Here is a 197,194-nt window from a genome sequence, read left to right on the forward strand (position 1 = left end):
ATTTATATTGAACCTATTAAATATTTAGAGCCAATTGCATTTTTCAACAGGGCAAGAAGTGGAAATGATCCAATGTACTACTATCGTACAATTGAATTTTTTTTCATAATAAATAAAAAATCTAATATTAAACATAGCGTTGAAACTTATAATGAATCACAGGATATGGACAAATTGATTAAAGAGTTAAGCAATATATATGGAATAAAAGAGTTGGATCTTTTAAAGAATCTTCTTAGCAATATATTTGGTGTCGAAGAAGTCATTCACTACGCAAAAGATTGCGAGATTATTGAAAATACTGATATCTCTGCATTCTCAACTTCCTTATATAACTATAGAAATAGTATTGTACACGGAAAAGGAGACACCAAGTTTACTTTGACTGTACCAACTATAGAGGTTTTACATCCGGAATCCAAGGATAGATATTGGACAGAGGTACTCAAAAGGTTGGCTAATCTTGTTATAAAGCAGTTTTGTTTCGAAAAAATTATACTCTAGCTTGAATCAAAAAAAATATAAAATTTTAAATTCATCTTCGAATGAAGAGCAGATGTTTCAAATAACGAAAAAGTAACTTACTGATTTCCTGCGAAATAGTAGAGTGAATTCTTAATTGTAATATCTAATAATTTGTTTGCGAAGATGGAGGACCAAATTATGTTAATAAGGCCTAGACTAAACGATTTTCATGACCTGGCATTTACTCAGCAGGATGTGGATTTTGCAATTCCATTCCTCAATGAAGATATTCCTTTATATTTGGATCCATTTCTTTTATGGAAGTCTCCATCTATGCAAGACAATTCATTACATACGGCAATTTCAAATTCATTTAATCATATAGGGTATCTTTTGAAAAAAGGCCAAGAAAATGAAGCGTTAACAATACTAAAGACATCCTCAGAATGTGCAGAAGTTGGAATGGGATCCTCTTCCAAAAGAAGAGGAGTACGAATAAGCGAGAAGACAGCACTCTCAATTTCATATCTCTTTTCCAATGTTCCTCAAATATCTAAGAATGGATTTACTCATTTTGAAGAAATACAGCTCTACATTGATCAAATATCTAAAGACAGAGTAAGTGATATTGCCTGCAACTTTTTAAAGTCGTTCTTAATCGATTACACAATCCAGCAAAGCGATCGTCACCGAATACCCCTTGAAAAAGTGGAAATTAATAATTTATATGACTACAAAAAGAATCAGTTTGTAGTAGAAAACACATACTTGCCAGTTAACCCTGAAACAAAACAACCCATACTTGTTGTTCCAAAGCGTTGGCTTAGATATATACCATGGATTAATTATGAAGATTATTTTGATGGTTATTTTGTAAAAGAGATTTTATATGAACAAGGTAACATACCTACACGAGTTGAAATTTTAGAATTTAATCGAAAAAACTATGATGTAGTTCAAAACTATGTTAAGCAAAAAGAAAAGACATTAGAGGATTGTAAAAATGACCCCTTGTTTAAGCAGATACCTATAATATCAGCTAAGAGAAAATTAGATTCTATTATCAAATTACCGTCCGGAAAAACAGATAATGCAGATAAAAAATATGAAGATTCTGTCTGTCAACTTATGGCATCAGCACTTTACCCGTATTTGGATTTTGCTGAAACACAGAGCAGGACTGATTCAGGAACTCAAATTAGAGATTTAATTTTTTATAATAATCGATCTTATGATTTTTTGAAAGATATTTATGATGATTATCAAACGAGGCAAATTGTGATGGAATTAAAGAATGTGGCTAAGGTAGAAAGAGACCATGTCAATCAACTTAATCGTTATTTATCTGAATCATTTGGAAGATTTGGAATTCTTATCACAAGAAATCCATTACCCAAACCTATTTTTAAAAACACTATTGATCTTTGGGCTGGTCAAAGGAAATGTATTATCGCATTAACCGATGAGGATTTAAAATTGATGACATCAGTGTACGAAAGTAAACAGCGCCATCCAATTGAAGTAATAAAGAAGAAATACCTAGAATTTAAACGTAGTTGTCCATCCTAAAATATATTAAAGGGGGAATTTGAAAATGAATGTTGATGTTAGTTTTTTTGAAAAAACACAAGCACAATTACAAGGTTTATTTGACGAAATAGGAATTCTATCTAAAAAAAAACCTGATGATGCTATCAATAAATTTAAGCTAAAAATCATTAATCCAATATTGTTTCAAGCTAATGAATTGTTGGATGAAGAATACAAACCATTTTCAGATTTTGATCATTTTGACGAAGAGAGTCTTCCAACTAATAGTGATGTCTTATTAATTTTATCACAATATTTGAATTGTCTAGAAAAACTACGAGCTGATAATATTGTTCAAAATAACATACGCTGGTTTTGGAAAAAGAATGGAGTTAAAACCGATATCCCTACAGCACCACCAAAAAAGATATCTCGGTAAACTTAAGGAGGAGAAATATTTAACATGAAATCACGAAGTGATAGTACAAATTTACCGACTGTCGAAATAGTAGCCAAATTTGAAATGTTGGCACCTATGCTAGAGTCAGCTTTATTTGAAATGCGCGAGTTCTCAAAGAAGAAGCAAGACGGTGTATTGAATCCGTTGAAAGTAAAAATAATTAATAGGTTATTGGTGGATATTAAAGATGTATTAAGCTCAGATAAAAGCACAAACTACCTTGATTTATTGGATGATGAATTATTACCACAAAATAGTGATGCTGTTCTAGTCCTGGGTCAATTTAAAGCAGCAATGGAGCAATTTAAGAATAAATACTTTGGCAATGTTAACGGAACCTATCGCTGGCGAACTGTTGAAAATACTTGATTTATTTTCACATTTATAAGAATGAAATAACTGATGAAGAAAGATATCAATAGGCAGAAGGATATGATGTAAACCAGCATATCGGCATCATGGGCGGCGATAAAATAACGAAGCTACATACGGTCGTCGATGGATTATGAAATCTAAGTATTCTAACTGCTACTAAACAAGACTGTTATGGTCTTGTTTTTTAGTTTTGTTCATAAATTTCGTTGCAAAGTAAATATAAATGAAATGTTTAAAGATACAATATTATGGGGATAATAAGTATAAGAGAATGTAGGGTTTATGGAGGGAATGAGATGGAGTATTTAAACCCTGAAAAAATAATCACGGATATTTCAGCGTTTATTGATGTTCATAACCATACCTTTTTCTTTATTATAGCTCCAACCAAAAAAGGGAAAACTTCTGTTTTAAAAGAGTATGTGATGGAACAAGATTCCACTTGCTATATGACACTGACGGCTAACGCTGCTAGATACCAAAAATTAATTAGTCTAACAATTTTGTGTGCACTGGGTGATAATGTAGGTAATAGGTATTGTTTAGAAGACAATTTGAAACATATTAAAGTGCTAATGAAAAATGAAGGCATCTCTAGTATTATAATCGATGATATTCAAAACCTTATAGGTAGTGATCAAAGGAATTGGTTTTTTAAACTTCTTCACAATCTTGCAAATGAGGCAGATGTTAAATTTATACTGTCAGGCACAGATATTCCTGAATTAGAGGGTTACCTCTCTAGTAATACTACTATAAAAAAGTATGCAATTTAAAATAAGTAGTTAAAATATAAAGAACGTAATTAATTTACTATTATGTAATTCAATTTTTGAATCTGTTAATAAATGCTAATATGGCCAAGGTAACTATGAATATTAGTAACAAAGAGTTTGAACGATCAGACTAAAAACGGCTTTATAAAAGTCATGTAGCACGCCTTCGTCTGCATCGCTGTGGGTGCATTGTATCGAAATGGATGAAACAGGAATTATCATGAATGTACGTGTAATTAGCGTGATGCTAAAACGAATAAATTTTAGCTTTATCAATGCCACGTATTCACTTGCCAACGTCAACGAGTAAGTTCGAGTGTTCTTCAAAAGCAATAAAATCAATCCCCTAATCAATCCCCTCAGTACAATTTCATTCCTCACGTCTAGCAATGCAAATTCACAACATAAAGAAAATATTTTGGAGCAAAATTATTTGGTGCTATTAACCATGAAACGGTTTAAGTTTATCAACGAGAAGAAAAAGTCAACACTGCAGACTTTATTTTTAAAAAAGATAATTTCTTTGCCTATCCTGATGGAAAAAGGGCACTGACTTTGAACGATGGATACATCATGCTACAGAGCTTTTCATATAAATGATTTTATGAAACGAACCAACAACCAACCGGTGGAGATAATAAATTCTCTCCTTATCAGGTTATAAATTTAAAAATAAACCAATCAATTATTTGATTGGTTTATTTTTGTTATGAAGATTAATTGAAAAAATTATATAATGACATAAGTTGTGACTGTAAATTATTAAATAGTAATTTGCGTATTATAGAGCGCATATTGTGAATGTATATTATGCATAATGATGTATAACGCCCAAAAGTACGTTTTCTCGTTTAAAATGGAACAAAAGAAGGGAATTAACTAATGGAGCTGACTTTTCTCATTTAAAATGGAACAGCATTCCTTATTATATAAGGGTTTTCTAGCAGTGAATTCTCAATTAAAATGGAACGTCACATTTGTGATGGATCACCAATGCTGCAAAAATGGCAGTGAAAGCTGCAAAAAGTGAATCACGTTAATTGATAATCATTCCGGATATTCATTGTTGTGAATAAAAATTCATTTGAGAATATTTATGCGTTTAATTTTGATCTATGATTAATTCTTGAGCATATAATGATGCAAAAAAGTCCTGATTAGGGAATTCCTAAGACAGGACTTTTTTGAGTTTAAAAAGTTTTTGGTGTTATCCAGTTTTTTTTTGCTATTTACCTTTTAAGAACAAGTGGTGTCAACTTAAAGGTCTTATTTTAATAAAGTTTTGGAAAAATAGTATCTATTGTTTATCATTAATGTTTCTAATTATAATGTCATAAGAGTGAATTATCGGAGGGGTATCAATGAGGGAGTTAAAAAATATTGAGGAACGAATTTTGGATCGTGCACTTTATCTAATGGGGAAGAATAAAAGCTGTAATATTGCGATTAGGGCAATTGCTAAGGAAGCCAATGTAAACGTGAGCGCTATTAATTATTATTTTAGAAGCAAAGACGAAATGCTTAAACTGGTAAAAGAATTCTACATTGAAAATACCCTTGCCGTATTATCAATACTTCAAAATGAAACCTACAGTGAAAAAGAGAAACTGCTGTTATCTGCAAATGAGATCATGGAATATTCACTGCGTTTTCCCGGTAACAGAGTGATACATACGCATTCCTTAGAATGTGCGGATAATGATGAAACTTCAAAACGAATTATTGATCTATCTCAGGAAATTGGTAACTTGCTCAAAGAATGCTTACGCAATCTTATCCCAGGAGATGAGACAAACTTCAAATTCAAGTATTTAATTTTCACTTCATCTGTTAACTATCCAACGGAATACGAAGGAGTTATGGAAACAGATGGTTTAATCTTGGCCAGCAAAGAAGCTCGTATAGAGTATCTTAAATTATTGATTCATTCGTTGTTTTCTACATAAGAGAGTTCGCGAAAAATTCAAACAATTTGTTTTAAACATATTGTTATAATTCTCTGTCTCAGGTATATTTAAGGTGTCAGTAATCAAGTCGAATTGATTATGTGAAATTTATTACAAAGTTTCGCGCCGTTAAAAAGAATGTGAGGGAGAATGTTTATGACTTATCCTGCTTTGTTCAGTCCTATTAAAATCAGGGGTTTAGAATTGAAAAACCGTATTATCTTTCCGGCCATGGGAACCAAAATGCCTAATGAGGAACGCTTCGTTACTCAGCAGCTTATAGATTACCATGTGGCCAGAGCAGAAGGAGGATGCGGCTTAAATTTCACTGAGGTATGCTCGGTATACGCTCCAGCTTCCCCTAAGAAGTTCCTGGCCATTTCTGAGGATAAATATATCCCGGGTTTACAGCAGCTTACAGATGCAATCCACAATGCAGGCGGCAAGGCAGGAATTCAGCTGTGGCTGGGTGGATTGGCGGTTGCCAGTGATCCCGAGCAGATGATCATTATTCCAAGTCCCGTGCCTGTGCCTGGTACAGAATATACCATACCCGGAGCAGAAATCGAGACATTAAAAGCGGCGGCTAATGCATTTGGAGAAGGGGCGCGGCGGGCAGTGCAAGCTGGCTTTGATGCCATTGAATTTCATGCAGGCCATAACTACACCCCTCATTCATTTCTAAGTCCCTTCTTTAACCGGAGAACCGACGAATATGGGGGAGACCTGCAGAACAGGGCCAGATTCCTGATTGAATGTATTTCGTCTATCCGCCAGAATATACCGGATGATATGCCATTGTTTATGCGTATTGACGCGCACGATGATTATCTGGAAGGCGGACTGAGTATAGAGGATGTTATCGCATTCTGTAATATGTCAAAAGCTGCCGGAGTAGATGCGCTTGACGTTTCGCGTGGCAACTTCTCATCTGCAGCAATAAAATATGAGGTTCCTCCAATTGACCTGCCAAGAGGCTTTAATGTTGATAATGCAGACAGAATTCGTCGGGAAACCGGTATGATAACTGTTGCGGTAGGACGTATTAATACCCCTGGTCAAGCAGAGGAAATCCTGGCGGATGGCAAAGCAGATATGGTGGTTATCGGTCGCGCCCAGCTTGCTGATCCTGAGTTCTGTATGAAGGCCCAATCCGGAAACAGTGATGATATCGTACAGTGTGTCGCTTGCAATCAGGGCTGTTATGACGGATTTGTCTCAAGTGAAGTCCCTTACATTACATGTTTAAGAAACCCGGCTTTGGGGAGAGAATCGGAATACAAACTGATGATGACAGATCATCCCAAGAAGGTTGTGGTTGCTGGTGGCGGAATCGCAGGTTTGGAAGCGGCAATGGTCCTTAAACGCAGAGGACATCAGCCGATTGTATGTGAGGCAACAGGAGCTCTAGGCGGCCAGTTTGCCCTGGCTGGTGAAGCGCCAAGAAAAGAAGAGATGAAAGCAGCAGCTATATCCCGGGGAGAACAAGTAATTAGAGAGGGGATTGAGGTCAGACTGGATAGCCCGGTTACAGAGTCATTGCTGGAAGAGCTTAAACCAGACGAAGTTATTGTGGCCATAGGTGCAGCTCCAATGCAGCTAAATATTCCCGGAAGCCAGTTGACGAAGGTTACAAATTCGCACGATGTACTATCTGGAGAAGCAATGGTTTCCGGAGAAGTCGTTATTATTGGCGGAGGACTGGTTGGTCTTGAGGTTGCAGAATACCTCCATGGTAAGGCTTCTAAGATCACTGTAGTTGAGATGCTGGATAAAGTGGCTAAAGACTTGGGGGAATTACGCTCGATCTGTGTAATGGAAAGCCTTCGTGAATCAGGAGTCCATCTTTTGACCAATACCAAATGCCTTGAAATTAATGAGTATGGCGTAGTCATTGAAAACAAGGGAGAAGTTTCTGAGTATCCATGTGACTCTGTTGTTGTTGCTATCGGGGCAAAGTCACGGAACTATGAGGGGCTCCAGCATTTTTGCAATGAGCGTCAAATCCCTATTCATGTTGTCGGTGATGCATTACGTGCCCGCAGAGCTTTGAACGCCGTCAGCGAAGCGCATGAAGTGGCCAGAATGATTTAAATAAAACTGAAGCAATAATTCATATTAAACTTAAGAACAACTCGAAAACCGGGTTGTTCTTTTAAGCATTTATAATGTATTTTTGAAATAATAAAGGAGCAGACAGGAGCCCGTTATGACAGCACCAAGAGAATGCTTTCCGAAACTTAAATGGTTAAATAGAAGATGGAACAAATGGAGCCTGACTAGAAAGCTTGTTGTATTTTACCTTCCCCTATTTGTGTTGCCTTCTATAATTGGCCTTAGTCTGCTTGCTCAAAATTACAATACAGCGATTCGGGCAAACGCAGAAGCTTACTCAGAGACGATTGCCAAGCTGACGGTTGATAAACTGGAAGCAGCAGTACAATCTTATAATAATGTGAGCCTGCATATTCTGAGTTCGGATGAGGTGGCCCGCACTCTTGCTGTTCCAGTTCATAATGAATTCGAGAAGCTGGGCCTGCAGCAGCAGCTGGAGAAAAGTGTATTGCCGATCATTGGCGGCTTGGATGATAAACGGATCATTGGATGTGTATTTGTAACAGATGAGAGCACATATATTATTGGTCAGGATAGTCAAGAGCCACTGGACAGGCAGGACTTGGCGGAGATCATTAACGCAAATGGGGCAGCTTACTGGGCTACTGTGAAGAGCAAATCTTCTGACTCTGGAAATATAGGCGCATTCAGACTTGGCCGTATTATAAAAGATGATAATTTCCGTCCAATAGGCACCTTCTACCTTGTAGTTTCATCAGACGTATTTAGGGAGGTTCTTCATTCTGCTTTGGCAGGCTCCAGCACATCTTTTAAGCTGGCAGACTATCAGCAAGAGGTACTCCTGACAGAACCGAAAATCCAGGACAATCAAATTACAGATGCACTACGGCTAAAAAAGACGCTTTCACTTAATGGTTGGACATTAACAGCAGAATACGCCCTGAACACTCTGTATGCTACTGTTTACCGAATGAGCATTTTTGCTTCTTGGCTGGCTGGCGGTTGTCTGCTTCTTGGCTTAGCTGCTTCCTATTTGATCCGTACAGACATTGTCATCCCAATGGCAAAACTTCTGGCAAATATGAGAAGAGGGATACGCGGGGAGCAACCGAATGCGTTATCAAAATTTAAAGGTGCACGGGAGATTATGCAGCTAAACGACACCTTTATATCGGTGATGTATGAAATTTATAATTTGGTGGCCGAAGTCAGGAAGGGTGAGGAGCGTAAACGGAAGGTCCAGTTAAAAGTACTTCAAAATCAACTCTCGCCTCATTTCATGTATAATACGCTTAATTCCATACGCTGGATGGCCATGATACGAAAACAGGATCATATTAGAGAAATGGTTGATGCATTGAGCAACTTGCTGCGATATTCAATCAGGGATACTGACGAGCTTGTTACCCTGGAAAACGAAGTAAACATCATGCGTGAATTTGTTAAAATTCAGCAGGTGAGGTATCAGAATTTTGTCTTCAAGGTTGAACTGGATGATACGGTTGCGCAGTGCAGACTGTTAAAGTTTCTGATTCAGCCTCTGCTTGAAAATGCTATTGTTCATGGCCTTTCCTCCATCAATCATTCCGGAGAGATACACCTTGAAGCCCGGAAAGAGGAGGGGATGCTTCTCATCAGAATTTGGGATAACGGCAGCGGCATAGAACCTGAGCGGTTAGAACAAATTCATGAGCTCCTGAATAGCGGAAATAGCAACCATATAGGGCTGTTGAGTGTAAAAGAGAGAATTGAGATATTCTACGGACCGCAACATGGAATGGAGATTTCAAGCCTGGCGGGTACTGGAACAACAGTAGATCTTAGACTGCCAATTATGGGAGAAGGGGGAGGGACGTATGATTAAGCTGGCTATTGTTGACGATGAGTCTCTCGTTCGGGTTGGATTCCAGACCATAATTGACTGGCAGGCGTTTGGCTATGAGCTGCATGGAGTATACCGGAACGGAAAAGAGGCTTGGGAAGCCTTTTGTCAGAACGGAACCCCGGATGTTCTGCTGACAGATATACGCATGCCTGAAATGGATGGTTTGGAATTGATCCGTCACATCAGGCAGGCTGACATGGACATGATTATTCTGGTTCTGAGCAGCTATGAAGAATTTGAATACACACGTAAATCCATACAACTGGGCGTCCAGGATTACATCCCCAAGCATCTTTTTGATCCCGAAGAATTGATTGCTACCCTATCCCGATTAACCGATAAAAAAAAGAATGCCGTACAAGAGCAGATGCAACGGAGCCATTCTAATGCCTTAGACGAGGAGAAGCAGCGTTTAATGACACACTCGAGAATGCTTCCGGGGATTATTGCACCTGCTGTTGTTATGGATCCGGTAAACTATCCTATACTCTCAGAAATGTTGAAGCATACATCTTCAGTCAGATGGGTTACGATCCATTCTTGGCTAGTGAATCACTCAGATCATGCTTCGGATCAATCCGCACTGGGTTTTCTGCTTCAGGATCTTATGAACAAGACGGTATATGCTGTCCCTCTTGGTGTTGACCGGGGCAGTTTTCATGGATTGCTCTTCTGTGATGAACAGGGACAGGAAGAGATTCTGATGCTGACCGGACTGGTAAAAGAATGGATAGATACAGTCAAACAGAATCTGGCGATTACAGTTGTGGCTGGCCTATCCGAGAGCCGAAGCTTCCAAGAATGCAAGATGCTAAGAAATCAAGCCGAGCAGATGTTTGAGTGTTCTTTTTTTAAGGGACCGGGATTGTACCGCTTCGAATTGGAAAGAGATCCTGATCCGGAGCCTATAGAGTTACAGCTTCAGCAGTGGCAGCAGCAGTTCGCAATTTTGATGAAACAAGCCTCATACACTGAATTTAAGAAATGGCTGGACGTTGTTGGAGAGGAGCTGAGCAGACTTCATTCTCCTGACACGGCCTTCCGACTGATTCAGTGGATGCTGAAAGTATATCTGAATGATCGCATGGACAATAATTTGCTGAGTGGGATAGACGAAGTAAGTGCAGTTCCGTCTCCATTTTTTTCGAAAGGGCACTTCCTTACATGGAATGACTTGAAGAATTCCTTTTTGGAAACGGTTGAACATTTGGAAGCCTCAGCCGGATCAAAACCTGGCCGTCATCCATGGCTTGAACCAGTATTTGTGTATGTTAAAGAACATTTTGCGGATAGTATCCGGCTTGAAGAAGCTGCAAAAATGGTTAATTTGAATATACACTATTTCAGCCACCGGTTCAGCCAGGAAATGGGGATGACTTTTCTGGAGTATGTTACGCAGATCCGTATACGCAAGTCGATGCAGTTAATAAGAGAGTTTCAGCTGTCAGCTGAGGAAGTGGCTTCCCGGGTAGGGTATCCCAACTCTAATTATTTCGTAAAGGTATTCAAGAAGGTAACGGGAATGACAGTATCTGAATTTAAAAGTTCTCAGGTATCCAAACTAAATTAATGGAATGATCAACAAATAATATGGAACGCTATTTAACCGGAGCATAATGTTCCGGTTTTTTGTGCTACTGTGAATTCGAATAAGCCAATAAAGTGGCATCATAAACAAAAACCTGTTCATGGTTCCTTACTATTTTGTGAACTATGATTATTACAGGCAATATATAACGCAAGACATGAAGGGAGAAAGAATCGATGACAAAGGGGAAAACAAAAAAAGCACTTCTTGTGGCTACGGGAGCTTCTGTATTGCTTTTAGCTGCATGTGGAAACAACACCGAGAACCCGGCATCTAGCAACGGGAACAGTGCTGATACCGGCAAGCAGGTTGAATTAACCGTTTGGGGCGATCAGGCCAATCAATCCTCATTTGAATCTGCATTTACCGCAATTAATAAGGCATTTGAAGACGAGCATCCGAACATTAAATTAAATTATCAATTTTCGGGAACAGAAACAGCAATTGATACGGCTGTCAAAAGTAATTCTTTACCGGATGTATTCTTTGTACAGGGTAACAAAACCCCGAAGATGAAGCTCTACGTTGAGAGTGGAGCACTGCTTCCGCTTGACAGTTATGAAATGGATACAAGCCGGTATGGAGAAGATGCCTTGGAGTATGCGATGGTTGAGGGTAAGCTGTACGCTGCTCCGCCTGCCTTTATGGATTCGCAGCTGATCTTTTATAACAAAGATATCTTTGAAAAAGAAGGAGTAACGGTACCTGCGACCTTTGATGAGTTCATCACACTGGCCGCAACTCTCAAGGACAAAGGAATCACTCCTTTCAGCGTGCCGGGTAAAGCGGAGTTTGAACGGGCGTGGCTTGCTTTTGCCATGATGCCGTCAACTGCAGAAGAAGCATTGAACAAAATAAAAGAAGGAACAGGTTCATTTAACGATCCAGACATTATTAAAACATTCCAGACGATCAGGGATTTCGCGGATAAGGGATATTTCACCAAGGATTTGGCGTCAGTGGACAATGCCGGCGCGCAACTGGCTTTTACTAACGGAAAATCAGCGATGATTGCAGACGGAACCTGGAACGATCCGACATTTGTCGGAGCAGGGGTGAATCTGGGCAGATTCTATATTCCAACAGCTTCAGGTGAGCGTATCGCTCCGCAAAGCTTTAGCAATGCAACTACTTACGCTGTATCCGCTGCAACTGAACATCCGGCAGAAGCGGCTGAATACGTTAAATTCCTGTCCGGCCAAAAGGCACAGCAGCTGTTTGAGGATGAAACCGGCGCCGTGCCTGCACTGCAGGACATCACACCGAGAGACGAAGGGGTTAAGGAGCTAAGTGCCTTTGATTCACTGGGTCATAATATTTATTCCGTTCTGACAGATGTCTCAACAGAAGAGGTTAAGCTGACCGACATTTTCTTGCAACAGGTAATCCCTATGCTGCTGACTTCCCAAATTGACGGGCAACAAGCTGCAGATATGTTAGAGGAAGCGCTGCTCCGTACGAAATAAAGAGATATTTTTATTGGACGGTTGAGCATAGCAGCTTAACCGTCCAGATAATTTGGAGGAGATTATCTATGTTGCAGTGGTTTGGTAAGAAGCCGTACCTGTGGTTCATTCTGCCTGGTTTCATTCTGTATTCGATTTTTGTTATATACCCGATTTTTTCTGCGGCACAGCTCAGCCTGTTCCATTCTAACGGTTTTGGTGCGAAGGTGTTCGTAGGCTTCGATAATTATATTGAACTCTTTACTAACTCGGAATTAAAACGTCAATTTTTAAATGCGCTTAAAAATAATGTTATTTTAGTTGTGCTTAATGTCGGACTCCTAATTCCTGTCCAGTTATATTTTGCCTACGTGATCTATACCCGTGTCAAAGGCTATCGAATTTTTCAAACCATGATCTTTGCACCGCAATTTATTACCACCAGTGTTATTGTCTTCCTGGCCACACTTGTTTTTGATCAGAATATCGGTATTTTCAATGAACTGCTTAATATCATCGGGCTGGGCGAGTATGCCCGGAACTGGCTTGGAATACCAGGGTATGAAGTCATTACGTTGTTCATTATTAATGCCTGGGCCGGGGTCGGCTTCAGTATGATCTATTTCGTAGCTGCCATGAAGATGCTGTCAGATGAGGTCATGGAAGCTTCTTATTTGGACGGAGCCGGATACTGGAGACGTTTCTTCTCGGTTATAATTCCGCAGATTCGCTCCAGTATCGTGAATATAGCTATGATCAGCTACATTGCTGCTATGACATTGTTTGATTTCAGCTATCTGCTGGGTGGTGTAAGCGGAGGAATTAATAATTCGATGGATGTTATGACATTGTTCTTCTACAGAATTACATTCGGAACAAACGGCGCCATGGGAGGCTCGGTCAGTACAAACTCTGTTGGAATGGGAACTACGATTGCGTGCGTTATGTTTGCCATAATCTTCGTTGTCGCTCTAATCCAGCTTAGACTAACGTATAAGGAGGAGAACTGATTATGGCTGACATCAAAAAGTTATATGTAACCAAGCTGATTCTGTGGATATATTCATCCTTTACAATACTTATCCTCGGTTATCTGATCTGGAATTCATTCCGTACCAAGCAAGACGTACTGTCAAATACGCTTGGATGGCCGAAGTCGTTTACCCTGGATTCATATATTAAAATTTTTCGTGACGAGCATTTCGGCATCAACATCTGGAACAGTGTGTTTATACTCATCATGACAATTCTGATCATCGTTGCACTGGCTTCTATGGTTGCTTATGGTTTGGGGCGTTATTCCTTTAAATTTAAACAAGGTGTAATGCTGTATTTTTTGGTTGGCCTTATGTTTCCAGTGCAGCTTGGGGTTGTTCCCGTATTCTTGATTATCAAGAAATTAGGCCTCATCAATTCACCTTGGAGCGTAATTCTGGTACTATCCGCCGGCATCTCGATGGCAGTACTGATGCTCTCTAATTTTTTTGCCGGTTTGCCGAATGCGCTTGCGGAGTCCGCACGCATAGATGGTGCCGGGGAATGGAAGGTGTTTTATCGCATAATGTTTCCTTTGGCCTCGCCGGTCATTGTCAGCTTATGCATTGTACTGTCCGTTAACATCTGGAACCAGTTCTTCCTGCCGCTGATAATGCTTCAAGACGATTCGGTTAAGACTATCCCGCTCGCCGTTATAAAATATACATCTAACATTCTGCTCAACATGGACAAAGCACTGGCAACTTCTGTAATGGCAACTATTCCGGTACTCATTTTGTTCTTTATCTTTTCGGAACGGATTATCTCAGGGGTAGCTTCAGGGAGTGTGAAAGAATAAATTAACATTATACAGGAGGTAAGCAATGCGTCCAAAATGGGAAGAAGAGGCAAGTTGGATATGGTATCCTGAATGGAAAACGGAAGACGAGAGCGAGGCGGGCAGGTTTGTTTATTTCCGCAAAGTATTTGAGGTTAAACAGGGTTCGTATACCTGTCCTCTTCGTATTTCGGCTGACAGCCGTTACCGCCTTTTTGTAAACGGCGTTTCTGTAAGCCGCGGTCCTTGCAAAGGAGACCGTTTCACATGGTACTATGAGGAAGTTGAAATCGGAGAATATCTGACTGAGGGGACTAATGTAATAGCCGTTCAGGTTCTCCGGTTGCCCTATGAGGGAGGAGGGAATGCTTCTGTATGGAGAACGCGTTTACCTGGTCTTTATGTTCACGCAGCAATTCTTGATGAGCAGAATAAGGTAATCATTAATTCACATACAGACGCTTCCTGGCAGTGTATGAAGGATGAATCCATTTCATTATCTCAAGGTGTATACACACAATTTCTTGGTATTACTGAAACTGTTAACGGGTCCATAAGGCCCTTCGGTTGGACCGGGGCAGCTTATCGATCGGAGCAGTGGGAAGAGGCTGCAGTATACCAGTTTGACATCGTGCATGGAGGGCTTAAGCCTTGGGAGCTAAGGGAACGTCCAATTCCACACCTCTATGAAGCAGAGAGACGGTTTACCGGAGTCAGCCGGCTTGCGGCAGAAGCTGGCGAACTGGACTGGCAGGGGCTAATAACGAACGACCAACCACTCTTAATTGAACCGGGTAAAAGCATTTCGATAGACTTCGATGCCGGTGAGTTAACTACGGGTTATCTGGAGCTGGTAATGAGCGGGGGACAAGGCAGTAATATACGGCTGATTTGTGCCGAATGTTACGAGAAACCGCCTATTATTGTGCCTTGGATTCGGGATAAAGGAATTAGGACGGACAGCGTTAACGGAGATTTATATGGGGATGTGGATATCTATCGGCCTGCAGGCAGCATTCAGCCATTTGAATGTTACGAGCCATTTTGGTTCCGGACGTTCCGCTATGTCAGATTAGAAATGGAGACCGGTGATGAAGGTATGGTTCTTCATCGATTTGCCTACCGGGAAACGGGCTATCCGCTTAACGTTGCGGCTGCGTATACTTCCTCTGATCCGCAGGAGACTGACTTGTGGGATATCAGTGTCAGGACACTCAAGCGCTGCATGCATGAAACCTACGAAGATTGTCCGTACTACGAGCAGCTGCAATATGTCATGGATACACGATCTCAAATCCAGTTCACCTATCTTGTATCCGGTGATGACCGGATGGCACGACGAACCTTATACGATTTTTACAGCTCATTGCTTCCGGAGGGGTTAACACAATCCCGTTATCCATCCGTTGAATCACAGGTTATCCCGGGATTCTCTCTATACTGGATCCTTATGCTGCATGATCATATGATGTTTGCCGGAGACCGTGCGCTCATCGAAAGATACCTCCCGGGGGTAGAAGCTGTACTGGGTTACTTCCATCGAACGATTGATGAGAGAGGTCTGGTCGGCACTATGAATCCAAGATACTGGTCTTTTGTTGACTGGGCTGAAGAATGGAGAGAGGATTACGGCGTTCCTGGAGCAGCCAAGCAAGGCGCTCTGACAGTCTATTGTCTGATGTATACGTATGCTTTGCAGAAAGCAGCTGAACTGGCAGCTTATGCCGGCAAATCTGGCATTGCCGAAGAATACCGGACCCGTGCTGTTCAAATGCAGACCGCGGTAAAGGAGCACTGCAGCTCATTAACTTATCCCGGCTGTCTGACTGATGGCCCCGGGGTCGAGGCATACAGCCAGCATACGCAGATTTGGGCAGTTCTAAGCGGAACTATGTCAGGGGAGAGAGCACAGCAGGCGATGAAGTTATCAATAGAGAATCCTGATTTTGTGCCCTGTTCCTTTGCAATGGCCATCTATCTGTTCCGTGCTCTTGCTGTAGTCGGCTTATATGACAAAGTACATGACTTACTGGCACCTTGGCGTCAGATGGCAAGCGACGGTTTAACAACATGGATGGAGGATACGGTCAGCAAACGCAGTGATGCTCATGCATGGGGTTCAGTTCCAATATACGAGTATGCAACAGAGACACTCGGAGTTCAAATTGTTGCTCCCGGATGCGAAGAGATTCGGATCCGTCCAAGAATCGGGAGGCTTAAGCGGGCGGAAGGCTGTGTAATGACATCCAAGGGAATCGTCTCTGTAGAATGGAAGCTAATTGATTCGTCTTTCTGCTTCATTGCATCTTGGCCTAAGCAGATTTCCTGCACAATAATATTGCCGGATGGACAAACTGTCAGAGGAGAAAATAGTGGATATTACAGTACTATCATCAGCAGACAAAATTTGTACGGACATAACTGATCTAAAAAGATGACGATCATTAGAGTGAAATCGAATATGTAGAATAAATAACGGAGACTTTCTGAATTGGAATCATTCAGGAAGTCTTCTTTATAATGTAATAACTATTCTAAAAAAATCGAAGTGCATACAAAAATGATAAGGAACATTAATGAAGAGTTGCAAAATCGGAAATGTATTCTGCAAATTAACGATGCAATACAAAAGTTCTAAAAAAGGTATCAAATTACCATATAATTCGAAGGAATTGATTTATTCTAAAAAAGTAAGCGATATCATTGGATTTGAATACCATTGGAGGAGAGCACATGGAGCGTAATATACAAGAAATTATCAGTCAAATGACCTTGGAAGAAAAAGCAGCAATCTGCTCTGGACAAGATTTCTGGAACACCATACCCATCGAGCGTCTTGGAATACCTTCAATTATGATGACAGATGGCCCCCATGGACTTCGGAAGCAAGAAGGAGAGGTTGACCACCTTGGCTTGAACCAAAGTATTCCTGCCACCTGCTATCCTACCGGAAGCGGCCTTGCCTCCTCTTGGAATACCGGGCTCGCGGAGAAAATGGGCTCTATGATTGGACTTGAAGCGTCAGCTGCGGATGTATCGATTGTTCTGGGACCGGGAGTGAACATTAAGCGCTCCCCATTATGTGGCCGGAACTTTGAATATTTATCAGAAGACCCGTATTTATCAGGAACGCTGGCAGCCAGTTATATACAAGGTGTACAGAGTCAGGGCGTTGGAACCTCCATTAAGCATTTTGCCGTAAACAATCAGGAATATAAAAGAATGTCTGTCGACGCCCAGGTGGACGAACGAACCTTGCGGGAGATTTATCTCGCCAGCTTTGAATATGCCATTAAACAAGGCCAGCCATGGACGGTCATGGCTGCGTACAACAAAGTGAATGGGGAGTATTGTTCTGAGAACACCCGTTTATTAACAAATATCCTCCGTGAAGAATGGGGCTTTGAGGGTGCAGTGATCTCGGACTGGGGAGCCGTCAACGAGCGGGACCTGGGCGTTGCTGCCGGTATGGATCTTGAAATGCCATCCAGTAACGGAGTCGGCAGCAAGAAGATCATTGATGCTGTCCAATCCGGCAGACTGAGTGAAGCTGCGCTGGATCAGTCTGTAGACAGAATTTTAACGCTTATCTTCAAAGCTATCGACAACCGGAAAGAGAAGGGTACCGTTGATCATGAGGTCCAACATCTTAAGGCCCGCGAAATTGCCGGAGAATGTATGGTATTGCTCAAGAATGAAGGGGATATCCTTCCTATCGGAATTAAGGATTCAGTTGCGGTTATCGGTGCTTTTGCCCGGAAGCCGCGTTACCAGGGTGGGGGAAGCTCCCACATTCTTCCTACAAGGCTTGATACGGTATATGAAGAATTGGTTAAGATTGCCGGAGCAGATGCCCGTATAAGGTATGCGGCCGGCTATCCGCTGGATACCGATACGATCGACGAAGAGCTTATTCAGGAGGCGGTAGAAGCGGCGAGACAGTCGCAGGTTGCCGTGATTGTTGCCGGTCTGCCTGAACGTTATGAATCGGAAGGGTTTGACCGCAAACATCTTCAGTTGCCGGATAACCAGCGGCGGCTGATTGAAGCTGTTGCTGCGGAACAAGCCAATGTTGTAGTTGTACTCAGTAACGGAGGACCGCTTGAAATGCCTTGGCTGGATAACGTTAAGGCTGTGCTCGAGGCGTATTTAGGCGGACAGGCCTCCGGAGGAGCCGTAGCTGATCTGCTCTATGGGCTTGTCAATCCGAGCGGCAAACTGGCTGAGACCTTCCCTAAAAAGCTAATTCACAACCCGTCCTACTTGAACTTCCCGGGGGATGGGGAGACAGCGGAATACAGAGAAGGCATATTCGTCGGCTACCGCCACTACGACACCAGAGATGTTGAACCGCTATTTCCCTTCGGCTTCGGCTTAAGCTATACGCAGTATGAGTATACCGGTCTTCAGCTCAGTCATAAAACAATTCAGGACACAGACCGTTTGAACGTCACAGCAAAAATTCGGAACATTGGACGTATGGCTGGAAAAGAGGTCATTCAGTTATATGTACGTGATATTGAATCAACACTCCCCCGCCCAAGCAAGGAGTTAAAAGGCTATGCCAAGGTTTCGCTTCAACCTGGAGAAGAGACAACCGTGCAATTCGAGCTGGATAAACGATCCTTTGCGTATTACGATACCAAACATCAGGATTGGATTGTTGAAACGGGGGAATTCGAAATTCTCATCGGCAGCTCTTCCAGAAATATCGAACTTAGAGACACGGTAGCAGTGGAATCGAGTACTGTTCTGATCCAAACCATCACAAGGCATTCTACCTTTGCGGACCTGCTTCAACATCCCCTTGGCGCTTCAATTATGGAAGCAATAGGACAACATGAAGCTACAGACAATACTCTTGGTGAAGGGATGGACGAATTAATTCTGAACACCTCTTTGCATAACGCGTCCATGATGAGTAACGGGCTATTCACTGAAGAGACACTTCAGAGCATTCTTGCCGCTGTGAATAACTAATTCAAGTATAAGTCCAATAAGCCCGGTTCTACCGGGCTTATTGGCTTAAGTGTTGTGTTTGCTGATACTGTTTCGGTGTTAGACCCGTATGCTTTTTGAAAATTTTAGTAAAGTAGCTCTGATCAGAAAAGCTCAGTAGTGATCCGATTTCGGACAGAGGTGTATCCGAGAACATAATCATATTTTTGGCTTCTTCGATTTTAATCTGCTGGATATACTCGTTAACCGGCACACCTGTCTCCTTCTTAAATATAACCGACAGATAATTCGGGCTGATTCCGGCATGATCGGCAATGGACTCATGTGTGATCCTGGAGAATCGCTGGTCATAAATATAATTTTTGCAAAGGGTAACGGTTTTAGAATACCGGGCGTCCTTAACCTGAGCTACTTTTTCGGTCAACGTAAAAAATGCAACTAAACATAACTGATCAATTTCTTTATCCGTCCGCAAATCCTCCAGGCGTTGAATGTACAGATCGCTTACCGAAAAGGCAATTTCTGAATGAAGCCCTCCCTCTATCGCAGCTCTGGCAGCTAGAGCAATGCCTATAATGGCAAGATTTTTTTTGGAGCGGATGTGGCTGGATCTGGATAGAATCCCCGTATTTTCCTTACCAAGTTGCGTGAAATGCTTAAGCGCTTCGGTTTGGCCTTCTCTAATAATCGTTAACAATTTCTTTTCTTGAAGAGGATCATGATGAGGTGTCAATTCATCGTTTTTTTCAGAACGGAGGGTATCTGGCATCTTGTCTTCGTCAACCTGCACTTCCTGTTGTTGATCTTGTATTCTGTCGGCTGCAATTAGCTCGCCATGAAACATTTGATAGATCAGAACGGCAATGTTCACCAGCCTCTCGTAGGTAATGACAGGAAGAGACTGATAATAGTGAAAGACTTGCTCCCGGTTGGCGAAGAGATTCGTATCGTTGATTAGCCCGTTTATTTTATGTTCGAATAGTGTGAAGGGCAAGGAGGGGCCGACAATAATGGTTCCTTCAAAACCCTGGTTACTCACCACACTCATGGATATGTAATTTTCAAAAAAGAGCGTTTTTCTAATGACAGGGCTCTCTCTACAAATAGCAGGATCTAATTCCAAAACATTAAAGAATAATTGTTTATCGTTTCCATATAGAGGATTTAAGATCCGATCATCCAAGCATTCAACAAGGACGTCACCGGCAGGGTCAATAAAAAACACGGACATCTCAAAAAGCCCGGATATGAGCTTGCAATTGCTTTCAACACTTTGCTCCATATAAGTCTCCTTAATGTATACAAAAGTATTAAAGTTCTAAATTTACAATCATAATACCATAATAATCACTGCTATTTCATTACAATAACATTAGTAAGCGGTATCATAAAATTTCCGGACTTATTTGAAAGGTGGATACAGATGGAGTTAAAGAATCTTCGCATTGAATACATGGACAATCCTCTTGGCTTGGATATAACAAACCCGCGCTTCTCCTGGCATTTAGTTTCTTCAGGGCAAGGAGTCATGCAGGCTGCATATCAGATTGCTGTTACCACGGATACGCAAGAGGTTTGGAATTCAGGTAAGGTGGAGGCGGACACTTCAATTCTGGTAGAGTATGCGGGACTTCCGCTTCAGGCCTCTACTTTGTATCAGATTCATGTCACCGTTTGGGATAATCAAGGCAATCAGGCAAGCATTGCAGGCCATTTCGAAACAGGTCTTCTGAAGGGAAGTAACTTTACAGCAGATTGGATTACGCATACCTTCCCGGATGATGAAACTGCACCTCCCGTTTTCCAAAAGCTCTTTACTGTGGAAAAGGATATACTGTCAGCCCGTGTCTATGCATCCTCATTAGGAGTTTATGAAATTTCTATTAATGGGAATCGGGTAGGGGATCATTATTTTGCTCCTGGCTGGACTAATTACAATGAGCGATTGCAATATCAGACCTATAACTTAGACGGATTACTGGAGCAGCAAAATAAAATAGAGATTACAGTTGGAAATGGATGGTATAAGGGGATCTTTGGTTTCACCTGTACGCCGAATCATTACGGGGACAGAGTGGCCACTATCGCCGAACTGCACATCGTCTATACAGACGGATCGAAAGAAGTGATTGTGACAGATGACAGCTGGAAGGTGACGAAGGGACCGATCCGCTCCAGCGAAATCTATATGGGAGAGACCTACGACTCCTGTTATGTGGACGATACTCTGTATGATGTGGTCCCTTTCTCGTATAATAATGAGCGTCTTGTCGCCCAGGAAAGTGAACCGGTCAGCATTACCAGAAGGCTGTCCGCAGTGAAGTTCTTTACAACACCCAAGGGAGAGCAGGTTATTGATTTCGGACAGATTCTGACCGGATTTGTAGAGCTGCAGATTACCGGGCGTGAGGGCCAGGTCATTACCATCCGGCATGCCGAGGTACTCGATAAAGAAGGGAACTTGTACCCTGAGACGTTGCGGCAAGCTATATCTGTTGACCGTTTTATTTGTAACGGGAAAGAACAAATCTTCCGGCCGCATTTTACTTTTCATGGGTTCCGTTACATCGCGGTAGAAGGATTAGAGATCATTCAGCCGGAGCTGTTCACCGCCTGCGTGCTGCATTCACATCTGGAGGAAACAGGCAGCTTGACAACCTCCAATGAAATGGTTAATCAGTTATTTAGTAATATTCAATGGAGCCAGCGCGGTAATTTCCTTGATATTCCCACAGACTGCCCGCAAAGAGATGAACGTCTTGGCTGGACAGGCGATGCTCAGGTGTTTGCCGGAACGGCTGCCTTTAACATGAATGTGGCCACCTTCTTTACGAAATGGCTGCGTGACCTTGCTTCTGAGCAAACTGAAGAATATGGGGTTCCACATGTAATTCCTAATATTCTTGGGAATCAGGAGGGGGCTGCTGCTTGGAGCGATGCTGCAGTTATTATTCCCTGGGTAATGTATCAAATGTATGGTGACCTCAAGCTGCTAGAGCAACAGTATGACAGCATGAAGGGATGGGTTGATTATATTACCGTACGTTGTGGTGTTAATGGGCTTTGGCAGACGGGATTTCAATACGGAGACTGGCTCGGACTAGATAAGGAAGAGATTAGTAATGAGAGAACCGGGGCTACGGATGTTTATCTAGTGGCTAATGCTTATTATGCTTACTCCACAGAACTGGTTGCCAAGACTGCCAAGTTGCTAAATAAATCTGATGATGCCTCCAAATACGAAACTCTTTATAGCCAGATCAAATCAGCCTTCCAGGAAGAGTATATTTCCGCAACTGGCAGGTTAGTCAGCGAAACTCAAACGGCTTGCGTATTAGCTCTTCATTTCAATCTGGTGGATGACAAGCACAGAGAGAGAATCCGCAAAACCCTGGAGTCAAATATTGCCCAGCATAAGAATCACCTTACCACCGGCTTTGTAGGCACTCCATATCTGTGTCATGTATTATCTGAGAATCAAATGCATGAGCTTGCAGGTATCTTGTTCCTGAAAGAAGATTTTCCGTCCTGGCTGTACGCAGTTAAGAAGGGAGCTACAACCATCTGGGAACGGTGGAACTCCATTCTCCCGAATGGAGATTTCGATACATCAGGCATGAACTCTTTAAATCATTATGCGTATGGTTCGATTGGAGAATGGATGTACAGGAAGCTGGCTGGTATTAATCAAATCGAACCCGGATTTAAGAAGATTCTGATACATCCTCAGTTCATAAAGGGGATAAGTGTGGTAGAAGCTAGCTATCATTCGGTATATGGAGAAATCAAGAGCTCATGGTCTTGCAGGAATGGAGAAATTATCGTCAATGTGACGATCCCTGCCAATACTACTGCGGTCATTAAACTGCCTGAGCAAGAAGACCCGATTGAAGTCGGTTCTGGAGATTACTGCTTTAGATATCCTACACAAACCAACCTGGACATAGAGCGGTTTACCTTGGACTCCACGCTTAAGGAAGTAATCGAAGAGCCGATAGCTCTTCAGATTATTGAAGAACATGCACCCGGTATGCTGGACCATCCAATGATTCAATATGCGTATGATTTTTCTATAAGCGAATTGTTGACCAATACCCCTGAGGAAACTGGAGAGTTGTTTAAGCTGCTTCTTAAAACTTTGAATAACCCAAAAGAGCAGGAGACGATTTCTTAAAACAAGAAGGCGTTGCAGAATAACTGCAATGCCTTTTTTGTCTAGGAGTGAATTGGTAATCATCAAAATGGAAGCGCTTTTAAAATATTATGAGGAATACAATCAGATTACTAAAATTGAAATCAAGATACCATAATTAATCATAATTGCAGACTAAAATAATGTAGAAAGCGGTAACATGAAGCGACAGAACAGGGAGGAAGAAAAAATGAAAGCAGAACAGGATCTTTACACTCCACCAGTTGTAAGACCAAGCAAGAAGACCAAAGAATTGGGTACTGACGCCCAAGGCATTCAAAAAACAATGAGGCTTCATCATTATTTAGGTGACGGTGCAGCACAAATTGCGCTTAACTCCATTAACGGATTAATTGGCATGTTAACTTATTTTTATACCGACAAGGTAGGTATTGCAGCAGCAACGGTAGGTACCATTATGCTGATCACAAAGTTTATTAATGCAATAGCGGACTTACTAATGGGAAGAGTAGTGGATGTAACAAAATCTAAGTACGGGAAAGCTCGGCCTTGGATTCTGTGGATGGCTCTTCCGGCTCTTGCAGCAATAATTTTGCTGTTTACTGTACCGGCTGAAGCATCTTCCAATGTGAAAACAATCTATGCCCTGGCTACAGTAGTATTCGCTTCTGCTATAGTATACACAGGTATAGCAATCCCTTTTGGTAGCTTAATGGCCATTCGCACTAAAAGCACAGAAGAACGCGGAAAAATGGGCCTTACTCGTACAATCTTCGGATATATTATTGGGATGATAATATCCATTGTATTAATCCCGGTTACCAATATTCTAGGTGGGGATCAGATGGCCTGGGTTACGGTTGCAGTTGTACTTGGAGTAGTATCTTCTATTGCCCTGGTTATGACTTTTCTTGCCTCAAAAGAGAACAATACTGGTGTGAATTTGGTTGAAAGCGATAACGTTCCTTTCTGGGAAAGTATCAAGCTCCTGTTCAAGAACAAATATTGGGTCATTATGTTGTTCGCTCAATTATTTATCAATATGATGTATACGCTTAACGGGTCAACAGGGATATATTACACCAAATACATTTTGGGTAACGAGGATCTAATAGGAATAATGGGTGCGATTGGTTTGATTCCGGTATTTTTGGGTTTCGTTCTCGTTGGGCCAATGATTAAAAAGTTCGGTCTTTCAAAAACAGCACGTATTGGCCTGATTTTCGGAATCGCTGCCTCGCTTATCCGTTGCTTCATGCCATATAGTTTTGTCGCTGCTTTAGTGCTTGGTGGAATATCAACTCTAGCTACAATACCAATGATGGCTGTGGGCGGAGTGCTGGTAAATAACACTGTCGAATACGGTGAATGGAAGACAGGTAAGCGTCTTGTGGGAATGGTAAACAGTGCAAACAGCTTTGGCGTTAAAATTGGTATGGGTTTAGCAGCAGCCATGATAGGTTGGATATTAGCTATGGGTGATTATGATGGAACATTAACCACTCAGCCTGATTCTGCAATAACCAGTATTCTTGTTCTTACTGTATATCTTCCCTTGGCAATATTCGTGCTTACGTATATCTGCCTGCGCAAGTATGACTTAGATGCGAAATATCCTCAAATCGTAAAAGAATTGGAAGAACGTCGTAATTTACATTAAATTAAATATTAACAACTCTTGTAAAATTAATGGGGTTATGGTCTTATTCCAATCGGTACTATGGAATAAGGCCATATTTTCTTTTATTTTGACCCGCACGTAAAGGTTGAAAGAGGCAATTGCCCTTTCGTACCTCCGCCATTTCCCTTTCGTACGATTCAATAATTGTTGAATTATAGTACAATTCGAGTAAATGATTCCTGAGAATGAAGGTCTGCTAACCGAACTACCAGGTAAAGTTAATGATTTGCAGGAAGACTTTCAAGAAACAAAGGACAAACTGCTTGAAACACAAAAGCTGGCAGAGGATTTGCAAAAACAGAATGAAAAACTCTTAGCTGACAATGTTAGGCAAAGTCAAGAATTGTCGGAAGCTCTAATTTCACTACAAGAAGTAGAAAAGCGGAAAATTGACAGAAACCAGAAAATTCGGGCTACATTTTATACTGGCGCCATATTATTGGTTGGTTATTTTTGTTCCACAAGAATACTAAGACTGATCCTTCGGAGAAGGTCATTTGATAAAAGTAAAGATTAACTTGGAGGAATGGAATGAGAACTATGCATTTATTCAAAACTAAAAATGAACTTCAAAAGCTAAGAATAGATGAATTGATGGTTGCCAGAATCCCTGTACTGATTTGGGTTTCTTTGGTCTATGCAGCTTCAATGATCCTGCAAAGCATCGGCGAGCTTACTTTGCTTAATGCTTTGCTCTTTACTATAGTTTATATTGTTCATGCTACTCTTCATTGGAGCCTATATAGAATATCCTTAAGCAAAGCGTGGCTTTACTTTATCATTCAAGGATTGTTGATTTTTACATGTGCTTTACTAATGCCGGATAGCTCGCCTGCGGTTATAATCGGCTTGTTCCCTGTATTAATCGGTCAAAGCATAGGGTTGTTCTATCAAAGGCGAAAAATAGCGCTTGTTAGTTTATATTGCATTTCAATGTTCTTCTACACCATCATTTATGTAGGAGATGAATATGACCTTGTACTTTTAGTCCTGTTGTTTCTGTTAATGCTGATTGTTGTGGGGGCATACGCCTCGATGTTTTTTCAACAGGTACATGCCCGGATACGTACCCAAATCTTTCTGGAGGATCTGGAAAAGGCACACAAAAAGGTTGAGGAACTCACACTTGCAAATGAACGCCAGCGTCTGGCACGTGATCTTCATGATACTTTGGCCCAGGGAGTTGCGGGGCTTATAATGCAATTGGAGGCTGTTAATGCCCATATCACTCAAGGAAACATCCAACGGGCACAAGAATTTGTCGGGGTCTCCATGAGTCAAGCACGGCGGACACTTGCAGAAGCGCGTCTTGCAATAGATAATTTACGGGCAAAGTCTGTTTCCAAAACGGATTTTGAAGAGGCGGTTAGGGATGAAGTGCATAGATTTAATCAAGCGACAGGCATTGATGTCATGCAACAACTAAAAATTGCTTCAGTTATGACGGGAACGTTGAAGGAGCATAGTCTGCAAATCATCAGTGAATGCTTGATGAATGTGGCAAAGCATGCGAAAGCAGATAAGGTATGGATAAATGTTCAAGAGCAGAATAACCGCATTCAGATCGAAATTAAAGACAACGGGGTAGGATTCGATACAAATGTTATTGGAAAAAAAACCGGGCATTATGGCCTACTGGGATTGTATGAACGAGTGCGCTTAATCGGCGGGGAAATCACAATCAAGAGCCTATCAAGTGGTACACGAATTCAAATAGAAGCTCCGGTTAATAAAGGAGACGGGATATGATTCCATATAAAATACTCATCGTTGATGATCACTTAGTAGTACGGGAAGGATTGAAAATGATTTTGGAGACCGATAAGCGTTTTAGTATTGTCGGTGAAGCAGAGAATGGCGAGATTGCACTTAGTTTAATTAAAACACTTGTACCTGACGTGATTTTACTGGATTTGAATATGCCGGTAATGAGTGGACTGGATACATTGAAGGCTTTAAATGCTGCGCAATCTGTTGTACCGATTATTATATTAACAACCTACAATGAAGATGATCTAATGGTAAACGCACTGGCGCTTGGAGCGAAAGGATACTTATTAAAAGATACAAGCAGGGAAGATTTATTCCGGACGATCGAATCGGCAATACGGGGCAGCACCCTTTTGCAGGCTGATATTTTGACGAAAGTATTAGCTGCCAAAGAAAGGTTGGAGAAGCCGGAGGCTAAAGAGGAAGGGCATGTCTACCTGACTGATAAAGAAACGATCATCTTACAAATGGTAGCACGTGGGTTTAAAAGTAAAGAAATTGCCTTTGATATGGGCGTTACGGAGCGGACAATTAAGTCGCATTTGACCAATATCTACAGTAAGCTTGGAGTAGACTCACGTTCCCAGGCGGTAGTTACCGCCTTAGAACTAGGTATTCTTCATATCTAGTCAGCCCGTAAGATTTCATAAATCGCAACTTACTTAATGATTCGGGGGACAGCCGTGTATAAACTACCGCCTTACGTAGTCATTACTTTTATCGTGGAGGGTACTGGCTTACAACATTTAGGGTATGCTGAAAGACAAGCTATGCCGGGTGATTTATTCATCACCCGTGCAACTGAAGCGGATCTTTTAGAAATGGAAATTCATCAGCAAAAATCAGTACTGCGCTATATCTATCTGGATTGCGGGAAAGATAAGGCTGTTCCCCATCTTCCAATGAAATGGTCAGTAAACCAAAGTTATCGTAAAGAATTCATTCAATTTTTCAAAGCTACTTATTCATTATATGGAAAGCCATTTAGCTATGCGGAGAAGAGGCTTCTGGAGGTGTGGAAATATTTCACTGATTTTCTTTTGTCTAAACCGATGAAGGCAAATTTAGTAGAATTTGAGAACAGTGGAGATCCTTTGTACAAACCCCTCCATCATATTGCTTGCCAGTTTAAGGATTCGGTTCCGGTTCATCACATCAGTGAACAATTACACATGAGTACACGGCATTTTCAGCGTAATTTCAAAAATCTGACCGGGAAATCTTATAAGCAATTGCTGATGGAGACAAGAATTCGTCATAGCTGCGGGTTACTGAGTTACTCTACTATAAGTATTGAAAAAATAGCGAATTTGGTAGGAATCCATGATATGTATCATTTTTATCAATTGTTTCATCAGTATTGTGGAATGACCCCTGGAGCATTCCGCAAGCTGAGTTATTGAGATAAGCTTAAGATGTCGCATTTCCACATAGTTCTCGAACATAATGATTTGTAAACTTATTGAGTGGATTGCTGGATCCCGCAAAATCATTCGATGGAGGAACTCATTATGAGCGATTATGAAGGTTCGATTAAGCTAGAAGGAAAGGTAGCTATTGTTACAGGAGCAGGTAGCGGGATTGGCCGGTCTTCATCCATTAAGCTCGCTAAAGCAGGTTATAAGGTAAGCGTTGTAGACTTTAATTCTGTGACTGGGGAAGAAACGCTTAGTCTTATTAAAGAAGAAGGCGGAGAAGGCATCTTTATTCAAGCGGATGTTTCAAGGAATGAGCATGTTCTGAACTATGTTCAAACAACTATGGAACAATACGGGAGAATTGATGCCTTTGTAAATAACGCAGGAATATTACAGAAGTTCTCTTTGCTTGAAAATATCGAAGAATCAGAGTATGAACGCATAATTAATGTTAATGTTAGGGGTGTCTTTCTAGGCTTAAAACATGTATTAAAAATAATGGCTGAACAAGGATTCGGTTCGGTAATAAATACAGCCTCCACCGCGGGGCTTCGCGCTGAACATAGTATGTCGGTCTATACAGCCAGTAAGCACGCTGTCATTGGATTGACAAAGGCTGCTGCTCTAGAATATGTACGCAAGGGAGTAAGAGTAAATGCGATATGCCCAGGAGGTGTAGATACCACTCTTACACAAGCTGTACCGACAATGATGCAAAACAATGGATATACTCCAGAGGAATTTCCTAATATGCGAATGGGGCGATTTGCAGACCCTGCCGAAATTGCCGAGATCGTATTAATGCTCGCATCCGGCCAATCCAGCTATATGACGGGTTCAATAATTGCTGTCGATGGAGGTTTAACCTTGTAAGTATTATTTGTTCAAATAGACATTATCTGGACATTCCCTTTTGGGATATGCCGGGATAATGTCTTTTTTTATTGCACGCTCATTATACACTTAAAGAGTTATGCTGTTCGTTTTCTTCCCAAAGGTACATGTCCATTCCTTCCCCTTGGTACGATTCGCCTTTGAAGCTTTTCCTATAAACTAAATACATAGAGAATAAACAACAATAGGATGTCGGGAGGACACGAAATGGCAAAATATTTATACCGTTTAGGTCATTGGTCAGCAAGAAATGCAAAACTGGTCATGCTTGGGGGATTTGCAGTTTTAGTTGCATTTGCACTACTTGCGCTAAGCTTGGGACCAGCGTTCAATGACAACACATCTATTCCGGGGCTTAAATCCCAAGCGGCGATTGATTTATTAAATAAGGAATTCGCCGGGCCGAAGGAAGACGGGGGACAAACCCGACTGGTCATCAAAGCACCTGAAGGTCAGACATTGTCCTCAGAAACCTCACAGGCAGTCATTCAGAAAACACTAAAAGAGATTGTGGAAGATACACAAGTGAAATCAGTGGCGGGTCCTTACGATAACCAGTCACTAAATGCAGACAAGACTATAGCCTACATGGACATCACATATAAAATACCTGCAGGTGAAGTCACAGAAGCTTCCAGAGAACATATAACAGCTGTTGCTGAAGGCATGCGATTCTCGGACTGGCAAGCTGAACTGACTGGCTCTGCTTACGTCCAGATGAAAATCATGGGTCCGTCTGAAGTCATTGGTGTACTGATCGCTTTCTTGGTTCTGTCTATCACCTTCAGTTCCTTCCTGCTCGGAGTATTGCCCATTGCAACTGCAGTGATAGGCCTTGGGATTGGCTTGCTCGGTGTAATGATCGGCTCCAATATGCTGGATATTCCCTCAACCTCCATGGCGCTCGCAGCTATGCTTGGGCTGGCGGTGGGCATAGACTATGCGCTCTTCATTGTCTCCAGGTTCCGTCAGCAATTGGCCGCGGGCTATAGCAGCCGGGAATCAATAGCTATCGCAAATGCGACAGCAGGAAGCTCTGTAGTCTTCGCAGCCATAACGGTCATCATCGGACTGGCAGGTCTGGCCGTCGTGAACATTCCGTTTCTGACAGCTATGGGGCTGGCTGGCGCATTCTGTGTATTGTTAGCCATGCTCACCTCGATCATCCTGGTTCCTGCAGTGCTCAGCGCAGTAGGGAGCAAGGTCACTGCTTCAAGCGGAAACAAGTGGCTGAAGACCCGTAAACGGATGAACGCAAACAGGAACCGTCTGGGGCATTTTGTAACAAGTAAGCCTTGGACGATAGTTATTCTGGGAATGATCTTGCTGGGTGTAATCGCCTTGCCTTTCTCACATCTGCAGTTGGGGAGTTCCGATGACGGGCTGAAATCAACGGAAAAAACAGAGCGCCGGGCTTATGACCTGCTCTCGGAAGGGTACGGCGAAGGCTTTCACAGTCCGCTCATTGTTCTGGCCGTTGCCGAAGGGGATGGAGACTTCATGACCAATGTATCAAGCGGGCTAAAGAACCTGGAGGCTATTCCCAATATAGGCACGGTATCACCGGCTATTCCCGGACCGTCCGGAGAAGTTGCACTGATCAATATTATCCCGGCGACGGGGCCGCATGATAAGGAAACGACTAAGCTTATAGATGCAATCAGAGATCAGGCTCCTGATATTCTAGAGAAGAACCATGTGGAATTTATGGTCACAGGCGGGACAGCCGTTAATCTTGAGATTTCCCAGAACCTGAGTGATGCGCTGCCTAAATTCTGTCTTATCATCGTCGGACTGGCGTTTCTCCTGCTGATGGTTGTATTCCGTTCGCTGCTGGTGCCGGTTAAAGCAGTGTTAGGTTTTATCCTGTCCCTAGCCGCAACCTTTGGATTTGTCGTCTTCGTCATTCAGGATGGACATCTGGGCAGCGTCTTTGGCTTTTATGGTGCAGGTCCTGTTCTAAACTTTCTTCCCATCATTGTTGTAGGCATCCTGTTCGGCCTTGCGATGGATTATGAGGTCTTCCTCGTTAGCCGGATGCGTGAAGAATTCAAGCATACAGGGGATGCCAAGCAAGCCGTTCTGGCGGGAATGGGGCACAGTGGCGGTGTAGTAACGGCAGCGGGTCTGATTATGATCTCCGTATTTACCGGCTTCATGCTGGCAGAAGATCCGATTATCAAGTCGATGGGGTTCGCACTTGCGTTTGGTATTCTCTTTGATGCTTTTGTAGTAAGATTACTCATCGTTCCGGCTGTTATGACTCTGATGGGTAAATCCGCATGGTATTTGCCGAAGTGGCTGGACCGGATCTTGCCTAATCTTGACATTGAAGGTGAATCAGTAATGAAAGAGCTGGAGCGTAATGCTGCTTAGCGCAATTAATAAGCTACTCATTTCTCTTCTAAGGTGTCAAACGCCAATAAGGAATGGTCAGCTAAAGAGAAGATCAGCTCTGCCAGTTCATTACTGGAGATGATAAATCCTTCTTGTATCCATTCTTGTATGATCGCTAAGCTTCCATTGACCAAGTAGGAATAAGTATAACGTTTCAATCTGTCAGGTACGTTGAGTTGAAGCTGACTATCAATATTCTTGAGTATTTCACTCAGAAGGCGTTTGGGAAATAACACGTTTTCATTAGAGGTGAGGAGCATTACAGTGAATAGCTCCTCATCCTTTTTAATGTAATCCAGAAAAGCCAGGATATAAGTAGTACCGTTGTCTCCCGCTTCAATTTTATCCAGATAGGCACTCGTATTATTAATAATCTCCTGCTCAACATGTTCAAGCAGTTCATATGCATTAGCGTAATGTAAATAGAAAGTTGAGCGGTTAATTCCAGCTGATGTGCATAATTCCTTTACACTGATCTGGCTTATATTTTTCTCTTTGAGCAAGCTGATCAAGCTCTGTTTCAGCAAGAGTTTGGTTAATCGTTCACGTTGATTCAATATCATTCACCTCTGAAAAAATAAATTTGTAAATTTCTATTGAAATAGACACTTTTACATCGAATGTCTATATTACATCAGAGCAATAAACAACTGATGGTTGTTAAATAGACACTGTGTCTGTATTCTGAAGGTAGACTAGTGATTTGTCAATAAACTTATGATGCAGGTGAAAAAAATGAAGAAAAAGCGGGTCATGATTACTGGTGCAGCGGGCAATATGGGTGGAGAGACGTTGAAGTTATTAATCAACGATTTGGCGAAATGCGAGCTGCTGCTCTTTGATTTAGACAATCCTAACAGCCGTGAAAAGCTCAAGCCCTATGAGGGACTGAGCGGTGTTAAAGTAGTCTATGGTAACTTGTTGGATCGAAATTTAGTATATGAATGTGTGAAGGATGCAGACATTGTACTTCATATTGCTGCTTTTGTTTCTCCTGCGGCTGATGAGTTTCCCGAACGGGCCATGCAGATTAACTATGGTTCAGCAAAAAACATCGTTGACTCCATTAAGAAAAGTGGCCGTGCAGACACAACGCGCTTCGTAAATATCGGTACAATTGCAGAAACAGGTGACCGTATGCCGCCGATCCATTGGGGACGTGTAGGAGACCCACTCAAGCCAAGTGTATATGATTACTATGCCGTTTCAAAAATTGCTGCCGAGCGTATGGTCATTGAATCTGGACTCAGCTATTGGGTGAGTCTCCGCCAAACGGGTATTATGGGCCCGGCGATGAGCAAGATTCAGGACCCGATTATGTTCCATAATTGTCTGGAAAATGTACTTGAGTACGTATCTGACCGCGATTCAGGACGATTAATGCGAAATCTGTGTATCCAGGATATTGACGGAGAACTTGATAAAGGGTTCTGGCAGCATATATACAATATTGGCGGGGGCGAAAGCTGCCGGGTCAGCACGCTGGAGATGTACCAAGTGCTTTACGGCAAGCTTGGCATCACCAATTTAGATCATGTGATCGACCCCAAATGGTATGCTACGAGGAATTTTCACGGGCAATATTATCTGGATTCTGACAAGCTGGAGGATTATTTCCACTTCCGCCGAGACTCGATGGAGTACTTCTATCAGAGCTACCTTGATAATCTCGGTGCACTTGTTCCCGTAGCTAAAGTTATTACGAAGCTGCCCGGCGGACAGAAGTTTATGGGGGCTATGATTAAGCGGACCATGAAAAAACAAGCTGTGAAAGAACGTGGGACACTGCGTTTTATAGAGGATAATGATATTGAGAAAATCGAAGCTTATTGGGGCAGTAAGAAAAATTGGGAGTCGATTCCGGGAAAACTATCCGAGATGAAGAAATTCACCGATTGGAACAAAGTCATAAAGCTCGATCATGGCTATGATGAGAACAAGCCTGCTTCACAATTAAATATTGAAGATATGAAAGGGGCTGCAAAATTCCGCGGCGGTGAATGCCTATCTACAGAGATGACGAAGGGCGATTGGGCGGAAAAACTTAATTTCAAATGTGCATTCGGACATACCTTTAGCGCCAGTCCCAAACTTGTTCTTGAGGGAGGACATTTCTGCCCTCAATGTGAACGTGAAAGCTGGAATTACAAAGAACGTGCTAAGCGTGAACCGTTTTTCGCCCAAGTATGGAACCCTATTCAAGGCAAGGATGATGGACGAGAATATAAAAAAATCGTATCTGAATTAGATATTGAAGATAAATAAAATGTCCTTGGTTGAAAAGCTTGTTCCTAGAGGGCAAGCTTTTTCTTTGTAAGCAAGCATATTGTAATCAACTAAGATCGCATACTGGTGGTACAGAGGTGGATACCATGTCTTTAAAAGATATCTATTTTCTATTGGATTCTTTCTATAATATTACTGGGTTACCAATACGATATTACTCAAATGAGCAGCTTGTCCGGATGTTGCCTGATATTCCTTCATATTTAGACCCCGTAGGCAAAGCACTGCCTGTTCTGGCCCAGGATGAGTTTAATGTGAGTTACCATGTTTCAGAAGACTTTCTATTCTACGGGAAGATTACTAATGATGGTTTAGCAGGAGAGTTTATATTGGGGCCGGGCTACTACACGCCCTTAACAAAAAATCATCTTTCCAAGATTATGATTCATTCTACAATTTCTTATCAACACAGCACATTATTTGCTGAATTTATAACTAAAATTCCCTTAATCTCTTTTGAAGGCTTTTTGAATTCGCTTTGCTTTTTTAACTTTGCTCTTACAAGGAAGAGAATAACTGTTGAGAAGCTGTTGATGACTGGTAACCATTTCAACAGCTTTGAAGCAGACATTAAGAATAAGATGTCACAAAACTTGTATGAAACAGAGACGGAACTTACCTTCCATAATACTTATACTCTCGAGCAACAAATCATTGAATTTGTGCGTACTGGTGATGTGGAAAGGCTGAAGGCTTTATTTGAAAATTCTGTACGCGGCAAAGGCGGTCTTGTTGCAAAGGATGCGCTGCGTCAGGAGAAAAATATTTTTATTGCCAGCGTCACTTTGGTTACCCGGGCGGCTATAGAAGGTGGGTTGGATATGGAAACGGCTTATCATCTCAGCGATACGTATATTCAGCAGTCAGAAAGCTTGTCCCGGCTTGACACTCTTTCATTCTTGCGGCAACAAATGGTTTTTGATTTTGCCGGGAGAGTGGCGATGAACGAAATTCCTGAAAAGGCTTCACTCATTACTATCGAATGTATTCAAAGTATTAAAAAAAATATAAACTCCATTATATTAGTCAGTAAGATTGCTTCTGATTTGGGTGTTAGTGCTTCCTATATATCCAGGAGGTTCAACGAGGATATGGGTATTAGCTTAAGCAGTTATATCCATAAGATAAAAATGGAGGAAGCAAGAAAGCTGCTGGCTTTTTCTGATAAACCTTTGAGTGAGATCAGTAATTATCTTTGTTTCTCCTCACAGAGCTATTTCCAAAATCAATTTAAAAAATATACAGGAGAGACTCCTTTAAAATATAGAAATTCTTTTAGAAATTGTACGTAGCTACCTCAAATAATAAGCACATTAAAGCAATCAGTACCCGGTATAGCTGCGGGTATTCGATTGCTTTTTTATTGTTATAGAAAATGCTCGAAATCTGCAATCCAGTTCATAGATGTACAATACGTTCTGATGAAAATGTCGTAGACTGGGACAATAATTACTGCAAGGAGGAAACAATGAAAAGTAAGAAAAAGCTTCTTAATCTGTTAACAATTGAAGAAAAAGCGGCGCTCCTCGAAGGTATTGATTCCTGGAATACAAATGGAATACCTAGACTAGGTATACCGAAACTTTTTTTAACTGATGGTCCGCATGGGCTTCGAAAGGTTAGAAGCGCAGGCGGCGGATTCGCTGTCTCCGACAATGCACATTCTACTGCGTTTCCGACCTCAGTTACGGTTGCCTCTTCCTGGAACCCGGAGTATGCAAAGAGAATGGGTGAAGCCATTGCGGAAGAATGTAATGCCGAGGAAGTGGATGTGTTGCTTGCACCGGGAGTTAATATCAAGCGTAGTCCGCTATGTGGACGAAACTTTGAGTATTATTCCGAAGATCCGCTTGTTTCAGGGAAGTTCGGCACGGCATTTGTACAGGGGGTTCAAAGTAGGGGAGTAGGCTGCAGTGTAAAGCATTTTGCAGCCAATTCAAATGAGAATTTCCGTTTTGTAGGGAACAGTATCGTAGATGAGCGTGCACTTAGGGAAATATATCTTCGTGCATTTGAAAGCGTTGTTAAAGAGGCGAAGCCTTATACTGTGATGTGTTCATATAATCAGTTGAATGGAGTATTTGCTTCTCAAAACAAGAAATTACTTTCTTCTATATTGAGAGAGGAGTGGGGCTATGAAGGCGTTGTATTGACAGACTGGGGTGCTACCTGCGACCGCGTAGAAGGTGTTCTGGCGGGTTGTGACCTCGACATGCCTGGTGGTGTGTGGCATAACCGGAAAACAGTCATTGAAGCAGCCAAAACCGGTAAATTACCTATGCATAAGCTGGATCAAGCAGTTGAAAGAATGCTGGGCCTTGTTGAACAATGCACTTCCAAGAAGCCCAAGGGCGGGGGTTATAATCCAGAGTCTCATGCACAGCTATCCTGTGAGATCGCCAAAGACAGTGCAGTGCTCCTTAAAAATGACGGCACTCTGCCGTTAAGCGGAAAGGAAAACCTGCTTGTTGTCGGTGAGATGTTCGAAAAAATGCGTTATCAGGGAGCAGGTTCGTCACTGATCAACCCGCCCAAGGTCATTACCCCTATGAACGCGTTTGATGAACGCGGAGTTTCTTACATATATGAAAAGGGATTTCGCTGTTTTTATACGGAAAGGGACACTGCGTTGGAGCAAGCAGCGCTTAATGCCGCGAAGCAGGCAGATACCATTCTGTTCTTCGGGGGGCTTTCCGACTTCGAGGAGAGTGAAGGTTTCGACCGGGAGCATATGAAGCTGGGAGCTAACCAGACAGAGTTGTTAAACGCGCTCATTGCTACAGGAAAAAAAGTAGTACTCGTCTTATTCGCCGGCGCACCTGTAGAACTGCCTTTCTTCGATAAGCTTTCTTCCATGCTAAATATGTATTTGCCGGGGATGTATGGAGGAGAAGCTGCAGCGGCTTTACTGTACGGGGAAGTTACACCATCAGGGAAGCTTGCAGAAAGCTGGCCCATGCATAACAGCAGTACAAGCTGTTACGCCGATTATAACCGCAGTGCTAACTCAAATTACTATGAAAGTATTTATGTCGGATACCGCTTCTACGATAAAGCCGGTACCACACTTCGGTTCCCTTTCGGATACGGACTGTCATACACATCGTTTCAATATAGCAACTTATCCTTTAGCCAGAGCGGTGAGACGATTACAGTGAAGACGGATGTGACAAATATAGGCGGCCGCAGCGGCTCCGAGGTCATACAGCTCTATGTGAAAAATAATCGCGGCAAGGTGTTTAAAGCGGATAAAGAGCTCCGTGCCTTCACCAAAGTATTCTTGACAGAAGGAGAGACCAAAACGGTTGAGCTGACTTTTAACCAATCTGATTTATCATACTGGAACGTTAAAGAGCAGCGGTGGGTTCTGGAGAATGGCACTTATGAAATAGCTGTGGCCGCCTCGGCAGCCGATATTCGTTTAAACGCATCTATAACAATAACCGGTGAGAAGGAAGCCGTAAGTCCCTATTCGGCTGATATTATGGCTGCTTACGATAAACCGCCGCTCAGTATCCCTTCTGCCTTTACAGATCTGGTCGGATATCCTCTCCCAGTAGCAGTATCAAAATCTAAATTAACAATCGAATCCACTCTGGCTGAGTTCAAGAGAACTTTGATGGGACGCATCCTGTATACCGGAGTTATGCATGTCATACAAAAGGATTATAAAAAAGCGAAAGCAATGCCGGATTCACTGGAACGCGATACCCGAATGAAAAATTCCCATTTTGTCGTAAAAATGATGCCCTACAATTCAATCCGCTCCATGTGCATGTCATCAGGAGGGAAATTCACATACCAAACGGCGATCGGCTTTGCAGAACTGGCTAACGGGAACCTTATCAAAGGGCTGAAGCCCCTTTTAAAAAGGGAAAAGCCGCTTCCTCTTCCGGGTGAACAATAAGGAGTGTAAAAAAATGAATCGTATGAAAGCGGTTTTTCAATCGAATGCCATGAATTCCCGGGTAACCTCAGCGGATACTACTGCGAAGGAACGCTGGCTCGGTTATCTGATTGGTCCTTCCGGAGCGCTGCTGTTGAATGCCGTTCTGGCGGCTTATCTGAATGTTTATTACACGGATGTACTTGGTTTGACCTCCGTTGGCGGCGGCGTGTTCCTTGTTGTATTTCCGATCGTTTCAAAGATCCTTGACGCCATAGCGAATTTTGTTATGGGATATATAATTGACCGCACCAGAACAAGACAGGGAAAAGCACGGCCTTGGCTGTTATTATCTGCACCGCTAATGCTGGTATCTGGCATACTGCTGTTCCTTATTCCACAAGCAGATACGAAAATACAGGTGATCTGGATTGTTCTATCCTACAATTTGTATTATTCAATAGCTTTCACGACTTATAATGTAGGCCATAATTTAATGGTGCCTCTTTCTACCCGTGATGGCATACAGCGCGGAAAATTGTCTGTATTCAGTCAGGTATCCACGATTATGATGAGTGGAATTATTGTAGCCTTGATTTTCCCAATGACTATTCTGCCGCTTATCGGGGTTGATAAAAGCCGCTGGATCCTCGTAATGTGCGTTATTTCCATAGCAGTCTTACCACTTACTCTACTTGAATATTTTTTTACGAAGGAACGCGTGACGGCTGAGAGTACAGGCGGAAATATTGAAGATGGTGAGTCCAAGTTACCCTTTAGAACGCAGCTGAAGGCTATAGTTTCGGATCGGTATATGTTGATTATTCTAAGTTACTTTTTAATCTATACCTTTGGTGTCTGTCTGAAAAATCTGAGCCTGGTCTACTATTGCAACTATGTGCTAGGGACCTATAGTGATGGTGTTACACAGACGTTAATTTCCGTTGTAGGCGGAGTTCCGCTTGGCATTGGGATTTTTGCTGTATGGCCGTTAGCCAAAAAATTTGGGAAAAGGAATGTAACTCTTATAGGTTTTGTTCTGGTTGGCATCGGCAGTGCCGTTTGCTGGATTTATCCGGCCAGCATGCCAATTGTCCTGGCAGGGCAATTCATTAAGAATTTAGGCTTTCTGCCCAGCGCCTATATTTTTATGGCATTATTCGCAGACACACTAGACCATATGGAATGGAAAACCGGGTTTCGGTGTGATGGAATTGCGATGTCTGTATATACCACTATTGCCGTAACGATGGGTGGCTTATGTACAGGTATTTTCAATGGCATGTTATCTTTTTCGGGTTATGCAGCCCCTTTTTATAATACAGCAGGTGAGTTAGTCAGTACCCAGTCAGAATCTGTCCAGGACATGATCACCTTTGCTTTTGTCGGATTTGAAACGATTACCAGTATGATCTTAATTGTCTTGCTGATCTTCTTAAATGTGGAGAAGGGGCTGGGACTTAAACAGAAAGTAATGAAGGACCGCAGGGAGGAACAAAACGATGCTTAAAATAAACAAATTAAAAATAGAAAATATGGAACAAGGCTGTATCACGGATAGAAGTCCTAATATTTCATTTGCGCTCGATTCCGATGTGGAAGGTGAACGCTTGTTAAGCGCAGTGATAACCATAGGGGACTGGAAATATGAAACCACGGATCAAATCAATAATGTATACAGCGGAGAACTGAAGCCCTTTACTACGTATAGCGTTCATGTCACTGCAACAGGGACAAGCGGACAAACCGCTGATGCTGAGACATCTTTTGAAACGGGACGGTTGGGAGTTCTTTGGCAGGGGAAATGGATTACAGATGGAGGTTATGATTTTCCCAAAAAGGTTTCACCTGTTCCAATGACCTTCAAGCGTGCGTTCACAATAAGCAAGCCTGTACGCCGCGCATGGATTAATGCTACGGCACTAGGTGTCTACGAGCTGATGTTGAACGGCAGCAAGGTGGGGAGGGACTACTTTGCTCCAGGCTTCACCTCTTATGATCATCAAATACAATATCAAACGTATGACGTTAGCGGCTCACTCGGGACTGATAATAATTTAGTCGCTGTCGTAGCTGGTGGTTGGGCAGCCGGATCCTTCAATTACGTCCGGAAGAACAAGATCAGTGCCGACCGGCAAGCGTTTCTATGCGAATTGCATATTGAGTATACCGACGGATCCTATGATGTAGTGGTTACAGATGAATCCTGGCAGGTCTCAGAAGAGGGTAACTACCGCATGGCCGAATGGTATGACGGAGAGACTTATGATGCCACTGTAGACTTGGAACGGATTGTATGGAAACAGGCAACCTTGACAGCTCCGCGCAAGAATCCTCTCTTGTCGGCACAGTATGGAGATCCGGTCCGTGTTCAGGAAGTACTGAAGCCGATTTCGTGTACGCTTTCACCGGGCGGGGAAATGATCTATGATTTCGGTCAGAATTTCGCCGGAGTCATTTCGGCAAAACTGCTCGGTAAGCATCATCAGGAAGTGATCTTTCGCCACGCCGAGGTTCTTGTTGACGGGGAGTTATTCGTTAAATCGCTACGTACCGCGAAAGCGACAGCAACCTATATTTGCAAAGAGGGTACACAAACGTACTCTCCGCGCCTAACCTATATGGGATTCCGTTATGTAGGTGTAAGAGGTATCAATGCTGGAGATTTGGAATTATCAGCCCTGGTGCTTCATTCCGATTTTGAGGAAATCAGCGAATTCGAATGCTCTAATGAATTAATTAATCAATTACACAGCAATATTCGTTGGGGCGGCAAATCTAACTTTGTTGATATTCCTACAGACTGCCCGCAGCGTGATGAACGTCAGGGGTGGACCGGTGATATTGCCGTATTTGCCCGGACTGCCTGCTACAATTTTGATCTAAGCCGGTTTCTGGACAAATGGCTGGCAGATATGCGGGCGGAGCAGGCACCAGGTGGAGGCCTTCCTATGGTTGTCCCCCGCGCAGGCGACCACTGGCCAAGGATGGCTACATCTGCCTGGGGAGACAGCTGCATTCTTGTACCTTGGGCAGAATACCTTGCCCGGGGCGACAAGCGGCTTTTGGAGCGGCAATATCCAACGATCAAGAAATTTTTGAAAGCGGCCAAGTGGTGGTCTGAACTTTTTTCGTTTACACCTAACAGCCGTCACGTCTGGCGTTTCCCGTTTCATTTTGGAGACTGGTGCGCACCTGATGAGACAGCCAGGCAGTGGCTAAAGAAAGGTAAGTGGGTCGGGACAGCTTATTTTGCCAACTCTTGCGGCTTGGCTGCCCAAATTGCTGACTTGCTTGGCTATGAAGAGGATTCCGTTTATTACCGGAAGCTAAGATCCAGAATTATTGAGGCTTATCGCAAAGTCTTTACTGATGGTAAAGGTAATTTGAAAAAAGAATTTCAGACCGCCTATGTCCTTCCGCTTCATTTCAATATGACAGAAGGTAAAGAGACGGCTGTTATGGCGGATAATCTTGTCCGGCTTGTCCGTGAGGCAGGCAATAAGCTGACCACTGGCTTTACAGGAACCCCTTATCTATTGTTTGCTCTATCAGATAATGGATATCCTGACAAAGCATACGAGCTGCTGCTTCAAGAGGGATGTCCGTCCTGGCTGTATGAGGTTAAAGCCGGAGGAACAACCATCTGGGAACGCTGGGATGCACTGCGCCCGGATGGAACAGTGAATATCGGTGATCTAAGCGGAAACAAATCAGATGAAGAATCCGGTGGAGGGATGGTCTCCTTCAATCATTATGCTAACGGTGCAGTTGGAGACTGGTTGTACAGACGAATGGTTGGGCTTGAGCCAACAAGCGGGGGGTATAAGACCTTCCGGATTGCGCCCGTTTTAGGAGGCGGAATTACGTCAGCAAAAGGAAGCATCCAGACACCTTATGGATATGCATCTTCTGAGTGGAGTATTGAAGAAAACAGATTTACTGTTCATGTTCAAGTGCCGGTATCGACTGAATGCACACTTGTTATGCCAAATGGGGAGCAGCACAGACTGGAGAGCGGACAATTTGAGTTCACCTGTGAAGTCTGAGACCTTTCGTTTTCAATTTTTGTAACATTATAGATATCTTAACTTCGCCGCAGATTAGATCTGGTTGTTCTAACTGCGGCGTTTCGAGGTTATAAGTGGCTAAATTGCATTAGCAGTGAAGGAGAAGTGTGATGAATATTCGAAAAAAGTTTTTTATGGCTTTTGGGCTTGTAGTTCTCTTATTCCTTACTACAATTGGATTTCTCAATCTAACAATAAGTAAGCAAAATAATAAAGTTATAGCAATAAAGGACAATGATCTTCAATCCTCACTGATTGCTGTGGATCTTCAGCAGACATTATCCAACTATCAGTTAGTGAGCTTACTCGGAGCTGTGGGATACAGTGCTAAGGAAAACGTGAGTCAACAGACAAGCCAGCTTTCAGAACATTTCACTGAACAGTTACAGAGGTATAGACAGATTAATCAAGAAGCTGAAAAGGAAACTGATAAATTACTGCCTTTATTTAAACAATTTAAAGCTGGAGATCAAAAAGCCGGTGAAGAGATTACAATATTAATATCCGGTATAAAAGATTCAAATATTGAAAGAATTCAAACGGGGCTAGATGAGGCTGTTGAATCTAACTGGCGAGCCTTTAAACAAGCAATGTCCTTTCAGGCCATTATCATTATCATCGTTGTCACTTTATGCGTGTACTTCTCAGAGTCCATTACCCGTCCTATTAGACGTTTGATCAAAGGGGCAAAGGTGATATCAGAAGGCAGACTGACAGATAATCTATATATAAAATCGAAAGATGAGTTTGGGAAGCTGGCAGAAATTTTTGAGAAGATGCGGTTGAATCTGGCTGATTTCATACGAACTTCACAGAATACAACACTTCTGGTCCTTGAATCTGCAGACAATTTAACCCAATCTATGATACATTCCGAGCGCTCAATTGATCAGATAAATCAAGCTATTCAAGAGATTGAGTTAGGGACACTCAACCAGTTGCAAAGCACTCAGGAGTGTGTTCAAGCGGTCGAGGAAATGGCTAGGGGAGTTGCCCAAATTACGAGCTCTACCTCTGTTGTTGCCGATAATTCTATACTGTCTGAGCGAGAGTCAGAAAATGGAAAGGTATTGATTGAGAAAGTGCTTGAACACGCACAGGAGCTGAAGAACACAATTACAAATTGTGCCGATTCCTTAAAACGGCTTGAGAAGCGATCTATTGCTATAAGTGATGTCGTTATACTGATTAAATCAGTAGCATCACAAACCAATTTGCTTGCATTAAATGCAAGTATAGAAGCGGCCCGTGCTGGTGAACAGGGAAGAGGATTTGAAGTCGTTGCTTCTGAAATTCGGAAAATGTCGCTGCAGGTAACACATTCATCCAATCATATTTGGGAAATAGTTTCTAGTATACAGGAGAACTTGGTAGCAACAGTAAATCAAATGGAGTTAGGGCAATGTCAAATTGAACAAACAGAGGTATCAATTTTGGAGGCTAATGCTGCTTTTGAAACGATTATGTCCAGGACTATGAATATTTCAAAAGAAATACAAGAGATATCGGCAGCAACTCAAGAGATGCAAGCGGGTACTCAACAGGTTAATGCCTCCATACAACATTTAGCAGCAATTGCTGGTCAGAGTTATAAAGGCAGTCAAGATGCTGTAGAGCAATCACGTTATCAGCATAGCATTATTAAAGAGAATAATAATTTCACTTGCCAATTACGTGAGTCTGCAGCCGACCTACAGGCAACAATTACGGCATATAAAGTTTAAGTTCCTAAGAGGAAGTAGGTATGCGACATGGAGCGGATTTCAGAACGTTTTGAGGCGAATAAAAAGAATGATTTGGACGGAAAAATGCAATGATGGCTGCAAGGATACGCACTTTACGTGAGATTAAAAAGGAAGCGACAGCTCAAATCTTAGCACAAAAGGCATTTGAATTAGCGATGGAAAGAGGGCTGGCTGGATTTGTTATCGAGGATGTGGTACAGCGCGCAGGTTATTCAAGGAGAACCTTTGCCAATTATTACTCCTGCAAAGAGGAAGCCGTTGCTATGGCTGTTATGTCTTCTTATAACTACAATAAGATCTTGGATATGATTGATGATTTGCCCTTAGATGCTTCTCCACTTGAAGTGATGTACCAAATATCCCAATTGAAAATAACGAAAAAACTGCTCCTGAACCTTCAGCAGCTTATAATTCTGTCAAAGAAAAATCCGACACTTCAACCCTATGTATTAAAGGTGCTTGATGAGGCTCAGGTTACCATTAAAAAGATATTAGACTTTTTATTCAATGACCGATATTCCACTAAATACACCCGAATTCTCGCCAGGGTGGTATGTGCGGCTATTTTTTCTTTGGTAGACGATACAATGAATGAACTGGTACCAGGTCAGGAGCCTCGAGATCTTTTAAATGAGTTATCGTATCACAAATATATAGATAATGTATTTGAATATTTAAGAGATGGATTTTAAATGGGTAAACCTTTATATCTTTTCTTGGCCGTAAGGAAGTAGCTTTTGAGGCAGCCCCTTCGGCGGATCCACAATGCCGCCAGCCACAGAAAAACAAACCTTCGGGTAGTGCCATCATCGCCAATCCGATGATCAGCTGCCTTTGCGGGTATAAGACTGCAGCTGCTACATCCAAAAACCGGCACCGAATGGTGCCTTCCATCTTCCGGTCCTCTTCAGGACCGCCCTCCTGATTATCATTCAGATGAATGTCGCCTTCCGCAACCAGCCCGTACCCGTGTTACCCCTTATTCGCTTGCAACCGTTACCATGGAGGTGGCGGTTATTTCATTTTGGGTCAGTGCTTATAAAATAAGTAAAGAACGGGTAACGAAATAAACATTTGTGTGTTGCAAAATCATCGGAGAATCATTGATAATGATATATCAAACTTTTCTTACATACGGGGGATGAGCATGAATATGCGAGGCAAGCCAATCAAAATGCTGATTTTGGTTTTTGCAGTCTGTTTAGTATCTTTCGTTATGACTTGGAGTTTGAGGATGGACAGGCGTGCTTCCCCTGAACAATTATCAGAGAGGATAAACAATGAGCTTGCTTTCAGCAAATATACTCCGCCTGTGGAAATGTCCTTCGTGAAAGAATTCAGTGAAGATGATGATTTGTTGGATCATTTACCGGGGGAGACACTGGAGGACAACCGCTGGACCCGGCTATATGAGCAGGAACTGGGCATCAAGATCACTTACGAATGGATCGCTGACGGCGAGGTGTACTTTAAGAAGTTTGGCATGGCGCTGGCTTCCGGCCGTATTCCGGATGTGGTGAAGGTGAATGCACAGCAGCTAAGGCAGCTCAGCAATGCCGGACTGATTCAAGACTTAAGTGCAGTATATGAAAAGAATGCATCTTCATTCACAAGAGAGACGCTTGGGGAAGAGGGATCAGGTCCTTTCGAGGCGGCGACAATCGACGGTAAGCTGATGGGTATCCCGCAAACCGCTTCATCCATTGAAGCTGCCCAATATTTATGGATACGCACTGATTGGCTGGAACGGCTCGGACTTGAGCCGCCGAAAACGATGGAGGAGCTGCTTCAATTATCGAAAGCGTTTACAGAGAAGGATCCTGACGGTAATGGTGTGGATGATACTTTTGGACTGGCTGCTACTAATTATTTGTGGGACCCGGTGGCCGGTCTGGCAGACTTTATGGCTGGTTATGGGGCGTACCCCAACCTTTGGCTGAAAGATCCGGACGGCCGGCTGGTGTACGGGGGCATACAGCCTCAGGTCAAAGCAGCGCTTGCCGCACTTCAAAAATTGTATGCCAGCGGTCAAATGGATCCTGAGTTTTCCCTTAAGGATGGCAGTAAAGTCAAAAAGATGGTAGGTGCAGGGAAAATAGGTATTGTGTACGGAGAGCAGTGGGCTTCGTTCTGGCTTCAATTAAGCCGTGAGCAGAATCCGGAAGCAGAGTGGCGTGCTTATCCGATCGTATCGGCCACTGGAAGTAAACCCAAGGTACCTCTTCCTTTTGCGACCAACCAGTTTTTTGCTGTGAAAAAGGAATATGAATATCCTGAAGCGCTCATCAAAATGTTCAATCTGTATCTGAAAACAAACTGGGGCAAGACAGCAGATTATAAAACATATTACAGCAATCCATATCCGGTATGGGGATTATCTCCTGTAACGCCTGCTCCGGGCCGCAAAAATCTCAATGCCTATTACCAATTGGAGCATGGCCGCCGGACTGGGGACTTTTCCGTATTGTCGGATGAGGCGGCGTCCATTAAGCAGATGATCGATATTTATCAGCGTGGAGGAGAGGACAAAGAGAGCGGCTGGGGCTGGGAACGGATTTACGGCCCGGAGGGAGTATTTTCGGTACTCGATCAATATATCCGGAGCGATCAGCTTCTATATGAGAGCTTTGTAGGCAGTCCGACCGAGACCATGCTTGAGAAGAACAGCCTGCTGATCAATATGCAGCTGGATACGTATATGGACATTATTCTAGGAAGCCCTCTGGATGAATTCGAACGTTTCACAGAGGAGTGGGGCCGGCTTGGCGGCAATGCATTGACCGAGGAGGTCAACCGCTGGTATGAAGGACAGTCCAGCAAGTCTGAGTGATTAACTTATATAATATCGGAGGCTTTTACCATTGAATGCACCTATCCGTTCCTTTCGGACCACAATTTTGGCCAGAATGGTCATGATGTATCTGATCATTATTTTACCGGTGCTGCTTTTAGGCGTCTATTTATATAACTGGAGCTATAATAATGCCAGCCGTGATTTATCTACAGCGACAATGGCGCAGCTGACGGATTATCTGGGTGATTTGACCCGCGAGCTGGATTGGATCGAGATGCAGCAGTTCGATATTCTTGAGGATAATCATCTGAATCGTCTTGCAGTTACCTGGGATATGATGAGCAGCGTGGAGAGACGCAGCAGCTTAAACGAATTGTTTCAGCGCTTAGCCACGATCAAAACAAGCAGTGATTATATCAAGGATATCCGGATTCATGTACGTAAGATCGATAAAACGTTGTCTGTCCAGAGTACGATGCAGAATTTTGACACCAAAAGCTATTCCTTTTTTCGTTCCATTCCTTATAAGTCGGATAAAAAGCTGATCAGCTATAACGGTCTGCTTCATATGATTGCTATTAAACAAAGTGGAGTTAAAGGCGATGAACCGCTATTTATTGTGCAGGTCGAGCTGGATAACCGGAAGCTGCGAAGCTCACTGGGACAGGTCAACTTATATTCGGGGAGCCGCTCTTATCTGCTAGCGGAGGATTCAACGTTCGCGCTGGGAAATGATGAGGAGACGGATAACATCCTTAAGAAGAATATGACTGCACTGCGGGAAGTCCAAGGAAGGTGGTCGCGCTTCAAGGCGGATGGCCGGCAATATCATATTGACAAAGCGTTCTCGGAACAGCTTGATCTGTCAGTGGCGAACTTTCTGCCTATGGAAGAAGTACGGCGGCCGCTTGCTAAATTCAAAATGTGGGCATGGCTGTTTGCGCTGGCCTCCCTGTGCGCAGTTTCAGTTTATACAGTTATGACATACAGGATGGTACACAGGCCCCTGCTCCAGCTGGTCAAGAGCTTCCGCCGTATGGAGGACGGAAGTCTGGATATCCAGATCGAACACAAGCATTCTGACGAATTCGGGTATTTGTACCAGCGCTTCAACCAGATGATCGCCAAGCTGCAAATCTTGATTGATCAGGACTTCAAGCAAAAGCTGATGATGCAAAAGGCAGAGCTTAAACAACTGCAGTCGCAGATCAATCCTCATTTTTTGTATAACAGCTTTTTTATCCTGAATTCATTGTCCAAAACCGGGGATGTGGAACGCATTGAACAATTTACAGGTATGCTTGGTGAATATTTTCGGTTTATTACCCGCAACGGGGAGGACTATGTAAAGCTGTCGGAGGAAATCCGGCATTCCCGAATGTATACCGAAATCCAGAAGCTTCGCTTTTCCAGGCGGATACAAGTCCAGTTTGACGAGCTGCCGGAAGAGATGAGAGACATCCGTGTTCCCAGGCTGATTACCCAGCCGCTGATCGAGAACGCCTATGAACACAGTCTTGAAAAATTGCCTGAGGAGGGTATGCTGCGGGTATCCTTTGAATCCTTCTCCGGTGAGGCCCGCATTGTAATAGAGGATAACGGTAATGAGCTGGACGATGCAGGAATAAAAATGCTTCAGGAAAAATTGCTGCACCCGCTGAAATTCCAGGAGATGACCGGGATGATGAATATTCACCGCAGAATCAGCCTGATCCATGGGGATGGCGGCGGACTCGAGATCTCAAGAAGCGGGCTGGGGGGACTTAAAGTGATGATACGGATTGGTTTAAGGGGGAAAGGTGACGATGTATAGACTGCTCGTGGTGGATGACGAAGAGATTATTACAGATACCCTGCATGAAGTACTGACTCAATTTATGCCGGAAAAGCTGGATGTCTGCAAGGCATATTCGTCCAAAGAAGCCTTGGTCTGGATGGACCGCACACGGATTGATATTGTCTTGACCGATATTCGTATGCCCGGCATGAGCGGTCTGGAGCTATCGGAGAAAATCAGAACACTCTGGCCGAGGTGTAAAGTTATATTTTTGACCGGGTACAGTGAATTTGACTATGCCTATCAAGCCATTCAGATGTCCGGAATGCGTTATGTCCTCAAAACCGAAGGCTATGACAAAGTGGTATCATCCGTTGAGGAGACGCTGCAGGAGATTGAACAGGGCAGGAGGGTTGAGGAGCTTATCGTCCAGTCCACCGAACAACTGCTAGCCTTGGAGCTGATGGCTCAGGAGAAATATTTGAGGCATCTTCTTCAGGACAGCCGGATGTTCGGAAAAGATGCCGGGATGCTGGAGGGGGACTTCAGTCAACTGAATATCGGACTTGATCCGCATGCGCCTGTGACCCTGATTCTGGGCCGTCCAGAGCATCCGGAGGAAGCAAGCTATACGGAATCGAACCGGAAGCTCTCAACGGCCCGTCTGATTTGGGATTCTTATCTGGCAGGAAAAACAAAGCATGCCGGAATGGAGGATAAGTTCGGGGGGCTGCTGTGGTTCCTTCAGCCGGCTACGGTTGAATTGAGGGATTCAGAACACCAGCTGAAGCGTTACCTGGAGGGGACACTGGAGCTTATCCAGGAAGCCTGCCTGGAGGAGCTTCAGCTGCCGGTTGCCTTTACCGTCTGTGCCCCCTGCACCTGGGATGCTGTATCCGCCCAATACGACCGGCTTCGTCAATTGCAGCAGCTCAGAACCGTGAGCGGGCTTTCTGTCATCTGGAGCGGGCAAGCCGGAACAGGGGAGACGAGGGAAGAACTGCGGATCAGCTCACGTACGGAAATTATCGCTGCCCATCTTGAAGCAGGCCGCAAGGAGAAGTTACACGAAGCTCTGAATGATACCGTTTGTTATATTCTGCAAGATCATTGGGGGATCCACCAGGTAACAGAAGCTTACTATACACTGGCACTTATGTTTCTGTCTTGTATCAACCGCTGGGGCTTGCAGAAAGAACAAATAGGGGACTGGAGCAGATTAATGAGGTTAGATGAGCATGCTTCAATTGCAGAATCCTTTCAATATTTGTCAAGTGCTGCAGATGCCATTCTCGCCGCCAGACAGTCCGATGAGCATAATCAGGCTACAAATGCCATAGAGCGGATCTGCCATTATATCGACAATAATCTGGGCGAGGACCTCTCTCTTGTCCGTCTGGCTGAATTGAATCACTTTAATCCAACCTATCTGTCCCGTTTTTTCAAGCAGGAACAAGGTATTAATCTGTCTGATTATATTGACGAGTGCCGGGTCCGCCGTGCGATGGAGATGCTGAAAGCGGAGGGGATCAAAATCAGGGAAGTAGCGGCGGCGGTCGGTTATGAAGCGGCCCACTCCTTCACTCGTTTTTTCAAGAAAGTAACGGGAATGACACCTCAGGAGTACCGGGATACGTTCACCAATTATTAATCGTTGAATCCGGCAGCGGCGATACGTGACTTAAAGGTCATGAATCGCCGCTGTTTCTTGTGTGTCTATTTATTTATGCAGTAATCAATGTCTGCTTGCGGTATTCGTTGGCGCTTGTTCCGGTGTACTCCTTGAATTTCTTATAGAACCAGTCCGTTTCCGAGTAGCCGACTTCCCTCGAGATCTCGTAGATCCGCATTTCAGTGCTTTCCAGCAAATGCTTGGCCTTCTCCATACGCTGCTGAAGCAGGTATTCGTTGAAGGAAATCTGCTCTTCACTTTTGAACTTCTGCCCCAGATAGGCACAGTTGAAGTGAAGGGCTTCGGAGATCTTTTTCAGCGAAATATTCTGGTGAAGCTCCTCCTGAACATATTTTTTAACCATATCTATGATAGAGTTCTGGCAATGAGGCTGCGGGGCCTTTACGGCGTCTTCAAGCGATGCATCAAGATTACGCCTGAACCTACCCAGACAATCCAGCAGCTCGGATGACTGTACAGGATCGGTTAAGTAATCGTTTACCTGATAGTGCAGAGCTTGGCGGGCCAGATTGAAATCCTGTCCTCCGCCAATTAATATGATCGGAATGCGGCTTTTTTGGCGAATGAGTCCGCACAATTGCAGACCGAAGGATTGTAAGCGCTTTATATTTATTAATACAAGAATATGGGCAGGATTGTCCACATGGTACAGTGCATCAGTAATATTATCCGCAGTAGTGTGAATGCAAAAACCCGCCTGGTTCCAGTCCAACATATGCAGCATGGTTTCCGATGAATCTGAATTAGGATCCACAAGCAGTATCTTATACAAGATGCTTTCCCCGCTTTCATCAAAAATAGTCATCCGCAGCGACTGATGTTCCTAAATCCTGACTACGCTTTTTATTATGGTTCAACCCGGAGGGGAGTGACAATGTGCAACTTTTTATTAACCGTGCATTTGTTTACCTGTTCAACAAAGTGCATTTTTATGCCGTAATGATCTATAAATGAACGGGTTCAACCCTGAAAATAGGCAGGTTGTCGATCAAAAATGTAAGCGCTACACTTTTGATTGTTACCCAATCACTGAAGGGGAGGTCCCAAAATGTTATACAAAAAACTCTGTACCACGCTACTCAGTTTGACAATGGTATTCACGCTTGCGGCTTGCAGCGGAGGTAATTCGGGAAGCGGCAGCAATGCGCAGGGCAACACAGCAACTCCGGCGCCGACTGAAGCAGCGGAAAACAGCGGCAACGGGAACAATGGAGAGAGTAATACTGCTGTGGAGGAGGATGTGGAGGCTACGCCTGAAATGGATTTCGATATGGGCGGCAGGACCATCAAGATTGTAGCCTGGTGGGATATGACGATTCCGGAGGATAATCCGGATAATATCCAGCGAAAAAAGAATCTCGATGAACTGATGAAAAAGCACAACTTCAAGGTTGAATATGTGAATATTGATTTCGGTGAGTATCAGGCGAAGGTAACCGCCTCCCTTCTGGCAGGTGAACCAATCGGCGATATCGTCCGTCTAGGTAAATCCTACATGATTCCTGCGCTCGTCAAACAGGATTTGCTATGGCCGATCGATGAATATACGAAGAATGCACGGGTCTTCAATCAGAAGACGACTAATGAATACATGCAGTATAACGGCAGGGGTTATGCATTCACCGAGAACCAGGCCAATCTGGTTCAGGGCATTTTCTACAACAAAACGCTGATGAACAAGCTGGGAATGAAACCGCTCCAGGAATATGTTGATGAGGATAACTGGAACTGGGATACATTCATTCAGGTCGCCAAGGAAGCCAACAAGGATACGAACAATGACGGCAAGCTGGACACTTGGGGATTGGCTAATAACGGGCTGATGGATCAGGCGCTCTATTCCAACGAAGCCACACTGACCAGCGGCGACAAACAGACTCTGGATGATCCGAAAACGCTTGAATCCTTTGGCCTGGTATCCCGTCTCGCCACAGAGAAGGTGTCACGTCCGACTGAAGGAGGAGACTGGACCGAACCGGCCCAATTCTTCCGCCAAGGCAACACATTGATGTATGCCGGTGCGCTGTATGAATTGAACGGCTTCAAGACCGATATGCAGGATTATGAGCTCAGTTTCGTTCCGTTCCCGAAAGGTCCGAGCGCTACCACCTATCACTCTGCCGAAGCGCTCTATCAGGCACTGACGATTCCGAAGGCCGTGGAGAATCCGGAACAGCTGATGTACATCTGGGAGAAGATTAATGATATTGACTCCATCTACGATTATCCTGACCAGGGTTCGTATGAGTCTGTCTTCACCACCGAGGAAGATATTGAAAATGCCAAAATGGTCGCTCCGAACATGGTGGTTCTTGACCATAATACGTTCCCGAATCTGCCGTACTACGACATTATCGGTGAACTGACCTCAGGCAATTCGGTATCGACTGTCGTCGAGAAATATAAGGCGAAGGTGCAGGCTGCCATTGACGAAGTTTATAAAAAATAACCGTTGATCATGATGTCCCCATGTAGAAGAAGCATTCTATAATGGGGACTCATTATTAAACTGCAATCTCTGGTGCTGGAGGGGAGAAGCGTTGAACATCAGAAAGAGGAAATATGGCATAGGTATTGTTGTTGTAATCATTGCCTGCGTTCTTATTGCGGTAGCCGTCAGTGCGGGTGATGCCCCGCAGAAGCGGATCTATGCAATGAACGACTTTGTCCCGGTTACGGATAATACCGCCGGGGACGGCTATGGGGAATACAGGCAGACCCATTCAGCGAGCGGGCGGCCGGACAAAATTATACGTATCGAAGGCGAACGTTATACCCGTATAGACGGTGAAGACTTTGAGGTTGTCAGCGGCTATGAGGGACTTGAAGGACAGGCGGTAATTACACCGGACAGGGGCAGCATCACTTGGAAGGCTGAGATTGCGGAAGCGGGTCTGTACAATGCACGGATTCACTACTTCCCGGTCGAAGGCAAGAGCTCGTCGATTGAAAGATCGCTGGCCATTAACGGGAAGATTCCCTTTGCGGAATCCGAGAATCTGATTCTTTACCGCTTATGGGGAAGCCGTGAGGCTGAAGTCAGACGGGATGACCGCGGGAATGATCTGCGACCTTCTCAGATCGAGAAGCCGCAGTGGCAGCTGTCTCCCTTCACTGATAGCGACGGTTATTATGAGGAGCCCTATCAGTTTTATTTCGGGCAAGGTGAACAAGAGATCACACTCGCCGCGGTCAGAGAGCCGATGGCAATTGATTATATTGAGCTGTATCAGGATGAGGATATTAAGCCTTACGCTGAGCTGGCAAGCAACTATGAGTCCCTCGGACTCAAACCGGCGGAAAGCCAGTATGTTGTCGTTCAGGCAGAAGACGCTGCGTTGAAATCTTCCCCGACCTTGTACCCGCTTTCTGACAGGTCCAGTCCGTCGGTCGAGCCTTACAATGTTTCCAAAATCCGCATTAACACGATTGGCGGACTGAACTGGAAGCTTCCGGGGCAGTGGATTGAATGGGAGATCGATGTACCGGAAGACGGATTATACCAGATTGCGCTCAAAGTCAAGCAGGATCAGCTGCGTGGCGTGTTCGCTACGAGGAGCCTGACGATTGACGGGGTGATTCCTTTTGAAGAAATGAAGCGGATCCAGTTCGCCTTTAATATGGACTGGAAGATGGAAGTGCTGGGCGGAGAGGAGCCCTATCTGTTTCATCTGACCGAGGGCAGGCACAAGCTCCGCATGACGGTGACGCTGGGCGATCTTGCTCCGCTTCTGCAGACGGTTGAGTCCAGCGTGCTCCAATTGAATGAAATGTACCGAAAAATCATGATCATCACGTCGAATACACCGGATGCGTACCGCGATTACCAGCTGGTAAAACGGATACCGGATATGGTTGAGGTGTTCAAAACCCAGGCCGGGACCATTCGCAGTGTTGCTGAATATTTGGAGAAATCTACCGGAGAGCGGAGCGACAAGGTAGCTGTGCTGTATACGCTGGTCCATCAGCTGGATGAGATGATCAAGGACCCGGAGACCGTTCCCCGGCGCCTGACCACCTTTAAGACGAATGTGGGCGGACTCGGAACCTGGATTCTTACGGTCCGCGAGCAGCCGCTTACGCTGGATTACCTGGTAGTGTCTTCACCGGGGCATACGCTGCCCGAGGCGCAATCGTCGGCCCTGGCCAAAATGAAGCATGAGGTCGGTGCCTTGTTCTCCTCCTATACAGAAGACTATGACAGCATCGGCAACACCACGGAGAAACAGAAATCCGTAACCGTCTGGATTACGACCGGACGGGATCAGGCTCAGGTACTCAAAAGTATGATTGACGAAACCTTTACGCCTGAAACGGATATATCCGTTCATCTCCGGCTCGTGCCCGCGAATATTCTGCTGCCTGCGACCCTATCCGGTGAAGGACCGGATGTCGCGATGCAGATTGGCGAGGATATTCCCGTCAATTACGCGATGCGTGACTCTGCCGCCGATCTGACCCAGTTCTCCGATTTCGGGGAGATTTCTTCCAGATTCAGAGACAGTGCTCTGGAACCTTATAAATACAATGGCGGTATATATGCGCTGCCGGAGCAGCAGACGTTCCCGATGCTGTTCTACCGGAAGGATATTCTGCAGGAGCTTGGCCTGACGCCTCCGGAGACCTGGCAGGATGTCTACAATATGATCTCAGTTCTGCAGAAGCACAATATGGAATTCTATCTTCCTATCGAGAATCCGACGAACAATGCGACGATTGTGCCGAATGCAACCTTCTCCATGCTGCTGTATCAACATGACGGGTCGTTCTACCGTGAAGAAGGACAGAAAAGCGGTCTGGATTCTGATATTTCCATGGAAGCGTTCAAGAAGTGGACGCAATTCTATACAAATTACAAATTCCCGCTTCAGGCGGACTTTCCGAACCGGTTCCGGACCGGCGAAATGCCGATCGGGATCGCAGACTACACCATCTACAACAATCTGAAGGTTATGGCACCGGAAATCAAGGGCCTGTGGGATTTCACTCTGGTTCCGGGGACGGAGCTTCCGGACCACTCGGTCAATCATAAAGTGGCCAGCCATACGACCGGGGTGCTGATGCTGGAGAACGCGGATGACAAGGATTCCGCCTGGGAATTCATGAAATGGTGGACAGACAGCAACACCCAGATTATGTACGGCCGCCAGATGGAGGGCCTGCTCGGTGAATCAGCCAGATATCCGACGGCCAATATCGAGGCCCTGGAGCAGCTTCCGTGGCCGGTCAAGGATTATAAGAATCTGGAGAGCCAGTGGCAGTGGGTCGAAGGCATTCCCCAAATTCCGGGCGGTTACTTCACAGGCCGGCATCTTGACAACGCTTTCCGCAAGGTTGTCAACGGCAATGAGAATCCCCGGGAAGCCCTGTCGGATTATATTTTGTATATCAATGATGAAATAGCGATTAAGCGCAAAGAGTTCAATTTGCCGTATTCGTTTGGGGGGTAGGAAGATGCAAGTGGAAGCCGCCGATCGGTCAGTACCGGTTCACAGCCCTGCGGTGAAGGAATCGGTATGGACCCGAAACTGGAGGGAGATCAAGAAGAGCAAGCATCATTATATCCTGATGGCTCCATACATGATCCTTTTTTTCATGTTCACCGTCATTCCGGTAGTCTTTTCCATGATACTTAGCTTCTTCTACTTTAACATGCTGGAGTTTCCGAGATTTGTCGGTCTGCAAAATTATTCCAGGCTGCTGCTCGGTGACGATGTATTTATGATTGCACTTAAAAATACGCTGATGTTCGCGGTAATTACCGGTCCGGTCAGTTATATCGCCTGTTTTCTGTTTGCCTGGATCATCAATGAACTGTCACCCAAAATCCGAGCATTTATGACGCTGGTATTCTACGCGCCGTCCATTGCTGGAAATGTGTATTTCATTTGGCTGATCTTCTTCTCCGGTGATGCCTACGGCTATCTGAACGGTTTTCTGATGAAAACAGGATTCATCCTTGAACCGGTTCAGTGGTTGACCAATGAACAATACATTCTGACCATCATCATTATCGTACAGCTCTGGCTGAGTCTCGGCACCAGCTTCCTGGCCTTTATCGCGGGACTGCAGACGGTCGACCACACCCTGATCGAAGCCGGATCTATTGACGGTATCAAAAACCGCTGGCAGGAGCTGTGGTTCATCACGCTTCCTTCCATGCGGCCGCAGCTGATGTTCGGCGCTGTCATGCAGATTACGAGCTCTTTTGCCGTAGCTGATGTTGCCATTGCACTTGCAGGATTTCCGAGTGTCAACTATGCGGCCCATACGATTGTGACTCATTTGATGGACTACGGCACGATCCGCTTTGAGATGGGATATGCTTCGGCTATCGCGACTGTACTCTTTGGTCTGATGCTCGGTGCAAACCTGCTTATACAAAAACTGCTCAGAAAGGTGGGGGAGTGAATTGAGCGTCAAAACGATACGGTTAATCTCTGGAACGAAGAAGCTCAACCGTTCATTTACCGTCAGCTTTCTGCTCTTCCTGCTGCTGGCCGCCTTTGGCTGCTTCATGGCACTGCCGCTGATCTATGCCGTCAATAATGCGTTTAAGCCGCTCGATGAGCTGTTTATCTTCCCGCCGCGTTTTCTCGTTAACAATCCGACGATGGATAACTTTTTTGACCTGTTCTCGTTGATGGGGAATTCCTGGGTTCCACTGTCCAGGTACATCATGAACACGCTGATCATTACGGTCGTAGGCACCGCTGGACATATCCTCCTCGCTTCGGCAGCTGCCTACCCGCTTGCCAAATACCGGTTCCCGGGCTCTAAGGTACTGTTCACCATCGTAGTCCTGTCGCTGATGTTCTCCGCCCAGGTCACTGCGATCCCGAACTATATGGTGATGTCCTGGCTGGGATGGATCAACACCCATGCTTCAATCATTGTACCGTCGCTCTCGTTCTCGCTCGGACTGTTTTTGATGAAGCAGTTCATGGAACAGATTCCGGATGCCCTGCTGGAAGCTGCCAAGATCGACGGAGCCAGCGAATACCGTATCTTCTGGACCATTGTGATGCCGAATGTGAAGCCGGCCTGGCTGACGCTGATGATCCTGCAGTTTCCTATGCTGTGGGGAAGTGACGGGGGCAACTTTATTTACAGTGAGAATCTCAAGACACTTCACTACGCGCTTGGCCAGATTGTGCTAGGCGGTATAGCCAGAGCCGGCGTCGGGGCGGCTGTGGCGCTGCTGCTCATGGTGGTTCCCATTACGCTCTTCATTATCTCGCAGAGCAGCGTCATTCAGACGATGGCGACGTCCGGGATGAAGGAGTAGAAAGGATGCGTACGCGATGAAGAATGTTGCTAACCGGGCAAGGGCGTACATCCTGTTGGCTGTGTGTGTGCTGCTCGGCGTTATGCCGGGAGCAGCACCCGCTATGGCTGACGGGAGCAGCTCTTCCTATAACTACTCTTACTGGGGGGAGCCGGTAGCTTCACCGGCAGCCTATCAGGCGACGGAACTGTGGACCGGAGACAGCCTCGGTACAGGACCCTTGAAGGATCCCTCCGATATGCATGTGACCCCGGACGGAGATATTTATGTGCTGGACACCGGTAATAACCGGATCCTGATACTGGATAGCCAGTTCAAGCTGGAGCGGATTATTGATTCCTTCAAGCAGGACGGGGCGGTACAGACCTTCCAGAGTCCGCTTGGACTGTTTGTCACAGAGAATAAGGATTTATATATTGCCGATACCGGAAACAGGCGGGTAGTGCAGCTTGATTCCGGCGACAATGTTGTGAAGGTGGTTGACAGCCCGCAGTCTGAGCAGCTGCCGGAGAATTTCACTTTTCAGCCCGTCCGGCTTGTTGTGGATAAAGCGCAGCGCCTGTATGTTATGGCTACCGGTGTGTATGACGGATTCATGGAGTTTAATTCCGGGGGGGACTTCACCTCGTTTATTGGCGCTAACAAAGTCACGATTGATCCGGTCGAATATTTCTGGAAACGTATATCCACACAAGCACAGCGGAGCCAGATGGTCATGTACACACCGACCGAGTTCAGCAATCTGGATATCAATGAAGAAGGCTTTATTTATGCGACCAACGGTCAACGCAGTAATAATGTGAAGAAGCTTAATGCCCAGGGCAGTGATATTCTGCGGCGGCTGGGCTACTGGGAACCGGAAGGGGACATCTACGCCACGGTTACAACCGGCTATACCCGGTTAGCCGACATTGATATCGGCGACAGTGAAATGTACTCGATTCTGGATGCCAACCACGGCCGGGTGTTCACTTACAACGGCGACGGCTATCTCTTGTATGTATTCGGCGGTATGGGCAACCAGCTGGGCTACTTTAATACTCCCGCGGCCCTGGAGCGGGTCGGCGATGATTTTATCGTGCTGGATAAGGCGCTTGGCGAGATCACCGTATTCCGGAGTACGGAGTACGGACGGACGCTGAATCAGGCGGTCCGCAGCTATTACAACGGTGACGAGGAGCAGGCACTGCAGCTGTTCCGGCAGACGATCAACATGAACGCCAATCTGGATTTTGCTTATTCCGGCATCGGCAAGGCCATTCTGCGTCAGGGCGATTACGCTGAAGCGATGAAATATTTTAAACAAAGTATGGATAAGACCAATTATTCGAAGGCCTATTTGCTGTATCGCAAACAGGTGCTGCGTGCCCATTTTACAGAAATTGTGGCTGCCGTCTTCCTCCTTGTCATTGCCGTTTTTGCCTGGATTAAGTTTAGAAAAATGAAGGTGAGAAAGAAGGTGGTCCCGCGTGAACAAAGAGCTGGTTAAATACCCGTTTGAGCTGATGGCACACCCCTTTAACGGGTTCTGGGACCTGAAATACGACCGCAGCCGCAAAACGAATCTTGTAATCTCTTTTATCATCCTTGGCTTGATGGTACTGACCAATGTGCTGAGTACCCAATACAGCGGTTTCCTCGTGTCGATGTACAATCCGAATTACATGAACAGTCTTCTGGAAGTGCTGTATGTACTTATCCCGGTAATATTCTGGACTGTGGCGAATTGGTCGATAACAACTTTGATGGACGGGGAAGGCAAATTTGTTGAAATCTTTACGTCCACCTGCTTTGCGATGCTTCCGCTGGTAATCATCAATCTTCCGTGGATATGGCTCAGCAATTATATCTCGCTTCAGGAGGCCTCTTTCTATTATTTCTCGGGAAGCCTGGCCACCATCTGGTTTATATTTCTGCTGTTTGTCGGAAATATGACGGTACAGCAGTTCACGCCGGGCAAGACCATAGTGACCATCCTGTTGACGGTTGCGGCTATGGCGTTTATGGCCTTTCTTTGTCTGCTGTTCTTCAGCCTGGTGCAGCAAATTATCAATTTCTCCATGACTATATATCAAGAGATCGTTCTGAGAAGCTAGGAAAGGAGGCATATCCATGGGTAAGGCGAGAAAAGCTCTGCTGCTTAGTCTGGTGATGCTGGGCAGTCTGTTTGCCGGCTGTTCCAGTCCGGGCCAGGAGGCGAAGACAGCCGGCAGTCCGGCTACAGCTGTATTTGAACAGGGCAAGCCTTTGAATGCTGCATTCTCGGATTCCCGTTTGGCAGGGATGAAAGGGGTGGCAGAGAACGGACAGATGCGTTTGTTCATTAATGAAGAAACAGGCGAAATTGCCGTGCTTCATACCGAAAGCAACCAGCTCTGGTTCAGTAACCCGCCGGAGCGGGATCAGGATACCCTGGCGGCAGGAGTCAACAAAGGCCTGCTGTCTTCCCAGCTGCAGCTGGATTTCTACAACAGCTTTGGTCAGATAAACTCTATCAATACGTTTACGGACAGCATCGCATACAAGCAAATCAGCTCAGAGACCATCCCGGACGGAGTGCGTGTGTCCTATCAATTCGGAACGGTTCAGGCCTCCGCGGAAGATCTTCCCGCCATGCTGAGCAAGGAACGCTATGAGGAATTGACGGGGAAAATGGATAAGACAGGTAAACGTGCGGTCGCTATTGCTTATAAAGAAGAAACGGAGAAATCAGCTTATGTCCGCAATGACAGCGCCCTGCAGGGGCTGCAGCTGGAACGGGCACTGAAGGCTTTTGAAGCGATCGGATATACGGAAGAGGATTTGCAGGAGGATGCAGCCGAATTCAATCTGGAGGAGGCCGGGCAGGAGCCGCGTATCTTTCAGGCGGCTATCGAATATACGCTTGATGGAGACAGCCTGATCGCCAGGGTTCCTGTAGAAAGAATTTATTATCCGGCTGAATATCCTGTGAATTCGGTCTCCCTGCTCAGCTTCTTCGGAGCCGCGGGCCAGGAAGAGAAAGGCTCCATCCTGGTGCCGGACGGCTCGGGCGCCTTGATTCATTTCAACAATGGTAAAACGAGATATTCTGCTTACCAGCAGACTGTATACGGCACGGATCAAACGATGGATACGGCTGATGTGGTCTCAAGGGAAGAAGCAGTCCGCCTGCCGGTCTTTGGCATACTCAAGGAACAAAAAGCGTTCCTGGGCATTATCGAAGAAGGCGCCCCGGTTGCGACAATCAATGCCGATGTAGCAGGCAGATTGAACAGCTATAACTATGCGTATCCGAGCTTTTATGTGGTGAACAAGGGCAGTGTAACGCTTGATGCCAACGGTCAGCAGCGTTCACTGCCAAGATTTCAGGAGAATCCGATGAAATCGGACTTTCAGGTGAGGTATGTCTTTCTCTCCGGAGAGAACGCCACCTACCAGGGCATGGCCCAATACTACCAGCAATATCTGCTAGGCAAAGACGGGCTTCCGCAGCCGGCTGCAGAGGCTGAAGATCTGCCGTTCTATCTCCAGCTTGACGGCAGCATCACGAAGAAGAAGCATGTGATCGGGATTCCGTACAACGCGCTTGAGCCTCTGACCACCTTCGGCCAGGCGCAGATGATTCTCGATAAGGTTCAGGCCCAGGGGATCCATAATATCAAGCTGAAATACACAGGTTGGTTCAACGGGGGGATGAATCATGGAATTCCGGACCGTATCCACGTGGATGGCGCTGTGGGAGGCAAGAAAGGCCTGAAGGAGCTCGCCCAGTATACCGGCCGGCAGGGCATCTCGCTGTTTCCGGATATGTCCATCCTGACAGCCCTCTCCGACGATGGTTTCAGTGTGACGAAGGATGCGGCGCGTACACTCCGGGACATCCCGGCGACGCTCTATCCAGTCAACCCGGTAATCAACCGGCGGGACAGGGACAGGACTCCCGCTTATGTTGTGGCTCCCCGTCTGGTAGGGGGAGTTGTGGAACAGATGCTTGAAGGGTTCGGAAAGTTAAATACCGGAGGCATTTCCCTGCGCGATCTGGCAGACCGGCTGAACAGCGATTACCGTAAGCATGAGCAGATGGACCGTACGGAGTCGCAGGAAATCTCGGTCAAAGCATTAGCCGGCATTGCCGGAAAGGGCCTGGAGGTTATGGCCAGCGGCGGTAACGATTACGCGCTTCCTTATGTGACGGATCTGACCGAAGCTCCGCTGTCCAGCAGCGGCTTCAAGATTGAGGATGAATCCATTCCCTTCTATCCGATGGTTGTGCATGGCCATATCAGCTATACAGGTAAACCCTATAATCTGTCTACTTATACAAACCCCAAGCAATATATCCTGAAATGTCTGGAGTACGGATCGGGTGTTTTCTTCGAGTGGATTGCCGAACCCAACTATAAGGTTAAGGATACGGAATATACCGACCTGTATGCAGTGAACTACGAGCTGTGGATGAACGAAGCCGCGGAGATTTACGGCGAGGTGAACTCGGTGCTGCGTAATGTACAGGGCCAAAGCATCGCTTCCCATGAGAAATTGGGCGAAGGTGTCTTCAAAACGGTATACGGGAATGGAGTTTATGTCATCGTGAATTATAACGGTACGCAGGTCACCGCTGAGGGCAAAGTGATCGAAGCGGAAAGCTACACGACAGGAGGAGGACATACATGAAACTGACTGCCCCACTCCGGACGTCCCGGAGAACGTATTCGCAGCGTAAGGCAATATACGGCTTCCTCTATGTGCTGCCCTGGCTGCTGGGCTTCCTGTTCTTCTTCCTCGTGCCGCTTATTGCGTCCTTCCGCTTCAGCATGAGCAATATTGAAGCCAACTCGAACGGTATCATCATTACTTATGCCGGCTTCAAAAATTATGTGGAGGCTCTGACCGTCAACACCAGCTTCAACCGGACGCTGACAGAATCCATTTCAACCATGGTTGTTAACGTACCGCTGATCGTGATCTTTAGCTTGTTCCTTGCCGTGCTGCTTAATCAGAAGTTTCTGGGGAGAACGGCGGCAAGGGCCGTGTTCTTCCTGCCGGTTATTCTTGCCTCCGGCGTGATTATGAATCTGGAGAGTACCAGTCTGGTACAGGCGGTGAATGACAGTAACGCCGGCGGCAAGGCTGTCAGCGGATTAGGCAGCTTCGAGCTGGCACAGTTGATGATACAGGCCGGTGTAAGCGAGACTATTGTTGACTATCTGACCGGAGCGGTTGACCGTATCTATCAGATTGTAAGCCAGTCAGGCGTTCAGCTGTTAATTTTCCTTGCCGGGATACAGACGATCTCGCCGCAATTGTATGAGGCCTCCAAGATGGAAGGCGCGACTGGATATGAAGCGTTCTGGAAAATTACTTTTCCGATGGTCAGCCCGCTGATCCTGGTCAATGTTGTATACACCATTATCGACTCTTTCTCTACGAACGACATGACAGATCTGATCCGCGAGACCGGGTTTGAAGCGTTCAACTTCGGACTGAGCTCGGCGATGGCCTGGATTTACTTTTTAGCTGTATCCCTGATTCTGTTAATAAGCACTTACCTGATTTCAAAGAAAGTATTCTACCAAAACTAGAAGAGGGTGAAAGTATTGCAGGCTTCAAAGTTTCTTGCGATCGAGTGGTGGAAACGATGGCTGTGGTCATTCGTCCGGTTGGTTTTGGTTGCTGGACTTGCTTTTGTAATTCTGTTTCCGATTCTGCAGAAAATCTCTACTTCCATCAAGGATAAAACGGATTTATATTCCCCCATCGTCATATGGGTGCCGGAGCATTTTTCGCTGGATAACTTCAGACAGGTCATTACCATTATGGACTACTGGCCGACGCTGGGGAACACGTTCCTGCTGTCCAGCCTGACGACTCTTCTGACGGCCATTTCCTGTGCGCTGGCCGGGTATGGCTTTTCCAGACTCAAATTTAAGGGAAGCAATCTGCTGTTTATGGGCGTGATGCTGACCATTCTGGTCCCGCCGACCACTATCCTGATTCCGGTCTATCTGAACTTGAAGGATTTCACACTGATGGGGCTGATACCGCTGCTTACCGGAGGCAAGTCCCTGAACCTGCTGAACACCTACTGGCCGTTCATTCTGACCTCGCTGACAGCAAACTCGATGAAGGCCGGTCTGTACATTTTTATCTTCCGGCAGTTTTTCCGGGGGATACCGATGGAGGTGGAAGAAGCGGCTTATATCGACGGAGCGGGGATCGGCAAAACCTTTTTACGGATTATTCTGCCCAATACCGTTCCGGCAATCATGACCGTCCTGCTCTTCTCCTTCGTGTGGCAATGGAACGACAGCTTTTATACGACGACCTATTTAACCACCAGCAAGGTCATGTCCATTCAAATCAGTTCCCTGCCTTACAATCTGGGGATTATGCTCTCGGACGGCGCGAATTCAAAAGTGGACCCGTTCTATCAAAGCATGGTACAGGATACGGGGATTTTACTGGCCATTCTGCCGCTAATTATCATTTATATCTTTGTACAGCGGTATTTTGTTGAAAGTATCGAGCGTACCGGGATTGTAGGGTAAACATTATGCAGACAAAATTTAAGCTGCCGGAATTCTTCCAGAGGCAAGTCAGCGAGCCGCTGCTGCTTGAGTGCAAAGCAGATCTGGATCCGGAGGGGTGTTTTGGCGAACAATGGATCGCTGTTTCAGAAGAAAAACTGGTCGTCTGGCACAGAGATGAGGCGCCGAGGCTGACTCTGCCTCTTGCTGAAATTAAGGATGCACGGGCAGTTTCAGCCGTAGGCGGAGGATCACTGCATATCGACACAGACTTTGGACCGGTTGTTGCAGTCCGTTATACCGCCGCATTGATCCCCATGTTTGATTATGCCGCAAAGCTGATCAAAGCTGCGGCGCATAGCGAAGAACTGCCGGTTCTCTCCGAACGGGATCTTCCCCGGAGCTGCCCGCAATGCGGAAATCCGCTAGATGAAGGGATGCAGGTCTGCGCCCAGTGCATGAACAAGGGGAAGCTGGCCATCCGGATGTTAAGATATGCGAAGCCTTACAAGCTTCAAATGGTGATTGCCGGAGTGCTGCTGATCCTGACTACACTGGTGGAGCTGATTCCCCCGTATTTGACGAAGATCATGATTGACGATGTGCTCGGAGCTGCCCGGCAGAGCACAAGGCTGCTCGCTGTAATCGGCGGACTGGGGCTGACTACCCTTGTGATGGCAGCCATGCAGGCTGTCCGGGGATTGATCGGCATCTGGGTAGGCTCCAAGCTGATGGGTGATTTCCGCAAGGATATTTTCAGTGCGCTTATGAAGCTGTCGCTTGCTTTCTTTGACCGGAGGCAGACAACCCAGTTCATTGGCCGGGTGAACAATGATGCGGAAGCGATGCGGCAGTTTCTGACGGACGGCGTCATTTATGTGATCGGGCAGCTGCTTCGCTTTGTGGCTGTGCTGTTTATTTTATTCAGTCTCGACTGGAAGCTGACATTATTTGCCTTGATTCCTGTCCCGTTTATGGTCCTGCTGTCGATGAAGATCTGGCCAAAAATCGGACGGCTCGCCTATCAGCAGTGGAGATCCATTTTGCGGCTGAACATGCTGGTCGGCGATTCTCTTCAAGGCATCCGCGTTGTTAAGGCGTTTGGCCGTGAACGAACTGAAATGTCCCGCTATGAGCAGACCAATACGGAAGTGGTGCACAATAATCTGAGGATGGAGGGGATGTGGCAGTTCATTTTTCCCGTATTCAGCCTGGTGACCGGAGCGGGAACACTGCTCATCTGGTATCATGGCGGACACAAAGTTCTGGAAGGCACACTGCAATTAGGCACACTGATGGCGCTGCTGTCCTATCTGGGTATGCTGTTCGGTCCCCTGGAATGGATTCAGCAGATGATCAATTGGACCAGTACGGCCATGGCTGCCGCCTACCGGGTATTCGAGGTGCTGGATACCGTGCCTGAAGTCATGGACGTTCACGAGCCCGTACCTATTGGCACAATTAAAGGGGATGTGGCGTTTACCAAAGTAACCTACGGCTACGAGAAGCATAACCCCGTACTAAAGGAAATCGATCTGCAGGTAAAAAGCGGTGAAATGATTGGTCTTGTAGGTCATTCCGGAGCGGGGAAATCCACCTTTATTAACCTCCTGTGCCGGTTCTACGATACGGACGAAGGCTCCATTTCCATTGACGGCATTCCGATACGCAGCATCAGCCAGACCGATCTGCGCAAGCAAATCGGCGTTGTGCTGCAGGAGACCTTTCTGTTTGAAGGCTCTATCGCCGAGAACATTGCTTACGCCAAGCCGGAAGCCACACCGGAAGAAATTATGCGGGCGGCCAAAATTGCCAATGCGCACGATTTCATAGTCCGTATGCCCGACGGCTATGACACGCAGGTTGGTGAGCGTGGACACAAGCTGTCCGGGGGAGAGAAGCAGCGGGTCGCCATTGCCCGGGCGGTCATTCATGATCCGCGTATCCTCATTCTGGATGAAGCCACTGCTTCAGTCGATACCGAAACCGAACGTCAGATTCAAGAGGCGATTGCCCGCCTGGTTCACGGAAGAACGACGTTTGCCATTGCCCACCGGCTGTCGACGCTCCGTAACGCCGATCGGCTGGTCGTACTGGACAAAGGGCGCATTAATGAGGTTGGCACACATGAAGAACTGGTGAAAATCCCAGGCGGGATCTATCGCAAGCTGGTCGAAGCGCAGCAGGAGTTGTCAAAAATCAAGGGGGTGGAGGTCTGATGAAGGATCCCTATGAAATCCGTATCCTTCCCCCTGCGGCTGTAAACCTGAAGCGTGGAGCAGGCGGCGTGCTGGGAGGGAAAGTTGAAAATACTCATTATGAGGAGCTCACGGTTTACCGGACTTTTCCGTTCCGGTTTGACGAGGAATACATTTCTGTCCGGAATGCGAAGGGAGAAGAGCTTGGCATCATCCGGGAGCTGGCAGAGTTAGAGCAAGACAGCAGGGAGGAGCTGCGCAGGGAGCTGCAATACCGGTATTTTTTACCGCGGGTTAACCGGATTGTGAGTGTCAAGTTCAAGTCAGATCTCTGGCTGTGGGATTTGAAGACACATCTGGGACCAACCCGGCTGGCGATGAGGAATCTCCAGGATTATGTGCAGCTGCACAGCGGGGGGCGTGTCATTCTGTCAGATATCAGCGGAAAGCGCTGTCAAATTACCGACTGGCGGAGTCTTGACGGCCACAGCCGCAAATGGCTGGAAGATACGTTATGAACGGATGCCCATCTATCACTTGCAGGGGCAAATTCTATAAGCATGATGAAAGGGGTTAACGAGCTATGAACAATCTTCAGAGCAATGAACTACCTAAATTATATGAGGCGTTTCAGTCTGATTTTCGGATTGGTGCAGCTGTGAATCCGCACACCTTGTCGGTGCAGCGGGAGCTGTTAGTCCGGCATTTCAACAGCGTTACCGCTGAAAATGAGATGAAGTTCGAACGGCTGCATCCTGAAGAAAGCAGGTATACCTTTACGGAGGCCGACCGCTTAATGACGTTTGCCGAAGACAATGGCATAGCAGTCAGAGGCCATACGCTTGTCTGGCACAATCAGACCCCTTCCTGGGTATTCGAGAATAGTGACGGCGGGCCGGCAGATCGCGAAACACTGCTGAGACGGATGAAGTCGCATATTGATACAGTGGTATCCCGCTACAAAGGCCGTATTTATGCATGGGATGTGGTCAACGAAGCGATATCCGACCAAGGCGGTGAATGGCTGCGCCCATCGAAATGGCTGGATATCGCCGGAGAAGATTTTTTATTAAAAGCGTTTGAATATGCGCATGCCGCTGATCCCGATGCCCAGCTCTTTTACAATGATTATAACGAATCTGATCCGGAGAAAAGGGAGAAAATCTATCGTCTAGTGCATACGCTCCTGGAGCAGGGCGCACCGATTCACGGCATCGGGCTTCAAGCTCACTGGAATCTGGTGCATCCTCCGCTGGATGACATTAGAGCAGCTATCGAACGGTATGCTGGTCTTGGCATGAAGCTGCATATCACGGAGCTTGACCTCTCCGTATTCCAGTTCGAGGACCGCCGGACCGATCTGACGGCTCCCCTGGAGGGAATGCTTGAGCAGCAGGCTGAGCGCTACATGCAAATTTTCCGGCTGTTCAAGGAATACAAGCAGTACATTGACTGCGTAACCTTCTGGGGAGCAGCGGATGACTATACATGGCTTGATAACTTTCCGGTACGCGGGCGGAAAAACTGGCCGTTCGTTTTCGACGGCAAACATGAGCCTAAGCAGGCGTACTGGGATATTCTGGAATTAGCGGGAGAATAACATGAATACTACTACCATCCATAATCCGGTCATCTGGGCTGATGTTCCTGATCCAAGCGTCATCCGGGTAGGTGATTGCTATTATATGATCAGCACGAGCATGCACTCGATGCCCGGCTGTCCGGTCATGAAATCGAAAAATCTGATGAATTGGGAAATGGTCAGCTATGTCTATGACAGCTTTGAAGATAACAGCGCCCATAAGCTGCTGAACGGCAAGGGCATTTACGGGAAAGGCTCCTGGGCAACCAGCCTTCGCTATCATGAGGGCATTTATTATGTCTGCTTCTCCAGCAATGACATGCAGCAGTTCTATGTATATCAGACGAAGGAAATCGAGAATGGCCCTTGGGAACGCTTCGTAATTCCGGGCTTGCATCATGATCCAAGCCTGCTATTTGATGAAGGGCGGGTGTTCGTGTTTCACGGGAACGGCAGCATCCGGATTACCGAATTGACGGCGGATGCCCAAGCCCAAAGAGAGGGAGGCCTTGATCAGCTGCTCTTTGAGACGGAGACTGAGGATATCGGTCTTCGCTGTGAGGGCTGTCATGCTTACCGGATGAACGGCTACTATTATCTGTTCTTTATAGAATGGCCTAGTAACGGTAACCGGCGGCGCAGACAAATGGTCTACCGCTCGGCTGAACTGCTGGGCCCTTACGAACGGCGGATTGTGCTGGACGACGATATGGGATACCAGAATAACGGTGTAGCACAAGGCGGTATTGTCGATTCAGTGACAGGGGACTGGTTCGCTGTGCTGTTCCAGGACCACGGCTCTGTCGGCCGCATTCCATGTGTTGTTCCGGTGCATTGGGAGGATGACTGGCCGGTATTCGGTGTCGATGGCAAGGTTCCGCAGCAATTTGCAGCCGCTTTGCCGGCAGAGGAAGTAAAGCCGCTGGTGATCAGCGACGGCTTTGAATATGACAGGAACCGGCTGGCTCTGAACTGGCAGTGGAATCATGTGCCGGACCCTGACCTTTGGTCTGTCACCGAACGGCCGGGAAGGCTGCGCCTGCGGACAGGAGCCCTGTCGCAGAGTGTGGAATATGCCCGTAATACGCTGACACAGCGTACGGAAGGACCCGCATGCAGCGCTTCGGTTCTACTGGACCTGTCGGGACTTACTCCGGGTGACCGTTCAGGTATGGTTGCTCTGCAGCATCATCTTGGCGCAGTCGGTATCTGGGTCGATGATAGCGGAGCGCGCTTCGTGGTCATGAGTGTGAACGGAGAAGAAGGTCAGGAGACGGCTGTGGAACGTATACCTTATGAACACAGCTTTATTCATCTGAAGATGGAGTTCGATTTTGCCAAGAGTCTTGATATTGCGAACTTTTTCTATTCATCTGACGGAGAGAATTGGCATACCATCGGCAGTCCGCTGCAGATGAAATATACGCTGGATCATTTCATGGGCTACCGGATCGGTCTCTATTGTTATGCCACCAGGAAGAACGGCGGATATGCTGATTTTGACGATTTTTGTTACAGCAAGACCGTTTAAGGCCGTTTGTATTCATAGCTCACTTGTACACTTGCAAGGTTGATAAACAGGGCGATTCTCCGGTGAAAGGAGGATATGAATGCGTTTACAAAAAAATGGTGGAAAGGCAGTGATGCCTGTGTTGAAGGAAACGCAGCCTGAAAACAGAGAAATCTTATTACAGGCATCCGGGATCAAGCGTGTATTTGGCAGGGGAGACACCGCTGTGACTGCCTTGTCGGATATTCATTTGGCCGTTCCCCGAGGGTCTGTTGTCGCGCTTAAAGGAAGGTCAGGCTCTGGGAAGACCACGCTGCTTAATGTTCTCAGTACACTGGATGACCCGACGGAGGGTTCGGTGCAGTTCGAAGGGAGGGAGATCACCGGACTGTCCGCCAAAGCGCGCAACGAGCTGAGACGCAGGGATATAGGGTTGATCTTTCAGGCATACGGACTGGTTCCCCTTATGTCCGCGCTTGAAAACGTCGAGTTTGGATTACGGATTGCCGGCTCCTCCAAGGCCGGCCGTGAAGACGCGGAGTGGGCGCTGGAGCGTGTGGGAATGAAGGACCGGATGAAGCACCGGCCGCCGGAATTGTCGGGGGGAGAGCAGCAGCGTGTCGCCATTGCACGGGCCATCGTACATAAGCCCAAGCTGCTGATTGCCGACGAGCCTACGGCTGAGCTTGACAGCCGTATGGGACTGCAGGTCATCCGATTGTTCAGGGAGCTGGTGCTAAGCTCCGGAATGACCATTCTGCTCACTACACACGATCCCGGCATTATGGAACTGGTGGACCATGTCATTGCATTGGAGGATGGAACAATTGTCTCACAAACAATCAATGCTTCTCCGCTTACGTAGGATACGGCTGCGTATTGCCGGAGCCTCACTGCTGCTGCTGGCATTGACCGGACTTGCCGGCTGTTCGCTGCTGCCGGCTGAACAGGAGCTGCAGCCGCCGCTCGTTCAGCCTGTGCAGCAGGAATATGACATGGAGGAGGTTGTTACCGGGAATATTCAGACCTTCCTCAAGGGGACAGCCACTTTTGCATCCGGTCATGTCGAGGCTTTATCGTTCAAGGAGTCGGGAGGAGTTCTCAAGGGAATCCCCGTAGAGCTGGGCCAGACTGTGAAGAAAGGCGAGCTTCTGGTGGAGCTGGAGACAGGGGATCTTGAACTGCAGCTTTCATTGCAGCAGCTCAATGTGGAACGTGCACAGCTGCTGTATAAGCAGGCAGAAGCTTCGGGTGCAAATGCGACTGATCTGCGCCTGAGGCAAATTGATTATGAGCGGGAAAAAATTTCGCTGGACCATATGGAAAACAAGCTGGCCAAAGCGCGGTTATATTCACCGATCAGCGGCACTGTAACGTACATTCAGACCATGAACACCGGAGACTATATCAATGCCTATCAGCCTGTTGTAACCGTCTCCGATCCTTCCAGTCTGCAGCTGACTTATGTGGCCGGTGACGCAGGAGATTTGCTGCCGGTGGAGACCGGCATGCCGGCAAGCCTGAAATATAAGGGAAAGGACTATAGAGGCAAAGTGCTGCAATCGCCTTCAAGTGCCCCGGCAAAAGGAACTCAGGAGACGGTCGACCGCAATGCCGTAACACTGATTGTGGACATAGATAACAAACCCGCGGGCATCCAGGTCGGGGACGTCGCTGAGCTGACCATCGAACTTCAGAAGCGGGAGAACGTTCTTATTCTTCCCCGTGCCGCTATCCGGACCTATATGGGCCGCTACTACGTACAGGTGCTCGACGGCGAACGGCGCAAGGAGCTGGACATTGAGATCGGGCTTATGACTCCGACAGAGGCTGAAATCGTGAAGGGGCTACAGAAGGGGCAGAAAGTCATTTTGAACAATTAAGGGATGGCTGACAGCTTCTTTATCCCAAGGTGCAAAAATTGAGGTGAACGTATGGCTTTATGGACGATGATTCTCCGCAAAATGGCGACAAACAAGTGGCTGCAGCTGAATCTGCTGCTTGGGCTGACGGTCTGTGTCGCGCTGTTCAGCTCCATGCCGCTATATTCGGGTGCTATTCTGCAGCGGACGCTGCAAAAGGAGCTCGGCCAATTGCAGTTGCAGAAGAACGTATATCCGGGTTTTATCCGGATCGCGACCTCCAATTCTGCGGAAATAATGGATGAAAAAACGGCCGAAGCCATTCAGAAGGCCGATCAGTTCGTACGTTCGATACCGGGCCGGGCGGGTCTTCCGGCGCTGTCCTTTTATCAGCAGCGGTTTACCCAAAAGTTCAAGGTGTACGGCTCCGATGCTTCCGAGCTGGAGCAAAAGACCCAAAAGTCTGCCGGAGCGGTAAAATCCTTGTCAGATATGGAACAGCGGGTTCGCCTGCTGGCGGGCCGGATGCCGGTGGATCGCACAGACGGAATCATTGAGGCTCTGGTGACAGACAGCTTCCTTCTGAAGGTCAAACGCGAACTCGGTCAGGAGCTTACTGCTGAAGTATCGGAGCAAACCACGCTCCGGATTATTCCCGTAGGCGTTATGGCGACCGATGCGGCAGCCGATCCCTATCTGTCTTATATGACCGAAACGGACAGTGACGGGTTTATCATTCCTTTCGGGCAGTTTGAACGGGAGTTTATTACCGGCGGGAAAGCCAGAGTGTCAGATATGGAATGGCGGTATGCTCTGGATTACAGGGCGCTCAAGGTTGAGGGGATTGATCAGTTTGTACAGGCAGACAAAGATATCCGCCGGTATTTCAAAGGCCGGATCGGCGCGGCTGAAATCAATATGCCTGCGAACGAAACCATCCTGTCGTATCAGGGGAAGGCGGATAAGCTGGATGTAATGCTTCTGTCACTGTACTCGCCGGTCATGATTATGCTTGCGTTCTATCTGTACATGACTGCCAATCTCATTATCGAACGGCAGAAAAATGATATTGCAGTGCTCCGCAGCCGCGGAGCCAGCCGGTGGCAGATCATGACGGCCTATACGCTGGAAAATCTGCTTCTGGGCTTCATTGCGTTAACGGCCGGGCCGTTTATGGGTGTGCAATTCACCAAGGGGCTGGGGGCGGCAAACGGATTTCTGGAATTTGTGAACCGCTCTCCGCTGGAGGTCGGGTTATCGGGTGAAGCGTATCGGATAGCTGCGGCTGCAGTAGGTGCCGCTATTCTGCTTATTCTGATTCCCGCCTTACTTGCGACACGTGTCAGTATCGTCAATCAGAAACGTGACTCCGTCCGGCTGAGTAAGCTGTCATTCTGGCACAAGACCGGCCTGGATGTCATATTAATCGGCATCGCTGTATATCTGTTGCGTGGGTTTAATACCCGTCAGGAGGATTTGCGCAAGCTGGCGCTGGATTCAAGCGCACTTCAGGTGGATCCGCTTGTGTTTCTCATGCCGGCATTGTTTACGCTGGGTGCAGGACTGCTGGTGCTCCGTCTGTATCCGTGGTTTATCCGGTTCATCTTCTGGCTGGGCCGCCGCTTCTGGTCACCGGCGCTGTATCATACGCTGATACAGATCAGCCGGTCCTCCGGACAATATTTGACGCTGATGCTCTTCCTGATCATGACGGTCGCCACTGGTCTGTTCAGTGCAGGAGCGGCACGTACAATCAACGACAATATGGAGAGCCAGATCCGCTATTCTGCAGGCGCGGATCTAACGCTGCAGACGCGCTGGGAAAGCGATGCACCGGTTGTATCAACTACGGCCCCTTCTGCCGGGGGAGCTGCGCCCACCGGGGATGGCAACAGCACAAAGCGCGTGCAATATACAGAGCCGTCCTTTCAGCCATACCGGGAGCTGGCAGGTGTAGAAGCGGCTGCGAAGGTGTTCCGCAAAGAGAACGCCCGTTTTACCGCAGGCCAGAAGGCCGTGTCAGGAAAAACAGCATTGTACGGGATAGATACCCTGGATTTCGGCAAGACCGCCTGGATGAAGCCGGGACTCCTCGAATACCCGATCAATAGCTATCTGAATCTGATAGCATCCGATTCCAGTGCGGTGCTGGTGTCCCGTTCCCTCGCTGAAGCGGCCAGGATCAAGCCGGGTGACAATGTTTCATTGTCATGGGACGGACTGGATCAGGTGCCGTTTACCGTCTATGGAATTATCGACTATTGGCCGGGATGGAGTCCGCTGCCCGCCGGCGGAGAATCCGGGACAGACCCGGAATCCGGTAAGCCGAAGCTGATCGTCGGGCATCTGAGCTCCATCCAGAACCGTCTGGCCGTAGAGCCGTACGAGACCTGGCTGAAGCTCGATAGCTCAGCCGCGGGCAAAGAAGTGTATGCGCAACTGACGGAAATGAAGCTGCCGGTTACGCATTACCGCGATGCAACACAGGAGCTGGTGTTGTCGCAGAATGATTCATTCCGCCTCGCCATCAACGGTATTATGACGCTGGGCTTTGTCATTTCCATCATGATCAGCTTCTTCGGATTTTTAGTGTTCTGGATTTTAACCTTGTCCGGAAGAACATTACAGTACGGAGTGCTGCGGGCAATGGGCATCTCCTTTGCGCAGCTTATTGGCATGCTGATTAGCGAGCAGCTCTTAACCTCTGGAGCTGCAGTACTTATCGGCGCTGGCATCGGCAGTCTGAGCAGCAGGCTGTTTGTGCCGCTGTTCCAGATGTCTTTTGCCGCAAGCGAACAAGTGCCGCCGTTTGAACTGGTAAGCCGCTTCAGCGATTACGTCCAGCTGTATGGGATTCTCGGAATGATGCTGCTATCCGGTGTGCTGATTCTCGGCCACCGGCTGTCGAAAATTCGGATTGCCCAGGCGCTGAAGCTCGGGGAGGAATAAGCAATGATTCATTGTGAAGGACTTGTCAAAATCTATAAATCCTCTGATCTCGAGGTTGTTGCCCTGCAGGGATTGGATCTTCGTGTGGAGGCTGGGGAATTGATGGCGATTATCGGCAATTCCGGGAGCGGAAAGTCGACACTGCTTAACATGCTCGGCGGGCTCGATAAGCCTTCGGCAGGAAAACTGCTGGTCGACGGGAAAGATCTGCTTGGATTCTCGGAGAAGGATCTTGTCCGGTACAAACGGGAGACCGTCGGGTTTGTCTGGCAGAATAATGCGCGCAATCTGCTTCCTTTTTTGACGGCCATTGAGAATGTTGAGCTGCCCATTCTTCTGCGCGGCAAGCGGCGGCGGGCGAAGGCCGAAGCTTTGCTTGAATCTGTCGGGCTGAAAGACCGCATGAAGAATTCCCTGAGCCAGCTTTCCGGCGGTGAGCAGCAGCGGGTCGCTATCGCCATTGCTCTTGCCAATGATCCGCGGCTGCTGCTGGCCGATGAGCCTACCGGCTCGCTGGATACCCGAACCTCCGATCAGGTGCTCGACCTGTTCAGGTCACTGAATCAATCCATGGGAATTACGGTTGTCATTGTAACCCATGATCCGCATTTGGCGCGCAAGGTGGACCGGGTCGTGCAAATCCGTGACGGAATGACATCCTCTGAAATGATTCGGCGGGTCTCCTATGCGGAGGAGCTGGCAAGGCTGGAAGCGGAGAGCTTGCTTCTGGAACAGGAAAGCCATATCGAATATGCTGTTGTCGATAAAGCCGGACGGCTGCAGATTCCTGCAGGATTGCTGGATGCTGAGGAATTCAAAGGAAGCAATAAGGTACGTGTAGAGCTGGAGAACGGACGGATTGTCCTCTTGCCGCCGCAAAAGAAAAATGGATAGGTCTACATCAAACAATGGAGGAATGGGATGTGATCAAACAGAAGAACCTTCGACAACCCATTATTCTGGGTGCACTCGTGCTCTTGTTCATTATTGCGGGAATTACTGCGTTGCTCGCTGCGGGGAGGACTAAGGAAAGCCGGAATCCTCCGGAAGCTGCCTCTCCCCCGACCATTACCGCGCAGGAAGCTGCGAGCAGCCAGGCAATCCGCAATTTTGAAGACGGCACATTGCAAGGCTGGTATGGGCGGGGCGGAGACGAGAAGCTGACGGTTACCGCTGAAGCCGCGCATAAGAGCAGCTATGGTCTGCATGTTGCCGGAAGAACCGCTGGCTGGAACGGTCCGCAGCTGGATATTACCCCGCTGCTCAAGAAGGGAGAGCTCTATACGCTGACCGCTTGGGTCAGGCTCCCTGCCGGAACCCCGGAAGCATCGGTTGCCCTTACGGTCCAGCGGACAACGAACGGCCATGAAAGCTCGGAGTTCATTACTTCTGGGGTAGCAAGTGACAGGGAGTGGATCATGCTTTCGGGAAGATACGAGCTGCTGCATTCTTTTGAGCAGCTGAAGCTCTCTCTTACAGCCGGCAGCAATCCTGACCTGGAGTTTTATGTCGATGATATAACGGTCGGACAAAAGCCGGCTGCAGAGCCGGAGCCAAAGCCGGAGTCAGGGGCAGCTTCGGTTCAGCTGGATATTCCGGCGCTCCAGGATATCTTTGCCGGAGATTTCAAGCTGGGCACCTCCCTGCTGGCCGATGAAGTTATGGACCCGGAGGGTCCGGATGCTGCGCTGCTTAAGAAGCATTTCAACAGCTTGACCCCCGGTAATGAGCTGAAATGGGATGCAACCGAACCCAGGGAGAATAGCTTTAACTTCACCCGGGCAGACCGGATTGCCGATTTTGCCGCCGATAATGGAATTGCCTTTCGGGGTCACACCCTGGTGTGGCATAGCCAGACCCCAGATTGGGTATTCCATGATGACACAGGTAATCTCGTCAGCAAGGAAGTGCTGTTTGCAAGGATGAAAAATCATATCGATAATGTCGTCGGCCGGTATAAAGGCAAAATTTATGCCTGGGATGTCGTTAATGAAGTGATTGAGCCTGGGGATAACCAGCCTGGAGGACTTCGTAACAGTCTATGGTACCAGATTGCCGGGGAAGAGTATATCGAAAAGGCGTTCGAATATGCACATGCCGCTGATCCCGATGCCAGGCTCTTTATCAACGACTACAACACGCATATTCCCGATAAGCGGCAATATTTGGTCGACCTGATTCAGCGGCTGAAAGCCAAAGGGGTGCCTGTAGAGGGGATCGGCCATCAGAACCATATCAGCCTCACTTATCCGTCTGTCGCAGAGCTTGACTCTATGATTTCTGCCTTCGCAGATCTGGAAATTGAGCAGCAGATTACAGAGATGGATATGAGCATCTATTCCAATGATTCACAAAGCTACGATAGCTTCTCCGAGGAGCTGCAAATTGCACAGGCGCACAGGTACCGGGAAATCTTCGATGTCTTTGTAAAGCATAAGGACCAGTTAACCGCTGTTATTTTCTGGGGCAAAGACGATATGAACACCTGGCTGCGCTCCTTTCCGGTAAACCGTAACAACTGGCCGCTGCTCTTTGATGAACAGCTGCAGGCCAAATATGCATATTGGGCTCTGGTTGACCCCGGCAAAGTTCCGGGAGCAGATTATGGGCCGATCCATACCTCAATTAACACTCTAGGAGGAACATTTATGAATATTTTAAACAAAAAGGATAATGGAATCATGAAGGCAACCGGAAAAGAGCCCGGCCAAGGCAATCCGCTCGTCTCTTATAAATTTGGAGCCGACCCGTATGCGCTGGTGTATAAAGACCGGGTCTACTTGTATATGACCAATGACGTTCTGGAGTACGACGACTCAGGGAAGGTTAAGGATAACACCTATGGCAATATCAATAAGATTACGGTGATTTCGTCCGATGATCTGATGAACTGGACCGATCATGGCGAAATTGTCGCTGCCCGCTCTGAAGGCGCAGCCAAATGGGCCACCCAATCCTGGGCACCTGCAGCCGTGCATAAGGTGATAGACGGTAAAGACAGGTTTTTTCTGTACTTCGCCAATAATGCCAGCGGAATTGGTGTACTGACCAGCGACAGCCCGGAAGGGCCGTGGGTGGACCCGCTGGGCAAAGCGCTCATTCTGCGTTCAGTGCCGGGCGTAGAAGATGTGACCTGGCTGTTCGATCCGGCGGTATTCGTCGACGATGACGGCAAAGCATATATTTATTTCGGAGGCGGGATTCCGGAAGGCAAGGAGGAGTGGCCGAATACCGCCCGTGTGATGGAACTGGGACCGGATATGATCAGTGTGATAGGTGAAGCCAAGCCTATTCCGGCTCCGTTTCTGTTTGAAGATGCAGGCATCAATAAATATGACGGCCGGTATTATTTTACGTACTGCTCCAATTTCTTCAGCGGAGAACGTCCGGAAGGCAGTCCGCCTGCCGGTGAAATTGCCTATATGACCAGTGACCATCCGATGGGTCCTTGGACATACCGCGGCACAATTCTCAAAAATCCCGGCCATTTCTTTGGCGTTGGCGGTAATAACCATCATTCGATTTTTGCGTTTCATGACAAATGGTATATCGCGTATCATGCCCAGACCTTGTCCAAAGCGCTGGGGGTTCCTCAAGGATACCGCTCCACTCATTTAAATGAAGTGCACTTCAGCGGTGCGGATGGCGCCATTCAGGAGATTGAGGCTAACTATGAAGGCGTAAGTGCCATTCAATCCTTTAATCCGTATCAGTCTGTACCAGCGGCAACGTCTGCCTGGAGTGCAGGCATAGCGGTTGAGCCCCCTGTATCCGCCAGCGGTGAAGCAGTGAATGAGCGCGTCTTAACCGCACTTACAGACGGAAGCTGGACCGGTTTGGCTGGTGTCGATTTCGGGCAACCGGGCGCTTCGGCGATTACGGTGTCCGCTGCAGGCGGTGATCAGCCGTCCATCATCGAACTGCGGCTGGACCAGCCGGACGGAAAATTGATCGGCACAGTGAAGGTAGCAGCCGGGTCAGGAGAGAAGGCAGCCGAATGGACGGCAGAGGTTGCTGAAGCAGAGGGGATCCACGACCTGTATTTTGTATTCCGCGGAGAAGGCGGGAAAAGGCTGCTGCAGTTATACCGCTGGCAATTTTCTTAATAGCGATGCTTTAGTGAGCCATGCACTTCATACAGCTATGCCAACAAGACCCCGGGAATGAACCCGGGGTCTTGCACATTTCAAACGTCTAACGGACATGCCGCTCAGCTTCACCCTAGACTGCAGCGCGCTCCAAACAGCCAGCCTCCTTTAACGGGAAGCACTAAATGTTCCGGGCACTGCCGAATAGATCCGCACAGTAAGCCCGTTTGTATATCCTTCCAGCACTGCGGTCAAATCCTCCTGATTCAGAAAAGCCAGCGCTTTGCTGTCAGTTTCGATGGCAGGCTTCCATTCGCCGTTCACATTCCGGTTGATAATATGTATCCGGCACTCCTCACCCGTATAAGCCGTTCCTTCCAAGGTGTAGTCGGCCCTCATACTGACTAATTGATCATCGGTATACTCCTGCAAATCTTCTGCTCCTGGTATAATATCTCCTTTAAAATAGCGGCTGTCACTGTTTCCCGTAAAAAGAACAGCTATCTGCCTGCGCGGACCTTCCTCCTTGCGGAGCTCTTGGCCCGTAATCTGGACATGGATGGTTAAAATCTCTTTTTTACCGAGCAAAAACTGCTGTACCGCTGCCAGGGCACTTTCGCTCTGATTGGCTGTAAAGGAATGTCCTGCCTCCTGAATCAGCTGCAAATGACATTGCCCCGGCGCATAGGCTTCCTGAGCCTTAACGGAATAGGTGTAATTAACGAGCTGGTCATCAGTCCCATGCATCAGCAGTACCGGGCCTTTGTAAGAAACGATCTGTTCGTACGGGTCCATCTCAACAACAGCTTCATGGTACTTTTTACCGATACGCATATTGCCGCAATCGATCACCTCCGGCACATGATTGACATCATAGGAGGAGCCGGCCAGAGCCCCCCTGCGGGCATCATCCGGTATGCAGAGTGCGGGGTAGACAAGAATCAGTGCTTCGACTTCACTTGGACGCCCCGCTGCTGCCAGCGCTGAAACAAATCCGCCCTGGCTGAAGCCCATTAAAGTGACTTTGTCTGCATCAACAGCATCCAGACCTTTCACGTAATCCATAACGGCCATCAGATCTTCGCATTCAGTCAGCACGCTCATCTCAGTTGTCGCCCCGTCACTTGTCCCTTGTCCAGGTGCACTGCCGCCGCAGAAATCAAAACAAAACGCTGCGTAGCCCCAGGATGCAAAGCTCTGGCAATAATCAAACAGATCCCGCGAGTTCCCGCTAAATCCATGGCTCACAATGATGGCTGGGAGGTGATCCCCCTCCGGTATAAATGATCTTCCGCGAACCGTTAATCCGTCCCTTGTACAGCTGAAATCATGTGCTGCAATGTTTGTGTGCATCTTAAAATCGCCCTCCATATGTAAGGTATACGCTTTCATTCTAATTGAATCATAGTCTGATTTCTCTGTTATGAAAAGATATATGATACAGCTTTTTTATTTTATAATAAGGATAATATTGTTAATCGATAGCTTCGTTTAAAATTGTGGATGGAAAGGGGATTTTATGAGTCTGATTGTTAGTATAATTGCAAAGAGAGATGTAGAGGTTGATACGGAGGATTTAGAAGCGCGGGTACCTGAACCGCATAATAATTTGTTTGGTTTTGAATCTTACAGATATTCATTTTGGGGAAATAATGCAGTTAAAGAGCTTGGATGTGAGTTAATATATTCTTTGAAGGAAACAAACGTTTATGTATTTGATGAAGAAATAGAAAAGCTGCAAAGAGAATTCCACATTATACTGGGAAATTTAGATTTTCTGATTTTGCGAACAACCTTTGATAAAGAATTTATTGAATTTGCAGCAGGTAATGCCCTGGAGATGATCAAGATAGCGCTTAGAGAAAAAGATAAGGTTGGAATTGCGCTTTGGTAGCGTACTTTATTATCTAAAATTATAAAAGGAGCCCCCCAATGAAACGAATAACCAAGCTATGGCCCGGCGGTAAACCGAAAGCCTTTACATTAAGCTATGACGATGGTGTGGAGCAGGACAGAAGGCTGATCGGAATTTTTAATAAGTACAATCTCAAAGCAACGTTTAACCTGAACTCCGGGATTCAGCATGAAGGCAGCTTCTGGGTGGATAAGGGACGGACGATCCGGCGGATGAATCCGGAAGGGCTGGAGGCCTTGTATGAAGGCCACGAAATTGCTGTACACAGCCTGACTCATCCCATACTTCCTGATCTTCCGCGTGAGCTTATGCTGACTGAAATATTAGAGGATAAGCGCAACCTGGAGCAAAAATTCGGCTATCTGGTGACGGGGATGGCTTATCCCTTTGGAGCTTATAATGCTGCGGTTATTGAGGTGCTGAAGGCATCCGGGCTGGAATACGCCAGAACGGTTAACTCGCACTTGAAGTTTAATCTGCCGGAGAATCCGTATGAATGGCACCCGACCTGCCATCATAATCATCCGGAGCTGATGAATCTGGCCGAGGCTTTCCTTGCAGAACGTTTCGGTTCGCTGTCTTTGTTCTATGTATGGGGACACAGCTATGAGTTCGACGTGCAGGATAACTGGGAGCGGATAGAAGAGTTCAGTCAAAAGATAAGTAATCACCCTGAGGTGTGGTACGCAACAAATATTGAGATCATCCGTTACATGGAGGCTTGCAGCAGGCTGAAATTCTCGGTTGACTGCACCCTGGCGTATAACCCGAGTGCCTTGGCCGTGTGGGTTTCTGCTGACGGTAATGCGGTGGAGGTTCCGCCTGGAAAGACAGTGCAGTTATATTAGCATACTGGAATGATTCACTATTTGAGGCAGCGCTGGCAGATGAAATATCAGCATGGCAGAACTGATACCAAAAAAAGCTCAAACCGCTGCGGTTTGAGCTTTTTTTTAACAACTGAAATTAAAAATATTAAAATGAGCAAGCAGTTTTATAATATAATGATGAATTAAACGCCTCCGGAACTATAAGCTTCGTTTTACATTTTAGATGCATGTTCATTTTGTGCTATTCATTAATAGGATTGTCCTAACCGAAGTCTGCGAAACTCCTCTACAATGAGATTATTATTTCAACTGGAGGTATTCGCGGGATGAGAAGCACAGCGGGAAGAAGCAAAAGCCTATTTGATAGAGAGTGGAGCTTTCATAAAGGGGATATCCGGATTCCTTATGCCGTAAAGGCCGGAATGACAGGCGGCATTACTGACGCAGGCATCCGGAAGGATGGGGAATGGCTGGATATCGCGTTTAACGATAAAGGAATGGGCGAGCAGCAGCTGGACTGGTCCGCTGTCAGCCTGCCCCATGACTGGTGTGTGGAGCAGCAGTATGTCCAGGATGAGCATCTTGGAGCCAGAGACGGGAGCCATGGCTATTTGCCGGGCGGGATCGGTTTTTACCGCAAGGTGTTTGAGCTGCCGGCCGAGGCTGCGGGAAGCAAATGGCTGATCCGTTTCGACGGGGTGTCCGGGACCAGCACGGTATGGGTCAACGGGCATTTAATCGGCAGTCATCATGGCGGGTATATAGGGTTCAGTTATGATTTGTCGGATGTGCTCCGTTACGGGGATGAAGGCAGAAATGTTATCGTTGTCAAAGTAGATGCGACGGAATGTGAGGGCTGGTGGTACGAAGGCTGCGGCATTTACCGGCATGTCTGGCTGGAAAATATGGATCTGCTGCATGTGGCGGAATATGGTACGTACATAACGACACCCGAAGTTGCCAAAGAACAGGCAACGGTAAATATCCGCACACGCATCCGCAATAACTATACGGAAGGGCTTCGGGTGTCTCTGCAGACCGTGATTTATGACGGTGCCGGGCTTCAGGTGTGCGCCAGCTCCGCAGATACCTATGCCGAGTGGTACGCGGAGACGGAGCTTGCGCAAAGCTTCCAGGTGAAGCAGCCTATGCTCTGGGGACCGGATTCGCCGTTTTTGTATAAGGCAGTATCTATAGTACTCCATGAAGGACAAGAGCTGGACAGGTATGAAACAGTGTTCGGCATCCGCAGTATCCGTTTTGATCCGCAGGAGGGATTCTTCCTGAACGGTGAGCCGCTGGTGATCAAAGGAACTTGCAACCATCAGGATTTTGCCGGCGTTGGCGTGGCCTTGCCAGATAGCCTGATTGAATATAAGCTTAAGCTTCTGCAGGAGATGGGCTCAAATGCCTACCGCAGCGCACATCATCCGCCTACTCCCGAGCTGCTGGATATCTGCGACCGGATCGGAATGCTGGTCATGGATGAGAACCGCAAGCTGGACAGCAGCCCGAATGGCTTGAGCCAGCTGGAACGTCTGCTTTACCGTGACCGCAACCATCCAAGCGTGATTATCTGGAGCATGGAGAATGAAGAGGTATTGGAAGGCACCGTCACAGGCGCACGGATTCTGAAGACGTTAGCGGATACCACGCGCCGTATTGATCCGACACGTCCGACCTGTGCTGCCATGAATCACGGCTGGAATGAAAATGGCTATAATGATGTTGTTGAGATTACCGGCTACAATTATGGACACCGGGATCATCTTGATATCCGTGATCATGAGCAATATCCCGAACGTCTGATGATTGGAAGCGAATGTGCAAGTTATACCGCAACCAGAGGGATATATGAAGATGATCCGGCAAGAGGCTACTGCTCCGAATATGGAACGAACATTCCTTCATGGGGCTGCACTCCGCAGCAGGCCTGGACAGATCTGGTCAATAACCGCTTTTTGACCGGGGTCTTTATGTGGACAGGCTTTGATTACCGGGGAGAGCCGACACCGTATCTGTGGCCGTGTATCAATTCCCATTTCGGTCTGATGGATACTTGCGGATTCCCGAAAGACAGCTATTATTATATGCGGGCTGTATGGAGGGAAGAGCCGATGGTCCATCTGCTTCCGCACTGGAATTGGCCGGGCTCGGAAGGGAAGCCTGTCGAGGTTCGTGTGTTCGCCAATACTGACACAGTGGAGCTGTATCTGAACGGCAGAAGCCTGGGAGAACAGCAGGCAGACAGGAACGGTTATTTGACCTGGAACGTGATCTACGAACCGGGACAGCTGGAAGCTGTCGGCAAACGCGGTGGATTGGAAGCTGCCCGCAAGTCTGTGGTAACAGCAGGCCAGCCTCATCAGATTCAATTAATTCCTGACCGGCACGAAGCACGGGCGGATGGAACCGATACGATTCCGGTCCGCGTTGCTGTCCTCGACAGGGATGGAAATATTGTGCCGACAGCCGATAATGAAATCCGCTTTGAGGTTACCGGCTCCGGCACCTTGCTGGGTGTAGGCAACGGAAATCCGAGCAGCCATGAGCCGGACAAGTCTTCCCTGCGCCGCGCCTTTAACGGCTGGTGCCTGGCCTTGGTTCAGACTTCCTCCCGCGGCGGATCCATTACATTAAGTGCCGTGTCTGAAGGACTTGCGGCTGCGGAGCTGAACCTGCAGGCTGTATCCGGAGATGATACACAAATATAAAAATTTCGAACAGAGGATGGCTTGAACAATGCGCAGGCTTACGACATACATGCCTTTCACCTACAAAATGATGATACCTTATTTGCTTCTGGTTCTGCTGACAGATGTCTTCATTGGTTATATCTCCTACTCTATGCTGACGGATTCACGGACAGAGATGGCTGAGACCAATATCCGCACCGGGATGGAGCAGGCCAGAAACAATATAAGGTATCAGATGGATGAAATCCAGAGGATGTCCGATAACCTGTTCTCAAGCCAGCCTTTTCAGCGGGCCATTGAATTGAAAGGGACACCGTTCGAGAATTACCTGACCTTGATTGATGATATTCTTCCCCAGCTGACAGCGCCATTGCAGCTGTTCGGGAACAAGATCCGCTTCATGCTCTATACCCCGGACAATATCCATAATGTGATTCCCGGAGATAACCTGAATGAGCCGATAGAAGACAGTGACTATTACATTCTCCCTCTGGAGGAGATTACCGGCGAGGAGTGGTTCCAGTCTCTTCAGAACTCCAAGCGCGATAATATATGGCTGCAGATTGATACGGATCAGAAGCTTAACAATATCTCTCATGTCCGCAGGCTGATCAGCTTCAGTGATAACACAACAATGCTTGGGTTTATCCGGATCACCGTTCCGCTGGAGGATTTGTTCGGCGGATTTGAGACATTCCCTGTCGAGGAGGGAATTACGCTTCGTCTGGTGGACAAGGCTGCCGGAACCGCTATATTTCAACGCGGAACAGCCGATTATGATGCCGGACACGAAAAATTTCTGAGCCTGCATGAGCAGATTCCGGGTAGTGATCTGGTCATTGAAACCCTTGTTCCGCAAAAATATCTGACTCAGGATGCCGGCAGGCTGCGGATGGTGATTCTGGCTGCCTGTACACTCAGCTTTGTGGTCATGACTCTGATCGGATTTGTAGTAGCGCGTATTTCAGGGCGCAAGATGAGCCGGATTGTAGGACTGGTGCGTTCATTCCAGGAAGGTAATTTTCAGAAACGGATCCGGTTCTCGGGAAATGATGAATTTGTACAGATTGCGGATTCCTTTAATGACATGGCTGCTAACATTCAGGAGCTTATTAACAGGGTTTATGTGCAGGAGGTTTCAAAAAAACAAGCCGAGCTCGAAGCCCTGCAGGCGCAGATTAATCCGCATTTCCTGTATAATACACTTTCGACCATAGGCAGTCTGGCTAATCTGGGTGAAATCGGGAAGGTTACGCAGATGGTGGAAGGATTGTCCCATTTCTACCGTCTGACCCTGAATCAGGGCAATGTGTACATTGAGCTGGAGAAGGAAATGGAGCAGGTACAGACATACCTCGAAATCCAGCGGGTCAAATATGCCGATACTTTTACTCTGTATGTCGATGTGGATGAGGACATTATGCATTTGCAGGTAATCAAGCTGGTATTGCAGCCTTTTGTGGAGAATGTATTCAAGCATGCCTGGTTTGGAAAATCCATTTCGATCCGTCTGACAGGCCGGAGGGTCGGCGATAATATTGAGCTTAAGGTTATTGACAATGGCGTGGGTATGCGGCGCGAAGAGATCAATAGTATGCTGTACGGCCAAAGCCAGTCAGGCGGTTACGGGGTGAAAAATGTGAATGAGCGGATTAAGCTTAGGTACGGGGACGAATACGGTGTGACCATTGCGAGCATTTACGGGGCAGGAACAACGGTCCGGCTCCTGCTGCCGGCCGGAGTTACGGGCCGCAGGGAGATTGAGGAGCAGTCCCGGTGAAGAAAATAGTGTGGAGCATCAGTAGCAACAGGAGGAATTCATAGTGAGGACGATCAGTGTACTGCTTGTTGACGATGAAGCCGTTGATCTGGAATGGCTGCGGCGCAGAGTGTTGGCCAGCGGATTTGATATAGAAGTAGCGGGAACAGCCAATAACGGCTTTGATGCGCTTGAAATGCTGGAACAGGAGCGTGTAGACATCATTCTGTCTGATATCCGGATGCCGATTATGACCGGAACGGAATTTGCCAGAAGAGCCAAAACCATCAATCCCAACGTAAAAATCGTATTTATCAGCGGCCACGAGGATTTCAGCTATGCCAAGGAAGCGATTCAGATCAGTGCGTCGGGGTATTTGTTGAAGCCTGTCAAGGATAAGGACCTGTACGATATGCTCGGGAATCTGTGCCATTCCATTGAACAGGAGCGGGAGCAGAACCGGTCCTTGAGCGAAGCCCTGTCCCTAATAAACAAGGAGCTTATCCTGCGCTGGTTCGATGAGGCTTCACCTGAACCGGTTGAGCCGCAGCTGCATGCCGCCCTTCTTCCGCTGTTAGTAAACGGGGCAACGGCAGCAATCATAGAAATCGATGATCTGGAATGGAAAATGCAGGATGTCTCCGAAGAAAATGCGCGCATGATGATACGGCAAACCCAGCAATTGATTAGCTCTCTGCTTGAGGAGAACAAGAGCGGAACGATGATTATAGGGTCCCGGCAGAGATTCATTATTCTGTGCAGCCTGCCGCAGGAGGCGTTTCTGCAAATCATGGAGGAGCTGATCCGGAAAACCGCAGAGTCCTCGCTGTGCACAGTAACGATCGGGGTCGGCCGTTATGCCCGGATGGAGGCTGAGCTGCATGCTTCGTATAAACAGGCCCAGGCTGCACTCAGTGCGAAATGGCTGCTTGGCAAAAACCGGCTGATCCGTGATAACATGGAGCCTGTGCTGCGCGGGACGCCGGGCACCGACTTTGACCAGACGTTAGACCAGCTTCTTGAGGCGATCATCACGTATGATCTGGTAGCCATTGATGATCATTTACTCAAGCTCCTGATGAATGCCGGCAAGAAGGATGTCTATGATCTGATTATCCGGATCACCTCCAAGCTGCACGCGGATCTGCAGCAGCAGAACGAGAATCTCTACGAGCTGCTGCAGTGGGAATCCCATCAGCCGGAAATTTTGTTCCAGTTCGAGACGATACATGACATTGTATCCTGGATGAGACGGAGATTCTTCGAATTGTCCGAACTGCTGTATGTAAAACGCCAGCGCCAGAAGCGTAAGCTGATTGATGAAATCATTCATTACGTGGAGGAAAATCTGGAATCGAAGATAACACTGAAGGAAGTCGCGGTTCAGTTTAACTTCACGCCGAATTATCTGGGCTATCTGTTCAAGGAAGACTACGGGATTCCGTTTATTGACTACGTCAAAGAACGCAAAATGAGCCGGGTATTAGAGCTGCTGAAGGACCCTTCCCTGATGATTTATGAGATTGCCGAACGGATGGGCTACAAGAATCTGATTTATTTTAACAGGCAATTTAAGCAAATGACCGGTATGACCCCGGGAGAATATCGTAAAAAAAATAAAGTATAGCCAATAAATGCTGCCATGGGCCGATTATCGCCCGGGGCAGCGTTTTTATATGAAGTTAACGATATATAAATTAAATTATCGTTGGAAAAGTACTAGTATTTGTTGGCGCGCTCAATCCACAGGAGTGAAACGCTTTTTTATAATACATATATAGAGATATTGAGGAGTGGAAAGGGGATTCGAAATGAAACAGAAACAATACGGATTCTGGCACAAAGTAAAAAAGAATAGAACCTTGCTGCTTATGCTGACTCCGGCAGTTTTATTCTTCCTGGTGTTTGCATACGTGCCTATGGCCGGGATCGTACTGGCATTCAAGCAGTACAACTACAGCGGAGGTATCCTGCACAGTCCGTGGAACGGGCTCGATAACTTCCGGTTTTTCTTTGGTTCAGGCGATGCCTGGCGGGTAACCAGGAACACAGCGCTGTATAATATTGCTTTTATTATCGTTAATAATGTGCTGCAGATCTTTGCGGGCATTCTATTGTTTGAGGTTGCGGGCAAGTGGTTCCGGAAGATTACGCAAACCATCCTGTTCCTGCCGTACTTCATTTCCTGGGTAGTCGTTGGAGCCATTGCCTACAACTTGTTCAACTTTGATGTGGGTACTCTGAACGTATTGCTGAAGGGACTGGGAATGCAGCCGATTGATATTTACAACACCGCATCCTATTGGCCGTTCATTCTTGTATTGGTATCTGCCTGGAAAGCTCTGGGCTACGGCACCATTATGTATCTTGCGGCAATTACCAGCATTGATACTGAGATGTATGAAGCAGCCGAGATTGACGGGGCGAACATATTCCAGCGCATTATGAAAATTACCGTTCCGAACCTGATTCCTACCGTTATTATTCTGGTGCTGCTGGCCATAGGTAATATCTTCCGCGGAGATTTCGGAATGTTCTATAACATGGTTGGTAATAATGGTCTCCTGTTCTCTAACACGGATGTTATCGATACTTTCGTATTCCGCTCACTGACCACTTCCAATGAAATTGGTATGTCTGCAGCGGCCGGATTCTACCAATCCCTGCTGGGCTTTGCGACGATTATGCTCGCGAACTACGCAGTGCGCAAATACGATAAAGATCGTGCTCTATTCTAAACAAAGGAGGCAGCTTAATGAGTACTACTACTACAACTGTAAACGCAGATATTCAAAAAGTACGCAAGCGTACCAATGTTGACAAATTAACCTTGTCCATTATAGGATATGTAACTCTGACCATTCTCGCAATTTTTTGTATCGTGCCCTTCCTGCTGGTTATCTCTGCTTCCTTGAGTGAGGAAAGCTCTATTATCCAGAATGGATTCCAGATTATTCCGTCGACCTTCTCGACCGAAGCCTACAGGCTGCTGTTCGAATACCCGGCTGAAATGCTCCGGGCTTACGGAGTAACGATTACTGTTACTGTAATTGGTACTATTGTCGGATTGTTTCTTACTTCCATGACTGCCTACGTGCTGTCCCGCAGAGACTTTGAATGGCGCAGCCGCTTCTCGTTCTACTTCTTCTTCACAACCCTGTTCAGCGGCGGCCTGGTGCCTTCTTACCTGCTGATCATTAATTTTCTGCAGCTTAAAGATACGCTTCTTGTATTGATCCTGCCGATGCTGATGAATGTGTTCTATATCATCGTCATGAAATCGTTCATGAGCAGTATTCCTGATGCGATCACCGAATCCGCCAAGATTGACGGCGCAGGTGACTTCCGGATTTTCATGCAGCTGATTGTTCCGTTGTCCAAGCCGGCTCTTGCTACCATTGGCCTGTTTATCGCCCTGGCTTACTGGAACGACTGGTATAACGCACTGCTCTATATCTCCAAGTCCGATCTGATGCCGCTTCAGTACTATCTGTACAAAATGCTCGGCAATATGGACGGAATGCGCAAAGCTATGATGGCTTCAGGAGCGGTCGTGAACTCGGATCTGCCGACGGAAAGCTTGAAAATGGCGATGACCATTGTGGCTACCGGCCCAATTCTGCTGGCCTATCCGTTTATTCAGAAATATTTTGTGCAAGGCCTGACCATCGGTGCTGTCAAAGGATAACCCCGGGCTATCCCGGTTATCAATATATATCACATTTAACTCATTACTTCATTAGGGGGAAATACCAGTCATGATGAACAAGAAAAAGAAACTTACGGTTACACTGGCAACTATGATGACACTGGGGACCATCCTCAGTGCATGCGGAGGCGGCAATAATGCTGCCAACACGGGTGCAGAAGCAACGAACGGAACGAATGCAGCCAATACAGCGACCGATTCCGGCGCTCCTGATACTTCCAAAGAGGTTAAGCTGAAGATGATCCTGGTCGGCGGACAGCCCGGCGACTATGACAAGGTATTCGGAGAGCTGAATACCAAATTGAAAGAGAAGATCAATGCTACTGTAGAAACAGAATTTCTGGACTGGTCGGACTGGACGCAGAAGTATCCGCTGAAATTCGCGGCTAATGAGGATTTCGACCTGGTGTACACTGCGAACTGGGCCTTCTATAACGACCAGGCGCTCAAGGGCGGATTCATGGAGTTAACGGAAGACATGCTTTCCAAGTACATGCCGCAGACCTGGGCAGCTATGCCGAAGGTAAACTGGGAGCAGGCCAAGGTAGACGGCAAGATCTTTATGGTTCCGAACAATAACGTGGAAGTAACAGACAAAGTGGTATTATACCGTGAAGATCTGCGCAAGAAATACAATCTTCCGGAAATCAACAGTCCTGAAACCTACGCCAATTATTTGAAAACGGTTGCTAAGGATGAGCAGGCCGTTACAGCATTTGGAGCAAAACCTGCTGACGGCTGGAAGTTCCATGAGCTGGACCAGATTCTGCTGGAGCAGAACAACAATTTCAATCTGGTAGATGCCAACCTGCTGCCGCTGGCTTACAAGCTGGATGATGCTACAGGCCAAATCTTCAACATCTACGATACACCTGAATTTACTTCCCTGCTTGAATACTATAAAGATCTGGCCGACAACGGCGCATGGTCGAAGAACGTAGTCAGCAACAAAAACGATGTATGGCAGGATATCAAAGCAGGCAAGGTTTCCTCCTATGCCCACAACCTGGGTACTGTTGGTGCCAACCTGTCTGAAATGCGCCGTGATAAACCCGATGTGGAGCTGGGAATCGCTGATCTGACACCGGACAAAAAGAAAATTGCTGCAATCGCCACACAGAACGGTATGTCCATCCATGCAACCTCGAAGAATCCGGAACGTGCCCTGATGCTGATCGATTTGCTGCAGAACGACAAGGAAATTCATGACCTGACTATGTACGGAATTGCCGGAACCCACTACAATCCGGAAGGCGACGATAAGTTCTCTGCAGGTCCTGCAGCCGGGAATTACACAGGGTTCTCGAACTGGGGCTGGAATTCCCCGCTGAACCGTCAGGATGCCGCTTACCCTAAGGAAGCTGACGACATGTTCAATGCTTGGCAGGCAAATGTCTATCATTTCCCGCTTGAAACGTTTGTATTTGACACTGCAAAAGTGAAAAATGAAGTAGCGAACATCGGTAATGTTATGCTGCGTTATGCGATTCCGCTGGAATACGGTTTGATCGATGACCTTGCCAAAGGTCAGGCAGATCTGATCAAGCAGCTGAAATCGGCTGGCATTGACAAGGTTCAGGCTGAAATGCAGGCTCAGGTAGATGCCTTCCTGGCAGCTCAAGCCAAATAAGATCAGTGCTTCGGGGCTGCGCCAAAGTTCGGCTTTGGCGCAGCCTTTTATATACAGGCAGAACCGGGTCGCTATCGTACATAGGGTGAGCGTTATCCGTATGCTGCAGGCTTAACCACATTCGGGGAGGTTGTTATGTGAAAAACAGAAAAAGAGTTCTGGCAATCATTCTCTTCATTTCAATGATGCTGTCAACGGTATTTACCGGTTTACCCGGAAGAACAGAGGCTTCGGCTGCGCCCGGATCATTCGCCAAAGGCGCAGATATCAGCTGGCTGCCGCAATTAGAGGCGCTTGGGTATAAATTTTATAATGATAACGGGGAAGAACAGGATCTTCTGTACATTCTAAAGGATCATGGAATTGATTCCATCCGGATCAGAGCCTGGGTTAATCCTTCAGACGATCCTGCAAACGGTCATAACAGTACAGAAGAAGTTGTTGCTTTAGCTTCACGTGTAAGCGCTCTCGGTTTCCGGGTGATGATTGATTTCCACTATAGCGACAGCTGGGCGGACCCGGGTAAGCAGGTCACGCCAGCAGCATGGGCTGACGCAGATCTGGAGCAATTAAAAGTTCATGTATCGGAATATACTACCGATGTTATGAAAGCGCTACAAGAGGCGGGCGTTACCCCCGAGTGGGTGCAAATCGGCAATGAGATCAACAACGGCATGCTGCACCCGCTGGGGAGCTACAGTAATATATTTAACCTTGTCCAGCTGATTCAGGCGGGGTCAAGTGCAGCCAAAGCCGTTTTTCCGGACATCAAAGTGATTATTCATAGGGCAAACGGAGCAGAAGCGGGCGTAGATCCTTTTTATGCCGGTCTTGTAGCTGCCGGTCTTAAGGACAGCGATTACGATATTATAGGATTGTCTTATTATCCCGAATCTACCTTTACCACTTCCATTGATGAATTAAGCGAGAATATGAATAAGCTGGAGCAAAATTACGGCAAGGAAGTTATGATTGTCGAAGTCGGCGGCAACGTCTCCGAGGATGTTGATAGCGTTCACAATATGCTTGTAGCGGCGCAGAATAAACTGCACGCTGTTCCAAACCAGAAGGGAACCGGTATATTCTACTGGGAACCGACAGGAATTATGTTTGACTATCCGTTATCTGCCTGGAATAAAGACGGAAGTCCAACCATTGCCATGGATGCTTTTATCGACGGTGCGGTAGAAATTAACCGTTATCCGGTCCAATCCATTACGCTAGATCAGCCTGAAACGGTGATTGAGGTCGGCGGAAACGGTAAATTATCGGCAATCCTCAGCCCTGAGAATGCTACCTACAAGGGCGTGAAATTTACCAGCTCCGAGCCTGATGTTGTCAAAGTGGATCTTTACAAAGGAACGCTCTCCGGAATTTCTCCCGGAACGGCAACGGTAACAGCTGTTACCTATGACGGCGGATTTACAGCCACCAGCGAAGTTACTGTTATCCCGAGCACAAGCCTGGTTCAGAACCCCGGTTTTGAGGACGGATTGGCCTCATGGACACTTACAGGGGATGAAAGTGCAGTAACGATTGATAAGGACGTGTATTCCGGTTCGTCGGCATTACACTATTACAGTCCAACACCTGCTGAATTTACTGTATCCCAGACCATCACGGGACTGGAGAACGGAGTCTATACCTTATCAGCCTGGGTCTCCGGCGGCGGCGGCGAAGAGGTTTCAGAGATTTTTGCCGGCGATTCCGTGCAGAGCTTTACCAATACAGGCTGGCAAAAATGGAGTAAGCCTGTCATTAATGACATTGAAGTTACAGATGGGACGCTGACGGTCGGAGCGCATTATAAGCTTTCCGACGGTCAATGGGGTAACCTTGACCATTTTGAGCTGAAAGAAAAGGATAACACTGAGTATATTACGGTGATCAATCCCGGCTTTGAAAATGTTAAGGAAGACGGCACCCCTGAAGGCTGGACCATTCCGGATACCACTCCGTTAACGGCTGGGACCGGTTATACCGGTGAAAAGTCACTTGGATTCTGGAAGGATAGCGCGTTCACCTTTGAAGCCTATCAGGAGCTTACAGGTTTAACGGATGGAACCTACACGTTGTCGGCCTGGTCGCAGGGCGCCGGAGATGAAGTGAAGAATCAGTTATACGCTGTGAGCGGCGATCAAGCGCCATTAACGGCCAGCTTTGCGAATAAGGGCTGGAACAAATGGAATCAGGCCGTTGTTGAAAATATCAAGGTCACGGGCGGAACACTGAGAATAGGCGTTTCCCTGGATGCAAAAGCCGGGGATTGGGGCTCTTATGACGATTTTGTACTGATTAAAAACAGTGATGAGCCAGGCACTGAGCAGCCGGGTACAGATCCGGGCACAGAGGTTCCTCCGACAGAGCCAGGTACGGACCCGGGTACAGAGGTTCCACCTACAGAGCCGGGAACAGATCCAGGAACGCAGGTTCCGCCGACAGAGCCGGTTAATCCTTCTCCGGGAAGCATTCCGGGTAGCGTTCCGGGGGACAGCAGTACTCCGGCAGTAAGCGGTACTCCGGCGGCTGAGCCTACAGCTTCTGTCATTAACAACACTACGGTCTACAGTGTCATTATCAAGGCGGCAGCAGATGCAGGCAAAGGGGTATCTACTGCCAAGCTTGATCCAAGCGTAATGAGCGGTCTGCTGCAAAAAGTGAAGCAGTCTGAAGCGGCCGGACAAAGCGCAGCAGTTGAGATCAGGCTGGATAGCGCAGCAAATGTACAGGCTGTCCAATTATCCGTTTCGAAGGAAGCGCTCAAACTACTGGCAGACGGCACTAAAGCGGGTTTAAAGGTGGAAGCAGGACTTGCCGCAATCACCTTCGACCATCAATCGGTAACGGCTATGGGCAGTGCGGCAGCGGACAGCGAAATCAGCATTAACAAGCTTGCTGCATCAGTACTGCCGGAGAATGTCCAGAGAGTGATCGGTGACAGGGCGGTATATGATTTCTCTGTAAAAGCAGGCAATGCTGAAATTACCCAATTTAACGGCGGAACGGTAAAGATCAGTCTGCCTTATACTCCGCGTACAGGTGAGCAGACGAATACAATTGTCGCCTACTACATTGACCCGGCTGGCAGCCTCAAGCCCGTCAGGGGAGGGTATGATGTTTCGACCGGGAGGGTAAATCTTCAGACCACCCATTTGTCGCAATATGCAGCGGGATATAACGAAGTGAAATTCAGCGATGTCAGCTCCGGTCACTGGTACAGTGAGGCAGTCGGTTATATGGCAGCCAGAGGGATCGTTAACGGCACAGGCGGTAATGTCTTTGCCCCTGAGAGCAAGGTGACGCGGGCTGATTTCCTGATGATGATTATGAACGCTTACGGGATCGAAGCAGATTCCGCAGTTACCGGCAATTTCGCAGATGCAGGGAACAAATACTACTCGGGATACGTGGGCACGGCCAAGCAATTAGGATTGGTTTCCGGTACCGGAGATAACCAGTTCAAGCCGGAAGCGGTGATCAGCCGCCAGGACATGTCCGTTATTTTCTATAATATTCTGAAGCATCTGGGTGAACTGCCATCCGGCAAGACCGGCCAGAGCTATGAGAACTTTGCTGATGCAGCTGCTGTATCAGGTTATGCAGCAGAATCCATGAGAGCATTAGTGGAAGCCGGAGTAATTACCGGAGACGGGAGTAAGCTGGCTCCTATGGCCAATACAACCCGGGCTCAAGCGGTACAGGTAATATATAATGCTATAAAGTAAACCGGCAGGTTTGAGCCTCAATAAACGTTATATCCTATTATTAGCCATCCGGTCTTTTCAGGCCGGGTGGACGGCATTCACGCATAGTTCCTCAGGTTGAGGCACACACTATCAGGGTGATTTACCAAAAAAATGATTCGTGTATAGGATTAGGAGGCCCGGAGTGAATGTCCAATAAAAAAAGTTACTATGCATTTGAGGATCCGCGCGGCACCACCATTGAATTTCAGGCTACCAGCCTGCAACAAGCCATGGTGATCAAAAAGAAGAGGGCGCAGGAGCTGGGGATTCCGAAAGAGGCTTTTGAACTTACAAGCATCCGCAAGAAACCAAGCCAGAGCGCTTAGCCTTTTTTTGAGCGGCTTCCTCATAACTCTAAGAATGTCACAGGACATGAACAATAGTCCCTTAAGAACCCGCGCTATGCGCGGGTTTTCTATTTTCAGGAATTCGGCTATTGACATCGGGTCTACTTAGTGATACTTTGTAGTAGTACTAAGTGATACTGCATACCAGTCATACAGAATAGTAAAGGATGATTGCATTGGATAACCTGACAGAAATGCTCAAAGGCGTGCTTGAGGGCTGTGTCCTGGAAATTATAAGCCGCAAGGATACCTATGGCTACGAAATCACACGGCAGCTGAATGCCCTCGGCTTCGCGGATGTTGTGGAGGGAACGGTGTACACGATCCTGGTCCGGCTTGAAAAAAACAAGCTGGTGGAGACCACCAAGAAGCCCTCCGAGCTGGGGCCGCCGCGGAAGTTTTTCGCGATCAATGCTGCAGGGCGTGAGGAGCTGCAGAGGTTCTGGGATAAATGGGCCTTCGTATCATCAAAAATGAGCGAGTTAAAGGAGAGAGCAGAATGAATTTGTGGGAAAAAATGACCGGCAGGGATATGACTAAAGAATTCAAGGCCTTTGAATTACGGGTAAAGGAGCTCCCTGCGGATTACCGGGCGGCCTGGGCAACTATACAAGAGAATCTTTGGGCACACTCCGATTTCACCGGCCGTAATCTTATGCCGATCTTTGACGGTGTGCTTGGCCTGCTGGAAACATCGGCGGCTGACGGCCAGAGCATCGTTGAGGTTTTGGGTGAGGACATTAAGGGCTTCTGCTCAGCGCTTGCCGGCGAAGAAGGGGCAAAGTCTTACCGCGACAAGTGGCGCGAGCAGCTTAACAATAACATAGCCAAGAAATTAGGCAAATAGGAGGGGTTCACATGAGTATACGGGATATGATCGAGGGCAGAAAAGAGTGGAAGGCGCATATGGCGCGTGTTAAGGCACTTCCGCAGGATTACCAGATTGTATATAAAGAGCTGCAAAAGTATCTGTTTAAAGTCGGTCCGGTCGACATGGGTGAAGGAACAGAGCTGCTCTCGGGAATTGTTGATCTGTTTGAAGAAGGGGCTTCACTGGGAAAAGGCGTGCTTGAAGTGACCGGCAAAGATGTCGCAGCGTTCTGCGACGAGCTGATCAAGGATTCCAAAACGTACGCTGACCTTTATCAGGAGGCGGTTGACCAAAAGACAGCCAAGGCCATGAACAAGGCAACGGATAAACTGAAGTGAAGGGTGGTTAACGGGATGGGAAAAGCAATTCAAGTGCAGGGTCTGCGTAAATCCTTTAAGAACACCGAGGTGTTAAAAGGAGTTGATTTTGAAGTGGAGCGGGGTGAGATCTTTGCCCTGCTCGGGAGTAACGGTGCAGGCAAGACGACGATCGTCAGAATTCTCTCAACGCTGCTCAGACAAGATGGGGGCACAGCATCCGTTAACGGCTTCGACGTGATGTCAAATCCCAGGAAGGTGCGGCAGGCTATCAGTCTGACCGGGCAATTTGCCGCCGTAGACGAGATGCTGACCGGCCGGGAAAATCTGATCATGATCGCCAGGCTGCGGCATCTGGAGCAGCCGCGTCAAGCGGCGGAGGATTTGCTGAGACGATTTGGCTTAACGGACGCTGCGGACCGCAAGCCGTCTGCCTATTCGGGCGGTATGCGCCGCAGGCTGGATATTGCACTCAGTCTTGTGGGGAGACCGCAAATTATTTTTCTGGATGAGCCAACCACCGGTCTTGACCCCGAGGCCCGGATGGAGGTCTGGAAGATCGTAAGAGAGCTTGCTGCCGGCGGGACCACAGTGTTCCTGACTACCCAATATCTTGAAGAAGCAGAGCAGCTTGCCGACAAAATCTCCATTTTGCATGAGGGCCGGATTATCGCGGGCGGTACACTGGCTGAGCTGAAGAAGCGTTTTCCGGCTGCCAAGGTTGAATATGTTGAGAAGCAGCCGACCCTAGAGGAAATCTTCCTCGCAATTACAGGAAACAAGGAGGCTATCTGATGGAGACGGCAAAAAACCATTTTTTCAGCGACATGAGTGTGATGCTTGGCCGTTCGATGCGCCATATTGTCCGCAGTATGGACACTATTCTCACCGTTTGTATTACTCCGATTGCCATGATGCTGCTGTTCGTCTATGTATTTGGCGGTGCTATAGAAACAGGGGCCGATAATTATGTTAATTACCTGTTGCCCGGCATCCTGCTTATGGCGATTGCCAGCGGTGTGGCATATGTGGCTTACCGGCTGTTCATAGATAAGCAGCGCGGCATTATCGAACGGTTCAACTCTATGCCGATTGCCCGATCCGCCGTGCTGTGGGGGCATGTGCTGACCTCGGTGGTATCCAACATCCTTTCCGTTGCTGTCATCATCCTCGTTGCCCTTCTTATGGGCTTCCGCTCTCCGGCAGGAATTTTGGCCTGGATGGCTGTAGCAGGTATACTTGTGCTGTTTACGCTGGCCTTGACCTGGGTCGCAGCCATCGCCGGATTATCCGCCAAAACCCTGGAAGGCGCAAGCGCTTTTTCCTATCCGCTAATCTTCCTGCCCTTCATCAGCTCGGCCTTTGTGCCGACCGGTTCGATGCCCAAAGCTGTGCGTGTCTTTGCCGAAAATCAGCCGGTGACCCCGATTGTCGAAGCCATTCGCAACCTGCTGTCTGACCAGCCGGTAGGCACTGATATATGGGCTGCTCTGGCGTGGTGTACCGGAATCCTGATTGTTGCCTATCTGTTTGCGGTGCGTGTGTATAGACGGAATGCGGTTTAATCGCGTAATTTATATTCCCGCCATGCTGTTTCATAGTCTTGGCTTTTTATGAAATAACGGTCTTCGAAAAGATTACTTTTGTAGATGTTAAGACCAGGTTGAATCCCATCTTCACTATCAGTTACGTTTCCCGTATCAACCAGTGTGGTCTCATCCATACTGTCATAAGTAGTTGTATAAAAGTATTTGTTTCCATCAATGGTTAGCCAAGTCACCGGATCGCTATTAGACAAATGATTGCTACTGTTAACATTGTCATTTGAGCATCCAATGAAAAGAAAGCAAACAGAGATAATAGAAAGAAGTTTCTTCATTTTATTAAGCCCTCCTTAGAGAATGTATGAATTGTACCTTTTATCAGGAGAGGAGCGAATAATAGGAAACGGCTTCCGTAATTAAAGTGGCCGGATTCAGATAACTGTCCGCTCCGTCTCCTGACTTCATAGGAATGTGTCCGGTTGAAATGAACATACTGTCAAGAGCAGTCTTGAGCAAAATAAGCTGATCTGCATTCCATTCCCGGCCGTGCAATCGTACATAATCAGCAGCTTCCTCTATTGTACAGTGACAGATTCCCTTCAGAAAAGAACCCCATTTTATCAAATCCACCCCATGATCACCCGCACAGAGCACACAATCGCTGTAGCAAATCTGTTGTCCGCATGTGAGCTTTAATACTCCGTACCAGCAGCCGTAGGGTTCAGAGTGATGCATAAAGGACGGGCGGCTGCTGAAGGCGAAGAGCTCGATACGTGACAGCCTGTTGTTAATCATGATTTTATGCCTCCGGATGAGTCTAGACCTTTAACCTTACGCTGCAGGTTATGGGTTTGCTCCGCTCTGGTTATACATGCGGTTAATTCAGCTTCATTCTCACAAACAGCTGAGTGCTCAAGCCAGACGAAATATTTCGTTTTTTGTACAATAGACAAGTGCAAGGGAAAGGTTTCGCGCGATCGCAGCACGTACCAGCCCTCAGGCGTGTTTTTCCATGGGTTTTTAAATGCGGTCATAACAGGTAATCTCTTGCGGGTCTCCCAATCCTGCTCCTGCTGTTTATTTCTGATGCTTCTATAAATATCATATAGGATTTGTTTATCCGAACAAGTAAGATGTGCGGAAAAAGCTCTGAATTGAGCAAGCACAGCAAGCTGCGCTGCACCAAACCCGTAGCCGACAATGTATCTCTGATTATTTTCCACATACCAGAAAGCTCCGAAGCTGGAGTACTCCAGGCTCGCCGGCTCCAGCATATCAGGATGAATTCCGAAATAATAGGTTCTATTCTCTGTCATTTTCCCTACCCCTTGCAGCAATGGTTTGAAAGGAATCATACGCCTGGCCTTTCTGTTTGTAAAATACTGAAAAGATACTATGGTCCGGAAATAAGGCTAAAATGACCAAAAAGCTGCTCAAAATTAAACAAAGAATATGTTAGCTCTGCTTTTCTGGACTTATCACGTTATTTCTGGATTTTTAATGTAATCTGAACAGGGCTAAATGAATCTTAATGCTTCTTTAATTATGAGGATCAGGGCGGAAAAATGGTTCTTAATAAAACGTAAAAGGCCCCGGTCAAATTGTGCTGACCGAGGCCTTTTTATATTATGCAGCTTTTAGATAAACAGATTATGGTTCGCTGAAGCGGCCGCACCCAGATAGTAACCGACTCCGCCGATTTTGATCCCGTCCATCAGCTCCTCCTGCCGGATGCCCATAACATCCATGGACATCTGGCAGGCCACCATTTCTACGCCCTGCGCGGCTGCGCTCTGAATGAGCTCTTCCAGGGAGGCAACATTATTGCCCGACATGATGCTGCGGATCAGCTTCGGACCCGCTCCGAGCATATTCATTTTAGATAAGCCGAGCTTGCGGCTGCTCCCCGGCAGCATCATGTCAAACATCCGGCCGAGCATGGTTTTCGATAGCTTCTGCGGCTGAGGCTTGCGAAGGATGCTTAGGCCCCAGAAGGTGAAAAACATCGTTACTTTGCGGCCGCTGGCAGCTGCGCCGTTGGCGATGATAAAAGAGGCGATGGCTTTATCCAGATCGCCGCTGAAGACAACCATCGTGCTTGCAGGCTCAGCAGCTGCTATGTCTGAAGAAGGTAAAGAGGAGGGCTTTTGTTTGGCAATTACGGCCTCAATGATACCGCCTTTTCCGCGGTCCAGCTGAAGAAGCTCAGAGCCGGACATGGCCGTCCATGCCTTCACATCCTCATAGAATCCCGGATCGGATGCCGTTACACGGAGAATCTGGCCTGCAGCAAGCTGATCCATGGCCTGCTTGACCTGCATCAACGGGCCGGGACAGCTTAATCCGCATACGTTTAAATCGTTGTCTATCTGAAGGGCAGGCTTGCTTTCAGCAGAAGAATGCCCGCTGGCCTTCTGATCTGTCCCGCTGCTGCCGTCCGGCACGGAAAATGAAGCAGGCTTATATTGCGACTCCCTATATGTCTTATATCCGCCGCTGAGATTTTTGACCTGATAGCCATGCTGACGCAGAATTTGGGCGGCTGTATATCCGCGCAGGCCAACCTGACAATAGACCCAGATCTCTTTGGAGGCATCCAGTTCGTGCATCCGCTCCCGGAGCTCATCTACTGGTATGGACAAGGATTCCGGGATATGCCCGTTCTTATGCTCCAGCGCACTGCGCACATCCAGAAGGATAGTCTGATCCGTCTTACGCGAATCCAGCTGATCATACGTGAAAAGCTGAACACGGCCAGCTGCATTATTTTCTGCCGCGTAACCCGCCATGTTGACGGGGTCTTTTGCAGAAGAATAAGGAGGGGCATAACACAGCTCAAGCTCAGCCAGATCACTGATATGTCCGCCAAAATGAATAGCGGTGGCTATCGCATCAATCCGCTTGTCAACCCCGTCATAGCCGACTGCCTGTGCGCCAAGAATTTTACCTTCCGGCGTGTACAGCAGTTTAAGTGTTATCGGACTTGCGCCAGGATAGTAGGACGCATGTGACCCGGGATGGACGATGACCGACTGATAGCTGACGCCAAGACGTTTCAATGTCTTCTCATTACTGCCTGTTGATGCTCCGGTCAATCCGAACACCTTGATAATGGATGAGCCCTGCGTTCCTTTATAAACGGAAGGGAGTCCGGCAATCCGGTCCGCGATAATCCGGCCTTGTTTGTTCGCAGGGCCGGCAAGCGGAACCGCGGTCTTGGTGCCATGAACGTAATCCGTAATCTCGATGGCATCGCCTGCAGCATAGATATGCGGGATATTGGTTTCCAGTGTTTCAACCACAAGGATGTGTCCGCGTGCGCCCAGCGCGACACCGCTGCCGCGCAGGAAAGCCGTATCCGGCGTAACTCCGATTGCCAGAATGACCAGATCCGCAGTCAGCATGCGGCCGCCGGCAAGCTCTACGCCAATACCTTGAGTAAGGGAACGGAAGCCTTGAACCCGCTCTGAAAACAGCAGATTTATGCCATGCTGTTCCATTTCCCGGGCAATGGATGCTGCCAGCTCGGGATCAAATGGTGCCAGCAGCTGCCCGTTTCCTTCAACCAGCGTCACTTCTAATCCGGCTTCCTTTAAATTTTCGGCCATTTCAACACCGATGAATCCGCCGCCAATTACAATGGAAGATTGGTTGTTATGAGAAGTAATAAGGTCTTTGATACGGTCAATATCCGGGATGTTGCGCACGGTATGAATGAGCGGATGGTCTTTTCCGGGCAGATCGGGAACGATGGGCCGGGCACCCGGTGACAGGATCAGCTCATCATAGCTTTCTTCGTACCGTCCCCGCTCCTCGCTCTGAACTTGAACCGTACGTTTGACGGGATCAATGCCTATGACTTCGCTTTGAATCCGCACATCAATCCGGAAACGGTCTGCCATGCCTTTAGGGGTCTGTACCAGCAGGCGTTCACGGTCAGCAATGGTACCGCCTATATAATAGGGTAAGCCGCAATTGGCGAACGAGATGTAGGGGCCTTTTTCAAAAAGAATAATGTCGGCATGCTCATCGAGCCGGCGCAGGCGGGCTGCGGCGGAGGCACCTCCGGCAACTCCGCCCACAATCAATACTTTCTTGCTCATGATTCACAATCTTCCTCTCCGAATAATATAGGTATCATTTGTTCAATCCGCTGATCTGCAAGTACGTAGTTTACTTCCAGGCCATTGCGCTCGGTAGCAACAATGCCTGCACTGCGCAGCTTCTGCAAATGCTGGGAAACGGTCGACTGCGGAAGGTCAAGGCATTCCTGCATATAGGATACATTGCATTTCTTCTTGCGCATCAGGCCGCGTACAATGCACAGCCGGACAGGGTGAGACAAGGCTTTTAATAATTCAGCCAGTTCGTTGTATTGCTTGGAATCACTATTATGAAAAGCGGTATTATTCATGATATCCTCCAGGGGTGTATATCCTTATATTCGAATATTACGATATGGTTGACGCAAAGTCAAACTCTTTTGAAAATTAGACTTTGCCTTAACCATTAGCTGAGCGTCTTTTAGATCTCCAAATCCTGAAGAAGCTGGAGTGCCGCACCGGTCATAACGCTTTCTTCTCTAAGAATACCGGGGGTAAATGTAGGCTTGTAGCTTGAAGAGTCATATATATTTTTCCGTGCCACGTTGACTGCCGTTTCATAGACTATAGGATCAGCATTCATAAGTGCCCCGCCGACAATCACATACTGAGGATGAACCGTATTAATCATATTAGCAAGTCCAACTCCGAGGTAGGAGGCTGTTTCAAGGAACATCTCCCGTACAAAAGTGTCCTTACGTTCCAAGGCCTCCAGCAGGGTAGAAAAGGTGATATGTTCAGGCGGGACAGACGGCAGGGAGCTTTCGCGGCCAATCCTTAGCTGGGACTGGACGCGTTCCTCGAGTGAAGGAAGAGATACATAAGCTTCCAGTGCACCGTAATTCCCTTTATCCCCGAGTCTTCGTCCGCCGGTCCTGATGATCATCTGGCCGATGGCTCCCTCCGTATCAGCAGTTCCCCGGATTATCTGTCCTCCGGACATAATGGAAGACCGTATGTTAACGCCTGCGTGTACATAGAGCATATTCTTGCAGGCTTCATCCTGCAGTGCCCAATGCTCGGCCAATAGCGCCGTGTTAGCCCCGTTATCAAGCTTGACCGGAATCCCCAGCCGTTCTTCAAAGAGTCTGCATATAGGAACATTGCTCCAGGCGTCTGACAAAAAGTATTCCGGCTTCAGGATAACCCCCGTTTGTGCATCCAGCGGGCCGACTGCCCCGATTCCCAAACCGAGTAACTGTTCACATTGTAGATTATGCTTTTGCAGCATGGCATCCGTTTCTTGTCCTACTAGTTCAATGAGACGTTCAGGTGAAAGCTCAGGCCCCATCTCCCAGCACACAGAGGATAAACAGTTAAGCTGAAGATCGAACAAGCCAAGGGAGGAACTGATCCGCGAGATATCAAGTCCCAGAAGATAGCGGTATGAAGGATTGGCCTGAAAAAGAATAGGCTTGCGTCCGCCGGTGGATGTACCCAGTCCCGAAACAAGGATCAGCCCCTGCGCCAGCAGCTCTTCGAGAATCCGGGTCATACTGCTGCTTGTAATGGAGAAATGCTCGAGTAAATCGGCTTTGGAGACGGTTCCCAGATAGGCGATCCGGTTATAGATTTGCTTTTTGATTGAAAAAAGGGAAGGATTAGGCATCAATATCTGCTCCATTTCCAAGTGGATAAGTCGGGATATGCCCAGTATATCGGATAAAAGGAGTTTTATCCAGTTATTGATATAGGAATAATGAAGTTAATTTCATTTTGGATAAAAGTTACTAGAGTTACACGAAAAATAATCAAGGATATGCCAGAAATCAGAATGTTAACAAGAAAAACATAATGATATGAGCATACTTTTTACCAAAATGGAATTAACGTGGTATACTTTTAAAGTCTGAACAGGTAAACGGGGCAATATGGGTACGGAGGTTTGCAATGAAAGCGTGGAAAAAGGAAGATATTAAAGTATTGCTGCAGTTATTTACACTTTTTTTTAAGCTGGGGCCTTCGACCTTCGGGGGCGGGTATGCCATGATTGCAGCTATCGAGCGGGAAATCGTGAATAAGAAGGCCTGGCTGAAGCCGGGAGAGATCGGGGATATGGTTTCGGTCGCAGGTTCAGCACCGGGAGGGGTAGCGGTAAACTCGGCTGCTTTTGTAGGGTATAAGCTGGCCGGTGTCCTGGGAGCTGTCGTTGCTGTATTCGCTATTACGCTGCCGACCTTTCTGATTGTGCTCATTCTGAGCATTTTAGGCATGCTGTTCCAGGATGTGCCCAAAGTGCAGGCTGCACTTAAGGGTGTTCATGCTGCGGTTGTCGCGTTGATTATAGTGGCCGCTTATAAAATAGGCAGGGCGTCGATCATGGATATCCCTACGCTGCTGATTGCCTGTATCAGTGTGCTGCTGCTGCTGTTCACCCCGCTGCATTCCATATATCTTATACTGGGAGGACCTGTTGCAGGAGTCGCTATTATTGCCGTCAAAAAGGTGCTTGGTCTTTCAGCCCAAACAGAAAAGCAGGTCAAGGACCAGCAGGCGGATTTGAATTATCTTGAATATTACATCTGAAGGTGCTGGTAGCATGTTGTGGGAATTATTTATTTTGTTCCTTAAGGTTGGACTGATCTCATTTGGCGGCGGGTATGCCGTAATCACGCTGATTCAACGCGATATAGCAGACAAAGGATGGATTACCGCAGGGCACTTCCAGGAGCTGGTTGCCTTGGCGGGCATGGCCCCGGGCTCTATAGCGACCAATACAGCTACTCTGATCGGCTATTCACAAATGGGGATTATAGGCGGAATCGTTTCTACGATTGGCATTATCCTGCCTTCACTGCTCATTGTGATTTTGTTTACGGCCTTTTTTCTGCGGATGCAAAGCAATAATTGGGTGCGCTCGTCTTTCTACGGATTACGTCCCATCATTACAGGGCTTATTGTATATGCCGCTATTCATTTCGGCCTGGGGAGCACAGAGGCGTCCTGGCTGAGCTGGCAGAGCTTCGGAATGCTCCTGATTTGTGCGGCGAGTCTTATAGCGGTAATCCGGTATAAAATCCATCCGTTTGCGGTGATTCTCTTGTCGGCGGTAGGCGGAATTGTTTTATTTTAACTCATCCCGAGACAAACATAATAAGGAGGTGACAGCGGCATGCTGAATCCGGTTGCCTTTTCTGTTGGGCCGGTTCCCGTCCACTGGTACGGTATCATTATTGGGATTGGGGCTCTTTTGGGCCTATTGCTTGTTATCCGTGAGGGAAGGCGGTTTGGGCTCGAAAAGGACTTTTTCTACGATCTGCTGCTGATTGGCTTTCCATCCGCTATTGTCGGTGCAAGAATCTATTATGTGGCTTTTGAGTGGGACAGCTACAAGAATAACATTGCCGAAGTTTTCATGATCTGGAACGGCGGGATCGCCATCTATGGGGCATTGATAGGAGCAGTAATTGCAGCGGTCATATATACAAGAGCAAAGGGATACCCTTTCTTGCGGATCGCCGATATTTGCGCCCCCGGATTAATTACGGGACAAATGATCGGCCGCTGGGGGAATTTTGTCAATCAGGAGGCGCATGGCGGCCCCGTATCACAGGAATTTCTGAGCAGCACGCTGAAGCTTCCTTCTTTCATTGTGAAGCAGATGTACATAGAAGGCCAGTATTACCATCCGACCTTCTTATATGAATCCGTATGGAGCTTGACCGGACTGATTCTGCTGCTCATCCTGCGGCGGAGAACATTCCTGAAATCCGGTGAACTCTTTATGGGCTACTTCATATGGTACTCCCTTGGACGCTTTTATGTGGAAGGAGTGCGTACAGACAGCCTGTCCTTTGCCGGACCCGAGTGGCTTGCAGCTCTATTAAAAGCCTTATGGAGCCCGGCAGCGTTCCTGGGCTGGGGCACAATGCAGGCCGGAGAAAATATCCGGACCTCCCAGCTGCTGGCTGTTCTCATTCTTTTGGCCGCAGCCGCTTTTATTATCGTTAGACGAATCCGGAAAACAGCGGTGCCGTATAGCTCGGATATTGAAAGACAGAAATGAACTAAAGGCATTGCCAAGTGAGGTTTCCCGCTGATCATGTTTTGTGTTAACACAAATTCATACACAGTTTATACAGCAGCCGGACATTCATAGCCGGCTGCTGTATTTGTATTGAAAAGTTTAGGACATAGCAGGCAATGGTTCGCGCGATACTGTGACTTTTTTCATAATTCTATTACAGGATTCGACCCGGTTCTCTTCCACTGTCTAGGCCAAAAGTATAATTTTGCAGCGCTTTACAAATTTCTGGGTTTTTCTTGATTCTTGCATGCTAGCATATAAGACGACAAACGGTGGACAATTATGGAAAAGGACGCCGATTTATATCCTAAGGAGGCAGGACATGAAGGAGAAGCATTCAGGTTGGAAAAAGAGGCTGCTTAAAGGTACGCTGGCTGCAGCGGTTGCTGTGCCGCTGCAATGGTTCGCATTTGGAGCCGGACCGGCAGCGTATGCTGAAGGGCCAAGCGATCCAGCACCGTATATTGAAGCGAAAGTAGTCAATGAGCACGCGGGCCAGAAAATTCTGTTCGACAATACCCACGCCCAGACAGCCGGGGCGGCTGATTGGGTGATCGACGGTGCTTTTTCCGACTTTGGCAATGCGCTTGCCCAGGAAGGTTATTACGTCAAGGAGCTTCGCAAGACGACTCCGATCACGTCCAGTGATCTTTCCAGCTATGATGTTTTCATCGTGGCTGAAGCCAATGTTCCATACAAAGCCAGCGAGCAGGCGGCGATGGCGGAATATGTGGAGAATGGCGGCAGCATCTTTTTCATCGGCGACCACTACAATGCGGACCGTAACAAGAACCGCTGGGACGGCAACGAGTCCTTCAACGGCTACCGCCGCGGGGCCTGGGACAACCCGTCCAAGGGCATGAGTACCGAAGAAGCCGGTTCAGCTGCAATGCAGGGCGTAGTCAGCTCAGACTGGCTGGCGGAAGAGTTCGGCGTGCGGTTCCGTTACAACGCGCTCGGCGATATTACCGCAAACAATATCGTGGCTCCAGAACAGGCATTTGGCATTACAACAGGCGTTTCTGGAGTAGCTATGCATGCCGGCTCCACGCTGGCGATCCTTGACCCGGCCCGGGCGAAGGGGATCGTCTATCTGCCGAAAACGAATGCCGCCTGGGGTAATGCTGTTGACCAGGGCGTCTACAACGGCGGCGGCGTAGCGGAAGGACCTTATGTGGCTGTTGCCAAAAAAGGCGCGGGTAAAGCTGCCTTTATCGGCGATTCCTCCCCGGTTGAGGATATAACACCGAAGTATCTCCGTGAGGATACCGGTGCCAAAAAAACAACCTACGACGGCTTCAAGGAGGCTGACGATGCTGAGCTTCTGGTGAACACCGTTAACTGGCTTGCAGAGCAGGAGAGCTATACGGATTTCACCCAGGTCAGCGGCCTGACGCTGGATCAGCCGACCCAGCTGCTGCCGTTCGAAGAGCCGGCACTGTCCACCGAGCCGCAGCCGGAGCCATGGGCTGCGCCGAATGCCGGCTACAAATGGTATGACCGCAGCACCTTCAAAGCCGGCTCTTACGGCGGACCGGCATCCGCTGCCAATGCGGAGTACAAATTGACGCACCAGGCGGTGCTGCCGAATGCGCAGAACTTCCAGATCCGTGTCAGTGCGGATAACATTCCTGCGGGTACCAGCGTATCCGGCTTTCAGCTGGGCATCTACCAGGTAAGCGGCGGGGCGCAGATTGCCAAGATCCAGAACAGTGACGGCACCTGGCCGGCAAGCTACGGCTACAGCTCGACTTTCAGCCTGACGGCAGACCTGAATGGCCATGCCTATAAGGACCTGACTGTGCAGATCAAGCCGGGCACTACGGCGGCCTCCAATCTGCGGCTGCGCCAGAACGGCACGAACCTGATCACCCAGGCGGTAACGCTCGGTAACGTACCGGCAGAGCCGCTGCCGTCCGAGGAGGATCCGATTCCGGCGGCCGTATCCATCTCTGAAGCCCGTGCCCAAACAGCCGGCACCCTGGTGACGGTAGAGGGCGTTGTAACGACCGAACCGGGTATCTTCGGCGGCCAGGCCTTTTACCTGCAGGATGAGACTGGCGGACTGTATGTCTACCAGAGCCAAAGCGGCTTTCATGCCGGTGACACGGTTAAGGTAACGGCAGCTACAGCACTGTACAATACCGAGCTGGAGCTGACTGAGGTTGTAAAGATTGAAAAGACCGGCTCGGCCGCCCTGCCTGAGCCAGTCACTGCATCGGCGGTAAGCGACAGCAATCAGGGTCAGCTGATCAGGCTTAATAATGTGGAAGTGACGAATATAATCACCGCTGCTCCAAGCGGTTCCTTTGAATTCGATGCTATTGCCGGTGACGGGACAAGCAATCACATCCGGGTAGACGTGCGGACAGGCATTACGCAGGACAGCTTCCCTTATACGAAAGGACAGAAGCTGAATATTACGGGGGTTGCCGCGATTTTTAAAGGCGTCTTCCAGCTCAAGCCGAGAAGCCTAGCAGACTTCAGCGCCGTGCTAGAGGAGGCTGCTCCGGTAACAACAGCGAAGCTGTCCGCAGAGCCAAACGCCGCCGGCTGGCTGAACAAGTCCGTTGAAGTGAGCCTCAAGGCAGATTCCGATGCAGCCAACATTTATTACTCGCTGAACAGCGGCGCAGAAGCTTTGTACAGCACGCCGGTGGCCGTGAAGGAAGACGGACGGCATACAGTGACTTACCATGCGGTTTCAGCCAAGGGCATGGCAGAAGTTGCGAAGACATTGAGCCTTAACATTGATACCGCTCTGCCAACAGCGGAGCTGACGGAGTCCGGCCATGCGGTTGGCGATGTGACAGAGGAAGCGCAGCTGAAATTTGAGCTTGCTGCGGAAGACAAGCTCTCCGGCGTTGCCGCAAGGCAGCTTCTGCTGGATGGACAGCCGGTCGCTGATGGGCAGACCCTGAGTGCTGCGGCACTGGGTGCCGGGTCCCACGTAGTGAAATACATCGTGAGCGATGCAGCGGGCAACACTGCCGAGAAGAGCTACACATTCCAGATTACAGGCGGAGCAGTTCTCGCAACCGACAAGCCTGGACAGGCTGTGCTGTCTTCGAACAGCGGCCACAGCAGCGGGCTGAGTGACGGTAACTTTACCGTAACGATGAATCTGTGGTGGGGCAATAACGCTGCCAGCTACAAGCTTTACGAAAATGGCACGCTGATTGACTCCAAGCAGCTGAAGGATGCCTCCCCGTCTGCCCAGACGGCCAGCACAGTTGTTCAAGGCAAAGCTAATGGCACCTATGTATACACAGCAGAGCTGACCAACAAATTCGGCACCACCAAGAGCCAGCCGCTCACGGTAACGATTCGTGACGCTGCTCCGGGCAAGCCGGTATTGGCCCACGACAACTGGGACGGAGACGGCTCTTATAAAGTAACAATGAATCTGTGGTGGGGCACTAACGCTACAGAGTATCGTCTGTATGAGAACGGTAAGCTGATCGACACGCAGGCGCTGAATGCTAACACGCCTGCAGCACAGAGCGCTGTCACATCCGTCAGCGGCCGCGCTCCCGGGGAGTATGAATACCGCGCAGAGCTGGTTAACGCAGCGGGCGTGACCGTAAGTGACATTATTAAGGTAACCGTCAGCAAGTAATATGCTGGGTGGTTTTAGAGGAGCAGCCGGATCGCCGGCTGCTTTTTTTTGGCGTTGGCGGTACCGAATTGAATGTTTACATTTGTAGATTGTTAAACACGATAAATATAAAATTTTACATAACTCTGATCCCCGCTTAATAAACGCCCCGTATACTTTTAAAAGTGCCGAAAATTGGAATGATGAGATTTAATAGACGATAGCGGGGAGTGTGCATCTTTGAAAAGTCAACCAAGAGGTAAACGGTTATTCTCAGGCGTAATTGCCGGTACGCTGATGATGGGGGCTGTAACCCCGGGCAGTTATGCTGCCGGGCTGGAGGAGCTGCAGGATCAGCAGACGGCCAGTATTGTAGATACGATCAGTGCAGAACCTGCTGTACAGCAGCCGGAAGCAACAGCATCTGTCACTGCAGCAGTGTATGCAGATCCCGTGCAGGCAGGCGGCCTGATGATTACCGAGCTGGTGCCGGATACGTCCAACTTCAACAAGGCGGATGCCTATGAATTCGTTGAAGTGTACAACAATACCGGAAGCGCAGTGAATTTCAAGGATTATTATTTCTTCTATAATAATAAAGACAGTTGGAAGTACGATCAGGACGCTGTAATTCCCGCCTATGGCAGCATTGTCTTTTGGGTGATGAACGGCACAAATGAAGAGCTGACTGCAGATCAGTTCAACACTAATTTTAATGTGGCGCTGCAGGAAGGCGTGAATTTGTTCCGGATCAACGGCGGAGGCGGAATGGCCAACACGGCTGCACGCAATTTGCAGATCCGCTCCCGGGCCAATGATAACACGATCATCTCTGCTACATATCAGAAAGAGCAGGTAAAAGAGAACAAGGGCATTATTTTTGCCTACCCGTCAGCGGGCGGAACCGATATGACTCTTCTGCCGGAATCCGGCACTATTGACGCTACACCGGGTATGGTTATCCCAAGCCAGGTTCCCGATAAAAATGTGCCCGGGGAAGAGCAGAAGCCGGTAATCAAGCATGTTCCGGTAACAAGCACCGATCCGGCCGATCTTGCGATTCAGGCAACGGTCAGCAATCTGCAGACTGAGGGCGATGCGCCTGCACCCGCGGTTGAACTCTTATACCGGACGGAATCGCAGCAGCGGGAAACGGTCGTAACCATGACCAAAGAGAGCGGCGATGTATACAAGGCAGTAATACCGGCCGTGGCCATGGAAGAACCGGAGCTGCTTTATAGTATCCGCGTCAAAGGCTCCGCCGAAAGCTATTCGGTTCACGTGAATCTTCCCGATTACAACAACGACGCTGTACCGCCGCTGCTGATTACCGAGCTGCTGCCGAACTCAAGCAACGTCGCCGGGACAAGCACCGATGCGTTCGAGTTTATCGAGGTATACAATAACACGGATCAGCCGGTCGATTTTAAAAATTACAAGGTGTACTACCGCTATCCCGACAAAGGTCCGGCAGCTGATGTGAAGTGGCCGTCTACCGAAGAGAGCCTGATCATTCCGGCGCAGCAATCGGTAGTATTCTGGATCATTAACAGTGCAAACACGGCTTACACGGCCGATGAATTTAACGCGGCATTCCAGACGAATCTTACACTCGGCACCAATCTGTTCCAGATCAAAAGCGATGGCATGGCCAACTCCGGCCGCCGGGCGATCGTGATCAAGAGCAATACCGAAAAGGATATCGCCTCAGCTTATTACGATGCTGACACGCTTTACAACGGTGGTACGAAAGGCGATGAGACGAAGGAGAACAAGGCGCTTCTGTATAAATATCCGGTGAACGGTGCCGAAAAAATGCTGAAGATCAGCTCTGGCGCTGCTGCCCCGACTCCCGGCAAGGCTGAAGCCTTCCAGGTGCCGGCAACCCCGGTGCATGTTGAGCCTGATACTGTGCCTCCTACGGTCAACGATCTGACGGAGGTTCCTGAGATCGACCAGTCCAAGGGGCTTGAGCTGAAAGCTTTTGCCGACGATGACAAGGATATTAAATCTGTTGAAGTCCATATTGCGACCGACAAGAAGCCGGAATACGTATCCTATAACCTGTCCCAGGACTATAACGATACGCTGTATCACCACAAGCTGTCCTCGGCTGATCTGATCGGCAGAACAGAGGTCCGTTACTATTACACAGTTTCTGACGGCACCAATATCACAGAGTCCCCGGTCTATACGGTGAAAATCACCGGCGGCCCCGACCGGTCGGCCCTCCGTCTAAATCTTAAGGATGACAGCCTGGTCAGCGGCAAAGTTACTGTGAAGGGAACCTCTGCGACAGTCAAGCCTGAAGAGCTGGCCCTGCAAATTGACAGCAAGGCAGTAGATGCCGCAGACACGTATGTCTCACTTGAAAATGACGCCTATTTCGTCTTTGACGCCAAAAATGTAGATTACTATTTTAAAAACGGAATTACGATGGGACCGGAAGAGCTGGGGGATGCCGGCATCCTGTATACCTTCATGGACCCGATTACTTCGTACACTACACTTTCTTTCCCGATTAAAGCGACTGCCCTGAAGTCAGGCCCGGACAATACCATCTACATCCGCGCGGGCTCCAAGTCATCGCCGTTTGATCCGCGTCCTGAAGAGAACAAGGATGATTTTGAGATTAAAAACGTGCGTCTTCTGCTGGCGGACGGTACAGAAATCCTGGACCCGGCCTATGCTGAACGCGAAAAAGAAATCAAAATGGGCGACAGCGCCGGCAAACACGAATCGATCGGGTTCCAGTTCAATCTGAATCAGGAGCTGCTGGAGTCTAAGTCCTATGACTGGGATACTACTGCCTGGGCGGACGGGCCGCACAGCTTGTCATTGTTGCAGGGCGGGGAAAAGATCGAGTCATCTGTCATTGTAGATAACACGGCACCGGTCATCCAGCCGAACCTAAAAGACGGGGAGACGTACCGCGGCCAGTTTGAAATGAAAGCAGACATTAAGGATCAGTATGCCGGAGTCAGCGAGGTTAATGTCAAGCTGGACGGTAAGGCGATCACGCTGCCGTATCAGACGAGCTCCGGCCAGCTGTCCGCAGGCGCGCATACCCTGCAGATTACCGCTGTGGACAAAGCCGGCAACAAGGCCGATCAAACCGTGCAGTTCAAGGTGCCGGACGAGAATCCGCTTGCCCCGCAGCTGATTTCCCCCGCTCAGGATGCAACGGCTGCAGGAACAAGTCCTCAGCTGAAGGTGAAAGTGGAGGATCCTGCCGGTGACCGGATGGACATTACCTATTATAAGGGCTTCAAGTATGACGGAGAGCATGCGGAGCAGGGCTTCAGCGGGTACAAAAATGCTTCTGACACCGAGCCGCCTAAGCAGAAAGAGTCTGCCGGAGAAGCCGCATTGACCAGCGAAGAATATTCGGCAATAAGCTCCGCGGACGGGCAGTACCTTATTAACGATTCTGTAGAGCAGTTTCCTTACCAGCGTTATGAAATAAAACTGGATGAGTCTGTGTCGGGTACAGACCGTGTGGATGTCGAGTGGAAGGGAAACTCCTTGCCGGGCCGTAAAGTCAGCCTGTATGCCTGGAGTCCTGAAGCGGGAAGCTGGAAGCTGCTGGACTACAAGATTGCCGGGGATACTGATTTTACCCTCAGCGCAACGGTACTGGCAGGCGATTACAACCAGAATGACAGCATATCTGTTATGGTTCAGGATGAGATTGCCCAGACAGATGCTCCTGCAACAGTTACTGAGGATACCTATGACTATACCTTTGTATGGATGTCGGATACCCAGTACTATTCGCAGAGCTATCCGTACATCTATGAGAAAAATGTGCAGTGGATCGCCGACAACAAGGATAATCTCAATGTGAAATATGTCATTCACACCGGTGACCTGGTGGACAAGTCGTATCAGGAATACCAGTGGCTGGAAGCCGACAAGAATATGCGTGTTCTGGAGGATGCGGGCATTCCTTACGGCGTCCTGGCCGGAAATCATGATGTCGGTCATCAGACGGGGGACTATACGGAGTTCTGGAAGTATTTTGGCGAGTGGAGATTCAAGAATCTTCCAGGCTACGGCGGTACCTATAACAATAATATGGGTCATTATGACCTGATATCTGCAGGCGGCAACGACTACCTTATTGTATATATGGGCTGGGGTTTGGGAGACGAAGAAATCAACTGGATGAATGAGATCGTCGCCCGCTATCCGGAGCGCAAAGCGATTCTGGCACTGCATGAATACCTGCTGGTTTCCAATAACCGTGCACCGATTGCCGATCAGATTTTTGAAAAGGTGGTTAAGCCGAACAAAAACGTCATTGCGGCGTTGTCCGGTCACTACCATGATGCTGAGCTGAAGGTAGATCAGCTGGATGATAACGGTGACGGCGTGCCTGACCGCAACGTGTATCAGATGCTGGCCGATTATCAGGGTGCGCCGGAAGGCGGTCTCGGATACATTCGTTTGCTGCAGTTCGATACTGCGGGGAACAAGCTGCATGTGAAGACCTATTCTCCATACCTTGATGATTACAACTACTATGATGAGCCGGAATATCCGGGCAAAGATGAGTTCACACTGGATCTGGATCTTCAGCCGGTGACGAAGCGCGTAGCTACAGACTATATCGGGGTAAAAGTGTACACTGATCAGGAAATTGCTGCACAAAAGGATGTCGCCAGCGGTTCCGAAGTTACAGCAGCATGGAAAGCTCTGAATCCTGACAGCTACTATCAATGGTATGTAAAAGCGGAAGATCAGCATTCCGGTATGGTACTGTCTGATATTTGGGGCTTCTACACCGGCAAGCAGGAGATTCCGGTGGAAACACCGAAACCGGAAGTGACACCGGCACCGGGCGGTGTAATAACACCGGCTACGCCTTCACCAACAGTCACACCGGCTCCTGCTGTTCAGGGAAGCTTGACGCTGGAGAAGAACAGCGAAGGTGTCTATACTGCCGGTCAGGCTGCGCTGAGCAAACTGGTGGAGGAGTCCGTAAACGGCGAGATTAACCTTAAGCTCAGCGGCGCACAGGGACAAGCGAAACTGCAGCTGGATGCTTCTGCATTGAAGCTGGCAGTAAGCAAGCAGGTTGCGCTGCACATTTCGGCTGCGGGCATGGAGCTGTCCATTCCGGCTGGCTCACTGCCTGAACTGACAGACGGTACACAGTCCGTTCTGCTTAATGTGGATACCTCTTTGACAGATGACCTGAAGCAGACGGTTCTGTCCGCAGGCGGCAGCACCAATGAATTCAGAGAGCCGCAGGCAGTGATCGCACTGGAATTGAGTACCGTAAGCAATGGTAATCCAACAGCGGTTCATCAGCTGAAGGGCAAAGTAACGGTAACGATTCCGCTGACAGCCCAGCAGCGCAGCGCCATCAATTCCGATTATGCCGGAGTGTACTACTTGAATAATGGTCAGCTGGAGTACATGGGCGGTGAGCTGAAAGCTGGCGGGTTTGAATTTACAACCAGCCATTTCTCAACCTTTGCTGTCGCGGAGTATCACAAGCAGTTCAGTGATACTGCAGGCCATTGGGCTGAGAGCTACATCTCCAAGCTGGCTGCCAAGCATGTCGCGACAGGCGTCGATGCTGCGCACTTCCAGCCGCAGGCCGGATTAACGAGAGCGGACTTTGCGGTGCTGGCCATTCGCGCACTGGGACTGGAAGCTGCGGGAGCAAGCACATTTACTGACGTAGCTGCCAATGTTTATTATGCAGCCTCTGTTGGCAAAGCGGCCGAGCTCGGGTTCATCCAGGGTGCCGGCGGCAAGTTCCGGCCGCAGGATCAGATTACCCGCGAGGAAGCGGCTGTTGTCCTCAGCAGAATGCTGGAGTACAAGGCCGGGGCTCAAGCAGCATCTGCTGCTCCAAGCTTCAAGGATACAGCTGACATTGCTGCATGGGCAGTGCAGGCTGTCGGCAAGCTGCAAGCGAAGGGTCTGCTCAGCGGCAAAGCGGATAACCGCTTTGACCCGCAAGCCGGAGTGACCCGCGCGGAAATGGCTAAACTGTTGTACAGCTTCATGCAGCTGTAGGAATATAGGTTTTAAGGCAGACCGGAGGGGTTCCGGTCTGTTTTTTTTATTTAGTTGGATTTTCGCTGCTTAATTTAAGGATTTTCCTGTATTACCTATCATTAGGTGGAAAAACGCTACTTATTTCAGCCCAAAACCCCCGATAGACGCATAAATAGTGAAATTAAGTGTCCTTTTTCCAACTAGAATCCCCTCTCCTGTTGCTATTCAAAGAAATAGTAGGCGATTTTCCACTTAGTTTGATTAGCGGTATAAATACGATCCCGGGCGCCGGGCAAATTGCCGAAGACAGATCCGTCCGTAACAGGAGGTCCGTCTTTTTTTATGTACCATGGATTATGAAAAAAATTTCATTTTGCATTAAGCGCCGCGTTATTTTAACAGGTTATAATGAGAGCAGTAAGTGATGTCGGTATTGGAGGCCTTAAGATGCGCATCCTGGTTATTGAAGATGAGGAAGGGTTGTCCGACTTTATCATACTGGAACTGAAGCATGAAGGATATGAGGCACGGCCGGTCTACGATGGAAGAGAAGGGCTGGAGCTGGCCCTGGGTGAGGATTGGGATATCATCCTGCTTGACCTGATGCTGCCGAATCTGAACGGAATCGAAATCTGCCGGCGAGTGAAGGCAGTGAAGGATACGCCGATCATCATGATTACGGCAAGGGACAGCGTGATGGACAGGGTCATGGGACTTGATACAGGCGCTGATGATTATATCCCGAAACCGTTTGCCATTGAAGAGCTGCTGGCCAGGATCAGGGTCATTGCCAGAAGGGCGGAGAAGCTGGGCAGCCAGCCGCCGATGGTGCTTACGTTCAAGGATCTGGAGCTGCATATCGAATCCAGAATGTTGAAAAAGGGCGACCGCTGGATCGAGCTGACCAAGAAGGAATACGAGCTGCTGTTTATTTTGTTGAAAAATATCAACCGGGTGTTAACCAGGGAAATGCTGGTCGGACAGGTCTGGGACTATGATGTCGGGATTGAAACCAATGTGGTTGATGTCTATATCAGGCATCTGCGCAACAAGCTGGACACCGCCAACAAGGAAGAATATATACAAACGGTCAGAGGAATAGGATATTTGATACGGGATGATAAAAGTTAAAAGACTCTATTTGAGAAATATGAATATCAAATGGAAGCTGACCCTGTGGGCGGCTGTTCTGATGCTGCTTCTGTTTCTCTCCTATAATCTGCTGCAATTTACTGTGATCCAGAACTGGGTCAACAATCACGAAAAAGAAATTATCCGCAATAATATGGACGAGGTCGTTGCTTATCTGCAGGATTTCGAACCGGGAAGCGATCTTACGGACAGCGGGGATTATCTAAAAATACTGAACGAGCGCTATCAGCTCATCCGGATTGTTGACGGAAATGATTCTCCCATCCTCACCATATCGGATAAAGTACCGGAGCACTGGGTACAGCCCAAATATGTTGCATCCGAGGAGCTGCTGGAAATCTCGCCGGGCGGAGATACGCTGTTAATCTACAGACAGCCTCTGGAAATCAGCGGCTTCAGCGGCTCCGTAGAAATTGTTCGCAATCTTGAGAATTTCGAAAGCCTGATTAATCTGATCACTACGCTGTTCATCATTACGGGCTTTGTAGCCATTATACTCAGTCTGATCGGGGGCCGCCTGATCTCGTTCCAGCTGCTGAATCCGATCAATTCCATGATCCGGACGATGCGGAGGATCAGGGAAAACGGGCTGAAGGAACGGGTTCAGATCAGCGACCAGCAGGATGAGATGACAGAGCTCTCCCTGATGTTCAACGAGCTAATGGACAGCCTGGAGCAATCCTTCCGGCAGCAGCAGCAGTTTATTGAAGATGCGTCGCATGAATTAAAGACACCATTGTCGATTATCCATGGACACCTTTCGATGATCAAACGCTGGGGCAAGGATGATCCGGAGGTTCTGAACAGATCGATTCAGCTGAGCCTGAATGAAACGAACCGGCTGATCCAGATGGTCTCCGAGCTGCTGATTTTGACCCGGGCCAACCACTCCGCAGCCATTGCCGAATATGCTCCCGAGAATATCCGGGTAAAGCAGGTTATCGGGGAAATCATTGAAAATTTCAAGTTTGTGAACCCCGAATTCAGGATGCTCACCCGGCTGGAGATCAGCGATGATTGTGTGCTGCCTGTGCAAAAGAACCATTTTCAGCAGATGATGATCATTATTCTGGACAACGCGATGAAGTACACCAGAGATCAGAAGGAGATCCGGGTCAGTGCGGCGATGGAAACCGGCCTGTTAGCCATTTCGGTCATGGATTATGGTATGGGCATACCGGAGGATGAACTGTATCTGGTCACCAACCGTTTCTACAGAGTGGATAAGGCGCGCAGCCGCAAGCATGGAGGCAACGGGCTCGGACTGGCTATTGCAAAACGTTTGATGGAGGGCTACGCCGGAGAGCTTCAGATCGATAGTGTGTACGGGGAATGGACGAAGGTAACGCTGAGGTTTCCCTACAAAAATGAGCCGGCCGCCGGCAGCGGAAAGGAGGTGTAACCTTGATCGAGAGCAATTCTTCCAGACTTAATGAATCCTTTTTACAGATACTCAACGTACGGCACCAGACGATCGCCGAGAACATTGCCAATGCGGATACGCCACACTATAAGAAGAAAACGGTAGTGTTTGAAGACGAGCTCAGACGGGCAATCAGCAGCAGTTCACGGGATGATCTGGAGATTAGGAAGACCCATTTCAGGCATTTCGGAATTAAAGATGACAATGCCTCCCTGATCCCTTATCAAATTGTCCGGAACACGGATACAGCGATGAACAATAACGGCAACAATGTGGACATGGATCTGGAAATGGCGAATCTGGCGGAGAATCAGCTGATGTATAACTATATGGCCGATAAGGTCAGTGGTCACTACACGAAGATAAGGGATATGCTGCAAAATTTGAAGTAGTTGTGATGTCTGAAAGAGTGCAGACCGCGGGATGCGGCTGTACTCTTTTTATTTTTTGGCTGGCTCGAAATACCTGTCTGGGCGCATAATTCCCCCATTCCCTGCAAATACCAACCATGGGGGGATGGCAGATGAAACAGCAGACAACATTCAGCAAGCAGGAGGAGCCGGAAATGCTGTCTCCGGACCTGGCATACAATATAGAGCGTATGAAGCTGGAATTCCTGAATTGCTCGGATATTATGTACCGAAACTGCAGTATCGGCGGACTGGACCGGGCTACGCTGATCTATGTGGATGGGATGTGCGATGTCCTGGCCGTAGATGAGTTTGTGCTCCAGCCGCTGTTTGAGCATTTCCGCAGCAGCTCCAGGGTGGATGAGGAGGCCCGGAAGGTGGAGCTGAAGGACATCTTTATTCCATCGCTCAAAATCAGCATGGCGTATGAGACACAGCAGGTTATCCAGGCAATCCTGCGCGGGGAAACCGCTGTTTTTACGGAGGGAAATGCCTTTGTGCTGCTGGCCGATCTGGTCAAGATGGAGAAGCGTGCGATCGAGGAAGCCACCTCCGAAAAGGTCGTCCGCGGACCGCGGGATGCATTTATGGAGTCACTCCGGACCAACACCTCCCTGCTGCGGCGGCGGATCCGCTCCTCCAGTCTGAAGCTGGAATGCATGAAGCTGGGCAGGCTGACTGAGACGGAAGTTGTGATCGCCTACATGGAGGGCGTGGTCAAGGAAGACCTGGTCAAAGAGGTGAGAAGCCGGCTGCAAAAAATCGAGCTTGACGGCATTATTCATTCCAGCAATATCGAGGAATATATCGAGGATAATGTGTTCTCGCCCTTTCCGCAAATCCAGAATACAGAGCGGCCGGATGTAGCGGTCTCCAGCCTGCTGGAAGGCAAAGTCGTTATTATCACGGACAATACGCCTTTTGTGCTGATTTTGCCTATGACGTACTGGTCCGGGCTGCAGGCGGTTGATGATTATACGGACAGGTATATCTACGCAACGTTTGTGCGCTGGATCCGGTATACGTTTGTCCACATTTCACTCCTGCTGCCGTCACTGTATGTGGCATTGACCACCTACCATCTGCAGGTCATTCCGACACCGCTTGTTGTGAGCATTGCCTCAGCCCGTGAAGGGGTGCCGCTTCCGGCTGTAATCGAAGCGCTTATTATGGAATTTATCTTCGAGGGCCTGCGTGAGGCTGGTATCAGGCTGCCTCAGCAGGTGGGGCCGGCGGTCAGTATTGCAGGAGCGCTTGTAATCGGACAGGCAGTAGTAGCTGCGGGGATCATTTCCACACCGATGGTCATCATCGTTTCGCTGACGGGAATTGCGTCCTTCGCATTTCCGGTCTATAACCTGGGCACGGCTTACCGGATGCTCCGTTTTCCGCTGCTGGTCGCTGCAGGTGTATTGGGCTTCTACGGCATTGTATTATTTCTCATCGTGCTCTCGGTGCATATGGTAACCTTGAGGCCTTTCGGAGTGCCTTATATGGCTCCATATGCTCCAATGTCGATCCGCAATCTGAGTGATGTGCTTGTGCGGGCACCCAAATCGAAAATGCGCTGGCTGCTGCCCTGGCTTGCTCAGGGCAGAACCGCACGTTTCCCCAAACAGACCAAATAACAGGCAGGAAAGGGAATCTGGCCTATGTACAGGAAGATGATAGCCTTGTTCCTCATCGCGCCGCTGCTGCTGACCGGATGCTGGGACAGGCAGGAGCTGAACGACCAGGCGATTGTGCTGGGCTGGGGGATGGATCTGGCGGAGGACGGACAATACCTGGCGACTGCCAATCTGGTGCTGCCGCTGGCCTCCAAATCCGGGGGACAGCAGGGCGGGGAACAGGGCGGCCGGTCCGGCTTCATGACGGAAAGCGCGTTCGGCAAAAATAACAGGGACGCTGAGCAGAATATGCAAAGAAAGCTGTCAAGGGTGCTGTTTCCGGGACACCGGCGGAATATCTTTATCGGGGAGAAGCTGGCGCAGCAGGGCGTTTTCTCCATCCTGGATGAATATGGCCGCAGCCCGAAGGTCCGGCCGCGGACGAATATTTTTGTCGTCAGAGGCGGGACAGCGCAGGAGGCAATGAGCCTGGCTTATCAGCTGGAGACCAATCCGGCGATCGCTGTGCAGAAAATCCAGGAAAAGAGCGGGGCACCGATCAGCCGCTCCCTGCTGGATTTCTATATCATGGCTAATGGCAACGGCTGCGGGATCATGCCCGCACTCACGATTCTGCCCCCGGAAGTAAAAACGGACAAGAAAAGCAAAAACGACAGTCCGCCGCAGACGACGCTCGGTTTGTACGGGGCGGCTATTTTTAACAGTCAGCTGAAGCTGGCCGGTTATCTGAATTACGATGAATTCTGGGTCAGACTCTGGATTGCAAATCAGCTGTCTGCCCGGAGTTTTACTACGATTCTCAGTTCAATAGATGCGGATAAGCCGGGCGGTTCGGCTGAGGATGCACTATCCGGGGCAACCAGCGGGAAGACGGTTACGGTAAATGTGGATACCTTCAAAAGTCATATTACACCTGTGCTTGACGGCGGGCTGCCAAGTTTCCGGATCCTGCTGGAGGGCAAAGGCTATATAGAGGAGAATGATTCACCGCTGAATCTGTCCAAGCAGGAGAATGTGGATAAGGTGGAGGCCCGGATGAACCAGTACCTTAAGGCACGGATTGAAAAGGTTGTCAAAAAGGTGCAGAAGGAGTTCAAAACGGACATCTTCGGGTTAGGAGATACGATCCACCGCCGTCACCCTTACCGCTGGAAGAGCCTTTCCGCCGACTGGGAAACGGTCTTTCCGGGTGTTGAGCTGGACATTAGGGTCAAGCTTAATATCACCGGAACGGGAATTACAGGTGAATCCCTGCTGCCTACCAGAGAGGGCGGTGAGAAGTAGATGAAGATCAGCAACCGGCAGCTGTTCTGGATGATTATTATGATGGAGATCGGCATTAACCTGCTTATTACGATGACGGCTACGATCCGGAGTACCAAGCAGGATGCCTGGATTTCTTATATTTTGGCCGGGATCATGGCGCTGGTCATTACTTATATTGCCGCCCGGCTCAGTTCCCGGTATCCGAAGCAGACTTTAATAGAGTTCAGTGCTGCTATACTTGGAAAATGGGGCGGCAGGCTGATTGTCATTCCTTTTATCCTCCAGTGGTTCTGGGTGATGAGCCTGATATTGCGCGACGAGTATCTGTTCATCCGCCTGAATGTCCTCTATAAAACACCGGACTGGATTGTAATCGGAACGATGATCGGGGTCGTGCTATACACTGTATATCATGGCGGGCTGGAGGCGATCGGCAGAGTCAGTGAGCTGTGGGGGCCGATTCTGATGATCATCCTTGCGCTTACCTTTGGCCTGACCTTTAATAATCTGAACTGGCCCATGCTGCTGCCTGTATATGCGGACACCGGACCGGCGACGATTGCAGGAGGGGCGCTTGCACCACTTTCGCTGCTAAGCGAAGCCGTGCTGCTCATGATGCTCTTTCCCTTTACGGATCATCCCGGCAAAGAAACACGCAAGGCGCTGCTGCTGGCAGTCGGCTTCTCATCCGTCATTCTGCTGTTTGGGGTTCTGTGGGTCCTCATGACCTTTGGCCCGGCCGTTGGCGGACGGCTGCAATTTCCCTTTTTTGAGATGGTCAAGCTCGTCTATCTGATGGAATTCATTCAGAATATGGATATCTTTGTGATGGCGGTGTGGCTGGTCTGCATCTTCGTCAAGCTGTCGATCCACATGTTCATAACCAGCTACGGAGTCGCTCAGTGGATTGGTAAAACACGCAGCTGGAAAAAACTAATCTGGGTTGTGGCTCCTGTCACCTTCATCCTCACCATGCTGGTCATTAAGCTGAATCCGCCGGCCGGACTATTGCTGAAGGGAGTCTGGGTCCGTTATGTGCTGCCGATCAATATGATCGCAATTCCCGTGTTTTTACTGGCAGTGTCCTCTTTCCGGCATAAGCGGCGTTAACCAGCTACATTTTTTGTAAAAAACACGGCAGCATGCCGACTATGCTGGCCGTGTTTTTGCGTACGATGCATTATATTTGCGTAAACGTTTTTACACCATTTTCCTGCGGAAAATCTCTATATGAAATTAAAAAAAAGAAGCTGCATAAACAGTAAACGGAAATATAATTTCACAGAAGGAAAGTCTATCTATCATGATTAGGTGTTATATAATATAACATTTTATGCTGAAAAAACTCTTTAATATGGAAAAATGAACCACAATACATAACACAACTGTGTTAAGTATTGATCTTGAAACCGTTTTTATTTTAATTTTTTTGTAAAAAGGGATTGTAATCCTCAAAAGCCTATACTAAAATGAACCTAGAAATTGCGTAAACGTTTTTGCAAAGATGAGGATACTTTACCGGTCATAACGCTGCTGCAATGAGGAAATGAGTTGCGTAAACGTTATGACAGAGAGGAAAAATATGGCGGAGAAAGAAATAACGATCAAAGATGTAGCCAGGCTGGCCGGAGTCTCCGTGGCTACCGTCTCACGGGTGATGAACGGCAGGGACCGCGTAAGTGATGCCACCCGCAAAAAAATCCAGCGGATTATTGAAGAACTGAATTTCGTGCCCAATACGATGGCCGCATCCATGGTGAACAAAAAGACGCATATGCTGGCGGTCGTTGTCCCGGAAATTCAGAACCCGTTCTACACTGCGGTTATCGGCGGTACGGTCGAGGCAGCCAAGAAGGAGGGATTTTCCACCCTGGTTGTGTCCACTTATAACGACGAGGCGGAGGAAGAGGAATTTTTTGAAGGCTTTCTGGGACGAAACGTAGACGGCATTATTCTAATCGGTACACATAAAGAGGCGGGCTTTTACCGGAATATCCGCAAGCCAACGATACTGGTAGACCGCTATATCAATGATTGCGGACATGACGGGGTGCTGATTGATAACTTCCGCGGTGCGTACGAGGCGGCCAGGCATTTTGTGGAATACGGCCATGAGCGGATTGCCATTATTGACGGGGCACATGACTTTAATGACGGTAAGGACCGGTACTGGGGGTATCATCAAGCGTTACATGAGCATGGCATAGTGCCTGAGCCCGGTTATCACAAGCAGGGGAAGTGGCTTGAGGAGGACGGATACAGGTTCACAATGGAGCTGATGCAGTCCGCTGAGCCGCCGACGGCTATCTTTGCCACCAACAACGTAATCTGCACAGGCGCCATCAAGGCGATACGGGATCTGGATCTCCGGATCGGAGAAGATATTTCCCTGATCGGCTTCGACGAGAATGAGCTTGCCCAGTTTGTCCAGCCCCGGGTCACTGTCGTTGGCAGACCGATGAGGGAGATGGGGATACAGGCAACGGAAATGCTTATCCAGAAGATCAAGACACCTCCCGGTGAGCAGACGAAGCTGAAAAGGATCGTGCTGGATGTCGAGCTGATCAAGCGCGGGTCGGTTAAAAAGCTGAACTAGCAGCCCGAAGGAGGACATATGGCCAACATACTTGTCGTAGGCAGCATGAATATGGATATTGTCACCCGGGTCCGGTGTCTTCCAGTGCCGGGCGAGACGATACAAGGTCTGGATACAGGCTTCCACGCCGGCGGTAAAGGAGCGAACCAGGCCTGTGCCGCCTCCCGCTCGGGAGCAAGCGTAACGATGGCAGGCGGTCTCGGTTCGGACGCGTTTGGCCGGCAGCTGTATAGTCAGCTTGAGGCGGAGGGGATTGACACCTCAGCGATTGCCATAAAGCCGGAAACGAGCGGGATCGCTCTGATAACGACTGAAGCATCGGGGGAGAACAGCATCATCCTCTCGCCCGGCGCGAACTTCAGCTATAGTGCAGCGGATCTGGAAGTGCTTGATTTCTCCCGCTATGATGTGATTCTGCTGCAGAATGAAATACAGGGTTCTGTGAACGAAGAGGTGCTTACAAGGGCAGAGGAAGCAGGGGTTCCAGTATGTATAAATCCTGCACCGGTACACGGGTTTGACCCCGCCCAGCTTAGCCGGATCAGGCTGCTGATTGTGAACGAGACTGAAGCGGAGGCGCTGAGCGGACTCCCGGTTGAAAGTTTCGGGGAGGCCCGCTCAGCCGGAAAGCAGCTGATGAAGGAAGGTATCCCGCAGCTGATCATTACACTGGGCAGCAAAGGCTCGCTCTATATGGACGCAGACGGAACGGTAATAGAGACTCCGTCTTATCCGGTTAACGCAGTGGACACTACAGCGGCCGGAGACACTTTTATCGGGGCATTTACCGCCGCCTATTACGGTGGCATGGACCTGAAGGCCAGTCTGCATTATGCGTCTGCGGCAGCAGCGCTTGCCGTATCGGCTGCCGGAGCGCAGAGCTCCATACCGGTGAAAGGACAGGTGGAAGCTTTTCTTGGGCGGGCTCAAACGTGACGGAGTCCATATATTCTCTATAGCCGCGGCCAATTCCAAAACAATATAAGTACTTATTCAATCCGTTTTTACCGGCGGTGAATACAATTCTGTACCTATGCACTTTTATGAATTAACGCTTAATCTCGATAAAGTAATCTGCAAACCCGGTTTCAGCACTGTGAATGAAGAAGGGGGTCAAGACCATGAGTCAGCCAGTACTGTCCATGCAAGGGATCAGCAAAGAGTTCCCGGGTGTCAAAGCTTTGACGGATGTCGATTTTGAGCTCTATCCCGGTGAGGTGCACGCCCTGATGGGAGAGAATGGCGCCGGCAAATCGACGCTGATGAAAATTTTGTCCGGTGTCTATTCGCCAACCAAGGGCGTAATCAGGCTGAAGGGCAAAGAAGCGGTTTTCGGCAATCCGCTGGATGCCCAGCTGCAGGGCGTGTCGATTATCCACCAGGAGTTCAATCTGTTCACCAACCTGTCTGCAGCGGAGAATATTTTTATTGACCGTCCCGAAATGGCTGGCAGATTCGGCCGGATCAAGTGGTCGAAAATGGTTGAAGAGGCACAGGCTCTGGTAGATTCCATCGGAGGCGGAGAGATTGATGTCCGCCGGGAGGTCAGGCATCTTGGTGTACATAGCCAGCAGGTGGTCGAGATCGCCAAAGCCTTATCTTTTAAAGCAGATGTGCTGATTATGGATGAGCCGTCAGCCGCGCTGCCGGAGAATGAAGTGAAAAAGATGTTTGAAGTGGTGCGGAAGCTGCGTTCACAAGGAGTTGCCATAGTATATGTCTCCCACCGGATGAAGGAGATCTTCGAGATTGCAGATAAGGTCACAGTGCTGCGGGACGGCCGCAAAATGGATACCCGGCCGATCGGGGAAGTGACGGAGCAGAGCCTGATCCAGATGATGGTCGGCAAAGAGGTCCAGCAGCTGTACCCTGTCCGGGAGCAGCCGCACGGCACAGAAGTGGTGCTGAAGGTAAGTGAACTATCGCTGGATGCCAGCCACAAGATTTCGTTTGAGCTGCACAAAGGTGAAATTCTGGGACTGTTTGGCATACCGGGCTCAGGCTCACATACTGTTGCCGAGCGGCTGTTCGGGCTCAAGCGGGGCAGCGGCGGGCTTGAAATCAACGGGAAGCCGGTCAAAATTGCCAGCCCCGGCGATGCCAAAGCTAAAAAGTTAGCCTATGTCCCGCCGGACCGGCACCGCCAGGGCATCATTAAGCCGATGTCGGTCAGGCAGAATATCTCTTTTCCGACACTGCCCGGTTTGTCCAAGGGGCTGGTACTGGACGGTGAAGCTATCCGCGGGGTGAGTGCAGAGTACATGGAAAAGCTGCGGATCAAGGCACCCGGAGACGGACAGAGCGTGGACTTTCTCAGCGGAGGCAACCAGCAGAAGGTGGTCATCGCCAAATGGCTTGCTGCGAAGCCTGACATTCTGATTCTGGAAGAGCCGACCCGGGGCGTGGATGTCGGCGCCAAAGCAGAGATATACAGCATCATTCACGGGCTGGCTCAGGAGGGGCTGAGCATTCTGCTGATTTCCTCCGAAATGCCGGAGGTGCTGGGCTTAAGCGACCGGGTGCTCGTGATGTACAAAGGGGAGATTGTTCATGAATTTGCCCGCGGTGAAGCCGATCAGGAGCAGCTGCTGCAGCGGGCATCCCATCCCCGGACGGAAGGAGCCGCCATATGAAACGTATTTTAAATGTGCATGAAGCACCGATCATGATGTTCACGATACTCGTAATTGTACTGTTCTCGCTTATTTCACCCGACTTTTTCGCAATTGCTAATTTCAGGCTGATCCTGGACCAGAACATCACCATGTTCATTGTGGCAATCGGTATGACGATGGTCATTCTGCTCGGGGGAATGGACCTGTCTGTCGGCTCCGTCCTGGCGGTAACAGCTACCTCGGTCGGCCTGTTTCTCAGCAAGGGGATTTCTCCTGGTGCAGCGGCTTTGCTCGGCATTGTAATCGGCGTCCTGTGCGGGATGGTTAACGGCTATTTCATCGCCGTCCGCCGAATTCCTGACATCATTGTCACCCTGGCTACGATGTATATTTTCCGGGGCGTGGCAGTCGGCATCAGCGGCGGGACCTGGATGAACAATTTTCCTGAAGGCTTCCGCTTTTTCGGACAAGGGACGGTGGCAAGTATTTCGTTTCCGCTCCTTGTAGCCATCCTGCTGATTGCTGTCTTCATTTATTTGCTGAAATTTACCCGGGCTGGCCGGAGAATCTATTCGGTCGGGGGCAACAGCTCTGCAGCCAAGCTGGCCGGGATCAGTGTCCCCAAGACCAAGTTTATGGTCTATGTGCTGACCGGGCTGCTGGTCGGGATCGCCTCCGTGATTTTTGCAGCCAAGGTCGGCAGTGTCCAGGCCTCGACAGCAGGCAACAGCCTGTCCTTTGAAGTCATGGCAGCTGTGCTGATCGGCGGCGGCAGTATTTTCGGCGGGGTAGGGACAATTGCCGGAACCATGCTCGGCGTACTGTTCATGGGCATTGTCAAAAACGGGCTGATTATCTCCAAGGTCTCTCCGTTCTGGGTGGACGCAACCACCGGGTTTTTGATTATCCTCGCCATCGTGATCAACACGCTGCAACGGGCACGCCAAAATAAAGGGAAAGAAGGGGATCTCGTATGACAACATGGACAAGCCGTCTGCCGTTTAAGTCGGGTACGCTGCTCGTTCAGCTGGTGCTGCTGCTGTTCATTCTAATCCTGTTCAGCTTCCTGTCACCCTACTTCCTGTCGGTAACCAACTTCATGAATGTGCTGAACCAGATGGTTGAGGTCGGGCTGATCGCCATTCCGATGACCATGATTATTATCTCCGGTGCGATGGACCTGTCGGTCGGCTCGATCCTCGCTTTTTCCGCGGTGTCGATGGGGGTTGCTTTTGAACGGGGCTATAACATCTGGGTCTGCGTGATCTTCGGGCTGCTGGCCGGTCTGATGTGCGGTGCAATTAACGGTTATCTCATTGCCAGGCACCGGATGCAGGCGATTGTAGTCACGATCGGGATGCTGGTGATGCTCCGCGGGCTGGTCTATGTCGTCAATGAAGGCAGGCCGATCAGCGGCTTTCCGGATTCCTTTTACTTTCTCGGACAGGAGTATATTGCCGGAATTCCGTTTAATGCGATCATCCTGGTCATTATGTTCCTGATTGCCAACTTTTTTATGAAAAAGACAAGGTTCGGCACGTACATTTACGGGATCGGCAATAACGAGGAGGTTGTGCGTTTCTCCGGGATTTCCGTAATCCGCGTCCGGTTTATTCTCTTCATGCTCAGCGGATTGTTCTCTGCACTGGCGGGTGTATTCCTGGTGTCACGGCTGGCAAGCGCCGAAGCGACATCGGGTACCAATATAGAGCTGGATGTTATCACAGCTACTTTGATAGGCGGTACTCATATTTTTGGGGGAAGGGGGAGTCTTACCGGCACCTTTGTCGGGCTGCTGATTATCGTGTTTTTGCGCAATGGTCTGAATTTGCTGGGTGTTTCTGTGCTGTATCAGGCGGTTATTCTGGGGGCGCTGCTGCTGCTCGCAGTGGCCAATAAAAAAATTAGCGGAGAGTGAAACCTATGAAAAAAATGACATTGGCTGTATTGACTGGCGTACTTGCTTTGACCTTGAGTGCTTGCGGCGCAAATTCGGGTAATTCTCCAGCTAATAATGCCGGGGCCTCAAGCAATGACGGGGCGGCTGCTTCCGGCACCAGAACCTACTTCATCAATCCGAAATCAATCGGCCCCGCTTATTGGGCGGCAGCGGAAAAAGGCGCTATCCAGGCAGGCGAGGATATGGGGGTTGAGGTAATCTTCAATGCACCGACTGAGGCGGATTCCTCCAAGCAGATCAACATGATTCAGGATATGCTGACCCGCAAGGTGAGTGGTATCGGGGTATCGCCGAATGATGCCAAGGCGGTGGGTCCGGTGTTCAAAAAAGCAGCCGAGCAGGATGTGCAGATTGTGACCTGGGACAGCGATGCTCCTGAAACGGACCGCCAATATTACGTAGCTCCTGCTACTGACGAGGAAGTCGGCGAGCTGCTGGCCAAGACGATCGGTGAGGAAATCGGCGGCGAGGGACAGGTAGCCTTCATGGTAGCCGGACTTGGCTCACAGAACCAGATTGCCAAATCGGATGCGGCAAAAGCCTACTTCGAAGCCAACTATCCCGGCATCGAGCTGGTAACAATGGTAGCCAGTGACGATGATCAGCAGAAGGCCTACGCCAATGCCCAGAACCTGATCCAGACCTATCCTGATCTTAGAGGGATCATCGGCTTTGCGGGCGGCGAACCGCCGGCAGCGGCTGAAGTGGTTGAACAGGCGGTCAAGGCAGGCACGATTGAGCAGGGACAGATCGCCATTACCGGTATTGCTGTGCCGAGCGTTGTGAAGAGCTATATCGAGAGTGGTACGATCAAAACCGATATCATCTGGGATCCGGGCAAGCTGGCTTACACTACTGTATACATTCTGGATCAGCTGGCTCAGGGCAAGGAAATTACGGACGGCATGGAAATCCCGAACGTGGGGGCCGTCAAGGTAGACGGCCAGAACGTATTCATCGGCACACTTGAAGTAACCAGCGAAAATGTGGGCAGCTTTGACTTCTAGTCAGAGCTGTAATAGGAGGCAACTTGCATGGAACACACAATAATCATTGAAGATTTGACGGCAGAAAACTTTGCCCCTTACGGAAAAGTGGTGGATATTCCTGCGGGAGAGCCGTCCAAGAGCGGCGACGGCTGGGACTGCTGGAGCTATATCCAGATGCTCGACGTATCGGAGCCGATCGGGTTCGGGCTGGTGGACACGAAGCAGCGCGGGTTCACAGTGACGGCAATGGAGCGGCATGTCAGCCGCGAAGAGCTGCTGCTTACCTTTGACAAGGAGATTATCCAGCCGGTTGCCCGGTGTCTGGATATTGACGACCCGGAGGAGCAGCCTGATCCTGCTACGGTGAAGGCATTCAGAATCAGGCCGGGACAGGCCATTGTGATCGGCCGCGGCGTCTGGCACAGCCCTGCTTATCCGGCGGCTGAGGATGCAAGGTATCTCTTTGCGATTGAGAAGAAGAAGGATAAGTTCGGCGATGAGATGATCAATCCGTGGGTGGATTTTGCCGGCGGTGACAGTGTTACTTTTGGATAAGCGGCAATTTATTGTTAATGGAATAAGCGAAGGACTACAGCTGATTCCGCAGCGCAGGGATCTTCCCGGCGGTGGCGGGCAAGAAGGAGCAGAAGACATGGCACAGGAACAGCAGGTTATGAAATGGATTGATGAACATCAGGACGACATCCTCGGCTTTTTGCAGCAGCTTATTCAGATTCCGAGCGTTAATCCCTGGTTCTTCGATGAGCCGGGTCCATCCAAAGAGAAGGATGTACAGGAGTTTATCTCCCGTAAGCTTGCAGGTCTGGGTGCCGAGATTGAAATGTGGGAGCCGGTTGCGGATGACCTGAAGGAGTACGAGGGGATGGCCGGGTATTATCCGGGACGGGATTTTACCGGCAGACCGAATCTGGCAGCTACCTTTGGCAAAGGTACAGACGGCAAGTCGCTCCTGCTGTTCGGCCATATCGATGTCGTTATGGCAGGCTCGAAGTGGACAGTAGACCCGTTTGAGGGCCAGATCATTGACGGCAAAATGTACGGCCGCGGCACCGTCGATATGAAGGGCGGCGTGGCCGCGATGATTATGGCGGTCGAGGCTGTGCTCCGCAGCGGCCTGAAGCTGAAAGGCCCGGTTGTCGTGGGCACTGTCGTCGATGAGGAAGCCGGAGGCATGGGGGCGCTGGATTTCATCCACCATGGCTACCGGGCGGATGCCTGCATCCTGACTGAACCGACCTCACTGACCATTGCACCGCTGTGCAGGGGCATTCTGTGGGGCAAGATCAAAATCCAGGGCCGCAGCGGGCATATTGAAATGCCGCAGGCGGACTGGAAGGACGGCGGAGCCGTGGATGCCATCAAGAAAGCGCGGTACATCCTGGATGCATTCGACCGGCTGAATGAAGAGTGGGCTGTAAGCAAGACCCATCCGTATCTTTCAATTCCCTGTCAGGTGCATGTAGCACAATTGAATGCGGGAGAGTACCCGACCTCTTTTGCCAATGAAGCGGAGATTGTCTTTAATGCCCAATACCTGCCGTCAGAGCGTGATGAGAAGCTGGTTGGCGGCCATGTGAAAAAGGAGCTGACTGACTTCCTGCGTGCGGCAGCTGAACAAGACCCGTGGCTGAGTGAGCATCTGCCGGAAATCGAGTGGATGGTCGATGCCGACTGTGCTGAAACCGATGTGGCTCACCCGTTCGTGCAGACCTGTGTCCAGTCACTTCAGGCGATTGGCGAGGAAGGAACAATCGAAGGCCTCGGCTTCCATACCGATATGGGCTGGCCGGTCAATGTCGGCATTCCGACGATCAACTTCGGTCCCGGCGACCCGAGCCTTGCTCATCACAGCGATGAGTTCACGCCAACCGTTGAAGTCATTCAGGCGGTCAAAATGATGGCGAAGACCATTCTCGACTGGTGCGGTGCGGAAGAGGCATAACGGAAGGCTTAGTGAAAAGACCTAAAGACAGATATTAATCTGCTGCAACGGCCTTTATAACATACACGGAGGTGCCATAACAACATGAAAATTCTATTTGTCGGTGAATCCTGGGTGGTTCATATGATCCATACCAAGGGGTATGACAGCTTCACTTCAACGAAATATGAGGAAGGGGCTACTTATCTGCTGTCCTGCCTGCGGGCAGAGGGAATTGATGTGACTTACATGCCGGCGCATGAGGTCCAGGTCCGCTTCCCCCAGTCGCTTGAAGAGTTAAAAGCCTACGATGCCATCGTGATTAGTGATGTTGGCGCGAATACGTTCCTGCTGCAGAACCCGACCTTTTACCAGATGCAGATTATCCCGAATGCGCTGGACAACATTAAGCAGTATGTGGCCGAAGGCGGGGGGCTGCTGATGGTCGGCGGATACCTGACCTTTATGGGCATTGAGGGCAAGGCGAACTATGTAAACACTGTTCTCGCTGAGGTGCTGCCGGTTGTGATGCAGCCGGGCGATGACCGGGTCGAGATGCCGGCCGGGTTCTCGCCGGTGGTGGCGCAGGAGCATCCGCTGGTGGGTTACGGCGAATGGCCGAGATTGCTCGGATATAACAAGCTGGCGGCCAAGCCGGATGCAGATGAGCTGCTGAGCTATAACGGGGATGCTATCCTGACCGTGGGCACATACGGTGAGGGCAAAACCGCCGCTTTTGCCAGCGATTGCTCCCCGCACTGGGGCTCGACAGAGTTTATGGACTGGCAGCATTACTCTGCGTTCTGGTCTAATCTTGTTAAGGCGCTACAATAGATTCATCGGTAACAGCGTTAAGCGTTCTCCGCATGCGGGGGGCGCTTTTTTTTGCTGAACTAAGGGCGTGCGGATGTTGCTCACCTGGCTAATTAGTTGTAAAAACTACATCTAGTTCGCAGCTGGGCGCCGGGAGAACGTATTTAGTTGGAAAAACGTCACCTAATTAAGCCAATTTCCCGCCAAAAAGGGATTAGTGCCCGAAATAAGTGGCGATTTTCCACTTAATTCCTTATATCGGCGAGGGTTTCTGGAATTTGGTGGCGAAAATCAAACTAATTTTTTCAGCTCCCTAAAAGCCTGTATGGCTATTTGTTTATGAGCCCTAAAAGGCGTAAATACTAACTCTACAATTCAAGTTTCTGGTATCATAGTAAATATCAAATTTGATTGAAAACGAATACACATTTGAGAAAAGCGAGGAATGGACATGCCGTATACCGTTGATTTTAAAGAGGTGTCTACAGTTGGACTGGAGTCATCCCCTGTGGCAGAGGCGCTGGCCGGATTGCGGGCGAATGAAGCGCGTTATTTTATGAACAAGTACAAGCATACGTATACAACCGTACCGGCCGGTGAGAGCCAGGAGAACCTTGATTATGTGAACCGGATTTTGAAGGAAGAGCGCAATATCGAATTTGCCGCCAAGCCGCTGGAAACCTCAAGCTTTCAGGTGGAAAATATCCGGTTTACCTATGTTTTTTATGAGGACGGTCTTGCTGTTAATGTAATGTATACCGTGGATGACCCGAAGAAGCGGGCGGTCGGCTTCAAGCTGTCCGAAGGGATGGACGTGCCCAAAGAGCTGGAGGACAAGTTCAAATTTGCACGTCAGAAATCAAAGCTGGCCGGAACAATCCGCGGGTCCTTTTTTGTGATCAAAGGAGAGTACTGAGGCATAAGGCTTCTATGATTTTACATCCGTTTAACTTGCTCCATACGTTCATGTGATATAACTGAAACAATCAGTTGTAAAAGAGGAGAAGATCAGATGAAGCTGAGCAAAGAGGAGAAATCATGGATTCTGTATGACTGCGGCAATTCGGCGTATTCAATGGCGGTGACGACGGCGCTGCTGCCGATTGTGTTCGGCATGTTCAAGGATGTGGACAGCAGCATGGATTTGGGCTACTTCAATTCCATCGCCAGTATACTGGTGGCCGTACTCAGCCCGATCCTGGGCACGATAGCCGACTACAAGGACCGGAAGAAGCGCTTTTTTATGTTTTTTGCGGCCTTAGGGATCCTGGCTACGGCTTCATTGGCGTTCGTCTCACCGGACAGCGGGCAGTGGCAGCTGCTGGTTGCTTTTTACATCCTGTCAGCGATCGGGTTCGCCGGGGCCAATATTTTCTATGACTCCTTCCTGGTGGATGTTGCTGCGGATGAGCGGATGGACAAGGTGTCAACGAGAGGCTTTGCATTCGGGTATATTTTTAGCGTGATTCCGTTCGGGATCAGTCTGCTGCTGATTTTTGTCCTGGGGATGGATAAAGCCATCGGCTACCAGATCGGGTTCATCATTACGGCGCTGTGGTGGGGACTGCTGACTGTACCGATGATCCGGGATGTGAAGCAGCGATATTACATTGAGCCGGAGCCGAAGCCTGTTGCCAAAAGCTTTAAGAGATTAGCCGTCACCTTCGCTAACATCCGCCAGCACAAAATCGTGTTCGTGTTCCTGCTTGCTTATTTCTTCTATATAGACGGAGTCGATACGATTATTAAGATGGTAGTACCCTATGCAACCTCCGTGCTTGGTGCCGACGCCATGGACACCTTTACGCTGCTGGGGATTCTGCTCATTATTCAGATTATCGCTTTTCCGTGTGCGATTCTTTACGGCAATCTGGCCAAAAAATACTCCGCGCGCAATATGATCATCACCGGTATTTTTACATATATCATATCCTGTATTGCCGCTTTCTTTATCACGTCGGTGTGGCATATCTTCGTTCTGGGGGCGCTGATCGGCTCTGCCCAGGGAGGGATTCAGGCGCTCAGCCGGTCGTATTTCGCCAAAATCATTCCGAAGGAGAACTCCAATGAGTTCTTCGGCTTCTATAATATCTTTGGAAAATTTGCGGCGATCCTCGGGCCTGCCCTGATGGCTTTGACCACGACGCTGACGGGCAACGCCAGCTACAGTATTTTGTCGATTATCCCGCTGTTTCTGATCGGATTCTTTATCTTTATCACATTGCCTAAGGGGAACTAATATGGAACCGAACACGGCGCTTACGCCAAAAGCGAAGCATCTGATCGTCATCTCCTACGATGCCTTTTCGGAGGACAACTGGGAGCTGGCGAGCCGTCAGCCTAATCTGGCTAAATTAATGAAGAGCGGTGCTTACAGTAACCGGCTCCGCAGCGTATATCCGACGCTAACCTATGTCGTTCATACCACTACAGCTACCGGTGTTTATCCGGCCAGGCACGGGATTCATCATAACAATCCATTGCAGCCGTTCGTCCATGAGGAGGACCAGCACTGGTTCTGGTTCCGCGAGGCGATCAAGGCTCCGACGATTTATGATGCTGTGCGGAAGGCCGGGATGAGCACCGCAGGAATACTCTGGCCGGTGTCCGGCAAGTCCTCCATTCAATATAATATCCCGGAGATCAAAGCCCTGAAGGGGGAGAATCAGGCGCTTAAGGTGCTCCGCAGCGGCAGCCCGCTGTACTCCATCCAGATGGAGCTGAGGCACGGGAAGCTCAGGCGGGGGATTCAGCAGCCTTATCTGGATGACTTCACCTCAAAGTGTGCTGCGGATACGATCAGGCGCAAAAAGCCCAATCTTCTTATGCTGCATCTGATCGATCTCGATGATGCCAAGCACCAGTACGGAACCGACAGCGAGGAAGTGAAGCAGGTCATCCTGCGGATGGATTACCGGCTGGGTGAGATTATGCAGGCTGTCGAGGAAGCGGGAATCAAGGATGATACGGTGATTATGGTGCTCGGGGATCACGGACAGTTCAATGTGCGGTACAAGGTGCATTTGAACAAGCTTTTGCAGGACAAGGGCCTGATCTATGAGGAGAACGGCGAAAGGAAATGGCGGGCATACTTCCAGTGCGGCGGCGGTTCGGCTTACCTGCATATCCGGCCGGGGGATACTGAAGCAGAGCAATTAGCCCTTCAAGCTGTAAAAGAGTACATGGAGGATGCTGCGTCAGGCGTTGAAGAGGTGTATACGAGAGATATGCTGGACTCGCTGCATGCCAGTCACGCCGCCAATATCATGCTGGAAGCCAGGAAGGGCTACAGCTTTGACGAAAGCCTGGATCAGCCGCTGCTGGTTGATCTTGAAGCACAAGGCATCCGTTATGCCACACACGGTTATTCTCCCGATAAAGCCGGCTACCGCTGCAACATCGTTGTCTCCGGCAGGCAGATCAGGCAGGACTATGCCTTCGGGGAGCTCGAAATGGTTGACATCGCGCCGACAATGGGCCGGATTCTGGGTGTTGATTTCTCCCACGGAGACGGAAGAGGGCTGGAGGAGATATTTACTTAAGCCAAATAAAAAACAGGATTCGAAGAATTGAATGGTTGCAGCCTGCCGGGATTTTCCCGGCGGGCTGTTTTTGTGCGGAGTGCCGCTGATGTTTACATACACTTTTACCGGAAATGTTCATTCTATACTAGTTTTTAAGTCTTATAATCCTAACAGCCCTGTTATTCTCTACGTTACAATGGCAATGGCAAGAATATAATCCATGCTTAGCCGAAGATGATCGATTGGCTTGTGCGCAGGCCTGCGTTACATTAGGGTTATCTTTGACGGGAAGCTACAGAGAGGGAGATTACAAGTGTATACCTTTAAAAACTACAAGCAGCCTGAAATCCTCCGTAATCATTTAAAGCTTGGAGGCGATAATCCGGCAGGAGAGAGAATCGATGTAACAAGCTTATATATTACCCGGGACGGCAAGCCGATCATTCCGGTAACCGGTGAATTCCATTATTCCAGATGTGCCAGAGAAGACTGGTATGATGAGCTGTGTAAAATGAAAGCAGGCGGTATAACGCTTGTATCTACGTATGTGTTCTGGATTTACCATGAGGAGATTGAAGGCGTATTCGACTTCTCCGGCGACAATGATCTGCGTGCTTTTATACTGGAGTGCCAGAAGGCCGGGCTGGAGGTTGTCCTGCGAATCGGTCCCTGGGCGCATGGCGAATGCAGAAACGGCGGATATCCGGATTGGCTGCTTGCGAAGCCGTTCAAGCTGCGCGAGAATAATCCGCAATACCTGGAGAAGGTAACCGTTCTGTATGAGAAAATCGCGGAGCAGGTCCAGGGACTCTTTTACAAGGATGGGGGGAATATCATTGCTGTCCAGTTAGAGAATGAGCTGACGAATGATGCCGAACATCTGGCTAAACTGAAAGAGCTGGCCATAGCGTGCGGGATGATAGCCCCTCTTTATACGGTAACGGGCTGGAATGCAGTCTCCGGTGCCAAGATTCCTGTAGACGAAGTGGTTCCTGTATTCGGGGGCTACTGTGAAGCTCCATGGGAGGAGCATATGGACCCGCTTCCGCCGTCACCCCATTATTTCTTTACCGGTATGCGTAATGATACAGGCATCGGAGCAGATTTACTTCCCCGGGGCAGCGAAGAAGACGGCGAATGGCAGCTGCCGTACGAACGGTATCCTTTTGCAACCTGTGAGCTCGGCGGAGGATTGCAGGTAACGCATCACCGCAGGCCAATTATCCGAGAGATGGATATCTACGCCATTTCACTTGTGAAGCTTGGTGACGGCAACAACCTGATCGGTTACTACATGTATCACGGCGGGACGAATCAGATCGGCAAGCTGTCCACTTTTCAGGAGTCGAAGGCAACGGGCTATCCGAACGATTATCCGATCCTTTCCTATGATTTTCAGACAGCGCTTTCCGAGTATGGCGAGGTGCGCGGGCAGTACAGGCTGCTGAATCTGCTGCATCTGTTTGTGCAGGAATGGGACCAGACCTTGGCGCCTATGACCAGGGTAGAGGCCGAGCATACAGTGAAACGGGAGGATACAGCTTCTTTACGGTATGTGATGCGTACAGATGGTGTAAGCGGATTTGTTTTTATTAACCATTACCAGCGGCTGTCGCAGCTCGAAGATATCCGCGGGGCGGTGATTGATACAGGAACCGTCACCTTCCCGCCGATTGACGTTAGCGGTGAGGTCAGCTTCTTTATGCCGTTCAAGCTGGAGCTGTCAGGCAATATCCTGAAGTACGCGACGGCCCAGCCGCTGTGCAGACAAGGCAATACCTATTTCTTCACACAGATTCCCGGGATTGCTGCGGAATATCAGTTTGAGAATGATCAGAGGTTCACGCCTGAAGCAGGACTCATATCCGGATTCCAGGTGAACGGCATTACCATAGTTACACTCACTTGGGAACAGGCGAAATATTTGCGGAAGCTGGACGGAGAAGTATTTGTGGGCGAGGAGAGCGATTTGTACAAGGCTGACGGCGAAATCCGTTCCGTTGCCGAAGGTAGTTTCGGGTATTGGCAATGGAACGGCGAAGGCTTTGAATATAACACTGTCCAGAAGCCCTACACTGAACCTGTCCTATCTCTCGAAGATGTGGAACAAGCTCCATTCGAGCCTAAGTACGCAGAGGAGCTGCATATCGGCGGGGAGCGCAAGATTACCTGGCAGAAAATAAAGGTTACAGGCTCCCAAGGCTTTGTAAATATTGATTATTACGGTGATACTGCACAGATCTTTGCGGATGGAGAATTAGTGGCGGACAGCTACTATTACGGGGAAGTCTGGAGAGTTCCGGCAAAGCTGCTGGAGGGGAAAGAGTGTTATCTTGCGGTATCAGAAATGCGGAATGATTTTTACAGAGAATTTTAAGGATTAACGGCAAACTGAGAAAGTGAGAATGCAGTAAAATCCAGTAATCATAAAAAGCCGCAAAATGTGCGGCTTTAAGCAGAGCAGCGATTTTCCCGCTACCGGGAGCGTCGCTGTTTTGCATTTGTGTCTACTTTCAAAATACAAACAGAGCACTAGAAATGTAAATACAGCCCCTGTTTCTGTGAAAAACGAACTGATATGATAATAATTAAATCGCTTACATCAGTGAACCATAATGCCCTTTCACTCCTCCGTGAGAAATGAAAGGGCATTTAGTGTTAATATGATTATACTCAATCAGGATACAGCCAAAAAGGGGAAGACTAATGAAGGAACAAGGCAAATTCAACGGGTGGCCCTTTATTGGAGACATGAGCATGGAACGCAAACTGCTGCTGGTCTTCCTGGTTATCGTTACACTGCCGCTTTCCATTATCGGCATAATCAGTTATAAGAGCTATTCAGAGTCGATTGAAGCCAATACAGTTGCTTATTCAGAGAAGCTGATTGATCAAATGATGGACGGGATCGACGACTACATAGAAGATATGAAACGGATTTCTTCCATGCCGGCTTATGTGAACGAGATCAAACAAAATCTGATTGCCTCCAACCGCTATCATGAACAAAAGAGCGGGAATGTAGGCGACACAGGCAGCAGAACCGTTGCACCGGGAGACTTTGACCTGCTGTTGTCCATCCAGCGGGGGATTGAAGGCAATATCTCTTTTATCAACAATATTAAACGGGGTACGAACTCTGTCTATATTTTTGATGCATATGGAAACGGCTATTATTCTGCCAAAGACGGCGGTGTCCGGCTGGATCTGGATCAGAGCTACAAATTCTGGAGCCGGCAGGCGAGGGATTCCAGTGGTGAAGCCTTGCTTTTTGGCACACAGGCCTATACGACTAACCTTCAGAGTACACGTTATGCCTATACTGTAGTCCGAAAAATTGTTGACGGTCTCTGGAATCCTATCGGGCTGATTGCTGTAGAGGCTAATATAAGCAATATGGAGACCCAGGTAGCTGAACTGGACAAGGTAACCAGGGGTAAATCCCTGATCGTGGATCAGGATGGCAAGGTGGTTTATGACAGTGACCAGAAGCTGCTGACAATGGATATTTCGCAAACCATGCTGTTCCGGAATGCTCAGGGAGCGGCAGGGAGCTTTTATGATACAGTATCAGGCAAGCAGCGGCTTAATATCTATTCCAGCTCGGCCAAGACCAATTGGAAGGTGATTATCTCCATTCCTGTCGATGAGCTGACCCGTGATGTCAAGCTGACCCGCAACGCAACCTTGCTGGCCACCCTGATTATTATTGTCGTGGCGTTATTCATTTCTATCATCCTGTCCTTCGCACTCACTAAACCGCTGAAACAAATGATCCAGCTGATGAAGAGGGTCCAGAATGGGGAGCTTGATGTAAACTTTCTAGTGAAGCGGCGGGATGAGATCGGGCTGCTGGGTCATCAGTTTAACCGGATGCTCGCCCGCATCAGGGAGCTGATTCAGGATATTTACCGGATTGAGGAGCAAAAGAAAGAGGCGGAGCTTCATGCCCTGCAGAGCCAGATCAATCCGCATTTCATATATAATACATTGGAATCTATACGGATGACCGCAGAAATTAACGATGATGTGGAAGCTGCCGATATGATTTCGATTCTGGGCAAGCTGCTGCGTTACAGCACAGGCGAATTAACCGGGCAAACAACAATGAAGCAGGAGCTTTTGTATGTCCGCAACTATGTTGAGCTGTTAAACTGCCGTTATCCCGGAAGATTTGTGCTGCAGACCGATGTTCCGGAAGAATTAAATGATTACAACATCATCAAGCTGGTGTTCCAGCCGATCATAGAGAATGCCGCCTATCACGGACTGGATGACAGCAAGGAGCACATGCATATCAGCATCAGATGTGAATTCACAGCACATAAACTGCTGTTCCATATCCGCGATGACGGCTGTGGAATGGATCAGCAGACCCTGGATAAGCTGAAAGACGATTTGAGGCGGGAGACCCCTCACAAGAAGAGCATTAACGGCGGAATCGGCATGAAAAATGTTCATCAGCGGGTGCAGCTTAACTATGGTGCAGCTTATGGTATTGAGCTGTTTAGTAAGCAAGGGGAGGGAACGGATGTAATCCTCGCACTGCCGCTTCCCTTGTACCGCCAAGAAAGCATATCAGAAACAGAAGGGGGCGATCTGGATTGAAGAAGGCTAGAGGGCATTGGCCGCTGCATGCAGTGCTGCTTCTCCTTATCCTATTCTCTGCAGGATGTTACAAACCGGGCAGTAAACAGGCAATCCCGGCTACACCCGCTGCAGATAATGAGCAGGCAAGCCTGTCCGGCAGCATTCTTATGCTTACAAACCGGATTGACCTGATAGAGAATGGCACAATGCAGGGTTACGCCGATCAGTTTAAAAAGAAGTATCCCGAAGCTGCGGTGGAGTTCGAAGGATTATCGAACTATGCAACAGATATAATGGTCCGGCTTTCTACCAAGGATGCCGGGGATGTGCTGCTGCTACCGGTTAATCTGCCTGCTAAGGAACTGAGCTATTTTTTTGAACCGCTGAGTGAGGAGATGTCCGCCGATGAGAAGTTCATAAGCTTTACGGCGTTCGACGGTAAGCGGTATGGTCTATCCACCGGGACAACTACAAGCGGGATCATATACAATAAGAAGGCCTTTGAAAAGGCGGGTATTACGGAAATTCCGCAGACCCTGGATGATTTCTACGCAATCTGCGCCCAGCTCAAGCAAGCCGGCATCATTCCGCTGTACTTGAATTATGGCGCAGTCTGGCCGCTCCGGGAATGGGGCAACAATATGGTCAATTATATGACCGGTAATGCTGAATATCTGAATGAAATGGTTCATACCAACAATCCTTGGCAGACAGATAACGAATGGGGGCGCTCGCTTGGTATCGCCCGTACGCTGGTTGCCCGGGGATATGTGGAGGATGAGCTATTCTCGAACAACTGGGAGGTTTCCAAAACCAGGCTGGCCAAGGGGGAAGCCGGGATGTACCTGAGCGGAAACTGGACGATCCGTCAGGTTCTTGATGCCGGCGCTGCTTCGGAGGATATCGGTTTTTTTCCGTTTCCTTATGATAATGGCCAGACACACTATGCCCCGCTGAATCCCGACTGGTTTATCGGCGTCAGCAAATTCAGTAAAAATAAGGAGCTGTCGATGGCTTGGGTGAACTTTCTGGTCAAGGAAACTGCTTATACCGCAGAGAGCTTTCTTCCGGTAGATGGTACATCAGAGCCTTCGATGGAACAGTATGCTGAGTTTAATTCTTATCATCCTGAGCTGGTGGAAGCAGTAGTGCAGACAGACGCATTTATTGATATGGCTAACCGCTCGAAGCTTTCTTTTGCGACCGGGGACTACATACAGGAGCTGATTGCCGCACCTGATCTACAGAAATCCTTTGATGAGCTGAATGCAAGATGGAAGGAAGCCCGTGAAGGGCAGCCCGCTTCCTTTCAACCTTAGACGGTCCGGCAATTCAATCCCCAAAAAGGCCAAGTAGCAGAAAAACAGCCCCGGACAGAACGTTAATTCTGCCGGGGCCGTCTTTGCTGATGGCGCATAATTTACAGATTACTGCTGCAGATTACGGTCTATCAGCTCAATGCGCTGCTGAACGCAGGCGTAAGAGCGGAGCGGGTCCTCAGGAGTATTCAAAACATAATCCAGCATCTGGTCAACTGTGGTGGTAGCGACATGTATGCGGGTATCCGATGAGGCGTAATAGATATAAATCTCCCCGTTATCGCGGGCAATAACACCGTTACAGAACACGACATTCGATACATCCCCGACACGTTCTTCGCCGTCCGGGGCAATGAAATGGCCGCCGGGAGCATGGGTAACCTTGTTAGGCTGCTCCAGATCGGACAGGAAGGCGTAGAGCACGTAACGCAGACCGGCAGCCGTATTGCGCACGCCATGAGCAATGTGGAGCCAGCCGCGGGCCGTCTTGATCGGAGCCGGACCTTGTCCGTTCTTTACTTCCTTGATTGTATGGTAGTAGCGCTGATCCATGATTGTTTCGCTGGTGATGACAGCGTTCTCGATGGAGTCAGACAGGCCCCAGCCGATACCGCCGCCGGAGCCTGCGTCAATGAAGCCGTCCTGAGGGCGGGTGTAGAAGGCATATTTACCCTCTACGAATTCAGGGTGAAGGACAACATTACGCTGCTGGGCAGAACCGGTCTTGAGATCCGGCAGCCGTTCCCAGGTCTTGAGATCCTTGGTGCGGGTGATGCCGCACTGGGCTACAGCACTGGACAGATCGCCGGGCGCAGCTTCCGGATCTTTGCGTTCAGTACAGAACAGCCCGTAAATCCAGCCGTCGGCGTGTTTGACCAGACGCATATCATAGACGTTGGTATCGGGAATTTCGGTCTCGGGCAGGACGACCGGGTGATCCCAGAAGCGGAAGCCGTCTACCCCGCTGCTGCTCTCAGCCACAGCAAAGAAGGACTTGCGGTCATTGCCTTCTACACGGGCTACTATGTAGAATTTGCCGTCCAGTTCAATCGCACCCGGATTGAAAACACCGTTCACGCCGATTCTCTCAGCGAAATACGGATTGGTCTCAGGATTAAAATCATAACGCCAGATTAGTGGTGCATGTTCTGCGGTCAGCAGCGGATATTGATAACGGTCATAGATCCCGTTGCCGAAAGGCAGTTTTTCATTTTTGCGGGCAATCAATGCCTCGTAACGTCCGGTTAACAGGGCTTTGCGCTTCTCGAATACTGTTGTCATTACACTGTCTCCTTTTCTCACTCTGCAAGATAACAAATAACAAAATAGCAAAGTTATTGATAAAATGTTATGTTAGCAATAACAAAACACATTTAAGTTATAACGGTTTTTATGCCGGATTACAAGAGGCGAATATGTAAGGTAAAGACAAGACTATAAAAGTGCAATACAACACATTTTATATTGAAGACATCAGGCCTATAATTAAAATGGCAGCGCCATCATTTTGCACATGTATTACAACCGGAGGCGATTTTCTAAGTGATTAGAATCATGATTGCGGATGATGAGGAGGTTATCCGCCGCGGGCTTGAAAAGATTACTTCCAGAATGGATCTGGAAGTGGAGGTTATCGGTTCGCACGGCAATGGCATGGAGGCTTGGAATCAGCTCTCAACTATTACAGCGGAGGATATTGATCTGCTGATTACGGATATCAAAATGCCCCGGATGGACGGCTTTATGCTGATTGAAAAGGCCAGAGGCTGGATGAAGGATTTGCCGATCGCGGTGCTGAGCGGTTTTAGTGATTTTGAATATGCCCGGCGGGCGATACGTTTTGGCGTGCTGGATTATCTGCTCAAGCCGATAGAGAAAGTACAGCTGTATGAGCTGCTGAAACGGGTGGAGGAGAATAAACAAACGAACTTAACCGAACCGCAGCAGCCGGTAGTCCAGACTTCCGAAGGCGGAGAACATTACGTGGTCGAGCAGGCCAAAGCTATTCTTGAAAAGGAATATGGACATATCTTTGAGCTTGAGCGTCTGGCAGAGACAGTCGGGATGAATGCCAGCTATCTTAGCCGCCTGTTTAAATATAAGACCGGTCAGACTATTACTGATTACCTGATCGGTATACGGATTGCCAAAGCCAAAGAACTGTTGATCAGCCAGCCTGATCTTAAAAATTACGAGATTGCCGAAAAGGTCGGCTACAGTGATCCGGTGTATTTCAACAAGCTGTTTAAGAAAATATGCGGTGTGACGCCAAAGGATTATAAAAGCGGTTGCAGAATTCCGAAAGTCTAGGCTGCTAAAGATGCAACAGAATAGGGTAAATGGATCATCAGAGGGCGGACAGCCCTCTTTTTCTATTTTATTTGCATAAAATATACTAATTAATAAAACAAAAATAACAAATACAAGACCAGAAAAAACAATTCAAACCATCGTTTTCATACTTTTAACGCATTATAATGTGTTTGTAAGCGATAACAACGCTCTTTGAAAAGAGTGGATGGGAGATAATTATCCTTTTCAAGTTGTATATCGTCTGTTATATCCAAATAGTGTTAGTGTTTTGTTATTATGATGTTCGAATGGAGAGAGGGGCTTAACAATGAAAAAAACAAAAGCAATTACCGGTTTGGCAGCGTTGACACTGATGGCAGGCTTATTCGCAGGCTGTTCATCGAACAATAATCCAGATAATGCTGCAGCAACCAATGCCGGAAATAATGGAGCCGGTACGGCAGCAACGGCAGCTCCCGAAGGAGATGCGGCAAAGGACATTAAAGGCGATATCACCGTAATTACGCAAAGAACAGACATTGTTGATACCGTATTCAAAGATTATGCAGCCAAATTTAATGAAAAATACCCGGATGTCAAAGTGAACTTTGAAGCGCTCTCCACTTACGAGGACCAGATCAAGATCCGTATGAGCACGGATGATTACGGTGATGTGCTCCTGCTGCCTACAAGTGTGGCCATCAAAGACCTTCCGGATTTCTTCGAACCGCTGGGCCAAAAAGCCGACCTTGAGCAGCAATATACCGGTCTGGAGGAGCGCAGTGTGGACGGTGTTTCTTACGGCATTCCGATCACCGTTAATTACTCGGGAATTATCTATAACAAGCAAGTGTTCAAGGATGCTGGCATCACTGAAGTTCCAAGAACCATTGATCAGTTCATGACTGCACTGCAGAATATCAAAGACAAAACGGATGCTGTTCCGCTGTATACCAATTACGCAGCAGGCTGGACGCTGACCCAGTGGGAAGCCGTTCTGGCAACGGTTGCCGGCAACCGCGACTATGTAAATATTACTCAAGTTGCTACAGATGATAACTTTGTGCAGGGACAGCCTCACTATGATTTGTACAAGGTAATGTATGATGCTGCCAAAAATGGCCTGATTGAAGAAGACCCGACAACTACCGACTGGGAATCCTCCAAGGCTGACCTGGCCAACGGTAAAATCGGAACAATGGTACTTGGCTCATGGGCGATTGGCCAGGTTAAAGGCTTGGCAACCAATCCTGATGATGTAGGCTTCATGCCGTTCCCTACCAATGCAGAGAAGGTGCTTGTACCCCTTGCAGACGATTATAACCTCGGGATCAGCATCCACAGTAAAAACAAAGAAGCAGCCAGAGCCTGGGTGGACTGGTTCATTAATGAATCCGGCTATCCGACAACTGAAGGCGGCGGCATGAGCCCTGTTAAAGGCGCCGAGCTTCCTGAAATCCTGAAGCAATTCGATGGTACAGAAGTTACATTTGATACCCTTGCCCCTGCCAAAGAGGGCGAAGAAGGCTGGGTGGATGCGATTGACAAGGAAGCTGAAATCGGACTTTGGCAGCCTGACTTCAAGAAGGTCATTATTGAAGCGGCAATCGGCAACCGCAAAGATTCTTATGATGACATCATGAAGGATCTGAACGATAAATGGAAAGCGGCAAGAGCCAAGGTTACAGCTGCCCAATAAATACCGGAATGGAAGCTGAAATTCATTAACGCAGGAGTGAAGACAGAATCAAGAGATCGGGGGGATGCGCCTGGCGCATTTTCCCCTTCACTTTTGCCGCGTTCATTGAGGATCTGGAGTAAGTAGCCTGTGTTTGTTCCTGGGAGGTGTGGAGAGAGTGTCCAACTTAAGTTATAAAAATCAGCGTATTCTGATCATCTTTTTATTCTCGCTAGTTCCGGTTGTCCTGCTGTTAACATTCTCATATCTACCTGTAATTAAAATGTTCCAGTACAGCTTCACAAGCTGGGACGGCTTCAGCAAAAATATGGAGTACGTCGGGTTCGACAACTATAAGACGATTTTTACGAGACCGGAGTATTTTGCCGTATTTAAGGTCAGCCTGTATTACTTCTTTGCCACGTTTGTGCAGATGGGGCTGGCGCTCTATTTTGCGACGATTCTGAGCTTTAATGTCAGGCTGAAGAACTGGTTCAAAGGCATTTTGTTCTTTCCTACACTGCTTAACGGTGTGGCGATCGGTTTTATCTTCCTGTTCTTCTTCAAGCCGGAAGGTACTTTGAACACGCTGCTTGATCTGGCAGGTCTCGGAGCCTGGCAGCAGAAGTGGCTGCTGAATCCGCATTTGATCAACATTTCGCTTGCGTTTGCTTCGGTATGGAGATACATGGGGATGAACTTTATTATTTTCCTGGGTGCCATTTCATCCATCGGCAGCGATATTTATGAAGCTTCGGAGATTGACGGTGCCAACCGCTGGCACCAGTTCAGACATATTATTTTGCCGAGCATCAAACGTATTCTGCAGCTCAATCTGATTTTGGCGGTAAGTGGAGCAATCGGCGTATTTGAAATTCCTTACGTCATGACCGGCGGTTCCAACGGCAGCAGCACCTTTGTCATTCAGACCGTCGATGTGGCCTTTAAATACAGCAAGCTGGGTCTTGCATCGGCAATGGCAGTGGTTCTGCTGGGCATTGTTATCATCGTAACCATTCTGCAGCGTGTTCTGATAAAGGAGGAGAAGTAAGAGATGCATACCCTTAAATACAGCGCAGCCTCCTTCTTTAAATATCTTACTTTGGTTTTTGGAGCTCTAGCCGCTCTTATTCCAATCATCGTGGTCTTTTTCGCATCACTTAAAACCAATGCCGAATACGCCAGTACCGGTCCGCTTACTTTACCGGAGAACTGGCTTAACTTCAGCAATTACACCAAGGCCTTTGTTGACGGCAACATGCTGCTGGGCTTCATGAATACTATCATTATCGTGCTGATCTCTATTGCAGGAGCGACATTGACCGGATCGATGATGGCCTACATTCTGGCCCGCTTCAAATTCAAAGGCAGCAAGCTGCTGATGGGCGCTTTTCTGCTGGCTACCCTGATTCCCGGAGTAACAACTCAGGTTGCCACCTTTCAGATCATCAACTCGCTCGATTTGTTTAATACACGCTGGGCGCCGATCCTGATGTACCTGGGCACGGACATTATAGCTGTTTATATTTTCATGCAGTTCCTGGACTCGATCTCCGAGTCGCTGGATGAATCGGCTATGCTTGACGGTGCCTCCTACTGGACTATTTACTGGAGGATCATTCTGCCGCTGCTGAGTCCCGCAATTGTTACGGTCATCATTGTGAAGGGTGTCAATATCTATAACGACTTCTATACCCCTTTTCTGTATATGCCAAAAAGCAGCCTTCAGGTTGTCTCAACCGCGCTTTTTAAATTTAAGGGTCCTTACGGCTCGCAGTGGGAGGTAATCTGTGCGGCGATTATGATTGCCATTATCCCTACGCTGATTGCCTTCATTTCCCTGCAAAAATATATTTACAACGGGTTTGCCCAAGGCTCGGTTAAATAAAGCACGTATCGCAGAACCAGATTCGAGAGGAGAAAATAAGATGAAACAAGTAGAACTGATTGGAACGAATCTGCCGAATATCCCCTGGCAGGACAGACTGGCCGGCAATGACAATCCGGTGTGGAGACATAATGATAACCCGGTTATCAAACGCAATCCGGCCAAAGGGGTTGCGCGGATTTTTAACAGTGCCGTAATAGCTTACGAAGGCAGCTTCCTCGGCGTGTTCCGTGTAGAGGACAACACGACCCGCCCTCATCTCCGGATGGGCTACAGCGCCGACGGCCTGGACTGGAAGATCGCGGATGAGCCGATTCCGTTCATTGACGAAGCCGGCAACCCGTACACACCGCGCTATGCTTACGATCCCCGTCTCGTCAAAGTGGAAGATACGTATTATATCATCTGGTGTACCGATTTTTACGGAGCGGCGATTGGGGTAGCCAAGACGCAAGACTTCAAAACCTTTGTCAGCCTGGAAAATCCGTTCCTGCCCTTTAACCGTAACGGGGTACTGTTCCCCAAAAAAATTAACGGTAATTTTGTAATGCTGTCCCGTCCGAGCGACAGCGGCCACACGCCGTTCGGTGATGTGTTTCTGAGCGAAAGCCCGGACTTTGTCTATTGGGGCAAGCATCGTCATGTCATGACCAAGGGCGGACAAGGCTGGTGGCAGAGCACCAAAATCGGCGGCGGCCCGGCGCCGATTGAGACCAGTGAAGGCTGGCTGATGTTCTATCATGGCGTAACTACAACCTGCAACGGGCTTGTGTACAGCATGGGGGCAGTAATCCTGGATAAAGATGAGCCATCCAGAGTCAAATACCGCTCCAGAAACTTCGTCCTTACACCCGAAGAATGGTATGAGGAGAGAGGCTTCGTTAATAACGTGCTGTTCCCTTGCGCAGCCCTTACTGACGCAGAAACGGGCCGCATCGCCATTTATTATGGTGCCGCTGATACTTATGTAGGCGTAGCCTATACCACTGTTCAGGAAATCGTCAGCTATGTCATTAATACCCATGAAGAAGTCGGTGACGATGCCGGGCTGGGCAAAATCTGAGCCGGACATAAGGAGAACCATCCATGAATGAACGATCTTTGTCCCACCTGCAGACTTATGAGGGGATCAGCCCGAAGCCGGGTGATTTTGACCTTTACTGGGAGCGCGCTCTAAGTGAACTGGATGCCCAGCCTCTGGATTATGAGCTGGTACCGGCGGCATTTACGAGCGGGCTGGCGGAATGCTTTCATCTGTACTTCACCGGTGTAGGCGGAGCCAGAATACACTGTAAATATGTGAGACCTAAGCTGCCGTCCGCCGGAAAAGGACCGGGTGTTGTCATGTTCCACGGCTATGCCTGCGACAGCGGCGACTGGCTGGAGAAGGTAGGATATGCGGCCCACGGAATCAGCGTGCTGGCTATGGATTGCCGCGGCCAGGGCGGGATGTCCGAGGATAACCTGACCGTTCAGGGCACGACGATCCGCGGTCATATCATCCGCGGAATAGATGATCCCGATCCGGATAACCTGTACTACCGGAATGTATTTCTGGATACAGCCCAGGCGGCGCGTATCTTGATGGCCATGCCGGAGGTCGATCCGGAACGCGTCGGTGCGTTCGGACTGTCCCAGGGCGGCGGTCTTACGGTTGCCTGTGCTTCGCTGGAGCCCCGGATCAAAATAGCAGTGCCGGTCTATCCGTTCCTCTCCGACTATAAGCGGGCATGGGAAGCAAACATCACTGCGTCTGCCTATGAGGAGCTTAACTATTATTTCCGGTTCTTCGATCCGCATCATCTGCGTGAACAGGATATTTTTAACCGTCTCGGTTATATCGATATTCAAAATCTGGCAGAGCGCATAAAAGGTAGAGTGTTATGGGTTACCGGATTAATGGATCCGATTTGTCCGCCATCGACCCAATTTGCCGCATATAACAAGATTACGGCACCGAAGGAATTACTGGTCTATCACGAATACGGCCATGAGTATCTGCCCTATCTCGCAGACCGGACTCTGCAAATGTTTTTGACTCTGTAATGAAATAGCACTTCTTCCCGGCTGCAGCCCTTATGACTTGTAAGGGCTGCAGCTTTTTTCGTGCGATTTTAAAATAAATCGTGCATCACCCTCATATGAACTTCCATCTTTAATTGTTACTATAACGGTGTAGCAAGTGAATACAGATTAAATTAGGAGGGTTAAAGATGTTAAAATGGAAGCGTTCTCTTACAGTGCTGGCCATGACGGCCTTACTGGGAACGATGGCGGCCTGCGGCGGCAACGGCAACGGCAACGGAGCTACAAACAAGGCGGAGGCTACTCCCGAGCCTGCCAGCACTACTGCAGCGGCGACGGCTGCTCCCAGCAATGAGCCTGTGAAACTGCGTATTATGTGGTGGGGATCCCAGCCGCGGCACGAGGCTACCTTGGCTGCGCTGGAGTTATACACAAAGAACAATCCGAATGTTACCTTCGAACCGGAATATTCAGGTATGGATGGATACCTGGACAAATTATCGACACAGGCTGCAGCAAAAAATGCACCGGATATCGTTCAGCTTGATCCGGGCTGGATGCCGGACTGGATGTCCCGGGGCCAATTAGCCGACCTGGCGCCTGAGGTGGATGTCAGTAAATTCGATGCCAAGCTGCTGTCCGGCGGACAGCTTGACGGCAAGCAATACGCGGTTCCGCTTGGCTCGGTAGCCTTCGGGATGGTATACGACAAGGCGGCCATGGATAAGCTCGGCATTGCAAATCCGGCTAACGGCTGGACATGGGATGATTTCTTCGCACTGGCCAAGGAGTCCAAATCCAAGCTGCCTGAGGGGCAATATTTCACCCTGGACTATGGCGGCAACTACTTTATGTACTCGGCCTACCAGTACGCCAAAGGCAAGGGCCAGGTCATTACAGATGACGGCCACTTTAACGTCGATCAGGCTGTCTTCCTGGAGTGGACCAAGAAATTTGAAGAGCTGCGCAAGGAAGGCCTGGTTCCTCCGGCGGATGAAAATGCTTCCGATAAAGAAAATGATCCGCAAATGGACCTGCTGGCAGCAGGTAAGGTTCTGTTCCGGTACAGCTTCTCCAATAACCTTGGTACCTGGGACAGCATCAAGCCGGGTGCTTATGCCCTTGTTACGATGCCGCGGGCGGAAGAAGCGGGCGGCTGGCTGAAGCCATCCATGTATCTGTCCGTTTCCGAAAACTCCAAACATGCTGAGGAAGCCAAGAAATTCATTAACTGGTTTGTAAATGACCAGGAAGCAGGGAATATTCTCAAGACTTTCCGCGGCCTTCCGGCCAACAAGGAAATTGCAACGGCGCTGGAAGCCAGCATGAGTGATCTGGATAAGGTTGGTTTGGGCTTGCTCCGTGCTACAGAGCCGGACGGCCAGACCTGGTCGGCCGGAGCCGGCGGCTGGACCAACTTTATCGACAAGGACTGGGTACTGGTGCGTGACCAGCTCAGCTTTGGAAAAGTGACACCGGAGAAAGCCTTTGAGCAGCTGAAGGAAGCGTCGCAGGCTTACGAAAAATAGTTCCAGAACGAAAGGCCCGGAGCATTTTGTTCCGGGCCTTGCCGTTACCTGGATGCCTAATCTTAACTAGAGTATAGGAGGATTTATGAATATGGAATATTCGGTGCATTATCAGCCGGGAGACGGGTATCTGGCCTGGCTGCAATACCGCAATCCTGCGGCTGGAGGGGCGGGACGTTATCAGGAATACCAGCGGATTGTTGCCGCTGGCCTGGACAATACTGTGCTTCGTACGGCTGCGGACGAGCTGGTTCAAGGCCTTAAGGGAATTACAGGTTTAGAGATTTCGGTCTCGGAGACAATAGCAGCGTCCCCAAGTATTATTATTGGAACCTTCGGTGCAGACTCAGTGGTTGACGGATTCTTCAGCACGGAGGTAAGCAATGCTGTTCAAGCGGAAGGTTATGCCATTCAAACCGACAACAAGACCGGCAGTATTGTTATCGGGGCGCTTACCCCTGCAGGTGTATTATATGGCGTGTTCCATCTGCTGCGGATTATGGGGACAGGAGGTTCTGTCCGGCAGTTGAATATTCTGGAGAATCCGGCCAATCAGCTGCGCATGATCAACCAGTGGGATAACATGGACGGGAGTGTCGAGCGGGGGTATGCCGGGCAATCCGTTTTTTATGAGAATAACATGATCACCGGCCAGCTGGAACGGATTCAGGATTACGCCCGTCTGCTGGCTTCCACCGGCATCAATGCCATAACGATCAATAATGTGAACGTCCACCAGACCGAAAGCCGGCTTCTGACAGATTTCCTGCCGGATGTAGCGAGGCTGGCAGCGATTTTCCGCAGCTATGCCATCAGGCTGTTTCTGAGCATTAATTACGCCAGCACAATGGAGATCGGTGGTCTTGAGACGGCAGATCCCCTGGACCCGGACGTCCGCGAGTGGTGGCGGATGACAGCAGCTGCAGTATATGAAGCTATCCCTGATTTCGGGGGATTTCTGGTCAAGGCCGATTCGGAGAACCGGCCGGGACCGTTCACCTACGGCAGAGATCATGCAGACGGGGCCAATATGCTGGCTGAAGCGCTGCAGCCGTATGGCGGCATTGTCATCTGGCGCTGCTTCGTCTACAACTGCAAGCAGGACTGGCGTGACCGTTCCACCGACCGCGCAAGGGCAGCCTATGACCATTTTCAGCCCTTGGACGGACGCTTCATGGACAATGTCATTCTGCAGATAAAGAATGGGCCGATTGACTTTCAGGTAAGGGAGCCGGTCTCCCCGCTGCTGGGCGCTATGCCCAAGACGAATCAGGTCATTGAATTCCAGATTGCCCAGGAGTATACCGGCCAGCAGCGCCACGTGTGCTATCTGGTGCCCCAGTGGAAGGAAATTCTGGATTTTGATACACAGCTTCAGGGGAAGGGGACGACTGTCCGGCGCATTGTGGATGGTTCCGTTCACGGCAATCCCTACAGCGGCTTTGCTGCCGTCTCTAATATAGGAAATGACAGCAACTGGACGGGCCATTTGCTTGCACAGGCTAATTTATACGGTTACGGACGTCTTGCCTGGAATCCCGGGCTGTCTGCCGATGCGATTGCCGGGGAATGGATTACGCTGACTTTTGGCTTTGCTTCAGCCCATGAACCGTTTCAGCTCCTGTTAAGAATCCTCATGGAATCCTGGGAAATCTATGAATCTTACACGGCCCCGCTGGGCGTAGGGTTTATGGTGAATCCCGATCATCATTACGGGCCAAATGTGGACGGATATGAGTACTCCATGTGGGGCACCTATCATTTTGCAGATTGCCATGGAATGGGTGTTGACCGGACAACAGCTACAGGTACGGGGTATACCTCCCAATATGTGCAGGCCAATATGGAACAATATGAGTCCCTTGACAGCTGTCCGGATGACCTGCTGCTGTTCTTCCATCATGTCCCGTATACACATGTGCTGCATTCGGGTAAAACCGTGATCCAGCATATTTATGACACTCATTTTGAAGGCGCAGAGCGGGCATACGGGCTGCTGTCGGACTGGAAGCTTATGAAGGGACAGGTGGATGATCGGGCGTACAGGCATGTGGAAGAGCGTCTAACGGAGCAGGCCGGGCACAGTAAAGAATGGCGGGACCGGATCAATACGTACTTCCTCCGGAAAAGCGGTATACCCGACCAGCACGGGAGAACAATCTATTAATGTTATTACGGGAAAGAGGCGGAGCATTCCGCTTCTTTTTTTATGGCGGGAAGGGCGGGAGACGGTTCGTTTATCGTTATATTTTGAAAGAATTCGAGCATTGCCCTCCTTTAGCAGGCCATAGGCGGCCTATATACTTAAGGTATAAATTAACCACAAGAGGTGACCACAGATGAACCGTTCCACAGCCGCCATAGCCAAAACTGCTGCGAAGCCGAAAAAAAGCTCCTATTTCAAAAGCAGATGGAACGCACCGTTAGCAGGCTATTTGTTTATTTCCCCCTGGCTGATCGGGTTTCTAGCGCTTACGGCGTACCCGTTATTCCTATCCCTGTACTATTCCTTTACCGACTACACCTTGATGCAGCCGATGAAGTGGATCGGAGTCCGCAACTATGAGCGGATCTTTACAGCAGACCCCAGATTCGTTCAATCCGCCAAGGTAACCTTCACTTATGTGCTCGCTTCCGTACCTTTAAAGCTGATAGCTGCGCTTTTTGTAGCAATGATCCTCAGCAAGGCGGTTAAGGGGATCAGCATCTACCGCACTGCCATTTATTTTCCCTCACTGATCGGAGGCAGTATCGGGGTTTCGCTGCTCTGGCGCAACATCTTTGGGGTTGACGGGGTTTTCAACAAGCTGATCGCTGTCTTCGGCTTTGAAGGAAAGGGCTGGATCACAAGTCCTGATACGGCACTTGGCACGCTGATTCTGCTGACGGTCTGGCAATTCGGCTCAACGATGGTTATTTTTCTGGCAGGCCTGAAGCAAATTCCGAATGATCTGTATGAAGCCTCTTCCGTAGACGGAGCCAATAAAGTGACCCAATTCTTCAGAATTACGCTGCCGATGCTTTCGCCGATTCTCTATTTCAATCTAATCATGTCTGTTATCAACGCCTTTCAGATGTTTACATCCGCATTTGTCATTACGAACGGCGGCCCGATGAATGCTACTTATGTGTATGCAATGTATTTGTATGAAAGAGCGTTCAGCCGTTACGAGCTGGGGTATGCTTCGGCGCTCGCCTGGATTATGCTCTTGGCCATCATCGCAGCTACGCTGCTGATCTCTTATACCTCGAAATATTGGGTATTCTATGAAGCTGACACTGGAGGGAGAAAACGTAAATGACCACATTAAAGGTAAAGCCGGTTCTTCGTCATCTTTTTATGATTCTCTTCAGCTTTGTGATGGTCTATCCGGTGATCTGGTGGATCGGCGCATCGCTGAAGCATACTACGGAGCTAAACTCGCCGTCCATTTTTCCGTCTGTTCCGCAGTGGAGCAACTTCAGCGACGGCTGGAATTCGGTTCCCGGACATACATTCACCGATTTCTATCTGAATACGTTCGGCCTTGAGCTGGCAGTCATTGTCGTAACACTGTTATCTACTACGCTGGTTGCCTTCGGGTTTGCGAGACTGGATTTTCCGCTTAAAAACTTCTGGTTCTCCATCCTGATGCTAACTTTGATGATGCCCGGACAGGTGCTGATCATTCCCCAGTATGCGCTGTTTTATCAGCTTGGCTGGGTAAATACGTATCTCCCGTTCATTATCCCCCATCTTCTCGCGGGCGGGGCAGGCGGCAGCTTCTTCGTCTTCCTGCTGATCCAGTTTATACGCGGCGTTCCCAGAGAGCTTGACGAATCTGCCAAAATAGACGGCTGCTCCTGGTTCGGCATCTTCTGGAGAGTGGTGATGCCGCTTGCTTTTCCGGCAATTGTAACCGTGACGATCTTCTGCTTCCTGTGGAACTGGGATGACTTCCTGGGCCATCTCCTGTATATCAACACGGTAGACAAGTATACGGTCGGTCTGGCGCTCCGGATGATTAATGATTCCCAATCCGCCCAGGAATGGGGCCAGCTGCTTGCCATGTCACTTGTATCGATCCTTCCGGCAACCATCGTGTTCATGTTCCTTCAGAAGTATTTCGTGGAAGGGATTGCAACTACGGGAATTAAAGGATAAGATGTAAAAAACATTGGTCTGTTAACGGTAAAGCCTCGAATCTCTTTCGCTGCTTTACCGTTTATTTTGTCTGAACCGGAGCCGGAGGGAAGTGAAGCAACTGACAAATCCTTTTAAAAAATATAGAATCGACCGGCTGTTTTTTCATAGCTTTGCCATCGTGCTGATTGCAGTAATCGGGGTTACCGCATGGACCAGCTACAGCAATTCTTCCAAGGCGCTTGTAAAGACGACATCCCATTACCAGCAGCAGCTGCTGGATGAGCTTAATAATGAAATAACAACCAAGCTGGTCATGATTGAGCAGATTTCCCTGTCCAGCACCCGTGACAGTGAACTGACCAATTTTCTCCTGAACAGGCAGGATGAATTCGAGAGGTACCGGAGGCGTGCAGGTGTGGAGAGCGCACTCGCGAATCTGACCTATGCGATTCCGCTGATCCAGGGCATAGATCTCTATATGGATAACCCCATCTTCAGTGAACGGCAAAATTATATACAATTCCGCAGCCTTAATGATCTGAACAAGCAGGAGGGAATCAGGTGTCTGGAGAAAAGCGACTTCTGCTGGTCCAAAGAATATAATTTATCTACTTCGCAGGGGGATGTTCCTGTACTCAGCTTTTTCAGAAAAATAGTGTATGAGAATGACTATCTTGGCGTCCTGATGATCCACATCAAAGCTGGCGAAATCCGGAAGATCTTAACAGGGAATTCAGACGGCTCCAACCGGATCATGGCAGACAGCGAAGGCCGGCAGATTATGAAGATCGGCGATACGCTGGCCCAGGACGACTGGCCGCAGTGGATCGATCTGAGGAGTAACAGCTCAGGGTATGTGCATATTCCGGCAAAGGACGGATCACGCGATACGCTGCTTGTCTACTCCAGAATGGATAATTCCATCTGGACGCTCATAGAGTTTACTTCCTGGAAGCAAATCACGGCAAGCAGTCTGAAGCTGGCAGAATGGATCGGTCTGATCGGAATTGGTGCAGTGCTGCTGGTTGTGCTGCTGACCCATTTTTTGAGCAGGCAGTTTACCAAGCCGATCAAGAAGCTTGTAAATGCGATGCGGGTATATTCCGTGGGCGGGGATAACGTGGAGCTCCCTTCAGATTATGAAAATGAATTCGGGTATTTATTCGCGGGCTACCGTAAGCAGAATGAGCGGATTGAAGAGCTGTACCTTTCGCTGGAGCGCCGCTACGAGCAGCAGCGCAAAGCTGAAATTGAAGCGCTTCAGGCCAATATTAATCCGCATTTCCTGTATAACATGCTGGATCAGCTTAACTGGATGGCGATTGAGGCCGGCCAGGATGAGTTAAGCCGGATTCTGGAGCTGATGGGCCGGATGTTCCGGATCGGATTGTCCAACGGGAACAGCTTCATCACCATTGCCGATGAACTTTTGCATATTAATTGTTATCTTGAAATCCAGCAGCTGCGCTGGGGGGAGGGTCTGGAATATAGCATTGAAGCTTCCTCAGCTCTTCAGACTTTATACATTCCCAAGCTTACGCTGCAGCCGTTTGTTGAGAATTCGATCGTCCATGGCTTTAACAAGCAGCGGAGCGGCTATGTCTCTATTAAGATGGAGCAAAGCGGTGATAAGCTGCAGATCAGGATTGAGGATAACGGGTCTGGACTGAAGCAGCCTGAAGAAAGGCCGCATAACCGGCACACCGGAGGTTATGGCGTCCGCAATGTGAGAGAACGGATTGACTGATATTTCGGAGCAGGCTATGGCATTGTTCTGGAGGACCGGGAAGAGGGCGGAACAAGAGTGCTGATTACACTGCCGCTGCTGGCAGAGCCTCCAGCCAGTAAGGAATAATTACTGGCAGACTGGTATAGGGCAAAAGGCTATGCTGATTTATCGTAAGCGCTTCCTTTGGGAGCGTGCTTTCGCTAAAGGAGTTAAGGGGGAAGAGCCATGTGGAAAATCGCAATCATTGATGATGAACGGCAGGTTCTTAAGGGAATGAAAAGTGCGATACCCTGGGATGAGCTGGGAGCCGAATGGGCTGGAGAGGCGATGAACGGAGAAGACGGGCTGGAGGTTATCCGCAGAACTCTGCCGGATATAGTAATCACTGACTTGTATATGCCGGTCATGAGCGGTCTGGATATGATGGAGCGGCTCCGAAAGGAAGGCTTCCAGGGTAAAATCATTATCCTGAGCGGCTATTCCGATTTCGAGCATGCCAGGCAGGCCCTGCGGTTTCAGGTGACCGACTATGTATCCAAGCCCATCAGCCTGCCGACTTTAAAATCCATTCTGGGCAAGGTCATACAGGAGCTTGAGGCAGAGGAGGAAAAGCGTATCCGCCAATGGGAGCTTGAATTCAAAATGACGCTGTATGAGCCTTTTGTAGAAAAGGAGTGGGTCCGCTCGGCTGCTGTCGGTACGCTCGACTCTGCGTACAGGGACAGCATGCGTCTTCCGCCGGCCTACCAATACTGGCAGGAACGCAGGCATGTTACAGTCGGGATCGAGCTGATCCGGGATGAACGGGCCAAGTGTCTATCCGTCTCGGACTGGAATCTGTTCCGCTTTGCGGTCAGCAACATCGCCTGTGAAGTGACGCGCAGGATGTTCCCGGATCTGGAATACACGGAGCTGCACAGTACCAGGGCATTACTGATTATTCATCCGGGGGCAGAGCAGCAGGAACAGCTGGAATACAGGCTTGATGAGCTTGGTATCAGGCTGACCGACAGTATAGGCAGTTATCTTAAGCTTGTTACCCGTATAGGAATCGGGGGAGTAAAGAATTGCTGGACAAGGCTCTCCGACTCGACGGAGGAGGCGTTCCGGGCCATGGACCAGACTGATTTACGGTCCGCTTCGGGTCATGAGGTGTACAGGTACAGGGAGAGCAGCGGCAGCGGCGCACCGGTTAAGGTCGCCCTCTTTCCTGTGAAATTTTCTTATAAACTTGCAGCAGCAATGAAAGCCTCACAGGAAACAGAAGCCCATGACCTTGTGCTGGACTATATAACGGAGATGAAAAAGCAAGAAGGGATTTCCCAGGGATATGTACAGATGCTTGGGAGCGAGCTGTGGGGCATTATAGCCTACTCACTTTATGAATCCGGATTCGTTCTGGATGATCTGTTCACCAATGACCTGATCGCCAAGGAGATCAGCGGCCTTGTTGTGCCGGATCAGCTGGCCAGCTGGCTTATGGACAAAATCAGCAAAATCTGCAGCAGCAGACAATGGAAGGGAAGCAGCAAGCACCGGCAGGTGGTCGATTTCATGACCAGCTATATCCACGAGCATTATGCGGAGGAGCTCACCCTCGCCGAGCTTTCGGATAAAGTATTCATCTCGCGGAATCATCTGTCTATCATTTTCAAGAATATTACCGGAGAGACGTTTAACAACTATTTGACCCGGGTACGCATCGAGAAGGCGCGTGAGCTCTTAATGGAGCGGAACATGCTGGTGTATGAAGTGGCGGAACGGGTCGGCTACAGAAACATTCCCTATTTCAGTACACTGTTCAAAAAGATTACCGGCATGAATCCGACAGAACTGATAAAAAACTGACTCCGCGTAATGGCATGCCCCAATAAATACGAAAATTCAAGCCTATAGCGCAAGCCCTCTACTCTGGAGGACTTGCGTTTTTTTTGGCATACCTGCCGGGGGATATTCCCGTGACCCTGGTAAAACTACGGATAAAATTCGCATAATCGCTGAAACCGGATTGATAGCAGGCTTCGGTAATGCTTAGCCCTTCTCCCAGCAAGGATTTGGCGAGTGCGATGCGGCGGTCCAGGATATAGGAACGGAGGGTTAGTCCGGTATGTTTTTTGAACTGGCGGCTGATATAGGTGCTGTTCAAATGAAACAGGCCGGCAAGCTGTTCCAATGTGATGTCCTCCGCAAGATGTCCTTCAATATAGTCCATTGTTTGGCGTACCAGTGCAGGCATAATATCTGCCGGGATAAAGCTGGCCTGCTGAAAAACCGTATTGGCCAGCACCAGGAGCTGAGCGATGCAGCAATTGGCCTGAATATCTGTACCATACGCATCAGAGGAAAGGGCCTGTTCCAGTTCACCGGTAAGCTGCAGGAATTGCTCCAGCTGCGCTTGCGTTAGATGAACAATGTTTCCTTTTCCCATTGGCCGGTAGTGGAAGCACGCGGATAAAAGTGTGGCCGGAGTAGAGAGGCGATGCAGATAGGATTTTTGAAGATTAATGGTAATCCGTTCATATTCGGTATCATCCAGGCTGAAGGAGCGGTGCATTTCTTCCGGGCTGATGACAATCAAATCACCGGGCTGCAGGCGGTAGCAGCTGTTTTCAATATAGAAATTGACGTTGCCGCGGAGAAACAGGTATAGCTCATAAGCTTCGTGCCGGTGATAGAAGGTCCCCATATTGTAAGTAGTGGTCCTGTGCAGGTAGAGGAAATCCTTATGGATAAAATCATATCGAAGCTCGACAGGCTCGTTCACTTTGCAGCCTCCTGATCTGTTCGCGCAATAAATACTGCGGAAACCGCAATGATTATTCGCTGAAGGTACTTTAAAATGTCAATATCCTAACATGTTAGGTTGATAAATACAAGTGCTTTGTGGCATGAAGCAGAATGGAGCGTGTTATTGTGGAGCTTGTAATAACAGCAAGAAGCAAATTTCGGGATGAGCCGGACTATACGGAGCCGGACAGGCACGGACTAAGTACATCTGTGACCGTTACAGGCGGAACCGGTAGTGCGTCAGACCCGGCACAGGCCCGGGTGCGGGTCTGTAACTTTTCCGGCGCTGCATGGTCGGGAGTCATTCATGTTGAGCTCCCTTTTCCCAAACAGAATCCGCGATTCTTCCTGCCAGCCTTTATGTACGGGCGAAACCGCGGTGAAGCCCCGCAGAATGTTCCGAATGAATTCCCCAGGCTGAGGGAAGGCAAGCCTTCACGCCCTTCTTCCCCTTGGTGGATGGTGCGCAGCGACCGGTTATCCCATCCGGCGGCTTTTGCCTTTGACAACGGCTTCGTATACGGTCTTTGCGCCAGCCCTTATTTTATCTTTAGGGATGGGGTCAAAACAGAGTGGAAGCCTGAGCTTTCGGGTGAGTTCTACCAGTATGGCGGCTTCACGTGCTCGCTTGCCAAAGGAACCGTCGGGTATACGCTGGGTTATGAGAATGCCCCGCTGCTGTTCATCAAATCACGGCTTGTGAAGGAACGGGCGGCTCTGGATAACAATTGCTTTGAGCTGGCTGCCGGCGAAGAAGTGGAATTCACATTGGAGCTGTATGCATATGAAGCCGGGTCGGAGCTCGGTATCAACCCTGCGCTGCAGGAGATCTATTTCCGTTATCACCAGCCACCGAGACAGGGGAGCGATATCCGGACAGCCGCAGCTGACCTGTCGAATGCGATTTATCAGGATGCATGGCTGCCCGGGGACCGGAGCTATTCCACCTTTGTCTATGAGGACAAGGAGAAGGGCGGCTACCGCTACAATAAAATAATCTCGATCAGCTGGACGGGCGGTCTGACCGCAGCTGTTCCGGTCCTGATGGCTGCACTGAGGCTTGAAGAGGAGCCCGTGCGCGAGCAGGCCCTTTCCTGTATCAGGAACATTATCACGAATAGTCTGAACCCGGATTCCGGGCTTCCCTACGAGGCCTATCAGGACGGGAAATGGAGTATATCCGGCTGGTGGTTTGACGGAATGCGTACGCCGGGACATTCTGCCTACCTGTGTGCACAGGCATTATTTTATATTATGAAGGCGTATGAATTTGAGAAAAAAATCAAAAATGTCCATCACGAGGATTGGTTGCTTTTCGTCAGCAAGGTACTGCCTGTACTGGAAAAAAGTAAAAACACAGACGGGGAATATCCCGCCATACTGTCGGAGAAAACCGGTGCCGGACTTGAGTATGATTCCTTTGGCGGGGTATGGTGTATGGCTGCTATGGCCTACTACAGCTGGCTTACCGGAGACAAAACCAGTCTGGAAGGCTTGAAGCATAGCGAGAAGCACTACTACGAAGCTTACGTGAAGCGGATGGAATGCTACGGGGCTCCGCTTGATGCGGATAAGGCGGCAGATTCAGAAGGCATTCTGGCCTATATTAAGGCTGTCAGATTTCTGCATGCGATAACCGGGGAGGAGCTGTTCCTGGAGCATATGAGAGATGCGATCGATTATGAATTCAGCTTTAAATTTGCTTACAACTCACCGGTTAAGGTGCCTCCGTTAAGTACAATTGGCTGGTCCAGCTGCGGGGGGAGTGTGACTTCCGTTGCCAATCCGCATATTCATCCGATGTCCGGCAATCTTGTTGATGAACTCTATTACTATGTACAGCAGCGTGATGATCCTTATGTCCGGCAGCGGATGCTGGATACAGTGGGCTGGGGCTGCCAGACCTATAACCGTTACGATAACGAATTTGATTATGGCAAAAGAGGCTGGATGTCCGAACGGTTTTGTCATTCTGAAGGGCTGTTAACGGAAACCTACAGCGACGGTTCGCCCGCGAGCACCTGGTTCTGTCTGATGCCCTGGGCCGCCGGGAGCGTATTAGAAGGTCTGGTCGGAGATTATTGGGAAGCGGACGCCAAGTAATCGTTCTCCCTGATTGACGGATGGAACTGCCCGGTCACGGGTCAGCTCCATCTTTTTATTCTGCCGGCCGCCGCGGCAGCTTCATTCCGGTACCGGTCCGAATGCATATTGGTTTTATATTTTCCGGGGGAGATGCCTGCTGTCTTCTTGAAGCTGCGGATGAAATTGGCATAATCGCTGAATCCGGAGAGCCCGCAGGCCTCCGCAACGGATTTGCCGGCTGCGAGATGGCTTTTGGCGAGCGATATTCGCTGGTCAATGATATAGGAGCGTATTGTAAGTCCGGTATGCTCTCTGAATAAACGGCTGATATATTTGCTGCTGTAATGAAACTCCTGCTCCAAACGTCCGGAAGTGATGTCTTCTGCCAGATGGCTTTTGATATAGGACATCGTATTGCTGACCAGATCAGGCATGATATTATCCGGACTATGCGTCGAGGAGCGGTAAAGGGTGTTGATGAATACAAGCAGCTGGGCTGCGTAGGCTTCGGCCAGAACATCCTGTCCATATTCGTCCGAGCTTAGGCAGCTGATCAGTTGTTCAGCTAATCCGGTGTAAAATACCATTTGCTCCTGCGTAAGCCGGGTCAGATTGTTCTGTCCAAAAGCGTGTGTCTCGAAACAGGAGGCCAGGCTGGTGCGGGCACTTGATAGCTTTTCCAGTGCGGTTCTTTTGATATTCAATCCGATCCGCTCATACGTCTGGGTATCCAGGCAGATACACCGGTGCAGCTCGCCCGGGCTGATAATGATTAAATCTCCAGGCACCAGCTTGTAGCAGGATTGTTCAAGATACATTAGGGAATTGCCCCTTAGGAAGAGATAAACCTCGTAAGCATCATGACGGTGATAAGGCAGCGTCGGATCGATCAGCTCTGTCGTGGACGTATTGTGAAAGCAAATCATCTCTTCCCTGATCGGTGAAAAAATGTGGCCGGTATCCTGCAGCATCGCATCCAATCCTTTACTTGAAATATATGGAATATGTGGCATCCACGCAATAATCATTTGTTCTATTGCAAGGAATATAACACTAATAACTATTATAATACATTATAAGGAAGCGCTTGCAAGTGCTGCAAGAATTATAGACAAGCTAGTGCATAGGAAAGCCGCTTCAATAGACGGGAGGTGGTACAGGTTTCATTGATGCAGTGACATATTCAGTGAGGAGATGGATAAATGTTAACTGGTGTAAAAAAATCAATGTGTACCTTCCTGGCAGCTGTAACTGTACTGACGGCAGTACTGGTTCCTGCACCACCCAAAGTGTCGGCAGCAAGTGATGTCATTGTTAATTTGTCGGCAGAGAAGCAAGTCATCCGCGGTTTTGGGGGAATCAATCTTCCGGCCTGGATTGGAGATCTGACGCCTGCGCAAAGAGAAACCGCGTTCGGCAATGGCGCGAACCAGCTGGGCTTCTCTGTACTGCGAATCTATGTGGATGAGAACAAAAATAACTGGTACAGGGAAGTGGACACGGCAAAAGCCGCTATTGCCAAAGGTGCGATCGTCTTCGCTTCGCCCTGGAATCCTCCAAGTGACATGACAGAGACCTTTACCCGCAACGGCGAGTCAGCCAAACGGCTCCGGTATGACAAGTATGCTGCCTATGCGCAGCATCTTAATGACTTTGTTACGTACATGAAGAATAACGGAGTAGACCTCTACGCGATTTCTGTGCAGAATGAACCGGATTATGCCCATACCTGGACCTGGTGGACACCTGAGGAAATGCTTAAGTTCATGAAAGAAAATGCAGGGTCCATCAATTGCCGGGTTATCGCTCCCGAATCCTTCTCCTATCTCAAAAATATGTCCGACCCGATTCTGAATGACCCGCAGGCTCTTGCCAATATGGATATTCTGGGTGCACATACTTATGGCACCTCGTTCAGCAATTTCCCTTACCCGCTGTTTAAGCAAAAAGGGGCTGGGAAGGAGCTGTGGATGACGGAGGTGTACTATCCCAACAGCAATAACAATTCAGCCAACCTGTGGCCTGAGGCACTGGAAGTCGCTTACCATATGCATAATGCAATGGCCGAAGCGGATTTCCAGGCCTATGTGTGGTGGTACATCCGCCGCCAATACGGCCCGATGAATGAGGACGGCACAATCAGCAAACGCGGGGACAGTATGGCCCAGTTCTCCAAATTCATCCGTCCGGGCTATGTAAGAGTTGACGCAACCAAGAATCCGGATACAAATGTGTACACCTCGGCTTACAAGGGGGACAACAAGGTTGTCATTGTAGCCATTAACAAAGGCACCTCGGCGGTCAATCAGAACTTTGTCCTGCAGAACGGGACAGCTTCAAGCGTATCCCCATGGGTTACCGATGCGACCAGGAAGGTTGCTGCAGGAGCTGCAATCAATGTGTCCAACAATGCGTTTACAGCCCAGCTGCCTGCCCAGAGTGTAACCACCTTTGTAGCTGCACTGGGAAGCGGCAGCGGCAGCACCGGAACCACCTACGAAGCCGAAACAGGCACAACCTTGACTGCTGCAGTAACAGAAACAATTAACTCCGGCTATAACGGCAGCGGATACGTCAATTTTAATGCAGCAACGGATGCCGCCATTCAGTGGAACAATATCTACTGTGCTACTGCCAGCAGCAAAAATGTGAAATTCCGTTATGCACTGGAGTCAGGCACGAGAAACCTGGATGTCTATGTAAATGGAACCAAGGTGATCAGCAATCTCGCATTTACAGCAACGGGAAGCTGGACAACCTGGGGCGAGAAAACGATTCAAGTTGGAATGAACGTAGGAATCAATACGCTCAAAGTGGTCACTACCGGTACTGAAGGTCCTAATATAGACAGCATTACGGTCACGCTAAATTAAGTGAAATAGCCCTTTAATTGCATATTTCGGATTTCTGAAAATCCCGGTTTGTAAACCCCGCATGTATAAATGCGGCTTGCAGACCGGGATTTTCTGCGTAATAAATAGAAAATTTGAAGCATTACAGTGTTATTTTAAAATGTTTCGTGCATCGCTCTCATACAAATTCCATTTTTGAATTGATAAGCTATAACCAGGAAAGACGATGTAAGCGTATACAAAATTACCTAAGGAGGAACACGCAGAATGAGGAAAAAGATCTGGAGAAAGACACTTGCGGTTTCAATGGCCGGCGCACTGGCGCTGTCCGTTATTGTCCCGGTGCCGTTTTCCAACCCGGTTCTGGCTGCTGCGGCAGAAGCGGCCCCGGCACAGGTAACCGCCGACTGGTACAAGACCTACCAGACGATGGATGGTGTAGGGGCCGCTTATGCGTATACAGATTCCATCCATATGCTGCAGCTGGCCACAGCCGGTCATCAGGATACGGTCAGGCATCTGCTGGATTTGACCTTCAGTGAAAAGGAAGGCACAGGTCATGATATTGTCCGGGTAATTATCGGTGATAACGGTGGTCTAACCACTACAGGAGCCACTGCGGCCAGTCCGGGGTTCAACCCGTTAACAGGGCTGCTGGCAGATGTCAGCAAACCCGGCTTCGATGTTGAAGGCAATGCGATTCCGATGCGGGGATCAGCAGGACAATACGGGTATAAAATCGAAGCTGAGAACCGTTACTATGACGGCAACACCGACAGTATCTGGCCTGTTGAACCTGAGCATGCTCCCGGAACGCTGGTACCGGTACAGGATTTCGTCTGGGATTATCCTTCATGGAATCAGCCGGCCGGCAATGATGACGGGGGCCCGACCAATCTTCTAAGCGCGCCGGGAGAAGCTCCGGTTGTTATAAAGAATTCGCCGCGTACCCGCAAGGAGCTGTTCGATGTGGATCAGGTCTGGACGATGCGGCAGGCCATGCAATACGGCGTTAAGCAATTCTATGCCTGTACCTGGACTGTGCCTTACTGGATGAGCCAGTCTTCGACTAATAATCCAAGCAAAATCATCCGTAACGATACGGCTACCATAGACGGGAAGCCGGTAAAAATCTATTATCAGGCCTATGCCGATTATCTCGTTAATTATATCCGCGGCATGTGGGAGCAATGGGGAATTCCGATCACACATATCAACCCCTTTAACGAGGTCGATCTGGCAGGCGGGACCGCTTCCTATGTAACCGAGCTGATTAACGGCTATATAGGCCCGACTCTGAAGAAGTCCATGCAGCCAGGCGGAGCCCTTTATGATATCAAGAATCCTGACGGCAAGCTGATAGACTTCATTCCTCAGCTCGCAGCAGTAGACGGCACCAATCTCGGTGCCTCGCTCAGCAGAGGAGGGGAAGTATTCTCCCAGACGGATCCTGATAATGCACTCGACAAAAATCCGTATCTCGACGTATTTACGACCCACTTGTACGGTACGGTCGGCATAGGTACAGATGAAAACAAACTGTATCACACCGGCGACTTTTCCCAGAGCCCGCTGGATTATTCAAGGGATGGAAGCAAGTACCCGGAATATTTGACTAAATATAAACTTTGGCAGGCCGAGTTCATGAATCAGGATACCTCTGACGGATCGGCCGGAGCCTATACCCAGCGGTACGGCAATCAGAATATTAATGACGCTGTGCGCTGGTCGAATCTTATGACGAATATGTTCAACAGCAATCCGGGCTTTAACGGCTTTGTCTGGTGGAGCATGTGGGATAGCAACGGTGCGGATGGCTCCGACCTGATCCGCTTCGTCACTACCAACTCTCAGCAGGAGCCGGGGCGTATCAGTACATTAACGGGTGAATATCGCCTGTTCAAGCGCTTTTACGGCTACGGGCATTTCTCCAGGTTTATGAATCCCGGCGATGTCCGGTTTGATGTAACGAGAAATCCGGCAGCTGATATTAATGTTGTCGGGTTCAAGAACCCGAATACCAATGATTACTCGATTACGGTTTCCAATGCCAAAAATGATGACAGCATTCAACCGCTTGAATTCAGCCTGAAGGACTTTCCGTCGGGTACCAACAGTATAACTGTGTTCCGAACTTCGGGCAGTGAAAATATGAAGAAGCTGGCAACCATTCCGGTGACCAGCGGCAAATTCGTCATTGACATCCCGTCCGCCAGCATTGTTACCATAGTTCCGTCACAAGGGACATTCGCCACTTACAGCGGTCTTGACGGAGAGCGTGATATTTTCTCTACCCTGGAAGCAGAAGGGAATGACAACGGCATACCGGGAGACAGTGCGGGAAATGCAGGCCGGGCCAATGAAGCCGTCACACTGGCTGAAGGCCGTTATCTAGCATACAAAAACCTGAATTTTGCCGACGGCTCCGCTAACGGCGGTGTGGTCCGCAGGCATTTGCTGTATCTGACTGCCCAGACGAAATCGGCCCAGGGAGGAAAGCTTGCCGCTTATGTCCTTCCGGTAGGCACAACAATCAGCAGCGGAGCCGATATCCTGTCCAAGGGTACGCGTGTAGCGGAAATTACAGTACCGGCCAATGAGATTTTTGGCAAGTACCAGGACATGGTTGATACGGGTGATCTGAGCGCCTATGGCCATAAGGATCTGTACATTGTTGCCGAACCGAACGGAGCTGAGGGTACAATCACCGTTGACCGTTTCCTGTTCGGAGCAAACGATTCTGACTGGAGTATTGCCGCTAATAATTCGACAGTATCCATTCCGGGGAACCTTCTGCAGAATGGAGATTTCGATACAGCTAACTCCTCCACCACAGACCATTGGTCCACAGGGCGTTACAACAATGGAGCCTTTGAACCGTCTGTGACTGGACCGGTGTTAACGGCAGATACCATCCAGAGCTATTCGGGTCTGTCCCGTTACCTGAAAAACAATGCCACCTCAAAGGTTGCCGGATCCGGAAAAATAGCGGGACGCATCGACGCTGCCGGGCAGTATGACGGCATGTGGCAGGATGTTACCGGTAAGCTCAGCAAGGGAGAAAGCTATAATTTCAAGGGCTATTTCCTCTCGATGACGAGCAGGGCTGAGAGCTATGATCTCGCCGCGGAGAATCCCGGTGATGTGGAGGCTGCGCTGGTGTATTATGACCAGAACGGCAATCAGCTGGGCATAACTCCGATCAATGGCCGTGACATGCCTGAGCCGTATGCAGCCCGTGAGGCTGGTGATCCGGCTTACTGGAGCACCGGCAAGTTTACCGGACGCATCCTGGAGGGCGGACCGCTTACTTTAAGCTCCTTCCAGCCTGTTGACGTTAAGGTCGCAGACTGGCATGAGACGCCAAACCGGCCGTTTACTTATGACGAACCTGCAGGCACCGTCAAGGTATTGCTGGCGGTATATGCAAAGGATGCCAACATCCTGTATGCAGATCAGCTGTCGCTGACTCCAGAACTTGTAGCGTCATACAGCATCTTTATTGACGGTATTCAGCCCTCCAATTTTGATGCAGCTAAATATGAATACACGTATAATGTGTCCGGAAATGCCATTCCGGAGGTAACGGCGGTTTCCAGTGACCCTGCAGAACTCATTAGTATTTCACAGGCAGACAGCGCGCAGGGAACGGCAATAGTCCGGTTTATAAAAGGTGAAAAGGTCAAGACGTATAAAATTTCCTTCAGCACCAACGAGCTGATTTCATTTGCAGGTGGTCTTCCGGCAGGCTGGGAAATCATCAATCCGGCAGATCCGCAGAATGCTTTAAGCTATAACGCTGACGGAGCTACGATCAAGACACTCAAAGGCGATACCGAATATCCGGCCAGCCACAATATGCTGCAGTTTCCCGGTTCTGCTGAAGGTAACTGGACGCTTACAGCAAAGCTGATTGTGGATAAACCGCTTAATGATTCGTCAATGGGTGAGAATTCGCAGGTTGGACTTGGCATCAGCCGGGTTTCGAGCGGTGAGTTCTACCGGATCAATGCGAGAAAAGTAAACACGAATATTAAAGTTAATAACTCGGGCAAAACAGGCAGCACTTCCTTTACCAACAACACCAATCAGACCAATTTGAGCGGGGTGAACTATTTCCTGCGTATTGTAAAAGAAGGGAATGTTGTTCAAGGGTATTTTTCAACGAATAGCGGCTCCAGCTGGACGGCTATGGGCAGTCCGTCAACGTATACCCCGGAATTCTTTAAGGAAGCAAAGGTACAATTGTATGGAACCAACACCAGTGCCTCAACCGATTTCCAGGTAACCTTCTCCAATGTAAATCTGATCAAGACATCAGGGGGGACCGGCGAGGTCAGTCCGGATCAGCTGGCGGTAGAAGAAGCTGCGGCGCTGATCGGCACCCGGATTACAGTTCCGGATACAGCCGGTGATGATGCAGCAGCACTGTTGGCCAAAGCTCAGGAATATCTGAACAACCATAAGGAGCTGAAGGCGCTTGGAGTGAACGCTGCTCTTGCGTCTCAGAATGGAGAATTCTCACTAACGCTGTCAAAGGGCAATGCAAGCGTATTGATCAGTCCGTTAACCATTGCGGCGGGTATGAAAGCCGTAAGGGATTTTGAGGATCAGACGGTTCAAGGCTTCAAGCCCAAAGGCGGCGCAGGCGTGACGCTTATGCCTGTCAAAGATGCCAACCATACTCCAGGCGGAGCTTATGCCCTGAAGGTTACCGGCAGAACAGCCAATTCCGACGGCCCGTCTGTTAATGTGAAGGATATGCTCAAGACCGGTAATGCGTACAAAGCTTCCGTATGGGTCAAGCTGATTGAGCCGGCAAGCGCCCAGCTGAAGCTGACCGCACTGGTCAATTCTCCTGTGCCTTATTACATCAGCCTTTCAACCCAGACTGTAAGTACAACAGGAGATTGGGTCAAGCTGGAAGGCACCTATCGTTATCTGCACGATGATGTCACTCTATATGTAGAAAGCATTAACAGCGCTACGGCATCGTATTATATCGACGATTTCAGCTTCGAAGCTGCAGTTCCGCCGTCATGGGAGGAGGGCAGTAAGCTTGAAGCTTCCGATCTAACAAGCACTGGAGTTACCTTGTCGTGGCCGGCAGCTGCAGATGAAGCCGGAGTCACCGGATACCGGATTTATACGGGTGCAGATTCAGACCCGGTTACTGTGAGCGGGGATGAGCTAACTGTATCAGGCGCTGTATACCGTTATCAGCTTACCGGATTGCTTCCGAATACCCTGTATATCTTCAAGGTAGAAGCAGGGGATGCAGACGGCAACTGGAGTACGGACGGACCTTCTGTTACAGTAACAACTCTGCCGACTTCCGATACTACACCACCGGTATGGCAGGGAGGCAGTACGCTTGAAGCCTCCGGCGTTACCGACACGGAGTTAACGTTGACATGGTCAGCAACAGCAACCGATGAAAGCGGAATCTCCGCTTATAGAATTACTAACGGAGTTGACGATAAGCCAGTTACAGTTACCGATGCCGTATACACGGAGACTGTAACCGGGGCAGTATACCACTATCAGGTCAAAGGCTTAAAACCGGATACGAAGTATACATTTACAGTGGAGGCCGGGGATACAGGCGGGAACTGGAGTACCGGCGGACCTTCCGTTGCGGCTGTTACACTGCCTGCTGCGGATACTGCCCCGCCGTCATGGCCGGCAGGCAGCAAGCTTGAAGCCACCGGGGTAACCACTTCCGGACTCACCCTGACATGGGACAGTGCAGCAGATGATAAAGCGGTCACAGGCTACAAGATCTACAGGGGAGCTGAGGAGATCGCAGCGCTGTCTGGAACGGCGCGCCGCTATGAGGTGTCCGGACTTTCGGCAGGCACCGGATATGTATTCATGGTTCAGGCCGGGGATGCGGCAGGAAACTGGAGCAAGGACGGTCTTGGCCTTACTGTTACCACATTGAGCAACAGCGGCGGGCCATCGGGTCCGGCACCGACACCAGTACCAACATCAACACCAACACCAACTCCGAGCACCGCGCCGGGAACAGCAACACCGCCGCCGGCAGCAACGCCGGCACCTGTACCATCTAGCGGATTTAAAGATATTGACGGCAAATATAGCTGGGCTTCCGAGGCTATAGATGCGTTGTATGCGAAGGGCGTCATAAAAGGAACGTCCGAGACGGCCTTTAGTCCGGGAAAGAACATCACAAGAGCGGACTTTGTAGTACTGCTTGTGCGTGCTCTCGGCCTTGAAGCCGAAGCCGGTTCCAATTTTGCGGATGTCACTCAAGGCACCTACTATTATGAAGCGCTTGGTATTGCCAGGAAGCTGGGGATCATAAATGGAATGGACGGCAATAACTTTAATCCGAAGGGCGAAGTCTCCAGGCAGGATATGATGGTTATAGCAGCCAGAGCCTTGAGAGCAGTGAATAAATTATCCGCCAGCGGCAGTGCCGGGGATTTAAGCAGCTTCACAGATGGAGCAAAGGTCGCAAAATACGCTGTTGACAGCGTAGCCGCTCTGATTAAGGAAGAGATTGTCCAGGGAGACGGAAAAGCCATCAACCCGTCCGGGACAGCCACCAGAGCAGAAGCGGCTGTAATCATCTACCGGATACAGGGACTGTAAGTTTCAGCAAGCAACTACTCCATAAAACCCGCTCAGGGCAGACGAAAAATACATCCTGAGAAAGAGGGAAATGCAGTAAAATACAGCAAGAATGAAAAAAGTCGCGAAATTTGCGACTTTTTTGTTTTATTCACGTATATGTATCTTATTATAGGCTTAAATACGCAAAAAGGAGCGATGCATCTTGAATTTCATGAATGGAGATGGCGGGAATCCGGTACCGGGACGTAAGCTGCCCGGGTTGAAGCCGGGAAACTTCAAGAAGGTTGGACTATGGGGAGCTGCTGCTGTGGTGTTGATTTATTTGGGCTCAACATCATTTTATACCGTGCAGGAGCAGGAGCGTGCAGCTATTCTGACATTCGGCAAATATACCAATGAATCCTCGGCAGGACTTCATTTCAAATGGCCTTATCCCATACAGGAAGTCATCACAGTGCCTGCGGAGCTGACCCAGAGAATACATATCGGTTACCGTCAGGAGGCCGATGGAGCTGTACCCGTTGAAGATGAAGCGATGATGATTACGGGCGATGAGAATATTGTATCTGCCGATGCAGTAGTCCAGTGGAAGATCAGCAATATCCGTGATTATCTGTATAACATTGACGACGCGGAACAATTCCTGCGCAACTCGGCAAGCTCATCGATTCGTGCTGTCATTGGTTCCGAGAAGCTGGATTATGCAATTACGGACGGAAAGACAGTGATCCAGGATAAAGTCCGTGAGCTGCTAGTCGATCTGCAGAATAAATACAACACCGGCATTCAGATCATTGATATCAAATTCCAGGATATTGAGCCGCCGAGCGGCCAGGTAGAGGAAGCCTTCCGCGAGGTAACCAATGCCCGTGAAGAGAAGAACACGAAGATAAACAATGCCAAGAAGTATGAGAACGATATCATTCCCAAAGCACGCGGTGAAGCGCAGGCGCTGCTCGAGAGAGCCGAAGGGGAGAAGAAGTCGCGTATCCTCAACGCGCAGGGTGATGTGGCCCAGTTTAATGCCATATATACCGAGTATATCAACAATAAGAGTGTAACTGAAAGCCGGCTGATTCTGGAGACACTGGAGACGATTCTGCCTAACGCCAAAATCTTCATCACCAACTCGAACAGTGACACAGTCAATTACCTGCCGCTGAATGAGCTGATGCGCAGTACTACGGCCAGCCCGGCCGCTTCAGCAGCGCCGCAAGGAGGAGATGCACAGTGAAAAGAAACCAGATCATCACCCTAATATCAGCTGTAGTTCTCGTTATACTGTTAGCCGGCTCGATGTATGTAGTGAAGGAAGGCGAATACAAGGTGGTCCTCCGTTTCGGTGAAGCGATGCGTACCGTTGAGGAGCCCGGACTGAAGCTTAAGATTCCATTTATCGAGAATGTCTCCGCGTTGCCTAAATATCAGATGACGTACGAAAGCTCGCCTACCAACATTCTGACCAAGGACCAGAAGCCGATTGTGGTCGACAACTATACCGTCTGGAGAATTACCAACGCCTCGCAGTTCCTGAGAACCGTACAGACGGTGGGAGGCGGGATACAGCGTATTGATGAAGCGGTATATAACTCGGTACGCCGTAAGCTGTCAGAGATCAATTATGAAAATATTATCAGTGAGGACACCGGACGGGGCAATATTAACGATGAGATCACCAAAGACGTAATCTCCGCCTTAACCCGCGATAATTACGGGATTGAAGTGATTGATGTACGGATCAAACGTACCGATCTGCCGGAAGAGAACAAACAGAGCGTGTACAACCGGATGATTTCTGACCGTCAATCCATTGCTGCACGTTACCTGTCCGAAGGCGACGAGGAGTCCAAGAAAATAACCTCCAGAGCTGACCGTACCTCCACAGAGCTGATGGCCCAGGCCGAAGCCGATTCCAAGAAAATAATCGCTGAAGGCGAAGGGGAAGCGGCCAGAATCTATAATCAGGCTTACGGCAAGTCTCCGGAATTCTACAGCTTCTACCGTACCCTGGAAAGTTATGTGACCACGCTGCAGAATGAACCGGTGATCATGATTCCGATTGATTCGCCTTATGCCAAAATACTGCTGGGGCAATAGCCCCTAAAAGGAAATCCCCTCATGCACACAGCATACAAAGACATCTGCCAGATGTACTTGACGCTGTTCGGCCGGAGGGGATTTTCATTTAATTTTTTGCATACTTTTGGAAGTTGCCCGGTGTGCGTCCGGTTATTTGCTTGAATTGCCTGCAGAAGTGCTCCACATTCTGATATCCGCACCGGGAAGCCACTTCAGCGATACTCTGGGCATTGTGAATCAAATATTCTTTTGCCATACGGATCCGGCTATTGATGACGTCATCCATACATGAAATTCCAAATGTCTTTTTGTAAATATTCTGGAGATAGCCCGGACTGATACGGAGAAAATCAGCCATTCTGGACACAGTCCAGTAATCGCCGGGATTACTCTGGATAGCGGTCCGCAGCTTCAGTAAGTTGTAGTGCTGAGGTGTAATTTTATCCTGAAAGTACGACTCCCAGAGCTTGTTGAACAGTGTCCGCAGCAGGTGATCGGTGGAGGATTCTTTGCAGTCCAGGTTGAAACTGCGTTCAACGACAAGCAGCTCTATCAGCTTCTGGCAATATTGCGGGTCACTGAGCGCAAAAGGAATGCCGAACGGCAGCGGAGATTCCGTAATATAAGCTTCATCGGATTCAAAGCGAATCCAGTCATTGACGAAATGACCGGTGCAGGACCGGTAATAGACTTTCTGCTGCGGGCGGTAGAGGACTACACTGTGGGAAGGGTATTCCTTGAGTCCGCCGTTTACCCAGAATTGCGCCGGTGTCTTGGTGATCACAAGGAGCCAGTGTTGGCCCGCCGGAACATCAATAGCAAAACTGCCAGTGTGCGCGGTATTGCACTCAACAAAGTGAATATGGGCCATCTTATTTCCTCCTGACCAGTCATGGTGTCATTCTTGCGATCATTAAGAATAGATACGGTAGTTACCGCTGAGAGCCAGCAGGCTGAAAAAGTACAGACAGTTGTCGTAATACCGGCGGACTCCGGTGCGCAGCGGTGTATCCCAGAACAGCTTGACGAAATGTCCGGCATCAGGTCCGTCGGCAGCGAGCGAAGCCATGGCCAGTGTTGCCAGAAGGCCGACCGGATGCAGGGACGGCTCTTCAAAAGGCTGGCCGTCTATCGTGTATCGGCGGTAATCGGCAACTTCAATGTTCCGGAAGAAGGCCTGAATCCGGTTGGATTGCTCCACCTGCCAGGGGTCGCTGCGGAACCATTCATAATCCAGCCCGATATTGGCCGCTACCCGGTAAGCATCGCTGAAGAAATGGCGGAAGTCCCCATGCGGCTGCGGTTCAGCCGGGGTTCCGTCATAGTTGGCATATTCGGGAGACAAGCCGGTTTCCGGGTGACAGGCTTTTTGCAGATAAGCTCTGCTTCTGTCAGCAGCTTCTTTCCAGAAAGCCCTGTCCGGTTCATCCGCCTGCAGGGCAAATAATTCATAGAAATGCGGCAGATGATAGGAAGGATCGCTGAAGGGACTTTCGGGAACGAATTTAATCAGCCTGGTCGCCGGATCCCACATCGGATCGCCTTCACCATCTTCCCCTTTGTGGACACAGGCTCTGAGAATGATCCGTGCCTGCTCGGAATAATTGAACGGTTCGGCACTGTCTCCCCAGCGGTTAGAGGCAAAGAACAGGGCCATGGCAAAAAACTCTTCCCCGTCCGGAGCCGGACCCGGCGACAGCTGTGTTCCGTCCAGTGTGCAATGCCAGGCGAAATAATCCTTGTAACGGCCCTCCGTATGCTGCATATGCTCCTTGGCGAATTTCCAGAGCCGGTCAAATTCCTCTTTTTTGTCCATTTGAACAGCCATCATCATTCCGTACGACATGCCTTCAGTCCGCACATCATTATTGCCGGTATCGACGATGTATCCCTTATCTTCACCCATCGGATGATAGATCCGGACATCGGGTGCACCATAAAACAGTTCGTTCCAGGTATCCTCAAGCCTCTTTCGGATGACCTCCTCCGGTACTCCCGTTTCTCTGAACAAGCTTCTATATTCCCCAGTATAAAAGGAACCCTCTTGGACTATTTTCATAACCGCCCTCCAATTGATCTGTATTTGCCACAAAGTATAGCATAAGCGGAGGTGAAGAAATTAAAGCGTTTTCTTTGAAAATTATAGGGAATGTGTTCTGCCAATGATATGAGAATAGATCAATTCTGAGTGTCTATCTGTCATGGACTTCCTGAAAAACGTCTGACTATAATCAATATGAATCGGGCCAGCTTAGGCCTCAGGCAGAATGGACGCTGTCTATTAATAACTTGGAGGAGATAAAATGAGAGTTCAGTTGAATCAAGCATCCGGTAAGGTTCCTCCTAATGGTAATCCGCTGGTTGCACACCGGTACGGAGCTGATCCTTATGCCCTTGTGTTCGGTGACCGGGTCTATCTCTACATGACCAATGACGCGCTGGAACACGATGAGAACGGTACGGTAAAAGAAAATACTTACAGCAGCATCAATAAGATCGCCGTTATTTCCTCCAGTGATCTGGTCAACTGGACTGATCACGGCGAGATCAAAGTGGCAGGACCGCATGGCGAAGCCAAGTGGGCAACCCAATCCTGGGCGCCTGCAGCGGTGCATAAGGTAATCGGCGGCAAGGATAAATTCTTTTTGTATTTCGCAAATAATGCCAGCGGTATAGGTGTTCTGTCGAGTGACAGTCCGGTGGGACCCTGGATAGATCCTATCGGAGAAGCCCTCATCCTGCGTTCGACTCCGGGAGTCGAGGAAGTAACCTGGCTGTTCGATCCGGCGGTTCTGGTAGATGATGACGGCAATGGTTACATTTATTTCGGAGGCGGAGTGCCGGAAGGAGAATACGCGGAGCCCGGCACGGCACGGATGATGAGGCTGGGCGAGGACATGATCAGCGTTACCGGTACAGCCGAGGTTATACCTGCACCGTTCATGTTTGAAGATGCCGGCATACATAAACACGGTGGCGTCTATTATTTTACCTACTGTTCAAATTTCTATGACGGTGAACGTCCGGAAGGCAGTCCTCCTGCAGGAGAGATTGCGTATATGACGAGCAGCCATCCGATGGGACCCTGGACGTATCAAGGGACGATTCTGCGTAATCCGGGACATTTTTTCGGAGTGTCGGGCAATAACCACCATGCGATTTTCCAGTTTAATGATAGTTGGTATATCGCCTATCATGCACAAACCTTGTCCAAGGCACAGGGAATTGCCAACGGGTACCGCTCTACGCACCTCAACCTGCTGTTTCATAACGGGGATGGTTCCATCCGTGATGTTGAAGCTGATTATAAAGGTGTAGAGCAGATTCGATGCCTGAACCCGTACGAAAGCGTCCAGGCTGTCACCATAGGGTGGAGTGCCGGAATACAGACAGAAGGTAAGGCTGATACAGCAGAACGGCGGGTAACCGGTATAGGCAACGGCGACTGGATCGGATTGTCCGGTGTTGATTTTGGGGAAAAGGGTGCAGCAGCATTCATTGCCGCTGTCGTAAGCCTGGAGGGCGGTTCTATAGAGCTTCATCTGGATGATCCGGCGGGGCCATTGATTGGTGAGCTGTCCGTTCCTGCTGCTAACGGGCCGGAGATACAGGGTGAGTGGAAGACAGCTGTTAGCGGAGCAGAAGGGGTACATGATCTCTATCTGGTGTTTACGGGTACAAACGATGCTGAATTGTTCGAGCTTATATCCTGGCAATTTACCGAATAAAGCTATAGATCTTAAGGAGGGCATATAAGTGAATACCGCTACTATAACGAATCCTATCATGTGGGCCGATGTACCGGATGTTGACGTTATCCGGGTAGGACCTTTCTTTTATATGGTAAGTACAAGTATGCACTCCATGCCGGGCTGTCCGATTATGAAATCGGTTAATCTCAAAGATTGGGAGATTGTAAATTACGTATATGATACCTTCGAGGATAACGATGCCCACCGGCTGCTGGATGGTAAGGGCATCTACGGCAAGGGCTCCTGGGCAGCTTCGCTTAAATACAAAGACGGGTTGTTTTACGTCTGTTTCTCATCCAATGATATGGATCAGTTCTATATTTACCGCACGGATGATATTGAACAAGGCATATGGGAACGTTCAGTCATACCTGGGCTCCATCATGATCCCGCCCTGCTGCTGGATGACGATGGACGCAATTATGTGATCTATGGTAATGGTGATATCCGAATCAAGGAGCTGACGGGAGATCTTACGGCTGTGGAGCCGGGCGGAGCCGATCAGCTGCTGCTAGAGGGCGAACGGACAGATATGGGGCTGCGGATCGAAGGCTGCCATGCCTACAAGCTGAATGGTTACTATTATTTATTCTTTATAGAATGGCCAACAACCGGTAATAAACGAAGACGTCAGGTATGCTACCGTTCCCGTGAACTTCTCGGTTCCTACGAGCTCAAGATCATTCTGGATGACGATCTGGGCTACCATAATAACGGTGTGGCGCAGGGCGGAATCGTCGATACTCCGGATAACGACTGGTATGCCGTGTTGTTCCAGGATCATGATGCTGTCGGACGGATTCCCTGTGTGCTTCCTGTACGCTGGGTTGAGGATTGGCCGGTCATCGGGGATGATGGCACGGCACCTCAACGCTTTGAGACGAGGCTTCCTGCCGCAGAAGCAAAGCCGATTGTCATAAGTGATGAATTTGACTATGAGACGAATAAGCTGGCCCTGAACTGGCAGTGGAACCATAATCCTGACAACACGTTATGGTCTGTTACAGAGCGGCCAGGCTATCTGCGACTGCGCACCGGCAAGCCGGCTGACAGCATCCTGACGGCGCGCAATACATTGACACAACGGACAGAAGGTCCGACTTGCCGCGCCGAAACGGTGGTGGAGATTTCGGGCATGCAGCCCGGTGACCGGGCGGGTATGGCAGCTCTCCAAAATCAATTCGGTACCGTAGGGATCGCAGCCGGAGAGCACGGGCAGTTCACAGTCGACATGTGTGTTAACGGCGGCGACGGCCGCGAAGAGCCGGTGGAAAGTGTAAGCTTCACGGGTGAACGGATTTATCTCAGGATTGATTTCAATTTTGAAGATAGCCTGGATGAGGCAGCCTTCTTCTATTCGGAGGATGGGACAGCATGGACCCCGATCGGCCGGACACTGCATATGAAGTACACACTGGATCATTTTATGGGCTATAGAATCGGGCTGTTTCATTATGCGACCCGACAGGCTGGCGGTTATGCAGATTTCGGTTATTTCCATTATAGCCGGCAGCAGTAGTTGTTCAGAGCTGTGAATTATTTTTGCTTAAAAGCAACAATTGTCCATATAAAAGCAACGCCAGGCTATAGTTCCAATGCGCCCGGATATGATTAAATACACTAAGATTCTATACTTGAACTAAAGAAGGGAAGCGCATTTCAAATGAACATACAACAGCTCGGCCTGAAGCCCCCTTTAGGCTGGAACTCCTGGAACACCTTTACCTGGGACATTAATGAGCAGCTGATCCGGGAGGCCGCCGATACTTTTGTTGCTGAGGGGTACAAGGATGCCGGATATGAGTACATTGTAATTGATGACTGCTGGAGCCTGAAGGAAAGAGACACCGAGGGCAATCTGGTCGCCGATCCCGAGAAATTCCCGAGCGGAATGAAGGCGCTTGCAGATTATATCCATTCCAAAGGGCTCAAATTCGGAATGTATTCCTGTGTAGGCACCCATACCTGCGCGGGGTATCCCGGCAGCTTCGAGCATGAATTTCAGGATGCGGCATTACTGGCAGCGTGGGGCGTGGATTTACTGAAATATGACTATTGCTTCAAGCCAAGACATATTTCAGGGGAGCTGCTGTACAAACGCATGAGCCTGGCGCTTAAAAACTGCGGCAGAGATATCCTGTTCTCGGCATGCAACTGGGGCGAGGATAATGTCTATCACTGGATCCGGGAATCAGGGGCGCACATGTACCGGTCTACAGAGGATATTCAGGACAGCTGGGAATCCATCAAGAAGCTTACCTTGTCCCAGCTGGATAAAGCGAGCACTACAGGCTCGTATTGTCATAATGATATGGATATGCTGGTGGTCGGTATGTATGGGGGCAGCAACAGCAGCTTTATCGGGAATCAGATCGGCGGCTGCAGCGATGCAGAATACAAGACCCATTTTTCACTGTGGTGTATGATGGGGTCTCCGCTGATGATCGGCAGCGATATCCGTTCAGCCAATCAGGTCACCAAGGATATCCTTCTGAACAAGGATCTGCTCGCCATCAACCAGGATGCGGAGAGCCGCGGGGCCTACCGGATCAAGCCCGAGCCGCAGTGGTTCCATACAGATGATGTATTTATGCTGGTAAAAGTACTGGCAGACGGAGACCTAGCGATCGGCTTCTTCAATCTGAGTGACGGGCAAAGGGAAATTTCGTTACAGTTCTGGGATGTCGGGCTCCCGTATGCGTCAGGGAAATCGTTGTCGTTATACGACTGCTGGGAACATAAAGAAATCGGTGTATTCAAAGAAAGATATGCTCCTGTAGTTGCGGCCCATGACTGTCTGATCGTGCGGGCTAAACTGGTGTGAGGGCAGCATGAATATGAACCGGATCTGCCGGACCTGCCGGGTTCCGCTAATGACGGACGATGTGGCCATTTACCTGAAGCTTGTAACACGGAACGCCAAGGACTTCCTGTGTATAGACTGTCTTGGCGAGCAGCTGAAATGCGGACGCGGACCGATTGAGCAGCTGATCAAGTATTACCGGGATTCCGGAAAATGTGTGCTGTTCCGCTAAAGGACACGGTAAACTGATCTATACTCCGATGGAGTGTACGCGGTTGCTTTTTTGAACACCTTGGAGAAATATAACGGGTCCTGATAGCCGACAGAATAAGCTAATGACTTGACGGATAATTCAGAATGAATTAACAGCTCACAGGCACGCTGAACCCGGAAGGCCGTCAGATAAGCGGATACGGAGAGGCCGTTAACTTCCTTAAACAGCCGGAACAGATAGCTGCGCTCAATCTTCACGTAATCGACTACATCAAGAACGGATAAGGAAGATTTCCAATAGTTGCTTTCGATGAATTCCTTTGCTGACAGTGCGTAATCTTTTTTGGACAAAGCCTGGGCACTCGGATAGTATTCCATATAATAGGACAATAGAAGCTGCAGACCTGCATCCGCACGCTCCCGTTCAAACGGCTCTGCTCCGGCAGTTTTAAACAGTTGAAATAATGCCTCGAAGTTCTGCGGGGAAGCCTCCGTCACCGGATGGTCCGGTGTAATGCTGATCATCGACAGCAGACGGGAGGCTTCCGGCCCGCTAAACTCAATCCAGTAATACTCCCACGGGTCCTGGTGGTCAGGGTAATAATACACTTCCATGTGCGGAAAAATCATAAAGCTCTCGCCAGCTTTTAACGGAAAAGTAGCCTGAGGTGTCTTTAAATAGCCTTTGCCGCTGACAATATAATGCAGGGCATATACATCGCGGACTCCTGGTCCCCATTTATGCAGATTTGCCGGTTTGTATCCGTTACCTTTACTGATTGAACCTTCGGTGAAGCTGTAATACATAGTTTTCATAGTCAGCACCTGTATCCTATCAAGTTATCCGTTAGAATTTAACTATAATTGTACTATGCCAAAAAAAGCTGCGCAAAGATGCGCAGCTTCATGCTTTTTATAAGTTGCTAATTACATATCCAGATCAGTAAACGCATAGGGGAGCAAATCTCTCAGCTTCAGTTCCAATATATCCTGCTTGTTGTTGGTTAAGTATACCGGCATGTCCGGCGAGCAGAATTCGGCCATTACCTGTCTGCAGATACTGCAGGGCGGCAGGAAATCCTCCGTATCACCGGCTATAGCGATAGCCTTGAAATCACCTTTGGAGTAGCCGTTAGTAATTGCTGTGAAAAAAGCGGTCCGCTCAGCACAATTCGTTGCGCCAAAGGATACATTTTCTACGTTAACCCCGTTAATGACAGTTCCGTCCTTCAGCAGCAGTGCCGCACCGACCGGAAATTTGGAGTAGGGAATGTACGCCGCCTTTTTAACCTTGCGTGCGCTTTCCATCAATTGCTCTTTATCCATTCAAACCACCCTTTTCAATAAGAATGAACCTGAAATGCCAGGTCCCCTTATCGCCAGCAAACAGCTGGCAGGACTTCTAATATTATAGACGTGCGGATTATTTGTCAATGTGAACCTGTGGACAGATGTATAGCGCTGTCTTAAGGCCAATCTATGTTTCCTCATGATGGAAATCTAACTTGACTGTCAGAAGTTTATTTTCGTTTATTTATCTTCAAAAAAGTTCATTTATCTACTATAATGTTCAATATAGTTCATTTATGTTTTTTTTATAAAACCAAACAGGTCTGGAGTGCTGAACAGTGATTAGAAAAGCGAGCATTATGCGTGTTTACCCGGATTGTTATGACGAATACAAGCGCCGCCATGATGAGCTGTGGCCGGAGATGGCTGAAGAGCTGAGAAACCACGGCTCACACAACTATTCTATTTTTCTTGACGAAGAAACCGGTAATCTGTTTGCCTACGTGGAGATCGAGGACGAAGCCAAGTGGGATCAGATGTCCCAGACCGAGATCTGCCGGAAGTGGTGGGTGTACATGGAGCCGCTGATGGAGACCAATCCGGATAACAGCCCGGTGTCCAAGAGCCTGAAGGAAGTCTTTTACCTGAAATAGCAGGTTTGTATAGCTTTGAATGCTTTTATATTAGAAGACCTTGTCATGTAAAAATTCTTAGTGTTAATCGGTCAGCTGAAACAATTCGGCTGGCTAATTTACATTGGGGGTGAGCGGGACGGCGGTGCTGTGGCAGGCGGAGGGAGATAAGATGAGGTGTGTGAAATGAGAGGTAACAATGCCTCTGATTTACGGTCTTGATAAATTCAACCTTCCTCACTGTTTCTCTACTCCATAATATTTAGCTAATCTTTAGGTTCAGCTTAGACAGCATTAAGATTGCCGGGGTACAGTTGTAACAAAACCAGCAGTCGGCGGGCTCCGGCTGCCAGGTTGTTAATGGAGCAGGAGGAGGCAGATGAAGCAGCTGAACAAATTTTTAACGATAGGAAAGGCCATACTGCTGGTTCTGCTCATTGTATATGTAGGGTCATTGGTCGATTTTATCTTTGAACCGTTAAAATCACTGACCGGAGTAATTTTGATTCCGGTGCTGCTGGCGGTGTTTTTCTATTATTTATTGCGGCCGCTGCTGCCGCTGATGGAGCGCTGGAAGATCAGGCGCTGGAAGCTGAAGCGGACGCAGGCCATTCTGTTGATCTACCTGGTACTCGGAGTACTGCTGATCGGATTTTTTGGCGGAGTTTGGCCTCCGCTGAAGTCGCAGCTGCTGACACTGGTGCAAAATGCCCCGCAGCTGTTCGATTCCGTAAATGAAAAAATCACCGAGCTGCAGCAATCGGGCTTTTTCGCCAAGCTGTTCCCCGAGGATTTCAGCCTGCTGTCCCAGTTAAATGACTATTTGAGCCAGGGCTTTACTTTGCTGACCAGCTATGTGTCCGGACTGTTTTCAGCAGTGTCCAATCTGGCAATCATTCTGTTCACCTTTCCGATCCTGCTGTTCTATATGCTTAAGGAAGGGGACAAGTTCGGCAAAACCTTTGTTAAAATGGTACCCAGGCGTTTCCGGGAGCGGGTAGGCATGATTACAGGTGAAATCGACGGCGCACTGAGTAACTACATTGTGAGCAGAGTCATCGTCAATCTGGCACTTGGCGTACTGATGTATCTTGGTTTCTTAATGATCGGGCTGCCTTATGCCCTCGTACTGACGCTGATTGCCTTCATAATGAACTTTATTCCTTTTTTCGGAGCGATCATTTCCTCGATTCCGATCGTAATCATCGGCCTGACCGTCTCGCCAATGGTCGGCTTATGGTCACTCATCATCATTTTGCTTGCCCAGCAGATCCAGGATAATATTATCTCACCGCTGGTTTTTGGCAAAAGCCTCGACATTCATCCGATTACAACAACGGTGCTTGTACTGGGCGTTGGGAATTTCTTCGGCATTATCGGTATGCTGATTATTATCCCTGTGTACATGGTAATCAAGATTATATCCAGGCATACATACCAGCTGTTTCTCAAGGAGAAATGGGAGGGACTGTAGGCATTTGAGAGCTGGAGGAGGAAGCAGAATGAATCAACCGGAAAAAGACGTAGCTTGTGCAGGAAAGCTGACGGTGTCACATCAGGTTATATCGAAGATAGCCGGTATGGCTGTCCAGGAGGCAGAGGCGGTTCAGGCTCTTGTGGAAGGCAGTACTAAACGCAAAAAGCGGGAGGAATTCTACAAAGCGATTAAGGTAAAAATCAGCGGGAGTGAGCTGTCGGTAGACCTGTCTCCGATTATTACGCTGGGCACTCCGCTACACCAGCTTGCCCAGCTCCTGCAGCAGAGCATCAAGAGCCGGATTGAAAGGCTGACGGGGCTGCAGGTAACCGTGGTGAATGTAACGGTGGTCGGAGTTGTGGCAGCACAGTAATGCACTGGTCATGAAGCAGAAAAAAAGCGGCAGTTCAAGGATGAAGGATTCTCCTTGGCTGCCGCTTTTGCTGTGCCTGCGGTTTTATTCAGATATAGTGAGGGTGAACACAGTTGCTTCCTGCCTGGAGCTGGTCAGGACCAGAGTTCCGCCCATCCGCTCCGTATTCTTCCTGGCAATAGCGAGTCCCAGGCCAGTCCCGCCGGAGGCGGTTCTTGCTTCATCGCCCCGCACAAACGGATCAAAAATGGTCGACCTCAGCTCTTTGGGGATGCCGACTCCATTATCGGCGATTTCTATGACTACAGCACCCGGCCTTGAAGTCAGCCCGACCCGCAGCGTCGTACCCGGCGGATTGTACTCAAGCGCATTATCGATCAGATTCTGCACTACCCGTGACAGCAGCTCGGGATCGAACTGGGCAAAGATATCGTCATCGGGTACTTCAAGCCGCAGGATGAACTGCTTCTGTTCGATTTCCCCGTAGGCGCCGGCAATAATCTCACGCAGGAAATCGCCAAGCTCATGGCGGCCCATTTTCAGCAAAAAATCAGGTGAGTCCGTCTTGAGCAGCTCCATCATATTCTGGATCAGCCTGGTGACCTGGAAAGACTTGTTGTAAATGTAGAGCAAATATTTCCGCTGCCGCTCGGCGTCCTCAACCCGGCCTTCGTACAAAGCCTGCGCGTAGCCCTGGATACTGGTAATCGGCGTTTTGAGATCATGGGACAGATCCATAATCATCCGCTGCTTACTGTCTTCGGCCCGCTGCTTGGCAATGGTGGTCCGCTCAATCATGTCCGCCATATAATTGAAGGTTTCGGCCATCTGCTCAAATTCCTTCTCGGCATGAACCGTCAGGCGGGTGCTGTAATTCCCCTGGATCATTTCCTTGAGTCCTTGAATAATCGTTTTCAGCGGCTTCAGAATACGGCGGGCCACAGAATAGCTGTACGTAATAACCAGCAGCAGAAGCAGCATAGCACCAAGCATAATATAAAAGGTTACCGACTGATTGAAATGCGTCATGAAGGCATAGCTGTTAATTGTAATTTCAACGCGGTCACGGGGCAGCTTCAGCAGCAGCCAGCCTGAGGCTCCATTCTGCGGATATTCAGCCAGTGACACGTAGTAAGGCTGACCCGGATCATTCTCAAGCAGCTTGTACAGCTGCTCTTCCGTATAGCCCTGCGGCTCATCATGCTTACTGCCGATCACCTCGCGGACCGTCTTGCTGCTGTCCAGCACCTCAAGCCAGCCTTCGCTGCGCAGCAGCTTGGCCGTTTCCGGCCCGCTTTGCGGATTGTCCAGATACCGGCTGGCCTGCGTCTTCAGATCCGGATCTGCAAGCTGATAATCCTGAAGCTTCTGGGCGACATCCAGCTGCATGAAGGCATACGTGCCGAATATAATGATCATCACTGTAAACAGTACAATGAGCAGAAACTTCAGAAAATCAATTGCCAGCGATGCCTGCAGCGGCCGCTGCTGTCTAGTTTTCCGCAGGCGCATTGATTTTGTACCCAAGTCCGCGGATCGTTTTCAGATATTCCGGCTTTTTGGAATCACGTTCAATTTTCTCGCGGATGTTGCTGATATGCACCATGATGCTGTTGTCCTCGTACATGTAGAAATCCTCCCACACAGCTTCATAAATCCGCTTGCGGGTAAAGACCCGGCCCGGCTCCTCCATCATCAGCTTGAGAATTTTGTATTCGGTAGAGGTCAGCATTACCGGTTCGCCGGATACATACAGCACACACTCCTTCAGATCCAGAGTAAGCGCACCGAGTACAAGCTGCTTGGCTTCGGGCTCCGGCGGAGGTGCAGGCACATCAAAATGATGGACCCGGCGCAGCAGGGCGTTCACTCTCGCAACAACCTCCAGCGGATTGAAGGGCTTGGCGATATAGTCGTCGGCACCAAGCTCAAGCCCCAGAATTTTGTCATGATCCTGGCTTTTGGCCGACAGGAACAGTACGGGGAAGTGGTGCGATCCGCGGATGCTCTTCAGCAGCTGGAGCCCGTCCATCCCCGGCATCATAATATCGAGTATCGCCAGATCGACCGGCTGCTCCCTGATTTTTTGCTGGGCCTCCACACCGGAGGAAGCGCTCAGAATATGGTAGTCTTTTTCAAGATAAAGCTGCAGTAATTCAACAATTTCAGGCTCGTCATCAGCAATCAGTATCGTATATATAATCCATCACCCCTGGCCAGTATAGCGGTCTAATCTTTATCTATTCTAAACCCAATCTAAGGTTTGGATAAAGTTTTGGCCGACGGCTATCCGCCGAGCACCTCTTTTCTCAGGTTCAGCAGCCACTCTGCCGATTGCTTCATGTACGCCAGCTGATCCTGCGCGCCGAAATGCTCGATGACAAAGGTGTCATCATAACCGCTTTTGAGCAAGTAAGTAACCAGCTCCTTCATCGGGATACAGCCGCCTCCCGCAGGTACCGCATACATGGCCCGGCCGTCCACGGTCAGCTTGGGCTCCTCACCCGGGTGAACCTCAAACGTCCGGTCCTTGCAGTGGACATAGCCGATATAAGGCTTGCACCGGCTGTATGCTTCCAGCACATCTTCTCCGCTGTACAGAAAATTCCCGGTATCAAAGAAGCAGGACAGCTCCGGTATTTCCTCTACAAAAGACAGCAGCTGCGCTGTTGTGGCAAACGGTGCCCTGGAATCATCGAAATCCTCCATTCCAACGGTAATGCCAAGCGGCCTGGCAGCTGCGCACATGGCGGCTACGCTATCCTTCATTGACTGCACACATTGCTGATATTCTCTGGAAGCCGGGTCCGTTTCATGCGACTCCAGAAAGCCCGGAATAACCAGCACACGCGAAGCCCCGGCCCTTCTGGCCATAGACAGAAAGGAGGTGATCTGCTCCTTCACTTCACTGCTGGTGATGTGGCCAAAGTCAAAAAAGCCGTACATGCAGCTTACCGTCAGTCCGGTCTTCGTAATCAGGCTCAGGATAGAGTCTTCCTCTGCCTTAAAGCGGTCTGCGTCCAGCTCGAGTGCGTCAATTCCGAAGCTTTTGACGAGTGTACAGATTTCCTCCAGGCTCATGCTGCTCTGGCCGGCTGCTTCACGGATATGCTCATAGAATACAGATAGCTTCATCGCTGTTTCTCCTTGTAAAAATGGAATGTTTTATGCGGATAAATCGCTTTCAAAATTTGGGTAAGCAGGCACTTCGCCGATCTTCTTAAATCTATGCTCCTGCCAAAGCATTGTCAACAAGCCGGGTGGACAGCCTTGGCCGGATTGCTGTCATATTGTCGCCGGAAAGGATATAGAATGCAAAGGGGGTGGAAATAAAGCGGTTTCGTTACCGCAGCTCCCGCTGTCGCAATGATTTCAAAGGCACGTTACGCGCGGCGTGTATTGAAATAAGCAGCTATCCGAAAACTTTAGGAGGAATATGATGCGTAGAAGGAAATGGGCAGCGCTGTTTATGACTTTTGCACTTCTGATTACGTTATTTCCGGCAGGAAAAGCGGCCGATGCCGCAGCAAGCTGGAACCTGGTGTGGAGCGATGAGTTCAACGGAACGTCGCTGAATACGGCGGACTGGACTGCCGAAATCGGTACCGGCAGCAGCGGCTGGGGGAATAACGAGCTCCAGTATTATACGAACCGTTCGCAGAACCTGCAGGTGACGGGCGGGAATCTGGTTATTACGGCCCAGAAGGAATCGTACAACGGCAGCAGCTACACTTCGGCCCGGATCAAGACGCAGGGCAAAAAGAGCTTCACCTACGGAAAAATCGAAGCCCGGATGAAGCTGCCTTCAGGCCAGGGCATCTGGCCGGCCTTCTGGATGCTCGGCTCCAATATAGATACAATTGGCTGGCCGAAAAGCGGTGAGATCGACATTATGGAACGGGTGAATAACAACGCTTATGTTAACGGTACCGTTCATTGGGATGCCAACGGCCATGCCGAGTACGGCAAGGTGTCGGGCAATCTCGATTTCTCCCAGTATCATGTGTACAGTGTCGAGTGGGATGCCAAATACATCAGATGGTACGTGGACGGCAGCCTGTTCAATGAGTTTTATATTGAAAATAACACCGGCAACACAGAGGAATTCCAGAAACCGTTCTTCCTGCTGCTGAACCTAGCGGTGGGCGGCAACTGGCCGGGCAGCCCTAATGCCTCAACTGCATTCCCGGCGCAGATGCTGGTGGATTATGTACGGGTCTATCAGGCGGCTTCATCGGCCAGCATTGTCAGCGGGGGCGTGTACACTTTTGCCTCCAAGGCAAGCGGTAAGGTCATGGATGTGGTGGACGTGTCCACGGCAGCCGGCGCCAAAATCCATCAATGGACCAATTATACTGCTGCCAACCAGCAGTTCCGGGTAGACAGTACGGGTGACGGATACTACAAGCTTACAGCTGTACACAGCGGAAAAGTGCTCGATGTTCCGAACTCCTCCACAGCTACGGGCGTTCAGCTGCAGCAGTGGAACGATAACGGGACGGATGCGCAAAGATGGCGGATTGTCGATGCTGGCGGAGGCTACTACAAGCTGATTTCCAAGGTGAGCGGCCTGGCGGTGGATGTATCCGGCTCCTCAACAGCCGACGGTGCGGCTGTGCAGCAGTGGACCGATAACGGAACGGATGCGCAGAAATGGGCATTGACCAAGGTGAACTGAGGCAGTTTAGGGAAAAGGGTACTGCTTGGCTGAAAAGTTTCGCTCGATTTAGCGGCAGCAGGCCTGTTTACGAAAAAACACACCGGGCGGTGTGTTTTTTCGCTGTTTATACGGCAGTCTTGTTAAGCCGATATTTTCGTCTTTTCTTTGCGCGGCCAGAGGAAATATGAGCCCGCGATCAGCAGATCAATGCCGACAACGATTGTCCAGAGGCTGAGAATACTCTGCAAGGCTTCTGTTCGGGACGGGTCATCAATCCAGACAATCAGACCGTAGAGGAGCCCGGCTCCCAGCAGAAAAGCTAACAGATGCAGCAGCCAGCTTTTGAAGTAATGGAGCGCATGGTCACGGCCGGTGCGTTTGAGCGGGGGCGGGCCTTGCCTGGTGACATAGTAACGGAAGCGTTCGTCTGCCCAGCGGATCATGCTTTTGCCAAAAACAACAGAAACGGAAATATAGACAGCCGCGAGCGCATGGGCAACGGTAGCTGTTGCACCGTTAGACAGGTCAACTCCTGCAATAACCAGCAGAACAAGATCCAGCAGCGGAGTCAGAGCAAGAAAGAAGAGGCCCAGCCTCTTGCGTTTGAAGAGGTAACGTACGCTCAGACCGGTAATAATGACAACCCAGAACAGGATTTCACAGGCAACAATGGCCCATGCTACAACATTCATATCGCACCTCACATACGCAAATAGATTATGGGAATAAATGTAGAACAGATTTAATTAAGGAGATTATAACAGCAGGTTTTAAATAATACAACTGTATTATTTAAATTGCAGCGGAAGTTTGCTGTATGCTACAATACGGACATGCCCAAATTAGTCGATCATTCAGAGCGGAAATCACATATTGCCGAAGCTACCTGGCGTGTCATCCTGAAAGAGGGCATGAAGGGGGCTACGGTACGCAAAATCGCGCAGGAGGCCGGCGTTTCGCTTGGGGCCCTGCGTCATTATTTCACTACACAGCATGAGCTGCTTGCTTTTGCCATGAAGCTTGTCAGCGACCGGGCCAATGCCCGGATCAGAGATGTTATGGCACTCGGCTTGCCGCCAAAAGAGCTGGTAACCAGGGTGCTTATGGAGCTGCTTCCTTTAGATGAAAATTCAATGGCGGAAATGGAGGTCTGGTTCGCGTTTGTGTTTCACCATAAATATGCGGGGGAGGATTATGGCGGGCTGAACGATGGCATCTACCCGGGGATCGTCAATCTGCTCGGCCATCTGAAGAAGGAAGGATTACTGCGGGAGGAGCTGGATATGGACATCGAAGCAGAGCGATTGTACGCGCTGCTTGACGGCTTGGCTCTGCACGCGCTGCTGGAGCCCAAGCGCCTCGACAGAGAGCGGATCCTTCGCGTGCTGCACAGCCACATGGATTCGATCTGCAGGGAGTAGGGCAGCCGGTGCGGCGGGAGAGAACGGCAGGAAAGGGAATAATTCCTTTGATAGAGGCGGGAACGAGCGGGAGAGAGAAATCAAAGGGAAAAATCCCCTTGATTGTGGTGGAAATCAGCGGGAGAGAGGAATCAAAGGGAAAAATCCCTTTGATCCGGCTGGAACAAGCGAGAGGAAGGAAACAGTTACTTAACTACCCCGCCCCATATTACTACGTATAAAGCACGCACCACGCACACACCACGCGCCACGCAACACACACCACGCGCCACGCACCACACACCACAAGCCACACGCCACACACCACACACCACGCACCACGCACCACACCACACACCACGCGCCACACACCATACACCACATACCTATCCGGCTCCGTATCCCCTCCTCAATATCCCATCCCTCAATATCCCGCTTTCATCTGCACATCCATCGTCGTCAGCAATACCCAAACCCAAGGATCGTAAAGCACTTGTCCTGGTCGCCGCCGGACATGGTGATTTCCACCGTATGCTCGCCGCTGGTCTCCTGCTGGTAGACAATGACTGCATTGCAGTGGGTCCAGTTGTTCTCATGCGGGTCGGCGGTGAGCACTTGCTTGCCGTCCAAGCGGATTTCGGCTTTGCCGAAGCTTGCGCTGCCGGAATCCTTGAATACCAGAATGAGGATTTTACTCGTTATTGTCAGCCTGAAAGGCTCAGCTCCGCCTCCCTCCGGACGCATCCAGTTATAGGGGAACTCCGGCGTCCCGTGCGGATTGTCATCCAGCTCTACCATCTGCAGGTCCGTATCAGACGCTGTGAAGCTGCCCGGTTCGATCTGTACGCTGCTTAAGGTATATGAGCGGTCCAGAAGGCGTATCCCTGTAAAGTCATTCCCGATGGCCGGCGGCACTGTAAGGTCAATATCTTCAGCATCTGCCAGCGCCTCAGCAGCCTGTGTGAACAGATGGATCAGGCAATCCGCCATGACCCGGTGCCCGTCGCCGGTTGGATGATAGATATCGTAGAAAAACTGTCTTTTAGAGATCGTATTTCCACCGGCCTTGGTCAGCTTGAACTGTTCTGTTACCGCATCCTTGATGCTTACCATCGGGAGGTTGTAGCGGAGTCCGACAGGGGAGAGCCGCTCCTGAAGGTTCCAGTCATTCACAAAAACGCTGAACAGCAGCACGACCGCAGGCTGGTTATCGGCAGACAATATCTTCAGACACAGGCTTTCATAGCAGTTGCCCCTGGTTTCATCCCCCGCGTCGTTGACGGCAAATTCGACAATAACGATATCCGGCCGGACAGCGCCATCTCTGAGCACATCGCGATCATAGCGGATAATTCCAAGCTCGGACGGAGTGCCGCCAACCCCGGCTTTGATAAAATGAACATTCCCGCCTCCGTCTTTACCGTACAGCGCTTTAAATCCTAAATAGGACTGATAGGCATAACACTCACTATGGATCGGTTTGGCTCCCGCACCCTGGGTAATGGAGCCTCCGATATAGGCAATCGTAACATCCTCTCCGCGGGAGGCTTTGTCTATGGCAGCCTTCAGACGCACGTTATTTCCCTGGTGCATCAGGGAGCGCGCAATCATCTCCCGGTAAGGTTCCGAACCGAAGGCTACCGGCGTTTCCGGGGTCAGCTCAGGTGCGGTATACCCGTCATTCAGATAAAAAATAATACTCGCCACCGCCAGCCTGCCCGCCTCGTCAAACTCAAAAGCGAATTTGCCCGGGACGTCATCGTCTGCCGACCATTCGATCTGATCCAGCTGCAAAATAAGCTCAGTCCCGTCCGCCGGACAGGGGACCTGAAGGCAGGTGCCGGATGTAAATTTGTCTGTTTTTCCCCAGTTCTGCAGCAGAAAGGAGACACCGCTCCGGCTATCCTCCGCTTTTACAGATATTCCGATGCTATGGACGAGCTTGCGGAATCCCGCACAGGTTCCAAGCAGGGACAGTATGTCCTCGTCCTCAACCCCGCCGATATATTTGGCCTTATCAATCAGATAGCTGCCCTCCAGATAAACCTCCTGTGAAGGCTTGCCCGAAGGGCGCGCGGTTGCTTCAATTTGCGTTTCAAACAGCACAAAAAATCCGTTTCTGCGCTCTGCAGGATCTTTAGGAGCTCTGGGGCCGTTGCCGGTGGTGCAGCTGTCGGTTGAGCTTATTGAATCTGACATGTAATGATCATCCTCACGGCTGATATTTTGAAGGCGCTACAATTATGTTCGGTATAAGGGGGCACGTGCGCCATACAATGCCTGCATTTTATCAGAATTCGGCCTTTCCCGAAATGCATTCCCGCTCCATTAGAGCTCTTTTATGACAAATCATATCGGTTAATTACAAGAAGTATCTGGTTTACACATGGCTGCTGTAACCGCTTAACTTATATAATGTGCCTGAATAGCCTAAAAAGCCGACACGGAAGGAAGAGGAATCAATGATCGTTGTGGAGCGGGGAACAGCGGCAGGAATATATCTGGACGCAGCAGAATACGATGGAGGCTTGCGCCGGGTCGCGGAATCCTTTGCCGCAGATATAGAACTGGTAACCGGAACAAGGCCGGATATAGTCACTGAACCCGGAGAGCTGGGCAGCACTGCTATCGTTATTGGAACCGCCGGCAGAAGCCGGCTGATCGATGAATGGATTGCCGCGGGAAAGTTGGATGTATCCGCCATTCAAGGTAAACGGGAATGCTACAGAATTCAGCGGATTGAGCATCCGTGTGACGGAGTGCAGCAGGCACTGGTTATCGCAGGCAGCGACAAACGGGGGACTATTTACGGGACCTACGCTGTCTCTGAAATGATGGGAGTGAGCCCGTGGGTTTATTTTGCCGATGTCATGCCTGAGCGAAGAACACTGCTGGACCTGCCGGATCGTAAGCTGGATGTCAGCTCCAAAGAGCCTTCAGTCAAATACCGGGGATTTTTTCTGAATGATGACTGGCCTTCGCTCGGTTCCTGGGTAACCGGGGCGTTCGGGGATTTCAACGAAGCTTTCTATGAAAAAATCTTTGAGCTGCTTCTCAGGCTGAAGGGCAATTATCTGTGGCCGGCGATGTGGAGCGCTGAGTTCAGTGTGAACGGGAAGAGTCATCCGCTTGCGAATGCTGAGCTTGCCAAGGAGTACGGCATCATCATGGGTACCTCGCATCACGAGCCGCTGTTCCGGGCCGGAAGTGAATGGCAGAGAGTGTATAAGGATTACGGAACAAGCAATCTGTGGGATTTTGCCCGGAACCGGGAGGCGATCACCGCCTTTTGGGAGGACGGCATCAGGAGGAATAAAGATTTTCCGAACCTGATTACGCTGGGCATGCGGGGCGAAAGTGATTCGGCGCTGGAAGGCAGCGACCAGGAAAACATTGAACTGCTGAAGGAGATCATCCTCACGCAAAAAGAACTGCTTAAGCGGTACGGGCTTGAGCAGGCACCGCAGGTTCTGGCCGTCTATAAAGAGGTGGAGAAGTACTGGTACGGCACGGCTGAAGCGGAGGGGCTGAAGGACTGGGAGGTTCTGAATGATGTGACCATTCTGCTGTCAGATGATAATTTCGGCAACCTCCGCAAAATCCCGGCGGGTCAGGAGCAGCACCGCAGCGCCGGCTGGGGGATGTACTATCATCTGGATTATCACGGCGGTCCGCATTCCTACGAATGGGTGAATACGACTCCTCTGGAGAAGGTCTGGGAGCAGATGAGTATGGCTTATGATTACGGCATCCGGGATGTGTGGATTGTGAATGTCGGGGATTTGAAGCCGATGGAGCTGCCCGTATCTTACTTTCTTGATTTGGCTTATGATTTCGAAGCCTGGGGAACGGCCGCGATGAACAGGACAAAAGAATATACGGAGCGTTGGGTGCGGCAGCAGTTCGGCCATGCTGCAGATGAAGCGGCTGTGTGCGGAATTGCCGGGATACTGGCGGATTACACAAGGATGAACGGGCGGCGCAAGCCGGAAATTATCCGGCCGGATACCTTCAGCTTCGAGCATTATAATGAGGCACGGCGGGTGCTGGAGCAGGCTGGCAAGCTTGTGGAAGCAACAGAGAGGTATAACCGGCTTATCCCCGAACGGCTGCAGGATGCTTATTTTCAGCTCGTCTATTTTCCCGCTGCGGCTTCGGCTAACGTTCTGCAAATGCAAGTGTATGCAGGGCTTAGCCGGCTCTATGCAGAGCGGGGGAGCGTTATTGCAAATACGTATGCAGGCCTGACAGCGGAAGCCATCGAACGGGACAAACAGCTGGAGCAGACGTATAACAACGGAATATCCGGCGGAAAATGGCGTGGCATGATGAGCTCGGCACATGTCGGCTATGTCAACTGGGATGCGGCAGGATGGAGTTATCCGCAGGCGGCAGCAGTGGTACCGGTAAAAGGACCGCTTATGATCGTCGATGTGCAGGGCACGGGGCAGGGGTATACTTCAGGAACAGCGGCTCTGCCGGTTTTTACGAATCTACAGAGGGAGGCTTATACCGTTACGGTCAGCAATGGCGGGGACACGGGCTTTGCCTATGAAGCGGCAGTCAGTGCGGACTGGATCAGGCTGGACCTTCCCTGCGGCTGGATCGAGACGGGAGAGACAATCACCGTATCCGTTGACTGGGATAAGGTGCAGGGGGCATGCAGCGGCGAAATTGTTATCAGCGGAGCCGAAGGCGCGGTTACGGTCCGTGCAGAGATAGACTGGATTGATCTGAGCGGGGTGCCGCGGGGGACCTTTGTTGAAACGCATCATGTTATATCCATTGAGGCGGAGCATACCGTTAATCGCATTTCGGCAGACGGGGTGGAATGGAAGAAGATCAGCAGCTATGGAAAGACTTTATCCTCAGTCAAAATGTACCCGGAAACTGTAGCCTTCAGTGAACCGGCGCAATCGCCTTACCTGGAGTACCGGGTATTCGTCCGGCGGGACGGCGAATACAGCCTGACGGCCTACGTTGCACCGACGAATCACCTCTCGCCGGTCAGCGGCTTGAAGTATGCAGCAGGCTTTGAAGGTCACAATCCTGTCATCGCCGATGCTCTGCCTCCGGGCTTTGAAGGCGGCAATCATAATAATGGGCCCTGGTGCCGGGCGGTAATGAATAACATCCATGTTACCGTCACCACCCACACCTTATCAAAAGGTGTCCATACACTGCGTTTCTATGGGCTGGATGCCGGGCTGGTGCTGCAGAAGCTCGTGCTGTCCGCCGGCCCGCTGCCGTATTCTTATCTTGGGCCGGAGGAAAGCTACATCACTTCAGCAGAGCTGACGGAGGATAGCCTTTGATCTGTTTGAATACATTGCTGAAGTATGCGGCATCCCGGTAGCCGCAGTGGGCGGCGACTTCGGAGACATTGAAGCCGCCGGCAGACAGCAGCATTTCGGCATTATTGGCCCTAACCCGGTTGATGTATTCCTTCAAGGCCACACCGGTGTTCTGCTTGAACAGCTTGCCCATATATTCAGGGTTCAGCCCGGCCGGTGCGGCAAGCTCGCCGATCGTGATTTCTTCCGCATAGTGATCCATAATAAAGGCGGTTGCCTTCTGAATCCGGGGATCCATAAACGGGGTCTGCTGATGGTGTGCAATAACCAGCAGACGGTAGATGATCTGCTGAAAAACAGCTCTCGCTTTCATCCGGTAGAGAGGGTGCTTCCCCATCCATACATGGGAGAAATCGCGTATGTCATCCATAATTTCTTTCGTTCTCCAGTTGCGGGTCACCGTCTCAAAAGGAAGCTGCACCTCATTGTGCCCGCCCAGCCAGAAGAAGTTGAACGCGAAGGAATGCATCGGCGCATCTTTGAAGGTATGGGCCTCACGGATGCTGCCCGCAGGCGCATACAGCAGATCACCGGCCTCTACCGTGTACTGGACTCCGTTGATATAATAGTTGGCCTTGCCTTCAACGATAAAAGTGAGATCATGAAAGTCGATGGTACTCCGGCCGATTCCCCAGCCTTCAAAGCACTTCCGGTCGACAAAGAGAAAAACATCCGGCACCAGCTGCTCGTACTGATTGATATCCATGCTTGACTAGCCTCCTCCGGTTCAATCATAGCGCCTCATGAACCCCGGGACAAGCGTTTCCCTGAACGGGGTAGAGGTCCAGGCGATCTGCAATGTTCAGGAAGTGCAGGGCACAGACCAACTTGAGACGGATCGGGTTATTCTTGAGCTGGAAAAGAAGACGGAGGAGCGGTTTATCGAGCGGATGAAGGATGCTGTGTCTCAGATCAATAAGCGGGCCTTGCTGCAGGTGAAACTCCCGAGTCCGCTTCTGCTCGTTATAATGATTTACAAGCCGTTCAACACTATCGTCGGGTCATGGTTTCAATGACTTTTCAATGATTAACAGGGACAGCAGCGGATTTCCTAAGCAAATGGGGCATCGGACAGCTGGATGCACTGGGTCGGACAGCTGTCTATTGCGTCCTGCAGCTCCTCCTGCAGCTCCTCGGCGATAGCGGTAACACCTCGGTTGTTGTCTCCTGCAAAAATGACCGAAGCAATTCCGCTGTCATCCAGATCAAAGATATCCGGAGCCGCCGAATTACAGGCACCGCAGGCAATGCATTCCTCCTGATTAACACTGGCGAATGTGAACATTTTCTCAAGCCTCCTTATGACTTGTAAAGACAAATGAATGTTTTGTCTAGTGGGATATATATGTAATAAAGCGCTTTATATGCCTGGATATGCCGGAAACCTGCTGTTATAGCGTTTCTTTTGTGACGTCTTTGTTGACGGATCGTATGCATTGCTATACAGTTGCCTCAGCAGTAATTAATAAATTGCCGGGGTGACAATGTCAGATGACAGGCAGCAATAGTTTACGTTATGTGCTTAGACAGATGGAGGAGCAGGATGCCAGGGAGATTAGCGGATGGAAATATGAGCCGCCTTACGACCTGTACGATATAGGGGATGATCGGGCGGGTCTTCTGGAGCTGCAGGATGGCAGCTATTATGCTGTTACTTTACCGGGGAACCAGCTGGCCGGTTTTTTCTGTTACGGGGGCAATGCACGTGTTCGGGGAGGGGCAGAACAAGGTTTGTACTCTGGGGATAATGTATTGGATATCGGCCTCGGCATGAAGCCGGAATATACCGGTGCCGGACAAGGAATGGATTTTCTGCGAGCCGGCATTACTTTTGCGGAGCAGCAATATGCACCCGCGAAGCTAAGGCTCACGGTAGCTGCCTTTAATCTGAGGGCGGCTGCACTGTACCGGAAAGCCGGATTCGGGCTGACCGGGAGCTTTGAAAGAACCGGCGGAAATAACAGTATGGAATTCCTGGTCATGGAACGGCCTCTATTATGAAGGGCAGCCCCCAATGGGCTGCTTTTTTGGTGTAGGCGTGCCCAGAGGCACGCATTATCTAGTTGGTGCAAGTCCAACCAAGAGAGGGGCCAAGCCACTCTTGTAGCTAGGATGCTTGCGCATGGCGAAATCTGTGTGTAAAAGCGCATCGACAAAAGTACCGGTCAGAGACCGGGCGAGCAACAACCCAGGCCGCAACATCAAGTGAATCCTGCCGCGTCGTCAAAAAGGCCCTGCAAAGGGGAAAAGAGGGAGCCGAGTCTCGCTAAACTGGACGAAGGCCATGGAAGCTGTAAAGAACTTGGTACAACAGCGAAGAACCCTCCGGCGTAGAGGGAACGGCATGGTTTGAAAGATAATGCAGTGA

144 protein-coding genes (1 of these 144 cut by a window edge) are annotated in these 197,194 nt (G+C 48.9%); 120 read left to right on the plus strand and 24 right to left on the minus strand.

Annotated elements, in window-relative coordinates:
* The 14 genes from BLR64_RS00925 to BLR64_RS00990 form a co-directional block, all read left to right on the plus strand.
* Positions 1–504: the final stretch of a hypothetical protein gene (locus tag BLR64_RS00925; protein ID WP_090711283.1), read on the plus strand. 654 nt of this gene lie to the left of the window's left edge; the window shows 504 of its 1,158 coding nt (coding positions 655–1,158); the start codon falls outside the window, past its left edge; it ends in the stop codon at positions 502–504.
* A 159-nt stretch (positions 505–663) separates the two neighbouring features.
* Positions 664–2,034, plus strand: coding sequence for a hypothetical protein (locus BLR64_RS00930; protein ID WP_208607104.1), 1,371 nt, complete (start codon positions 664–666; stop codon positions 2,032–2,034).
* 25 nt (positions 2,035–2,059) lie between these two features.
* Positions 2,060–2,434: a hypothetical protein gene (locus BLR64_RS00935; RefSeq protein WP_090711285.1), complete on the plus strand. Its 375-nt coding sequence runs from the start codon at positions 2,060–2,062 to the stop codon at positions 2,432–2,434.
* 24 nt (positions 2,435–2,458) lie between these two features.
* The gene (locus BLR64_RS00940) at positions 2,459–2,824 is read left to right on the plus strand and encodes a hypothetical protein (protein WP_090711287.1); all 366 of its coding nucleotides are present in this window, start codon (positions 2,459–2,461) and stop codon (positions 2,822–2,824) included.
* Between the two features lie 302 nt (positions 2,825–3,126).
* Positions 3,127–3,606 (plus strand): AAA family ATPase, encoded by a 480-nt coding sequence (locus BLR64_RS00945; RefSeq protein ID WP_167360567.1) that lies wholly within the window; start codon positions 3,127–3,129, stop codon positions 3,604–3,606.
* Positions 3,607–4,967: 1,361 nt separating this feature from the next.
* Positions 4,968–5,552, plus strand: a complete 585-nt coding sequence (locus BLR64_RS00950) for a TetR/AcrR family transcriptional regulator (RefSeq protein ID WP_090711291.1) — start codon at positions 4,968–4,970, stop codon at positions 5,550–5,552.
* Between the two features lie 150 nt (positions 5,553–5,702).
* Positions 5,703–7,646: a bile acid Fe-S flavoenzyme BaiCD gene (baiCD, locus tag BLR64_RS00955; RefSeq protein WP_244157570.1), complete on the plus strand. Its 1,944-nt coding sequence runs from the start codon at positions 5,703–5,705 to the stop codon at positions 7,644–7,646.
* Positions 7,647–7,761: 115 nt separating this feature from the next.
* Positions 7,762–9,492 carry a sensor histidine kinase gene (locus tag BLR64_RS00960; RefSeq protein WP_090711294.1) on the plus strand — a complete coding sequence of 577 codons (1,731 nt, stop codon included), beginning with the start codon at positions 7,762–7,764 and terminating at the stop codon, positions 9,490–9,492.
* Positions 9,485–11,083: a response regulator transcription factor gene (locus tag BLR64_RS00965; RefSeq protein ID WP_090711296.1), complete on the plus strand. Its 1,599-nt coding sequence runs from the start codon at positions 9,485–9,487 to the stop codon at positions 11,081–11,083. Before BLR64_RS00960 ends, BLR64_RS00965 begins: the two co-directional genes overlap by 8 nt.
* A gap of 194 nt (positions 11,084–11,277) precedes the next feature.
* Positions 11,278–12,567: an ABC transporter substrate-binding protein gene (locus BLR64_RS00970; protein ID WP_090711299.1), complete on the plus strand. Its 1,290-nt coding sequence runs from the start codon at positions 11,278–11,280 to the stop codon at positions 12,565–12,567.
* A gap of 68 nt (positions 12,568–12,635) precedes the next feature.
* Positions 12,636–13,556, plus strand: a complete 921-nt coding sequence (locus BLR64_RS00975) for a carbohydrate ABC transporter permease (protein ID WP_068728161.1) — start codon at positions 12,636–12,638, stop codon at positions 13,554–13,556.
* Positions 13,557–13,558: 2 nt separating this feature from the next.
* Positions 13,559–14,380 (plus strand): carbohydrate ABC transporter permease, encoded by an 822-nt coding sequence (locus BLR64_RS00980; protein ID WP_090711301.1) that lies wholly within the window; start codon positions 13,559–13,561, stop codon positions 14,378–14,380.
* 25 nt (positions 14,381–14,405) lie between these two features.
* Entirely contained in the window at positions 14,406–16,784 is a 2,379-nt protein-coding gene (locus tag BLR64_RS00985; protein WP_090711303.1) for an alpha-L-rhamnosidase-related protein, read from the plus strand.
* A gap of 308 nt (positions 16,785–17,092) precedes the next feature.
* Positions 17,093–19,339: a glycoside hydrolase family 3 C-terminal domain-containing protein gene (locus BLR64_RS00990; protein WP_090711304.1), complete on the plus strand. Its 2,247-nt coding sequence runs from the start codon at positions 17,093–17,095 to the stop codon at positions 19,337–19,339.
* Positions 19,340–19,376: 37 nt separating this feature from the next.
* Here the strand turns inward: BLR64_RS00990 and BLR64_RS00995 are convergent, their stop codons facing one another.
* The gene (locus BLR64_RS00995; protein WP_090711306.1) at positions 19,377–20,600 is read right to left on the minus strand and encodes a helix-turn-helix domain-containing protein; all 1,224 of its coding nucleotides are present in this window, start codon (positions 20,598–20,600) and stop codon (positions 19,377–19,379) included.
* Between the two features lie 141 nt (positions 20,601–20,741).
* Between BLR64_RS00995 and BLR64_RS01000 the strand changes: the two genes are divergently transcribed.
* The 8 genes from BLR64_RS01000 to BLR64_RS01035 all read left to right on the plus strand — a co-directional run bounded on the left by BLR64_RS01000 (position 20,742) and on the right by BLR64_RS01035 (position 31,610).
* Positions 20,742–23,492 carry a glycoside hydrolase family 78 protein gene (locus tag BLR64_RS01000; RefSeq protein ID WP_090711307.1) on the plus strand — a complete coding sequence of 917 codons (2,751 nt, stop codon included), beginning with the start codon at positions 20,742–20,744 and terminating at the stop codon, positions 23,490–23,492.
* A gap of 208 nt (positions 23,493–23,700) precedes the next feature.
* On the plus strand, positions 23,701–25,131 hold the full coding sequence (locus tag BLR64_RS01005) for an MFS transporter (RefSeq protein ID WP_090711309.1): 1,431 nt from the start codon (positions 23,701–23,703) through the stop codon (positions 25,129–25,131).
* 193 nt (positions 25,132–25,324) lie between these two features.
* The gene (locus tag BLR64_RS01010) at positions 25,325–25,669 is read left to right on the plus strand and encodes a hypothetical protein (protein WP_090711311.1); all 345 of its coding nucleotides are present in this window, start codon (positions 25,325–25,327) and stop codon (positions 25,667–25,669) included.
* 14 nt (positions 25,670–25,683) lie between these two features.
* Positions 25,684–26,901 (plus strand): sensor histidine kinase, encoded by a 1,218-nt coding sequence (locus tag BLR64_RS01015; RefSeq protein ID WP_090711313.1) that lies wholly within the window; start codon positions 25,684–25,686, stop codon positions 26,899–26,901.
* Positions 26,901–27,551: a response regulator gene (locus tag BLR64_RS01020; protein WP_090711553.1), complete on the plus strand. Its 651-nt coding sequence runs from the start codon at positions 26,901–26,903 to the stop codon at positions 27,549–27,551. Before BLR64_RS01015 ends, BLR64_RS01020 begins: the two co-directional genes overlap by 1 nt.
* Before the next feature lie 54 nt (positions 27,552–27,605).
* A complete protein-coding gene (locus BLR64_RS01025; protein ID WP_167360568.1) occupies positions 27,606–28,325 on the plus strand; it encodes a helix-turn-helix transcriptional regulator in 720 nt (239 codons plus the stop codon).
* Positions 28,326–28,454: 129 nt separating this feature from the next.
* Positions 28,455–29,213 (plus strand): SDR family NAD(P)-dependent oxidoreductase, encoded by a 759-nt coding sequence (locus BLR64_RS01030; protein WP_208607113.1) that lies wholly within the window; start codon positions 28,455–28,457, stop codon positions 29,211–29,213.
* 228 nt (positions 29,214–29,441) lie between these two features.
* Positions 29,442–31,610: an MMPL family transporter gene (locus BLR64_RS01035; protein WP_090711319.1), complete on the plus strand. Its 2,169-nt coding sequence runs from the start codon at positions 29,442–29,444 to the stop codon at positions 31,608–31,610.
* Between the two features lie 17 nt (positions 31,611–31,627).
* Here the strand turns inward: BLR64_RS01035 and BLR64_RS01040 are convergent, their stop codons facing one another.
* A complete protein-coding gene (locus BLR64_RS01040) occupies positions 31,628–32,188 on the minus strand; it encodes a TetR/AcrR family transcriptional regulator (RefSeq protein WP_167360569.1) in 561 nt (186 codons plus the stop codon).
* Between the two features lie 178 nt (positions 32,189–32,366).
* Between BLR64_RS01040 and BLR64_RS01045 the strand changes: the two genes are divergently transcribed.
* The 10 genes from BLR64_RS01045 (at position 32,367) to BLR64_RS01090 (ending at position 49,840) form a co-directional block, all read left to right on the plus strand.
* Positions 32,367–33,896 carry an NAD-dependent epimerase/dehydratase family protein gene (locus tag BLR64_RS01045; protein WP_090711323.1) on the plus strand — a complete coding sequence of 510 codons (1,530 nt, stop codon included), beginning with the start codon at positions 32,367–32,369 and terminating at the stop codon, positions 33,894–33,896.
* 107 nt (positions 33,897–34,003) lie between these two features.
* Positions 34,004–35,209, plus strand: coding sequence for a helix-turn-helix domain-containing protein (locus BLR64_RS01050; protein WP_090711325.1), 1,206 nt, complete (start codon positions 34,004–34,006; stop codon positions 35,207–35,209).
* 176 nt (positions 35,210–35,385) lie between these two features.
* Complete coding sequence (locus BLR64_RS01055; RefSeq protein ID WP_167360570.1) at positions 35,386–37,824, plus strand: beta-glucosidase; 2,439 nt, start codon at positions 35,386–35,388, stop codon at positions 37,822–37,824.
* Positions 37,825–37,837: 13 nt separating this feature from the next.
* Entirely contained in the window at positions 37,838–39,313 is a 1,476-nt protein-coding gene (locus tag BLR64_RS01060) for an MFS transporter (RefSeq protein WP_090711329.1), read from the plus strand.
* The gene (locus BLR64_RS01065) at positions 39,306–41,852 is read left to right on the plus strand and encodes an alpha-L-rhamnosidase (RefSeq protein ID WP_090711331.1); all 2,547 of its coding nucleotides are present in this window, start codon (positions 39,306–39,308) and stop codon (positions 41,850–41,852) included. Before BLR64_RS01060 ends, BLR64_RS01065 begins: the two co-directional genes overlap by 8 nt.
* Positions 41,853–41,983: 131 nt before the next feature.
* Entirely contained in the window at positions 41,984–43,597 is a 1,614-nt protein-coding gene (locus BLR64_RS01070; protein ID WP_090711333.1) for a methyl-accepting chemotaxis protein, read from the plus strand.
* Between the two features lie 89 nt (positions 43,598–43,686).
* The gene (locus BLR64_RS01075; protein WP_090711335.1) at positions 43,687–44,310 is read left to right on the plus strand and encodes a TetR/AcrR family transcriptional regulator; all 624 of its coding nucleotides are present in this window, start codon (positions 43,687–43,689) and stop codon (positions 44,308–44,310) included.
* Between the two features lie 542 nt (positions 44,311–44,852).
* A complete protein-coding gene (locus BLR64_RS01080) occupies positions 44,853–46,448 on the plus strand; it encodes an extracellular solute-binding protein (RefSeq protein WP_244157571.1) in 1,596 nt (531 codons plus the stop codon).
* Between the two features lie 31 nt (positions 46,449–46,479).
* On the plus strand, positions 46,480–48,225 hold the full coding sequence (locus tag BLR64_RS01085) for a sensor histidine kinase (protein ID WP_341833369.1): 1,746 nt from the start codon (positions 46,480–46,482) through the stop codon (positions 48,223–48,225).
* Positions 48,218–49,840: a response regulator transcription factor gene (locus tag BLR64_RS01090; protein WP_090711337.1), complete on the plus strand. Its 1,623-nt coding sequence runs from the start codon at positions 48,218–48,220 to the stop codon at positions 49,838–49,840. The genes BLR64_RS01085 and BLR64_RS01090 overlap by 8 nt, the downstream gene beginning before the upstream one ends.
* A gap of 73 nt (positions 49,841–49,913) precedes the next feature.
* Here BLR64_RS01090 and BLR64_RS01095 read toward each other — a convergent pair whose 3' ends face one another.
* Positions 49,914–50,654 (minus strand): helix-turn-helix transcriptional regulator, encoded by a 741-nt coding sequence (locus BLR64_RS01095; protein WP_090711558.1) that lies wholly within the window; start codon positions 50,652–50,654, stop codon positions 49,914–49,916.
* Between the two features lie 276 nt (positions 50,655–50,930).
* Between BLR64_RS01095 and BLR64_RS01100 the strand changes: the two genes are divergently transcribed.
* From BLR64_RS01100 to BLR64_RS30670, 18 genes are all read left to right on the plus strand, one after another.
* Complete coding sequence (locus tag BLR64_RS01100; RefSeq protein ID WP_090711339.1) at positions 50,931–52,331, plus strand: extracellular solute-binding protein; 1,401 nt, start codon at positions 50,931–50,933, stop codon at positions 52,329–52,331.
* Positions 52,332–52,422: 91 nt separating this feature from the next.
* Entirely contained in the window at positions 52,423–55,332 is a 2,910-nt protein-coding gene (locus tag BLR64_RS01105) for an extracellular solute-binding protein (protein WP_090711341.1), read from the plus strand.
* A 4-nt stretch (positions 55,333–55,336) separates the two neighbouring features.
* Positions 55,337–56,293 carry a carbohydrate ABC transporter permease gene (locus BLR64_RS01110; RefSeq protein ID WP_090711343.1) on the plus strand — a complete coding sequence of 319 codons (957 nt, stop codon included), beginning with the start codon at positions 55,337–55,339 and terminating at the stop codon, positions 56,291–56,293.
* A gap of 1 nt (position 56,294) precedes the next feature.
* Positions 56,295–57,170 (plus strand): carbohydrate ABC transporter permease, encoded by an 876-nt coding sequence (locus tag BLR64_RS01115; protein ID WP_090711345.1) that lies wholly within the window; start codon positions 56,295–56,297, stop codon positions 57,168–57,170.
* A gap of 16 nt (positions 57,171–57,186) precedes the next feature.
* Positions 57,187–58,659 carry an NHL repeat-containing protein gene (locus tag BLR64_RS01120; protein ID WP_090711347.1) on the plus strand — a complete coding sequence of 491 codons (1,473 nt, stop codon included), beginning with the start codon at positions 57,187–57,189 and terminating at the stop codon, positions 58,657–58,659.
* The gene (locus tag BLR64_RS01125; RefSeq protein ID WP_208607106.1) at positions 58,640–59,266 is read left to right on the plus strand and encodes a YIP1 family protein; all 627 of its coding nucleotides are present in this window, start codon (positions 58,640–58,642) and stop codon (positions 59,264–59,266) included. Before BLR64_RS01120 ends, BLR64_RS01125 begins: the two co-directional genes overlap by 20 nt.
* Before the next feature lie 16 nt (positions 59,267–59,282).
* Positions 59,283–61,826: a DUF5696 domain-containing protein gene (locus tag BLR64_RS01130; protein ID WP_090711349.1), complete on the plus strand. Its 2,544-nt coding sequence runs from the start codon at positions 59,283–59,285 to the stop codon at positions 61,824–61,826.
* Positions 61,823–62,734, plus strand: coding sequence for a carbohydrate ABC transporter permease (locus BLR64_RS01135; protein ID WP_090711351.1), 912 nt, complete (start codon positions 61,823–61,825; stop codon positions 62,732–62,734). The genes BLR64_RS01130 and BLR64_RS01135 overlap by 4 nt, the downstream gene beginning before the upstream one ends.
* Before the next feature lie 15 nt (positions 62,735–62,749).
* Positions 62,750–63,700, plus strand: coding sequence for a carbohydrate ABC transporter permease (locus BLR64_RS01140; protein ID WP_090711353.1), 951 nt, complete (start codon positions 62,750–62,752; stop codon positions 63,698–63,700).
* A gap of 5 nt (positions 63,701–63,705) precedes the next feature.
* Entirely contained in the window at positions 63,706–65,898 is a 2,193-nt protein-coding gene (locus BLR64_RS01145) for an ABC transporter transmembrane domain-containing protein (RefSeq protein WP_090711356.1), read from the plus strand.
* Positions 65,898–66,395, plus strand: a complete 498-nt coding sequence (locus BLR64_RS01150; protein WP_090711358.1) for a DUF1854 domain-containing protein — start codon at positions 65,898–65,900, stop codon at positions 66,393–66,395. The genes BLR64_RS01145 and BLR64_RS01150 overlap by 1 nt, the downstream gene beginning before the upstream one ends.
* Before the next feature lie 65 nt (positions 66,396–66,460).
* Positions 66,461–67,477 (plus strand): endo-1,4-beta-xylanase, encoded by a 1,017-nt coding sequence (locus tag BLR64_RS01155; RefSeq protein ID WP_090711360.1) that lies wholly within the window; start codon positions 66,461–66,463, stop codon positions 67,475–67,477.
* Position 67,478: 1 nt separating this feature from the next.
* On the plus strand, positions 67,479–68,990 hold the full coding sequence (locus tag BLR64_RS01160; protein ID WP_090711362.1) for a glycoside hydrolase family 43 protein: 1,512 nt from the start codon (positions 67,479–67,481) through the stop codon (positions 68,988–68,990).
* A gap of 112 nt (positions 68,991–69,102) precedes the next feature.
* On the plus strand, positions 69,103–69,834 hold the full coding sequence (locus BLR64_RS01165; protein WP_090711562.1) for an ABC transporter ATP-binding protein: 732 nt from the start codon (positions 69,103–69,105) through the stop codon (positions 69,832–69,834).
* Positions 69,797–70,852 carry an efflux RND transporter periplasmic adaptor subunit gene (locus tag BLR64_RS01170; protein WP_244157572.1) on the plus strand — a complete coding sequence of 352 codons (1,056 nt, stop codon included), beginning with the start codon at positions 69,797–69,799 and terminating at the stop codon, positions 70,850–70,852. Before BLR64_RS01165 ends, BLR64_RS01170 begins: the two co-directional genes overlap by 38 nt.
* A 51-nt stretch (positions 70,853–70,903) precedes the next feature.
* Positions 70,904–73,780: an ABC transporter permease gene (locus BLR64_RS01175; RefSeq protein WP_090711366.1), complete on the plus strand. Its 2,877-nt coding sequence runs from the start codon at positions 70,904–70,906 to the stop codon at positions 73,778–73,780.
* Positions 73,781–73,783: 3 nt separating this feature from the next.
* Complete coding sequence (locus tag BLR64_RS01180; RefSeq protein WP_068728127.1) at positions 73,784–74,674, plus strand: ABC transporter ATP-binding protein; 891 nt, start codon at positions 73,784–73,786, stop codon at positions 74,672–74,674.
* 29 nt (positions 74,675–74,703) lie between these two features.
* Entirely contained in the window at positions 74,704–77,886 is a 3,183-nt protein-coding gene (locus BLR64_RS30670) for an endo-1,4-beta-xylanase (RefSeq protein WP_244157573.1), read from the plus strand.
* Positions 77,887–78,036: 150 nt separating this feature from the next.
* Here the strand turns inward: BLR64_RS30670 and BLR64_RS01195 are convergent, their stop codons facing one another.
* On the minus strand, positions 78,037–79,221 hold the full coding sequence (locus BLR64_RS01195) for an alpha/beta hydrolase family protein (protein ID WP_090711369.1): 1,185 nt from the start codon (positions 79,219–79,221) through the stop codon (positions 78,037–78,039).
* Between the two features lie 166 nt (positions 79,222–79,387).
* Here BLR64_RS01195 and BLR64_RS01200 point away from each other — a divergent pair, with 166 nt between their 5' ends.
* The 15 genes from BLR64_RS01200 (at position 79,388) to BLR64_RS01270 (ending at position 97,253) form a co-directional block, all read left to right on the plus strand.
* On the plus strand, positions 79,388–79,762 hold the full coding sequence (locus tag BLR64_RS01200) for a hypothetical protein (protein WP_090711371.1): 375 nt from the start codon (positions 79,388–79,390) through the stop codon (positions 79,760–79,762).
* A 38-nt stretch (positions 79,763–79,800) separates the two neighbouring features.
* Positions 79,801–80,631: a polysaccharide deacetylase family protein gene (locus tag BLR64_RS01205; protein ID WP_090711373.1), complete on the plus strand. Its 831-nt coding sequence runs from the start codon at positions 79,801–79,803 to the stop codon at positions 80,629–80,631.
* A 308-nt stretch (positions 80,632–80,939) separates the two neighbouring features.
* Positions 80,940–83,327: a beta-galactosidase GalA gene (galA, locus tag BLR64_RS01210; RefSeq protein ID WP_090711375.1), complete on the plus strand. Its 2,388-nt coding sequence runs from the start codon at positions 80,940–80,942 to the stop codon at positions 83,325–83,327.
* A gap of 28 nt (positions 83,328–83,355) precedes the next feature.
* Positions 83,356–85,089 (plus strand): sensor histidine kinase, encoded by a 1,734-nt coding sequence (locus BLR64_RS01215; RefSeq protein WP_090711376.1) that lies wholly within the window; start codon positions 83,356–83,358, stop codon positions 85,087–85,089.
* 43 nt (positions 85,090–85,132) lie between these two features.
* The gene (locus BLR64_RS01220; RefSeq protein ID WP_090711378.1) at positions 85,133–86,695 is read left to right on the plus strand and encodes a response regulator; all 1,563 of its coding nucleotides are present in this window, start codon (positions 85,133–85,135) and stop codon (positions 86,693–86,695) included.
* Positions 86,696–86,879: 184 nt separating this feature from the next.
* Positions 86,880–87,806, plus strand: coding sequence for an ABC transporter permease (locus BLR64_RS01225; protein WP_090711380.1), 927 nt, complete (start codon positions 86,880–86,882; stop codon positions 87,804–87,806).
* 17 nt (positions 87,807–87,823) lie between these two features.
* On the plus strand, positions 87,824–88,756 hold the full coding sequence (locus tag BLR64_RS01230; protein ID WP_090711382.1) for a carbohydrate ABC transporter permease: 933 nt from the start codon (positions 87,824–87,826) through the stop codon (positions 88,754–88,756).
* A gap of 73 nt (positions 88,757–88,829) precedes the next feature.
* The gene (locus BLR64_RS01235) at positions 88,830–90,407 is read left to right on the plus strand and encodes a DUF3502 domain-containing protein (RefSeq protein WP_090711566.1); all 1,578 of its coding nucleotides are present in this window, start codon (positions 88,830–88,832) and stop codon (positions 90,405–90,407) included.
* Between the two features lie 137 nt (positions 90,408–90,544).
* Positions 90,545–94,132: a glycosyl hydrolase 53 family protein gene (locus BLR64_RS01240; RefSeq protein ID WP_090711384.1), complete on the plus strand. Its 3,588-nt coding sequence runs from the start codon at positions 90,545–90,547 to the stop codon at positions 94,130–94,132.
* Between the two features lie 167 nt (positions 94,133–94,299).
* Positions 94,300–94,479 (plus strand): hypothetical protein, encoded by a 180-nt coding sequence (locus BLR64_RS01245; protein ID WP_090711386.1) that lies wholly within the window; start codon positions 94,300–94,302, stop codon positions 94,477–94,479.
* 215 nt (positions 94,480–94,694) lie between these two features.
* Positions 94,695–95,003 carry a PadR family transcriptional regulator gene (locus BLR64_RS01250; protein WP_269322741.1) on the plus strand — a complete coding sequence of 103 codons (309 nt, stop codon included), beginning with the start codon at positions 94,695–94,697 and terminating at the stop codon, positions 95,001–95,003.
* Entirely contained in the window at positions 95,000–95,347 is a 348-nt protein-coding gene (locus BLR64_RS01255) for a DUF1048 domain-containing protein (protein WP_090711388.1), read from the plus strand. Before BLR64_RS01250 ends, BLR64_RS01255 begins: the two co-directional genes overlap by 4 nt.
* 11 nt (positions 95,348–95,358) lie before the next feature.
* Complete coding sequence (locus tag BLR64_RS01260; RefSeq protein WP_090711390.1) at positions 95,359–95,709, plus strand: DUF1048 domain-containing protein; 351 nt, start codon at positions 95,359–95,361, stop codon at positions 95,707–95,709.
* A 15-nt stretch (positions 95,710–95,724) separates the two neighbouring features.
* A complete protein-coding gene (locus BLR64_RS01265) occupies positions 95,725–96,483 on the plus strand; it encodes an ABC transporter ATP-binding protein (protein WP_090711392.1) in 759 nt (252 codons plus the stop codon).
* Positions 96,483–97,253 carry an ABC transporter permease gene (locus BLR64_RS01270; RefSeq protein ID WP_090711394.1) on the plus strand — a complete coding sequence of 257 codons (771 nt, stop codon included), beginning with the start codon at positions 96,483–96,485 and terminating at the stop codon, positions 97,251–97,253. The genes BLR64_RS01265 and BLR64_RS01270 overlap by 1 nt, the downstream gene beginning before the upstream one ends.
* On the opposite strand, the gene BLR64_RS01275 is transcribed toward BLR64_RS01270, so the two are convergent.
* The 6 genes from BLR64_RS01275 to BLR64_RS01300 all read right to left on the minus strand — a co-directional run bounded on the left by BLR64_RS01275 (position 97,250) and on the right by BLR64_RS01300 (position 102,944).
* Positions 97,250–97,567, minus strand: a complete 318-nt coding sequence (locus BLR64_RS01275; RefSeq protein ID WP_090711396.1) for a hypothetical protein — start codon at positions 97,565–97,567, stop codon at positions 97,250–97,252. The genes BLR64_RS01270 and BLR64_RS01275 overlap by 4 nt on opposite strands.
* 43 nt (positions 97,568–97,610) lie before the next feature.
* Entirely contained in the window at positions 97,611–98,027 is a 417-nt protein-coding gene (locus BLR64_RS01280; RefSeq protein WP_090711398.1) for a hypothetical protein, read from the minus strand.
* Complete coding sequence (locus tag BLR64_RS01285) at positions 98,024–98,548, minus strand: hypothetical protein (RefSeq protein WP_090711400.1); 525 nt, start codon at positions 98,546–98,548, stop codon at positions 98,024–98,026. Before BLR64_RS01285 ends, BLR64_RS01280 begins: the two co-directional genes overlap by 4 nt.
* Positions 98,549–98,869: 321 nt before the next feature.
* On the minus strand, positions 98,870–101,335 hold the full coding sequence (locus BLR64_RS01290) for an FAD-dependent oxidoreductase (RefSeq protein WP_090711402.1): 2,466 nt from the start codon (positions 101,333–101,335) through the stop codon (positions 98,870–98,872).
* The gene (locus BLR64_RS01295; RefSeq protein ID WP_090711404.1) at positions 101,332–101,646 is read right to left on the minus strand and encodes an ArsR/SmtB family transcription factor; all 315 of its coding nucleotides are present in this window, start codon (positions 101,644–101,646) and stop codon (positions 101,332–101,334) included. Before BLR64_RS01295 ends, BLR64_RS01290 begins: the two co-directional genes overlap by 4 nt.
* Positions 101,647–101,756: 110 nt before the next feature.
* Positions 101,757–102,944, minus strand: coding sequence for an ROK family transcriptional regulator (locus BLR64_RS01300; RefSeq protein WP_090711406.1), 1,188 nt, complete (start codon positions 102,942–102,944; stop codon positions 101,757–101,759).
* A gap of 281 nt (positions 102,945–103,225) precedes the next feature.
* Between BLR64_RS01300 and BLR64_RS01305 the strand changes: the two genes are divergently transcribed.
* The 26 genes from BLR64_RS01305 (at position 103,226) to BLR64_RS01430 (ending at position 141,202) form a co-directional block, all read left to right on the plus strand.
* Positions 103,226–103,861, plus strand: coding sequence for a chromate transporter (locus BLR64_RS01305; RefSeq protein WP_090711408.1), 636 nt, complete (start codon positions 103,226–103,228; stop codon positions 103,859–103,861).
* A 13-nt stretch (positions 103,862–103,874) separates the two neighbouring features.
* Entirely contained in the window at positions 103,875–104,408 is a 534-nt protein-coding gene (locus BLR64_RS01310; RefSeq protein WP_090711410.1) for a chromate transporter, read from the plus strand.
* A gap of 39 nt (positions 104,409–104,447) precedes the next feature.
* The gene (gene lgt / locus BLR64_RS01315) at positions 104,448–105,341 is read left to right on the plus strand and encodes a prolipoprotein diacylglyceryl transferase (RefSeq protein ID WP_090711412.1); all 894 of its coding nucleotides are present in this window, start codon (positions 104,448–104,450) and stop codon (positions 105,339–105,341) included.
* Between the two features lie 343 nt (positions 105,342–105,684).
* Complete coding sequence (locus BLR64_RS01320) at positions 105,685–108,981, plus strand: chitinase N-terminal domain-containing protein (protein ID WP_090711414.1); 3,297 nt, start codon at positions 105,685–105,687, stop codon at positions 108,979–108,981.
* 219 nt (positions 108,982–109,200) lie between these two features.
* On the plus strand, positions 109,201–114,993 hold the full coding sequence (locus tag BLR64_RS01325) for an S-layer homology domain-containing protein (protein ID WP_090711416.1): 5,793 nt from the start codon (positions 109,201–109,203) through the stop codon (positions 114,991–114,993).
* 429 nt (positions 114,994–115,422) lie between these two features.
* Complete coding sequence (locus BLR64_RS01330) at positions 115,423–116,106, plus strand: response regulator transcription factor (RefSeq protein WP_090711418.1); 684 nt, start codon at positions 115,423–115,425, stop codon at positions 116,104–116,106.
* Positions 116,093–117,529 carry a HAMP domain-containing sensor histidine kinase gene (locus BLR64_RS01335; protein WP_090711420.1) on the plus strand — a complete coding sequence of 479 codons (1,437 nt, stop codon included), beginning with the start codon at positions 116,093–116,095 and terminating at the stop codon, positions 117,527–117,529. The genes BLR64_RS01330 and BLR64_RS01335 overlap by 14 nt, the downstream gene beginning before the upstream one ends.
* A gap of 2 nt (positions 117,530–117,531) precedes the next feature.
* On the plus strand, positions 117,532–117,942 hold the full coding sequence (flgB, locus tag BLR64_RS01340; protein WP_090711422.1) for a flagellar basal body rod protein FlgB: 411 nt from the start codon (positions 117,532–117,534) through the stop codon (positions 117,940–117,942).
* Positions 117,943–118,073: 131 nt separating this feature from the next.
* The gene (locus tag BLR64_RS01345) at positions 118,074–119,588 is read left to right on the plus strand and encodes a spore germination protein (protein WP_167360571.1); all 1,515 of its coding nucleotides are present in this window, start codon (positions 118,074–118,076) and stop codon (positions 119,586–119,588) included.
* 24 nt (positions 119,589–119,612) lie between these two features.
* Positions 119,613–120,872, plus strand: a complete 1,260-nt coding sequence (locus BLR64_RS01350) for a Ger(x)C family spore germination protein (RefSeq protein ID WP_090711426.1) — start codon at positions 119,613–119,615, stop codon at positions 120,870–120,872.
* Entirely contained in the window at positions 120,873–121,964 is a 1,092-nt protein-coding gene (locus BLR64_RS01355; RefSeq protein ID WP_090711428.1) for a GerAB/ArcD/ProY family transporter, read from the plus strand.
* Between the two features lie 472 nt (positions 121,965–122,436).
* Positions 122,437–123,450: a LacI family DNA-binding transcriptional regulator gene (locus tag BLR64_RS01360; RefSeq protein WP_090711430.1), complete on the plus strand. Its 1,014-nt coding sequence runs from the start codon at positions 122,437–122,439 to the stop codon at positions 123,448–123,450.
* An 18-nt stretch (positions 123,451–123,468) separates the two neighbouring features.
* Positions 123,469–124,386 (plus strand): ribokinase, encoded by a 918-nt coding sequence (locus tag BLR64_RS01365; protein WP_090711432.1) that lies wholly within the window; start codon positions 123,469–123,471, stop codon positions 124,384–124,386.
* A 185-nt stretch (positions 124,387–124,571) separates the two neighbouring features.
* Positions 124,572–126,083 carry a sugar ABC transporter ATP-binding protein gene (locus BLR64_RS01370; RefSeq protein ID WP_090711434.1) on the plus strand — a complete coding sequence of 504 codons (1,512 nt, stop codon included), beginning with the start codon at positions 124,572–124,574 and terminating at the stop codon, positions 126,081–126,083.
* Complete coding sequence (locus BLR64_RS01375; RefSeq protein ID WP_090711436.1) at positions 126,080–127,042, plus strand: ABC transporter permease; 963 nt, start codon at positions 126,080–126,082, stop codon at positions 127,040–127,042. Before BLR64_RS01370 ends, BLR64_RS01375 begins: the two co-directional genes overlap by 4 nt.
* Entirely contained in the window at positions 127,039–127,983 is a 945-nt protein-coding gene (locus BLR64_RS01380) for an ABC transporter permease (RefSeq protein ID WP_090711438.1), read from the plus strand. The genes BLR64_RS01375 and BLR64_RS01380 overlap by 4 nt, the downstream gene beginning before the upstream one ends.
* 5 nt (positions 127,984–127,988) lie before the next feature.
* Positions 127,989–129,032, plus strand: a complete 1,044-nt coding sequence (locus BLR64_RS01385) for an autoinducer 2 ABC transporter substrate-binding protein (RefSeq protein ID WP_090711440.1) — start codon at positions 127,989–127,991, stop codon at positions 129,030–129,032.
* A 27-nt stretch (positions 129,033–129,059) separates the two neighbouring features.
* Complete coding sequence (locus BLR64_RS01390) at positions 129,060–129,569, plus strand: ureidoglycolate lyase (RefSeq protein WP_090711442.1); 510 nt, start codon at positions 129,060–129,062, stop codon at positions 129,567–129,569.
* A gap of 97 nt (positions 129,570–129,666) precedes the next feature.
* Positions 129,667–130,977: an ArgE/DapE family deacylase gene (locus tag BLR64_RS01395; protein ID WP_090711568.1), complete on the plus strand. Its 1,311-nt coding sequence runs from the start codon at positions 129,667–129,669 to the stop codon at positions 130,975–130,977.
* A gap of 84 nt (positions 130,978–131,061) precedes the next feature.
* Complete coding sequence (locus BLR64_RS01400) at positions 131,062–131,790, plus strand: glutamine amidotransferase (RefSeq protein ID WP_090711443.1); 729 nt, start codon at positions 131,062–131,064, stop codon at positions 131,788–131,790.
* Between the two features lie 430 nt (positions 131,791–132,220).
* Entirely contained in the window at positions 132,221–132,685 is a 465-nt protein-coding gene (locus BLR64_RS01405; RefSeq protein ID WP_090711445.1) for a phage tail protein, read from the plus strand.
* A 96-nt stretch (positions 132,686–132,781) separates the two neighbouring features.
* The gene (locus BLR64_RS01410) at positions 132,782–134,008 is read left to right on the plus strand and encodes an MFS transporter (protein ID WP_090711447.1); all 1,227 of its coding nucleotides are present in this window, start codon (positions 132,782–132,784) and stop codon (positions 134,006–134,008) included.
* Position 134,009: 1 nt separating this feature from the next.
* Positions 134,010–135,311, plus strand: coding sequence for an alkaline phosphatase family protein (locus BLR64_RS01415; RefSeq protein WP_090711449.1), 1,302 nt, complete (start codon positions 134,010–134,012; stop codon positions 135,309–135,311).
* Between the two features lie 295 nt (positions 135,312–135,606).
* Positions 135,607–137,670 carry a beta-galactosidase gene (locus BLR64_RS01420; protein WP_167360572.1) on the plus strand — a complete coding sequence of 688 codons (2,064 nt, stop codon included), beginning with the start codon at positions 135,607–135,609 and terminating at the stop codon, positions 137,668–137,670.
* Positions 137,671–138,050: 380 nt separating this feature from the next.
* Positions 138,051–139,901 (plus strand): sensor histidine kinase, encoded by a 1,851-nt coding sequence (locus tag BLR64_RS01425; protein WP_244157574.1) that lies wholly within the window; start codon positions 138,051–138,053, stop codon positions 139,899–139,901.
* A complete protein-coding gene (locus tag BLR64_RS01430; RefSeq protein WP_090711455.1) occupies positions 139,898–141,202 on the plus strand; it encodes an ABC transporter substrate-binding protein in 1,305 nt (434 codons plus the stop codon). Before BLR64_RS01425 ends, BLR64_RS01430 begins: the two co-directional genes overlap by 4 nt.
* Positions 141,203–141,310: 108 nt before the next feature.
* Here BLR64_RS01430 and BLR64_RS01435 read toward each other — a convergent pair whose 3' ends face one another.
* Positions 141,311–142,483, minus strand: coding sequence for a glycoside hydrolase family 130 protein (locus BLR64_RS01435; protein WP_090711456.1), 1,173 nt, complete (start codon positions 142,481–142,483; stop codon positions 141,311–141,313).
* A gap of 261 nt (positions 142,484–142,744) precedes the next feature.
* On the opposite strand from BLR64_RS01435, the gene BLR64_RS01440 reads away from it, so the two are divergent.
* The 12 genes from BLR64_RS01440 (at position 142,745) to BLR64_RS01495 (ending at position 158,317) form a co-directional block, all read left to right on the plus strand.
* A complete protein-coding gene (locus BLR64_RS01440) occupies positions 142,745–143,512 on the plus strand; it encodes a response regulator transcription factor (protein ID WP_090711458.1) in 768 nt (255 codons plus the stop codon).
* Between the two features lie 310 nt (positions 143,513–143,822).
* On the plus strand, positions 143,823–145,193 hold the full coding sequence (locus BLR64_RS01445) for an ABC transporter substrate-binding protein (RefSeq protein WP_090711459.1): 1,371 nt from the start codon (positions 143,823–143,825) through the stop codon (positions 145,191–145,193).
* 148 nt (positions 145,194–145,341) lie between these two features.
* A complete protein-coding gene (locus BLR64_RS01450; protein WP_068728077.1) occupies positions 145,342–146,223 on the plus strand; it encodes a carbohydrate ABC transporter permease in 882 nt (293 codons plus the stop codon).
* Between the two features lie 3 nt (positions 146,224–146,226).
* Positions 146,227–147,060, plus strand: coding sequence for a carbohydrate ABC transporter permease (locus BLR64_RS01455; protein ID WP_090711461.1), 834 nt, complete (start codon positions 146,227–146,229; stop codon positions 147,058–147,060).
* A gap of 40 nt (positions 147,061–147,100) precedes the next feature.
* Entirely contained in the window at positions 147,101–148,123 is a 1,023-nt protein-coding gene (locus BLR64_RS01460; protein ID WP_090711462.1) for a glycoside hydrolase family 130 protein, read from the plus strand.
* 23 nt (positions 148,124–148,146) lie between these two features.
* The gene (locus BLR64_RS01465; RefSeq protein ID WP_090711464.1) at positions 148,147–149,106 is read left to right on the plus strand and encodes an acetylxylan esterase; all 960 of its coding nucleotides are present in this window, start codon (positions 148,147–148,149) and stop codon (positions 149,104–149,106) included.
* A gap of 167 nt (positions 149,107–149,273) precedes the next feature.
* Positions 149,274–150,614: an ABC transporter substrate-binding protein gene (locus tag BLR64_RS01470; RefSeq protein ID WP_090711466.1), complete on the plus strand. Its 1,341-nt coding sequence runs from the start codon at positions 149,274–149,276 to the stop codon at positions 150,612–150,614.
* 85 nt (positions 150,615–150,699) lie between these two features.
* Positions 150,700–152,781 carry an alpha-glucuronidase family glycosyl hydrolase gene (locus tag BLR64_RS01475; protein ID WP_415841004.1) on the plus strand — a complete coding sequence of 694 codons (2,082 nt, stop codon included), beginning with the start codon at positions 150,700–150,702 and terminating at the stop codon, positions 152,779–152,781.
* 172 nt (positions 152,782–152,953) lie between these two features.
* Positions 152,954–153,916, plus strand: coding sequence for a carbohydrate ABC transporter permease (locus BLR64_RS01480; RefSeq protein WP_068728072.1), 963 nt, complete (start codon positions 152,954–152,956; stop codon positions 153,914–153,916).
* Positions 153,913–154,758 (plus strand): carbohydrate ABC transporter permease, encoded by an 846-nt coding sequence (locus BLR64_RS01485; RefSeq protein WP_090711470.1) that lies wholly within the window; start codon positions 153,913–153,915, stop codon positions 154,756–154,758. The genes BLR64_RS01480 and BLR64_RS01485 overlap by 4 nt, the downstream gene beginning before the upstream one ends.
* Before the next feature lie 91 nt (positions 154,759–154,849).
* On the plus strand, positions 154,850–156,487 hold the full coding sequence (locus BLR64_RS01490) for a sensor histidine kinase (RefSeq protein WP_244157575.1): 1,638 nt from the start codon (positions 154,850–154,852) through the stop codon (positions 156,485–156,487).
* A gap of 207 nt (positions 156,488–156,694) precedes the next feature.
* Complete coding sequence (locus tag BLR64_RS01495) at positions 156,695–158,317, plus strand: response regulator transcription factor (RefSeq protein ID WP_090711472.1); 1,623 nt, start codon at positions 156,695–156,697, stop codon at positions 158,315–158,317.
* 58 nt (positions 158,318–158,375) lie between these two features.
* Here the strand turns inward: BLR64_RS01495 and BLR64_RS01500 are convergent, their stop codons facing one another.
* The gene (locus tag BLR64_RS01500; protein WP_090711474.1) at positions 158,376–159,233 is read right to left on the minus strand and encodes an AraC family transcriptional regulator; all 858 of its coding nucleotides are present in this window, start codon (positions 159,231–159,233) and stop codon (positions 158,376–158,378) included.
* Between the two features lie 149 nt (positions 159,234–159,382).
* On the opposite strand from BLR64_RS01500, the gene BLR64_RS01505 reads away from it, so the two are divergent.
* A complete protein-coding gene (locus BLR64_RS01505; RefSeq protein WP_090711570.1) occupies positions 159,383–161,359 on the plus strand; it encodes a hypothetical protein in 1,977 nt (658 codons plus the stop codon).
* Positions 161,360–161,400: 41 nt separating this feature from the next.
* Here the strand turns inward: BLR64_RS01505 and BLR64_RS01510 are convergent, their stop codons facing one another.
* Entirely contained in the window at positions 161,401–162,312 is a 912-nt protein-coding gene (locus BLR64_RS01510; RefSeq protein ID WP_167360573.1) for an AraC family transcriptional regulator, read from the minus strand.
* A gap of 231 nt (positions 162,313–162,543) precedes the next feature.
* On the opposite strand from BLR64_RS01510, the gene xynC reads away from it, so the two are divergent.
* The 4 genes from xynC (at position 162,544) to hflC (ending at position 172,890) form a co-directional block, all read left to right on the plus strand.
* Complete coding sequence (gene xynC, locus BLR64_RS01515; RefSeq protein WP_090711478.1) at positions 162,544–164,214, plus strand: glucuronoarabinoxylan endo-1,4-beta-xylanase XynC; 1,671 nt, start codon at positions 162,544–162,546, stop codon at positions 164,212–164,214.
* Between the two features lie 246 nt (positions 164,215–164,460).
* The gene (locus BLR64_RS01520) at positions 164,461–170,811 is read left to right on the plus strand and encodes an S-layer homology domain-containing protein (RefSeq protein ID WP_090711480.1); all 6,351 of its coding nucleotides are present in this window, start codon (positions 164,461–164,463) and stop codon (positions 170,809–170,811) included.
* Positions 170,812–171,004: 193 nt separating this feature from the next.
* Positions 171,005–172,027 carry an FtsH protease activity modulator HflK gene (gene hflK / locus BLR64_RS01525; protein WP_090711573.1) on the plus strand — a complete coding sequence of 341 codons (1,023 nt, stop codon included), beginning with the start codon at positions 171,005–171,007 and terminating at the stop codon, positions 172,025–172,027.
* Positions 172,024–172,890, plus strand: coding sequence for a protease modulator HflC (gene hflC / locus BLR64_RS01530; RefSeq protein ID WP_244157576.1), 867 nt, complete (start codon positions 172,024–172,026; stop codon positions 172,888–172,890). Before hflK ends, hflC begins: the two co-directional genes overlap by 4 nt.
* 88 nt (positions 172,891–172,978) lie before the next feature.
* Here the strand turns inward: hflC and BLR64_RS01535 are convergent, their stop codons facing one another.
* Both BLR64_RS01535 and BLR64_RS01540 read right to left on the minus strand, forming a co-directional pair.
* Positions 172,979–173,743: a helix-turn-helix transcriptional regulator gene (locus tag BLR64_RS01535; RefSeq protein ID WP_090711482.1), complete on the minus strand. Its 765-nt coding sequence runs from the start codon at positions 173,741–173,743 to the stop codon at positions 172,979–172,981.
* A 42-nt stretch (positions 173,744–173,785) separates the two neighbouring features.
* Complete coding sequence (locus tag BLR64_RS01540) at positions 173,786–174,931, minus strand: family 8 glycosyl hydrolase (protein WP_090711484.1); 1,146 nt, start codon at positions 174,929–174,931, stop codon at positions 173,786–173,788.
* Between the two features lie 244 nt (positions 174,932–175,175).
* Here BLR64_RS01540 and BLR64_RS01545 point away from each other — a divergent pair, with 244 nt between their 5' ends.
* From BLR64_RS01545 to BLR64_RS01560, 4 genes are all read left to right on the plus strand, one after another.
* Positions 175,176–176,600, plus strand: a complete 1,425-nt coding sequence (locus tag BLR64_RS01545) for a glycoside hydrolase family 43 protein (RefSeq protein WP_090711486.1) — start codon at positions 175,176–175,178, stop codon at positions 176,598–176,600.
* Between the two features lie 28 nt (positions 176,601–176,628).
* The gene (locus tag BLR64_RS01550) at positions 176,629–178,143 is read left to right on the plus strand and encodes a glycoside hydrolase family 43 protein (RefSeq protein ID WP_090711488.1); all 1,515 of its coding nucleotides are present in this window, start codon (positions 176,629–176,631) and stop codon (positions 178,141–178,143) included.
* Positions 178,144–178,287: 144 nt separating this feature from the next.
* Positions 178,288–179,448, plus strand: a complete 1,161-nt coding sequence (locus BLR64_RS01555; protein ID WP_090711490.1) for a glycoside hydrolase family 27 protein — start codon at positions 178,288–178,290, stop codon at positions 179,446–179,448.
* A 7-nt stretch (positions 179,449–179,455) separates the two neighbouring features.
* Positions 179,456–179,659 carry a hypothetical protein gene (locus tag BLR64_RS01560; RefSeq protein WP_090711492.1) on the plus strand — a complete coding sequence of 68 codons (204 nt, stop codon included), beginning with the start codon at positions 179,456–179,458 and terminating at the stop codon, positions 179,657–179,659.
* Here BLR64_RS01560 and BLR64_RS01565 read toward each other — a convergent pair.
* Positions 179,656–180,456, minus strand: a complete 801-nt coding sequence (locus BLR64_RS01565; protein WP_090711494.1) for an AraC family transcriptional regulator — start codon at positions 180,454–180,456, stop codon at positions 179,656–179,658. The genes BLR64_RS01560 and BLR64_RS01565 overlap by 4 nt on opposite strands.
* A gap of 111 nt (positions 180,457–180,567) precedes the next feature.
* A complete protein-coding gene (locus BLR64_RS01570; protein WP_090711496.1) occupies positions 180,568–180,966 on the minus strand; it encodes a cytidine deaminase in 399 nt (132 codons plus the stop codon).
* Between the two features lie 302 nt (positions 180,967–181,268).
* Between BLR64_RS01570 and rhaM the strand changes: the two genes are divergently transcribed.
* From rhaM to BLR64_RS01585, 3 genes are all read left to right on the plus strand, one after another.
* Positions 181,269–181,583: an L-rhamnose mutarotase gene (gene rhaM, locus BLR64_RS01575; RefSeq protein ID WP_090711498.1), complete on the plus strand. Its 315-nt coding sequence runs from the start codon at positions 181,269–181,271 to the stop codon at positions 181,581–181,583.
* A gap of 358 nt (positions 181,584–181,941) precedes the next feature.
* Positions 181,942–183,036 carry an AI-2E family transporter gene (locus tag BLR64_RS01580; protein ID WP_090711500.1) on the plus strand — a complete coding sequence of 365 codons (1,095 nt, stop codon included), beginning with the start codon at positions 181,942–181,944 and terminating at the stop codon, positions 183,034–183,036.
* Positions 183,037–183,064: 28 nt separating this feature from the next.
* Entirely contained in the window at positions 183,065–183,412 is a 348-nt protein-coding gene (locus BLR64_RS01585; protein WP_090711502.1) for an Asp23/Gls24 family envelope stress response protein, read from the plus strand.
* Between the two features lie 84 nt (positions 183,413–183,496).
* Here the strand turns inward: BLR64_RS01585 and BLR64_RS01590 are convergent, their stop codons facing one another.
* From BLR64_RS01590 to BLR64_RS01600, 3 genes are all read right to left on the minus strand, one after another.
* Positions 183,497–184,924, minus strand: a complete 1,428-nt coding sequence (locus BLR64_RS01590) for a sensor histidine kinase (RefSeq protein ID WP_090711504.1) — start codon at positions 184,922–184,924, stop codon at positions 183,497–183,499.
* On the minus strand, positions 184,905–185,615 hold the full coding sequence (locus BLR64_RS01595; RefSeq protein WP_090711506.1) for a response regulator transcription factor: 711 nt from the start codon (positions 185,613–185,615) through the stop codon (positions 184,905–184,907). The genes BLR64_RS01590 and BLR64_RS01595 overlap by 20 nt, the downstream gene beginning before the upstream one ends.
* A gap of 83 nt (positions 185,616–185,698) precedes the next feature.
* Entirely contained in the window at positions 185,699–186,547 is an 849-nt protein-coding gene (locus BLR64_RS01600) for a sugar phosphate isomerase/epimerase family protein (protein WP_090711508.1), read from the minus strand.
* A gap of 301 nt (positions 186,548–186,848) precedes the next feature.
* Here BLR64_RS01600 and BLR64_RS01605 point away from each other — a divergent pair, with 301 nt between their 5' ends.
* Entirely contained in the window at positions 186,849–188,090 is a 1,242-nt protein-coding gene (locus BLR64_RS01605) for an RICIN domain-containing protein (RefSeq protein WP_090711510.1), read from the plus strand.
* Positions 188,091–188,212: 122 nt separating this feature from the next.
* On the opposite strand, the gene BLR64_RS01610 is transcribed toward BLR64_RS01605, so the two are convergent.
* Positions 188,213–188,764, minus strand: coding sequence for a hypothetical protein (locus BLR64_RS01610; protein ID WP_090711512.1), 552 nt, complete (start codon positions 188,762–188,764; stop codon positions 188,213–188,215).
* A gap of 141 nt (positions 188,765–188,905) precedes the next feature.
* Here BLR64_RS01610 and BLR64_RS01615 point away from each other — a divergent pair, with 141 nt between their 5' ends.
* Positions 188,906–189,493, plus strand: coding sequence for a TetR/AcrR family transcriptional regulator (locus BLR64_RS01615; RefSeq protein ID WP_090711577.1), 588 nt, complete (start codon positions 188,906–188,908; stop codon positions 189,491–189,493).
* A gap of 438 nt (positions 189,494–189,931) precedes the next feature.
* On the opposite strand, the gene BLR64_RS01625 is transcribed toward BLR64_RS01615, so the two are convergent.
* On the minus strand, positions 189,932–191,671 hold the full coding sequence (locus BLR64_RS01625) for an SGNH/GDSL hydrolase family protein (RefSeq protein ID WP_090711516.1): 1,740 nt from the start codon (positions 191,669–191,671) through the stop codon (positions 189,932–189,934).
* A 263-nt stretch (positions 191,672–191,934) separates the two neighbouring features.
* Here BLR64_RS01625 and BLR64_RS01630 point away from each other — a divergent pair, with 263 nt between their 5' ends.
* Positions 191,935–194,787 carry a glycosyl hydrolase 115 family protein gene (locus tag BLR64_RS01630; RefSeq protein WP_090711518.1) on the plus strand — a complete coding sequence of 951 codons (2,853 nt, stop codon included), beginning with the start codon at positions 191,935–191,937 and terminating at the stop codon, positions 194,785–194,787.
* Here the strand turns inward: BLR64_RS01630 and BLR64_RS01635 are convergent.
* Complete coding sequence (locus BLR64_RS01635; RefSeq protein ID WP_090711520.1) at positions 194,753–195,532, minus strand: helix-turn-helix transcriptional regulator; 780 nt, start codon at positions 195,530–195,532, stop codon at positions 194,753–194,755. The two genes, BLR64_RS01630 and BLR64_RS01635, sit on opposite strands and share 35 nt — an antisense overlap.
* 37 nt (positions 195,533–195,569) lie before the next feature.
* On the opposite strand from BLR64_RS01635, the gene BLR64_RS01640 reads away from it, so the two are divergent.
* The gene (locus tag BLR64_RS01640; protein WP_090711522.1) at positions 195,570–195,842 is read left to right on the plus strand and encodes a hypothetical protein; all 273 of its coding nucleotides are present in this window, start codon (positions 195,570–195,572) and stop codon (positions 195,840–195,842) included.
* Between the two features lie 35 nt (positions 195,843–195,877).
* Here the strand turns inward: BLR64_RS01640 and BLR64_RS01645 are convergent, their stop codons facing one another.
* On the minus strand, positions 195,878–196,111 hold the full coding sequence (locus tag BLR64_RS01645; RefSeq protein ID WP_090711524.1) for a ferredoxin: 234 nt from the start codon (positions 196,109–196,111) through the stop codon (positions 195,878–195,880).
* A gap of 206 nt (positions 196,112–196,317) precedes the next feature.
* Here BLR64_RS01645 and BLR64_RS01650 point away from each other — a divergent pair, with 206 nt between their 5' ends.
* Entirely contained in the window at positions 196,318–196,827 is a 510-nt protein-coding gene (locus BLR64_RS01650; RefSeq protein ID WP_244157577.1) for a GNAT family N-acetyltransferase, read from the plus strand.
* Positions 196,828–197,194: the final 367 nt, after the last annotated feature.

The organism is Paenibacillus typhae, from assembly GCF_900099765.1.
GTDB classification, from domain to species: Bacteria; Bacillota; Bacilli; order Paenibacillales; family Paenibacillaceae; genus Paenibacillus_AQ; species Paenibacillus_AQ typhae.

Bases quoted from the DNA above. Each gene is read 5' to 3' on its own strand.
- BLR64_RS00930 (WP_208607104.1), top strand. From the start codon at position 664: ATGTTAATAAGGCCTAGACTAAACGATTTTCATGACCTGGCATTTACT.
- BLR64_RS00935 (WP_090711285.1), top strand. From the start codon at position 2,060: ATGAATGTTGATGTTAGTTTTTTTGAAAAAACACAAGCACAATTACAA.
- BLR64_RS00940 (WP_090711287.1), top strand. From the start codon at position 2,459: ATGAAATCACGAAGTGATAGTACAAATTTACCGACTGTCGAAATAGTA.
- BLR64_RS00945 (WP_167360567.1), top strand. From the start codon at position 3,127: ATGGAGTATTTAAACCCTGAAAAAATAATCACGGATATTTCAGCGTTT.
- BLR64_RS00950 (WP_090711291.1), top strand. From the start codon at position 4,968: ATGAGGGAGTTAAAAAATATTGAGGAACGAATTTTGGATCGTGCACTT.
- baiCD (WP_244157570.1), top strand. From the start codon at position 5,703: ATGTTTATGACTTATCCTGCTTTGTTCAGTCCTATTAAAATCAGGGGT.
- BLR64_RS00960 (WP_090711294.1), top strand. From the start codon at position 7,762: ATGACAGCACCAAGAGAATGCTTTCCGAAACTTAAATGGTTAAATAGA.
- BLR64_RS00965 (WP_090711296.1), top strand. From the start codon at position 9,485: ATGATTAAGCTGGCTATTGTTGACGATGAGTCTCTCGTTCGGGTTGGA.
- BLR64_RS00970 (WP_090711299.1), top strand. From the start codon at position 11,278: ATGACAAAGGGGAAAACAAAAAAAGCACTTCTTGTGGCTACGGGAGCT.
- BLR64_RS00975 (WP_068728161.1), top strand. From the start codon at position 12,636: ATGTTGCAGTGGTTTGGTAAGAAGCCGTACCTGTGGTTCATTCTGCCT.
- BLR64_RS00980 (WP_090711301.1), top strand. From the start codon at position 13,559: ATGGCTGACATCAAAAAGTTATATGTAACCAAGCTGATTCTGTGGATA.
- BLR64_RS00985 (WP_090711303.1), top strand. From the start codon at position 14,406: ATGCGTCCAAAATGGGAAGAAGAGGCAAGTTGGATATGGTATCCTGAA.
- BLR64_RS00990 (WP_090711304.1), top strand. From the start codon at position 17,093: ATGGAGCGTAATATACAAGAAATTATCAGTCAAATGACCTTGGAAGAA.
- BLR64_RS00995 (WP_090711306.1), bottom strand. From the start codon at position 20,600: ATGGAGCAAAGTGTTGAAAGCAATTGCAAGCTCATATCCGGGCTTTTT.
- BLR64_RS01000 (WP_090711307.1), top strand. From the start codon at position 20,742: ATGGAGTTAAAGAATCTTCGCATTGAATACATGGACAATCCTCTTGGC.
- BLR64_RS01005 (WP_090711309.1), top strand. From the start codon at position 23,701: ATGAAAGCAGAACAGGATCTTTACACTCCACCAGTTGTAAGACCAAGC.
- BLR64_RS01010 (WP_090711311.1), top strand. From the start codon at position 25,325: ATGATTCCTGAGAATGAAGGTCTGCTAACCGAACTACCAGGTAAAGTT.
- BLR64_RS01015 (WP_090711313.1), top strand. From the start codon at position 25,684: ATGAGAACTATGCATTTATTCAAAACTAAAAATGAACTTCAAAAGCTA.
- BLR64_RS01035 (WP_090711319.1), top strand. From the start codon at position 29,442: ATGGCAAAATATTTATACCGTTTAGGTCATTGGTCAGCAAGAAATGCA.
- BLR64_RS01045 (WP_090711323.1), top strand. From the start codon at position 32,367: ATGAAGAAAAAGCGGGTCATGATTACTGGTGCAGCGGGCAATATGGGT.
- BLR64_RS01050 (WP_090711325.1), top strand. From the start codon at position 34,004: ATGTCTTTAAAAGATATCTATTTTCTATTGGATTCTTTCTATAATATT.
- BLR64_RS01055 (WP_167360570.1), top strand. From the start codon at position 35,386: ATGAAAAGTAAGAAAAAGCTTCTTAATCTGTTAACAATTGAAGAAAAA.
- BLR64_RS01060 (WP_090711329.1), top strand. From the start codon at position 37,838: ATGAATCGTATGAAAGCGGTTTTTCAATCGAATGCCATGAATTCCCGG.
- BLR64_RS01065 (WP_090711331.1), top strand. From the start codon at position 39,306: ATGCTTAAAATAAACAAATTAAAAATAGAAAATATGGAACAAGGCTGT.
- BLR64_RS01070 (WP_090711333.1), top strand. From the start codon at position 41,984: ATGAATATTCGAAAAAAGTTTTTTATGGCTTTTGGGCTTGTAGTTCTC.
- BLR64_RS01075 (WP_090711335.1), top strand. From the start codon at position 43,687: ATGATGGCTGCAAGGATACGCACTTTACGTGAGATTAAAAAGGAAGCG.
- BLR64_RS01080 (WP_244157571.1), top strand. From the start codon at position 44,853: ATGGACAGGCGTGCTTCCCCTGAACAATTATCAGAGAGGATAAACAAT.
- BLR64_RS01090 (WP_090711337.1), top strand. From the start codon at position 48,218: ATGTATAGACTGCTCGTGGTGGATGACGAAGAGATTATTACAGATACC.
- BLR64_RS01100 (WP_090711339.1), top strand. From the start codon at position 50,931: ATGTTATACAAAAAACTCTGTACCACGCTACTCAGTTTGACAATGGTA.
- BLR64_RS01110 (WP_090711343.1), top strand. From the start codon at position 55,337: ATGCAAGTGGAAGCCGCCGATCGGTCAGTACCGGTTCACAGCCCTGCG.
- BLR64_RS01120 (WP_090711347.1), top strand. From the start codon at position 57,187: ATGAAGAATGTTGCTAACCGGGCAAGGGCGTACATCCTGTTGGCTGTG.
- BLR64_RS01130 (WP_090711349.1), top strand. From the start codon at position 59,283: ATGGGTAAGGCGAGAAAAGCTCTGCTGCTTAGTCTGGTGATGCTGGGC.
- BLR64_RS01135 (WP_090711351.1), top strand. From the start codon at position 61,823: ATGAAACTGACTGCCCCACTCCGGACGTCCCGGAGAACGTATTCGCAG.
- BLR64_RS01145 (WP_090711356.1), top strand. From the start codon at position 63,706: ATGCAGACAAAATTTAAGCTGCCGGAATTCTTCCAGAGGCAAGTCAGC.
- BLR64_RS01150 (WP_090711358.1), top strand. From the start codon at position 65,898: ATGAAGGATCCCTATGAAATCCGTATCCTTCCCCCTGCGGCTGTAAAC.
- BLR64_RS01155 (WP_090711360.1), top strand. From the start codon at position 66,461: ATGAACAATCTTCAGAGCAATGAACTACCTAAATTATATGAGGCGTTT.
- BLR64_RS01160 (WP_090711362.1), top strand. From the start codon at position 67,479: ATGAATACTACTACCATCCATAATCCGGTCATCTGGGCTGATGTTCCT.
- BLR64_RS01165 (WP_090711562.1), top strand. From the start codon at position 69,103: ATGCCTGTGTTGAAGGAAACGCAGCCTGAAAACAGAGAAATCTTATTA.
- BLR64_RS01175 (WP_090711366.1), top strand. From the start codon at position 70,904: ATGGCTTTATGGACGATGATTCTCCGCAAAATGGCGACAAACAAGTGG.
- BLR64_RS01180 (WP_068728127.1), top strand. From the start codon at position 73,784: ATGATTCATTGTGAAGGACTTGTCAAAATCTATAAATCCTCTGATCTC.
- BLR64_RS01195 (WP_090711369.1), bottom strand. From the start codon at position 79,221: ATGCACACAAACATTGCAGCACATGATTTCAGCTGTACAAGGGACGGA.
- BLR64_RS01200 (WP_090711371.1), top strand. From the start codon at position 79,388: ATGAGTCTGATTGTTAGTATAATTGCAAAGAGAGATGTAGAGGTTGAT.
- BLR64_RS01205 (WP_090711373.1), top strand. From the start codon at position 79,801: ATGAAACGAATAACCAAGCTATGGCCCGGCGGTAAACCGAAAGCCTTT.
- galA (WP_090711375.1), top strand. From the start codon at position 80,940: ATGAGAAGCACAGCGGGAAGAAGCAAAAGCCTATTTGATAGAGAGTGG.
- BLR64_RS01215 (WP_090711376.1), top strand. From the start codon at position 83,356: ATGCGCAGGCTTACGACATACATGCCTTTCACCTACAAAATGATGATA.
- BLR64_RS01225 (WP_090711380.1), top strand. From the start codon at position 86,880: ATGAAACAGAAACAATACGGATTCTGGCACAAAGTAAAAAAGAATAGA.
- BLR64_RS01230 (WP_090711382.1), top strand. From the start codon at position 87,824: ATGAGTACTACTACTACAACTGTAAACGCAGATATTCAAAAAGTACGC.
- BLR64_RS01235 (WP_090711566.1), top strand. From the start codon at position 88,830: ATGAACAAGAAAAAGAAACTTACGGTTACACTGGCAACTATGATGACA.
- BLR64_RS01245 (WP_090711386.1), top strand. From the start codon at position 94,300: ATGTCCAATAAAAAAAGTTACTATGCATTTGAGGATCCGCGCGGCACC.
- BLR64_RS01250 (WP_269322741.1), top strand. From the start codon at position 94,695: ATGCTCAAAGGCGTGCTTGAGGGCTGTGTCCTGGAAATTATAAGCCGC.
- BLR64_RS01255 (WP_090711388.1), top strand. From the start codon at position 95,000: ATGAATTTGTGGGAAAAAATGACCGGCAGGGATATGACTAAAGAATTC.
- BLR64_RS01260 (WP_090711390.1), top strand. From the start codon at position 95,359: ATGAGTATACGGGATATGATCGAGGGCAGAAAAGAGTGGAAGGCGCAT.
- BLR64_RS01265 (WP_090711392.1), top strand. From the start codon at position 95,725: ATGGGAAAAGCAATTCAAGTGCAGGGTCTGCGTAAATCCTTTAAGAAC.
- BLR64_RS01270 (WP_090711394.1), top strand. From the start codon at position 96,483: ATGGAGACGGCAAAAAACCATTTTTTCAGCGACATGAGTGTGATGCTT.
- BLR64_RS01275 (WP_090711396.1), bottom strand. From the start codon at position 97,567: ATGAAGAAACTTCTTTCTATTATCTCTGTTTGCTTTCTTTTCATTGGA.
- BLR64_RS01280 (WP_090711398.1), bottom strand. From the start codon at position 98,027: ATGATTAACAACAGGCTGTCACGTATCGAGCTCTTCGCCTTCAGCAGC.
- BLR64_RS01285 (WP_090711400.1), bottom strand. From the start codon at position 98,548: ATGACAGAGAATAGAACCTATTATTTCGGAATTCATCCTGATATGCTG.
- BLR64_RS01290 (WP_090711402.1), bottom strand. From the start codon at position 101,335: ATGAGCAAGAAAGTATTGATTGTGGGCGGAGTTGCCGGAGGTGCCTCC.
- BLR64_RS01295 (WP_090711404.1), bottom strand. From the start codon at position 101,646: ATGAATAATACCGCTTTTCATAATAGTGATTCCAAGCAATACAACGAA.
- BLR64_RS01300 (WP_090711406.1), bottom strand. From the start codon at position 102,944: ATGCCTAATCCTTCCCTTTTTTCAATCAAAAAGCAAATCTATAACCGG.
- BLR64_RS01305 (WP_090711408.1), top strand. From the start codon at position 103,226: ATGAAAGCGTGGAAAAAGGAAGATATTAAAGTATTGCTGCAGTTATTT.
- BLR64_RS01310 (WP_090711410.1), top strand. From the start codon at position 103,875: ATGTTGTGGGAATTATTTATTTTGTTCCTTAAGGTTGGACTGATCTCA.
- lgt (WP_090711412.1), top strand. From the start codon at position 104,448: ATGCTGAATCCGGTTGCCTTTTCTGTTGGGCCGGTTCCCGTCCACTGG.
- BLR64_RS01320 (WP_090711414.1), top strand. From the start codon at position 105,685: ATGAAGGAGAAGCATTCAGGTTGGAAAAAGAGGCTGCTTAAAGGTACG.
- BLR64_RS01330 (WP_090711418.1), top strand. From the start codon at position 115,423: ATGCGCATCCTGGTTATTGAAGATGAGGAAGGGTTGTCCGACTTTATC.
- BLR64_RS01335 (WP_090711420.1), top strand. From the start codon at position 116,093: ATGATAAAAGTTAAAAGACTCTATTTGAGAAATATGAATATCAAATGG.
- BLR64_RS01345 (WP_167360571.1), top strand. From the start codon at position 118,074: ATGAAACAGCAGACAACATTCAGCAAGCAGGAGGAGCCGGAAATGCTG.
- BLR64_RS01350 (WP_090711426.1), top strand. From the start codon at position 119,613: ATGTACAGGAAGATGATAGCCTTGTTCCTCATCGCGCCGCTGCTGCTG.
- BLR64_RS01355 (WP_090711428.1), top strand. From the start codon at position 120,873: ATGAAGATCAGCAACCGGCAGCTGTTCTGGATGATTATTATGATGGAG.
- BLR64_RS01360 (WP_090711430.1), top strand. From the start codon at position 122,437: ATGGCGGAGAAAGAAATAACGATCAAAGATGTAGCCAGGCTGGCCGGA.
- BLR64_RS01365 (WP_090711432.1), top strand. From the start codon at position 123,469: ATGGCCAACATACTTGTCGTAGGCAGCATGAATATGGATATTGTCACC.
- BLR64_RS01370 (WP_090711434.1), top strand. From the start codon at position 124,572: ATGAGTCAGCCAGTACTGTCCATGCAAGGGATCAGCAAAGAGTTCCCG.
- BLR64_RS01375 (WP_090711436.1), top strand. From the start codon at position 126,080: ATGAAACGTATTTTAAATGTGCATGAAGCACCGATCATGATGTTCACG.
- BLR64_RS01380 (WP_090711438.1), top strand. From the start codon at position 127,039: ATGACAACATGGACAAGCCGTCTGCCGTTTAAGTCGGGTACGCTGCTC.
- BLR64_RS01385 (WP_090711440.1), top strand. From the start codon at position 127,989: ATGAAAAAAATGACATTGGCTGTATTGACTGGCGTACTTGCTTTGACC.
- BLR64_RS01390 (WP_090711442.1), top strand. From the start codon at position 129,060: ATGGAACACACAATAATCATTGAAGATTTGACGGCAGAAAACTTTGCC.
- BLR64_RS01395 (WP_090711568.1), top strand. From the start codon at position 129,667: ATGGCACAGGAACAGCAGGTTATGAAATGGATTGATGAACATCAGGAC.
- BLR64_RS01400 (WP_090711443.1), top strand. From the start codon at position 131,062: ATGAAAATTCTATTTGTCGGTGAATCCTGGGTGGTTCATATGATCCAT.
- BLR64_RS01405 (WP_090711445.1), top strand. From the start codon at position 132,221: ATGCCGTATACCGTTGATTTTAAAGAGGTGTCTACAGTTGGACTGGAG.
- BLR64_RS01410 (WP_090711447.1), top strand. From the start codon at position 132,782: ATGAAGCTGAGCAAAGAGGAGAAATCATGGATTCTGTATGACTGCGGC.
- BLR64_RS01415 (WP_090711449.1), top strand. From the start codon at position 134,010: ATGGAACCGAACACGGCGCTTACGCCAAAAGCGAAGCATCTGATCGTC.
- BLR64_RS01425 (WP_244157574.1), top strand. From the start codon at position 138,051: ATGGAACGCAAACTGCTGCTGGTCTTCCTGGTTATCGTTACACTGCCG.
- BLR64_RS01435 (WP_090711456.1), bottom strand. From the start codon at position 142,483: ATGACAACAGTATTCGAGAAGCGCAAAGCCCTGTTAACCGGACGTTAC.
- BLR64_RS01445 (WP_090711459.1), top strand. From the start codon at position 143,823: ATGAAAAAAACAAAAGCAATTACCGGTTTGGCAGCGTTGACACTGATG.
- BLR64_RS01455 (WP_090711461.1), top strand. From the start codon at position 146,227: ATGCATACCCTTAAATACAGCGCAGCCTCCTTCTTTAAATATCTTACT.
- BLR64_RS01460 (WP_090711462.1), top strand. From the start codon at position 147,101: ATGAAACAAGTAGAACTGATTGGAACGAATCTGCCGAATATCCCCTGG.
- BLR64_RS01465 (WP_090711464.1), top strand. From the start codon at position 148,147: ATGAATGAACGATCTTTGTCCCACCTGCAGACTTATGAGGGGATCAGC.
- BLR64_RS01470 (WP_090711466.1), top strand. From the start codon at position 149,274: ATGTTAAAATGGAAGCGTTCTCTTACAGTGCTGGCCATGACGGCCTTA.
- BLR64_RS01475 (WP_415841004.1), top strand. From the start codon at position 150,700: ATGAATATGGAATATTCGGTGCATTATCAGCCGGGAGACGGGTATCTG.
- BLR64_RS01480 (WP_068728072.1), top strand. From the start codon at position 152,954: ATGAACCGTTCCACAGCCGCCATAGCCAAAACTGCTGCGAAGCCGAAA.
- BLR64_RS01485 (WP_090711470.1), top strand. From the start codon at position 153,913: ATGACCACATTAAAGGTAAAGCCGGTTCTTCGTCATCTTTTTATGATT.
- BLR64_RS01495 (WP_090711472.1), top strand. From the start codon at position 156,695: ATGTGGAAAATCGCAATCATTGATGATGAACGGCAGGTTCTTAAGGGA.
- BLR64_RS01510 (WP_167360573.1), bottom strand. From the start codon at position 162,312: ATGCTGCAGGATACCGGCCACATTTTTTCACCGATCAGGGAAGAGATG.
- xynC (WP_090711478.1), top strand. From the start codon at position 162,544: ATGTTAACTGGTGTAAAAAAATCAATGTGTACCTTCCTGGCAGCTGTA.
- BLR64_RS01520 (WP_090711480.1), top strand. From the start codon at position 164,461: ATGAGGAAAAAGATCTGGAGAAAGACACTTGCGGTTTCAATGGCCGGC.
- hflK (WP_090711573.1), top strand. From the start codon at position 171,005: ATGAATGGAGATGGCGGGAATCCGGTACCGGGACGTAAGCTGCCCGGG.
- BLR64_RS01535 (WP_090711482.1), bottom strand. From the start codon at position 173,743: ATGGCCCATATTCACTTTGTTGAGTGCAATACCGCGCACACTGGCAGT.
- BLR64_RS01540 (WP_090711484.1), bottom strand. From the start codon at position 174,931: ATGAAAATAGTCCAAGAGGGTTCCTTTTATACTGGGGAATATAGAAGC.
- BLR64_RS01545 (WP_090711486.1), top strand. From the start codon at position 175,176: ATGAGAGTTCAGTTGAATCAAGCATCCGGTAAGGTTCCTCCTAATGGT.
- BLR64_RS01555 (WP_090711490.1), top strand. From the start codon at position 178,288: ATGAACATACAACAGCTCGGCCTGAAGCCCCCTTTAGGCTGGAACTCC.
- BLR64_RS01560 (WP_090711492.1), top strand. From the start codon at position 179,456: ATGAATATGAACCGGATCTGCCGGACCTGCCGGGTTCCGCTAATGACG.
- BLR64_RS01565 (WP_090711494.1), bottom strand. From the start codon at position 180,456: ATGAAAACTATGTATTACAGCTTCACCGAAGGTTCAATCAGTAAAGGT.
- BLR64_RS01570 (WP_090711496.1), bottom strand. From the start codon at position 180,966: ATGGATAAAGAGCAATTGATGGAAAGCGCACGCAAGGTTAAAAAGGCG.
- BLR64_RS01580 (WP_090711500.1), top strand. From the start codon at position 181,942: ATGAAGCAGCTGAACAAATTTTTAACGATAGGAAAGGCCATACTGCTG.
- BLR64_RS01585 (WP_090711502.1), top strand. From the start codon at position 183,065: ATGAATCAACCGGAAAAAGACGTAGCTTGTGCAGGAAAGCTGACGGTG.
- BLR64_RS01590 (WP_090711504.1), bottom strand. From the start codon at position 184,924: ATGCGCCTGCGGAAAACTAGACAGCAGCGGCCGCTGCAGGCATCGCTG.
- BLR64_RS01600 (WP_090711508.1), bottom strand. From the start codon at position 186,547: ATGAAGCTATCTGTATTCTATGAGCATATCCGTGAAGCAGCCGGCCAG.
- BLR64_RS01605 (WP_090711510.1), top strand. From the start codon at position 186,849: ATGATGCGTAGAAGGAAATGGGCAGCGCTGTTTATGACTTTTGCACTT.
- BLR64_RS01610 (WP_090711512.1), bottom strand. From the start codon at position 188,764: ATGAATGTTGTAGCATGGGCCATTGTTGCCTGTGAAATCCTGTTCTGG.
- BLR64_RS01615 (WP_090711577.1), top strand. From the start codon at position 188,906: ATGCCCAAATTAGTCGATCATTCAGAGCGGAAATCACATATTGCCGAA.
- BLR64_RS01625 (WP_090711516.1), bottom strand. From the start codon at position 191,671: ATGTCAGATTCAATAAGCTCAACCGACAGCTGCACCACCGGCAACGGC.
- BLR64_RS01630 (WP_090711518.1), top strand. From the start codon at position 191,935: ATGATCGTTGTGGAGCGGGGAACAGCGGCAGGAATATATCTGGACGCA.
- BLR64_RS01635 (WP_090711520.1), bottom strand. From the start codon at position 195,532: ATGGATATCAATCAGTACGAGCAGCTGGTGCCGGATGTTTTTCTCTTT.
- BLR64_RS01640 (WP_090711522.1), top strand. From the start codon at position 195,570: ATGAACCCCGGGACAAGCGTTTCCCTGAACGGGGTAGAGGTCCAGGCG.
- BLR64_RS01645 (WP_090711524.1), bottom strand. From the start codon at position 196,111: ATGTTCACATTCGCCAGTGTTAATCAGGAGGAATGCATTGCCTGCGGT.
- BLR64_RS01650 (WP_244157577.1), top strand. From the start codon at position 196,318: ATGACAGGCAGCAATAGTTTACGTTATGTGCTTAGACAGATGGAGGAG.